The sequence below is a fragment of the Paenibacillus sp. CF384 genome, from assembly GCF_900106745.1.
In the GTDB taxonomy this organism is placed as follows: domain Bacteria; phylum Bacillota; class Bacilli; order Paenibacillales; family Paenibacillaceae; genus Paenibacillus_Z.
This window is the reverse complement of sequence record NZ_FNNV01000001.1, coordinates 57,672-288,357: the sequence shown is the minus strand read 5'-3', so window position 1 is coordinate 288,357 and position 230,686 is coordinate 57,672. Positions and strand designations below refer to the sequence as shown.

Below are 230,686 nucleotides of genomic sequence, written 5' to 3'. Positions count from 1 at the left end.
CAGGATTGCGCCATAAAGTAACCCTTTCGGTTTTCTCAGCCAATTCATCGTCGAACTCAGTTTAATTCCAGAATGTGCCCCAAGGAACAAATATAGGAAATAGGACCCTATAAACGCATTTGGCTTACCCATATGAAACAAATAATGATTACTGAAGTAGAATCCAAGCTGGGCGAGGATTCCGATTGGAATTAAGTAAGAACGAATCCACGGGATGCGAATTAATCGCAGAAGCAAAGGGAATAACAGAAATAACTGCAGCAATACGACAATGTAATAAAGATGTGCATAGTTGCTTCCGAACAATAAGCCTTCAAAGAATTTTGGCCAGCTCTCCTTGATGCTGCGTCTGCTGATCTCGTTCATGAGAAGATAATACAAGAATGACCAGATTACGTAGGGCACAATGATCCCCAATATCCTTTTGCCATAGAAGTTGCCCCAACGAATCCCTATTTGACCGTCGTAATTATAGAACAAGACCAGAGCACTCAAAAATAAAAAAGCAGGCACCGCATAATGCGCTGCCGAATTGATTGCAACATATAGCGGGAATAAACTGGAACTCATTGGTAAGTTAGTCACGACAGATGAAGTAATGTGGATCATGAGTACGGCTAGAATAGCAATTGCTCGATAAACATCCAGATAATTTATTCTTACTTTATTCAACGCAATCAACACTCCTTTGCGTAATGCTTTATGAAGACGAAACGCAGCCTGATGGCTGCGTTTTCTGCTTTTTTGAAGGTTTTCAATGGAATTGAGTCACAGCAGTTATCGGGAAACGAGCTTCGAAAACAGTCTGCCATTGATCACTTGTGGCAATGATGGAGCCGTCGTGCGCTTCGACGATACTTTTGGCAATAGCTAGGCCAAGACCGGTCCCGCCTGTTCTCTTTGAGCGAGATTGCTCCACGCGATAAAATCGGTCGAAAATGAAAGGAAGATCGCTGTGTGGAATGGTTTCGCCGTAATTAATGAATTGAACAACCGCATTTTCTTCTTCTATGCTGACGACAATATTGACTTCTTTTCCTTTGGATCCGTAGCGAATTGCGTTGGAGAGCAAATTCTCGAAACTGCGAACGAGCAAATCACCGTCAGCCCATACGACCACCTGATCTAAATTCGTCGAAATACGGCATACGACACCAGTTCGCTCTGCTTCTGGTACAAACTCTTCGGATAGTTGACGTAGTAAACCGATCAGATCCAACTCTCGAGGACGTATTGGTAAACCATTGTTTACACGTGTATATTCAAATAGGTCATCAATCAGATTCTTCAAATTCTGCGCCTTCTCGTAAGCGATGCTGACGTAATGGCGAAGTTCTGTCTCGTCCCTGTATCGGTCTTCTTCGATAACCTCTAAAAAACCTAAAATAGAAGTAAGCGGCGTCCGTAAATCATGCGATACTCCTGTGATAAGGTCGTTCTTAGACTTCTCTGCACTGCGTTCTTCCTCGATGGAGCGGTTAAGCCGATCTGCTGTTCTGTTAATGCTCTCGGCGACATTGGCAAGCTCGCCGGTACGAACAGGTATCGGATTGTCAAATTGCCCTTCGGCGATTTTATCCAAACCAGTCCTAATTTCTGCTAAATAGGCCTTAAGCTCGGCAGTCATTCGGTTAACGCTCGCCGCAACTGCGCCAAGCTCGTCCGATGTACGAACCGTGAGTACGGCGTCGAGTCGTCCCCCTCCAATTTCCTTGAAAGACGCCTCAATTTCTTTGAGATAACTAGCTAACCCGCCGGCAAACATGAAGTATAAGATTAAGAACACGATAATACCTGTCGCCCCCATAACGGGAAGTGACCCGATATGATTAATCAACCAAGGTAATGGCCAAATTAGAAAATGATGCTTATAAAGTAAGGAAATCAGCTGACGGAACAAGTAAATGAACGCAGTGGTGATAGCGACGCTAGCAATCAAAATAAATAAGAATTTAACACGAAGTGAATATAGCCGCTTCCATTCCATCGGTACCTCCTCAGCCTAAGCCGCTTTCCATTTTATAACCTATTCCCCATACCGTTTTTATGAAGCGTGGATTCTGTGGATCGCGTTCGATTTTCTCACGCAGTTTTCGGATATGAACCATAACCGTATTTTTTGATTCCATATACGGTTCCTTCCAGACTTCCTCATAGATTTTATCCATTCGGAGTACTATGCCGCGATTGACAGCCAACAAGTGAAGGATGGCAAACTCTCGTGGAGTCAGTTTCACTTCACGTTGATCGACATTGACCGTATGCATAGCGATGTTAATTACCAAATCATCGATTACAATTTCGTCCGCTCCGATCGCGGTCCGTTTGGTGAATCTGTTATAACGGCGAAGCTGAGATTTAACACGCGCCATCAGTTCTAATGGATTGAATGGTTTTGTCACATAATCGTCCGCTCCGATGCTTAGGCCTGTGATTTTATCCATGTCCTGGCTTTTGGCGGATACCATGATAATCGGTGTATCTCGATCTTCCCGAATGCGCATGCATGCCTCGATTCCATCCAGCCGTGGCATCATCACGTCTAATATGATCAAATCAACAACGTTCCTTTGCAGCAACTCCAGCGCCTCCAGACCGTCGGATGCTTTCAGCAGCTCATAATTTTCATTCTTCAAATAAATTTCCATCAGTTTGATGATTTCTTGCTCGTCATCAACGATGAGGATTGTTTCTCTCCCGGACATGTTCCACCTCATTTCGAAATTTTGTCTTCAAGCAATTCAGCTACGTGAGTTGTTCTGGCTGCTGTAGAGCTACTCAATAACAGGACGTCCGTTATCCGGTGTTCCTTGACATATGCAGTTATGCTTCCTTTGTAATAACGAGGATCGATGATATCGATTTCCTCAAAATGCGGGAGCAAATAAGGAATTAAGGCATTCGCATAAGAATCTTTTACTACGACCAGCTTTTTGCCATTCTTATGTTTAGTGGTAATTTCCCCCAGCGGGAAATCTCCACCTAGAAATACCGCATAGAAACCGTTACCGGCGGCCGCATAATGAGGATCGACGACATGCCGTGAGACGCTCTTTTCCTTTGTGGTTAACGCTTTATACGAATATTCCACTTGGGGATCATAATAATCGATGGTATCCGGATGAACCCTAAGCTTGGCACTCAAAGTAGCTTTATAACTGGATCCAAGGAAGTTTTCAATGCTTCCCTTTTTATAAGTGTTCAATGGTCTTGGCTTCACGTCCATCTTCTTCATTAGCTCTGAATAGGCATAATAAGCACCTAGACTTGTCCAATGATGATCCGTTCGGAAATAAATATACTCTGATCGATGCTGCTTGAGTGCTGCGTAAGCATCTACCGGCGTTATTCCCTTGTTCAGTTGCGAATCGATAACGGCAAATGCGTCTTGCTGTGAATCCGTCATGTCCCGATACTTGGAATCGCCAAGAAAAGCTGCGGACGAAGGAGCAAGCATGGAATAAACGTGAACATGTGGATCAACTGAAGCTTTGAACCGATTGAGTGCTTTAGCGTACCGGTTAGCGGCCTCTGCGGAATAGTTGAATAACGTGATGGCACGGTCGCCCAAAATCAAATATTTGACAGAATCGGAACCTGTTACAGAGCTGCCTGCCGCTGTATTGTCGCCGCCTTGTTCTACAATGGTCGCCCCGCCTTTGTCAGGCAGGCCTTTTAGACCTTTTAAGCCCGCGCCTGCTTGTAATAGAGTAGACCGAAACGCGAAATGATCGGCAAAGTACTGATCCATTTCATGCGTATATTCGCCTGCGAACAGTCGAGCCCAGGAAAACGCCGGTTTCAATGCCAGATCACGCTGCTCCAGCTCCGACTTATCCGCCGAAGGGGAAGCAAACAAATTGACAGTACCAATTCCAAGTAACATCAATACAAACAATGTTGCATTGAGCGCAATTAACAATTTAAGCTTTAGCTTCACTTTCATTTCCTCCAATCAGAATCTGTAATATAAAAATGGATTATAGGTGCCTCCGACAAGCAAAAGGGTAGCGGCAACAAGTACTGCCGCGTTGGCCATTGGTACGGCAATTACAGCCATCTTCATGCCAAGCCATGGAAATCTGCGTATTAGACTTACTACTGCGATCTTTGTCAGCGGGGTGCATCCGATGACAGCGACGATTAACAGCAGTGCATTTTCGTGGAAATATATCGCAAGCTCAGGCGTTGCCAGCTGGCGGCCGTACAGTCCAAACATCGTCAGTAAAGCACGTGCTGCCTCCTTCAAATCGGTAAAATAGAACCACACCCATCCGACCAGCATCACCCCAGTCGCGTAGAGATGAGCGACAACGGCAGGCGCTCTGTCCAGCCATAATCCGATCCAGCGTCTTTCAATATAGATAAGTGCACCGAAGTAAAGTCCCCAGATAATAAAATTCCAGCTCGCGCCATGCCATAAACCAGTCAAAAACCAGACAATAAACAGATTGCGCATGACATGCTTGCGATTTCCTCCAAGTGGAATGTAAACATAATCACGGAAAAAACCGCCAAGCGACATATTCCAGCGGCGCCAGAAATCGCCTGCAGACTTTGATACGTAAGGATAATTAAAATTCTCACGCAATTCGAAACCGAACATTTTACCAATGCCGATTGCCATGTCCGAATATCCAGAGAAATCAAAATAAATTTGTAAGGCGAACAAACTGACACCAAACCAAATGCCGAGCACCGAAGCACTATCTGCACTCGGCTGCAACAGCTGCGGGACGTTTTCCCCAATGAGATTGGCAAATATGACCTTCTTGCCAAGACCCGTTACGAATCTGGTGACACCTTCGCTGAATCTTGCGACGGAGACTTGAGGACGTTCAATCTGTTTCTCGATGTCACGGTAACGTATGATCGGTCCGGCAACTAAATGAGGAAAAAACGAAACATAGAATAGGATATTTTTGGGGGAAACCTGTGCTTGAATGGTTCCTCTATATACATCCGTCAAGTAACAGATAATTTCGAACGTAAAGAACGATACACCGATCGGCAATGCGACGTTTGAGCTTTGAATGTGAATCGGCAGCACAGCGTTCAAATTGTGGATGAGAAAGTTCGAGTATTTGAAAAAACTCAATATTCCGATATTGACACCAATAGCTGCTATATACAGGAATTTAGCGATCCAAGTTCCCCGATTCTTCCCGATACCGATAGAGAACAAGTAGCCAGTTAGGGCTGCAGACAGCAGCAGCACTATCCAAACTGGTTCTCCCCATGCATAGAATAGAAAGGAAAAGCCGATTAGCAGCCATACTCGAAATGTTGCATTGCGGATTAAATAATAGGCAACCATTAATATAGGCAGAAATAAATATAGAAAAAACAAACTTGAAAATACCACGTTGTAAACTCCTCTCTTTTGCCGTGATGCTTCTATTAAAAAACGACTTGGCCTGTTCTAAAATTACTCCAACCTGATTTATTACTCAGTAATCTAATTTACATTAGTGAGACTCCTCTCCTCGTCCATATCAAGAGTATACCGATCAAAGCTTATCGAACCTGGAGAGCAACGCTTAACGAATTCTTAAGGTTTGCTTACCATAAACAAAACGTATAGCGATGTATATTATTTCACGCGTAGTTCAATGGAAAAAGCAAAAGGAGCCACCAATGGTTAGGTAGCTCCTTTCGCGATGAATCGTCATACAGGAGGTTGGTCAATATAAATATACATGCTTTTTATCTGGCCCTCTTCAAACAAAATGAAGTCCTCGCCCGTAACAACAGGCTGCTTCACTCCGGGAGGCCCGTAGGACCAGTGGAGCCGGACAGTTTGATGATGCGCGTCATAGGATTCGATTCGGAATACAAAGCCAGGAAATTGTTCTTGCACTTGATCAATTAGATTCATGAGTTTGTCGCGTCCTTGGAAAGGATCAGTAAACATGGGATCGAAAATCATACAGTTTTCCCTGTACACTTCGTCTATAGCCAATCTTCTCCGTTCTCGGTCGGTTTCGCTCCAAACCGAGAACATATGCTTTTCAAGTATGGCCAGATTCATGATCAGTCCTCCTGTTTCTGGACGGCCCTGTGTTGCGCTATAGAATCGTGAACCTTTTTAGCCCATTCGACACGCGGAATATCGGCACTGTTAAAGTCAGGATCCTCATAGATGTGCAGACGTTTAATAAACTCGCCATTGAACTCGAAGACGTTGCAGAAGCGGCCTTGTGAGAATACGTTATCGGGGAAGGCACCTCCGGAATGCGTAACTCCCTTTACTTGTCCCTCTATAATCACAAAATCGCCACTCGGCATAATATTAAAGTTTTCAATATCGTGTATGATTTCAATAATTTCAGATCCAAACCCTTGGGCAATCAGTCCAATTTCTGCCTTACCATTCGCTAATCCCAGCTTCGGAAAATATAGCGTGGCATCATCTTCAAAGAGCGAGACCAAAGTCGGATCCCCATTATCAACGTAACGGAAGTAGTTTATTGCCGTTTCAATTCTTCGTTCTTGCAATTCATTTTGATTCATATTATCCCACTCTTTCCAAAGTATTTTTTATAAAATCATTATTCCCAACTCAGCGTGGCATTATTGATTTGGCTGATTGTATCTAACCGTCTGCTACAAACTAAGTTTACTGCAAACGGCGTTATACATTCTGTAAAGTAGCTTACAATTGGAGAGTTCCAGCGAGGTGCCGTTAACGCAAAAAAAGGCTGCCGGATTCATTTGTTTGCCGGCAACCTCGTTATTGTTTATTTCTTAATTAGGTGGAGATTATTTGCCTTGAATGTAATATTTATTAATTGCAGTCAGTTCTTCGATCACAGACAGCTCTTTAAACGGTTTGTTAGTTCTCGGTTCATCCAATTCCCCGCTACTATTAAAGCCCAGGCCGTAAAGCTGGCCATTCTGCTTCCTAAAGATCATATTATTGCTGCTATCCGGCTGATCCGCCAGATCCGTCCAATCATGATCCGAAGAAATACGTTTAAACTCTACCCCTGAAAGTACGCTTCGAGTAACGCTGCCTTGCTTCTTCTCCATACTTTGTTTGGTAATGGTCCATAATGTGCCATCTTTCTTGATCGCATAGCTGGCTGTATTAATATCGGTTACTTTCAGGGGAATGAATAAAGGGAATGGAAAAACACCTATAAAAATACAAAAAAGCCGCAGTTTGTGCGACTTGAGTTGTATTTAAGTTTATGTGGTCCGACAGTCATTCAATTGTCTGGCGGACATCATTTCCATGTTCCTCAGCCCCTGCAAGCTCCTTGCTTCTAAATTCATTCAGCAAGACATACACTTCACTTTTTGATTTGGCATTCATCAAGCTGTTTCGAAGTTCACTTGCTCCACGAAACCCACGGACATAGATTTTGAAGAAACGGGTAAGCGCACTAAACGAACGTGGTGCCTCTGCTGCGTATTGATCATGCAAATCCAGATGGAGCCGCAGCAGATCAAGCAATTCCGCACTGCTGTGCTCCTTCGGCTCTTTCTCAAATGCAAATGGATTTTGAAAAATACCGCGTCCAATCATAATACCGTCGACACCGTATTGCTCTGCAAGCTGCAGGCCAGTCTGACGGTCGGGGATATCCCCGTTAATGGTCAGAAGTGTATCTGGCGCGATCTCATCACGAAGCTTCTTAATCTCCGGAATCAGTTCCCAATGAGCTTTTACTTTGCTCATTTCCTCTCTTGTCCGAAGATGAATGGACAGATTAGCAATGTCTTGTTTCAAAATATGGGTTAACCAGTCACGCCATTCGTCTAGCTCACTAAAGCCGAGCCTTGTTTTTACACTGACAGGCAGTCCTCCGGCTTTAGCGGCTTGGATGATATCCGCTGCGATTTCAGGACGGCAGATCAGTCCGCTGCCCTTCCCGTTCTCTGCTACATTCGCGACTGGACACCCCATATTAATATCGATTCCTTTGAAGCCTTCTTTCGCCATGCCGATGCTCATTTCACGGAAATATTCCGGTTTATCTCCCCAGATATGTGCTACAATGGGCTGTTCATCCGGGGTGAAAGTCAAGCGCCCACGTACGCTCTTGTTCCCCTCTGGGTGACAATAACTCTCCGTATTCGCAAACTCCGTAAAATACACATCCGGTCTGCCGGCCTCACTTACCACATGGCGAAACACAACATCTGTCACATCTTCCATGGGTGCTAGTACAAAAAACGGTCGTGGTAGATCGCGCCAAAAGTTTTCTTGCATCATTTAAAAACCCCTCTATACCTACCAGAACAATCGTTGTCCTTAGCATAGTAAAATACTTGCTGTCAGTGGAACATTGTTCTAACACCATCGCAGGTTAACAACAGACATTCCATAACGTACACGACTTTATTATAAACTGAATAACGTCATGATGGGAATATTGGTTGGTAAAGGGACCAAGCTCTTGTCATTAATTGAACAAGAGCTTGGTCCCTTTACGTATCTCGATTGTATCGGTTATTTCGTCACATGGATCTGTTTTAGCACGACTGCCGATTACAATCGAGCTTCGAGCTCAGCCTTCTCTTGTTCATAGCCAGGCTTGCCAAGCAATGCGAACATGTTCTTCTTGTACGCTTCAACGCCTGGCTGATCGAACGGATTCACGCCAAGCAGGTAACCGCTGATGCCGCATGCAATTTCGAAGAAATAGACGAGATAGCCGAATGTGTACGGCGTCATGTCTGCGATATTCACGACAAAGTTTGGCACCTGGCCGTCTGTATGCGCCAGTAGCGTTCCTTCGAACGCTTTCTTATTTACGAAGTCCATCGTCTTGCCGCTCAGGAAGTTCAGCCCGTCCAAATCGCTCTCGTCATGCGCGATTGTGATTTGTTCAGCCACATTGTTCACTTGGATAACCGTCTCGAAGATGTTCCGGTTGCCTTCTTGAATGAATTGGCCCATGGAGTGCAGATCCGTTGAGAAGTCGACAGCCGCCGGGAAAATCCCTTTGTAGTCTTTACCTTCGCTCTCGCCGTACAACTGCTTCCACCACTCCGATACGAAATGAAGTGATGGCTCATAATTTACGAGGATTTCAGTCGTTTTGCCTTTGCGGTACAGAGCGTTACGAGCTGCAGCATATTGGTAAGCTTCGTTCTCCGAAAGCTCAGGGTTGCTGTACGCTTGCGATGCGTCCGCTGCGCCATGCATCATCTCTTCGATGTCGATGCCAGCTGCTGCAATTGGGAGCAAGCCAACCGCCGTAAGTACAGAGTAACGTCCGCCTACATCGTCAGGGATAATGAACGACTCGTAGCCTTCCTCTGTTGCAAGCTTTTTCAAAGCGCCCTTAGCACGGTCTGTCGTTGCATAAATCCGTTTGCGCGCTTCAGCCTTGCCGTATTTCTCTTCAAGAGCTGCGCGGAATATGCGGAACGCGATTGCCGGCTCCGTTGTTGTACCGGACTTCGAGATCACGTTGATCGACCAGTCGCGGCCTTCAAGCAATTGAAGAAGATGCGTTACATATCTGGAGCTAATATTGTTGCCCGCGAAGAGCACTTGAGGAACCTTGCGCTGCTCGCCCGGGAGCAGGTTAGAGAAAGAGTGCGAGAGCATCTCGATCGCAGCGCGCGCGCCAAGGTAGGAACCGCCAATTCCAATAACAATCAGCACCTCGGAGTCCGATTGGATCTTCGCAGCCGCTGTCTGAATGCGGGAGAATTCTTCTTTATCATAGCTATTCGGCAAGTTAATCCAGCCAAGGTAGTCTGATCCCGCACCTGTGCCATTGCGAAGCTGATCATGCGCAGTGCGAACTTGTGCTGCCAAATTGTCAATTTCATGCTGCCCGATGAACGTTAGCGCCTTGCTGTAATCAAACTGAACTGCTTTACTCATTCCAGTAAAACCACCTTTCATTCCCACTAAAATACTAGAAATTTATAATCAATCGTTTAGTCGTTGTTGTTCAACCATTGGAAATGGAAGCTTCCAGCTTGGTCCACCCGTTCAAACGTATGGGCTCCGAAATAATCCCGCTGTGCCTGAAGCAGATTGGCCGGAAGATTAGCCGACCGATAACTGTCATAGTAAGCAAGCGCTGAAGAGAATGCCGGAACTGGAATCCCTCTGGTTACAGCGATCGCAACAACTTTGCGCCAGGATTCCTGGTATTTTTTGATGACCCCGGCGAAATATTCATCTAGGAACAAGTTGTTCAATGCTGGATCTCTATCGTATGCATCTTTGATGTTTTGCAGGAAACGGGCTCGAATAATGCAACCTCCCCGGAAAATCATGGAAATATTGCCGTAATTCAAATCCCAACCGTAATGCTCCGAGGCCACCTTCATCTGAGCAAATCCCTGCGCATAAGAAGCGATTTTACTTGCATATAGAGCTTGTCTTACCGCTTCAATAAATTCGGCAGCATCTCCTTCGAATTTCGGCGATGCGGGACCGCTCAGTTTTTTACTTGCAGTTAAGCGTTCTTCTTTCATTGCAGAAATGAATCTGGCAAAGACGGATTCGGTTATGATGGAGAGTGGAACGCCGAGATCCAGTGCGCTTTGGCTAGTCCATTTTCCGGTTCCTTTTTGCCCAGCAGAATCCAGAATCACGTCCACCATCGGTTTGCCGGTCGCAGCATCTCTCTTAGAGAAAATATCCGCCGTAATCTCGATTAAATAACTGTCCAGCTCCCCATTGTTCCATTCCGTGAAAATGTTATATAATTCCTCCGCTTGCACATGAAGCACGTCTCTCATCAGATGGTAAGCTTCGCCAATTAGTTGCATGTCTCCATACTCAATGCCGTTATGGACCATTTTCACATAATGGCCGGCACCACCCTCTCCGATATAAGTCGAGCAAGCATCGCCGTTTACTTTGGCGGAAATGGCCGTCAGAATCGGTTCTACAAGATCATATGCTTCACGCTGGCCGCCCGGCATGATCGACGGTCCTTTAAGCGCTCCTTCTTCGCCACCAGAAACCCCTGCCCCAATGAATCGGATTCCTTTAGACTCCAATTCTCGGTTTCTGCGCTCCGTATCCGGAAAATAAGCATTACCTCCATCGATAATGATATCTCCGGGACTGAGATGTGGGACTAACTGATTAATGGTATCATCAGTTGGTGTCCCCGCTTTAACCATAATCAGTATTTTCCGAGGTACCTCCAAAGACTGCACGAATTCTTGGATGCTGTATGTTCCTACAAAGTTTTTGCCTTGTGCTTCTGCCAGAAGTTCTTTTGTTTTTTCTGGAGAACGGTTGTACACGGCAACTGTAAAGCCCTTGCTTTCTATATTTAAGGCTAGGTTTTTGCCCATGACGGCTAATCCAGCCACACCGATTTGTAACTTGCTCATTTATTATCTCCTCCGATGATTGTTATTAATTCTTCTAGCCCCTTCTAAAGACCTCATGCAGCTATTTCTGATAACCATACAATTGCTTTTTGTACACCTTCAAATTCATGGTGTTTCATGTTTTCCTCATCATCTTCTTTATTCAAGACGTAGTTACGATCTAAATGAGTTGGATTAACAATAGCTGTGTATTGAATCCCAGCATTCTTTAGTCTAGGCAACCACTCATCAGACAACCATTTCATATCGTCTTTCATGACAAGAATATGACTGTTATCAAATAAAGCTTTCTTAGCCTTCTTGATCACGGCTATTTCAATCAATTTATCTAATGGCTCTCTGAAATTGTCCCCCGTGGCGAAGGAATTCCATCGAATCACAACCGATTCAATGACTTCATCCCAAAAAATATGAGCGTTTCTGTAGTAATGTTCTTCCATCCGTATTCTCTCCTTTAACCGATATTGTTTTTAATAACTACATATTAATATAAACAGGTCCATATACCAAATTGATATATTATATAGTTGCTATAGACGGTGTCTATAGTGAAAAATTAAAAGATGAAAACGTGATGTTTATTATTTAAAACAAAGAGCAAGATCCCGTGGATCTTCCTCTTTGCTTTTTGTATTTAATATTGATTAGATCCGCCGTCCACAGTCAAATCGATTCCGTTAACATATGCACTGTCATCGGAGGAAAGGAATTTAACAGCTTTCGCAATATCTTCCGGTGTTCCTACTCTGCCAAGTGGTGTCTTTTCTGCCATACCTTCTAGAATGAATGGCAATACTTCTTTTCCGAACAGTTGTTCATAGGCTGGCGTATTAATAAATCCTGGTTGAATGACATTTACTCGAATTTGTGTGCCTCTTAATTCTTGAATCCAGCTACGAACCATTTGCCTGATAGCTTCTTTCGTTCCCCCATACACACTAAATGCTGGGGATGATGCCAAAGATCCTACAATCATAATGGACCCCGTTTGATTTGGGAATAGAGACAATGCCTTTTTAACTGTGAAAAGGGTGCCCTTTACATTAACATCAAAAGTTTTATAGTAATGTTCCTCTGTAATTTCTAGAAGCGGAACGAGTGAGCCTATACCTGCATTTGCTAGGAGAAAATCCAACTTTCCTTTCTCGCGCTCAACGATATCAAACAGTTTGTCGATATCTTCGGACTTGGAAATATCACCTTGAACGCCCGTTGCATTTTTCCCAAGCAGTTTCAGTGCCTCATCGAGTTCTGCCTGTCTCCGTCCTGTTATAAAGACATGAGCTCCTTCCTTAACGTACATCTGTGCTGAACTATGACCGATTCCACTAGTTCCTCCAGTTACAACAGCTACTTTTCCATCAAAAATCCCCATGTTACTCAGATATCCTTTTATTTTAATTGCATTTCCCTTGTACCATACCTGACGTTGGGACTAAATCGCCGTATGCGTTTAGTTTAGTATAAAGACCGCATGGTTTGCTGTAAGTTACATTACATTAGAACGTTTCAGATTCACAAAAAAAAACCATCGCAGCATATGGCGATGGTTTTTTGGCATGCTATCGAATATTCATCAATACTGACCTGCTCCGCCATCTACGTACAATTCGATTCCATTCACATATGCGCTATCGTCCGAAGAGAGGAACTTAACGACTTTCGCGATATCTTCTGCAGTACCGACTCTACCGAGTGGGGTTTTCTCTGCCATCCCTTCCAGAATAGCTGGTAATGCTTCTTTACCGAATAAATGTTCATACGCAGGCGTATTAATGAATCCTGGGTGAATGACATTTACTCGAATTTGTGTGCCCTTCAAATCCAAGATCCAGCTGCGAACCATTTGTCTGATGGCTGCTTTCGTACCTCCGTATACACTAAATGCTGGGTCGCCATGGGCAGCTGCCAAGGATCCGACAACAATAATCGAACCTGCTTCGTTCGGGAATAGCGGTAACGCTTTTTTCACCGTGAAAATGGTTCCTTTTACATTGACATCAAACGTCTTGTAATAGTGTTCCTCTGTAATTTCTTGAAGTGGAACGAGCGAGCCCAAGCCTGCGTTCGCGAATAGAAAGTCTACATGGCCTTTCTCGCGTTTAACAGTATCGAATAAATTATCGATGTCTTCCAACTTTGAGACGTCACCTTGTACACCTTTTGCATTTGGTCCGAGTAGTTTCAAAGCTTCTTCGAGCTCTGCCTGTCTTCGTCCAGTAATATATACATACGCACCTTCATTGACATACATTTGCGCTGCGCCGAGACCAATACCGCTAGTACCACCAGTTACAACTGCTACTTTACCATCAAACATACCCATATTTTTCAATCTCCTTTTCGTTATAAAGTTATCCTTTTTTCAATACTCCGCCGTCAATCGCATAATCGCAGGCTGTAATCATATTCGCTCGTTCAGAAGCTAGAAATACAGTAAGCTCAGCAATATCTTTCGATTCCGATAATCGTCTTAATAAAATTCCAGCCATCTCAGAGAATTTTTCCATGGCATTCTCCGGTGTCGTTCCGAATTTTTTGGCAAATTCATCTGCCAATCCGTTTTCTTCTGTCCACATATCCGTCTTGACCGGTCCAGGTGAAATGCTGTTGACGCGAATTTGCTGAGAACCAAGTTCTGCAGCTAACAGCTTGGTCAAATTGTTCATAGCAGCCTTGGTTGTCCCATAAATAGGGTACGTTACTTCCGGAAGATAGGCATTTACGGAAGAAATGTTAACGATCGAAGTATGTTTTTGTTTTAACAAGTGCGGAACAACGGCTTGCGTAAAACGAACGACACTGAAAAAATTAAGATTATACAGCTCTTCCCAGTCTTCATTCGTCGTATTCATAAACCCAATACCTTTACGTGTATCAATCGCACCAGCGTTGTTAACTAGAATATCAATTCGGCCGAACGGCTCGATTAATTTCGACGATATTTCTTTCACATCTTTGGCAGCTGCAACATCCATGGGAACATGAATCACCTTGTTAGTCGCCATTAACTGCTTCAATTCTGCGCTAAGAGAACGACTCACGGCGACGACCTTAGCACCTTCATTAAGAAATTGTTCCGCAATCGCAAGTCCAATACCTTTACTCGCTCCTGTAACCACAGCTACTTTATCTTTTAGATTAAGATCCATTGTTCATTACCTCCACGGACTTTGTTATTCATGCTGTTAAGAAAAATTCCCGAGGTGACAGCCATTGATATTGTGCCCACTCTACTAGCGGAGCATCCAGCGAAATGCCGAACGTTCAACAAACCTAATACATAACTCTGAGCTCCAGCTTAGTTTAATACAAACACGAAATGGTTAGCAGTAAGGTACATTACATTACTCGCATAAATTGTTTAGACTGTAGCCTCACCGTACTGGGGAAATGACCATACAATACTGGAGTCACCAGAACTTGAGGAGTGAATTTGATGTTTAACTTAAGCTTAGAGATTGCAAGTATCTGATTGCTGTCGCGGAACAGAAAGCACGTCAATTGAACTTGTCGGACGATATTGCAATCGTCGATGAAGGCGCGAATCTAATCGCTTTCCATCGTATGGATGGTGCCAGAATTGCAGGAATTGAAATTTCGCAGAATAAAGCTTGGACTAGCGTAGCCATGCAGATGCCGACAGCCAATCTAGCCCAAGCGGCTCAACCTGGCTCTCCGTCATTCGGCATTAATACTACGAACCATGGTAAACTTGTCATATTAGGCGGAGGCATTCCTTTGGTCGTGGATAAGAAAGTGGCTTGCTGGTGGTGAAACATCGACTGCTAGTGGTCGCCGCAGCTTCTAAAGTTAGTTCAATTTTGCAAGTCCTGACGATGATGTTGGGGCTTTTTATTCGTCATCCTTCCAAGGAGACTTTTCATAGGGACTTCGCTTCTCGTTTCCTCTTTATCAATGTCATAACCAGTAACAAGACCGGAAAGACAATGCAGGGCAGTATTGAGGAAAGCGGATAAATCTTGATGCCGTAAGAAAAATGATCTGCCGTGCGAATATAGCTTTTTGAAGCATGTACGAAGCATAGGAGCCCGATTGCCACCACAAACGGCTTCATCTTGGAAATGCCGAAAACATGGCCCGCCACAAGCGTGAACACATATTGCATGATCACCATATAGCCCAAGGTAAGAACCGTCCATAAACCCACCAGGAGCACTTCAATCCGTTCTAGATACTCTCCGAACTTTACGATTTGAATCGTCGAGAAGAACGGATACGTCGAAGTCTGCACATAGTTAAATCCCAGAGAGCTTAACGTTAAATAGGAAATCATAATCAAATAAATACTTGTCATCAATATGGCGATTGCGCAGGAAGGGAAAATTTTCTTCAGATTCTCCACGCGCGACATAAGAAATCCGAATGTAATCACTTGCGAGAAGGTAAACGTGAACAAATGAGCACTACCGAGCACCCGATTCGGCAAAGCACTCTTGAGTTGAGGTAGAAAAGGATTGGTTTGGATTTCCGGAATGGTAAACAAGCACGTGGCAAGAAAACCGAGTAAAAAGAACGGCAAGATGACCAAGTTTGTACGCGCTAAAGTACCGAGGCCGATGTACACGGCATAGGTTGAACAAGCCGCGTACATCAATATGAGATAATCAGAGCTCGTATTTGGCAAAATGACGGTCGTATAAAACATGGATACCGCCCTGAAACCTCCCGATAACGTTTCCATGTTATTGAGCAGATACACACAGAGCAGCGCTTTGCTAATCCATTTCCCAAGCAGCTTGTCGCAAATCTCCGTCAAATTAAGGTCCGGGTACTGACGTTGGACGAACGAAATAATCCAGAGCAATGCAATCCCGGCTGCAGTATTGAAAAGGTTGGCGATCCATACATCCTGTCTCATCAGCTTGGTTTCGGTTAAGAACATGCTTTCGAAACCGGCGATAAATCCGAATAATAAGCAGCCTAACTGAAGATGAGTTATTTTCTCCTTCACGATCATTTGACCCGCCTTTTCACTTACTCGATTCTCAATAGATGACTGAAGATGTACCGGGAAAGCGGCGTATATAAGCCGGTGTATAGCTTCTCGACCGTTGGCCACGATTTCCCGATGAGTGGAGCGTTATAACCTGCAATGAATACGCAAAGAAGAAGCATCGTTATAGCATCGGTTATCTTTCCTCGTTTGCGCAACAGAACAAAATATATAATGCCATAACATAAGGAGCAGAGAAAAATAGCTAGATTAAACAGTTACGACTCCTCCTTTATGGACGTAGTCATGCCGGATTTTTCAAACAGAACGGTGACATGAACTTGGATCGGAATCAGAGGGTAAAGAGTCTCCCAATCCTTTTGAATGGTTTTCCATGCTTTCGGATGATACTGACTGTAATAATCGGAGAATCCAAAAACATCTATTTTCATTTTTTTCTGAAAAAATGCCAAACTCTTCTTTATTTTTTTCTCCAAATGACCGGAGGCCGCTTGTTCCATTTGTGAAATTACGTTCGAATCACCGACATCTGAATCATCATTGATATCCTCCACGGAAGCCGTGTATTTCAGATACACACTCATTTGGGGTTTTCCATTCTGGATATCACCATGAATTTCCAAATCCTTCTCATGGAATAATGCTGAAAATACCGTACCGTTCTTCGAGTGAACGACATCATTGAACTCAATGTTCTTCCATACTTTCCTCTTAGACAAGGAGTTAAGAATCAATACATCATTGCCCTCCGCCCATCCTGCAAATTTCTGTTTGTAGATAACGGCCCCTCCGGTTACAAAGAGAAACTCTTTTTTACTTGTCTCCGATGATTTTATCTTTATTCGGCCTGACACAAACCCCCGATTAGGATTCTCGAATAAATCCACAAAGTCTTTAATGGTTAACGCTACTTCTTGACCGGACAGCTTGTTATTGCGGACTTGGCCTAGTAAGTCGTTAGGTAACATATCACCGGACTCCGTACCGAGCTTGAGTTTATCTGAAGCCTTCCCATGCACGATAATGGGATATGCAGTAATCCGAAATTCTCTCTTTCTCGATAAGTAGTCCACCACCTCGAATAGAGCATATCTTGCCGCGCTCTCGCTGATGATGAAAAATTTGTTATGCTGGAAAATCAATTTCTTCCCCACGCGTGATCGCATTTTTCTTGCAGCATCAAGCGGTGTTGCGCCAGTAGCGCTTGAAACCCACTGCGTAAGGTTCGAACTCTTTTCTTGACTCGTATTCGAGGGCATCACGCAAAAGGCGCTGAACGCAAATTTTTTCGTATCGGCATTGTAGTCGATTGCGGTTGCTGTTACCAAAGCAATATCGCTGATTTCGTTTACGTCCGGTGAACATCCTGCGAGTGTAACCAGACAAAAGCACACTATAAGAAGACGAGCTATGTTTCTAAGACTAATCCCATTCCTTGCCTTGATAATAATGAGATTGTCTAACGGGTGCATGTAATTCACTCCTTTTCAATCTTGCTCTGTATCTGACTGGGGGCAAGAAGATTTTCATTATTGAATTCTTATAACCTTCTGACCCGATCGGATCCAGATATAGAACGCCGCAAAACCGTAAAGAGCAAACGTGGAAAATGACAATAAACATACCTATGGACAATCCGAACATCCCAGTAAGTGCCGTCAAGAACATTAAAGGGAAACGCAACAATCGAAGTGCGATAGCCGTGCTGTAGTAAGGGATTGTAAAAGATGCAATTCCCGTCATGGCAACGACAATTACCATAGGACGAGAAACGATCCCGGATTGAACGGCTGCTTCCCCGATGATTAACGCTCCTACGATACTGACGGATTGCCCCATAATGCGAGGCAGACGCATACTCGCTTCCCGCAGCACTTCGAAAGCGACCTCCATGATCAACGCTTCAATGAATGTAGGAAATGGAATTCCTGCCTTTGCAGATAGAAACGTCATTAACAACGGCGTGGGAATCATTTCGAGATGGAACGTAGTCAATGCAATATAAAATGAAGGACCGACTAATGAAACAATTAAAGTAATGAATCGTATAATACGCAAAAAATTAGCAAAGTAAAACCGTTCATACTGGTCTTCGCTGGGATGAAGCATTTCAAAAAACGTGCTCGGGGTTATAAGGGCATTAGGCGTACCATCCGTCATAATAACCATCTTGCCCCTATTCATTGCCGTAACGACCCGATCAGGTCTTTCCGTATTCAGTAATTGCGGGAATGGCGAAAACGTGCTGTCTTGAATCCATTCTTCGATCTGCATGCTGTCCGATAGCACGTCTAATTGAATAGAATCCATACGTTGTCTAAGCTCGTTCAACACCTTGGGATCGGTTCTGTCATCCAGATAAAGAAGCATCACTTTCGTTTGGCTGTCTTTCCCGATTACATACGATGTCGCTTTCAATTGCGGCGACTTTATCCGCCGCAGCACCATACCTAAGTTTGTTTGCAAGTCCTCCGTAAAAGCTTCGCGCGGGCCGCGAATGTTAAGTTCAACCTGCGGTTCGTCTATTGCCCGCGTTTCGAAGCCTGGCAATTTCATGGCGTAAGCCTGGGCATGTCCGTTTATGAGCAATACAAAATTAGCATCTGCGAGATGGTTTATGATTTCTTGGATTTCCGCGAGGATGGTGACGTCACCAAGTGTATGCAGCGATTCCAATAAGACATCTCCAGCGGGCCCACTGTTTTCCTGTAAATCCTTATTCATTTTTCGAATGATGAATTGGTTTAATCGTTTTTCATCCACGAGCGAATTCAAATAGAGGACCACGGCTTCGTCTGTGGCATCTGATATTCCTATATGTTGGATCATAAACAAATCGTTTCCGGTATAATGGCGCTTCAGCTCTTGCAAATTTATGCAGCTTGACGAATGCAATGATTCCATTTAAATTCCCCCCTTCTTATCCCCCCAGTATGTCCTTAATATGGAATATGATTCGCTATGGACGAATGTAAGAAAACACAAAAAACCTGTTCAATTAGATTGAACAGGTTCTGCGGAAAAGTGTGAGCGATATAAGATTAACAGGTGTCTCCAATGCCTGAATAACGGAGAATCGTCTGCTTCAGATTGTCTTTCGTTTGAAAGCCGATTAGTGTCTCTACTTGATAACCATCCTTAAATAACATTAATGTCGGTGTGTTCGTCACGCTGTATGTCGAGGCAAGTACTCCTTCTTGTTCACTATCAACTTGAACAAGTGTTGCTTGATGCCTTACTTCATCGGCTAGCTCTTCAAGTAAATAAAGCTGGTTTTGACAAGTTTCACATTCGGATTTAATAAAGCACACTAGTGTAAGGCCATGATCTATTTGTGCTTGGAAGTTTTCTTGAATTAATGAAAATACCTTCATCAGTTCTCCTCCTAAAATGTTGATAATCAGCTTGCAATGCAATTCATACATTTCACAAATCTTTTTGAATTTATACAAACGGCGGTATTGAATAATTCTAATGAACTGGAGGGTAATTTAAGGTGTTCCCGGGAAACATAAAATAAATTGAACTTAAAAGGAGTAATGATAATGAATTCAAAAGAACAGAGCGTAATAATTGCGCGCTTTCAATTAAAGCCTAACTCCGACAAACAAGCTTTTTTCGAGAATCTAAAGCCATTGTTTGACACCATGTCAAAAGAACCAACATTTGTAAATGGAATTGTTCATGAGAATGTCGACAATCCGGATGAAATTGTATTCTATGAAATATGGAACTGTTCTAAAGAAAAATGGCTTGCGGAAGAGGAATCGAAAGCTTATCGTCAAGGTCCATATACTAAGGCAGCAGAGTTTTTAATGGGAAGAGAGCTTAGTTTCTACACACCGACTGCTGAGTGGGGAACTGAGATTACTGTAGGCGAGCATTTTTCTTGAAGCAATACAACTAAATTGATCAACTCTTCAAGGCAAGTCGATTAACATAAAAAAGGTTTCAGTCTGTTCGTGTACACCTTCAAGTGTCAAGTTCGTTTCATTCACAATGCGTGCGGAATCCCGTTTGTATAATGCCGCCCCTTCTCCTATCTCATTAGATAAGCTTAGGCATCCCTCGATTACGAACAAAAATACTCTTCTTCCTTGTTTTTGTTCGAACGTAATGGTCGAGCCTTGTTTCAGCTTACTTAAATAAACCGTCATATCCTGGTGTAATTTAGCGACTTTGTTTTCCATTGCATGGCTGGATGCGATCGGCAGCAAACACCTTGAGAGCGCGTCAACTTCAAAGCTTGTCGCCTCATAGGACGGAGTTAGACCTCTTCGTTCAGGCTCGAACCATAATTGAAGGAAGTTTACATCGTCGGTTTTAGATGGATTATGTTCCATATGCACTACCCCAGTGCCGGCCGACATGCGTTGTACACTTCCGTATCTCGTATGCATCACATTTCCGAGGTTGTCCTCATGCCGTAGTTGCCCATTAAGAACTATTGATAGTATTTCCATGTCGCTATGAGAATGTGGCCCAAACCCACGCTGAGGTGAAATGGTGTCATCATTCAAGACTCGCATCGGTCCAAAAGAAGTATTCACTTCATCGCTTTGATTTCCAAACGGAAAACTATGATGTGCTCTTAGCCAACCAAAGTCAAATGAGTTTCTAGACTCTGCCGGATACACATGTATCAATTGAAATCGACTCCTTATTCCTATTTTCAAATTTAGGGAGCGGTTCTAACATCCCTATAATGAAAATCAGGCAGAGAAATAAATTTCTCTGCCTGATTTGATGTATGATCATGATGTTCGGAAGACCGACTTCAATGATTGCATTAGATTTGAGCCATGCCGCCGTCCACGAAAAGTTCGATGCCATTTACATAGCTGCTTTCCTCGGACGCCAGGAACATAACGGCGTTTGCGATCTCGTCCGTCTTGCCGGTACGGCCCAGCGGAACGTTAACCTTAGCAGATTCAAGGACTAGATCCAGCGCTTCGCCAAACAAATCGTCATACGCAGGCGTATAGACCATACCAGGACTAAGTACATTTAACCGGATATCGGTGCCTTTCAAGTCCATGATCCAGTTCTTCGACATCTGGCGGAGAGCTGCCTTTGTACCGCCGTAGACGCTAAATCCTGCATCCCCGACCGTGCCTGCCGTAGAACCCGTCAAGATAATCGAGCCTTTACCGTTTGGAAACAGCGGCAGTGCTTTTTGGATGGTGAACAAGGTTCCTTTAACATTAACATCGAAGGTCAGGTCGAATTGTTCTTCCGTAATTTGGCCTAGTGGCAGAATGCTGCCGATCCCCGCGTTTGCGAACAGGATATCCAGGTGTCCTTTCTCCTGCTTCACGGCATCATAAAGCTTGTCCAGATCGCTCAGTTTAGAGATGTCGCCTTGAATGCCGGTTACGTTCTTCCCAATCAGCTTCACTGCTGCATCCAATTCGCTTTGACGACGGCCAGTAATGAATACATGCGCACCTTCCTCAACAAAGCGTTGTGCCGTCGTAAGACCGATACCGCTTGTTCCTCCTGTGACGACTGCTACTTTACCTTCGAATTTACCCATTGTATATTCGCTCCCTTGAGATCAAAATTTTTTAATCCAGTGCTCTTAACCGGATGACGTAATCATAAGGGAAACTGCATTTTTCAACAGTAATGTAGATTACATAATCTAAATGCTGCAGAAGAAAATTAATCGCATGACTCATTGACTTAGTAATCCCGCGGATTTTAGCCAGTCTTCTGCGACAATAGGGTTATAAGGAGACATTTCCTTATCCCCCCACATCAGTTGGGTGGCGTTATTAGTTTGAAGTACACCTCTAATTTCAAAAAGCACTACTTACTAAGAAGAACACCAAGGGGGCATCGAAATCCGAACATCGAAGTAACCGCTTGGACCGAGAGCAGGAAAACTGGATTTCGATAGCAGACACTTTCTATATAGGTACCACGAATGATAAAGGAGAGATGGATGCCTCCCATCTCGGTGGGAATCCGGGCTTTATTCGTATCCTTGATGCGGAGACGCTGTTGGTTCCTGATTATCAAGGCAACTCGTTGTACAACACGTTGGGCAATATCCAGTCAAACCCTTTAACGGGTCTTTTATTTATCGATTATAATCATGGTCATTTGCTTCAATTGACTGGGGTAGGCAGTTTAATCTGGGAGGAAGAAGCAGACGATTCCTTCTCAGGTACAGGATTATTAGTTAGAATCCGATCTGTTGCGGTTCATGTAATCCTATGAACTCTCCGGCAATTAGTCCGGCTCTTATCTCCGCTTTCTGCTCATCAAGCACATGTACGAAGCCCGCTTCTCCGGAAAGGAACGTCACCCAAACACTGCCTGTCTGGTCTTTATATGAAATAACCGCGAACTGATGTGTTTTGAGAAAGTTTATTTGAAAACTGGCTGCTCGATCATTTTTGAATTCTGCTCGGCAATCCAACCTTCTCCTGTTAATTGCTGAACGATCCGCTCGCCCTCATGAAACACGTCATGCATATTTATCCCCCGTACGCCAGGATATGTAAATCGGGATTTCCTTCATTCCGTTCCATTGTTATATTTCGCATTATACGGTTCAATCATTCCCCAGTCTCCAACCTAACTTGTATAATAACAATCCGTCTTGAAGATACTTGACCATGGAATATGGAAGAATCACGTATTGAATGTTTCTTGTAAGAAAGATTACAGATACGAAAGCACATTTCGGATATGATGAGGAACATGAATGGAGCACAAAATACATTACACAACATGGAGGAATTACAATTATGTCGACATTTTTAGATGTTATGGGACCACGTATCAAACTTTTGACGGACTTAGCGAATAACCGCGATTATAGCCTTATGGAGGCAGAAGTGCCGCCAGGTGTCGTCGTACCTGTTCATAGTCATGATGACCGCGAAACCTTTGTCGTTCTCGAAGGTCAACTCGAAGCTTTTACGAATGACAGCTGGCAAACCGTTCAAGCCGGACAAACGGTTGATATTCCAGGCCACGTGAAGCATGCTTGGAGAAATTCCACGAATGAAACGGTAAAATTAGTAGTTGCTTCGACTGCGAAAATGGGCGATTTCTTCGTAGAAATCGGCCGTCCAACGGATACGGTTCAGCCTGGCCCTCCTTCACCGGAAGTATTGCAACATTTTGTTCAAGTCGCTATCGCTTACGGCTACTGGCTTGGAACACCGGATGACAATGCATCGATTGGAATCAAACTGGGCTAAGTACATGAACAGCGATTCACGCTCGGATGCCACGACCTTAGAATGAAAATAGCGATTGAACAGAGTTTTTTTCTGTTCAATCGCTATTTTTTTGAGCTATAGCTTTAACTTGGAGAGGTCATATACCTTACAGCCTCGTCTGTCGTCCATGAGCCGCTGCATAATAAGCCGAAATTCACTTTGCCGGCATTGTAAGCATCCATACCTGGCGCACCGGTCGCATCATGAATAACGGCTACCTCAAACCCTTGCTCAACAAGTTCTCTCATATGTGAATCCACGCAAATGTTCGAATTCATACCAGCAAGTAATATTTTGCTTATACCCCTCTTACGCAATTGTAGAACTAAATCATTGGATTCTGGCCCGAAGATTTTGTGTGGGCTCGTAACGACAGTCTTTCCGTCTTCAATGTACGGTTTGAATGCTTCATAAAAATCAGCTTGTGAAGAACGTGGTACATCCTTTTGAGGTCCGTCGACATTAAACATTTTCAAATTATGCATCATTTGTTCGCCTACGCTGACGAAATCCCATTTATGATCATGCGGATAATAATAATGAGGAGAAATAAAGACCTGATATCCGTTCTCTTTGGCAGTCTTAAACACGCGCTCCATATTGGCAATCGTATTTACTTCACGTAAAACTTCCTTTGTTAAATCATAACCTGAACCGTCCTGAGCTAAGAATGCATTTTGGGGATCAGTAACTACGACTGCCGTAGTTTTAGTATCTATTTTCATTTTATAAACCTCCAATAATTTGTGATTACTCGAAAAAGTATCTCCAGAAATCGTAAAATTATTTTTCTATACGTGTTTCCTCATCAACGTTTCATTTTTGCTAGTGGAAGTAAATGGTTAAAAAGGTTACAGCAAGATGTCTCTGTGATGCTACGGAATAAATCCAAGACCGCATTAATATATATTCATGAAAGAATCATGGTCGATCTGGAGGATGAAATATGTTTAAACCGAATCCCGGTAATACAGCCATTGTCATAACAGATCCACAAAATGACTTTCTTTCACCAGGAGGCAAAGGGTATCATTTAACAAAACCTATTATTGATCACTACAATACACTTGGGAACCTTGAACTCTTAATGAGTACGGCCTTGAGTAAGGGATATCAACTATTTATTTCCCCCCATTATATATTTCCGCATGATTATTCTTGGCAATTTACTGGAGCTGAACAAGAAATGTTATTGAAGCTTCGCGTCTATCAAAAACAAAATGACTACACTTCTGTAGGAGCTGATTGGGTACCATCACTCAAGCCATATATTTTATCGAATAGAACAATCATAACAACCGCCCATAAGGTTGCCAGCCCGCAGAACAATGATCTAGTCTACCAATTGCGTCAGCAAAGAAAAGAAAAGATCATTCTGGCCGGTGTCCTGTCAAACATTTGCGTAGAATCGCATATGAGAGACTTAATCGAAAATGGATTCCAAACAGCCGTTGTGTATGATGCCACCGCAGCTATCAATGAATTGAATTTTCAAGCAGCGCTTACAAATTATCAGGCTTTCGCCAGTGCTACCTGGACAACTCAACAAGCGATCTCTCAACTATAAACAATATGGCATCCCGCCTATCATAGAATTATGCAACACCGCACAGAAGTCTGTGCGGTGTTTTTGTACTGAGCAGCAAATTACCTCCCGAGGAGTCACGTCGTCTTAACTTTTTTGTAACTACTTCGTTACTCATTTGTAACGAACTCCGTTTGGATATCGGATAAGATAAGCATGTAAGCAAACAACGAGGAGGAATTTATAATGATCGTATATACATCTGTGAGAAAAACGGCGATTGCCGCGGTGGTTGCCGGAACATTAGCCTTGTCTGCCGTCGCTGCTGTTCCGACTTACGCTGCAACCAGCGCCGCTGCTCCGGTTGATGCACATGCAAAGGCATTCGAAACGCTAATGAGCTTCTACAAACCGGCTCTCCAAGGCCAGTTTCCCAATTTCCATAGTTTTTCACTTGGTACGACTACGCACGGAGCGGTAATTAAGGCGATCGGCGAAGCGGAAGACCCGGCAAAAGATGCAGATGGCTTCGACGTTTATCACGCAGAAATGGGACATCCCGGTTACGCAATCAACTACAAACTGAACAAAATTCGGGAAATGCGCTATCTCGGAACGAACGTTGAGCGCCAGACTAACCTCGGCGGCATCTCGGTTCGCATGCTTCTTCAGCACTGGGGCACACCGAATGAATCTGTTCTGATTAAGTCGGGCAAAACCGTACAGAAGAAAATCACTTATGCCCGGGGCAAGTACCAACTGGAATTTATATTCAATGGCACGACCGGCATGGGACTTGACCATATCAACCTCGTGAACAAGACAGTGAAATAAACCCATAATTGAAAACCACAATGCATGCTCCTCTTGAGCATGCATTGTTTGCATTCCCCCATAAATTAGGTAATGATCATCCTCAAAGCGAACAGCATCAAAGTGCCGCACATGATGCGTATCAGCAGTACGCTGCTGATACGTCTCGAGATGCGTGCGCCGATCCAACCGCCAAGCAGCGCTCCTGGTGCCAGAGACAATACAAGCATCCAATCCCATTCACCACGAATTAGATGCATGCCGCTGCCGAACAATGCCGAAACGAAGATAACCGCCATCGAGGTAGCGGTAGCCATATGCGGCGGGAAGCGGAACAACAACAGCATGGTTGGAATGAGCAAAATACCACCACCAATGCCGAGTAATCCCGCAATCAAGCCGACAGCGCCGCCAATGATCAGTGCCGGAAACACGTTATAACCGTATTCTTGCTCCACACCAGCGGTATCTATGTATTTCCGCACATAACGCCAGTTCCCTTTATAAGGTTTAATTCGTTTTCGAAACAAAAGTAACAGGACCATGAACAGCATGAAATACCCGAATGCCCGCCTGAATATTTCCGGATCGAACAGCGATGTCATGCTAGCACCTAATAATGATAATGGACCGCTTGAGAGCGAGAAGAATAACGCGCTGCGAAGGTCGACTTTGCCCTCCTTCACAAACGTTAGCGTCGATGTAAACGACGTAAACACGAGTGCACCGAGCGATACGCCAACCGCAAGCGCCGTGTCTATATTTTTACCGAGCATGGACGGGCCAAGCAGGATCAACGTGGGCACGATTACAACCCCGCCGCCTAAACCTACAATGGCACCAAATGTCGAAGCGATTAAACCAAGCAAGAACATCACTAGCAGCGCAGGAACATCCCACGACATCATTATTGGATACACTTAGCTGCACCTCGTGTGGCTCTAAATTTTTAATATTTGGCCGTTATGATTCCCTCACAAGTCATAAAGAATCCATTATAGCGACCGCAGCGGTGCTTTTTTTTCTTTATATAACAATGAAAATCAGGCAGAGAAATAAATTTCTCTGCCTGATTTGATGTATGATCATGATGTTCGGAAGACCGACTTCAATGATTGCATTAGATTTGAGCCATGCCGCCGTCCACGAAAAGTTCGATGCCATTTACATAGCTGCTTTCCTCGGACGCCAGGAACATAACGGCGTTTGCGATCTCGTCCGTCTTGCCGGTACGGCCCAGCGGAACGTTAACCTTAGCAGATTCAAGGACTAGATCCAGCGCTTCGCCAAACAAATCGTCATACGCAGGCGTATAGACCATACCAGGACTAAGTACATTTAACCGGATATCGGTGCCTTTCAAGTCCATGATCCAGTTCTTCGACATCTGGCGGAGAGCTGCCTTTGTACCGCCGTAGACGCTAAATCCTGCATCCCCGACCGTGCCTGCCGTAGAACCCGTCAAGATAATCGAGCCTTTACCGTTTGGAAACAGCGGCAGTGCTTTTTGGATGGTGAACAAGGTTCCTTTAACATTAACATCGAAGGTCAGGTCGAATTGTTCTTCCGTAATTTGACCTAGTGGCAGAATGCTGCCAAGCCCCGCGTTGGCGAATAGGATATCCAGGTGTCCTTTCTCCTGCTTCACGGCATCATAAAGCTTGTCCAGATCACTCAGTTTAGAGATGTCGCCTTGAATGCCGGTTACGTTCTTCCCAATCAGCTTCACTGCTGCATCCAATTCGCTTTGACGACGACCAGTAATGAATACATACGCACCTTCCTCAACAAAGCGTTGTGCCGTCGTAAGTCCGATACCGCTTGTTCCTCCTGTGACGACTGCTACCTTACCTTCGAATTTACCCATTGTATATTCGCTCCCTTGAAATCAATTTTTTAATCCAGTGCTCTTAACCGGATGACGTAATCATAAGGCAATATGCGTTTTTCTACAGTAATGTGGATTACATAATCTCAATTCAATTCTTTCATTGCTTTTTGAATATGAATCATGACCATTTTTCTACTGGTTATAAGTATTCCTTCATTGGATAATTCCTGTAAGACAAGCGTCACTGCTTCCCTTGTGGCACCAATCATATTAGCCAATTCTTGATGTGATAGAGGAATATCGATCTTGAGATATCCATCTTGTTCAACACCAAATTTATTGGAAAGTCTGTTGAGAAAGTAAAGCACTTTACCTCGAAGATCTCTAAAGATCAGTTTTTCAACTAATTCATCCTGAATTCGTAATCGTTTGCTTAATTCGGATAAGAACGGTACAGCAAGCTCCGGATATTTAATCATAAGTAGTTCAAATTGTTCATTCGGCATTCGATAGTACATCGTTTCTTCCATCGTTTCCACATAAGTTCCTTTATTGCCTAAGGAGAACGATTCAACTTCGCCAAACACTCCCCCACCGTCAAGAATGCAAACCGTATACTCTTTACCGGCTGAGTTGGTTTTATAGAAGCGAACTTTACCGGAAATGACGAAAAACAGACCATTTTTATCATGACCAGACGTTTGGAGGACGTGTTTTTTCGGTTTCGTAACGAGATTCAAATCATTCATGCTCTTATCCATCTCATCAATGATCTCCGCCGAAAGAGATTCGAATAACTTTATTTGCGACATGCTGAATTTTGATTCCATATGCGCTTCCCTCCTGTGGCCATCATAGCTCAGCATGATGAATTCATCTGTAATCTGGATTACAAAAGGCTCCACATCCAAAAGCAGCTCCCGTATCCGGGAGCTGCTAGTATCCTTAAAGAAGAGCGAATGATTTGCTTTCTTACTTTACGAGTAAGTTACTTCAAGAATTTCCGCTACCTTCAAAGGTGAGATGGAAATCGATTTTCTTCCAGTTTGTATAATATCATTCTTCACAAGTGCCTTTAATATGACAGAGACCGCTTCGCGAGTTGCGCCTACCATATTCGCTAAATCCTGGTGTGTAATTGGCAAGTCAATTCTAATGTTCCCCTCATCTTCGATTCCAAATCGTTCGGATAGCTTGAATAATAGATGAAGGATGCGCTGCCTGAGATCACCAAGGGCTAACTTTTCAAGCATCTCATCTTTATCCTTCAGAACCATACTCAATTCCGATAACATTTTCATAGCCAGCAAAGGCCGTTCTGCTAGGAAGCCTTCAAAGTTTTGTTTAGACACCGAACAAATCAACGTTTCATCCATGGTCTCGATGTAATAACCATTCGTTCCAAAAGAAAAGGTTTCTATCTCCCCGAAGACGTTACCTTTACCTAAAATAACCACAGTAAATTGCTTGCCTTCCGGAGTTACTTTGTATAAACGTACTTTTCCTTCTTTAATAAAATACAATCCGTCTTGAGCGGTATCAGGCGTCTGTATGATACGTCCTCTGGGGACCATATCAAAATGCGTCATTGGAGATATATGATCTAATTCATCAAAATCATCGGGAGTCAGTACGTCAAAAATGCTCATTTTTGATAAATAATATCGTTTATCTAACATTCCGAGGTGCCCGCCTCCTGACGAAGTCGAAGTTTAAACTATAGTTTTTCCAAAAACATAATCACTACTCATCATCATGATTGTTTGTAATGTATATTACTGATCTCAAGAAGAAATCAGATTAAGCTATGTTTGTTCCTGCACTTGGACAAATTACTTGGAAGTCGGGAAATCTGCGACTTATACAGGAAGGGGTATTACAATTGGGATCATTGGAATCGTCAAATCAAAATTCACTACAATTCTTATCTGTTAACTCATTTGGTGCAGTAATGGGACTACTGGGACTTTCATTTGCTTGGAGGCTATCCCATCATTTGTTTGGAACCTCTTCGTTGATTTCAGAACTTATTGGTTTTTTAGGCATCCTAATATTTGTGCTGCTGTGTATCATGTATACGATAAAGTTGGTTAAATACCCCAAAGTTGTTCTTTCAGAATTTTCTAACCCTATTGCCGGTAATTTCTTTGGAGCGGTCACTGTCGCAATCCTGCTTCTATCTGCATTCATTTCGTCCTACAGCCAAATTCTTGGCCAATCATTATGGATTATAGGCACCTGTTTAACATTATTATTAAGTTACTTCTTGGTATCTCGTTTATTCAAAGCGAAACAAGATCTGCTTCATGCTGTCCCCGCCATGTTAATTCCGGTTGTGGCCACTTTAAATGTGCCTGTTACTTCCGTAATCATGCCTTTTGCGTGGGTTCATGAATTGAATATGTTTTGTTTTGCAATAGGTGGCATTTCAGCCCTTATATTCATAACGATTATCATTGCCCGGTTAATTCACCACGAACCTATGGCAGCAGCCATGGCACCATCCTTGTTAATTTTGATTGCTCCATTTGAAGTTGGCTTTCTGGCTTATGTAGATACGACACATTCTGTTGATTTGGTTGCTTCCATTTTGTTTTATTTCGGGCTTTTCTTATTAATGGTGCTATTCCCTAAGGCATCCCATAAATCCATTCCATTCGGCACGGCCTGGTGGGCATTAAGCTTTCCGATGGCTGCTCTTAGCAGTGCATCTTTAAAATACGCATTATTAGTATCCAGTGGGCCGTTGAAGGTGCTTTCGGCACTTATTCTCATCCTGGTTACATTCTTTATTGCCGTTATCTTGATACGGACAATTAGGTACCTGATTAGTGGAAAGCTGCTTCGGGGATAAGAATAAAACACTAAAGAATGATTCATCCTAATTCGGATGGTTTCAATTTGCAGGCATGCATAAATGGAGGCGTACAAATATGAACAAAGTCATTATCATTGGTACCGGTCCAGCAGGGCTTACCGCAGCTATATATTTAGCTCGTGCCAATTTAAATCCTATTATCATCGAAGGTCAAGAACCAGGGGGACAATTGACCACTACCACCGAAGTCGAGAATTTCCCAGGCTTCCCAGAAGGGATTATGGGACCAGATCTCATCGCTAATATGCGTAAACAAGCAGAACGCTTCGGGGCAACTTTTCGTACAGGTTGGGTTAATGGAGTGGAATTGAGTAAACCTCCCTTCAAAGTATTAATTGAAGGAGGCGAGGAGTTGCTTGCCGAGTCGATTATCATTTCTACCGGTGCATCTGCTAAGTATCTAGGGATTCCGGGGGAGCAGGAAAATATCGGACGAGGTGTCAGCACATGTGCAACCTGCGATGGATTCTTCTTCCGTGGTAAAAAAATAATCGTAGTCGGAGGCGGAGACTCCGCAATGGAGGAAGCCCACTTTCTAACAAAGTTTGCAACTGAAGTTCATCTTGTCCATCGCCGTGAGGAGCTCCGAGCCTCGAAAATCATGCAAGACCGTGCACGCAATAATAGTAAAATTACTTGGGGACTTAATAAAGTACCGTTAGAGGTTATTGCAAGCGAGAAAGGCGTAAAGGGTCTTAAAGTATTGAATAACGCTACCGGAAATGAAGAAGTTATAGAGACAGATGGTCTATTTGTTACAATCGGTCATACACCGAACACGGGATTCTTAAATGGACAAATTGATGTTAATGAGATTGGATATATCAATGTAAAACCTGGGACTACAGAGACGAATATTGCCGGTGTATTTGCATGCGGGGATGTCCAAGATAGTAAATATCGTCAAGCAATTACTGCTGCAGGAAGTGGATGTATGGCAGCCTTGGACTGCGAGAAGTACCTCGATGGGCACGCGGTTCAAGATTGGAGTCAAACATTATAAGCATTATTGCAGGTTGCGACTTGCCATAAGGATACTTAAATTCAAAGAGAAATAACAAGATGGTTGTCCCTATAGGGCAACCATCTTGTTGTTTAAAGTCTTATCTACTCTAGGAAATTAGAAGGCAAATAACGAATATCACGGCTGCTGCTGATACTTAATACTCGATCTGTCTCATTGTAATGAAGGTCGCCGTCTCCCGAATAATACCACGTTTTCTGCTGAAGCCCATTCTCAAGCTCGTCAAAAATAAAGACATTCAATTCTTGTCTCCACTTAAGCAACTCATGTATTTCCATTTCCATTTCCATTGGAATATAAACGGTGATTTGCTTCCTACCTGTATCTTGATCCTTCACTTCAAATTGAATGTGCGGATTATCCTGTGTATCTACGAACGTTCGCCCGCCTATAGCATGCTTGATCAAAAATCTGGCCATTGTGGATCCTCCTTAAGGCAAGTCAATTAACATAAAGAACGTTTCTTCTGCTTCTTGTACTCCTTCAAACCTTAAACTCGTTTTGTTCACGATGCGTGCGGAATCCCGTCTGGACAGAAGCGTCGTTGCATCGTTCGTGCCTGCTACCTCTAGCTGTCCTTCAATGACGAATAAGAATACCTTTCTTCCCGGTTGTTGTTGAAATGACACCGTTGAGCCAGGTTTCAGTTTACTTAGATAAACAGTCATATCCTGATGCAATTTTGCGACCGAATGCTCGACCGAATCGCTTGAAGCAATCGGCAACAATTGGCCGGCTAGCGAATTCGGATCATAATTCGTTGTCTCATAAGACGGCTCTAACCCTTTTCTATCTGGCTCGAACCAGAGCTGAAGCAGCGTCACATCTTCGGTATCTGAAGGGTTATGTTCGGTATGCACCACTCCAGTGCCAGCAGACATTCGTTGTACCCCGCCAAATGTGCTCACCATCACGTTTCCCAAGCTGTCCTCGTGACGGAGAGCTCCATCAAGAACAATGGAAAGGATCTCCATGTCGCTATGCGGATGAGCGCCAAAACCACGTTTTGGAGAAATCGTATCATCGTTCATGACGCGCATCGGGCCAAAAGCGGTATTCTCCTCATCAAAGTAATTACCGAATGAAAAGCTATGGCTGCCTTTCAGCCAACCCAGATCGAAGGAGTGTCTCGACTCTGCCGGGTACAAGTTGATCATTATTCTCTCTCCTTATGTTTACGAGATATGAAAATCAGGCAGGGAGCTGTAAATAGTCTCCTCTGCCTGAGCTGAAAACGTCTGTTTAGTTTATTGATGTTCTGAAGGCATATCTAGTTTACTCAGATATTCCCTGATTTGAGCTGGAGTTTTTGCGAATTTGCTATGCAAGTGGTCCAACTTCTCCCCATTCTTGAATACAAGCAAGCTTGGGATTCCTCTAACGTCATACTTTTCTGCGAGCGTCTCGAATTGTTCCGAATCGACGGCGAAGAATGCTTTGTCGCTATTCTCACTGATGATATCTCCGATAAAACGATCAAGATTTTTGCAATCCGGACACCAGGTTGCGTCGAATTTCATGATGGTATAGCTATCTTGACCGATTTGTTCTTGGAATTGTGCTTCATTTTCAATTCTATTCATTGTGTTTCCCTCCTTGTTATGTGCCCATCTTAGCGCAGCAAGCGACATATTTCTGTAAGCTAAATTACGAACAGAAACAGATCGACAATGTCGTTCTTATATTTCGCAAATTTCGGCTTCTGTAATCCAGACTACAAAGTGAATAAATCAGTGCTTATAAATGAACGGGATGTCAATTGTAATCTATCTTACTGCTACCTATCGGGCGATCGTATTACACTATGTTTGTTGCTTCGCAGCTGAACGAAAAGTTCGATTCATTATTATTAAGAAAAGGGGAAACCTAGAATGTTCCGATTATTTATGATCACCTTCGGCATATTTGGAATAATCAATACAGAGCTTGGCATCGTAGGAATCTTGCCTCAAGTTTCTAATGTTTATGGAATCAGCGCTTCTCAAGCTGGTTTGCTGGTCAGTTTATTTGCACTGGTAATCGCGTTATTTGGCCCGTTTATGACGTTGTTGTTCTCGGGGGTCAATCATAAGATAATGATGATCGCCGTGCTTTCCGTTTTCGTTATATGCAGTGTTGTTGGCGCATTTGCACCTAACTATCCAACCTTAGTCATGGCAAGGATAATTCCGGCCTTTCTTCATCCAGTCTATTTCTCGGTCGCCTTTATTGCTGCAGCCAATTCGGTGAACAAAGATCAAAGCATGAAGGCTGTTGGTAAAGTATTCATGGGCGTTACTGCCGGACTCGTGCTTGGCATTCCAGTCACCTCATTTGTTGCAGATATATTCTCCCTTCGGTCCGCATTGTTGTTCTCGGGAGCCATTAACGCAATCGCAATGATAGGAATTGCAGCCTTTCTTCCTTCGATGCCGGTACAAGGAAGAATGTCCTATTCAGCACAACTTGGCATACTGAGAAGACCTCAGATTTGGTTAAGTCTACTCGCATCTACTTTAGTCATGTCCGGTGTATTCTCCGTATACAGCTACTTTGCTGAATACTTGGGTCAAGTCACCCATATGTCAGGAAAACAAATCAGTTTGATGTTGATTGTTTATGGTATTGGCGGCATGATCGGTAATTTAGTGGCCGGTTATGTGTTTAGTAAAAACATGATAAGAACTGCTTTGATTTTCCCCTTTATATTTGGCTTCATTTACTTGATGGTTGATTATTTCGGTCGATATTCGATTTCAATGGCCATACTTGTCTTGCTATGGGGCATTATCACCACGATCGGCCTAAATTTTTCTCAATTATGGATTACATCGATTGCGACCGATGCACCTGAGTTTTCTAACGGCTTATTCGTATCCTTCAGCAATTTAGGAATCACGCTAGGCACCTTTGTTGGAGGTTTATTCATTTCCTATATAGGTCTTGAGCAGATTGCCTGGAGCGGGATTATCCTGCTGGCGCTTGGTGCAATTATGATCGTATGGAGAGTCCGACTTTATGATATGAAGAAGAGTTTGCCACACTAAACCGTCTACTTTCCACAGGTGGTCCAACTTGCCTGCCTGATAGCAGAACAGGCCGCCGGTATCGGCAGCCTGTTCAATATTGCATTTCTTGCATATCGCCACATTTATGATGTGCGTTTAAGCGTGCTGATACTGTGCTTGATGAAGCCTGCTGTAGATGCCGCCGGACTCAATCAGGTCACGGTGACTGCCTTCCTCGGCGATACCGTTCTCGTCGACGACGATAATGCGATCCGCGTTCTTAATCGTGGCCAGCCTGTGCGCGATGACGAGCGTCGTTCGGCCAAGCGATAACTCGGCCAGCGACTGCTGGATTGCCGCTTCGGTTTCGGTGTCCAATGCCGAAGTCGCTTCGTCCAGAATAAGAATCGGCGGGTTTTTCAGGAACATCCGCGCTATCGCCATCCGCTGCTTCTGGCCACCGGACAGTTTTACGCCGCGTTCACCAATGATTGTGTCCATGCCTTCTGGCAGTTGCTTAATCATTACCTCCAGCGAGGCACGTCTGGCCGCCTCCCAAATCTGCTCATCAGTCGCCTTCAAGTCGCCGTAAGCGATGTTCTCACGGATTGAGCCGGCAAACAGGAATACATCCTGCTGCACGATACCGATATTTCTACGCAGCGACTTCAGCGTCAGGTTGCGGATGTCTTTGCCATCGACGGTAATGCGCCCTCCGGTGACATCGTAGAAACGCGGCAGCAAGCTGCAGATCGTCGTCTTCCCGGCGCCTGAAGGACCGACGAAGGCAACCGTCTCTCCTACTCGAATGTTCAGATCGACGCCTTTGAGCACCTCGCGGTTTTCCTCGTAGCCGAACGAGACATTCTCGAAGCGGATTTCTCCGTGCAGCGCGTGAGCGTCGACGGCATCTTTGGCGTCCTGAATATCCGGCTCCAAGTCTATGATTTCGACGTAGCGCTTAAATCCGGCGATCCCTTTCGGATAACTCTCAATAACAGAGTTAATCTTCTCAATCGGCCGGAAGAAAATGTTCGACAGCAGCAAGAACCCCATAAACTCCCCTAACTCGATTCTACCGTCGATGTAGAACCATGCGCCGCATAACATAACAAATATCGTAATGAGACGCATCAGCATATAACTGACCGAGAAGCTCTTAGCCATCGTCTTATAGGCAAGTAGTTTCGTCTCGCGGAAATTGCGGTTGTCAACGGAGAATAACTTCTTCTCGTGTTCCTCGTTCGCAAACGACTGCACGACGCGGATGCCACCGACGTTCTCTTCAATGCGGGCATTAAAGTTTCCTACGTTACCGAACAACCGTCGATACGTGTTCGTCATACGGCCTCCGAATACAATGATCATCCAAGCCATGAACGGAATGATAATGAACGTGAGTAAAGCCAGCTCCAGGTTGATGTAGGCCATCAGCGTAAAGGAGCCTGCCAGTGTCATAACTGCGATGAAAATATCTTCCGGCCCATGGTGCGCGATCTCCCCGATGTCGTTCAGGTCGTTCGTGACTCGGCCAACGAGATGACCGGTTTTATGATTGTCGAAGAAGCGGAACGACAACTTCTGAATATGGTCGAACATTTTCCAGCGCATATCGGTTTCAATATTGATTCCTAGCATATGTCCCCAATAGGTGACGACGTAGTTCAACACGGTATTGAGTAAATAAATAGCTAGTAGTCCGAGACTGGCTAGTACGATCATCTTCCAGTCGCCGTTTGGCAACAGATCGTCGATAAATTTGCTGACCGCTAGCGGAAAGCCGAGCTCTAGTAAACCCGCAATGACCGCGCAAGTAAAATCGAGAATGAACAAGCCTTTGTAAGGGCGGTAGTACGAGAAAAACCTACGAAGCATCGTTAAATATCCCCTCTCTTTCTTCATCTAAGGCTGTAATTTGTTGGGCTAGCGACATGTGCCGTACACATGCCAACTTCCGTCACCGTCTCTAAGTCTAGCACTTTCTGTATACAACTGTATACTTACCCATATGAATACAATGACTTGCAAATGGCGAATCTACGAGGTTTGGGTAAGGAGCCGCGGGAGAAGGTAGAGCAACCTTTCTCTCGTTGTGGCATCCTCATGGTTCCAGTCCCGTTCATCAAGCAAATAGCTGAATCCATCCTTCACTGCAGGGAGATTGCGCCATAACGGGCTGTTCATCAGCTCTTCCATCGCTGCCCTAGAGTCAGGGCTTTCAGGAAGCATCATGAACACTCGATTACCAGCATATTGATGAATGGTTCTAGCCGTTATTTCTTTGTAGGGCCTCCCTGAATGCAAGATTTGTCGCACCTTGCCTGCAGGGCGAAAGCCATCGGGATGATAAAGAATTGATGATAGGCCGATATTGCCCATAACAAATAAACGTTTGCCACGATGGAACACAAATACAGAAGCCGTCTCCTCCGGACCAATACGCATCCGAAGCTGCTGCCACATTTGCGATGTATGCCCGCGATAATGAAGAAGCCATTGTTCAGCCTCTTGTTTTTTCCCGAACCACTCACCGAGCATTAACAGCCTGTCATCCAGCGAGCCCCGAGAATTATAGGTAAGGGTCGGGGCAATTTGCGAGATTTGTGAGTAGAGCGTTTCATCATAATGATCAAAGATGATGAGGTCCGGCGAGAGCTTGGATGCTAGCTCCTGACTGAGCGGCGTTTCCTTACAGAAGATCTGGTTCTCAATAAGCGGAATGCCCAGCATGTTCAAATCGCCTGTCGTTTCCCCGCAATACAGAACACGGCTCGGGTTCGAAGGAATCCTGACCTCATGACCGTTCCAGTCTTTCACAAGGATATTCTGCCTCATGGAGATGGCATACTGCCTTGGCGAGAAGCCCGTCATTAGCCGAAATCGCCAGCTGAAGTAATACTCATCCGTAAAGCCGACTTGTTCTGCAATTTCTCTGAGGGTGCTCTCCGTACCGATTAACCATTCTTTGGCACGATTAATACGCAGCTCCGTCAAATAATCCAATGGTTTTTTACCGGTCAGCTCCTTAAATATAGACGTATACTGCCACGATGGGACATTGGCCATATTTGCAAGCTGCATGACTGTGATCGGTTGCTGAAAATTTGCTTGCATGTACCCAATCGTTTGCTCTACCGTTTGTGCGGAGCTCCGCGGCTGATCAACTTGCAAATTATGCTCCAGCATACATTCAATAACCCTTTGGAATAACAGTTGTTGACGGTGCGCCTCTAAGTCGTCTTCCTTGGTATGGCCAACGTACAGCTGATCCAGTAAATCGCTCCATTGTGACTGCGGATAGATTCGGAGTTCTTCGCGCTCCGGGAACAGCGGTTGTTCGAAGCGCTCCCCTTGTCCGTCCTTAACATGGAAGATGTAAAAAGAAATGCGATAATATTCAATCTGGCTATCGTCCATACTCTCCAATTGATAGGCACTGTAAGGCGGAAGCACATAAGTGTAAGAAGGCGCGAAGCAGGAATTGAACATTTCCGTATAGATTTTACCTTTGCCGTTCTTAAACACAAATAACGTATAGCATGATGCTACATCTTCGGCTAATACCGCGCCAGCATCATAGCTGAGCAATTCGATATCTACAAAATGAAATAAGAGCGATCGAAGCGGCAGCCGGGATGCCTCGGTCAGTGACATGTTGCGGCCCCTTTCAATACTGAGAACAATTATCATTCACTCTTATTATAAACAATAGAAAGAAGCTCTTCAACAATCGTCGGAGAGCTTCTTCTGAGTGGCTTCCTATCTACATCTCACTTTTTCAATAGAACCTTCGGCAGCTCTGTAATCATCCACTCCCTTGATGTTGCATCGCTACTCGCTTTTAAAATGTCGAAGTTGTATACATGACCGTCCTTAACAGCGGGGATTCCCTTCCAGATTGCGCTATTCATAAGCGTGTTCGTATCTTCTTGCGCAACAGGATCAACGGGATTCAGAATAAAGATCCGATCAGCCGCATATTGCGGAAGTACCTCGGCCGATATTTCCAAAAAACCTGTCTGCTCGTCAATAAGCTTCTTAACGTTAGGAAGCGGTTTGAAGCCGCCTTCTTCATATAAGAATTGCGGAAGACCCGCACCTGCCATAATGAAGAGCCGGTTGCCTGGATATAGCGTGAACACGGAAGCGGTCTCGCCTTCTTTAATTCCGTTTGCATGCAGATCTTCCCACATGCTGGTCATTTTGATCGCATGCGCAGTCAGCCAATCCTCTGCTTCTTGCTTCTTATTTAATAGATCGCCTAAAGTCCGCATCCGAACATCCAGCTGGTCGAACGTATTGAAAGTGACGGTTGGAGCAACTTTAGAGATAGCCCCGTATTGCTCTGCGTCGTCATTTGAGAAAATGATAAGATCAGGCTTAAGCGTCATTGCCTTCTCAACATTCAGCGGAAAACCGATGTCCTCCACATCCGGCAGCTGATCTTCCAGCACTGTTCCTACAATGGCGTCTTTCATTATTCCAATTGGCTTAACGCCAAGGGCAAGTAAGTCGCCTGTTGTTTCACCATGATAGATGACACGCTGCGGTGTTACTGGAATTTGGACTTCATGCTTGGTCCAATCCGTGAACGTACGTGTCGTATCAGCTGCTTCCTCGGTTGCGACTGACGTTTCCGATGTAACTGATGCAGAGTTTGCCGTGTTGCTTTCCATCGTACTGTTCTTGCCGCACCCTAGTAATAAAGCTCCCATTAGTGCGAAGGTGCTCAATAGAGTTACTGTTTTGATATTCCGATACATGTTCGTTCTCCTCACAAATTGATATAGATAATGATAATCATTATCACTATAAACTTATAGTAATTGATATCTCAGCGGTTCTCAATGGACAAACTACAGGGGCTCATTGGGTTTTGTGCAAGTCTGGGTTGTTGAACTTGCTCCCAATAAATACAAAAAAAGCCGCGAAATTCGCAGCCTTTACTGAGATTATGTCCTTGTCACCGGACTGTCAATAATCATTACCGATGCCTTGATAATAATAGCCGATGCCTCGCATCCGCCGAGCATCCATCATATTGCGACCGTCGAAGAAATTGGCCTGCCCTAACAGCACTTTCAGGTTCTCCCAATCCAGCTGCTCAAACTCCGTCCATTCGGTGCACAGTATGATTGCTTCCGCATCTTGTAAAGCCTCTTCCACCAATGCACAGACCGTCACGGCCTCATAAGCAGCATGGCCCGGCAATTTCGCGACGGGATCAAACAACTTCACTTTGGCCTGTTCGAGCAGCAACTCTTGAATCATCCGTAGAGCCGGTGCTTCCCGGATATCATCCGTATTTGGCTTGAACGCAAGCCCCAGTACCGCAATGTTCTTGTCCGCAAAGCTCCCCAGCCGCGACCTCGCCTTGTCGAGCAAATAAGTAAACTGATTGCGGTTGACCTCCATCACTTGGTCCAGAATATGAAGATTAACTTCGTGCTTTCTTGAAGTCATGACCAACTCCGAGACGTCTTTCGGAAAACAGGAGCCTCCATACCCCAGGCCGGCTTGAAGGAAGCTTGGTCCGATCCGAGGATCCAGCCCCATCCCATCGGCAACCTCTTTAACGTTGATTTTCAGTTCATCGCAAAGTCTCGCAAGCTCGTTCATATACGATATTTTCGTAGCGAGGAAGGCATTGGAAGCATACTTGATTAGCTCTGCGGTCCGTGGCTTCGTTACGATCCAAGGGCACTGAAACACCTCGTACAGCTTTTGAAGCTGCTCCGTTGCACTCGCGCTGTCCGTGCCAATTACGATACGATCCGGCTGCAAGGCATCTTCCACGGCCTTGCCTTCCCGCAGAAATTCGGGATTGGACGCGACATCGAACGGGTAGGCTTTCCGCTGCGCAGCTTTGATCCACGCTATAATTTGCTCTTGTGTACCTACGGGGACAGTGCTTTTGGTGACAACGAGCTTGTAGTCGTTCATCCAGTACCCGATATCCTCGGCTGCTTGTTGAACGTACCTAAGGTCTGCGTTTCCGTCCGGTTGCGAAGGCGTTCCGACGCAAATAAAAATGACGTCGTGCTCTGCGATAGCCGTCTCTTTATCCGTCGTAAAGAGCAGTCGGCCGCTGTGCACATGCTTTGATATCAAATCTTCCAGGCTGGGCTCGTGAAAATGCAATCGTCCCTGCCTCAGCCGTTCGATTTTGAAGGCATCGACATCAAGTCCCGTGACTTCCCAGCCCGACTCTGCTAATACCATGGCGGTCGTAGCCCCTACGTAGCCGGTTCCAATTATTAATATTTTCAAGGTTCATTCGCTCCCTCGTCGTTGTTCAAACCGACGACGATTGAATGCTCGCCGAGAATAACGTTTTTCAACATGAATGGAAGATCTTGCGCATGAACTCCATTCAACAGCACGCTGTTTTCGATATGACAGTTTTCTAGCTTTGAGCCTGCGCCAACGGACACGTACGGCCCGATCCGGCAATCCTTCAGCACGCAGTCCTTATCGATGGATACAGGCTCAATGATCGTACACCGCTCCAGCCTGACGGACTCGTGAATCCGATTTTTCGACGCATCTGCACTAAGCAATTTCTGGTTAGCCTTCAGCCACCGATCCATCGTACCGACATCAATGTTCAACTGATCCGTTACATGATACGCGACGACTAGCCCCTGTTCGATTAACCGTTGAATCGCATCCGTAATTTCGTATTCTCCCCGCTTGGAAGGACGAATTTCGTCGATCGCTGTGAAGATATCTTTCGTAAAGGCATACGAACCAAGCACTGCCAAATTTGACTTCGGATTCGTCGGCTTCTCTTCAAGGCTGATGATTCGCCCATCCTGAATATCCGCAATGCCGTAATCCTTCGGTTCTGTAACATTCGCGAGCAGCAAAGATGCTTGTACCCCACCAAGCTCGATGTCCTCCTTCAGCGCATTTAACGGAGCAGAAATCAGATTATCCCCCAAGAGCAGCATAAAAGCTTCTTCAGAGATATATGCCTGAGCTTGCTTGACCGCATGTGCAATTCCTCTAGCTTCGTACTGATAGATGTACGAGATCGAAATGCCAAGCGCTTCTCCCTCGCCGAATTCCCCTCGAATGGCCGCTTCTTGTGATGGATGAATGACTATGCCGACCTGATCTATACCGAGCTCTATAAATTTCATAAGCGATAATTGTAATAATGGGGTATTTGCGACAGGTATGAGCGTCTTCGGACGACTGTGGGTAAATGGATATAATCGGCTTCCTTTCCCCGCACAAAGAATTAATCCCTTCAAAAGCCTCTCTCCCTTCTCCTCAACTTCTATTATTCTATGAAAACGATTTTCACTTGGTATAGGCCACCCACACACTACGCAAGAAAAAATGACGCTAATTTTGATGAAAGCGCCGTGCCCTGCACAAGAGTCCATTCATATCCTACAAAGAAACGCCTATTGAAGACACTGACCTAAGGAGTTGTGGGATATTTTGAGAATCGCTCAAATCTCAACCAATACGATTCCTGTCCCTCCAAAGGATTACGGGGGCACACAGCGCGATGTTCATTATTTAACGGAAGAACTAGTCAGACGGGGGCATGAGGTGTTTTTGTTTGCCAAGAAGGGATCGACCTCGAATGCAACCCAAACGTTTGAATATGAATCGAACGATCCGAAAGAGCAACTCGACTTCATTATAAAAAACCTCCCGTCCGATGTGGACATCATTCACGATCACTACGGTATCGTCGCGAAAGCAAATCCGCCGATTCCGACCATCTGCCAGTCCCATTCCAAGGGGATTAAGTCTAACGTGCAAATTCGCGTATACGTAAGCAGATTCATCCTGCGCAAATACGGAAAACGCAGGGGCTACGCGGTCCACAACGGTATTCGTATGGAGGATTACACCTTTAAATCCACCAAACAGAAATACCTGCTCTTCTTGGGAAGATTAATCAAGGAAAAAGGGGTTCATCTAGCCATCAAGGTGGCCAAGAAAACGGGTAGACGGCTCATCATCGCCGGTACGTTGAATGACAAAAAATATTACAACGCCAAAATCAAACCGCATCTGGGCAAAAAGATTAGATACGTTGGCCCTGTGGGCGGAGACCGTAAACACGAGCTTCTTGCCAATGCCAGCTGTGTCCTGTTCACGTCGACTTGGGATGAACCATTCGGTCTTGTCCTCATCGAAGCGCTTGCCAGCGGCACGCCTGTGCTCGGGTTTCGGAAGGGCGGAGTGGCGGAGGTGCTTCGGGGATTACCGCAGCTCTTGTGCAAGACTACATCTGGCATGGCGATGAAGGTCAGATACCGCAAGAGGCTGCCTACAGCCCGCAGATGCAGACGTTATGCGAGAACTCGCTATTCAGATATCATAATGACGGATTCATTCCTGAAGCTGTATAAGAAGGTCATCAACAAAAAATTGTACAAAATCAAGAAAAATACATTATGGAACCGACGCAAAGCTAAGCTTGAACCCACAGAGAATGGAGATGACAACTAAGATGATCACTGTTATCGCCTGTACGATGAGATCCTCCTGCATCGACAACGTATTCGAGAATTACAATCGTCAGCTCTGGAAGAATAAACAAATGATTATAATCTTGAACAACGATAACATGGATATCGAGCTCTATCGACAGCGGGCAAGCCAATACCCTGAAAACGAAGTCCGCGTATTCCAGCTCTCCCAGAAATATAAGCTCGGCAAATGCTTGAATTACGCCATCAATCTGGCTGAGAATGGCCTCATCGCCAAGTTTGACGACGATGATTATTACGGTCCTAAATTTCTTAGGGAAACCGCCCGAGCGATTAAACGCGGGAAGGCGTCCATCGTAGGCAAACATACCGCCTTCCTCTACTTCAGATCGAAGCGGGCGCTGATGTTGTTCCGCCGTGGCGGCGAATGGAAATATAGCCGCAGCGTCAAGGGCGGCACACTGGTCTTCCGCAAATCAGTCTGGAGGCGCGTCAAGTTCCCCGAGTTTAAAAAGTCCGGCACCGATTCCGGTTGGGTCGGGCGCTGTGTTCGGAGAGGCTTCCGCGTATATTCCGTGTCCAGAAGGCATTATGTCTGCATCCGAAGAAGAAACCAGAACAGCCATACGCAGAAGAAATCTACGTACCGCTACATGTCGCAATGCCGGCTTATTCGCAAGACGAAGTATTATAGAAGATTTGTCAACTAGTCGATCTATTAAAGGAGACAAAGATGACATCCGCGGATACAGATACAGGCGTAACAATCATTACCTCAACGATTCGGAAGGACCTCATGCACAATATGTTCGACAATTACGACCGTCAGGAATGGAGCGTCAAAGAGCTCATTGTTATCATTAATGACAACGACATCGCTATGGGTCCTTATCAAGAGCTTGCAAAGCAATATGAGAACGTCCGTGTTTTTCGGGTCGACGAGAGCAGAAATCTTGGGGCATGCCTCAATTACGGGGTATCACGTGCCAGATATAGCTATATTGCCAAATTCGATGACGATGACTACTATTCGCCTCAATATCTCGATGAATCTATGTTATTGTTTATTAAGAAGAAAGCGGATGTCGTCGGCAAACGTTCCAGTTATTTCTTCTTCCCCCACCGTTCCTTACTGCTGCTTCGCAAAACGACAGTCAAGCCATATAGCCGGTGCAGACGAATAGCCGGCCCTACGATCATGTTCCACAAACGAGTGTTCAAGAAGGTTTCCTTCTCGACTAAAGTGGTTGCCGGGTCCGATGCGCGATTCGTTCAATCATGCCTGAAACAAGGATTCAAAGTATTCACGGCCTCCTCCTACAACTTCGCCGCAAACCGCCGATCAAACCGAAGATCACATACTTGGCAGGTTTCAGATAAGCAGCTGATTGCTTCCAAAGGCGCTGCGATCATTCGAACGAAGGATTTCAAACCTTTCGTCGATCGGACGCTGGATCTTCTGCCATTGCCGGACGGATTGAAACCAAGCTAGGCGCTAGCTCCATTCAAACACCTCAGTCTCTTATCTTAGGGTCATTGAGGTGTTTTTGTGTTATTTCAATTTACTTTTATAAAGCTCCATTAAATTCGAGGCGGTCAGCTTCCAGTTGAACCGGTTCTGCACATCCTTCCTTGCCTGGTTAGCGAGCCGGCCGCGCAGTTCCGGATCGCTCGCGAGTTTAACGATTTGGGCGGCGAACGCCGCTGGTTTTTGGTAGTTTTGAACGAGCAACCCATTCCGGTCATGTTGCACGATTTCCGGAATGCCACCTATATGCGAGGCGATTACCGGCAAGCCGCTGGCCATGGCTTCGACGTTGACTAGTCCGAATGCCTCGTGCATCTGCGAAGGACATACGAAGCAGTCGCCAGTCCGGTAGAACGCCGGCATCTGCTTGCGGGAGAGATTCCCCTTGAACTGGACGGGCACGTTCAGGTTGCGTGCGATTCTTTTCAAGAATACCTTGTAGGCGGATTTCCTTGATCCGCCAGCAACCGTTAATCGAAGAGAAGGAATGGATTTAAGCGCGATACCGAAAGCCTTCAACAACGTGGGGACCCCTTTCCTCGGAATGAGCCTCCCCGCGAAGAGAAGGTGGAACGGCTTGGAGGTAGACGACCCGATAGGATGGAATTTTTCCGTATCGACGCCAAGATGTACGAAGTTGATTTTTGCTTTGTGCGCGGGAAAGCGCCCGATTAAAGACTCCTGCAGTGATTTGCTATTGCCGACGATCAGATTCGCGTGATTGAAATCCGCATTCGCTTTCTTCTTCGTCGTCATGGGGCTGGATACGAATGTCATGGAATGCATGAAGATGGCAATTGGCGTTTTCGGAAACGATTGCCGAACCGCTTTTGCGAAGCTCGGCCTATTGTCGATCTGAATGAGATCGTAGCGATTCCCTTTCACTTTCCGAATCGCGTTCGTTAAGTACGCTTGCTTCGAACCGCCGGATACTCTCAAGATAGTCATATTGTTGATAATCGATTTACGTGCTAGATTCTTGCGCAATAGACTGACGACCGTGACTTGGTGTTCGTTCGAAATTTGCTTCGTAATCTGATAGATGCAGTTCTCCACCGACCCTCCGATCGGCGGCGGTACTGGAATTTGCTCTGGTGCGATGATTAGCAGTTTCATAGCGTTCTTCCCTCGCCTCTTTGAAGTTTGTATTACAATCTATTCAGAGACGCGCATGTGTTGATAGGCAATGGTCATTTACCAAATAATAAAAGGCCATCCTTTGCAGGATGGCCTCGGGCTGCCCGAGAAAGTCTTGGGCAGCTATCAATTTGTATGTTCACCTTTATTCAAGAGAAGGCTTGGAAGCAGCCATTGTATGTAAGGCGTTCTCAAAAAAGCTGTATACTTCATCTGCAATTCCCAGAAACTCTTCAACAAGTACATTACTATCCAAGTAACAAGCATACAAATATTCAACTAAGGAGGAGTCAATCTCACAATAGTTTACTATGGCATTCTTCATCTTAATCATGTCATCTTGCCATACTCCTGTATCTTCTAAAACCAAAGAGTATAATGCACGAATTAATCTCTTCGAGTACCCTTTAATATATCTAGTTTTCATTGCGTCATCACTAGCATTAGAAAGTGATTGATGTATACGATCTACTTCCTCCTTGGTCTCCGTATTTAAGTCTAGAATGAACGCTGGAGAAATAAGTATAGGTGGTACTTTCTCACCAACGTCATGACCATGAATGCAAACACAAATGATCTTAACCCAAAAACCCCACTCATTTGGTTTACTTAATACATCGTCAATCGAGCAAATTATCGTATCAATCTTAGTTAATAGTGGATATTCTTCCAATAGCCTATCTTTAATAGTTGATACTCTTTCGTAATCAATGTCTTTGGGATCTTCACATACAATAGTAAAGTCTGCATCCGACTTAAAAGGCGTAGCTGTTCCTTTTGGAATCGAGCCACACATATAAATGCTATGAATTTTACCTTTAAATTCATTAAGTAGATTATCGATATATTTATCAACAAAATCCTTATATTCACTCTGTATGACAATTCTATTTATAACTTTTTCTAATATCATCTAGACTCCCCCTTACGTTAGGATCGATTCTAAGATCTTCTATCTTGCAACTATTTAAGTTTACATTAGTCTGATCTCATCATTCAACAGGTTACTGGCTAGTCAGCTGCTTGCCCGGGAATCGATAACTAAAAAAAGCCCGCGTTATACGCGGACTTCACTCGGACAATGTTCTAATCAACCGGCACCGAACCGTCGCCGTATCCTTTAAAGCGTGGCCGACAAACTTTCCGTCGTCGCCGCGATCCGGTCGTATGCACTCTTCAATTCCTCGATCGCCTTCGCATTATCCACGAGCTGCCGGGACATCTCTTCGATTTGCAACATCGTCGATGTAACCGTCTTGGCGACGTCCGAGAGCTGGATATAGATCTTCTCCGCGGATTCCCCACTGTTCGTGGCCATCTTCCGGATTTCGTTCGCCACGACGTCGAACCCACGTCCGTGCTCGCCGGCGTGCGCTGCTTCGATGGCCGCGTTCAATCCGAGCAGATGGGATTGGCTTGCCAACTCTTTGACTGCGGCGGTAATCGACTGGCTTTGGCGAATTTGTTCCTTTACGGTCTCCGATTCGGCGTTCAGCTTCGTCATTTGCCTGACGACCCGGTTTGAAGCCTCGACGACCTCATTCGTGTCCGCCGTCATCCGTTCCACCATGGACACCAGCTCTCCGGTCATCCGTTGAACTGCCTCTTCGCGCTGCGTAATATCCGTGGCGACCTTGATGAACGCTTCGATCCGCTCCTCGTGGAAGACGGGCATATAAGTCGCTTCGAGCACAAGCTTCCTGCCGTCCTTCGCGACTCTCACGATTTTAGCCTGGAACTCTTTCCCTTGGCGAAGCGTATTCCACAAAACCTCGTAAGCCGAACTTGAAGCGTACTCCGGCAAGCAAAAAATGCGGTGGTGAACGCCGATAAGCTCGCCTACCTCGTAACCCATCGCGGAAGCGAACAGCGGGTTCAACCATACGACTTCCCCTTGCGTGTTGAACATGATCATGGGCAAATGGTTTTGTATCGCGGCAATCATATTCAGCCTTCGCTGTTGTTCCTCTGTAATTGGCAAGTGAGTTCCTCCAAAACCTACCAGTTCTCATCAGACACTGGTTTAGGATTAATTCCTTATAGCAATTCATTTGAATTTATAATTTCAAAATCTCCAATATAATCAACAATATAGAATTAAATGAGCATAATCAAACAAGTAATTTTTAACATTGTGTAAAGAATTATTTACCCACGACTTAAATAAGCCTGCTCCTGACAAAGCGTCAGGAACAGGCATGTTTTTCTGTATTATTACACTCTTACAACATTCTCCGCTTGAGGTCCTCGTTGACCTGAAACAACATTGAATTCTACACGTTGTCCTTCATCCAACGACTTGAATCCTTCACTCTGAATCGCAGAGAAATGAACGAATACATCTTCCCCGCTTTCTCTTTGAATGAAGCCAAACCCTTTTTCAGCATTAAACCATTTGACAGTACCTATTTCCAATTAATATAACCTCCAAAGTTTTATCATCAGGCCTCGATCGAGGCCTATTCTAAGTATATCCAATATCTATCTAAAACTGACATTTCTTCACTTCAATATTAAACCTCTCCTGCCAAGAGCTTGTACAACGCTTGGGTGCCGCTGTTCTCTTCTCCTTTGCTTGCAAGCTCATCATATAAGGATTTGGCTAACTCAAGACCAGGTGTTATTAATCCCATTTCTTTGGCTGCAACGAGAGCAATCCCCATATCTTTGATGAAGTGTTTGACATAAAAGCCGGGCTCGAAGTTTCCATTGATCATTCGCGGTCCCAGATTACTCAATGACCAGCTCCCGGCTGCTCCGGTTTCTATGCTTTTCAATACGGTCTCAGGATCAAGTCCTGCTCGTTCAGCATATACAATCGCTTCACAGACACCAATCATATTGGATGCTATTGCAATTTGGTTGCACATCTTCGTATGTTGTCCGGCACCTGAATCGCCTTGTAATTGAATATTCTTGCCGATAATTTGAAAAATCGGAAGCAGTGCTTCGAAAGCAGAAGCGTCTCCACCAACCATAATCGCTAATCTGGCTTCTCTTGCACCAATATCACCGCCGGAAACCGGAGCGTCAACTGCATAAATTCCTTTATTTTTCGATTCCATATCAATTCTTCTCGCCAATGATGGTGTAGATGTTGTCATATCGATGACGTATGTGCCTGCTTTTGCATGAGACAAGATTCCGTCTTCTCCTAAATAGATGTCTTCCACATCTTTAGGATATCCCACCATCGTAATCACAACATTTGCTTGTGAAGCTACCTCCGCTACAGTATCCTTCCAAATTGCGCCTTGAGTGACCAGTTCATCTGACCGACTTTTTGTCCGATTATAAACGATTAACGTATATCCTGCCTTCAACAAATGACTGGCCATGCTTTTACCCATTACGCCGGTACCAATAAAACCAATTACAGTATTATCCTTATTAAGCATCCTATGTGCGCTCCTTTAAATTAGAGAATATCAAAACGTCCTTAGCTTTCTTTATTTTATCATTTCTTTCTATTCAACTAAACTACCCGTTGCCTCGATGAAAAACGGTAATTGACCGTGTGATTCAGGCCGTACGCAAAGAAGGCTGCTGGAATCATCTACCGGCAGCCTCGTTGATATGTATTGAGCTTTAGTACCCGCTTAACTAAAGCGTTCGGTTATTTTTCAGCAATCCCTCGATCAGTACACCGTCGATTTTAAGACCTTCTATCTTGCAACTATCTAAGTTTACATTAGTCAGGTCACATCTTGAAAATGTGCTATTAGCAATCTTAACATTATCAAAAACGACAGGATCCTCCGCTTTAGCATTACGAACAGCAACCCCACTAATATTGGCTCCGTCGATCGTAAGACGACTTAAATTTGCATCGCTTATTTTACCATCCCTCATATTCATATCATTGAAATGGCAATTGCTTAGGTCGGCATAAGTAACTTTTACATACGGTAGAGAAATATCGTGAAACGTGACATGGGCTGCCAGACAATCATTAAATTCGGATTGAGAAATATCCGAGTTTTTTACGATAAGCTTTTGTTTAGGCTCTCTTTTGTCCAAAATTTCAATCAATTCTTCATTTTCATTCATGCTTTTTCGCCTCGCTTCGAATGGTTGGATGTCTCACTCATACAGATTCTTCCAAAGGCATTACACTTCCTGCAATAGAACTTGATCCCATAACTAAAAAAGCCCGCCATTTAAGCGGACTTCATTCGGATAATGTTCTTGTCAACCGATCACATCTCATCGTTACAATGCTTGCCACTGTACAGCCACTAATTCTAAACATGCGACTTTTCTAACAATAAAGACAATTCTTCAAGCTGCTGATCAAGCTGCTGAATAAGCTGTTTACATTCAATAAATTTCTCAAGTAAAGTTTCATTCGAGACGTATTGATCAATCATAGTTATCTCCTGTTCTTTCATGTGCTGTCATACCCCATAGTTATTCGTGAATTTTTGCAGCATATAAAATATCAGCTAAAATCTTCCACGTTTGTTCTGGTATGGTCTGGTAAGTGTCTGAATAGTAACCATCCATAACTTGTATCCAGCTTTGCATGGCTTCGAGGTACATATCTAAAGTTGGATTTTCCCAGTTTTCCTTATTTGTAACCAAGTCCTTCCTAAGAGCAGCAAGAAATCTCAGTAAATCAGCTTTCGAACTTACTTCATGTAGTTGCATCATAAACCACCTTGTCGAACAGCATCTTGCTTACTTTCATTTCCACGTCAATTAAGGAGAATGGTTTAAACATATACGCATCTGCGCCTAGTTCCAGCCCTTTATGTACATCTTCTTCGCTGCTTCTTCCTGAAAGGAGTATGATTTGGGTTTTTGCAGCACGCGTGCCTTCCGTTCTCATTCGTTCAAGCACTTCAAATCCGCTCATCCCCGGCATAATGCAGTCCAAGATACAGATATCCGGTTGCTGCTCGACTAAGATCCGATAAGCCGTTTCTCCGTCTTGCGCTTCGATCAACTTGTAGGGTTCTTTCCTGAATTGATCGGCGATCATCATGCGGAGCATACGGTCATCGTCAGCAATCAGTATCGTCTTGGGCTCATCGGCTTGAAGTTCCAAGCCAGCCAGATTTTTTTTGGCCATGCCGAACGATGTTCGGACAACACGGTTCCTCCCGGTATGCTTCGCTTTGTACAACGCATAATCCGTGACTTGGAACCAATTCTGAATGGACTTACTTGGATTCCAGGATGCGATGCCTGCCGAGAAGGTAATACAATAATCAACAATATCGTGTTGCGCGATTGGTTCGCTTCGGACGCGCTGCAAGATGCGGTTCATGATTTTTTCCGCTTCCAATTCGGTAATACCCGGCAAAATGACACCGAACTCTTCACCGCCAACGCGTGCCAGTATATCGGTGTTGCGCAGGCAGCTTTGCAGCAGGTGAGCAAATTTCTGGAGCACGAGATCGCCGGCTGGATGACCATGTCGATCGTTAACCTCTTTAAAGAAATCTATATCAATGATGACCAGCGTCAACGGCTCATTGTATTTTTGTACACGGTTCACTTCTACTTGAAGCTGCAGGTCGAAATACCGCCGATTATGAATGCCGGTCAACGGATCATTAAACGCCAGGAGCGCAAACTCCATGTGACGAAGCAGCATCCGTTGAATCCGCGCGCTTAGCTCTCCATAGTCAAATGGTTTGGTGACGAAATCGTCAGCGCCCATTCGGAAGCATCGCACGACATCCTTCATATCATTACGCCCTGATAACACAAGCATGGGAAGCCATTTAATCATTGGATCTTCTTTCAGTACCTCGAATATTTCATAACCGCTCTGCGGATGCATCATTAGATCAAGCGTAATTAACTGATAGTCATTCTCCTTAAGCAGCTTGATTGCAGTTTCCACGTTCGAGGCCTCATCTACTTTATAACCCTCAAGCCTAAGCTTGCGAGATAAATAGGAACGTAACACACGGTCATCATCTACGACCAGCAATCTGCTGCCTAAGAGTTGAGGGGGTAAGACCTCCTTGAAGGGTGCTTGCTTTTGTTCCATCAGGAGTTCCTTGCAGTTGATTTCAAATTCCATTCCAAGCTCCTGTACAAGGGGAAGGCTGGCCAGGCAGCAATCCTGAAACAGATTGTGAACATCGTTTCCAGTTAAGGAATTCGTTTCGTAGCTCCATTCCCAGCATTCGGCAAATTGCGCAGCCACTCGCCCCATTCGTCCCATCCCCAGAATCGGGGCGGTTCCTTTGATTGTATGGCCGATACGGTACCTTTCTCTGGCTTGTTCGATGAGCTCATCATAGCCGACTTTGTTTGTTGGATCATTCAAAACGTCCAGCTGCTGCTTCAATTCTTCGAGATACTTTTGTTTGCTTTCAATCTCCAAACTTAGGCTAGCTTTCACGTAATCATGAAAAGCAAACTCATCCAAGATGAATTCCTCATTTCTCTAAGTTGTCATAATCACGGCGAAAATTTCTATTGCAACCACCAGAAATAATAGAGATACTGGAAAAGGTTTGTGCTAATATATTAAATAATGGTATTAATGGCTGATTTGTTTGTTGACGATAAAGAAAATAAGCGACTCCATGAAAGCACAGCATCAATCTCCTGTATTATGAAAATTATAGTATTAAAATGAGTATGTTCAATCTAGAGCTTGTTAACACTGTGTATAGTTTTCTTAAACACTCGAGGTAAGGTGACCCCATGAATTCAGAGCAGATCCGATATATTCTGCAAGTAGCCACAGAACAATCAATTCGAAAAGCAGCAGATAAACTGCATATAACCGCCTCTGCCATTAGTCAATCCATTCATGCATTAGAAAATGAACTAGGAGTAACCATATTCCAACGCACTAGCAAAGGAACAATTCCAACACAGGAAGGCGAAATCGTACTTTCCAAATTTCTAGAAATGAAAACCAAATATATAGAATTATACGAAGAAATTAATCGCGCAAAATATGGCAGTAACTTGAAATTGAAAATATTGTATTCATCTGCGTTTGGACATATCATTAAACAAGCGTTAGTTTCTTTCAAAATGGAATTTAAAGATATACAACTAGAGCTCCTAGAAAAAATGCCTGATGAAATTTATGAAGAAATGACAAGCACTAGTATCGATCTTGCTTTAATTGGTGAAGATAAAGAATTAATCAATCGGAAATTTGATATTGAAACGATCTATACAAGCCATTTATGCATTTGCGTTGCAAAAGAGTCTCGTTTTCGTTTTAAAGATTATGTAACATCGGAGGATTTAAGAAACGAATCGATCATTGTTCTCGAATCTACCGCTCATAAAGAAATGATCAAAAGAACAAATCTCGATCGTAATTCGATTTATGTAACGTTGACCAGTACTGAACCATTTGGTGAGATTATGATGAAAGCAAAAGCCTTTACAATTATGGACAATTTTACGTTAACGGGTCATGATCTGATTACTAATGGAGATTTAATAACGATTCCATTTAAAGATCCCGATTATTTTTATAGAGACATTTGGGCCGTTCATTGCAATCCGAATCTAACCAGCTATACAAAGAAGTTCTCAAAACATGTACGAGCTCAATTTGAATAACATGCGGTATAACTGATCTCTCAGGTTGCAAAAAAGGAGTAAGCTTCTCTTGAATAGAGAGCTTACTCCTTCTTTGACTTATCTGTTTTGCAAAAGTCGATCCCAATGTCGATGCTGCGCGATCGCTTCAATGAAGGATGTGAAGAATGAAGCACCAATGTCTTCTTGTCCGGCAAGTAGCACACCAATAGGGTGCGCCCCATCTCCTCTTGCATCATGCACCGCGTCTGCCGCAGCGAGTAGTCGCACGCCATCTCCAGTAGCAGCAATCGTCTTATAATGCTGAAACGCTTCCCGAACAAATCCCGCTGATGCAATATCGCTAAGCAGCTCATCAACGCCTTGCGCTTCGCCGGAAACATAGACAGCATCATACAACACTGACGCAGCCGTAAGCAGCGATTGCTGTGGTTCGATAAGCGTTCCATCATCGCCTCTTACCGGTACCAGATTTATAGCCACAATGTCCGCTGTTACTTTCGCTGCGGTCAGAGCTTTTAATAATGCTTGAACCTCAGCCGTGCGGTAACCTGTCCCGAGCATCACCGCAACCTTACGTGTAGCAGCTGTCTTGGTTTTCGTCATCATGCTAAGGGCAGGAGATATTGCTGCCGGTGCTGCCGCAACGCCTTTGGTTGGAGTTGCTCCGATCCCTACGGCTATCTGCTCCGCAAGTCCCTCAGCCACCTGGCTGAACACATCGACTACTCGCTGCCTAACTTGTTTGGACATCACTTTGCCTAGCTCGAAACGGAATGCGTCTACGATTTGACTTTGTTCAATCGGTGACATACTATGCCAGAACATTGACGCTTGGCTAAAATGATCGTCGAAGCTATTGCTTCGAGCCTTGATCTTTCGCCCTTCCACTTTCTCCTCGTAATGGCGATAACCGCCCTTATTCGCCGGTACTTGCGCCGGATCATTATTGGCCAAGCTGTTCTTATGATAACTCGTCTGCCCCGGGTTGATTGTCATCCGGTGCATACCGTCTCGTTGATTGTTATGTACAGGTGCGATTGGACGATTAATCGGAATTTCCGCAAAATTCGGGCCTCCGAGGCGAGTAAGCTGCGTATCGGTATACGAGAATAACCTTCCTTGCAGCAATGGATCGTTCGTGAAGTCGATACCAGGAACAATATTGCCTACATGGAATGCAACTTGCTCCGTCTCCGCGAAGAAATTATCCGTGTTCCGATTCAACGTCATTTTCCCAACGATTTGCACGGGCACAATCTCCTCTGGCCATAGTTTCGTCGAGTCCAATATATCAAAGTCGAAGCTGAATTCGTCCTCCTCCTTCAAAATTTGAATGCCGAGCTCGAATTCAGGATAGTCGCCGTGCTCGATTGCATGCCACAAATCACGGCGGTTAAAGTCCGGATCCTTACCGGCTATCTTCTGCGTCTCATCCCATACCAACGAGTGCACGCCTAGCTTCGGCTTCCAGTGGAATTTTACGAAATGACCCTTCCCTTCCTCATTAACGAAACGGAATGTATGAACACCGAATCCTTCCATCATGCGGAAGCTGCGAGGCAGCGCTCGTCCCGACATGACCCACATGATCATATGAGCGGTTTCCGTATTCATACTTACGAAATCCCAAAACGTATCATGCGCTGACGAAGCTTGTGGGATCTCGTTAGGCGGCTCAGGCTTAACGGCATGTATAAAGTCGGGAAACTTAACCGCATCTTGAATGAAGAATACCGGCATATTATTACCGACAAGATCGTAGTTCCCTTCCTCTGTATAAAACTTAACGGCAAACCCGCGTACATCCCTTACCGTATCACTTGAGCCCCTTGACCCTGCCACAGTGGAGAATCTAACGAACAACGGCGTCCGTAGCGACGTATCGGTTAGAAATTTCGCCTTTGTGTACTTCGCGAGCGATTCGTACAGCTCAAACTCGCCATGCGCACCGAAGCCTCTTGCATGCACGACACGTTCGGGAATACGCTCATGATCAAAATGAGTCATCTTCTCCCGGAAGTGGAAGTCCTCCATGATTGTCGGCCCGCGCGGACCAACCTTCAGTGAGTGCTCGTCATCCTCGACTCGCAAGCCTTGATTCGTCGTTAGAGCCTCGCCATTATCTTTAACGCGATAGGCATCCAACTGCTTCTGCTTGACGTTATCCTTCTCATTCATCTGCTATGCCTCCATCTTAAGATTAGGCATAGCATCCGTAGTTTCACACTGATTTATCCCTTTTATGGATTAATGTGGTGTATCGAGAGCTTGTAAATCAGTCAATGGACAAATGAACTGCATAATTCTACCGCTTATCGTTGAAACTATGGAGAAAGATGCGTTAGGAGACGATAAAACTAATCATGGAAAAAGAGAAACCGCTATTCGCTGCTAAACAAGAATTAAAGACAGACCAAGATTTCGAATTAGCAATAATGCATAAAGAACCAATTGAAGCCTTCCAAGATCGAATGCGTATGAGACCCATTTCAACCATTAAATCTTTCAATGAGCACTCCGTACGGATTACCGATGGAACAATCATCGTCCGCGGCTCCAGTAGATTTTTCACATTAAGCGAAGAAGACAAACAGAAATTCATGACAAATAAATAATACCGACTAACCTATCCCGTTTCTTCAACAAAAACAAGGAGCAGCTGCCGCTGTGGCAAGCTGCTCCTTGTTTATAGGCTATCGTTGTTAGTTTGCAGGTATAAATGCTTTGATTTTCTGTGCAAGCACATCAGGCGCAAAATCTTGAAGATAATGTCCATAATCATCCATTAATACATACTTGCTATTGGCAATTCTTGAAAGGTAGGATAGTTGAAACCCTTGCCATTGTTCTTTGGTATAACCAAGTCCAATGCCATCACCATTCGATATGAAAAGCATTACCGGTATCTGTGGCGGCGGCAATGCATCTACTTTATGAGCATTATCCAATAGTTGCACTAGTTCTTGAACCATAGGCGGCGTATTTGTTCTCCTATAATAGATTGCTTTATAGATATCTTTTTCTTGTTCTGTCAAACTTCCTGCCGAAATAGCCGCCTCGCTCTCAACCATGGATGGAATAAAACGTGTTACTCCCATATGTTCTGCAAATGCCAGTATCTTAATTTTCGTTACAAAGTCAGATGCTTTCGGCAAATTGGGATCGAAGTAAGCATTTACAGTACCCACATCTATTCCTATAATGGCAGAAACTTCGTTTGGATATTTTTGAGCCCAATAAACGGACTCCAATCCCGAAATAGAATGAGGAACTAATACATGATTGAGACCATCTCCCCCATGGGCTTTACTAATGCATCTTCCCTGCTCAGTTGGATCTTGTGATTGATGACTACAACTAAAGCCGCTAATACAATAAGTCCAACAATCCCCCCCAATACCGTAACCTGTTCTCTTTAGTAATTTCTTCTTCACCATTGAGCCTCCTCAGAATCTGTTAGGTTCATCTTAGCAGGCTCCAAAGATAATGAAACCGGTCATCGGCCTCGTACATCGCTGGACAAATGTCTGGGGCGCTAGCTCGTTGCAACAAAAATAGAGCAGCTGCCGCGTGGCAAACTGCTCCATTATCATGATCTTCCGGTATCAAATTTTATTTTCCAATGTTCTATGAATAAACGATGAAAAGTTATTCGGCTTTCGACCTAAAATCCATGATAAAACATTAGAATTACCGATAGATCCATGTGCATTGTAATGTTGAAACATTTTTACGATTGTATTTACTTGATAATCTCCTAGTCCACGCTTCTTTAATTGTGCTGCGAACATTTCGTCTTCCGGCGTTTTCACTTTAATCTCATGGCCAAAATGCTGTTCCATTGCTGTAATCATATCAGACAACGATAAGTTTTCAGGTCCACATAATTCATACGAAGCCCAAGTATGTCCTGGACGAGTAAGAATGATTGAAGCCGCCTCAGCTATGTCTTCTAAGTCAACCATACTTATGAAAGTATCTTGAGTCGTAAAGTACTTTTGTTGAAAGATACCTTCTTCACTAAGCAGCTTCCAAGACTCGAGAATATTCTGCATGAGAACGCCTGGTTGAATAATCGTGTAGGGGATACCAGAATTCACCACAAGCTCCTCAACCAAGAGTTTTTTGTGATGATGCGGCATTTCTTGAATGACGGGATGTAAGACGGAATGGAAAACAAAATGTTCGACTTCCGCCAAGCGAGCCGCTTCTGTCATCACTTGTCCAATTTGAACTTCATCGGGATTCATAGCTGAGCAAATGTGGTAGACAGCCTTAATTCCAACGAATGCTTCATTTACAGCCTTTTGATCCAGCATATCTCCAATGGCGACGTCAACGTCACCTAGTGATTTCATATACTCGACTTGTTCGGTCCTTCGAACCAAAGCCCTTATCGGCTCTCCTTTGGAAAGCAACGCTTTAATTACTGCACGACCCGTTTTCCCGTTTGCACCTGTTATTAGGATCATTATTATTTCTCCTTTCCAAAAAGGTTATTGGGGTCCGTTTATCGCAATGATAATCGTATCTTTACCATGAATGAAAATGTTCAAACCTTGGTTTTGTTTAATCTAACTATAATAAAATCGTACTATTCTATCAATATCGCTGTATCTATCATCATCATAGTCGTTCTCTATGCTATGCAGTTTATGAACTTCCTTTTTGTATGGTAAAATCGCTTTATACTCAAATTTATATTTCAAACGGAGGCAATATAGGTGGAATTAATAACTGAAAGATTAATTATTCGAACGCTAGAAAATACAGATTACCCCAATAGTGTTATCAATAATGTGGACTCTTTTGCGAACGACACAAGAGGGCTGTTTAATTGGATAGTCTCCCAATATGACAACATGGATATCGTTAATGACATCATTTCTCTTGGTGTTTTTCTAAGGGAAACGGGAGAATACTGCGGATATGTGGGTGCAGGAAAACACGCGGAGTTGCAGGAACCAGAAATTTTCTATGAGTTTTTACCTGAAAAAAGTGGGTTTGGATATGCGAGCGAAGCTGCTATAGCCGTTACAAAGTGGGTTTTTGAAAACTACGAAATACCCTATTTAATCGGAACTGTTGGCGTAGATAACATGAAATCACAAAGAGTCTTGGAACGAAGCGGATATCAATTAATCGACTATAGAACATCTCTCATGCCACAACCTGAGGGTAAGCATTCTGACTATAAATATTACAGATGTTACCCTGCAGGATAAGCTTGAAATGCTAAGACAGCTAACGAGGTGCGGATTTTAGAATCGTCATAGTCATTTTAAGTTATGAGGTATAAGCGCTTCCAGCAATTCCTTCCGAAACTGATTAGCTATTGGGTCATACACGCCGAAGCCCGAGCTAAATTCCCAATAAGCCCAGCTGAAACCGCGCCTGTCTGCCTCTTCACGCACAAAGGTCGTCCAACGTGCCCGTGAAGGCATATCGGCTTTGCTGTAAGCGCCGAATTCGCCAAGATAGATCGGGCGATGGTGCTCCTTCGCCCAATTGTCCACTTTATCGAATGCTTCGACAATCGATTGGGGGCCAGCCGGATTCGATTCCACCGGTTGCCTATTGTAATCTTCAAACCAATCGTTCACCCACTGCACCTGCTTGGCTGCTTCTATCGGTTCAAGCGACTGCGGCGGGGGACCTGGCCAAGTAACGCCTATGGTTCCGACCTCCGGTCCGCCCCATTCAGCCCCTTGATGAGTGAATAGAAATGGATCGTAATAATGGAACGTAACAACGACGTTCTGTTCGTTATCCGGAATGTCGAGCGACGCAAGATCAGCATAATTACTCCAGTTGACGGAGCCGATAATGACCGTATGCCATTGATCCTCGATCCTAATCGTATCGAGTGCTTTCTTCAGCATTCGATTCCATTTCGACCAGGACAGAGAACCGTGGGGTTCATTAAGCAGCTCATAATAAACATTGCCGGGAAGCTCCTTGTACCGTGCCGAGATTTGCTTCCATAACGCCAGAAAACGAGCCTCATGCTCATCTGGATTCGGATAAATCTCATCGAAATTGTGCATATCAAGTACCACATTCAGTCCCTGCTTCAACGCCTGATCGATGACCCAATCAATGCGTTCGACAAAGTTGGCGTCAATGGCATATGGAGCTTCCGCTTCCGCATGCGCCGACCACTTGATTGGAACGCGCACGGTTTCGAAACCTGTATCCTTGATCGTCTTAAAATAGCTTTCCTGTAAAATGACTCCCCATTGCCCTTCGATTGGAGCCTCAAGCGCGTTGCCAAGGTTGACTCCTCTCCCGAGCTGTTTAGCTTGTTGAAATACGTCAAGCGGCGCTGATTGCGGGTCGCGCTTCGGCAGCTTCAAATCCGGCGTAGTTGCAGGCAAAGCAGTCGATGCCGGGTCGGGTGACAAAGTATTCTCCTCCGCTTTGCTGGCCGCCGGCGTGACATTCTCCGTCTTGTTCGAAACCTCATTATGTACCTTTTGTGTGCCATCTTTACACCCTGTTACTAAAACAAACATGATTAGCGATACTATGAGCGCATTACTCCATATTTTCAATGCTGCAGCCCCCCTTGAAGTCACTCATTCTAAATTCTTTTCTAAAATGAAGATCACTTCTCTTGGATTGTATTGCCTTCTTAATTCTTCTCTTCGTACAATCCCGCTTGCATAGTCATCTACTCCGACTCTCGCAATTTCCTCCCAATTTGAACCTTTGACTACCAATTCCGTTGGTATGTATCCATTCTTCACATAAAACGCTTCCACTTGTGGAGCGTCCGCTGAACCTACACCAATTTTATAATAGCTTCTTTTCTTCACCGCTGTTTCAAAGATCCGCAGCATGTTTGTTCCCAGCCCAACTCTGGCATAATTCTTCGTAACATCCAGATTAACCGCGATCCCAGTCAAATTAATGACGGCAGTATTTCTCTTAGACGGATTTCCATAGCAAATACCAACCACTTCACTACCATCCACGGTGACGAAGTACAAGTCAGGATTTTGTTTCACACGTAGAATAAATTCCTCGAAGGTCTCTTTATCCAAATACTCGCACTGAAATGCATGCACTTCTTCATAATCACGTTCTTCGATTAATCGTATCTCTTTCTCCACCTGATAAGCCTCCTCCATACTGTCGTTATACCGTTACGCTTTCTATTCCCTTCCTTAAGGATTCGAGAAGATAATTGCGCTATCCTCTCGTTAGCTTTGGGTAATTTTGAATTAAACAATGGGAAAAGATATAATGGGAGTAACTGTATGTTACAAGAACGTACAAGACTATGCTTACGATGTGAAACTTACATAGCTATTCTTTTAGGAGGAGTCAAGCGGATGCAAAATGTAAAAATATTTTCCGGTTCATCGAACCGCCCGCTCGCGGAAGAGCTATGCCGGCAGCTTGATGTTACGCTTGGAGACATTGAGATTTCCAGGCTTCAAAGCGGAGAAATCAGCTTACGTTATCTCGAATCGATTCGTTCTGCACATGTCTATATCGTTCAATCTTTGTCTCATCCCGTAAATGAGCATTTAGTCGAACTCATGATTATGATTGATGCAGCGAAACGGGCTTCAGCCAAAACGATTAATATCGTAATGCCGTATTACGGTTATGCTCGTCAGGAACGCAAAGCTGCCCCGCGCGAACCCATTTCCGCGAAGCTGGTAGCCGATGTGCTGACAACAGTAGGCGCTGACCGCATCATTACGGTAGATCTTCATGCCGATCCGATTCAAGGCTTTTTCGATATCCCCGTTGATCATATTACTGCTTTGGACCTCATTACGGATTATTTGAAGGCAAAGAACATTAAGAATCCGGTCGTTGTCTCACCTGACGCTGGTCGGGCAACAACCGCTGAGAAGCTCGCCAACTATCTGGACTGTCCGTTTGCCATTATGATTAAGAACCGCCCTGCTCACAATAAGACGAAGATCACTCATATTATCGGTGAAGTCGAAGGCATGACTCCGATTATTATTGAGGATTTAATCGATACAGGCGGTACGATCGTGAATGTTGTTGAGGCGCTGCATAAAAGAGGCGCGAATGACGCCTATATTTGCGCAACACATGGGTTGTTCTCGGAGAACGCGCTTGAGAAGCTGTCGCATCCCTACATCAAAGAGGTCGTTATTACGGATACCATCGCAATTGATCCGAACCGTTCGGACAAGTTCGTTGTTCTGCCAATGGCGGAGCTTCTCGCGACTGCGCTCAGAATCATAAATAACGGCGGTTCAATAAATACGCTATTTAAGACGAAGCAAATGTAAGGAATAGCGAGAGCGAGCGACAACAAAAGAAAGCAAGCGGCAACTAAAGGCCGCTTGCTTTCTTTTTCTCCGTATCCACTACTTTAAGACAAATTGACCACCTATATAACTGTCATCTCGTAGATGTTTTTGCATAAGTTCGTTTGAAATCCTAAGCGCCTGAACTCGGGTAGCAGCTGGCCCTGCAAACATTAAGCCATCTCCCCCATTCCATTCACTGCCCTTCGAATCATCCTTGGTGGCAACTTCTCTAAATTTGGTAAACGTAACCGCGCTAAAATCAGCGTTGGCAAATAATGCACCGTAGGTGTAGATTCTAGGCTTAACGTTCATAGAACCTGATTTTTCGAAATAGGTGTATATTATCAACCCGTATCCGTTCTTATCGAAACGAATAGTTGTCTCCAAACTCTCCTTCGGAACGGGAATCGTTTCATGCGCAAATGTAATTGTACCTCTAAATTTCCGGATACCCTTCAAGCTTCTAGACCACTTACCTTTAAGTCTGACTGTCTCGGGTTGTATGTTGCTGCCATTCTCAGGTCCTAATTGGTAATTTACTCCTTGTATCGACACGTCTATCGAACGACTATACATATTCAATCCTATATAAGAGATAGCTATGACGAATGCCACAAGCAATAACGAAATAATTACAATCTTAAGTTGTTTCTGATGAAGTTTTAATTGCAATCAATTTACACCTCGCCAAAAAATAAATAAAAGTTTCTTAGAGTCAATTAGTTGAACAGTCCTGGCATTGATGCTGGCAGTGTTATAACTTTTTTCTTTGGGGAGAGAATACCTCTATAAAAGGAGGTTATTTATATGAAGCTAACAACTTTAGCGAGTGTTTTACTTGCCGTTTCAATGGCTTTATCAGCGCCAGTGAATACAAATACAAATGAATCAGCAGACCGCACTAAGAACCAACAACAATCTTCATGTGATGTGCTTAAAGACGCATTCGTGTGGACCTTGTTCAAACCGATTGAGAACGTTATTCGAGAATATAACGATGAGCGACAATTCATGGTCGACGATGTCGTTGAAGTCAAACATTTGAAGCCCGGTCAATATTACTGGGAGGCAACCTTGAAAGTATCGACCTTCGAAGGACCTCATAACGAGCCTTATCATCACTATATCATTACCTTCACCAACTTATATGCAAATGCAGTAACAGTGAAGCAAGTCTTAAGAACCGAATGAACACAATAAAACTGTCCTGTAACTTCATTGAAAAACGGCAGCTGAACATCATGCCAGTTTCCGTATCAATAATAAGTATTAACGTAATCGTTAGTTCAAAGAATTAATGATATCATCATAAAGATTTTTGGCATATGAATCAAAATCACAGTATTTTTCGATCTCCGTGGGGGAGGTTATGAATCTCAATAAATCAGGTAACAATTCCTTTTTCACTTCAATTGGTAACTCAGGGAATTCTCCAGGCCACCAATTAATCGGCAGCCTGTTCTATTTGTGCTATCGTACCCGTTCGTTAATTCCATACCTCTATCAACAAATTTCCGTAAAAGAACATCGCGTATTCAACAAGTATTTCTCGCTCTTCATCCGTCGGTCTAATTGATAGCTCATCCTTTCCTTCAAAAATTATTTTTATTAAATCTTCATCCCCTGTAAGAACAACTTCAACTAATTGATTTATTAATCCGCAAAGTGCATCTCGGTAGCCAATATTCCCATATCGGTACTTCATACCTTTCATAGTTACCGTTGGCAGTGCCCATGCAGTTAAACATGCATCATCTGTTTCACAATGAAAACCAAACTGAACATAATCCCGAACAAATGTCACCGAATACATCTCGGCTGTGATAATTTTGTCTATTGCCATTGTAATTGCCCCTCAGACCGTTTAAACAGATTTATTCGCGAATGAGCAAACAAATCCTTTTAACAAAACTGGCCCGTTAACGGAACAGGCCTCCAGACATAGCTTAATCATTTCGGGCAAAATTTCGAATAATTAATTCAGGTGAGCTTGAAGTCGAGTACCAATTAAAATGTGAATGTCCAGCAAACGAAGAAGCCAAATGTGAGCAGGAGTGGGTCAACAATTCAAGTCCCAATCTTGAGGAATTAAATATGACGAGGTCTTTCTCGGCATCAATTCTTAACTGATTCTCATATTTCCAGCTTGCCCAATTATCCCAAAACGCTTCATTCTCCCTACTTTCAATAGTTATGTCAATAATCCCCTTCAACCTCGAGCGCTTAAGAGCCAATTTTATTTCCTTGATAAGCTTTCGATTTAAGGGAATGACAGCGCCATTGAAGATAAATAGGTCAGCATGTTCAGGTCTTTCCCGTTGAAGATAAAGCACGTCATCACTATCATGACAATGTTTAAGGAGAGATGCTAACAAAAACAACTCGGAGGAATCTTTAGCGTCAATAAGTAGAAAATGACCCATCTCTTCTGTCACAGTTATCCCAATTTCTTGTTGGTTTAGATGAATGACTTTTAAATCGAGTGAGCCTACTCTAAGTTCGTTCCGACTAAAAATCAAATTGTACATACCCCCATCAAATAATAACTCCAAAATAGAAGGAATTCCGAAATAGAAGGAATTCCGAAATAGAGTAAGACTAAACTAATCTGTTCGTTCGGAACGAAAATGAACAACTGCCCAAGCAATTTGCTCCAAGGTGCGTTGAACTATCGTCTCCGTAGCTTGGCGACCAACAGACTACAAATTCATTCGATATACCCCAGCCTCACCGAGAAAGTCTTCTCTGGTCAATCCTTTTTCTCCAAGTAATATCCGATAATTCGTTATCGTTCCATCATGTGAAATAATGAATACTTTTCTATAGCTTTGCCCGATCCACTCTAATAACCTCGTAGCATATCCTTCAAAAATATCCTGTTCAATCCTATTAATCCCTTCTTTCCAGCAATCCAAATTGAAATCAAGAATTTCAGTATCTCCATACAGATTTGTAATTTCAGTTTTAGAAAGGACATGATCACAAGTTAAAAAAGGAAGTTCGAGGTTCTGAGGAAACATTCTAGGACCAACAAATGGAGAAACAATGAAGTCCATACCGTTTTTTATAATAGTTGCCGTCTCAATAGTACGTTTAGTTGGACTTACAAGTACTAAATCATCAGCGCCAATAATAATTTCATTTGATAGCTGCGTTTCTTGAAATTTTCCATACTCTGTAAGACTAGGATGCGGAGTATTCAACCGATTTGGATAATCGTTGAGGTGTTCTCCATGACCGTGCCGAATAAATGTGAATTCCATTTTTAACCCTCCTAACATTAAATCTCATTTTAGGTATTCCATTATTTTATTGAACTATCCTGCCCTTAGCTTAACAAAAATAGAGCAGCTGCCGGCGGCAACTGCTCTATGGCGCGTAAAACTAACGTGCCCGTTCGTTTAATGATGCAGCAGATTCTGACCTTCAATGATGCATCAAAGACGGAACGCAGCTCCAGCTTAAAAAATGCCTTCACTTATTCCCGCTCACTTCAGTTCCACTAACCAGAAGTCGGACCAAATACCTCAAACCTCCATAACGAGTACCCGTAAGACGAACCTCGCTTCAGACCCAGCATCCGTACATATCTTGCGCTCTTGGCTGAGAACGAGATATCGTCGATCCCCCCGTCCCCGGAAGTGGTCGCGAATACATCCGTCCAGGTCTTGGCATCATTCGATACTTGGATCTTGTAGGCTTTCGCATAGGCTGCCTCCCAGCTCAGATAAACCCGGTTCACTGTCTTGACCGCGCCTAGATCGGCATAGATCCACTCGTTGTCGGTATAGTTCGAGCCCCAACGCGTCGCCCCGTCGCCATCGACCGCGTTAGCGGCTGCCAGTGATGCAACATGAGTCGAACTGGCCGCGACTGCAGCGCCGGCGGCGAGGTTAATGCCGTACAGATGGATGTTTTCCAATCCCGCGTGAGCCATCTTCATTATGCTGACCATATCCGTGTATGGCTGATCCTGCTGATTGACGAGTCCGATATTGTAGCTTTCTCTGTCCAGGCGTCCTGTGACGGCCTGATCGAAATAGGCATACCAGCCTGAGCCGACGAACAACGGATTCTGTGCCTGGCTTTCCGCAAATGCCCGGTAGGCTACTCCCCGCTCAGCGATGCTGGTCGTCTTCGTAGGGGCGCTGATATATGACAAGCCGCGGTCGGACGAGCCGAAGGAATGCTCGAGATTGAGCAGCGGCTTCCCGAAAGCCTCGTATTCGTCCATCCAGCTACCATCCCTCGTATAACTGTCCACCGAGAAGGCATCGACATACGGCATGGCCCCCCGGTCCCAATCCATACTCGTTCGCCAAGTAGGGACGACAGTGGAGCCGAGAAACAAATGATTCGGGTCATTCCGCTTCAGGATGTCGCGGATCATAGCGTAATACGTCTCGGATGCCAAGGTGATAAAGCCGGATACGTCTGCAGAGGAGACCTTGGTTATTGCGATCGGAGTGTCCTTGAGTTCGTTGACCGAAACGGCGTTCATGCCTAGCAGCAAATTGACGTTATCGAGACTGCCGTGCCGCGTGACATAATAATCGATGAAGGCGCTCTTCGCCGGTGAATCCGCTCTATACATCAGCAGCTCTTTGACGATATCGGTTGTCCAGCCGGCTTCGTTATCGTAGGTGTAGCCGATTAACCACTTGCTGGTGCGCGCGTTTTGCAGTTGCTTCTTTAGCGTACTCTCGATGATCGGCGCGGTCTGAGGATCGAACACGTCGTACGACCAAAGGATTCTTCGCAAGGTAGCTGGGTCCTGCAGCACCTGAACGTACGGAAAGGTGACACCCTTCGGCTTGGTCCACTTGCTGAAGGCGTTGAACCCCCACTGTATCAGGCGTTTGCGCGTGATATCCCCCCATTTCGCCTCGTAATCGCTGCCGTACTTCTTCATTACATTCGAGACAATGAAGTTGACGTGCTCGCCGTTCACGTCCTTGGTATAAGCCGGCGCGTAGAGCGTCCGGTCTGGCAGCTGCTCGAAAATTTGCCTTGGCGTGCCGTCCGGCTTCTGCGTCGGCGTCATGTAGCCGGCTTCCCATAAGCTTGCGGCATCCACCCCTTTCAATAAGAAAGGATACCCGTCCGGCGTAATGAACCACCATATGCCGTTGACCTGCTGCAGTCTGAAATAGCCGGTACTCTCGTATTTCCCAATACGCTTGATGCCGCCGTAAGGATCGTAGATTGCCGGGTCATATGCGACATTCACCAAGGCTGCGGCTTCATCCATATAGTTCTGACGCAACTGGGCGTCGGAGGTGATTTTACCCGGCCAAGCATCGTTCATCCATTGGCCGTAACGGTCCGCCATCAAAGCGTCCTTGTGCAGCTCGGCCTTAAGCTGTTCCGCGGTGAACGAAGGCTCAGGATTTTGCCCCGGCGTGCCGCTGCCTTGCGTGATTTCAACTTCCGTCAGAGGGATATGCTGATAAGCTTGCGTGCGTGTGATGTCCAGCACGATGAACCTGGCCGTCACGCCCGCCATCGGCACGTTGACCGTATAGTTCAGCTCGGTGCCTTGTCTGATATGCCTGGTTGCGATGTAATAACCCGTCGCCGCTTCAGGGCGGTATTTGACGGTCATATCTTTGAAGCCCCAGTATTTGTTTGGTGAGTTCATCACCACACGCAATTGATCAAGGGGATAGTCCCTGAGCAAGTCGATCACCACATGCACCGTCATCGACGATTTCGCTTTCCCCATCCAGCCTGCATAGGCAGTCGTACCGTCATACAAGACGCCTTTCGCCGCCGACGTCAGACCCGTCGATAGCAGATCCGGTGAATTGCCTCCATCCGGAGAGACACTATAGACATAATTTCCCGTTACGAGCATCGTTTCTTCACCTCGAGCATGACCGATTTGAATAAATGCCGCCAAGGCGGTCGTTGCCAATAGGAACGCCAACACAATTCTTGTACACATCATTACCCCTTTCTTCATCCGTTCCAACCTCCTTTCTTCCTGTATCGTCCCGTGCAAAGGATATGTTTAGAAATATTTAACATAATTTTCCTAAAAACTGAAAAGGGTACCCAGGACCCAATGTTGCTTGAGTCCGAGGTACCCCATTGACAAGGAAGGCATGCAGGATGCGAAACCTCCCTTACCTATTTTGCGAATCGTGCCTGCCTTCTCTCCAAACGGATAGCGTTCACTTGTTTAACCGCAATCCTTTCAGTAGATCGATGAATTGCTTTTTGGACGCTGCCTCTTTGTCATGTTTTGAAAATTCCAGTACGAATATAATTTTCTCTTGTATCGGAATGACGGCATAATAGACGTCATGGGTGCCGGTTAGGCCGGAGGCGGCAGTACCGTTGTCAGCGTCGAGCGTATAAAGCTTGCCGCTTCCGATGGGTGTATCGATCGTTTCTTCTTTTGTAATTACACTATGATTGGGTTTATAAAATTTGAAGTCAAAATCGCCAGCATACGGATAAGTGACAACTCCCCCGAGATTGTCTCCGTTCTCATCGGTGAGGGATGCGCCAAAGCGATCTCCGGTATTCAGGTTCCATCCTTTCGGCAGGGTCAATTCCAGATTAGAGACGTCGTATTCAGAGACCGTACTCGGTTGACTAAATTCCGATTGATTCCCAGAATTCTGCCCGTTGCCGGAAATGAAAGATGATTTTGTACGCTCAATGCCGGCATTGGAAACATGGTTACCGGAACAACCGGTCAGAGCGACCATCAGCGGAACAGCCAGTAGCATTAGTTTTTTCGTGGACAGTGCCATTCTTCTACTCCTATCGCTTCCAATAATCTAGATCACCATATTCATACAGCACTTTGCCTTCCTTGTTTGTTGCTTGAAGAGTTATTGGCATATTCAATTCATTCTCGACCAAGGAATACCATATCGAATAATCTCCGTTCTTAATTATACTGGCTGTCTTGTCACCTTCACTTATCAGAAGAATCTGAGTAATCTCCGGATCCTTAACAATCCCATAAAGCAAATGAATATTAGACTCCTTTTTTTCGGAGCCCTGCCAGCTTATTTCCTGTTCTGTTAACAAAGGAGCCTTATTGATATATTCACTACATTCATATCCTCGAAACTTCTTCTTCAGTAATACAACGCTTAGCTCTGTTTCACTCCTATAAAATGCGACTGTTCGAGCACTATCAGTATGTAGATCAATGATTTCAATATAACCTGAATCAGACTTAGATATAGCTTTCCCGATTTGATCGTAAAGAGGTTTATTTTGTTGTAATAGGCATTCTAGAAGTACAACAGAGGTTATAAGAAAACTCAGAGTAGAAGCTAGCCAAAAAATGTAAGTTATCTTTTTCATTTCGCACTCCCAGTTAGCATAATAAAGGCAGCCGATCACTATACTGACCAGCTGCCGCTGTGTATTTATTGTACTTAGTTTCCTTTTAGGCATAGATATCTGGAGGTAATGTTGTCCTTTAAAGTGATAGGTATGTCATAATCCAAGATCAGATAGTCCTGGATGATCATCGGGGCGCCGACCGAGTGGCCAATGAAACTTACGGTCACTTTCGCGTATGGGCATATCATTAATTGATGCGAACCTGCGCTGCATTAAGCCGCCTGTATTAAATTCCCAATTTTCATTCCCATACGATCTATACCAGTTCCCGCTGTCATCATGCCATTCGTATGCGAATCGTACCGCAATACGATCATCTGTAAACGACCAAAGTTCTTTTATTAACCGATAGTCCAGCTCTTTTTCCCATTTCCTCTTTAGGAAAGCTACGATTTCCAAACGACCCACAGGAAACTCGGCTCTGTTCCTCCATTGGCTATCTTCCGTGTAAACAAGCGACACGCGTTGCGGATCCCGGCTGTTCCAGCCATCTTCAGCCATTCGTACTTTTGCAATAGCGGTACTGAGCGTGAAAGGCGGCACTAAAGGTTTCATGAAAATCGCTCCTTTGTCTTTACGTTATCGTCCTCTGTTGATCTGATCGTTCATATCCAGATAAGGGACAGCTTGTTTCAAATATGAAGCGATTGATCCTTCGTGCTTGAGCTCCAGACATATCTGTTGTATATATGAGTATATCGCTCGGTACATCCCTGACCCCATACTGATACGTTTCACGCCTGTCTCAGCAACCTCATGCGAGGGAGGCGTTTGAATGCCTGCTAGTACATTAATAGGTACAGAGATCATTTCCACTAATTTTCTCATCAGAGACAAATCGCTAATATTAGGCACAAATATACCGTCTGCCCTTGCCTCGATATATACTTTCGCCCTGTCAACAGTACCAGCAAATCGATCTGCTATTTCTATATCTTTAAGCCAGTAGGTATCTATCCTTGCATTGATAAACAAAGGAATGCCCTCAGATAACGCGGCTCTCTTCACCGCTTCGATCTTCTTTGCTTGTATGATTACATCTTCCAGTTTAAGCCGAGAAGGATCGCCATCTTCAATATTGATCCCCACTGCCCCGGTATTCATTATTCGCCTCACGTTCTCTCCAACAATAGTCAGGTCATTGGAATAACCATTTTCCATATCTACCGTAACAGGAACATCAACGGATTCTACGATTGCTCGTACAGAAGACAGCATATCCTCGAATGAGATACGTTCCCCATCCGCAAATCCCTTGGAATATGCAATGCCTGCGCTTGTCGTTCCGATCGACTCAAACCCGCAATTCTGCATCGCTTTAGCCGATCCAACGTCCCAAGCATTAGGGAGTATCAGAAGTTTCGAACTCGACGAATGCAACCGTTTGAATGCACTTACTTTCTCAATCTGTTCATGAATCATTTATTATTCATCCTTTCACTTTCATACATCTTATCGCTTAAGTACTTACTGTCTTCTTCATCAAAATTGCAGAAATCAGATACAAAATGAGTACGATACCAAAGAGATTCCAAATCCCTGGGATTTTCGCAATCGATAAGTATAGTGCGCATGGCAGCGACCAACTAAACACGATATACATGATTATTCGGTTTTTTAATAAGGCAGCAATAATACCTATGCATGCAGGTAGAATTAACATTAAATAAATAATGATAATCGTTCTTTCGTTTAGTGGAGTGCTGGAATAGGGATTCCAGTACAAAAATAAACCACAAAGAATGATACAACCGATGGAGGCTGCTAATCCAAGGAATAGGGCTGCTTTCATTACTGAACATCCTTTTTTCTGATGTCTTCTGCCTCATACATATTCTTCCAAAGCTATTATACTTCCTTCCATCAAACTTGATATATTACTGTAATGCAACCGATGGAACGCAAAAAAAATCCGCCTTTCAGCGGAGTCACTCATACAAGTCTGGTTAATTCGCTGTTGATTACTCGGTGTGCGGCAACAAAACGATCTTTCGGACTAATCCCAAACGATGCAAATTGCACCTTTGATTGATTGGTAATAAATTGGACTTCATACTGCTTTGCTTTTCCCACAAAAAAGCTATTATAGGTGGATGCATTCGGTTTCACTGTAAACACAACGTTATGAATCAATTTCTTCTTACCGTTTAATGCATACACTTTGATTCTTACTTTAGCATTCGCTTGTTGATTCTGGTTTAACGAGTTTACAACAATATCTTTGGATACCGTCTTATCTTTCTCCGTCAAATTATTCAGAGGCCCAGTCGAATACTTACGAATCATGCATACTCCCCCTTTCATGAACAAGATAATGTGAGCAAATCATGTCGCTGCATTATCTTATTGGTTTAGGGGTTTATCTGATTGGACGAATCTCAGATTGCCGTTCGCCAACATGTCGTTTTGTTTCCAATTATTCGGTATAATTAATCTAGTCAAATATATTGCCGATAAGGAGCTGTTAACGCTGGGCGTCGACGATTCTACCTACTTATTCAACGATATGCTTTCGCTGACTATGCAGCTCTTCTATGAGCGCGAGCGTTCACTGTTCCTGCATGAGCCGCTTCAAGCCGCTTCGTCCGTTCTCGATATCGGCTGTGGAAACGGTGCCTATTTGGAGGCTGTCAAACAGGACTATCCGCATTTGAAATGCACCGGTCTTGAGAAGGACGAGCGCATTTACCGCTATGCGGAGGCAAGAAACGCCCCGGGCCTGGAATTTGTTCAGGGCGATTATCGGGAGTGGACGCTACGGGCCGAGCCGTTCGATGTCGTCATCGTTAGGCTGGTCGCGCTGCATCTCCCGGACTTCGGGCATTTTCTGGGTTGGCTGCGAACCGTCACCCATGCCGATTCCTTGATTATCCTCATCGATTTGGACGACGAAGCAACCGGTCCCTTGCCCGCCGACTGCCTGCCTCGATTCGAAACGTTGTTCCGGACTTCGCGTAAGCCGCTGCTGGATCGCTTCCCGAAGCCGGTCGGCGATCGGCTGGCCGAGTTAACGTCAGCTCACGGCGGCTTCCGAACGAAGCTGCAGTCTTATCGCATCCGGGCTGAAGACGGCGAAACGAAGCGGCTGATCCACCGTTATATGGAAACGGTGACCCGGATCATGCAAAGCGCTCATCTGTCCGATGAGCGGAAGCAGGAATTGGACCATTGGCTTAACGAGAAGTCCCTTTCCTATGAGGCTGGTATGTTTGCATTATCGTTTCAACGCATTTGATTACCTACCCGGGAGGACCAAGAAACGATGACATGGAGATCCGATTACGACAATGAACTTGCCCATGTGTTCCGGGAAGCGGAGCGTCTGATCGATGCCTATCCGGCACCGCTAAACGACAAAGGGCGCGATTATTTGCAAGCCTTCAACCCGCTGAATCCTTCTGGCACGAAGAACCATATCTGCTACCTGCTGCCGTTCTGGATGCAGCCCATTACGGAGCTGGATTCACGATACTATCGCGATTTGTCGCTCGCTAATGTATTCGTCATGCTGTATTTTTTCATTCAGGACGATCTCATGGATACCGCTCCGTCCGATTGGAAAGAACAGCTAGCCCTAGGTAATTTGTTCCACCTAAGCATGCTGGACTTGTATCGCGCGTTGTTTGAAAGCAGCTCCCCATTCTGGGACTATTATCGCGCTTACGTGACGGACTGGTCCTTGTCGGTTGCCTATGAAAGTCCTCACACCAGCCTATCTCCAGCCAAGCTGGCGCAAAAGGCGGCGCCCGTCAAATTGGCGAGCACCGGCGCCCTCCTTCTCGCTGGTCGCCGCGAGCTTGAACCTGCCGTTTCCGATGGGGTCGATCTCGTATTGGCTACGCTGCAGATGTCTGACGATTGGTCCGATTGGGAAGAAGATTTTGAATTGCAGAACGCCAACAGTCTGATCGGTATGATTGCTTCCGAGAAAGCGGCCTCCCCTTCCCTAATGACAAGAACCGATATCCGGAATGCCATCTACATCGATGGAGCCTTAAGCCGTTACACGCAGGTTGCGCAAGCGAATGGCGAGGCTTTTGCAAGACTGGAGCTTTCTCTCCCCCATTTGGCCGCGTTTCAATCTCATTTGTCTGATAAGCTCACAGAGGAGAGCCAGTTGTTGAGTGATACGAAGAAAAAGCTGCTTGGCGGCGGATTTACGTATTGGATTTCGCAAAATAAATCATTCGACTAACGATCACGATACTTAGTAAGAAAGACATAGGGGAGAAACAACAAAGGGAATCCCGGCCGAAGGAATCCTATATTTTCTGTGCAATAATTGTCGGATTCTATCGATTTATAGTAGTATTGTCCCAATAATAGTGATAGACTTGAAATGGTAGTATATTCCTATTAATGAGGTGCAGCCAGATGTCCGAACAAGAATTGCAACAACAGATTATCGAGAAAGCTTGGTCCGATGAGACGTTCAAAGCCCAATTGCTGGCGGACCCGAAAGCGGCGTTGAAAGAAGCCTTCGATCTGACTTTGCCGGAAGACGTGGAACTGGTCGTCATCGAAGAGACGCCTTCCAAGCTTGCGCTCGTCATCCCTCAAAACCCGGGTGACCTCGCAAAAACAGACAGTCTACGCAGCACTTGGTAATGTTCCGCGGACAATATTTGCAACAAACAAAAGCGAAGGTCATATAGAGACCTTCGCTTTTGTTTCTTCATAGCGCGGGAAACGAATGATCGCTTCGGTGCCGACGCCTATCTGACTCTTGAATTTGATCGTCCCCTGCATGACCTCGATGATCCTGAACGTCACCATGAGTCCAAGGCCGGTTCCCTTGGTTTTGTTGGTGAAATACGGTTCCCCCAGCCTTTCGAGTATGCGCTCATCCATCCCGGCTCCGCTGTCGGCAATATGAATAACGACTTGTTCTCGCTCCTCGTATGCCCAAATCTTCACGACGCCGGAGCCTTCCAACGATTCGATGCTATTCTTAATGATGTTAACCAATGCTTGCTTCAGCTTGGAGGAATTGCCCATGATCCGCAGCGAACGGGGCATGCTCATCTCCAAGTGGCCGCCCTGAAGATTGGCCAGCGGCACGATAATGCCTTCCACGTGCTTGAATTCGTCCGCCAAATTCAATTCGTTCACCTGTTCCATCTCCGGCTTCGCGAAGGTGAGAAAATCGGTAATGATCGTCGAAGCCCGATCAAGCTCGTCGATAGCAAGCTTGTAAAAGTTCTCGGTATTCGGTGTGATCTGGTGGCGTTTCTCGAATATTTGCAGCAGTCCGCGCGTGACTTGAAGCGGGTTGCGAACCTCGTGCGCAACAGAAGCCGCCAATTGGCTGATAATCTCCATTTTCTCCGATCGCTGCAGCTCGGAGTTGTAAATTTCCAATTCTCTTGAGTAGGTAAGGATCAATTTATGCTGGTAGGAGAATCGGCGACCGAGTAGAACGATAAGTGATAACACGAAGGCCACCAGCCCCCATTTCCACCACGACAGGTCGTACGTCTTGGAAGACGCGTAGAATTTCAACAATTCCGCCACTCCGACGATTGCAAACACAGCCAATCCGATAGATAGAATAATCGAGTCGATATTACGATTCCACAACTGTCTGAGCAGAATGACAAGGATTAGGGTAAATTGGGCCAGCATGATTATGCCGCCAAACGTAACCGATAAGATAAAATAATAGGGCTGAAGCTCGTAATCCGACGACCAATTGACCATCAGCGCGATGATTCCAAAGATGGAATAGGCAATCAGGAACCGGCGGAAATACTTGACGATGCCGCGGTAGCCGCTTCCGAACAACAGCTCGATAAATATCATCAAGGACGGCAAGAACAAGTACAAGGACAAATCGAACATTCCTTGATAAAGGAAACCATATTCTCCGTAGAAGGTGTATAGGAACGGCGAGTATCCAATCAATAATCCGCCGATCGGCAGAATGATAAAACATAACGCGAGCCAGCTCTTCTTCTGATTCCGGTCAAGAAAAACCGAACATACGAGCATGACGAATGCGACGAATACAAAAGCGCCGCCTAAGATGATGTCGAGCAAATCAAATTTCGCGTGCAAACGCATGAGATCCTGGTAATCCGAGATGTTTATTCCGCGTCCGAGGCCCAATCTGTCCGTATGGCTTTCCAGATGCAAGACCAGTTCTTGACCAGAGTCGTTAGTTTGAAGCGGAATTAAGACGCGGTTCAGATCGAACCAGTATTTGCGTTCCGAATGAAAGACATCTTCCCCGCCCAGGTAGACGGTGAGGCTCTGCGCATAAATCGACCGAAAGAACACGCCTTGGTTCTGTTCGATTACGGGAAGCTTGATCCGAATCCAAGCGGACACTGCATTCACCGGTTTGGAAACTGCCGGATCCGAAGCCTGTATGTCCTGCCACCCCGCAGCTTTCATCGCCTGATCGGGTGCTGCAAGCCGATCCGCTTTCGTCTCCCATTTAATCTGCCAGGATGAGATCGAAGAATCTGCCGAAGACGGGGAAGCTCCCGCGGGATTCGGTACGATTGTGAAGATACTCATTATGATGAACAAGATTCGGATGAATACGTTTAGCCTCATTCCTGCGGACACCTCAATACATAGGTAAATTTTACTACGACTAAAATCTACAGTTCGACAAAATTCCAAGGCTTTCCTGCTTGATTTCGACAATAAATTAAATAACTTTCATTCCTTTTCGCGTTTAGGTCCAATTCACTCAAAAAGGCTGCCGATGCCGGCAGCCTTGCTAATGATTATTGAGCTATCTAACTTGGCAATCGTTTCACCTCATGTAGCGATCTTCTAAGAGGTTTTTCAAATTCGAGATTTTCTGCAGCAGCTTCTCCCCGACATTGGTTTCTCTCACCAGCTTACGCTCCAGTTCCTTGTCCACCAATCTTTTTACAGACAATACGTCCGTTCCGTTACATAACACATCTTCTTTGGATATAAATTTCTGGTGGGCCACCAGCTGCATGCCAAAGGAATTATACAATAAAGTATATCCGGCGATACCCGTCGTGGATTGATACGCTTTGGAGAAACCGCCGTCAATGACAATCAGTTTCCCGTTTGCTTTAACGGGGTTCTCTCCACGAATTTCTTTAACGGGCGTGTGACCGTTTATGATATGTCCATGATCCGGATTCATATCGAACGTCAGCAGAATTTTCCGGCAGATCTCCTCATTTTCACGCAATTGGTAATAGGGATTCTTTCTCTCCTTATAGGCTTCTTTATCTTGGATAAAGTACCGTTCAAAGGATGTCATTTCTCTCTTACCAAAAAGCGAGGAACATTCCCCTGTCCAGATGTACCATGCCATATCCGTTGCCAGATCTTCCGTCTCTTCCGGGTGCGCAAAGGCGTAACGTAAATAATTTTCAAAAACATCGAGCAGCTGACGGCCCGAATATGTCTTGTCTTCAATCTGCATTTCTTCCATGTTGCCTTCTTCATCCAAAGGAATACAGCCGTGAAATAACAAATTCCCGTTGTATTTCAAATAAAGGCTGCCTTTTTTCATAAGAAAATTCATATGTCTGGCCAGTTTTTCGGAATGCTGTACGGAGAACAGCAACCTGTCCATTACCTGCTGTTCTTCCTCGAGCATGTGCTCGGGATGCTGCGGATTTACGGTCGTGAAACAGGTGTTTTTCAGTTCGTATGTTTTTCCGCCGATCTTGATTTCAGTTTTGTCGTAATCGATCAGCTCAAGCATAAGCCTATTAGACATGTTAAAGTATGGGCGTCTCTTGATAATCGGGATTTCTAACTTGAACTGAATCATAGCAATGGCTTGATGCATTTTGGTAATCTGGAGGATTTCCTGCTCCGAACCGTTATTGCCCGGCTGTAGCTTCGGTCTAAAGGCCGGATTGTCATCATAATATTTCTCTGCCAGATTCAGCAACGGGCGTAGATTGATTCCATATATGTCTTCGATGATATCCAGATTGTCGTATCTGGCGCAGATCCGGATAATATTCGCAAGGCAGACAAGGGAACCCGCGTAAGCCCCTATCCACAAGACATCATGATTTCCCCACTGAATGTCAACAGAATGGTAGTTGATCAGCGTGTCCATAATTTTATCGGGGTCCGGCCCGCGGTCATAGATATCTCCGACTACATGAAGATGGTCTACCACCAAGCGTTGGGTCGTATAAGCAAGGCCGATAATGAGCTTGTCCGCCTGGCCCAAGGAAATAATTTGTCTATATATTTCTTCATAATAAGGGTCCTTATTGTTCGTCGAATCCGTCTTATATAGAAGCTCTTCTACTATGTATACAAACTGCTCCGGCAGAGCTTTACGCAATTTCGAACGCGTATATTTGGAAGAGGCATAAGAAACGAGCTTTAGCATGTGTTCAATCGTTTGTCTGTACCATCGGTTCAAGGCTTGTTTATTGCACAGGTCTGCTTTAACCAACCGTATTTTATCTTCCGGATAATAAACCAAAGCAATAAATGCATTGATTTCATGATCCGTCCACACCTCTCGGAACAAGGCTTTGATTTTATCCTTCACGGTACCCGAACCGTTTCTTAGAACATGCTGAAAAGCCTGGAACTCCCCATGCAAATCACTGACAAAATGCTCCGTTCCCTTGGGTAGATTGGAGATCGCTTCAAGATTGATGATTTCGGTTACAATTTTTTCTTCCGTATCATATTCCAAGGCCAATAAATCTAGAAACTGCGCATCCAATAAGAAACCTCCAATATCTTTTGGAGTAGTTTTCCATGCTGCCGATTGAATTATTCTGATTCTAAGTTCAATGAAAAAGCTCAAGGCCATATTTGGCCGGTTGCCTTCGTTATACGATTTCCTGCCAATCGTCGGTAATGAGATCAAGTCCTCGTCAATTTCGGAATTGAGATCAAGTTCTTGTCATTTGGTTTTGTCAAGAACTTGATCTCATAAATACAAAAAGCCGCGATAAACGCGGCATTTAATAAGATAATGTTTTTGTCACCAGACAGAAAACCACAACTTTGGAAAAGACATGAAGTTACAAATAGCGGATTTTAATGCAAATTTTCAGGGTAGTTGAATTAGTGGGTAAAGCTATGTATAGACCCATTTCTAATTCCGAACTGAACGTTACAAGTCTAGTCTAGCAACTGCTTATTCTGAATACCTTTAATTTATATAAGGAGGTGTACGTTATGGGCAGAAAGTTAACGCCTCTAGAGAAATTACAATTAGTTAGAAGAGGGGTGAAATTGCCGGTTAAACGTATGAGTGACCTTGATTTAAGCGGCAGTGATATCAAAGACCCAAAGGAAATAGCTCCTAACTCACCTGTTTTAAATGACCTGATTACAAGGCATTGGCATAAAATTAAACCGAAATAAAAAAAACCAGCCAGTGGCTGGTTTATTTGTTTTTACTATTAACTGTGAGAAAACACTGCAAGAAATTCGTGTCTTCCTTTGTAACCTTCACATTTTTGATAGCTTCCGTAGCCGTCCTATATCGCTTACCTCTTGGATTGGACAGCCTTTGGCGTGCCAGTTCACGTACTGCTTCAACGTCAAAAGTTGTTTTACTCATGTCCTATCCCCTCCATTGTCTTTAGAATATACTTATTATCACTAGAATTCAAGCAGGACTTTGTACGGGCCTCGTCAATGCCACCATATAGGAAGTTGTCTCTATATTACGAGCGATGACATTGTAAACGACCGGCAGCAGATGCTTATCGAACATATCAAACTTCTCCGTATGACTTCTCAGAACCGTTATTAACGGAGCACCATTGACTTCATAGTAATAGGCCAAAACGTTGTAGCGAAGAGGAATATCTTCTGATGGCATGCTATAAATAGCTGCTTCTTGCAAGTCCTCTGACTTACGAATAATGGGACGGATAAAGCTAGGTGCTTGATCCACGTTGTAATAAATATCGAATGAAAACGATGAATCAAAGTGTGTACGGTAAGCTTCCTTAAGTCAGCTAAGATGTCAGCAAGTACATCCCGAAATTCAACGTGTCCATTATTTTGAACATGATTCAACGTTGTTGTCAAAACATCTTCGGTCGTAAGATATTCCATCAACATAGCTTTAGATTTCGATACCATTAAGGTTTGATTTACCGATTGAGCAATATCCATCTCCACTTCGAGGTTAAATATCTTTAGGCGCTTTAATTTTGAAGAACTCGCCGATAGCGCTAGCGACACGACCCAAATTACAATCAAATAGAACAATGTTCGGAATATCACCTGATTTGTTTCGTTAGTAACGATAGGTTTTATCACCAGGTCTACCCAAGATTCTTCTTTCTCTTCTTTATTTCCGCCGCCGGTCGTTATCGTAGTGGATGATGAACTTGTCTGTTGAGTTGTCGATACGTTAGGCTTTTGAATTGTTGTTGTCTCTGTTTTTGTAGTTGTTGTTGTATCTGTTTTTTGAGTTGATGATGCATTTGCCTGTGATGGTGCTGTAGTTTTAGTTTGAGTGGCCTTTTGTTTGGATGAGTCCTTATGTAACTCTATCATGACAACCGAATAGATACATTGTGAGATAACAAAGATGACCAGAATCCTATAAAACCACTTAAACAAAAAGTCCAGTACATCGCCTTTCAACCAAGCCTTCCATTTTCCTACGATAGTAATCACCCTATCTATATGTTGTGTAAATATCTTACAACGCAATCAATCTCAGATGATATGAATTATTTGAAATATCCTTCCGCACTCGCATTTGTTTGGTATCCTTCGGCGTGGGACGACATTCCGTTTGCGGTCGTATCATGACCTTCTGCATCAGAGTATTCTCCCACAGCATTTTGATTACAATCAGGCACGAAACATATCACTCCCTTATCATTTGAATAAGTTTTTATATGGGAGCGAGATTAATAATATCCCCCACTAAGTATAATGTGTAAATAATGGAAGTTATCTTGGACAATCAATCTATTATTGTGCGCTGGAAAAACGCAAGAAGCCCTGAGGTCCGAATAGGAACGGTACCTAAGGGCTCCGGTATGGCAGCTAATCAGTAAAAAATCCGAAATTATGCGGAGTCACTCATACAAGTCTTGATAATTCACTGTTGATTACTCGATGTGCGGCAACAAAACGATCTTTCGGACTAATCCCAAACGATGCAAATTGCACCTTCAATTGATTGGTAATAAATTGAACTTCATACTGCTTTGCATTTCCCACAAAAAAACTATTATATGTGGAAGCATACGGTTTCACAGTAAACACAACGTTATGAATCAATTTCTTCTTTCCGTTTAATGCATAGACTTTGATTCTTACTTTAGCATTCTCACGTTGATTCTGGTTTAACGAGTTTACAACAATATCTTTGGATACCGTCTTATCTTTCTCTGTCAAATTATTCAGAGGTCCAGTTGTATATTTACGAATCATACATACTCCCCCTTTCATAAACAAGATATTGTGAGAAAATCATGTCGCTGTAATATCTTATTTATGCAGGGGTTTATCTGATTGGACGAATGCTGCCTCGGTAGCGAAACACCGGTAATTCATTGGACTTCGAGATCATTAGAATCGCCTAATACAAAAAGCCGCGATATTCGCGGCCTTTAATTAGAAAATGTTCTTGTCATCCGACATTTTCTCGATTTAATTGTGATAAGACCGATTTCGGCAGTTTGCAAACTACGCTGTAGGCAGGGTTAAACGTGTTGGCAATTTCATATTCCACTGCTTGTCCCAGCAACAAGCTGGCTTCCGAAGACGTTAAGCCGAAGTCCTCCTGCAGCAGCCGATATATTTCGGTCGTTGCATGTTGAAGCGCCTGGTCAAGCGGCCGTGCATTGCCGATACAAAACCAATGCGTGTCGTTTTCACCTCTCGGCCAGCCTATCTTTTTTCCTTTTTGAACGCTAACTGTGAACCGAACATCCATAGATATTTCGAGCCCTGTACCGATGATTTCCCCATCGCCTTGCAAGGCATGACCATCACCTAAATAGAACAATGCACCTTGAGAAGACACCGGAAAATAAACTGTAGTGCCTGCGACCAGTCCTTTATAGTCCATGTTGCCTCCATACTCGCCACTCGTAGCAGTTGAGATGAATTGATCATTAGAAGGTGCTACACCAAAACAGCCTAGAAAAGGCCGCAAAGGTAGCTTCAATTCAGCTAACCCGGGCGATGGCTCCTTGAGATAAGCAACCCCCTGCGAAACATCAACCGTCCAGCGTACGATATCCGATGCCGGCAATGAAGCAGCAACATGGGGTTCGATAACCGCTGGGGCAAGCATGTTGGTTGTCCAAGCCCAATTGCGGTTCGGAGTGATTGATTCAAATTTAACCGCCAGCGTATCACCGGGCATCGCTTCTTCCACATAGAAAGGTCCTGTCATTGGATTCCCGCGAGCAGCTGCGCTTTCGCCGTTGTTGTCCCAGCCTCTCGCATCGACTGTCGTCGTAATGACCGTATCCCCATCCCGAATCGTCAAAACAGGTGGGTGCTGGCCTATCGTATTATAATAAAGCTGCGGTATGAACTGATAAATCATGGCTACTCCTCCTTATCAACTGGATAGTCTATTGTTTCGACAAATGTTATAAATTCCCTACCCAGCTTAACATTGATTGAAGAAAAGTGATTGCCTGATTGCTCTAGGCCAAAAGATAGAGGCCTCCCACAAGTTCAACGAACTCGTGAGAAACCACTAATACTGTCTGTTTTTTGTTAAATCTTCAATTCGCCGAGGCCACTCCCACTGCGAATGATATCTATTGCCGCTTGATACAAGTAACCATCCCGGAAAGTCAGATAAGGACGGTGCGGTTCACCTTTGATATCAGCGATAAAATCCCGAACATGGGCGCACCACATATTTTGCACCGGGTCACCTACGCTTGGGAATTCATCCAACAAACGCTGCGGTATAGGCAGAACTTCAGGCTCACCGCCTAAGTGCAGCCTCGTAACGGTTATACCGCCAGTAAAAAAGAAGCCGGTAGCCGTTAATGTTCCTGATTCGCCATACAGCGTTATTTTCGGCAGCTCGTCTGAAGCGCCAACACCGGTATTTAGTAGTATCGTTACAGGGATTTCCGTTCCTTCGGCGGAACTCAAACGAAAAAGGGCCGTAAACGCCCCATCTGCATCGCAGACGCGCCATTCTAGATTTTCTGCTTCTTCTGCGGTAGGAGTTCTAGCGCCAGCCAATCGACTATCATGCAAATCAACTATATATGGAGCACGCTCTCGCAATACTCTCGCCTCGCCCGTTGCCCGAATCGGAATCCCGCTTGTAGCAGCGGAGATGATCCCCAATAGGTGTGGCAGCGCATTGTTTAGAAAGCCCCCGCCGGTTTCCAAGGAGTCCCACCAAGTCCATGGGCCAATGGCTTCACTACGCGGCATGCGACAGAAGCATTCCACTTCCAGAATGGCTCCAATATCACCAGACTTGGCAAGTTCAGAAAACCAGGTATATTCAGGGTGATACAACCAAGTTGCGGCATACGCATGTTTCACGCCTGCCTGTTCAGCCATCTGCAGCACACGCTTGGCTTCTTCCGCTCCTAATGCAAGCGGCTTATCGCAATACAGATGACACCCCAACTCCGTCGCAACGATAACCACTTCTTCTCGAAGACTGGCTGGAGTTGCAATGGCAACAATATCAGGCTTGATCGATTGCAGCGTCTGGCGCCAATCAACGGACGCATTCGGTATTCCCAACTTCTGAGCGACATCATCTACAACCTCTTGCTTTCTAGCGTATATTGCCACAACGTCAACACCGCAAGCTTGAAGGGCGCGGGTATGTCCCTCACCTGCCCAACCTGCACCGATTACAACGGCTTTCAACTGTCCACTCATTGTCCTTCTCCCCTTAATAAGATTAAATTTCTACTAGGAGATTTGCTACACTGGCACGCATGAAATATATACTACAATTATAGTTGCTTGCGGCTTCCATTATCACTACATGCGCTCATCCTTTCTGCTATATCCTTATTACGTCCTTACGATTTCCCGGCATAGAAAAGTAAATATTGCTCCGTATGCTCTCGCCAGTAATTATCGGAATGCTCTCCAGGGTTCTTGAAATAGGTCACGTTAACACCTTTCGATTTCAATAGTTCGTACATTCGTTCGGTACCTTCATATAACTTGAGATTATCCTTGTCGCCACAGTCCAGATAGACGGTCATGTTAGATATATTCAAATTTTTAGCGAGAATCAAAGGATCTCGTTCCTCTCGTAATGCGTTGTCCGGGTACAAAAAGGATTTTAATCCTCTTTCACCTCCCACTGCCGTCCAATCATCTGTAAATAAGGCCGGACTATGTCCGCCAATCTTACTGAATAGCTCGGGGTGCACAAACGCCGTATGCAAACTGATAAACCCACCCATGGAATATCCGCCGATATACCGATGTTCTTGGTCGGCTTGCGTGTAGTAATGGCTGTCAACATACCTGATTATATCCTTTATAAGGTAATCCTCGAATCGTCCATAATACGTTGCATCGTAAGGTGCATCGGGATTCGTGCTTCTATAAACCTCCGAGCTGTTCAATCCGTAACTGTTATTCATTTGAGGAAATACCATGATTAGAGGTTCGATCTCCCCTGCTTCGATTAATCGATCTGCCGTTTTATCGATTTCGAGAGCTTTCGTCCAAGACGTATCGTCTCCGCTCCAACCGTGAATTAAATACAAGACGGGGTATTTCCTGTTCGCGTCGTATCCTTCGGGAAGATAAACATGCATTCGCATGTCTTTGTCCAGAGATTCACTGTGAAAAGTCGCTGATGTCAACTTCGAATTCGAAGCAGGCGTCACATCGCTGACGCTCTCATTGTTCGGACTGCATGCGGTTAATCCAAGTAAAAATGCGGTTGCCAACATAATAAAGATCAAAGATAGATTATGTTTCAATTGAGTCCTCTCCCCGGATAATTGGCATAGGTCACAGCAATAAAATTGTATAATTTTTACATCCTATTCTATAGCCAATATCCGGACCGTTTTTACCACAATAAGGATATTTTCCCACAACAAAAAGGCATGAGCCCTATTCAGTACCGGACTCATGCCTTTGAAGCAGCCTAACAAAAAAGGCAACCGATCCTTCGATCGATTGCCGACGGGCAATTAAGCTGTGATTTGAGCAGCGATGCCGTTCAATTCAGCTATATCTTGGGCGGAAAGCTCCACGTTGGATGCCCCCGCGCAGTTCACGATGTTAGCCGCTTTGCTGGCACCGGGAATCGGCAGAATGACGGGCGACAGTTGAAGCAGCCATGCAATCGCGATCTGCTGCGGTGATGCATCATGACTTCTGGCGATGCGGGAAAGCGTCTCGTTGCTGCCAATGCCTTGCGCGTTACCCATGCCGTTAAGAGGGCTGTATGGAAGGAAAGCAATACCTAGCTCTTCGCAGCGCTTCAACACGTCCATGGAAGTATGGTCAAACAAGTTCATACGGTTTTGAACAGATGCGACCGTTACTATTGAGCGGGCATCTTCCAGCTGTGCAACGGATACGTTCGACAGTCCCACGTGAACTATCTTCCCCTCCCGCTGCAAATCCGCGACTGTTGCCACGGATTCCGCAAACGGAACCTTAGGATCCGGACGGTGGAATTGATAGAGCGTGATTGCGTCCACGCCGAGCGCACGCAAACTGTCCTCGCACGCTTGACGCAAGTGTTCAGGACGGCCATCGGTTTCCCAGCGACCATCCGGACGAATGTGTCCGCCTTTTGTCGCGATGAGCACTTCGGGACGGTTATGTAAAGCTTTGGCGAGCAGTCGTTCGTTATGACCGTTCTCGGTCGAATTCAAGCAGTACGAATCGGCTGTATCGAACAATGTAATGCCTTGCTCCAAAGCAGCATGCACCGCTCTGATGCCGTCTTCCTCTGAAGGGCGTCCGTGAACGGAGAGCGGCATTCCGCCCATCCCGATTTCCCCTACGATTATTCCTGTAGAACCAAGTTTGCGTTGTGGCATTGTCATGGTACAACCTCCTTAGATTCAGTTATGAAACTTCCATGAATAGTGACGAAAATTCCATTTTTAAGTATACCAGTTCAGCTTTTTCACTCCTAGTACTGAAAAAAAGTTCATCTAGTTACTCTGAAGTAAGGGATGCTAGGGCGACCTGCAATTATTATCTGTTGAAAAAATAAAAACCGCGTAGATGAACGCGGTTTTCATGCATTTCTGGTTTTGTTTCTATTATGGGATGCGATTTTACTTTCGGCAGATAAAGATCAGTTCATGATGGTCTGCTGTAGCAGGTTCATCGCTGAAATCTCCATTGATTTGTATGTCGCTGAAGCCTGCACGCTCAAGCATCAACACCAACTCGTTCTTCGAATAGTCATCCAGCCTTTGCGTTTGAACTTCCTCCCTGATAAGGACGCCTTCGTGCCACAGCCGGAGTCGCATCTGGCGGGTGGCGACATTCTCCAGAGGATCTGTTTCAAGTGACCGGGCAACCATTTCCAGCTCCGTTCCGTCGGCCAGAAGCTGGCGCTCACTGGATGCGGGCCATCCCTCGGGCTTAACCTGTCTATTCTCAGGCAATCTCGCCAGCCAAGCGGGCGGATCGTTCCATCGCACCGTATAGTTGAAAGCAAATATGCCGCCTGAACGTAGATGCTCATGACAGCGCTGCATAGCCTGCATAGTCAGACGATGCTCTCCGCCAAGACCAATCACACCGCAAGCAAATATCGTTCTGTAGCGCTGAGGCAAATCCAGCTCGTGCATAGCCTGCGCATAGAGCCGAGGTGAAAGCCCTTGCTTTGCTGCTCGCTCCTGGCAGACAGCGAGCATATCCTCCGAGTAGTCGCAGCCATCCACATCCAGGCCATCCTGCAAAAAGTGGAGCAACAAGCGTCCACTCCCGCAGCCCAGATCAAGCGCCGGTTGTCCAGACGTCTCGATCAGCTTCTTGTAATACTCACCTTCCGGACCAGCTTCCGTGGCATTCGCCCACGATTGCGCCAGAAGGCCATAGTGCCATATTTGGGGTCGTTGCATATGTTGATGACCTCCCTGATAGTAGGTGAAATCATTAGCCATAACTGAACTGCCTATAGTCGTTATAAATTGCTGCGGATGCGAAATTTACCAGGACATTTGGTTGCCTTCATTTAATATTAGGGTTGATGTAGTCACATCGATCACCCGCTCTCATAGGATTGATTTTACAATAACACGGTTTCCTAATTCTTCCAATAGACGATGTCAGGTAATAAATGATTGTAATCATTCTGTATTGCTGCTCCTCGTCTTCCCCGATATAGCGGCAGTCCGCGTGCACCTACTAGTACGCTTTGAAAGCTACGACAATCGAACCGATCATCACGACAATGCCGCCGACCTTGCTCGTGAAGTAATAGAAGTCGCTCGGCTCGGGGTTCTCGTACATGAGACGCTGCGGGGATATACGGAACATGAAATCCTGGAAGGCTTGGTACCGGAAACTGCACCATCCGAAGATCAACAGGCCGAGGGCAAGAAACAGAAACCCTGGCACGCCTCGTTTGACATGGTAATCGGGGTAAGCAGCGCTTACGAGCGCCGACGGCGGATAATCTTCTTCCCCTTCCTGCTTGTTCCGCTCGCCGTTTGCGTACGCCTCAATACCCATTACGATATTGCCTTTGTCATCGTAGCCCAAGAGGTAGCCGTTATTATCCTCGACGCTGTAGACATGGCCGTTTGGATAGGTTACGCGGTACTTGGTCGAGTAAGGAATGCTCTTGTCCGCAATCGCATAGGACTTACCGCCGATGATCACTGTGCGGTGCAGCTCATCGTCGGTGCGTACTTGGACGGGACCGGCTGTGCTGCTGCGATAGGTGACGAGACTGTCTTGCTCGCCGGCGAATTTGAACGTACTCAAGTACAGGTAGAAGACGCGATCCGTGAAATAGGGTTTCGACAAGACTCCCGTCAAGAGGGACACGAGGAGAACGGAGACGAAGAAAATGGAACTAGGCGATTTCATTATTCGGAATAAACTTGCTCGGGAATAAATATGCGCTCACCCTTTCTGCTATCCCTTTTACGTCCTCATGTGAGAGGCGGTTGCAGCTAAGAGCGCGTTGAGTACCGCTTCAGGCGATCCCGTACCCGGCTTTCCCCCATGACGTGCATCATATCGTACAGATCCGGCGTCATCGTCCGGCCCGACAGGGCAACACGTACGACCATCGCAACGTCGCCGACATGTCCCGGATAAGCCTCCGGATTTTTCTTATAGGCCTTGGCATCCTTGGCGAAGCCCAGCTGATCGCCGATCGCCTTCACTTTGCCGAACCAAGTATCATGGTCGTCCCCCAGATCAAGCGATTGCTCGTATTCGCGAATGATTTGCTGTGCCAGCTCTAGCGATATTTCCCCCGGCAGTGACTCATAGCCTGCTTCGACCGATCGGTTGAAGAACTCATCGTAGAAGTAAGCGTACAGGTCGTTCACTTCAGACCACTTTGAAATGTCCTTGCGCGGCTTCTCCGACACGCGTCCAATATTAAAGATAGCAGATGCATAGTCGCGATTGGCACTCAGTCTCGCAGCCAGCTCTTCATCGAACGAAGCAGCCCATGCCGATGCTTGCGCATAAACTTCGTCCGCGCTGTACCGTGAAATGACGTCCTTGCTGATATCGTTAAGTTTGTTCATATCGAACAGCGCGCCACTGACGTTCAATTTGTTCACGTCGATCGTAAAATCCGTATACGGCGCTTCCGAATGGTTCATCCGCCACTCCTCGTAGTTCGAATTGATAAGCGTCATGAAATACTCGGCAATGGCTTTGCTCGGATACCCTTCCTTCTGGTAATAGATCGCGGTCGCATCCCGGTCTTTGCGTTTGCTGAACTTGCGCTTTGAAGCACCGTCCATCTTCATGATCGGAGCCAGATGGCCGTATTCCGGTCTGCGGAAGCCCAAAATCTCGAACAGCTGAATATGCACGGGTATAGAAGCCAGCCACTCGTCCCCTCGAATGATATGAGTCGTACCCATCAGGGTATCGTCCACTGCATGAGCAAAATGGTATGTTGGGATGCCGTCTGATTTCATGATGACGATGTCCTGTTCGTTTTCCGGCATTTCAATTTCGCCTTTGATCAAGTCGTGGTACTTGATTCTTCGATCAGGCAATCCAGGCGACTTCAACCGGATGACGAACGGCTTTCCCTTCTCAAGCTCAACCAGAGCTTGAGAAGGCGTCCAATGTCGGTGAACGGCCCAATCTCCATAGTAGCCTGGGGTCAATTGCGCTGCTTTCTGCTTGTCGCGAATCGCCTGTACTTCATCCGCATCGCAGAAGCAGGGGTAAGCGAGTCCTCTGCGAATTAAGTCCTTGATAAACACATGATAGAGGCTTGCGCGCTCGCTTTGTCTGTATGGTCCGTAGATGCCGACTTCTTCACCGGACACAGTCAGCCCTTCATCCATGGATATGCCGACGTAGCCGAGAGAACGAATAATGTCTTCCATGCTGCCTTCGACTTCTCGCTTCCTGTCGGTATCTTCGATCCGCAAGTAGAAGACGCCGCCGCTTTGATGCGCCATCCGTTCGGAGATTTGCGTCGCGTAGAGTCCCCCGATCGTCATAAAGCCAGTCGGGCTTGGAGCGAACCGCGTTACTAGTGCTCCTTCCGGCAAATCTCTTGTGGGATAGCTGTCCAGAACGTCTTGGGGGAGCCGCGTCACTCCCGGAAACAAACGATCGGCTAATTCGGCTTGATTCATCGTAGTTTCATCCCTTCCCTTTAGGTTTGTAAGCAATCAAAAAAGCCTTCCGTCCTCGGTTAAAGGACGAAAGGCTTAGCTTCCGTGGTACCACCTTAATTAGGGCAACCGCCCCTCTCAACGAAACCGATTGAGCGGCTTCTCTTCTGTAACGGGAAGACCCGCCGGACCTACTCCCTCTTTCGGCCCGATGCTCCAAGGCTTCTTTCGCCAAGTTCGAATGCCCGTTTCCACCTGTCCGGGCTCTCTGCGATTCGAGTGCTTGCCTACTCATCCTTATCATCGCTCGTAGCAATATCCAATAATTATCAGTAATGGTATCACAAGGGATTGTGCGGCGTCAAGGGATTCCAGCGGAGCGAAATAAGCGGATACTAAGCTGAACCGTATTGACAGGAAAAATACGGAATGATAGTATAATCTACTAATCATATCTATTTAATATGAATTAAATCATCAGGAGGTATTCTCTCATGTCCATTCGAACTTCCGTACGCAACAGGGTTCTCCTAACAGCAGCTTTATCAGCCACTTTGCTGGCATACGCGCAGCCTTCCGCCTTCGCATCTCCTGCAACGACCGTAAACTCTCCTACAGCCATCACAAGTCAGTCGGTCTCGGCGAAAGAGATTTCTTCCTCCGAATATGCTGCATTCCTGAAGGACAAATTCGGTCTGACGCTCCCCGAGAACGTGAGCCGCGGCGAGTTCTTCGTCGATGTGGTCCGTTTGCTGGACCTGTCCCCTGCGGACAAGCCAGTGACCTTCAATGACTTGAACACGTCGAGTCCTTACTACAATGCTGCCGCGGCGCTGCATCAGAACGGACTGTTGTCGTCGGATACTGCGAATGCATCTGCGCAACTTAAAGCAGTCAACGCCGTACAGCTCGCGCTTCGATTGGCCGGCTTCAAGGAACTTGCTTACACGTATTCCGAAGCGAAAGCGGAGAAAGCGATTGCTAAGCTTCCGATCAAGTTGTCCTCACTCAACAAGCAAACGAAGCAGGAACTAGCCGCGGCAATCGATACGGGTCTGTTGCCGGCCTCCTATTTCAACCAGATCGCTCCTAATGCACCTGTCAGTGCGGACTTGGCGAATCTGCTGATTGGCAAGACGCTCGTCCTCAAGGGACAATATAAGCATTACCTCGGCTATGTAGGCGACTCTGATATCTATACCAAGCTTGCGGATGCGTATCATGGTTCGGTTATCATTAAAGACGATAAGTTGCAGACAATCGTCGATACGGCGCTGGAACAAGGATTGGTTACGGGCTACAACCTGAAAGACAGCCAGTACGATTCCAATTTCATCGAGTCTTTGAAGCTGGTATATGGCCACTCTGATCTCCAACACGCGCTCCAATTAATCGGGTTGCTGCGAAGCGAGGGCCTCGAAGCCAAGGTGCAATTCGAACCGAAAACTTCAGCCTTCGTCTATCTGAAAGAATGGGGCGAGCCCGGCGTTTCTGACCAATACGAAGTTCGCCAAATTTCGAACGGCAATTACATTGAATATGCAAAAGAATACGATATCTCCTTTGAATTCGAGAAGGCCGCCGACAAGCAGCGCTTTAACGCAATCATCAGCGCTTATGCGAAGAAAAACGAAGAAAATCAACTTGGACTTCTTGTAAGCTCGTGGTGGCAGCCGCTGTACTACTCGCTCACGCCATTGGCCGACTATAAAGAAATCACAAATAATAAAATTCAGCTTGGCCGGTATTACGCGCAGTCCTTCTCATTGAAGGAGCAGTCCAAGGCCACCATCGATGGATTCAAGCACGTGGATCCTTCCGTAAACGTTCAAAGTTACGATTTCTGGACCGACATTCCGTTCTTCAATTACTTGAATGGCGAACCGCTCTAATCGTCCAAAATGTCACCGAAATCGACAGGCCACCGATTAATCATCGGTGGCCTGTTCTTCGTTAGCGAAGTACTTGAACTATCCTGTTTGTTCAGCTTCCCATCTAGCAATTTCTTCGCGGACTCGCGGCGCTACTTCAGTGCCAAGCAGTTCAATGGCCCGCATAACTTCTTCATGCGGCATTGTGCCTACAGGCATGTGCATCATAAATCGTGTGAAGCCTAATTTCTTATGCATGTAGATGATTTTGTTGGCTACGGTTTCGGGATCGCCTACGTAGAGACCGCCTTCCAGCGTTCGTTCAGCGTCGAATTGCGCGCGGGTATAATCGCCCCAACGGCGCTCTTTGCCGAATAGATTGAACGATGCTTGGGTCGGCGGGAAATATTGGTCTACCGCGAGCTGCGTGCTCTCAGCTACGAAGCCGAGGGAATGTACCGCTACGCGAAGCTTGGACGCATCATGTCCGGCGTGAGCTGCCGCCTTTTTATAGAGCTGCACAATCGGTGCGAATCGTAGTGGACTGCCACCAATAATAGCTAGTACGAACGGCAATCCTAGCATGCCCGCGCGTATGGCCGATTCCTGATTTCCGCCGCTTCCGATCCAGATGGGCAGTTGGTCCTGTACAGGTCGCGGATAAATACCGAGATCCTTGAACGCTGGCCGATGCCCGCCTCTCCAAGTCACCTTCTCTGAATCTCTAATTTTCAATAAGAGCTCGAGTTTCTCTTCGAATAGTGTCTCATAGTCGTTCAAATCGAAGCCGAATAAAGGAAAGGCATCAACCATGGACCCTCTTCCTACGATAATTTCCGCACGGCCATTGGATATGCCGTCAATCGTAGCAAACTCCTGAAATACGCGCACGGGATCAGCGGCGGAGAGGACCGTAACCGAACTGGTCAGGCGGATGTTCTGTGTCATGGAGGCGCCTGCCGCCAGTACGATGGCGGAAGCCGAATCCCCGAATTCCTTTCGATGATGCTCGCCGACTCCGAATATGTCCAGACCGACCTTGTCGGCCAATACAATTTCTTCTACGACTTCACGCAGCCGTTCTGCATGCGTTATGGTCTTCCCTGTACGAACATCCGGTGTTGTTTCTACAAACGTATCCATGCCGATTTCAATTTTCATTTATATAGTCTCCTCTTCTATCTTTAATACCCTAATAATATTTATCCTATATATAGATAATATAATTATATAATATAAACTGTCAACGATCATATCTTCCTTCGCATCCACATCGTTCCAGACGAGTTGTTTAAAATCCCACACACTACAAAGTGCAAACAAAAAAAGCCCACGTTTAACGTGGACTTCATTCCGACAATGTTCTTGTCTTCCGATAACTGTACCAATAATGTAATTACAAAGGTTGAATGGGATTGCCCTTCAAAATATCTTCCACTTCTTGATAACCATCAAGGTAGGCAAAGTTATATCGCGCTGGGAGTGCGAACACGTATTTGTCATTGCGAGTCAGTTCGCTTGGTCTCATTGGCGCTGCGCCGATGAACATTTTCTCCTGCTGAATCGCATTCCATTGATCGATCGTAAAGACATATATAGGAACGTCCTGTCTAGGCTTGTCAGCTGTCCATTCGGGATGGCGGATGCTGATGGACGCACCGCTTTCTATGACCTTACCGTCTGTCGCATCATGACCTTCCCATTTGTCAGTTACGATCGTGTACCCTTTCCAACTGTCCGGCAGCGTGAAACGGAATCCATATTGAGTATTCTCATATACGGTTTGTTCAACTTGATGCGCTTGTGCAACGACAGGTACTACCTCTTCAGCATGATTCGCTCTGTTTGCGTTCACTATAGCTGGTACGGAAACGGCGACAGCAGCCAGCAGCAGCAGTGCAGCGACTCTTTTATTTTTCTTGTTCATGATCATTTCCTCCTCTTAAGCTTTGTCACCTCTTATCCTCATTGGAGACAAGCAGTGGTTGACTTACAACCTCATATTACCTAGAACTAGCTCGAAAGGAATGACAGTTCGGTAACGAAACAGTTACAAGTAGGTAACGAAAAAAGCCCGCGTTTTACGCGGACTTCATTCGGAACAATTTACTAGTCAACCGATTCGCGAATATTGAACGGCCTTTAATGAGATAATGTTCTTGTCACCGTATAACAACCTTCTTGAGTCCGCAACTAATTGTAGAGACATACATACATTCCCCGGAAGAGCACATTTCAGTTACCGGATAACCGGTAAGCATGGAATGCAATACCACACGTGATCCCATCATCTGCAGTCGGTAAAGTCCTTGACTCGTGCAAGCGTAAAGACCCGTTTCCGTTGACTTCAGGGCATAAATGGAAATCCCATCGAAGTCGCTTACGGTGAATCCGCCCTTCTGATCACCTTGAACAAGTCCTCCTCCCATACTCACTCCAACCACTCGGCCGTTAAATACAGCTAGACTGGTGACTGCCGTTCCGAGCGTAAAATCAGCCCACGAATCCGTATAAACATCGTAGAGGGTTATCCCCCGATCTGAGCCGAGTAAGTAATAGTGGGGAGTAAGAAGCAAATCGTATATTGGCATGTTCTGATAGGCAATGTTCTTCCACTGCGTTCCGATTTTGTACCAAATTCCGTACTCAGTCGCCGCTGCGAGAATTGGGCCTCGTTTGACAATTTGGTAACATGGTATTGTAATATCGGTCGGATACCACTTATTCGCGTCATAGTAAAATAATCCTTGCTTCGTACAAGCGAACACCGAATTATCAATTACCTGCAGCCGATTAATTGTGGCTTCTTCCGGAAGTCCATCATCAGCTTGCAACCATTTAGCTTCACCGTTCTTACGGAAAATGCCCTTCCCAAAAGCGGCAGCGAACATGATCTCCTTATTGGCGCAAACGGATAAAATATTAGGCGACGGACAATCGGTCACATCTGAAACAACTTGAAATGGAGCAACCATAATGTCACATCCTTATTATTGAAATTGTGTTATTTCATAATAATATGTGATAATGATTATCATTGTCAATATTTCACCGCCATCAGCACTCATTGTCTGAAGAAAATAAAGAGCGGCAATCTTCGACTAGAAATAAAGTCTTTGACTGCCGCTATATTCATTTGATCAATAAACTAGTTGCGATTGGCGATTTTGCCGGCGAATTCCCCATGAAGAGCTTGTTTAAATGGATCCGCTCCCAGAAAATCATGCGGAAATCCAAGTGGGATACTACTGACTTTGGATAACAAATCCATCTGTTCCGTTGTCAGCTCGAAGGTTAGACAGTTTAAATTATCCTTGATCTGCTTTTCCGTTCTTGCTCCGATAATTGGGATGGTCGTCCCATCCTGCTGCCTGATCCAATTGAGGGCGACTTGTGCAGGAGTTCTGCCGATGTCTTGAGCAATGCTTTCAACCGCATCAAGGATGGAACGGTTTCTCTCCGAAACACTTTCCCCCGTAAAATCAACCCGTTTCGAGTCTTCTGGCCGGCCTCCTTTGTATTTGCCGGACAATATGCCACCACCGAGCGGAGCCCAAGCGGTTACCCCAATATCCAACGCTTGTGCCATTGGGATTAAGTCGCGTTCAGCCTCCCTCTGGACCAAGCTGTACGATACCTGCAAACCTGTAAACGGAGTCCATCCCCTCAGCTCCGCTATTGTATTTGCTTGTGCGACAATCCACGCCGGTGTATCGGAAATGCCGATATATAGAATTTTCCCTGCTCGAACCTGATCGTCCAAAGCTCGCATTACCTCTTCGACTGGCGTCATAAAATCCCATGCATGCAGCCAGTACATATCGATATAATCGGTTTTCAATCTTTTCAAGCTTGCATCCAGTGACTGAACCAGGCTTTTGCGATGATTCCCCCCGCCATTCGGGTCGTTTGGATTCATGGTCAGTGAATATTTCGTCGCGACAACTAATTTCTCCCGCTCCGCTGCGATAAATTCCCCAAGGTACTCTTCGCTATCTCCCCCCGTGTATTGGTTGGCTGTATCAATGAAATTTCCACCTGCATCAACATAAGTGTCAAATATTTTGCGGCTTTCCGTTTTATCCGCTCCCCATCCCCAACGATCCCCGAATGTCATGGTACCCAAAGCGATGTCCGATACTCTCAAGCCACTTTTGCCAAGTAATTTGTATTTCAATTGACTTCACGCTCCCTTTAAAGTGGAATACAATTCAAATCCTACACCCTAGAGTTCACTTTAGATCAAGTGGTTAATTTTTGACTTGGTTAATCGTTTATAATCGAGTATATTCTAAATCATATAACCTCAACATGTTTCGATGATTAGCGGAAGGTGGATCATAAACAGAATGAACGAGGCATTTTCAATTGGCCAGGTAGCAGAGAAGACGGGGTTGTCCATCCATACCATCAGGTATTATGAAAAAGAAGGTATTTTGCCGTTCATCAAAAGAAACGAAAGTGGATTACGAATTTTTGAATTTGAGGATATCCAGTGGATCAATCTGATAAACTGTCTTCGTAGTACCGGTATGCCAATTGCTCAGCTTAAAGACTATGCTGATCTCACTTTGCAAGGCGACCAAACCGGTGACAAACGTTTGGAAATTCTGGAGAAACAAAAAGAAAAAATAGAAGAACAAGTGAATACATTGAAGTCTTACATCGACCTGCTCAATCTTCAAATGGAGTGGTACCCTAGATTAAAAAAAGAAAATGTTCCATTTGATCATGCCATGAAAGCTTGGTTGAAGGATGGCAAATTACCTCCCGAAGATAATGAACTCTAGTAAACTCTATTTTCTTCGAATACACGCACTCAATGTTTATGAGCAAATATAAAGGATCCGCTATTGCGGATCCTTTATTGTGCTTTTTAGGATAATCTAGTCGGTTGCTGAATTTGAATAGTTGAATCTTGTTAAATAATCATCGATTATACTTTGATCCTGATGCCACCATAACATTGGATAATCATGATTGTGAATAAACCCTAACTTTCTGGCTAGTTGTATGGACCGTTGATTCCCTGCATCACAGTTATAATTCGGTATTAGATTATAGTTCAAGCAGTGTTCAATGAACGATACTCCAGTCAAGGTGGCTAACCCCTGTTTCTGATAATCATCCACGGTTACGATATCGATATCCGCATATCCACCGCCTACAAACATTGCGTTACAGACACTGACAAATTGATCATCCTTCATGATGCAATAACCAAATCCGTGATCCATGAAGTCCTTAGAAGAACCCCATAGAGATTGATAGGAGGAGTCCAGTTCGTGCTGATACTTGTCAAATAGCCTCCCATCCATTCTTCTCATTACGAATTGCTCAGGAAGTTTATGCAGTGAGTTTCTTAGATTGTGGAATTTAGAAAGGTCGAATGAAAATGAAGATCGATGCAACAGCACTGTTTTTCCCGCCAGTCTGTCGCTGATTGGTTGGAGTAAATCAGATGTCGAAGCATACAAATCATAATAATTTGGATGGTTTTGCGGATTTAGCAAGTATGCTATGACTTCGTTCATAAAGAGTTCGTTATCGCCTGATCCAGCTAGAAAATAAACGCCGTATGAATTAACGATTAGGCTGCAGGTAGGATCCATCTCATTATCCACAAACACAATCCCGGATTGCGTATGATTAATAACGGAATAGGCAGATACAGGTATAAACGCAAGGTTCCTCAGTAAAGGCAATACGCGAGTATAGTCTGCTTGTACTAATGTAATCATTTCGTTACCCCCTTCTAGTTGAATGAGCATTGTCCTCTCTCTACCCAACATTATAACGATGCGATTGCATCGGAAATAGATAGGAAATGATTAGAATTATTTCTTACACAAAGAACCACACCGGATCTTAGTCCGATGCGGCTGAGACTTGGTCCGTACTGACTATTTTCGCGAGAAGCAGCTTTCAAAATATGAAATCAATAGCCATGCCGATTGCTTTGTTCAAATCTAGAGGACGGTGCAAAACCAAGCTCCCCCACAAGATGCAACCGATTGTCGTAATCGTAACGAACAATATTTTTTCTTTCCGGCCGATATTCTGGGTCTTCATGACGGCGAATCCGGAGACGAGGAATGCGATATACAATAGAATCAGCCAGGTCATATCGCCGCCTCCTTCTTCATGCTTCTGTCCCGATTGCGCACCCAACTGGCAACTAGGAACAACAAGGGAAAACCGAATCCGAACGGAACGTAGTAGATGAACAAATAATTCTGGACCCATTCCGCATTCTCCACGATATTAGAGAAAAACAACGCATAGGCAGATATAATCCATACGAGCGGGTAAGCGACGACAGCTCTGCTCTGGATTGCGAACAGCTGGCAAATCGCTGAAACGGCGAAATAGAAGAGTATGCTTAACTTCAAGAACACGAGCAGAAGAGCGTTTACGGAAATGATCGCTTCAAGATGCTCGATGAAATTAGAAAATTGCATTTCGCGGAAGATGATATAAATGGGATAGGTCAAATGTGACCCCCGGTAAACGCCGAGTAAACCGATGGTAAAGAAAATCCCCAGTGCAAGCTGGAAGCCCATGAACGCAATACCGCCCAGAAAGGCGGTATTGAGCTTCCTGCGGACCAACGGGAATGCCATCATGAATACGACGGTCTCCATGAACGGAAAGCCGAGCGCATACTTCGTCTCCGCAAGGGTCGGCAACCATTCAAACGTACCCGGATAGTTGAAATTTCTCCAGTCCCACTCTCTCAGCATGACGGTAAATGGCGTCCAGTACGCGATCATCAGTATAGGGAGAATGACTACGCTCACCATAGCGATCGTGTCAATTCCTTTGATCACCGCATAGGCACATACAAGAAGCGCCAAGATGTTGAACATGCTAATCGGGGTTCTTGGCATCAAATTAATCTGCATGTAGTCGCTCATGTTTCGAGTTACCCATGCCGCCATTTGCACGAAGAACAGGATATAACAGAGGGACACGAAGCCTCCCACGTACTTACCAAGCGCCTGCTGGGCGATTTGGACAAGGGACAGACCGGGATATCGGCTTGACACGTACAGCCAGAATGCTCCGGCGATAACGCCAAACAGCGTGCTCCACAGTTGGACGAGCCACCCGAACTGCCGAGCTGCGGAGATAATGCCGACGGGCAGCAAGATGAACGACGTCCCTGCGACGAACGCAGCAGTCATTGCGAATAGTTGCCACCCACCCAGTTGTAGTGGTTTTTCCAAGTGCCATCGCTCTCCTTATTGATACGGCGTTCTCGTGTTGCCGAACATGACTGCTTTGGAGCTCACCTCGAACGATACGTCGAAATCTCTCCACTTTCCGCGCCCTTGTTTCGTATCTCCGATTCCGAGCAGATCCCAGTTGTTGTCTTTCGCTAACCGGACAAATTGGTTCGACTGTTCCACTAAAGTCTTGTTAAAAGCCTGTTCGATTTCATGCGTATTCTGCAGCGTAAGCGGACTCATTTGTTGATTGTACAGAACCCGAAGGTTGACGCGGATTGTGATATGGAGTCGTTTCGGCCCCCATTTTCGTTTGACTTGAATATTTCTTGTCTCCAAATCGACTTTGGCGCCGTTTACTTTGATGTTCTCCAAGCACCTGCGGGCATCACCGTTCAGCACGTAATACATCTTTTTCGTGTGTTGATCGATTTTTCCCACCATTTTCGCTCGAATGAACACTGCGCCTTCAGAAATTTCAAATCCTGGTTCTGTCGCGTTTATGTGGTCCACTCGATCCGTTTGGGATGCTGGACTGCTTCTGTTGTAATGAAGGATTGGAATGATCGTCGGCCGGCTCAACGGAACCCCCTTCACGATATCTTCCAATTGCGTTAGTTTTCGGGTCATTCCGAATGTTTTCGCTTGCCAATCCATCAACAACCGAAGATTACGCCCAGGTACCCGGTCCAGAGGCGTGAAGCTTTCCATGACGTTCTGAATGGGCGCATCGGTTACGACGGCATATACATTGGTTCGTCTTTCTGTATTAAGTTCCAAATAATTAACTAATTCAAGCAGTCCATCTCTCGCGAACCTTTCGCTGAACACATAACATTGCAAGTGGGCGGTGAACAGCATCCGGGACATCGTCGTACCTGATTTTTCGGTTAACAGGCCGAGGTTTTGTTCCGAGACTACATAGGTATATACGGATGCTTTCGCAGGCCCGGCTTGCCGGGACGAGGTGCCGGTCGGATTAAGGACCTGATAGTAAGCCGTGATACGCTTGGTTTTAGGATCCATATCCGCTGCGGTCATTTCCACCAAAGCCAGATGATTGATTTCTCGCATATCCCAGCAACCCGTGCACATTAACAATAAGACGACAACTTGTATCCATTTCATGAGATCACCTTCTGGACTTTCCCTGTTGAAACATTTTCGGTCGGTTCTTCAGAAATGGCCTAGGAACTCTTATGAACGTATCCTTCCAATCGGGCAGGTACATGGGAGCGAATGGCGCGAAATACCGGACCCCGAACGAACGGAGAGAGGCAAGATGTACCAGCAAGAAGAATACGCCGCACATGAGCCCGAACAATCCCATCACGCCGGCAAGAATCATGAAACCAAACTGAATAATCCGCTGTGTAATACCAAAGCTGTACAGGGGTGATACGAAATTGGATATCGCGGTGATCGAGACGACGATGACCATGGCTGCGGAGACGATCCCCGCCTCTACTGCCGCCTGCCCAAGCACAAGCGCACCGACGATGGAGATCGCCTGACCGGCGATCCGAGGCATCCGAAGACCTGCCTCGCGTAACACTTCGAACGTAACCATCATCAGGATCGCTTCAATGAAAGCCGGGAAAGGCACCCCTTCCCGCTGAGCGGCCAAGTTGACCAAGAGCGGGTCCGGGAGCAATTCCTGATGATAACTGACGACCGAAATATACAGCGCGGGCACGAAGATGGCGAGAAGGAAGGCAACCATCCGAAGCCAGCGCAGCAGTGTGGCAATATCGGCACGCTGGTAGTAATCTTCCGGTGCGGAGAACAGCTGAAAGAACGTCAAAGGTCCCGCTAGGACGATCGGCGTGCCGTCGGTCAAGACGGCCACTTGTCCCTCCAACAATTTTGCGGAGATCGCGTCCGGCCTTTCCGTTGCAATTAATTGCGGGAAAGGTGTTAATGTCTTGTCTTGAATCCATTCCTCGATATAGGCGCTCTCCAGAATACTATCGGTATGAATGGCCTTCAGGCGCTTGCGGAATTCATCCACTAATTGATCCGCGGCTATCCCTCGCATATAGGCTAGGCAAACCATCGTTCTCGTTTCCGAGCCAATAACCATGGATTCGAATACGAGTTTATCGCTCTTCAATCTCTTGCGGATAAGAGACAGGTTGCGGATGAGATCTTCCACGAACCCTTCTCGCGGACCACGGATCGTGGATTCCGTGCTCGGTTCCTCAACGCTGCGTTGTTCCCGCTTGCACACATCCATTGCAAGCGCTTGATTCTTCTCCGGGAGAAGAATCAAGCAATGGCCTCCCAGAAGCGCCTCGATAGACTCTTCCAGTCCGTCCGTTTCCTTCATCTGACCATGGGAAATTCTCATCTTTAACCAGGACAAAGGTTCAATCTCATCATCGGCCTGTTCCGTTTCCGGCTCCTGAGTTGCATACAGGATCGGACGAATAATCGCCTCGTCTACCTGATCTTGATCAGCTAGAGATGTGAGAAAAAGGCAGGATACCTCGAACCCTGCCTTAGTCTGAAGATGGCGGCGCACAACGTCCGGGGAAGCTCCCAGCCGTTCTGTTATCCGATCCGCGAGATCCTGATTTTGCTCCGTCATGGAATCGTCCCCTCCTGCAATTACTCCAGTCAGGTTGTCCAGAAAGCTGGACATTCATTCCTTTTTCCTACCATTTCTTGAGAAGTGCTTTTGCTTGATCCATGGTTTGTTCAACAATTTCTGCCGCGGAGTGGTTGCTCGCTAATCGAAGTCCTTGACCCGCCCAGAGTGACATATATTCGGGGTTATTTGCTCTAGCCGCTGCCTGTCGAATGTCTCGCGTCATTACGTTTTGGATGGGGAAGGCGGGGATTATTCCCGAATACTGATCCATATCGTTCATGAATGTTGTTTGAATGCCTCTTGCCGGTTTGCCCGAGTAAACACGAGTAATGGCAGTGGAATCCTCATGGGATGTCAGGATTTTGTGTTTGTATACCTCATGAGCACCGCTCTCGGGGCAAGCCAGAAATGCGGTTCCCATCTGGACAGCAGTTGCCCCTAGAACAAGGCTTGCTGCAAGTCCCCGTCCATCCATAATGCCGCCAGATGCAATGACCGGTATCGACACATGATCTACAATCTGCGGAATAAGCGCCATCGTTCCGACCAATGCATCCGAATCGCTCTTCAAGAATGTGCCCCGATGTCCCCCTGCTTCGCTTCCTTGGGCCGCAATGGCGTCTACTCCTGCCGCTTCTAAACGAATCGCTTCTTCAACAGTCGTTGCCGTACCGATAATCACAATGCCACGCTGCTTCATAGCTTGGAGCATATCGTGTGGCGGTATGCCAAATGTAAAGCTGAATATGGATACTTCCTCTTCCAGCAAGACTTGAACTTGCTCTTGAAAGGACTCCGAAGACTTCGGAATGGATGGATTCAGTTCAATGCCGAGCTGGGCGCGATATTTATTGAGCTCGGTTGTCATTTGACCGACTTCGCCTTCCTGCTCTTCCGGAAGTTCAGGTACAAACAAGTTGACCCCGAATGGCCTATCTGTTAATTCTCTGGTCCTTCGGATCGTACTTCGAAGCTGATCTGGTGTTAAGTATGCGCCTCCCAGATTTCCTAGGCCTCCGGCATTTGACACTGCCGCTGCTAACTCAGGTGTCGCAGGGCCGCCTGCCATCGGCGCTAGGAATAGTGGATATTGAATGCCCAGCATCCGTGTTAATTCCGTTTCTAACATGATGGAACACCTCCTGTATTGTTCGACGCTATGCTAAGCGTTGCTTATGGATCTTTTGTTATGGGTTAGGACTGCGCCAACCAACAGTATGGTCACAGCTAGAACAAGCACCAACGTGGCAAGAATGAGGGATAAGCGATAACTGTGCGTCATTTCCAGAATCATTCCGGCCCCAATCGGACCCAGGATCTGCCCAATACCAAAAAAGCCAGTCATGAGAGCAATCGCCTTATTGCCACTGGTTGGTCTAGCTATACGAGCAGCAGATATTGCGAGCATGGCTATTCCCATAAACGTTCCGCCAAACAGGATCGAGCCTACGATTACACCTAATAAATTAGGCAGCCATACGGGCAGGATGACTCCCGCAGCTTGCAGGATCAGTGCGGTTATCAGCGGTTTGATATAACCGGCTTTACTCGTCCACCAAGACCAGAGAACGGTCGATGGTATTGCCGCTATCCCAACGATAATCCAGCTATAGTCAGCGAAACTTGCTATCTGGGGCATGTGTTTGACCATGGCAACCAGAAAAGTCGCACTAACAATATAACCTAGTCCCTCAAGGCCGTACATAAATAATAGCCAGCCAAAGATAGATGCATTCTCGCCCGGTGAAGCCGAGGAAACAGGATGTTGGTTTACTGCTATCGTCTTATCCTCTCGCACAAACGGCCAAACCAGCATTAACAGCACGAAGCCGATGATCGGAAGCCCAATCCATGTTCCCCTCCAAGTGAAATGGCTGAGGATAGGCGTCATTAATCCGGTTAAAGCAATACCCGTACCAACCCCACCGAAGAACACGCCTACCCATTTCTCGCGCTTCGCCGAAATCAGCGCATTCAGTACTAAACTCGATGATAATACGAAAATAAATCCGCTGCTCATTCCACTTAAGAAGCGCAGCAGTATCCATACATAAAACGAAGATGCGATTCCCATAAGCCCCGTTGTAAGAAGGCAAAGGATCAATTGAATGCGAAGATGGTAAGCCTTCCTGTTCCCCCACGTTATGAACCCAGCACCAAAGGCAGCGACAAGGTAGCCCAAATTGTTGCTTCCCGCCAAGTACCCCGATTCCGCGCCGGATAGATGCGCTTGCGCTTGCATCAATGGGAGTATGGACGTGTACGAGAACCGTCCGATTCCCATTGCTATGATGAGCATAACAAATCCGCCAATAATGGTCTTGGTAGAATATGATAAGTTCGTTTGATTATTTTCAACTAGCCCCATACGACCTGCCTCCTTTCTGAGTGAATTGTAACCTATCACTTATATCGTGTAAAATGAACTATAACGATGGTTAACATTAAAAAAAACAATATCTTATACGGAGGTATGACGATGGAGATCCGAGACCTGCAGATTTTCCTGGCAGTTGCGGACGAAGGAAGCATTACCAAGGCAGCCGAGAAATTAGAATACGTGCAGTCGAGTATCAGCATTCGTATTCAGCAGCTCGAGAAAGAATTGAATACGACGCTATTCCGTCGTGGACGGCAAGGCGTACAACTCACAACATCCGGAGAGGCACTTAGGTCCTATGCGGAGAAAATCATTTTTCTTACACATGAGGCTGAACGCGTCGTTGCAGATAACACCATTCCTAGAGGACCGCTTCGCATCGGCTCGCTTGAAACCACTGCAGCGGTTCGGTTGCCATATATTCTCACCGATTACCTGAAAGCTTATCCTGAGGTCGATCTGACCTTGAAGACAGGAACAACGGAAGAACTCATCCATTTCGTGTTGAAATATGAATTGGATGGCGCTTTTGTAGCTGCACCTGTTGAGCATGCAGAGCTCGATATTACGGAGGTTGGAGTTGAGGAGCTTGTACTTGTCTCATCCGGACAATTCGCACCTTTTGACCATCCGGAACAATTACGCAATCTGACTTTACTGGTGTTTCGTGTCGGTTGTTCTTACCGGCGGAAGCTCGAGGATGGGTTACATGCGAAAGGGATCATTCCTGCAAGAATCATGGAATTCGGTACGTTGGAGGGAATTCTGGGATGTATTCATGCTGGTCTCGGAGTCTCAGTTTTACCTCGTTCAGTGGTTGAGCGAGCCAAGGTTCAATATCAATTGCGCTCCCAAGACATCGAAGATAAGTTCTATCTCACTCCGACCCTGTTCATACGCAGGAAAGATACCTATAAAACGGCAGCTGTTTCTGAATTTATCCGAGTCTCAAGAGATCGGTTCAACTAATATATAAGGGGTATCGTAAGATGTGGAAACCAGATCGCGATAGTAAGAAAGCTCTATATCACCAAATTGCCGATCACCTCGAACAACGAATTTCATATGGGGAATTTCCTCCCGGCAGCCTGCTCCCTTCGGAGAGGAAGCTCGCGGAGCAGCTTGGCGTCAATCGCAGCACCGTTATCATGGCCTTTGCCGAGCTCCGTTCCATGGGAATTATCGACAGCCGTACTGGCAGTGGAACCTCAGTAAGTACCACAAAGTGGGGGGCGACACCGAGACACACCCCTAATTGGAGCCGATACGCGGAAGGCGGAAATTTCCTGCCCAACTTGCCCTTTATGAGAAGGATTCGGGAAGCACTCATACAGCAGCCTTCCTTGGTCGATTTTGCAAGCGGAGAACTCGCTGCCGATTTGGCCCCAACAGAAGAAATAGCCAAGATCATGAGTGAATTTCAATATCCCTCTTACTTGGGCTATGACAATCCGCAAGGTTCGATTCCGCTCAGACAAGCTCTGGTTGACTATCTGGAGAACTACCGGGAAATTCGGACATCCGAATCATCGATTCTCATTACATCCGGCTCGCAGCAATCGTTATATCTCATTACGCAATGTCTTCTGTCCCCTGGGGATGCTGTGGCTATCGAAGATCCATCCTATTGTTACTCCCTTCCCATGTTCCAGTCTGCAGGGATTCGATTATTCCGGCTTCCGGTTGATTCGCAAGGGGCTCAGCCGGAGGAGATTCGTTCGTTATTCCAAAAACATCGCATTAAGATGGTGTTCCTCAACCCTAATTTCCAGAATCCCACCGGAACAATGCTAAGTGATGAACGTCGCAGGCAGCTGCTTGATATCGCAAGCGAGCTTGGGCTTCCGATTGTAGAGGATGATCCTTACAGTCTGACCGCTTATGATGGCAAGCCGCCTTCTCCTTTGAAAGCATCGGATGCCGCCGGATCCATCATCTACATTGGCTCTTTCTCCAAAATTGCCGCGTCAGGCTTGCGCATCGGCTGGATGGTGGCTCCCCATTCCATTGTTAAGCGTCTTTCTGACGCCAGACAGCAGATGGATTTCGGTTTAAGCGTAATCCCGCAGCAGGTAGCTGCACAGTTTCTGCAATCTTCACTGTTCGTGCCGCATCTGGATCGGTTACGGATGGAATTGAGATTCAGACGGGATTTGACGATCGAGACGCTCAACAAGGAACTTCCGAATGCACTTCTGCACACGATTCCAGATGGAGGATTGCATTTATGGTACAAGTTAAACAGTACGATTCAAGATGGCAAGCTCTTGGAGGAAACCATTCGAAGGGGGGTTGTATTTGTACCGGGCAGCGTGTACGGATCAGACCCCGGATTCGTCAGATTCACATTTGCCAGACCTCGAATGGAAGATATCGAACGAGGGATATCCCTATTTGGCGAGGCGTTCCGGAAATTACATGACTAGCTTCATTAGTATAGAGATTACCCACAGGATCTCCTGCGGGTAATCTCTTCGACTACTTGATATCATGCTTTATGAGGTATACGGCTCCGCCACCAAGCAGGATCGATCCCGCAACAAAAACGAAAGATAATATCGTCATTGCAATCCCATCATACATGTCTGCTGCCTCCTTTTATATCCGTCCGTCTTTCTCGTTGCTGCTGTCTTCCCATCTTCTCGAGTAGGCTTTATTCGTAACCCATATCGTCATCCAAGTCACGACGATGGCAATTACAGCGGCAGCAATCCATACCCCAACCGGTACCTGCATATTCTGACCCCCTCCAGTTGTAATCTTTATATGAGGGTATCTTATACCTGTTCAACCCGTTTGTAACCGACCAATTAGAAGCCGATCAGACCATCCAATTCGCTAAACGGTCCAAGTCAACGCAAAAAAAAGCCGCACTCCTGCGGCTTTTTGAAATTCGTATGAAATTATAGTTATACTATGATTCATTCCACCCAAATAACGCCTTCTCGAACTTCTTCCTATTCAGTAAATAAACAATGGCCAAGAAGAACGGTACCGCGGCTGCCATAGGGCGAATAGTACCATCCGCCAGCCATAAGAGGTCACATAGCATAAACAGCAACAGATTCACGACTATATATTTTCGAAGTAGTTCCATGATATCCCTCATACAATGTGATTTATCACTATCGTATTCGGCATAAAAATGAATGGTGAACCTTATTATTATAGGACTACACTTAAAATGGCAGCTGATCATCTGATCAGCTGCCATTTTGTTGTTCTACCGTTATCTTATGATGCGTCCGAGTCTGCTTCGGTTACGGTTATACAGAATTGGAGTATTGTCTCTGCCGCTCGCTTGCTTGCGAATCTCTTGCATCCGCCCCATCAGCTCCGCGAACCATTCTTCGTCATGAGTGGCGAGCGCCAGCTCGATAAAGTCTAGGATCGGCTCCTCGTAGTCCAGCATATCCACCGTCGGCTGCTCTTTGAGCCAGCTTCTCAACACGGCGATCGTCGTGCCGACTGCAGCATCATGATCGGATTGAACAACATAAACGTTTGCAATGTTGTGTGTTTCGTTCATCGCCGTTATAAATCCCTGAATAAGTTCCCCGTCCTTCGTTCTGCCTTGTACCCAATCACTGATCGCAAAGCTCATCGTCAGCACCACCTGTCATTAGAATGGACAACTGAACTGTATCTCAATCGATTACAGTTATGTTGTGAAAAAAGGACGGTGCATAAGCAGTTTGCTCGGCTATCCGCCCTTCTATTTCCTTGTTACTGTAATTATATTAGTTACAGTTTATAATGTCAAGAAGTCATTCTGTTGACCATGCAGCTTCGATCTGCTCCAACCATGACTTGGCACTAGCTTTATACCCTTGGTAAGCTTCTTCTCCCCAATACAGGTGGGACACCGAAATCAGTTCGACTGTCTCAAAGAGCTGATAATAGAGCAGCTTGATATTGAATAAAGGCGACAGCTTGCGAAGCGTTGTGTAACCTGCCATGAATGCCTGCTGCATCTCCTTTGCTTCCGTGAATACATCCTTGGAATGCAGCGCTTTAAAGTCGAACTCCGGATCTCCGGCAATCGACCACTCCATATCCAGAACAGCTGTGATCTCTTCATCTGCACACAGCAAGTTAGCAAAGTGATAATCGTTGTGAATCAGCGAAGCTGTTGCAATTCCACTGAACAAATGCTCTGCTCTCTCCAATACGAAGACGTAACGCTCGGCTTCCTCAGGAGTCATGATGCCGAGCTTCACACAACGATTGGTTCTCTGCTTCATGCCCTCTACAAGATACTGCTGCCAGCTGTTATAGTGATTAGCCGACAAGAGAGCAAGCTCTCCAAACCGATCCCTCTTAATACCATGAATTTGGGCAAGCAACATGCCTGCTTTGTATGCCATCTTGATCTTAGATTCATCGTCAGCCGTCTCCATTGCTTGCCATACATCAATGCCCGGCATCTTGCTTGTTATCAATATTTCATAGGGTAAATGTTCATGACTGTTATCAAACACATAAACTTCCGGAACCGGTATGCCAGCTGATTGCATCATTCGAAGCGCTTGCTGCTCATTGTCAAACTTCGGAAGCTCGACGTCTCTGGCATTTACTCTCATTACATATCGATCGTTAATGAACATACAAGGATTCACAATGCCACGATCCGAATAGATTAACCGATCAATTTGACCGAGACTATGTTTCTCGAAGATACCTTGGATCGCTAAGATATCAAATCTCATCGATTTCATCGCATGTCCCCTCATTATTTTCATTATGATGTGATTGATGAAAGCATTTTCAACAATCACATCATAACATTCGTTAGCAAAATATGGAACGAAAACAATCAAGTAGTACGTGTTTTATAAATGATCGACTTCGATGATCGCATCGGCAAACGCTTCAGGCGCCTCTTGTGGCAAATTGTGACCGATCCCGCCGCGAATCAGTTTATGCTTGTATTTGCCGGTAAAAAACTTTGCGTAGTCGGCCGGCTCCGGATGAGGAGCGCCATTCGCATCGCCTTCCAATGTGATGGTCGGCACCGTAATCGGAGGCATCGCGGCCAAACGTGCTTCCAGATCTGCATAGCGCGATTCTCCCGGCTCCAAGCCGAGGCGCCAGCGGTAATTGTTGATCGTGATCGCGACTTGGTCCGGATTCTCGAGTGCGGCAGCGCTGCGCTCGAACACGCGGTCGTCGAAGTGCCACTGCGGTGATGCGTTCTTCCAGATCAGTTTAGCGAAATCCTTCAGATTCTTCTGGTAGCCCGCGCGTCCGCATTCAGTGGCAAAGTAGAACTGGTACCACCATTGCTGCTCGGCTTCCGGCTTCAACGGAAGTTTGCCGGCTTCCTGGCTGCTGATCAGATAACCACTTACCGACACCAGGCCTTTGACCCTCTGAGGCCATAGGGCGGCGACGATGTCAGCGCTGCGCGCACCCCAGTCGTAGCCGCCAAGAATAGCTTTATCGATCTTCAGCGCATCCATTAGCGCCACGACGTCGGCCGCTTGCGCCGCCGGTTCTCCGTTGCGGACGGCGTTTGCATCTAGAAACCGCGTCGTGCCGAAACCCCGCGCATAGGGAATGATGACGCGATAACCGGCTTGTGTGAGCCGGGGTAGGACATCAGCGTAGCTATGGATATCGTAAGGCCAGCCATGCAGCAGGATGACGACCGGCCCCTTGGCCGGTCCCTTGTCGACGTATCCGACATTCAGCCCATCAACGTTGATCTGCTTGATTGATGCAAACGTCGCCGGTTCCGTTGCGATGCCCGGCTTCACAGCATAGCGGGAAGCAGACTGAGCAGGAATGGCAGCAGCCTGAGCTCGATCCGCCGGCACCACGGATTGGGTCAGGGCGAGGGCAATCAGGGCAGCGCCTAAGAGGCGTTTCTTGCTGAGATACGGGTTCATTTGAAGTCTCCTATCGTATTAGATATTGGAGTGAAACAGGATTCCATTGCCACCAATCTTTCTTGTATTGTTGTACGAAATAGATAATCCAATTCAAACATTTGAAGCATAAAGTATGTTCAATTGTCGAAAGCTTAAACGAGTTTACGATTCGACAGGAGGCATACTGATGTCAAAGATTCGCGAGGACTTGACTCTTGCAACGTCGAGCTTTAGTCACATCATCGACGTGCCAATAGAACAAGTTGACATTGGCCATTGGTTATTTTCACTCTCAGAAGCCGAGTATCAACGTTGTTGTCCCCCGGATCATATTGCCGTGGGAACAACCAAGACGGAGGATGGACGTCCGATGTCGATCAACGTGGAGAAAATCGGCAGCAGTCTTTCGATCCAGCATTACATCGGAGAGATTGTTGAAAAACACAAATGCCGGATGGTCTCCACGACGGATATCTTTATTACAACCGAGCAACGGACCCAGATGCAAGTCATTTGGGAGCTTAGCGTAAAGAGCGTCAACGCGGATCAAACGGAATTCACGAACTCCGTGGTAACCCATCCATCGGAACATTTATTGAAAATCTTCGAAGATCAAGGACTCACGTTCGAACAAGCATCCGCGTCCCGTCAACAAATATCTGCAGATCATAATAGACGGGAAGCACCTCTCTTTGCTGAAAGCATATCGCGGGCTGCACGCGGAGAAGTACGTTAAGTAGTAGCTGAAAATTCAAAAAAGAGACAAAGGGTTTGCAACACCTGAGTCTCTTTTTTGAATGGTTTATTATCTTTTTATTAAACTGCTTGTGGTTCCTTGGTTCGCTTCGTAATCCGTATGGCCATTAAGGCAGCGAACAAACAAATCAGACCTGCACCGAAAAACGTCGGTGAATAGGTTCCTGTCCAGTCTCTTAATGCTCCAGCCAGGAAAGCTGCAGCAGATGCACCGATTTGGTGAGCAACCACTACCCAGCCGAATACCATGCCTATCTTCTCTTTACCGAACTCTTGCCCCGCCAGTTTAACCGTTGGCGGTACAGTCGCGATCCAATCAAGACCATAAAACACAGAGAATATGAACAACGTGGATTGTCCTCCATCTAGGGCATAAGGCAAGAACATCAAGGATAGTCCGCGAAGACCGTAATACCAGAAAAGAAGCTTGCGTGCGTCAAACCGATCCGTTAACCAGCCTGATAATGTCGTACCGATCAAATCAAACATTCCCATCAAGGCTAACAGTCCGGCAGCCATCACTTCAGGAATGCCATGATCTCCGCAAGCCGGGATCAGATGCGTGCCGATTAAACCGTTGGTCGAGAATCCGCAAAAGAAGAACGTGCCAGCGAGCAACCAAAACGTCTTGTTCTTTATCGCCTGACGTAAGGTCAATAGCGGTGTTAGAAAAATGCTCCCTTGAAACGGTTCAGGCTTCACGAGTTCTTCCGAGCCATACGCGGCGAGCCCTTTCTCATAGGGATGGTTTCGCATCCAGATCGCCACAATGACCAATACCAGGACAATAAACCCGACTGCGGTATAGACAGCATAGCGCCAGCCATTATCAACGGTGATGCGTGCTAACAATGGCAGGAATAACAGTTGTCCTGTCGCGGCGCTGGCGGTTAGCATGCCAACAACGAGGCCCTTGCGTTTAACGAACCAGCGATTAGCTACTGTCACGCCAAGGACGTTAGCCATCATCCCCGTCGCTAGCCCAGAAACAACACCCCACAGCAGCTCATATTGCCATAGCTCCTTCATAAATGGAGTCAACGCCATACTCGTGGCCAAGACAGCAAGTGAAATCACCATCGTACGGCGAATTCCGAACTTGGATAGGATAGCCGCAGAGAATGGACCTACAAGACCATATAGGAAGATGCCGACAGAGATAACGCCTGATATGGAACTGCGGTCCCACCCGTACTCTTGTTCAAAGGGAACCATCAATATACTTGGCATCGAACGAATGCCAGCAGAAACGAGAAGCGTAATAAACGCTATTAGGACAACGATCCAGCTGTAATGCCAGGAAGTTGGTTTGATTTTAGCTTCCATTTCCTCACTCCCATTTCATTAATTATTAAGCTCAGAAGTAAAAATATCATTTCTGGAACGATCGGTCAATAATTATTTTGAACGATCGTTCTAGAATCCAACAACTTCTACTTCATTATTTCAACAACGACATATTCACTTTTATGATGTTGCTCAGTTTTTCCTTGTCCGGATTGGTTTTAACCATCACGCGGAGTCCAATTAAGGCATTATTCAAACAAGATGCCAGTTGATCGGAGTCAAGCGTTTCAGAAAACTCTCCGGATTGCTGACCTTGCAAGATCAAGTTACGAATGATTTCTTCTACACGCTCCCAATTCAAGCTTACACGGTCCCTTGCCTCCGCATCATGACTGGATAGCTCTACGGCAGTATTTACAATGAAGCAGCCTTGAGGCTTATCTTCCCGCTCGCGAATAGCTCTTTCAAATAATTGTTGGATCGTTTCTTTGGCTGAATGGGAAACTTCGACTCGATGGTTTATAGACGCTTCATATTGTTCGCAATAACGTTGTAATGCCAAATTGTAGAGGCGTTTTTTTTCCCCGAAAGTATCATACAAGCTTCCTTTATGAATGCCCATATGCGCAACGAGCTGGTGCATGGATGTTTTCTCGTAACCTTGTTCCCAGAACAGCTGCATGGCTTTCTGTAAAACAATATCTTCATCAAATTCCTTAGGTCTGGCCAATGCTTGTCACCTTCCTTCAAATGTAAAGTAACATTTCTGGACTAATCGGTCAAATAATAAGAAACAATCGCTAGTGAACACAAAAAATATCATGCGCATGAATTGCACGCTATCCGTTCTGACAATTAGAATCCATATACTCGGCAAAAGAATGATTTCATTAATTCAGAAATCCTGCCGCTCGCTTCTTCAAGGACAAAGTGTCCGCCGCATAACAGCACAAGCTCGACACAAGTTAATTCACTTGCAATTGCATACGCACCTGCCAACGTGAAATTAAAATCGTTCTTCCCCCAGGCTATCAAAGTGGGGGGCTGATAAGTTCGCAAGTATTGCTGCCATTTCGGATATTGGTCCACATTATGCCGATAATCATAGCCAAGTGCCAACTGAATGGCGGCATTTCCCGGCCGATTGAGGAAGAACTGGTCCATGGTATACCCATCGGGACTGATCAATATAGGCTGACATGCCCCTAACAGATATTGCTTCTTAGTGAATTCAAATTCGAGCAGCTTCGAGAACGCTGCTCTGTTCTCAGGGCTCGGATCCGCCCAAAGAGCCTTGAATATATCAAAAGGTTGGCCGAGTCCTACCGCATGAGCTACGGCATTCTGGATGACGAAACCGAGAACTCGCTCAGGACTCCGCACTGCAATTCGGAATCCGATCGGGCCTCCATAGTCCTGACAATATAACATATATCGTGGGATGCAGAGCCGTTCAATCCATTGTTCAATAACCATGGAAATATGTTCGAAAGTATAAGAGAACTCATCCATTGGGGGCATACTGCTGTTCCCGAATCCAGGATAATCCGGAGCAATGACATAATAGCGATCAGCCAGCAGCGGTATTAAATCCCGAAACATATGCGAAGAACTAGGGAATCCGTGAAGAAGAATAATGGCTGGATTTCTCGGATTCCCGGCTTCGCGATAGAAGACTTCAATCCCATCAATGCTCATTTTTTTGTAAAGCACCGTCATCGACATCATTAGCTCTCCTCCAAGCAAGATTCAGCCGTCGTCTTATTAGTATGAACGACCAGTCTAGAGAAGACGTTGTCCGGTGCTCCCTCCTAGTCAAAAGAACCGCCAATGATGGCGGTTCTTCTTTTATTAACAAGTTATGATCCTTGCCTGCAGACTTTCAACGACGTCTTCAATCGTTATGCCTTGCAGCACTTTTTCTAAAGCCAACTGAGCCATGGCAAAAATGGGTTCTATTGCTTCCTGCAAGTGCTTGCCCACGAGGCAATCCGGATTCGGATTTTCATGAATACTGAATAATTCGTTATCCTGTACCACTTCTACGGCTTTGTAAACGTCCAATAAACTGATTTCAGCCAAGCTCCGAGAAAGCTTAGCTCCGGCAATTCCGGGATTAACCGTCACAAGTCCCGCCTTCTTTAGCTTCCCCATTATTTTTCGAATGACAACGGGATTTGTATTCACGCTGCTGGCAATCATTTCTGAAGAATTTATGCCTGCCTTATTGATCTCAAGCAGCGATAAAATGTGAATTCCGACCGAGAAACGACTGCTAATGGTCATCCTTTCACAGCTCCTTTCTATATTAACTACATACTCCACCCGTAATTAAGACAGTTACAAGTGTAATCCCTATTTTCATAAAAGGCAAAATAATGTTTGTGATCAGGGCATTGACATTCCGATACCTGTAACTTATATTATTACAAGTAACCAACGTTGTTACAGGTAGAGCCGCATTGTTATAGATAGAGAATGATCCAATCATGAACTTGAAATCGTCAAGAAAGGAGTTAGATCGTTATATCAGCTAAAGATTTATCTCTCATTTATGTATGGGACGCCTATTGCGGCTGGTGTTATGGATTCTCGAAAATCATTCGTACCGTGCATGAGAACCACCGCGAGATTCCGTTGAAGGTTATTTCCGGAGGGCTGTTCGTTGGCAATCGTATTCAGCCGATTCAGCAATACCCTCATATTCCCGAAGCTAACAAACGTATCAGCCAGCTTACAGGAGTGGAATTTGGGGAAGCCTATGATGGACTCTTACAGGAAGGTACATTCGTCATGGATTCCGATGCCGCGGCTGTCGGATTCGCCGCTCTGCGTTCCCTGTCGCCTGAACGTGCTGTTTACCTCGCCTCCGCTATGCAGCATGCGTTTTATCACGAAGGCAGGAGCCTAAGCGATCCCTCAACTTACCAGGAGATTGCCTGGAATCAGGGCCTGGATGGCAATGAAATGCTTCATCGACTGGACGATCCTGCTATTCATGCAGAAGCACGCGCTGATTATATCAAAGCCGGGCAGCTTGGGGCCAAGAGCTTCCCTACTCTACTCGTCCAGACAGAGAGTGAAATCATTCAACTTGGAATAGGCTCTGCAACCTTGCATGGAATTGAGAAGCAATTGACTGAAGTAATGGCAAGAATCGAATCTTACTAGAGAGGTGTTTATCCAAAATGAAAATCGTAAAGCTCCCATGGGCCGGCATTAAACTCGAACATAATCATACAAGCATCGTCATTGATCCGTTCTATAATTTCCCTGCCGATCTCGGCACACCTGCAGGCAAGCTTATTCCGTTGGATGAGTTCGGCAAACCCGATGCCGTCTTCCTTACCCACGTTCATCCCGACCATTTCGACCCCGAGGCCATAAAGCAATTTTACGGGGAGAGTATTCCGATATATGTTCCGATTGAAGTCGTTGAATACGTTGCGGGTTATGGACTTACGTCGGTCGTTGGTGTTACTTTAAAGGATGTTGTTACAGTTGGAGCTTTCTCCATCGTTCCTACGTTCTCCGTTGATGGACTTGGAGACCCGCAAGTCGCTTGGATCGTCAAAGCCGGCGGCAAAACCGTCATCCATTGCGGCGATACGTTATGGCATGGTTATTGGTGGAAAATGAAACAGGATCACGGTCCCTTCGATGCCGCCTTTTTGCCGGTCAATGGTCCTGTTGTGCAACTTCCATTCATTATGCCTGCAAGTAAACAACCAATCGTCATGACGCCTGAACAGTCCGTTTCAGCCGCAATGGCTCTGGAAGTCAATTATCTTGTTCCGATTCATTATGAGCTTGTTAATAATCCGCCGTACTATACGCCTACTGCGGACATTATCAGTCGCGTGAACCAAAGCGCAGAAGAAAACCAAGTTAAAGTGAAATGGTTAGAGGCCAAGGAAACATTGACGCTTACATGATTTCTATCGACACATGTTCATTTCCATTTTTCCTGTATTTGTCGTCTCAATTCGGCGTTCTCGAGCCGAAGTTTCTCGAGCTCGTATCTTACCGCGCGCATTAAAGAATTCAGCCCGAATCCAATCATGAACAAAACTAGACCCAATATAGATATGCTTCCTGCAGCTGCAAATTCTAACAGAAAAAAGACGATACCAAGAGCGATAAGAATGATTGAAATGATTTTGACGCTTCTTAACGAGTCGTACATGATGATGCCACTCCATTTCAAATGACGTCATTTCTATTAGCGAATTCACTAATTTGATTTCATTATTCTATGTGCATTTATTCAATGTGTGTCCGCCTATCCTCATAAGAAAAAGGCAGCTCCTGCGTATATCCTTGCAGGGGCTGCCTAGTTTTGTTATATCGTACCCGCTCGTGGAACTCTTGTACGGGAAGTCTATTTCTCAACCTCATAGCGGGCTGCGATAATGCCTGAATTGAACGTTCGGCTGGACAGCAGCTTGAGCTTGATTTTCTCACCTTCACCGTGGAACACCGATTTTCCGCCGCCCAAGATAACCGGACAAATCGTCAACAGGAATTCGTCGATCAGTCCGAGCTCAAGTAACGTCTTCGCCGCACCCGGACTGCCGAAGATCACGAGATTTTTGCCGGGCTGCTCCTTGAGCGCCTTGATTTCCTCCGCGATATTATCCTTGATCAGCATCGTATTGTTCCATTCGGCATGTTCCATCGAACCGGAAATGACGATCTTCTTCACATCCTGCAGCCACCGGGCATGCTCCACATCGTGCTTCGACGCATCCGGATCGTCCAGCAAAGAAGGCCAGTAGCTCTCCATCAGACGATAAGTCGTGCTTCCGTATACGGGAGAGCCGACTTCGGCTACGACTTCCTCCGCGTATTTCTCTAACTCCTCATTATAAGGAATCCAACCTAGTCCTCCGTTCGAATCCGTCGCATACCCATCTAACGACACATGCATAAACAATACGAGTTTTCTCATGTTTGCTTCTCCTCCGATTGGGAATAAAGTGGATCGATGTATGGTTCACTATAAAACATTCCGTTACGTAAGGGTCAAGTCCTTTCAATTCATTATCGGAAATTTGTTTTTACGAATTCATAGAATGCCAAAGCTTCGTTCAGAGACCCGAAACCTGCCTGAGCCAAGGTGCTGCTGCCTCCGCCTTTGCCACCGTATGATCCTAGATGTTCTTTGAAAAACGCGCCGCAAGAACGTTCGTATGGCCCGCTGTGCGCCAGCACCAATTTGCTATCCGCAAGATCGGCAAGCAGCACAGGATCGTTGGTTAGTGTCGTGAGCTTTATTGCCAGGCTTTGCAAATCTTTCACCGGCTTATTCTCAAACTGATGAGCGATCAAGCCATCGCCTGGCCGATCCAAGAGATCGCGGGCGATAAATGAATCATTCTGCTCCTTGAGAGCGGCTAATTCCGTTTGAAGCTGTTTTTGCTCCTGTTCCCACTTCTCAATGCGAGCGACAATATCCTCTTTTCCCGTATTGAATTTAGATGATAGCGTCCCTAATATCCCCATGCAATCGTTAAATTCCATCAAGGCGCGGCTCCCGCATTTGAATGAAATTCGGGTATTTCCCTTCATCTTCTCCGTTCTCAGCAGCTTGATCATCCCGATTCCACCTGTAGACGATACATGCGTCCCGCCGCACGCGTTATATTCCACGCTCTCAATTTCTACGATACGCACGTTCCCCGATACTTTCGGCGGCTTTGCCAGCGGTAAACGGCTCGCCTCCTCCTCGGAAACCATATAACTAGATATAGGGTGATTATCGTAGATGGTCTTGTTCACTTCCCGCTCCAGATGGGATAGCTGCTCCAAGGTTAGCTCAGGTTTATCCACGTCAATCGTCGCGGATTCCATGCCCAGGTGAAAACTTAACGTCAAAGCATCGAATAATCGTAGACAAACCGCCGACAGTAGATGCTGTCCGCTATGCTGCTGCATATGATCAAATCTTCGCTCCCAGTCGATCTTGCATGACGCCGCTATTCCCTCCGGCAATCGCTCAACTTTATGAAGCACTTCATCTTCCTCGCTAATAACATCCAATACAGGAATGCCGTTAATCGTTCCCGTATCGCAAGGCTGCCCTCCTCCATGAGGATAAAAGGCGCTTTGCTCCAACTGAACGTACCAACCATCATCTCTCTTGAGCGAATTCGTAATCTTGGTCTCCCATTCGGTTACATAGGAAGAATGATAATACATCCTAATTGTCATCTTTAAATCCCTTTCTTAATAGATATCAACCATACATAGTTAGAGAAAGATGATGAGAGGGGATTTATCATGCAACTACGCATACAAAATCTTGATCGTCTCATTCACTCAGCAGTTGATAACAAACAGATTTTTGGTGCTGTTGTGCATGTGGAATCAGGAGACAGACAACTGACTTGGGGCGGAGCGGCCGGGAATATGGACGCGGACAGCCGATTCTTTATCGCTAGCGCAACGAAACTTTACGTGACCGCCGCCTTATTGAATCTACTAGCGCGGAACCAAATCAAATGGACCGATCCAATCGCCCTCTATCTGGATAAACGTTTACTCGCTGGTCTCCATCATTACCAAGGTACTGAATATTCGTGCGATATTACGATCGAGCAATTAATGGCGCACACGTCGGGATTACCGGATTACTTCCAGCACAAGCGCAAGAGCGGCAAGAGTCTAGCAGATGAGATTATGTCCGGTCATGATCAGGCATGGTCGCTATTGAACGTGATTGAAGAAGTTAAACAAATGAAGCCGCACTTTGCCCCTGGAACGAAGGGGAAAGCTTTATATTCGGATACCAACTACCAGCTGCTTGGACAAATTATCGAGACGGTAACGAATCAACCTTTAAATGAGGTGTTCAAGCAGTATATTTATGAGCCATTGTCTTTGTCCGACACCTACCTGTATACGAATATTCACGATCACACGCCTAGCCCTCTTTACTATAAGGACTCTCCCCTTCATATTCCGCTTGCTATGGCTTCCTTCGGGCCTGATGGGGGTATCGTTTCAACTGCTGAAGAGTTAATGCGGTTTCTACGGGCTTTTATGGAAGGAACCATTTTCCCGAAGAATTATTTAAGCGAGCTATATGTTTGGAATAAAATCTTTTTTCCGCTGCAGTACGGCAAAGGGATCGCTAAATTTAAGCTCCCGCGCCTATTCTCACCATTCAAGCCGCTCCCGGAGTTGATCGGACATTCCGGATTATCCGGAGCCTTCGCCTATTATTCGCCTAAGCATGATCTATACCTGTGCGGTACAGTCAACCAAATATCCCCGCCGAGCTTGTCTTACAAGCTGATGCTTCGGATCATAAATACACTGTCAGCGACGGATACATAGGGGTTGCTCCACCTATTGGGACAGTGGGTCGCTCGATTGAAGCTGCTCCAGAAGCTTTTGCGTCTCAATGTCCGGTTCTGGATAAGAGAGGTCCAGCTTCTCCAAGGAACTTATAATCGTCCGGAGCACCAAGTAGTCGCGGAACCATCGTTGATTGGCTGGGACGATATGCCACGGCGCCTGATTGGTTGCCGTATTTCGGAAGGCATCTTCGTATGCGTTAATGTAAGAATCCCAGTATTGCCGCTCTTTGAGATCGCTTGGATCGAATTTCCATAGTTTCTCCGGGTTGCTGAGCCGTTCGCGGATTTTCTCGAGCTGAAATTCAGGTGAAATATGTAGGAAAATTTTGATCAGCAGAACGCCATTGTTCGTCAGAAGCTTCTCAAAATGCCGGATATGCTTCATCCGTGTTTCTGCTTCCTTGTCTTCTATCATGCCGTGCACCCGGGTAATGAGCACATCCTCGTAATATGAGCGATTAAATGCGGTCATATAGCCCTTGGCAGGGACAACCTTATGCGTTCTCCATAAGAAGTCATGCGCAGACTCTTCCATAGTCGGTTTCTTAAAACCCTCCGCACGAAAACCCTGAGGATTCAAGTTGGACAGTACCTTCTTGATGACGCCGTCCTTCCCGCTGCAATCCATTCCTTGGAACAAGACAAGTACGCCATTCGTCTTCGAAGCAAACAGCTTGTCCTGCAGATCGCGAAGCTTCCGCTCCATCTGCTCGAACTCATCTTGAATCTCATCTTTGCTTCCGAAGCCGCCTGTATCATTCGGATCGAAGTGACTCAGACCGTGCTTGACTGCCTTGGTTAGCCGATAATTCTTCAACATAAGACACCTCCTCAGACATTTCTAAATACTGGGCGAATTCGATCGTAATGAACACACTTTAACCATACCTACTAAAATTGAATCGAGAAGAGCATTTTTAGCTAATTATCCCACAAATTGTACATAGGTATTCAATATTTTGTTGCGATAGGTGCATGAAAAAAGCAGCTGCCAACGGCAAACTGCTTAAGATGAGAGTTATCTTGTTCTTTCGTTTAAGACGTGCCGGCACTAGCTGAGCCAACAAAAGTTACGGGACCTGAAAGAATGACATCAGTTGGTTCATTAATGGCCAAATACATGCAATACCGAATCTGGCCCGTTACTACATCAGCTAACGGAGGGAAGTCTCCGGTAACAAATGTCAAATCTCTGTGGCCTGGACCTGCAGATAGTTCAATATTTAAAGAGAAGATGAGCGTTCCTGTACCGAATACGCCAGTACCTCCTCTTTCTATAAAGATATCGACTGCGTTCGATTCGCTTCTAAATACCCCTACCATTCCCCAAAGTTGAATACGAACATCATTTACGTTCGGGGTTCCTATGGCGTTAACCGTTTGAAGCCCAATATCACCATATAAAGTGGGGGTTTCTGTTAAAGGTTCAGTGCCAGAACTGGACGTATTATTGAGCGATAGTCGAGAATCCAAGAATTGAGTAGACATTCTTCGATCACATCTCACTTTCTATTTTTATCCTAAATTATTCATAGAAAGTGAAAGTGCTTGGACGAATAGACTAATAGTTTAGCTGGTCATGAACACAGTTATGCCTCCCCATTCATCCCTGCAATAGGTGCTAAGACTTTACCAATAATGCTTGCATAGATAGTTACCAATCTAGGACCTAACCTGTCCTCCCCTCATATAGTATTACTAGATTTGTCTTTCGTTAAAGAAGAGAAAGGTTGGATGCTTATGCCCCTTTATGATTCAGGTCCTATTCACAATTTGCAATCACCTCGCGTAAAAGCCCACCATTCCGACACCGATCAACTGTGAACGAATTGCAATTACGCCGGACGGAACAACTGCTTACCTCACTTGCGTGAACGACTCGGTTCTCGTCATAGACACGGCCAGCAATACGATAATAGCTACCATCATGCTCACTGCCGGAAGCGATCCGTTCGGCATTGCGATATCACCGAACGGGTCGCTGGTGTACGTCGTGAATGGCGGAGCGGCAAGCGGTGTGACTATTATTGAAAAAGCAAGTAATACCATGCTGGGCACCATTCCGTTACTACCCGGCAGCGGTTCTTTCGAGATTGCCCTCAACCCGAGCGGCACGCTGGGTTATGTGACGAATTTAATTACTCAGAGCGTCACCGTACTGAACTTGACCACCAATACGATCGTGACCGAGATATCGGTCGCCGGCGCTGCGCCTGTCGATATTGTTGTAAGCATTGACGGTACGCGGGTTTATGTCGCGATGAACGCCGGCCAAATCGAGGTCATCGATGCGACAACAAATACGCTCCTTATCCCGATCGCGCTTCCGGCGGGAAGCTTTCCCATCAGCTTAGCCGTAGCGCCGGACGGACACCGTTTATTCGTAACGACGATCGGCGTTTCCAGTCTGCTCGCACTCAATAGCGATACGACGTCACTGGTGGAGAGAATCTTGTTTCCCGGTGCGGAACTCACCAACATCGCGATTTCGGCTGACGCTTCCACCTTCATCTTCATCGATGCCATGAATTCGATCGTTCTCCTCTATTCCGCTGCAAACTACAGTTTAATCGCCAAGCTCCCTGTCGGCAATCAAAGCACCGACGTAGCGCTTACGCCGATATTGCTTTTCTAGCACGCATAGTGCTACTGTATACTTGAGGTGATCGAGATGGCAGAAACAGCCAAAAGTATGTTTGTTAATCTACCGGTAAAAGACTTGAAGAAAGCTGTGGCGTTTTTCTCCGAAGTAGGTTTTGAGTTCAACCCAAACTTCACTGACGACAATGCAACTTGCATGGTCATCGGAGAGAACATCTACGCCATGCTGCTAGTGGAAGCGTATTTCAAGACCTTCACCAAGAAAGAGATTTCGGACTCATCCAAAACAACCGAAGTCCTGATTGCATTAATGGTAGAGAGCCGCGACAAAGTGGACAAGTTAGTTAACAGCGCGCTTGATGCAGGTGGCCAAATTGCAAATGACACACAAGACCTCGGCTTCATGTATCAGAGAAGTTTCCTGGACCTAGACGGTCATCAATGGGAAATCGGCTTTATGGATGAAAGTGCGATCCCGCAGGGGTAAGCTATCAGATTGATACGCCAAATGCCGAAACCCTTATGTTTCATAGGGTTCCGGCATTTATAGCATCGATAGGATATTTATTTCAATTCGTCGCGTTGAACAAGATTGTTCAGTGGTTCAATTAAACTTGCCTCTGCACCTTGACGATACATTCTGACGTTGTCGGAGTCGTGTACTCCAAATAATTCACAGAGCCGTTAAAATTCAAATAACTTTCGTAACGAACACGAATGAATGGCAGCGTCAGAACCGCCAAGACATCATCCTTTGGAACCCAACGAGAGTCGCTTGTTTCATCCGAGGTCGTTAACTCTCCCCCCTCTGCTTTGCACACAAAATCAAACATGATCTTCGTAGGAACATCCGTCACGCCGTCATACCACTTATGCAAACCTGTATTCGATACTACGTTAATCAAATGGCTTACGGTCGCATCAATGCCACTTTCCTCTTTGATTTCACGAATCACGCCGTTAATCAGATTCTCTCCGACTTCAATAATGCCGCCGGGAAAAACCCAGCCATCGTCATGCGCTTTAACCAAAAGAATATTTCCGCTGCCATCCTCTACAATTCCGCCGGCAGATACGATATGTGTTGGGAATCCCATAGCAAGCCTCCTCCATTTCAACTTCAAAACTCTATAATTTTCGCGCTTTAATTACAAAGCTTACAGGAAGCATCCTTGCTTTATCGGCAAACTCGCGGTCACTCGACTGCATCATTAATGCTTCATCCGATTCTTCAATCATTTGCTCAATTACAAATCCCGCTCTTGCCAACGCATTCGCATAAGTTGAAAGTTTACGATCCGATAAGGAGAGCGTACTTTCACCAAGTGTGACCGAATACCAAGATTCATCGAAATAAGATTTCTTGAATACGAGACTATCATTGTCTGCAGTTACACATTTATGTATAGGGTGAGACCAGCTGAAAATAAATACTCCGCCTTCTACTAAGTAGGACGCTATGCGGCGAAAAGTCCCCTCAAGGTCGGTCGTCCAGCCGATCGCATAAACCGAATAAACACAATCAAAATAATTAGTAGGCAGACCACATTCTTCTTCCATGGGCGAACAGATTAATGTGGCTGAAAGTCCACACGCCTCCAGATGCTGTCTTGTCTTCTCCAGTTGGCTTTCAGACAGATCGATCCCCCATAGCTCAGATGCTTGGCGTTCCCCTACATATTGCAAGGATTGCCCGCTTCCACAACCTATTTCTAGCATCTTCTTCCCCGAGACATCGCCAAACAGCTGGCAGCTATCTTCCGAGACATAGGCTCCATAGAACGGAAGCGCGGTTCCTCCTAACACGTCATTTCCGTTGGTATTCCAAAATAAGCTATTCGTTTCATGAATGCTGCGTTGATCCATGTCAACCGAGATGGCACCTACTTCACTGCCACCTATGATGTTTGTTCGAATTGCAGAATTATTGACCATGTCGTCCTCCCCATTAGGAATTCCATTATTTGGTGCCACTCAAGCATAGCGCACGTACGTTCCCCTGTAAACGATTTATGGCAAAAAGAAGAGGACCACGATGGTCCTCCTCTAAACGTCATTCGATAGGGTTTACTTACTGTACGCCGAATGTGAATTTCGAATCCGGGTCCGGAGATAAACGGTTGTAATCCCGGATCGAGTCGACCCCTTTGCTCGTAATCGAGATCGTTCCGATCTTGCCCGTTACTAGAGAAGGCACTTTCAATACGATGGTTTGCCCGTCCAAGCGACCTTCCGTAGGTATGATTTGTTTGCCGTCTATTACGATGTTGAAGTAATTAGTTTCATCCTTGTAGCCTGTGATAGGTTCGCTGAACGTAATCTTGATTTCCGTTCCTTGCGCGTTGACTTTCGTAATATAAGGAATGGCATTATTCGCACTTGAAGCGGTAAAGAGATAGACGCTGCTGTTGTCAGAGTCTTTCAGCTCATCCCTTTGATCGTCCACGATCCGTCCGTGATTCGAATCGTACTCCAACCGATAGCGCTGATTCGATTTCAGCGGATCCAGCCGGTCCGCGTTCAGGTACACCGTGATTGACTTGCGGTCCGGGGAGACGACGTAACTCGCGTTTCCGCTTGATTGAATGTCGATGTCGTTACCACCGGATACGGCGTACAATGAGAAGCCCCCATCGTCATCAAGCCATACAGGCTCGCTGAATTGAATCTCGAATGTGTAGCGGTCCGTTGATACGAGCTTCGTGACCGCAGGTGCCTGATTGGAAGTCGACGTTCCCGCGAACACGACTTGATAAGGCTTATCGCCAACCTGCGTGCGGATGGCGTTCCATCCCGCCGCGTCCTTGATACTGTCCTTGAAGCGCAGGAAGTAAGTCTTGCCGGACCGCACATCATCGTCTAGATAGAGGGTCACTTCGGTCACGATTCTGTTGGTTTCATTCAGGCTATCTCGGTCAATTCCGATCGTCGAATCGTCGCCCTGCAGAAGGTTGAATCCAGACGCGCTAACGTTACGAACGGGCTCACTGAAGGTGACCTTGATCGCCCTGTTGTTCAGCGCCGATACTTGCGTAACGTAAGGTTCGTCGTTCTTCTTCTCCGTCCCCGGGAATACCTTCTGATTCGCCCCGTCCGTGTTGATCAAACCAGGCAAATCAGAGATGCGCCCGGTGTATACATGCCCCGCGACGAAAAGGGAAGGATTTCCTGTTTGTTTCGTCTTTAGCTGGATAATAACCACGTTATTCGTGCTGGACTTTCGGACAACATATTCGCTCCAACCGCTCACGTCTACATTACGGTTGTTATCCTTCAGAATCGTCAAGTCGAGGGAGCCGACTTCGGAGTCGGACAACGCACGGCTGAACGTCGCTTGAACCGTGTTCTGATTGACGACTTCGAGCTTCTGAAGCTCGATGGATCCGGACGATTCGCGGTCGCTGCCGACGAATTGGATGCGTGTATCCGCCGCGATTTCGTTGCCGCTTAGGTCATTTACATGATTGATGGTGATGTTATAAACGTCGCCTAGTTCCTGCTCATTGGTCGTGAGGGTGACAGACTTCTTAGCGTCGTCATACACCGCATTCTTGACTGCCCCGAGTTTGCTGTCGAGCTTGTAGTTGCTCACGCGGTTCGCCGTGCTCGCTTCCAAACGCTCGCTAAACGTTAAGACCACTTGGCGCGCTGCCGCTTGAATGCCTACAATGGTCGGTGAGCTGTAGTCGACTAATCCTCCAAAATACAAGTTCGTCGCTTTATCCATCATGTTTCCTGCCAGATCGGGGATCCCTTGAATCGCCATCGTATACAGCACGGCATCTGTCTGTTTCGTCGTCGTAAGAATCACCGTGTCTCCACCACTGCCCAGAATGGCATTCGTTACTCTGAGATTATTGTTAATGGAATAATTCGATACATTCTTAGCCTGACTCTCATTGACCTTCTCGCTGAATTGCACTTCGACGGTCGAATTGCTAAGCACGGATACGGATTCGATTTCAGGCTTAACATGATCGTTCGTGCCTTTGAGAACGATATCCCGCCGCGGGTCCATGACGTTGCCGGCTAGATCGGCAATATTGCGAATCGTAAGCTTGTATTCCCTGCCGTTCACTTGTTCATTGGTGTATAGCGTTACCGTCTTGCCATCGCTCGCGATGGTCACGCGGGTGACGTACAAATCGTTATTGATGCTGTAATTGTTCACGTTGCGAACGTCGCTTGCATCGACTTTCTCGCTGAAGACAACTTGGATTGTCGAGTTGTTCTGACCGGCGACAGAAACGACGGAAGGCTTCGATCCGTCTCGGTCGTAAATACCGTAGAAGTATAAGTCGCTCCGGGACGTCATCGTGTTTCCTGTTAGATCCTTCACGCCGGATACGGATAACCGATATAGATGACCGTCCTCCTGGGTGCTCGTCGTGATCGTGACCGAGAGTCGATCGTCGGATAACGAATAGCTATAGAGATTGAGGTCGCTGGAGACAATGTCGTAATGGTCTGGATCTTCTGCTGTGGAGCGGCTAACCTGCTCCGAGAACGTCAGCCGAATCGTCCGATCTCCCAAGTTCTCAACCTTGGTTACGGTAGGACGAGAGTCAATCGTGCCGCCGTCGATGTTATCCCTAACGGCAGTATAACGCCAGCCCGTTCCATCCACCGAGAGCGTGTAGATGACATTCCATTGTTGAGGCCCCGTCAAGATCGTAACGCTCATGCCATCCGATGACAGAGTCGCTGTCCTGATCGCAATAACCGTACCTTGATCGTCCCTTAGCGAGAAGCTGGATGGATCAATCGAGGCAACTTTTTGTAACAAGGAGACATAAATGATACTGTTCGAGAGCGGTTGAACGCTTTTCACAAGAATCTTATGTTGGTTCTGCTGCCCATAAACGACATAAGCGGCATCGACGAGCTGGCCGCGGGTAGCGGCTGCTTTGTAATTGCTCTGGTAGGAGATATAACCGTGATCGAGCGCGGCACTGACCGAACCCCTTGCCCATGCGGATACGAGGCCCGCCACTGAAGAAGTGCCGTTTCCATAGCCATAAGCACGAACCAGTACAGCAGCCAGCTGCTCCACCGTTACGTTAGCGGCTGGAGAGAACTTGCGCACACCGGTTCCCGTCATTAGTCCAGCCTGATTCACAGCCTCCACTTCCTGATAAGACCATCTCGACTTCAACACGTCGTTGAAGCTCGCCATTCCCGAGTTGCTGTTGTTGCCCGATAACCCCCAGAGTCGGTACAGCACGGCGGCGAATTGTTCGCGCGTCATCGATTGGTTAAGCCCTGCGCTTCCGTCCCCCATTCCCGTGAAGATTCCTTCTCCCTTCAATATCTCGAACTTCGCTTGCGTGGAAAGCGAGTCCGCTTGTGCAACAAAAGCCGGAATCGAAAGAGCCAACAGCAGCCATGCGATCAGCACTTTACGTACTACCTTCATGCGCTTACCTCCTTGTCCGCGAGCCATGATGACCCGCTGCGTCGAAAAGCTGTTAATTATAACGCAAGGAGGTTACGAAATGTTTCGGTGACATATTCAGCAGCGAATCTGTCAAAACTCGCATTTTTACGCATAAATACTAGGTAAACCAACATCAGTCCCCTTTATAAAAAGGGTTTTTAATCTATGACCTCAATTATTAAGAGAGACAATTTGTATCAATTTGTTGAGATTAAGAGATGATGAGAATTTTTTAATTTTATCTGCATGTAGCATAAGTCCGGTTAGACCAAGAGGTTCATGCTGATACCTACAGACAGCAGGCATAGTACGATCGACGGAATCGCTTTGGCTATTGGATCTTTGGCAATGACAAGAAGAACGAAGGCCGCTGCAAGCATCGTTGCGGCTAATAAAAGTCCGGCTATTACGGCTGTAACAGTGTACCAAATACCAACAAGCATACCAATCGAGCTAACGATCTCAATGAACCCCGTCATGAAATTAAAAATCGGCGGCAGTCCGAAGCGTTTGAATTCATGCGCCATTTTACCGCTAATAATTCTAACCCCTGTGAACATGAAGAACACGCCGACAATTACTTGCAAAATCATCGTTATCATTTGTAATAGCTCCTTTAACTCATCTTTTAGTTTCAACAAATATATGCTATAGCATGTTTTAGATCTGAATGATTATTCTGCTCCCCTTCCCCATTAGTCATCATTAACGCCTGCGTACAACTTCTCGAGAATGGCTTTCAATTCATTGATCTCCTCCTTACTCAAGTATCTTGTCGCATAATGATGCGCGGCGATGACAACGGGAAGCACCTTCGATTTGAGCTCCATTCCTTTATCGGTAAGGTATAGATTGTGGGAACGTTTATCCGTATCATGTACGAAGCGTTGAACGAATGCTTTCTTCTCCAAAGAATGAATCATGCGAACAACCGTGGTTTGATCCCGGTCAATGGCTTCCGCAAGCTCTTTCTGTGTCGTTGCCTTATCGCCGTCCAGAACACAAAGAATGCCCCATTGATCCGGCGTAATGGCGAATGGCTTTAATTGCTTCGTGAAGTAATTGTTCATCTTCACATCTGTGCGATGAATCTGAAATCCCGTGAAATCATAAAGTTCCATAATCGTCTCCTTTAACATCAAGCGCCGTATCACTCATTTTATATGCTATAGCATTTAAAAGCAAGCCTAGAAAAAGCCGCCTAATCGGCAGCTTCACTTCGTGATTCCGGTCTCTTCAATATCCATCTTTACATTCACCTGTACGTTTAATGAGCCATACTCTCTATACCACTTCTCTTCGTTCCAATTTCTCGTTTTGCTCCTGACGAAATCCCCCAAACCGAGCGGGTCGATTCCTTCTTTCTGGAACCTATGAATAAGATCCTTTCCCGAAACGGCGAGATCTTGTTCGAAACTGGCTTCGATTTGCTCAATCATGGATCGATTCAAGGTCACCGACCTTGAATCGACAATCCGGGCTGGCAAATGAAGGTTTAACGATATGTACGAACCTACTTTATCTTTCTCGATCCGATAGCGCACTTTTGTGCCAATAACTTCGGCTGCAACGTGAGATCCATTGCTCAGCTTGGTTTCAATTGCACCGCGTTTTACATTTTCTTTGAGCAGTTTTAAGACCCTCATCTGCTTATCGTTCAGCTTCATTACATATTTGTCATCCTTGAACAAAGCCAGGCCGGCAATGTAAATTTGATCTTCCTGTGCTCTAAGCATGGGCAATAGAGGATCCATCCCTTTACCCAGAAAGGCATAGCCGAACTCGTGCAGATTTTGTTTGGGAACCAGATTCGCACGTTCGTTCATATCGAGCAAATTAAACAAGTACAACCCTTTTTCTTGATCCGAGCTGAAATTCTTCCTCAGTACTTCTTGGGCTCTTCCGTCAACTACAGCCAAATACATCCTTCGAGAAGCTTGCGCGTCGCGTAAAACCATATCCAATTCGTTTCTAAGTCCCTTTGCCGCAAGCTCTGCTCCGATTAAGACCACGGAAAGCTTACCCGAATTGAGGGGTCGGTCCAATCGCGTGTCCAATAACTCCCTAATCCCTACGCTTGTATAGCCGACCTTCGAGAGCAATTGATTGGAGATCGAGCCGGGCTTTCCGCTCTGAAACCTGGTCGTCGCTATTGTAATTTCGATTTGATCGTTCTGCGCTTCATCGAAGGCACAGACGATGAATAGGGTAACTCTGTCTAGGATTTGTTGAGTCGCGCACCCCGTTAACAGGAAGCAGATCACCGCTAGCGACAGGAATAAACGACTCATATGGTTCCCTTCACTTTCACTCTGACCATATCGACCAGATACATAAACGGGATGTAAGCAAATATCATGTAAAAGCCGATTTGGGCTAACAGGGCTTGAAGTGCTTCAACTTGATTGCGGCCTGCAATCATGCTTACGGCGGCAAATACGACAACCAAACAAATCGGCAGGACCGTCCTTTGCTTAACGGAAAACATGACTTTAACCGCCCTGCTCGAAGCCCACAAACATAGGCATATGATCGGAATCACCCAAAATATCTGCGCAGAAGCGCCGACGAATTCGAACCGCTCGATAAAGGGGAACTTCACGAATTTATATTTGGTCAATTGCGGCCATAATTGATTGGATAATTGTTCGAATTTGAACAATAACAAGGAAAACAGAACAACGACAAGATAAGATAAAGTCGTAATAAGATTCGCCAATTGTGCCCATTTATGCGACTTTTCTGGCGTCTTGATGAACGTATACACAAAGAATAGCATCTCTACGCCTACATAGGGGAATGTCAGCTCCTTGGTCGCCAAGAGCAGCTCGTTCAACGAATGATCCATGACAGGCGACAAATTATTGAAATGAAAATACCCGGCCGTGAAAAGCATGGCCAAGATTAATAGATGCCTCAATAAGCTCAAAAAGCAGATGCCTACGATCACCCGGAAACCGCCTGAAACGATATAATAAACAAGCAAAAGCAGCACCAACGCGAGCAGCCATGTCGCGAGCTCGGGGAACAGCCACACTTGCACGATTTCGATAAACAGTCTTATTAACAAGCTTGCATGGAGCAAGAAGTAAACGATGAATATCATGTTTAGCCCTCTCCCCACGAATTTGCCGAAAAATCGTTGGTGAATTTGGAGCAGATCCGTCTTGTTGCCGTTAAGAATGCCATAAATCATCCAAATGATGATATGAAAAAACAGCCCGCAAATAAGGACGGAAATCCATGTGTCATTGCCGGCGAATTGGATCGGTTTAATGGACATGTCGAGATATTCGGAGCCGAATTGCATCGAATGAACCAAAGGAAAAACCAGATAAGGCGATACTGTCAAGCGCGCTTGTTCCATTGCCGTCATCCTCGCATTCCTCCAGCCACTCATTCGTCGATGTCTTTTTTCCTCTTTGCTTGTTCTTTACTAAATCGTACCGGTCTTTGCGACCTAAAGTAGCTCAAGCGATGATGAAACCTAGAGTAGGAAGGCCGTATCACGGTGTCATACGCATCCGTAGCGCGGAAGGGATAAAACGGAACGAGATAAGGCATGCCGAGTGAAGTCAGACGAAGCAAATGCGCAAAAATAGCAATGGTGCAAATGAAAATGCCAAGCAGCCCACCTAGTTGAGCGGCTATGATAAATGGAAACCGAAGAAGTCGTATGGTGGCGCTCATTCGAAAGATTGGGGTAGTAAAGGATGCCAGCGCTGACAACGCTACGATAATCAATAAAAAGTTGCTTGTCAGCGCAGCCTCGACGGCTGCAGTACCGAGTACGATACCTCCGACAATACCGATGGTTTGCCCAATTTTGGTTGGCAATCTGGCGCCTGCTTCCCGAAGCAGTTCAATGACAAGCTCCAGAATGAGCACTTCCACGAAAGGCGGGAAAGGAACATTCATCCTGGAAGTTACGATTGTGGGCAAAAATACGTTCGAAATGCCCTGACCGTGATAAGTCATAACGGCTATATACAAGGAGGAGGAATACACGGAAAACAGCACGGAGGACATGCGAATGACCCGTAAAATCGAGCCGACGATCCACGGCAAATAATAGTCTTCGAAGGTGATAAAAAAATACCCCAGATTGACCGGTGCAAATACCGCGATCGGGGAACCGTCCATCAACACGCAAATTTGCCCGGAAGAAAGTGCCCAAGCCGCATAATCAGGCCTTTCGGTTCCGATCGTCAGCGGGAAGATGGAGTTGGAATTATCCTCAATCATTTGTTGAAGGACTGTGATATTCGTGATTTGATCGAATTGAACATCCGTTATGCGCTGGATGCACGTATTCAAATATTGTTCGTTCGTTAACCCCTTTATGTAACATACCGCTACTCTGGCCTTTGATATTTCCCCCACTTCAAACTCCTTCACGCGCAGCTCGGGATAGGGCACTCGCTTACGAATCAAATTGAGATTCATGTTTAATGCCTCTACAAAAGCTTCTTTGGGCCCTTCCACCGTAAATTCGATCTCGGGCGTTGAGATGCTTCGTCCCTTGGCTGTGGCGGCATTGACCACCATGCATTGATCCGATTGCAGACCGTATTGAATGACGACATATCCACGCAGAAGCTTGCCTTGAATCGTAGCCCAATCGTCGCTTATTTCTTTCTCCCCAACCGGAATCGCACGATATAACTCATTGAAAGTCTGATTCGAATCGTTGCTCAGTGGACCGAGGATATGATCGTGCAGAACGTTCGGTTCCAAGAGGGAATGAAAATAGCCGATGAAAAAAGACTCATCGTTCGTTGGATGTTCATAGCATACGAAATCCGATGATTCACGAAGCTCCTTCCATTGTCGAGGGACCGCAGTCATTTCTAATCACTCTTCTCCTACATTTCAATATCTCAAAGTTACACTATTGTCTCTCCACGCTACCTAAATTATGCAAAAAACGGCAGCCTGTATGGCTGCCGTTAAGAACCGTCAAACGCAAGAGTCGCTCATTGTTGCATAGCTGATGATGTACTTCTGCAAAACCTCTTTACTTTGTAGTCCGACTAAAGTTTCCACTTTATAACCATCTTTGAACAACAATAAGGTTGGCCCGCTCGATACATTGTATTCAGCTGCAAGTTCTTGCTCCTGATCTATATTAACTTTGGCTACAGCAGCTTGATATCTGACTTCCTGTGCCAGGCTATGATCAATGTTAAGCTGCTCTAGACAAGCGTTGTTTCCTGGCGTGTAGAAGTCTACCAATGTGATGCCATGACTTATTTGTTCCTGAAACGTATCTTTGAATAATGCATGGATCTCCACCTTATGACCTCCTTAAATAATTGGAAGTGCCTTCATAAGCCTTAACCGATTACGTTCGAGATCACTTCAATATTGCCTTTGGTCGCTCTCGCGTAAGGACAAACCTTATGCGCCTCATCGACGATTTCTTGCGCAATGCTGCGCTCTACGCCTTTAAGCGTAATGTCCAGCGTTACAGCAAGCGCATAGCCCTCATTCGCATCCTTGCCCAGCGTGACGCTAGAATTAATGGAAATGCCATCCGACTTGATTTTCTTCGAACGAAGGACAGATCCCATCGCGCCTTCAAAGCAAGCCGCGAATCCCGCCGCGAACAATTGCTCCGGATTCGTTCCCTCTCCGTTACCGCCTAATTCCTTCGGATATCGCAAATCCACATTTAAATTCTCATCGCTGGAAACTGCTTTCCCATCTCTTCCACCTTGAACGTTAACAGTAGCTGTATATAGTTTCTTTTCGATAATATTCATAATTGTATTCGCTCCTATTCAATATCTAATTGTGTATTTGTGTTTATAAACGATAATAATATCCTTGTGTTGTTTGTATTCATCACGATTGACCTCGTTAACCGGGCGTTCATTCCATCCATGTTCGGCCGTCTGCGTTCTCATCCGTCCTCCTTTGCCGAACGTTTTTTGTAACCATCTAACATTATTATTGCTGGTTACATGAGTTATATTATCATGCCTTTTATGAGGAGTCAAGCTATTTTATAGATAGGTGTGCAATTTTTGAGCACAACAAAAAAGCCGCAAAATTTGCGGCTTTAAAGTAACACTATTAGACGATGAATGTGCGGATATGCGCAAGCATGGCATCCAATACAGCTTCTAGCGGACTCGTCTCCTTGCGAACCTGAGTAAGAAGAAGGCCTCCCTGAAGCGCAGTTAGCAGCGACAGCGCGAGATGATTCGGGTCCGCATCGGCTCTCAGCTCTCCCCGATCATACATAGCGCGAAGTCCTTTTCGAATAGCGAGCTCCCACTGCATAAAGCCGGCAACGAGTTCGCTGCGCGCTGCCGGATCTGTATCCGCCAGCGCACTCGCAAGAGAGCCAATTGAACAGCCCCCTTGGAATTGCCGTTCAATCTGAAGCTTCACGATGGCATCGCGCCACATCCGAAGCGACTCCATGCTATCCAAATGGCTTAGCAGAGGCTCCTGAGCGTCAAGAACTTGTTCGGTTTGATACACAATGACTGCTAATACAAGATCGCGTTTCTCCTTGAAATAGTGGTACAACTGGGAGGAGCTGACCTTAGCCTCCCGCTGCACATCTTCCACGCTTGTGCCGGCAACCCCGCGATCAAACATTAATTTGGCTGCGGCGGCGACGATACGCGCGCGAGTTTCTTTTCCCTTCTTAGTGAGCCGCTGCTTTGGCGTCTGGACATCCATTATATTTTCCATGCATGTAGTATACCAAAATTGGATTATGCAATCCATTAATAAACGTTAGGATACGATGAGTTTCGAATCAGACCTGGTTCGGTTTTACTCTAATAAAAACGGTGTGATTGTCAATAATTAAACTGCGGTTTGTCCACCATCTACGGCTAGGTTTGCGCCATGAATGAAGCTGGCACGATCGGTCGCGAGGAAGACGACAGCCTCAGCAATTTCATCCGCTGAAGCAGGACGGCCTGCCGGCGCTTGAGCAGCAAGCTGATCAAGACCTTCGCCCATTGCTTCTGTTCCTTCCGTGCGCGTAGGTCCAGGGCTGACGGTATTGACACGGATACCGCTTGGGCCGTATTCGGCCGCCCATGCTTTGGTAAGCAGGTTAATTGCTGCTTTGCTCGAACCGTAAAGGCTCATACCGGTCATTCCATAGTCGGCGAGCATCGTCGATATGTTGACGATAGCCCCCTTGCCGCTTTTCGCCATCAGCGGCGCCAGTTCTGCAACTAGAAAATAAGGTGCTTTGACATTCAGAGCGTATACGAGATCAAAATCATCTTCCATTGTTTCATGCGTCGGTCCGAACGGGAATACTCCTGCATTGTTGATAAGAATGTCGACTCGGCCGCTGCCCAGTTCAATTGCTCGTTTCGCTAGGCTTCTTGCGCTTGATGCGTCACGAAGATCCGTCTGTACATAATCTGCGTGTCCTCCCGCTGCGCGGATTGCCTCAACTGTCTGCTCTCCACGATCCACATTACGCCCCGCAACCACGACGTGGATGCCTTGTGCAGCAAGCTGATTCGCAATTGCTCGCCCAATACCGCTGGTTCCTCCGGTAATAAGTGCTGTAGTTTGAGTTGCATTCATGTTGTCCTATCCCCTTTCAGTTTTATGGAGTGTTCACTCCAATCTTCAGAGCTCATACTAACAATTTGATTTTGGATTGTCAACTCCAAAAAAAGCCTTCTTGTTCGGTTACGGGAAACCAAAAAGCTCGAGACATATGCATCTCGAGCTTGATATTCCTGCGAAATCCTATCCCCCATCCTCATGAATCGATTCCAACTCTGCATTGACGCTCTTCATCAAATTGACCATTTCCGTATAAGGCTGATCCTGCTGGTTTACCAAGCCGGTATTGAAATTCTCGCCGTCTTTGCGTCCGGTCACTGCCTGATCGAAATACCCAAACCACCCCGAGCCGACAAACAGCGGATGAGCTGCTTGCTTCTCGATAAAGGCTTGGAAAGCCGCACCTCTGTCGGCTATGCTAGCCGTTGTTGTAGCTGAATTGACTGGCGATAACCCGCGCTCACTCGTACTGAATGTAAACTCCAGATTTAGCAGCGGTTTACCGTATGCCTCGTATCGGGCAAGCCAACTTGTGTCCTTCGCATACATATCGACAGAGAAAGCATCGACGAATTCCATGGCTGCCGAATCCCATTCCAGACTGGTCCGCCAAGTAGAAACGATTGACGAGCCTAGGAACAAATGGTTCGGATCGTATTTCTCAATAATCGAACGGATTGTGCTGAAGTACGTTTTGGATGCCAGCTTGATATAGTCCGATACATCGACCGTCGGAACTTTCGCGATTGCGATCGACGTATTCATCAAGGCGTCCAAGGATTCAGCGTTCGTACCCAGAAGCTGATTCATGACAGCAAGATCATTGTTGTAGCGAGGGGCAAGAAAATCCACGAAAGCTCGCTTAGCCGCAGAAGTCGAGTCATAGGTCAAAATCTCTTTGACGATATCGGTCGACCAACCCGCTTCATTATCGTAAGTGTAGCCAATCAACCACCTGTCGTTCTTCGCTTCTCTAAGCTGCGGGCTCAGAGCGTTCTCGATAATGGACTTCGCTTGCGGATCGAACACATCGTAGGTCCATTGAATTCTTTCTAAATTCATCGGATCTTGCAATACCTGTATATAAGGAAATGTGACATGGTTAGGTCGGGTCCACTTGCTAAAGGCATTAAAGCCCCAATCGATCATTCGCTTCTTCGTGACTTCCTCCCACTTGGGCTCATAGTTTCTGCCGTATTTTCTCATGATGTTGGCGATGACAAAGCTGACTCTTTCACCATTTAAGTCACTGGCGTAAGCAGGCGCATAATCGTTCGGATCCGGAAGTTCCTCGAAGACCTGGCGAGGCGTGCCGTCGCTGCGCTGATAAGGCGTTCCGTATCCCCATTCCCATATGCTGGCCGCATCCACGCCTTTTAGAATGAACTTGTAGCCTGCAGGCGTGATAAACCACCATTTATGATCGATTTGTTCAAGTCGAAAAAATCCGGTAGCTGCTTGCTGGCCTCCGCTCTTGATCCCGCCGAATGGATCATATTGTCTGCGGTCAAGCGAAACGTTCGCCAGCGCTTTCGCCTCATTCGCATAATCCGACTTTAATTGAGCGTCCGTTTCAACCTTTCCGGCCCACGTATCATAGATCCATTGTCCGTATTTATCCACCATCAAAGCGTCTTTCTTCAGCTCGGCTTGCATCTGCTCGATGGTTAAGGCAGGTGCAGGCTGCTGCCCTTCATCTCCTGTACCTCGAATTATTTGCACTTCCGTAAGCGGGATATGCTGATAAGCATTGGAACGCTTAATATCGATGACGATATATCTGGCCGTCTTGTTGTTCATCGGGATGGTAACCGAATCGTTCAAGGCGGTTCCGGATCGGACATGCTTGCCTGCAATATAATAATAGTCCGTCGTAGCTTCGGGTCGGTATTTCACCGTGAATTGTTTATAACCCCAATAGCTGTTGGGCGAATTCAATACAATCGTTATGCTCTCCAGCGGGTAGTCCTTCAGGAGGTCAAACACCACTTGGACCGTTCCTTTGGATGTGGCGTTTCCCATCCAACCGGCATAGGTCGTCATGAGGTCGTCAAAAAGTTTGCCTCCCTCTGAAGATACTAAGCCGGTTGCCCCGTAGTCGGGAGAATTGCCAGCATCCGGAGCAGGGTTGTAATAATAGTTGCCGGTCGAAAGCTTCAACCCTTCCGCGTGTGTAATTCTTGCGGCAGGGATGTACGGTACTAGTAGCAGGAATAAGAGAAATAGTTTATAAGCATCGCCAAGATACCCTCTATACCATTTGCTCATAATTTACCTCCGTCTTCGTAGTCAATGCCTGGGTGGAGTTGGTAAATTAATCCTGTGAAGCGCTTGCAAACAATGAGTTGGCCTTTACCTTCTTATCTTATTTGCCGTAACCGAGCTCTTCCAGCTGTTTGGTCGATGCATCCAAGTACGTTTTGAAGTTCATGCTTGATTCAAGCGTTTGAAGGAAGCTGTTGTAGTTCGTAAACGGATTGTTGCCATAGATGAATTTAACGAATTCTTCATCGATGAATCGGCTCGTATCCGCCGGATTGTACCCTTCCGGATTGGTTAGAAATCCATTCAGAATTTGTAATCGAGGCTGGCTGTTGGCGAATTGGATGAAGGTGGACTGAGGCGCGAATTTCGTCTCTAAATACGTTAATTCGGGACGGCCGGTAAACTGGTACAGCCAAGTAAATCCAGCTTCCTTGCCCATCAGCTCAGTCGGTGTGACCTTATCGCCTTCCAATTTGTAATGCGTTCCGTTAATGCCGAACTGCACCAGCATCGATCCTTCTTTACCGGAAACGAAGTTCAGCAGATCGAATACTTTCTGCAGTTTATCCTTGTCGTTCTCCAGCGCTTTGGGGATCGCATAAATCCCTGTGGTACCGCCTAGATCGTACGGTCCATCGAACTGTCCGCCCGGCCCTTTCGGAGGTGCGAGCTGGATCCAATTCGCGTTTGGATTTACTTTCTTGATTTGCTCGGTGAACTGATCCTTGCTCAGGTTCGGCCAATCGATCCAGACGATGCCCGCTTGCCCTTTAATCGCCTTCTCCTGATGCTGAAGACCGGTATTGGCCATAATCTCCGGGTCTACGGCGCCGGTGTCAATCAGCTTCTTAATAAATCCGAGTGCCTCTATCATTGCCGGGTCATACATCGAATTGCCCAGCTTCCCATCCTTGACATAGAACGTGTTCGGGTCCCCAACGCCGAATGCGCCGAAGATCGGGGCGAACGCGGAAAGCTTGCTGCCGGTAAGACCGAGCGTATCGTTCTTGCCGTTTCCATCCGGATCCTGCTCCGCGAACGACTTCACTACATTCAGAAATTCGTCAATTGTAGATGGCGGCTGAAGGCCGAGCTTATCGAGCCAATCTTTGCGTATCCAATACGTGTTATAAGGTATGCTTGGCGCTTTCGGAACGGCGAACACCTTACCGTTAATCGTCGTCTTCTTCAAGCTCTCGTCGCCGATGAAATCCTTCACGGGCTTCAGTTTATCCATGTAAGGGGTCAAATCAAGCACAAGCCCCTGATCTACGAATTGCTTCAGTGCGGCGCGATCCGAGACTTGGAATAAATCAGGGAAATTTCCGGATGCGAGCCGAACATTCAGCTGGTTCTGATAATCATCGCCCGATGCATATACGGTTAAATTCACGTCTGCCTGAATTGCTTTATCAATATTCTGTTTAATAAAATCCTTGTCCGGAGTCGGCAAATTGTTACCGGTCTCGATGATATCGAGCTTAATCGAGCCTTTCGTTTCACCGGAATTCTCCGTGCTTACGCCAGATGCTTCGGAATTGTTCTTATTCGAAGCTTTCGAGGAATTACCCGATGAACAGCCTGCAAGTAAGCTGCATACAAGCACGAGGCTGCTCAGCGTGACGGCAACAGCTTTCATTCGATTCATTGGTTAGAACCCCTTTCGTTAATACCCTTATATTGTTAAACCGGTCAATCCCGTTCCTGCAGTAACGGGGTGCCGAGCTTCAACCTTTGACGGAGCCGAGCAGCATGCCTTTAGTGAAATGCTTCTGCATGAACGGATACACCAGAATAATGGGCAGACTGGCCAGAATAACGGAAGCCATTTGCAGCGTCTCGCTCGGTGTCATGTTATCGGCATTTTCCAGCGGCTGCTGGGTTTGGATCAATATCTCGCGCACAACCACTTGAAGGGGGAACAGCGTCCGATCGGTCACATACATAATCGCTTGGAAAAATTCATTCCAGTGACCCACCATATAGAACAATCCGATGGTCAGCGTGACCGGTACGGATAACGGGATGACGATCTGCAGCAAGATCCGGAATTCCTTGGCCCCGTCCATTCTTGCAGATTCGAACAGTTCCTCAGGAAGCGACTCGTAGAAGCTTTTCATAATGAGCACGTTAAAGCTCCATACCAGGTTCGGCAGTATCATAGCCCATATGGAATCTAGCAGCCCGATCGACTTGACGACCAGATAAGTCGGTATGATTCCGCCGCTGAAGAGCAGTGTAAAGACGACCATCATCAGAAAGAAGTTGCGTCCCGGAAGCTGTTTACGGCTGAGCGGAAACGCCATCAACGCCGTAATCACCATATTGAGTATCGTGCCGATGACGGTAATCAGTACGGTAACCCCGAAGGCGCGAGGGATATTCGACTCCGTGAGCAGCTTGTGGTAGGCACCAAACGTAATTGATCTGGGTACAAGTATGAAGCCTCCATTCTTAAGCACTTCACTGAACGGGGTGAGCGAAACGGATAGGACGTACAGTAGCGGGAATACCGCGACAAGTCCGCACAGGAGCAGAATGGCGAAAACTACGGTATCGGCGATGCGGTCGTTCGTGCTTCTTACCATATGCCCTCTCCCCACCGCTTCGCGAGTTTGTTCGACCCCAGTACAAGAACCAATCCAATCACGGCCTTGAATAGTCCAACCGCCGACGCCAAACTGAAATTAAGCTGCTGCAGACCGGTCCGGAACACCCAGGTATCGAGAATATCAGCGACGGCGTAGACTTGGATGTTGTACATGATATAAATTTGCTCGAATCCCGCATCAAGGATATGCCCCAGCTTCAATATCAACAGCATAATGACGACGGTTCGGATACCGGGAAGCGTAATGTGCCAGATCATTCGCAATCTTCCTGCGCCGTCCACCCGAGCCGCCTCGTATAGCGTTGGATCGATGCCGGCGATAGCGGCGAGATAGATAATGGCTCCCCAGCCGAGATTTTGCCAAATCTCCGATCCCACCAGGATGGTTCGGAAGGAAGACGTTGAGGTCAGGAAGGGAATTGCCGTTCCTCCCGCATCTTTCAACCATTGATTCAGCAATCCGGAGCTTTGGGACAGAAGCGCCAGCAGAATGCCATAGATGATCACCCAGGACAGAAAATGCGGCATATACGTTAAGGTTTGGATGAGCGATCGAAACCATCGTACCCGACATTCGTTAAGCAGCAGCGCCATGACTATGGGAGGAATCATCCCGAAGAGTAATTTATAGAAGCTGATCAGAAAGGTATTCGTTAGCAGCTGCGAGAAATAGGGCGAATGAAAAAAGGTGATGAAATGCTTGTTCCACGGGCTAGCCCACGAGCTGGACCAAATCCCATCCATAATGTTGAAGTCTTTGAAAGCGATAATGATGCCGTACATCGGAACGTATTTGAAGACGATATAATAAATAACGCCTGGCAAGAGCATCAAGTAATAAGCTCTATATCGCCAAATATTTCTGCCAAAAGCTGCCGTTTGCTGGTTCATAGGGTTCACCTCGCTCCTTACTGTAAGCGCATTCAATTACGCAAACCAAGTATAACAAGGCTGCGAGCCTTCCAACTATACAGTGATCTTGCGAAATGAAGTACAAAACCGACAATTTCGGTTCAAGCCATTCCGAATTAATCATTGTTGCAGTGCGGGAAGCGTAATGCAGACGACCGTCCCCGCATTCGGCACGCTGCCGATCCTTAGCCCGTATGCAGCGCCATAATGAAGCCTCAGACGATGATGGACATTCGCCATCCCAATGCCTGAGGAACGTTCTCTGCTGGGTTCTTCCATCTGCTCGTCTAGTGCCTTCCGGAGCTTCGACTTCTCCATTCCAGCCCCGTTATCGCGGATAAAAAAACGCAGTTTGCCATTCCTCACGGATCCCCGCACGCTAATGAGACCATTCCCGAAATGGCTTGGGACGACCCCGTGAAAAACAGCATTTTCCAATATGGGCTGCAAGGTGAGCTTCAGTATGGTGCAGGATAACGCTTCCGGATCGATTTCCTGAACAAAGCTGAATTTGTCTCCATACCTTATTTTCTGGATTTGCATATACATGTTCAGTCCTTCCAGCTCTTCCTTGACGGTAATAAATTCAGATGTTTTATCGAAGCTAAGCGACAATACGCCGACTAGCGCTCTGATCGTTTCCTTCACTTCTTGCGTCCGGTGCTGCTTGGCCAAACTTCCGATGCATGCCAGCGTGTTGTACAGAAAATGTGGAGCAATCTGACTCTGCAGCACCTTCAGCTCCAACAGTTTCTTCCGCTCTTCCATTTGCTTGGTTTCCTGCAGCAGATTGCGAATCCGCTCCATCATGGCGTTGAAACTTTGGGACAGCCGTCCGATCTCGTCATCTCTCTTCACGACAAGACTAGGGATGACGCCCATGTCGTGTACGCGGTCCATCTTGATTGCAAGCATTCGAACCGATTTGGTCATATAGCGAGACATCGCAAACGCCATGAATAGAAGAACCACGAACCATATGCTGGCAGCCGCCTTGTAATTGTCGAACAAGCGGATTACGTTCTGATAGAAGTATCGGTCCTTGATCAGCACGAGCAGTGTCCAGCCAAGCCGATTCTGTCCGGATTTGACGACTACGAGCTTACCGGTCGGGCCGCTCATTTCACTTGCCGTTACCGGTAGCTTTGCGAGGTTACCGACGAATGCTTCGGGGAGGTCCTCGTGATAAGTGCCGGGTTTCTGCGGCAGAATGCCGTTATCGCGATCGAATGCTACAACGCTGTCCGTATCGGACATGATGACGAACGTCTGGTAGGAGCTGGAGGTATATTCGCTTATTTTGCGATTGAGATTTTCCAGATTGAGCTCGATGACTGCGACACCTATACTATCTCCGTTGTCGTCGGTTACCGGTCTGGAGATGGACACCGTCTGACCCGAGAGCGGAGATACATAGGGCTGGCTGACAACCACCGCACCGTAGCTCTTCAGAGACATGCCAACAATCGAGTCCAGCTGCGGGTTGCCGATAATATCGTAGTTGAGCTGGGAGCTGGCGAATACTTGACCATCCTTGCGAACGAAATACAGCGTTTCCACTAGCGCACTATTGTTCTCGACAATGAATCGGAGCGATTCGGATATATGGCGGCTGTCTCCTTCCCTCAGCAGGTTGGCATCCGTCGATAATAACAATAGAACATTCCGGCTATTGTCCAGGTAGGTATCGAGAAACTGGTTCGTGCGTGCAATCAACGTCACGGAGTCCGATACCATTTGATTCTTAAACAAATCCGCTGCCTTGTAGTAGTTGTTCCAGGCCAGAAGAATAAAGAAAGCGAACGTGACGATAAATAAAAACAGAAACTGTCTGGTCGCGAGGCTCCATCTCTTATACCAGCGATAGATCCGTTTCATTCAGATCATCCTTTGCCATTAGGGTCTGTCATTCTTAATTCGGTTGGCGCCACTCCGGTTCGTTCGCGAAATACAGCGGAGAAATAACGGTAGCTAGGAATGCCAACCTGCTGCGCAATCTCATAGACTCGAAGCGACGTATGCTGCAGTAAGTCAGCCGCCTTCTCCATTCTTCTGCCGATTACGAAATCGTTGAACGGAATGCCCGTTTCTTCTCGAAACAGCCTGCTCAAGTAATGCGGGCTCAGACCGACCTCCCGCGATACTGTGTTAAGCGTGATCGGCTTGTCGAGGTTGTCTTCGATAAACGACTTTGCTTCCGTGATTTCTCTACGGCACTTCTTGATCTTGTCCGTCGACTCGATTTCGTGGATGAAAGCTTCCACCAACTCATCTAGAGTAGCAGCACCGAGGATTTGGCCATGTACCTTCCTCTTGTTGCCGTCTTGCGACGCTTGTTCCCGGTGCCAGCCGCGCAGCCAATCGGCAACGAATGTCCTGAGCTCCTCCGGCACGATGGTTGTGATCATCGCCCAGTGATGAAATTCTCCCCGAATGAATGCCGCCAGCTGATCCCCGTTCCTATGTGCTTTGTATAGCTTGACCGACATTTCATTGGCAGATTGATCGTCAAGTGGAGCAGTCTTGTTAGGTAAAGTAGTAAATACCCGACTAGAGTTATCATAGAAAACCGCAACTGGCCTCTCGCAAACATCGCGATATATAGCTGCAAAATCCGAGCTTCTCTCAATTGGTTCGCTTATGACTCCATATATTTTGTATGCATCGCTAAGGTAAGGAAGCCTAAGGTCGAGAGATTGATATAACGTCTTCGTTATCTCTGCCAGTTCGCGGTGAACTTCCCGCGGATTGCCCTCCTCCGCGCGGAATAGGAGCACATAAATACCGCTGCTGCTATCGGCCGGAAGCCAGGTGAACGGCTTCTGGCGCTCCAGTGTCGTCAGCGACTCTTCGCATGTTTGTTGAACGAATAAACGCCCTGCCTTTCTCGTCTCCACATGAATCGCGGCAAGCCGTAACGGAAGCGCAGCCTGGAAAGCAGATTGCAGCCAAGCTGTCAGCTTGTCCTCACCGGCGGTCTGCCGGGTCATGACCATCAGCTGTTCGGACCACTTCCGGCGTTGTCGTTCCGCCTCGCTATGCCGAAGCGACTGCTCACGATAAACGTTCTCCTTCGCCCGGTCAATCGCTAGTGCGAGATCAGAGTCATCCATTGTGACTTTCACAAGGTACTCCACCGCACCGAGCTTGACCGCTTCCTTCGCATAGGCGAAATCGGAGTGACAGGTAAGTAGAATCACTTGGATTTGCGGAAACTCCGCCTTCAAGCATCGAAACAGCTCGATGCCGTTCATGACCGGCATCGTGATATCCGTTATGACGATATCCGGCGTGAGGCAACGGCAGAACCGCAGCGCTTCCTCGCCGTTCTCCGCTTCTCCAATCCATTCGGCATGATGCTTCTCCCAAGGAAATAAACGAAGCTCCTGACGAATTGGCAGTTCATCATCAACAATTAATATCGTTAATAGATCATCACTCATTCGGCAGCCCTCCCGAAAGGTCGTTTCATACGCCCTCACATTGGCAATCTAGCAATCTACTTACAATTAAAAAAGCCGCAGTTAGCGGCTTCTGCTTTTAGGAACGACTATGCATGTTGTTACTATTGCGAAACCGAAATACTTGTTTAACGAAGCTGATAAAGTGTACGTTCCTATAGGATGCGATTCGCTCATTTAGATCGCGGTACTCCGCAAGCTTGGACGAATGGGACTTATTTCGTTCATCGATCTGTCCATCAAGTCGATAAAGCTCATTCGCTAGCCTGATTCTGGCAGCATCCACTTCCTTCGTTAAGGACTCCAGCTCCGGACGGTGCCCCTGTTTAATAGCATCCACCTTATCCTGCGCCTCGGTTCTATAGGTTTGTTCCGCAACATTCAAGTTGGACTTCCGATCCTTATACCTTAACGCTATGGCGGAGCTTTCACTGCGCGGAAGCGCTGCAGGGATTTTGGTTCGATACCTGCGCTCGATTTTTCTTTTCCAATCGATCAGCGCCTTCGCTTGAACTCGGCTCATGCCTACATGAACGGAACCGCCGTTTGTGAGAATCAAATACACCTTGTCGACATGCTTGCGGCCATAGGACTGATTGATCGTAATATCCTTATAATCAGCCGGCGTCCGAATGTTGTTCGATCGTAACCGGCGTTTCATCTCATCGTCGATTTCCGGTATTTTATCCTGGCTAATCTTGTGCTTGCTAAGTTGCTCTTCCATCCATGTTTTCTGGAATGCAGCCAGCGTACCGGACAATTCCGTTTTCTCCTGGTGGTCGATCATTTGTCTTTCACCAAGCAACCCGCTTAGCTGAATAAGAAGTTCCTTTTCCACCGCTTCCGTTTCATGCAGCTCGCTTTTCTCTGCTTCCGCGAGCCTTTGTACGCAATCCTGCATTAAATCTTCCTCGATTATCATAAAGTTGCGCTTGATTTCCATCCATTCGTTCCGTTCGTTTCTCAGCTCAGTTAGCTCAAGATCCAATTTGTTTATTTTTTTATTCGTGGCTGTCTTTTCCCGAACGACAGGAGATTTCCGGAAACGCCAGAACAAATAAGCTATCTCCGTTCCAAAGCCTACTGTCGCACTATAGAACAATGCTGCTGCAGGCGCGCTGCTGTATAGTACTGCGGCTGTTGACGCTGCTCCGATTATGATCAAGCAGGAGATTAGTCTCTCCGGCAAGAGCCCATCAGATGTTGTTGCCAACAAATTACGTGGCTCGATGGCGATGTGATCCAATACCCACGATGCTCCACCGGAATACGCACGTTCCGATGGAGACGGGTCTGCCGCAGACTTCAACTCCCATTCGGGATCAGGAAGGCTTGGTACCAGTGCTACTTCCACTTTCGCGAATGCGCGAAGGGAGTTAGCGGTCGAGCGTACTGCATGGTCTTCTATATGCTCCAACTGCTCGAACGCCAGAGATACGTCCGGATTCACAAAGTCATTTCGTCGGAATAGGAGGCATTCATCTTCCTCTCCCGCTTTAAGCGAATGCCATATTGTCGGATCGGCGCAAACGGCAGTAATTGATAACCAGACTACCCATGCCGAGAAGTGATCGATAAAGGAACCGAAATGCCCTTCATTCCTACCCGGGTGTTGATAGTTGCGATGACCGAGCTCGTTACTCGGCATGCCGTTTAATGCAGGGACATACATCCCGTCGTAGTCGATCAGAATGATTTCGTCATTGTTCATCACTATATTTCCATGCTGTAAGTCGCCATGCCCGATGTTCGCTGAACGCAGCTCGCGGATCATGATGATCCATTTATCGGAGAGTTCTTGCAGCACGTCGGCATGATGTAAATTCCGCTCTATGTATTCGTGCAGCGACTCTCCTTCCACCCACTGCATTTTCACGACCGGGAACCACTGGCCATTAATGTTGATGCCTTCGGATAGGTATTCGAAAGGAACGAGATAAGGAAGAGGATTGGCCTTTAGATGCAAGCTGATGGCATCATAACGAATCTTCTGATCCTTCACATTGTTGGTAAAGCACCTGATCGCCCACTCTTGCTCCCCGCACTTCAATCTGTATACGCTGGCGAAGCTTCCGGATATCGGACGCGGCAGGCCGAACTTATCCATTTCCGGGAGTCCCGACCGCAGCTCCGAATCCTTGAAGCAGACTCGCGGATTCTGGATCGCTTCCCTATAATCTTGCGGAGTGGGCCAGTACATCGCCTCACTTCCCTTTAACCAGATTTAGTCGAATGAACGTAACATCATCGTTCCTTAGATAGAAATGGCCTTCACGGTATAGCCGCCTTCGTTCTTCATGCACGAGATGGTCGAAAGCACGATGACCGTCCAGCTCTTGTAAACGTCTGATGACGCCGCGATCTTCCATGTAGTGGGTCAACAGCCAGCAGGCTAGCGCATCGGTCATCAGCCAGAACGCGTCTCCCGCTTCGGCGGTACCGCTCCATTCGTGAACGGATGATTTGAGCCGGTCGTTATTGGCTGCGTTACTGGAAATGAGTACAGGTCGACGACTGAAATCATCGGCATTGCTCAGCGGAAATGACGCGATCAACGTATCCCCCCGAACATGGAAAATACAGCTGTCGCCGATTGCGATCGCGTCAAATGCCACGGTCTCGGCATCCTTCGCATACCGAAACGTGATCCCCGCTAACGTCGCAAATGCCCCGCTGCCGAGCTTCTCTTGCGCGTACCAGGGAAGGCTTTTGCCGCTGGTTTTTTTCAGCCAGGCTTTCGATAATGGCGAAACCGATTTATGGATGTGCAACCCGTCGATTCTGCCATAGCAATAACCGCTTGTAAGCAAATTCGCCCATAGGTCGGCAAATGAAGACTCGCTCGCTCCATCTGCTATAGCGAATCGAGAGACTGTCGTCTCCTTCTGTACATGTGTGCTGCTATGGGAGGCATCCTCATATTCATGGCTGTGATTTCCCGCCTTCGGCAATGAATAACAGTCGCTATCAATTCGCATATTCAGCAGCCCTTATCGCAGATTGGCCGGGCGAGTTCCGATATCAAGCGCCTGAATCACTAGTGTCAAATCCGCATTGAGCACGAAACCTCTCGCGCCATCCGATAGCTGCAAATCGTATTCCTGGGTAGCGACTCGGATCATGAAAGGCGTCAGCGGACTTGAACCTTCGTAGAGCACCCTTGAATACGCATCAGGGAGCTCATCCGCGGTTTCCGGAAAGCGCAATTCCACCGCGCTCGGATTATCGGATATGTGCAGGTTGAATAGCAGTACATTGCCATCGTCCGTCGATAAGGCTCTTAATTGCTCCATTTCAAGCGATGGATCGCCGTCCGTCGATTCACCGTCCGTAATATGAATAACAACCGGCGGAAAACATTGCGAGTACTCGCTGATCCATTGACTCAGAACGGTATGAGCCGTTCTCATCGCTTCGCACATTGGTGTGCCGCCATTTGCTACGGGCTCAAACCAGACCGGAAATTTGACGAGCTGATCCACCAGCCCGCCAGCCCCATCCGGCACTTTCTTCAGACGCTTATCCAGCTTGGACGGGTTATCAGCAATTTCGCTAATCGGCACCACTTCTTTACCCGCCAACACGCCGCCAAACGCCGGACCGACGCCGGCACCATAACCAATAACGCCAACATGATAATAATCGCGTATTCCTTCCGACTTCGCGCACTTGATCACGAGATTCTGCAATAACCGGTTAATGGCGTCCGAGACGCTCTCGGCCTTGGTGCTTGCCCCGAACGGATCGGACATGGATCCGGATTGGTCGATAATAAACAAGAAACACGATGGATTCGAACGGCTGATTTCTGCTGAATACATGATTTTCACCCCTCAGAATAGGTACATGTTTAATCCTATTCGCGAGAGGACAAAGTATTGACAATAATAAGCAGCAAGGGCAAAAAGACCGGCAGGATGAACCTGCCGGTCTTTGCATATGACGATCAATTTGATTAGAATCTCATTTTGATCATAAATAATAAATAATAGATTACGGGTATTCCGACGATAGCAGATAGCACTGTGACTACAGTTATCGTTTTCTTCTCATCTCGCAGTAGGAATAGACAAGACTTATACACTACTATACCCATCCATCCACCTAAACCATTGAGAAAGATATCATCAATATCTGCTGATCCAATCCCAAGTAGCCCTTGAATGATTTCAACCATTACACTCACAATCAATATCAACAATACATTGTTTATTATTCGTTTGTTGGTCTTAAATAAGGCCAAGTAGACACCAAGGGGAATAAAAATGAGGATATTGCCAACCACATTGCCCATAGCGAACTGTTGGATATGAGACGTGCTGCCCGATATGAACTCATTTATACTATGAAAAGGAATGAGATTGATAGATCGAACTACACTTCTTTGTCCGCTAAACAGCTCTGAGATCGATACTCTCGATAAGAACAATATTTTGATCAACAGAATGATGTACCCGGTGAAGACGCCATATAATAAAACTTTCTTTATTCCTACTCGTACGCTCATAATAGCTCCCTTTGTGATGATATCGTCCCCAACTATTATAACTAGTTAGAGCGAATAATGGATAGATATCATTCGCTTCTGGTGCGAGAAGTAGCGTATAGTAGAAATAGTTGGAACTATATTCTAGGAGGCCACAGCCATGTCACAGGAGATTTGGATTAACCTGCCGGTCAAAGATGTCGAGAAGTCAACTGCCTTTTTCAATGCGATTGGATATCAGGCGACGAATTATGGTCATGAAAGAGCTAAGCTTGACATTGGACAAACCACGATACTGCTGTTCCCCGATGCGACGTTTGAGAAATTCACAGGCTCCACAATCGCGGATACTTCCCGCAGCGCAGAAGTCATATTCTCACTCGGCGCTTCTAGTAGAGAAGAAGTCGATGCCTGTATTCAGAAAGTAGAGTTTGCCGGAGGCAGCATCTTTGGCAAGCCGAGTGAAATCGACGGCTGGATGTACGGCGCAGGATTTGCCGATCTGGACGGTCATCGCTGGAACCTGCTGTACATGGACGAAAGCAAAATGCCGAAACGCTAAGCAATATAAAAGGGCCAAGGAGATTACTCCTTGGCCCTTTTATTATTTACTGGTATGTGATCGAAAGCTTCGGACGGTTTGCCGTCGTGGCGTCTTCCGCGGAGTATATATCCAGCGCGATGTTTGTTGGATTATCGATATACAGCAGAACGCCCTGATTGGTGGATGGCGTGGTTAGCCAGCCCTGTACGATCGTCGGATCGAGGGTAATATCGATCACCTGATCGCCGGTTGCGGTGAAGCTGTTGATCGTAAAAGATTTGCCTGCTACATAGTCGGTCCCGCTGCCTTTGGCTCCTGCCGTCGCCCATTGCGCTCCGGACTTTCGGTTCTGCCATCCGATGAGTGAATAGGTCGGATCGTAATCCGTCTGCATGTAACGACCCTCCATCGTAAATCCGGTCGCCCAAGTGTTCATCTTGAGTGTCAGCTTTGCCGATGCGACCGTTTTACCGGCCGGAATCGAGATACTATCGAAGCGCAGCAGCGAATCGATTTCATACGGCGTTGTCTGACTGGTTTGATCGAATACTTTCAACGTGCCGCTGATAATATTGCCGCCGTTGCCGCTGTATTGCGAGGTGAGCGACACATCCTTCGCACCGGTGTAACTGTTCACTCCTTGCTGGAAGGTGACCGTTCCCGTGGCGCTATTCGATATGGTAACAGGTACCGAGGACGATGTCGTCGTATTACCTGCAGCATCGCGCGCTACCGCCGTAATCGAATGGGAGCCGTTCGTAAGCGATGTCGTGTTGTACGAAATCGAATACGGCGAAGACGTGTCTTCCGTGCCGATATTGGTGCCATCGACTTTGAATTGCACGCCTGCGACGCCAACGTTATCCGAGGCGTTTGCCGTTACCGTAATCGTGCCGGATACCGTCTGGCCGCTTGTCGGTGCTGTAATCGACACCGTCGGCGCCGTCGTATCGGCAGGCGCGCTTATCGTCACGGACACAGCGGACGATGTCGTCGTATTGCCCGCAGCATCGCGCGCTACCGCCGTAATCGAATGCGATCCAGCCGCTAAGCCCGTCGTGCTGTACGAAATCGAATATGGCGAAGACGTGTCTTCTGTACCGACATTGGTACCATCGACCTTGAATTGCACGCCTGCGACGCCAACATTATCCGTTGCGTTTGCCGACAACGTGATTGTGCCGGATACCGTTTGACCGCTTGTCGGCGCTGTGATCGATACCGTTGGCGCCGTCGTATCGCCGCCGGGGCTGGAACCGGACAGCAGTTGGGACGCCAGCCACGTGAAGCTGCCGGTTGTGCGGAACTCCCAGCCCCACTTGCGGTTTGGCGTAATCCGGTATGCCGTTTTCCCAGCTGTTGGACCGGCTGGACGAATCCAGAAATTGACGCCGATATCGTAACCGTTGTAGAGGTCCGTTACAGTCGATTCCCAAGTCGTATTCGGCGAACCGCCGAGCAGCTGACCGAAGTAATCGGCCCACATGATCGCGTTCCCCACCTCGAGATCATGCTCGATCGTTGTACCGCCGGTCGGATCGCTTGCGCTTCCGCGTCCGCCGTCCAGCGCATCCGTTGTTCCGTCGTATTTCACCATATAATCGGGATAACGAAGTGCGCCGACATAAGTATCGAAGCTGTGGTAAGCATCCGAACGCGAAGCGTTATTCAGGAAGGTACCCATACGCTTCACAAAATTAGCGATGTTCGTATCTTCCGTAAACGCGTAAGCACGGACCATGGCATCTTGAGTCAGCACGCTCATCCAGGTCGAACCGATCAAATCGCCGGGCACGCCGTCGCCATGCTGGCTGCCATAATGATAGAGCCCGCCGTCGACACGGTTTGCCGGAATAAGTCCGCCAGCTCCGTTCTGATGCCAGATGAAATCAGCCGTTTGATTGAGCACATTCGTCTTGTAGGTCGCGTTGCCCGTTACTTCGTAAGCGATCAGATTGGCGAGCAACCGGAAAGCCGTATGCCGTTCGGTCCAAGTCCCGAGGCTCGGATCCCACCGTGTCGGCTCGTCATTCGTCTCATGCGCTTGAACGATCAGCGGAATGTAGGTCAGCATATCGTTGTCACCGGTCAGCCAGTACGTATAGGCCATCGACTCGTCGTAGCTGTACATCGCCCCGTTGCCGCCTGGCCAGCCGTTTGGATCGGGATTCTTGATCGTGAATAGACCGACGGCCCTGGAAGGCGTCGTTGTGGCCGGATAAATTTTTGTTTTGTAATAGTCGGTATGCCGCACTGCCTCTCGCAATGACTTCAGAGAGCCGCTTCGCATGTATAGCGTGTACATCGTTGCCGCGCGGTCATAGAGCCATGGATCGTAATTGGTTTTGTAATCGCTCCTATACCCGGAGCCGGAATCCCCTGCGATAACGCCCGGATCATCCTCGTTCACGAGCATGTAGAAGTTGTTCTTGAACGCATGCTCCATCTCCGTGTAGCCCGGCCAATGCTCGGTTGCATCCATCGTGGTCGGATTATCTCTCGTCTCGGTAATGCTGCTGTCGAACGTGTTCATTCGCGTTCCTTTCAGCACGCCTTTGGCAAGGAAGTCTTTCGGCAGCACCGCATAAACATCAGGCTCGTAAACGTTGTCTGCCGCTGCGAAAGTGCCCGTTGTGACTTGATGCCATGCCGATCTCGGATTCGTAAGCGTCGGAATGTTCTGGCTTCGGTTATTCAGACCCCATTCCACCGTAATCGTCTCCGAATTCGGATAAACGGAAGTAAACGTATTCTGAATCTGAATGCGCGCAATGCGAACGGAAGCCCCATCCAGAGAAGAATTCGTTATGCTGCGCCATGGCGTTTGCATTTCAACGAAGGCGGGAATTTCAGTGCCGCCTTTCAACACGCGAATTTTCGATACATTCGCAGGCGTTATGGAGCCTCTCGGGAACGGCACGCCGAACGTAACCAGCTTCGTTTGACCCGAGGTGACATTTTCCATTGGATACAGCTTGACGGAGATGCTTCCGGATGTCTCAGATGGAGCAAAGAACGATTGGGTCGCGCCGAAAGAAACAGCAGGTAATAAACTAGTTAGTAAGGAGAGCAAGCAAATGAAAGTAACTAATTTAACTGAAAGCCTACGCATAAATCCACACCTTTCACCATGAATTAGTTAGTTCTTCAAGGACAAGCACGCTGTTGTCTTAGATGGGAAAGCGGGCTAATACACCATGAAAAGTCTCTTAGAACACCTCCCCCTCCTCGGATCGCTCTGTGCTCCTCGATCCAATTCTTCTCAAATTATTCCAGTTAATGATGAGTATGAGGGATGTTTTCTGTCTTTGATATATCGATTTTTTTGAGAAGTACCGCTTTTTTTGAGAAGTAGTAAATAAGTGAAGAAGTGAAAAAAGAGGCAAGACACCTAACTTATTCCCAACCGGCAACGCAAAAAAACCATCGCAGCATGGTTGCAATGGTCTTGCTTCAACTCGATTGGCATTCATCATTTACGTAGCTGCCGTTACTAGAAAAAAAGTAAAATGCGTCACGACGTCATGTTCAAAAAATATCCTTAGAAAAGGCCCTTGATTGATAGACAATGTGATTTCTCGATTTCCATTCTCATAAACGAACACCGACCCGCGAGTACCTATATCATAATGTTTGGCAGGTGCATTTGTTGGACCGTAGAATACCCCTTCTTCGTTCTTACGCCAGTCAGAATGCTGCGGGAATAAGGAAATGACTTCATCGAACGTTTCCCCAACATGAATACCTCTTGGTCCCGAATGCGATCCGTAGATATCTACTGAGAATGGAGCCGAAGTCATTAAATTATCGTTATAGGCATAGGAAACGATCTCATTCGAATAGGTTGCTCCTCCCCCGTATTCCTCTTTTGTCAGCCCGAGCTCCTCCATTTGTTTCTTCGTCCAGTCGGCCCTTAGCAGGTCAAAGTCAACGAACTCCTGTAAGGTCAGTGCATTAAGCCGCGGATCTGTTTGAATGAATGCTGTTTTATTCTTATTATCCCAGCTCACATTGGCACCGGATGCTTCACTAATAAAACGTAAATTCACATAGAATGTGCCTGCTGAACTTAGAAACGGACTTTGTGTCAGCTCATATTTGTGGCCATTAATAAATCCGAATCTGTTGTTTCCTAGTTGGATAACAAGACCATGTCTCTTGCCAACGACTATTTTTGCCTTGTTATCCCAACTCACAGTCATGCCAAGCGCTTCAAAAATGGTTCGAAATGGAATCATGACACTGCCATTAATCACGATTGGTTTCTCCTTCAATTCCATGGTTGAACCATTCAGGACAACAGATCCATTTACGACTGCTTGGGCGGAAACTCCCGAAGAATTAGGGGATATTATGAAAATCATGATCAATGACAGGATAAGGCGAGAAGCCGTCAATATCATCTTCACGGTAGGAGCTCCTTTAACGTGATGGATAGTTTGTTCTCCGTCTTGCTCCATGAAACATCGGCACCTAATTGCTCGCTAACAAATCTCAGAGGTATGTACGATGTTCCATTCAGCAGGAAAGCTTTTGTTTGTGAAACAGTCGGCTTTTCATTCAAGAGTATCGCTCCGGATTTCCAGTTGATGGATATCCGTATTGGAGGGGAAGTTCCTTCCTTGCTTTCAATGACGATATTGCTGTTACTGTCATAACGGATGGATGCATTTAGCATTACGAGTAGAGACCGAAGCGGAATAAAGGATTGGTTGTTTCGCATGATAACCCCACTGGTCAATAATACATCTTCACCGTTAACCTCTAACGATATTGGAGAACCAACAGGTACCGGCGTTTTTGCAACAGAACGGTTGTCACCTGCTCCGAGTTCTGCATTGGTATTTGTTCCCCATCCCCATAAGGTACCGTCATTCTTTTGCATGATGAAATGACTTTCAGCCGATTTGATACTTACAACTTGGGTTGCAAGTAAATTGAACTTCGGATTTTTCGTCATGCTATGCTGGGTAATAGGCGTTTCGTATACATCTCCACGCTGTGTCAACACGATTAATGAGTCCCTAATGGTTACAGCGTCTTTCACATCATTGATGGATGCTATCATTACTGGCGTTTGTTGTTTGATAAGTTCCTCATTGGAGCTATTTATATTAGATCCACCGTACCAAAGTCTTGCTTGCTCGTCGATAAACAATCTGGAGAAAAAGTCTGGCAAGATTGACTTGATTTTGACTAAACCTTTGATTTGTTCCGCAGATTCATTCGGTTCACCAGTCCAATACCAAACAGTTCCGTCACTCTTTAACGCATAATTACGGTAAATATCTATGATGTCATGCAATCCTTTAACAGCAGCAACTGGGCGCGGCCTAAAGCCACTATACGCCCACACCGTTCCATTATCCTTCAAAAATACCCAATTCCTCATATAGGATGCGGACTTATCAAAACTTGTAAGATCCGTAATATGATCGACATCTATCTTCTCTACAATTCGAAAATCGTAGCCAAAAATGTCATTATCAACCCATGGAACAAAGAAGACATTGCCTTTTAAATCGCGAATGGCCATTCCACCAGAACCCTCTGCTTGTGCATAACCGCCGTCCAATTCTTTAACTTGAATTAAATCAGCGCTATTATAATTAAACATGGTTTGTTTCCAATACCAAACGGTATTATCATTCTTCACAAAAAAACGACCATAGCTGTATTTAACATCCGAAATGCCTTGCACATGAGTGGGAACTAACTGGTCTCTTCCCCATATCCAGTAGGAACCGTCACTCTTTATTAATGAATTAGAATCGAAATATGGAATGCTTGTGGACGCAGACGCAGATTCAGACACAGCCTCGGCCTTAACCGTTGGCATGCAAGAAAAGGATAGAAGGAATACTAGAGATAATAGCTTTAGTCGTGTTCGCAAATGGAATAACTCCCTTTCGACTTCTTATTGATAATCATGTTTCTGTTCCTCTACCTTTATACTTCTTCAAGTTATTACCATTTCCTGTATCGGAATAAGGAATCTTCCTGTTTGACTAGAACTTGATAACAAAAAGAAAAAGCCGCGATGTATGCGGCTTTCATTATTTCGCCACTCCATGGGACACGTCTCAGATCAGTCTTCGATTGCCTGATAGACCGTGGTCCAGAAGTCGTGGATAAGGCGCGATGAATCCGGAGTGGACGCCCCGACTTGGGTGAGAAGGATTCCGATGAGCTGGTTTGCCGGGTCGGCATACGTCGCAGTACCGCTTCCGCCATCCCAGCCGAACTGGCCAATAGGCGCGTAGTCGCTTTGGTAGGTGCGTACCGCCATCCCGAAGCCCCAGCTGCCATGCTGCCCTTGACCGAATGAGATGTGGACATTGTTTCTGGCCATGGCATCTCGGGCGGTTTGTTGTTCTGAAGTCAAGCGATTGGTCGTCATCAGCTGGACGGCTGGTCGAGACAGGATCCGTTCAGTTCCGTGCATCCCTTGATTCAACAGCATCTGGAAGTAAGCATGGTAGTCATCGGCGGTCGAGGTAAGTCCTCCGCCGCCGCCCTGGAATACCGGTGGCTGGCTATAGCGTCCCTCATTGGCCTCGTCCCACACGAGGAATTCTCCGGTCTGCGGGTTTGGTGCATAGAGGGTTGGCAGCCGGTCGATCTTGCCCGCCGGTACGTGAAAACCGGTGTCTTTCATGCCTAGGGGATCTAAGATACGTTCTCGCAGAAAAGTCTCAAACGATTGGCCCGTGACTCTGGAGACGAGTACGCCCAGCAGATCGTTGCTGATGTGATACTGCCAGCGCTCTCCGGGCTGGTGCATCAGCGGGAGCGTGCCAAGTCGCCGCATCCACTCATCCGGCTCCGGCATAGGCACTGGTAGATTGGGCGTAAGCCCCAGTTCGAAAATCGCGTTCATGATCGGTGTTCCCATCGACGTCATATCCATGCCCAGCCCGAACGTGGAGGTCAGGAGGTCTCTTACTGTGATCGGACGTCGCGCTGGCACAGTATCATCGAGCGGGCTGTCGATCCGCTTCAGCACTTGCCGGTCGGCGAGCTCCGGCAGCCACTGCTCCACCAAGTCATCCAGCCGCAGCCGGCACTCATCGAGGAGAACCATCGTCGCCGCGATCGTCACCGGCTTAGACGTCGAAGCCATTCGGAAGATCGTGTCCCGGCGCATCGGTGCGCCACCGTCATGGCGCATCGTCCCCATCGCTTCGACATGCGTCTCTCCATGCCGGCTGATCAGCGCAACGAGTCCTGGAATCTTCCCGGACTCCACATGCCGCTCCAGCACGTCGCGCATTCTGCGCAGCCCAGTTTCCGAGAAGCCGCTGTTACTTTGTCCCGTAACAATCTTGTTCATTTGATTTCCCTCTCTTCGCTTTAGTATCAGACTGTATTTGGTTAATTTACCACAATCAAACAGCGGAAGTAACCGGAATGATGTCGGATCTGCTAAAGATCTATTAAAGAAAAAGAGAGTCGATAGAACTGAATAATTAATGCTATTAAATAAAAAATCCGCCCATAATGGCGGATTCAAATGGATCAAGGAAGCAATTTATAATTCGGCATATAACCGTGGATCCGGAAAGCCCGATAGGCTTCGGCATAGACGAACCCCGCTTGAAGCCCCCTGAATTTGTCGGTAATTTCCATGATATCGAGCAACCCGTGAGTCTGGTAGACGTCCATCCAGGCATATTGGCTTGTATGCTTGGATAAGGCTTCCTTCTTCTGTTCGTAGAAATCGGTGATGTCGACGTAAACTTCCGGCATAAAATCGATTCCCACTGCCGTCCCGAAGTAAAAGAGAGAGGGATTTTTAGAAATCGGAGGTTCGTCCGCCGGAATCAGCTTTCCGGGAATGGACAGCATGACTTCGCTTACGATTTTCCCGGTTATAGCATGGTCCGTACTTGGATCCAGCGGATAGTTGGTTAGGATAACGTCCGGATTGGCCCAGCGAATCGCGTTGATGACCGCTCGTCTCGTTTCCGGCGTGTCCTGTAAGCCTTGATCGTCGAATCGCATAAACCGGACTTGGGCTCCCATCACTTTCGCGGCTTCCAGCTGCTCTTCTTCCCTCGCTTGAGCGATGGCTTCTCTGCTCTCATACTCATTCGAACCGATATTTCCGCTAGTGGTCAACGCGATAAAGATGTCGTGTCCCTGCTGCTTGTACTTCAGCAGTGTTCCTGCGCAGAATACCTCGATATCGTCCGGGTGTGCGCCAATAGCCAGTACGTTCATCTTCGATCATCTCCCTTTCAGTAGATTTTGCAGGAGTGGCGTTAATCCGTTCGCGATCTGCATGAAACCAAGATCCGTATGATGAATACCGTCCACCGTACATTCATTCCAAATATCTCCCAGCAAATCAGCTCCGTCGCAGAAGTGAATGAACCCGTCGCCCTGGCTTCGAAGCGAATTCACGAGCTCTTGCTGGAATGTCATCCGCTCGATTCTGTCGTAATAGGAAGATCGCTTCGCATGCTCGAATCCGAACGGAATACGGGATACGACGACAATTGGAACTTCCTGATGTCGACTGCGAATGATGCGAATGAATTCCGGCATCGTATCCATCAGTTTCTGCGTCGTCGGGCAGTTGGTATCATAATCTAGTACGACTACACTTGGGTAATTAACCTCATTAATAAATGCAGCCACTTCTGGATCGCCTTGCCCGTTTCCGGAGAAGCCTAAATTAATGAACTCGAGGTTGAATCTGCGACTCAAAATATTGGAGTACGCCATACCGGGACGGGAAGCGCATCCGCCTTGTGTAATAGACGTTCCGTATAGGATCACTTTACCGTAATGATCATAAGCAAGCGGCTCTTCGAGCATGGCATCCGCATTCACCCCGACTCGAACTTCATGCACACCTTGAAATAGCGGAAAATGAAGCGTGACCCCTCGCATTACGGGTTCTAAGTCTTCGAAGAATACATACTCGTATTGGTCCGCGTCATGGGGAAAACGCGTCGTTCCATAATACATCTGCGTGCCATGATCGCCTAAGTAGCAATCGAAACCGTTCACGGCCGTCGCCGGAATATGCTCCGCGGTGTTCGGCGCGAACAGCTTCGCTTGGATGACCAGCTTCGTCGCATTCGTGCGAAATCGAATTTGGCCCCCTGCGGTATGATTCGCCAATTCGTCGACTGCTTCACGAAGCACTCCCGGTTCGACGATAGGAAGTCTGCGATAGTTCCCGCTGTTAGTTCCCCATGCAAACCCGGCAAGCCGAAAAGGCGCTTCTAGAGGGGAAAGCCATTTCAACTGCTCGTTGTTTACGATCTCGTGATCCATTTGCCAAGCCGCCTCCTACAAAATCTGGCCGATCCGCGGCTGGAACTGCGGATCTTTCGGATCGTAAAATACCATTTCCCGTTCGAAATCCGTCCCGTAGAGCTCTAGCTTCGCAAGATCCAAGTCGATGCCGAAGCCGGGTCGATCCGGCACCTTGATGCTGCCTTGATGAAACGCCAGTTGCTCGCGCAGCAAATCACCGGTCATGAAGTTCAGATGCGTGTCGTTCGCGAATGGGAAATTCCGCGATGAAGCGACGAGGTGCACGTTACCTAGTGTTCCGATACCGGTCTCGGCCCAGCTACCCGTCACGCACCAAATGCCCGCGTGGTTGGCAAGATCGACGATTTGCTTCGCCTTCAAGATCCCGCCTGCTTCCGACGGGTAGACGAGAAAGCAAGCGCATGCTCTCTTATCGATTAATCGCAGAGCATCCTCGTAGGTGGCGCAGCCTTCGTCGGCAATGATCGGCACGTCGACTGCCCGCGCGACAGCAGCCATGCCGTCCACATCGTCGTAACGAGTCGGCTGCTCGACCATTTGCAAATCGTATTTCTCCATTCTTCGAATCGCTTTAATGGCGGTGGGCACACTCCAATTCTGGTTCGCGTCGATACGGATTTTCATCGCAGGGCCTACCGCTTCGCGCACGGCTTTCACTCTTCTCGCATCCAGGTCGATGTCCCTTCCGACTTTCATCTTCAGCTCGGTATACCCGGCTGCAGCGAATTTCCGCGCTTCCTCCGCGTTCGTTTCGGGTGCATCAATAAAGATATAACCAACGAATGCGACTTCCGTCTTCACTTTTCCGCCTAGCAAATTATAAGCTGGCGTGTTCAATATTTTCCCTCTCAAATCCAGTAAAGCCATCTCGATGCCCGCCATACCGTAATAGCCGATTTGCTTCCAGTTGACGCAATATTCCTCCAGCCGGTGGAGGATGGATTCCAGCTCCATCGGATCGCGGCCAACGACGAAAGGAGCAAACTCCTTGTCTACCACGGTTTGGATAACGGGAATGGTCGGTCCTACGGATTCGCCAATGCCGATGAAGCCTTCGTCCGTTTCGATTTGGATAATGAGCGAAGGTGCGCTATACCTGGTACCGCCCGCCCACTTCTCTCCTTTGTAAAATGGGATTTTAATAGGCATCGTACGTACAGCAGTGATTTTCATCGCAATTCCCCCTTTGTGTCATCTGCGAAAACGATGATTTTGACCGCCTCGTCGATTTGACTTCGAGCGAAGGCGATTGCCTTATCCATCTCTTCGAACCGATAGGCGTGCGTGAGCAGCGGCTTCACCTTCACTTGCCCGGAAGCCATCATTTGAATGACTCGCGGCCATACGCCCGGTGCATTCGTTGAGCCGAGCAAGTTCAATTCCTTCAGAACGATCGTTTGTACGTCTGCCGCAATCGGTTTGCCAGGCAATCCGAACAAGAGCAGCCGTCCACCTTTCTTGAGAAGAGCGATGCATAACGCGAGCGAGGATTCCGTGCCAGCCGCATCTATGATGATGTCTTGCGATTCCGATTCGGGAAGCTGCGAATCACCGCTGTTAATATTCGCTGCAGCGTCTGCGCCAAGCTCTTGCCCCAGCTTAAGACGACTATCCCGCATGCCGATAAAGCTCACCTTGCCCGCGCCTGCAGCTTTGAGCAGCTGTACGAAATACAAGCCCGTCGGTCCATCGCCTACTACGCTCGCATGCTCACCTATGCGAACATTCAACTTATCGATGCCGCCTAAACAACAATGCAGCGTTTCAGCTTGGGTAGCTTCCTCGAAGGAGATCGAATCGGGCAGTCGGTACAGATTAGCGTGTGGCAAGACCATATACCGCTGCCATCCTCCCGGATAATGGAGACCGAATTCTCCGGAATCGGGACAGCGGTGCTTGTTTCCGGATTGGCACTCCCCGCACTTGCCGCAGCCCGTTAACGGATCAATGCAAACGCGATCGCCGGCACGCCATGAAGTAACTCCTGCACCGACTCTCTCCACGACGCCAGCCAGTTCATGCCCAAGCGGAAGCGGCGGCGGCGCAAATTCCGCGTGTCCGCTCATAATGTGCAGATCCGTGCCGCAAATTCCAATCGCCCGAATGCGTACCTCGACTTGACCGTCATGGACTACACTGCGCTCAGCGACACGCGGCTCCATGGCATTAAACCCCGTCCATTCCCAAATCTCGTTTCGCATCTTACATCACGACCTCTGTATCGTATTCAACGAAACTTCCCGATCGGTCGATGATAGCAAAAGACAACGGCTTTAGTCGAAACGAATATCGGTCGTCTGCCCATATCAGGACACCTTCCGTTTCAACTTCCGCCAGATTAATCAAAATCGATTTTCCGCCATTGCTATCCTCCATCCATGTGATACCAATGTTTTCTCCCTCGGTGATCCATGGGAAACGCCAAGCGTCCTGGCTTGCCAGCTCCCGCAGTCGCACGGTTCCTTCCGTGACGTTGCTGGAATCTGCGTCCATATCCCAGAAAACCAAATGAGAGTGGGAGGATTGCAGGTTGCCGAGCAGATCTATATTTCTCGAAGCCGCCTTTCGATCGAATATGACCTTCTTGTAGCTCGTTAGCCTCTCTTGCCATTGTGCGCTCAACCGATAATCTCCGAAGAACAACAGCACTTCGCCGTCAGCGCTTAATTGATCCGCGCGAACCGGCTTAACGGGCAATCCCGCCAATACCGGCAGAGTCGTTGGTACGAATGCTTCCACGTATGCACCGTTCGTACCATAAGCGAGGTGCACGGGATAGTTGCGAACGGCATTCGAGCAAGCTTGATCGAGCGCTTGCAAGACCGGCCGCGCTGCCGTCAACGCTTGCCAGTAGCTTTCCTCCAGCAGCCAGGTACCGCTCATGAATAGAACGTTTTCGATACCGGCCGTAATGGCCAGCTTCGCTTTATAGACCAGATTATGCTCCTTTAAAGACCGTGGCGGGAAAATCGTAGATTCGCTATAGGCTTCCGCACCGGCCAAGAAATTCAGGTGATAGACGATCCCCATCAGCTCTTGCGCTTTCCCGTTCGGGTTCCCGAAACTTCCGTCATTGAAATGAAGCTCCCCCACACGGAATATCGTGTCCGGTACACGTTCACGAATAGATGGAATGTCGATTCCATGCCGCTCGTCTCCATAATGCATGACCATGATGCCCGGCCGAACCCCATCGATTTCCGTCGCTTTCACCACGTCCGTCACTTTATCGCATTGAAACGCAACCCAATCCAGCATCAAGTCCGTGTCCAGCTTATCTGCCGCCGCGTCCCGTAACGTTTCCCTTGTCGCTTGCCGATGATAAATGCGATTGAATTCGGCCACACAATCGTTGCAGTAGCAGCCTTCAATATCCGAATTATAGTTGCCCGCCCTCAGATCGTCGTCAAGAAACACTTCCTTAAAGCCCGCTTCTCTTAAACGGATCGCTGCTTTGCCGTTATCTTCGATTAAGCTGGCATCGATCGCACCGCAATAATAGACCGTGCTGCCTGATTTATCGATCCGGTAATGCCAATGCTTCGGGAGTTCCAGCTGCTCGAAATCCGGATCGTCCGGATTCAACGCGTTGCCCGGATGCCCCACCGGAATGGTCACCGCCCCGACCTCGAGCCCATGCTGCTCCGCGAACGCCTTCGCCTCCTTAAGCTCTTCGATATCGATCATTTTCCCGGAGAAGAAGCCGGCGATCCAAACCTTCTCGATCCCCGCGTCTTTCATATGACCAATCAACCGATCTCGCGAGGCAGCGTCCAGCAGCGGAAGGTGCGTCATGCTATAGTTTAGCTTCATCCCTTTACTCCTTTACTTGAGCCTATTCTCAAACGGTTACCGGTCCGAATACAACTAGCGGAATTCCTAATCCATCCTTCACATTGACGGCAGGGTTGAAGCCGGCTCCATGCGATAGCTGGCTATCTACCGGAACGGATTGCTCGAAGCGCAATCGAATGCGCAGCCGGTCTTCCGTTATTTCGGCTGTAAACGGAAACCTTCGATTCTCTTTCTCCACTCGAAAGCCGCACACGCAGCCAACGTCCTTCAAGTGGCCGTTGATTCCAGTCATGGCTATTGTCAGCTCGGTACGCCCCACATTCCACCCAAACAAGGCTGGCCGCGGGCCGGTCTCCGAAATCGGAGTTCCATATGCGATTCGCAAAGCCTGCCAAGCCATTCTTCGCCCGACTTGCTGAAGAGACTCGGTATCTAAATGGATAATGTCTGCCAAGTCCGCGTCTATGGTCGGTACCATAGCCGTGTAGGGAATCGCGTGCTCCAGCGCCAGCTGATCCGCTTGTACTCGGTTCCACAAGGCGGGATCCGGCCATCTCGCATCCGGCTCGAGGACGTAAAACACGGATAGCTGCGCATAGATAATAGGAAGCTGCGGGTCGTACAAGTCTTTGCGCAAAGCAGCTACCCAGGAAACCATCGTTTCGTAATACAAGGGAGCCGTTTCCGCGCCGGTATCGCTTTCACCTTGATACCATAGGCAACCTTTGACTTTGCCGCCAAGCTTATTCACCCTGCGCAGCATCGCCCCATAGAAGGAATGCCCTCCCTTGTCAGCTAGCCGGTAATCCCAATGCGCCATGCTGGTCCCGGAATGGGAGCATACGATGAGGCCGATCGGCACTTGGACATGTTGTCTAATCTCCTTGGCGAATGGAATGCCTAATCCCGCCCCATGCTGGCGAAATTGCCTCTGTTCGAGTATCGCGCGGGTAAGCTCGGCTTCCGGCACTTCCCAATTAATAGGATCAACCGATTCAAGCAGCCAGCAAAGCGGATCGGTCGCCACATCCCATCGATCTCCCATGTAGAAGCAGCTAATCCCGGTCTCCGGATGCTGGATATCTCCAAGCTTGCCGACGCCGTCCATATTCGACTGCCCTGCCAGAATCCAAAGGTCCCCAACGAAAACAGGTGTCACGTAGCTTCTCGCCTGCTCCTGTTCGGCATCGGCTTCGTCTGTCACCGTTACAATTCGAATTTCTACGACATGTTCGCCAACAGGCACGTTCGTCAAAGCACCTGAAAATAGATCGCCCTCGACAAGTCCCAAAGGTCTCCATGCGCCTACCGAGCTAGTTCCGATAATTCGTGCTTCCACACGTCCTAGCGAACTTTCGGGGAAACCGACAGCCGTCAAATTCAGCGTAATCGGAATTATCCCCACATCCCCTTCATCCCTTTGAACAACCTGATGCGGCACAGGCTCGACAATCTTCAAATAAACCGCCGGATTGTCCATACATTTAACCTCCTTAACTAATAGGGATTCGAAGGCATCATTTCCCAAACAAGAATCGTATCGAATGTTGCGTCGCCGCCTTCGCTGAAGAGGAACACGCCGGTGCTGTCCGATCTAACCGGATATACCCGTCTTGCGATAGCCTGACGGTCGTTAGCATAGATTTCGATGACGGATTTGTCGATGAAGATCGTGAATTCCAGCTTCTCAAACCCGTGAAGTCGAAATGGCGCTGCTTCCCTGATTTGCCTGCCGCCGGCACCGCTCTTCGTCGAATCGAACACCAGCTCGTTCGCAGCGGCATCGTAATAGAGAAGCGTGACTTCCTCTTCGTTCTCCGATGCACGCACTTTCAGTCCGGCTTTACGAGCTGATCCCGGTGTTATCGTAAGCCTAATTTCGGAGGATTCGCCGTTTATATTCGTTAACGCAAGCCTCTCCCCGGCAGGAACGATTACAGAGGGAAAGCGCTTCTCGTTGTATCGCAGCAAAGCAAGCTCGTCGACAGGTGCCATCCGCAGCGTCTGGTCATCGCCTAGCCATAACGTTCGCGGCAAGCTGTACACGCCGGACCAGCCGTATTGGAGCTCATCGTCTAGATTATCCACAAGCCAAGCCCACATAATTTGCCGTCCTTTATCGTCCATCAACGCTTCCGGAGCGCAGAACGTAGAATCCGACCATGTCATGCGACCGTGGGATTCCAACAGTAAACGATCGCCTTGATATTCGCCGATATAGTACTGGCAGCCTTTATTATGTGATATAAACAGCTGCAGATGCTTCCCGCTCGCTGCTCCGCCTTGCCGCGATACCGGAAGCGGGAAGAAGCTGGCGCACATATCGTCTTCGCTTTCCTCGGTCCATTTGTTCGATCGATCTCGTTCATAGAAACGGCCTGCATACGTCCACGTTCTGAGGTCCGTCGATTGGAACAGATCCGTCCAATCCCCTCTGGCTTCGAGCGGAGAATCTTCGGCTCTTCCGTATTTGCCCAATACGCAAAGGTTGCCTGTTTGCATATAGTAGACGCCTTCCCGTTTCCATATATTGCTCGGATCACAGCAGCCTACGTAAAGAGTTTCTCCCTCCGGACCGATGGCTTCCGTAATTCCGTTGACCGTGCTTTGCAAAGCGAGCTTGTCGAACTTCTCCCAGGTTTCATAATGTCTGTCTGAGCTGCGAGCGATTCCTACGCCCCCTCCGGCCATCGTTTCGAGGCTCGTTGCCAAGCTCGAATAGGAGAGATACGCTATACCGTCGTCATCGACGAATGCGCCTCCGCTGAAAGCGCCGTTATCGCCGTTGCTCACGATCAGGGCATCCCGGTGATAACGCCAGTGAACCAAGTTATGGCTCGATACATGCCCCCAATGAAAGGAATTGCCATTGTGCGCGTAGAGATACATCAGATGATAGCGGCCATTGGCATAGAAAGCGCCGTTCGGATCGCCGGGAATGCCGAGCCCTTCGGGCATCGCGAAATGATAGCCTGGACGATGGCGGTCCTCTAGCAATTTCATTCTGAATTCCCTCGTTGTGCGAATCGCTTCACGCATCTTCTCATTCTCCATGGTTGGGTCTCCCTTTTATAGGATCATTCTCAGAATGGCGGTACTGATTACCGGGTCGAATTGTCCCCAGTTCCGATCGGCGAATCCATAGGGATGGTTGATCATGTTGCCTTTCAGCTCGGTTATGAAATACTTTCCATATTCGTGCAAATTTCGGAAATAGGAATATCCGCCGACGAAAGCGACTCCGTATTCGGCTGCTAAACTCCTGTACAGGTCATGATACTTTTGGAAGTTTGCAGATGACGCATACCTCGAAAACAGCGGATTGGCTCCGTTGTTCGTAAGCAGCATGCAAGGGATGTTCTCGTCCCTAATGCTTTGCAGGATATAACGAGCAGCGACTTCCGTTTCCTCCGGATTGCCATGGCAAACATCATTGATAAAATACTCGATGATGATCAAGTCTGCCGCGACCGGCACGACTTCTCCGCGAAAGCGATGTCGGCCATGTCGCATCTCTTCTCCCCCATACGTAATGGAAGAAGTTGAGATCTTCGTTTGCGGATAGGCTTCCCTCAAGCCCTTGATCACCTGAGAGGGCCATAAGCCTGAGCGTGCGTTGCTTGCACCGAAAAAAGCAATTCTCACAGGTGTACCCGCAGCCAGCTTCTCCCTAAAACCATCCAAATGCTCGCGTTGTTCCAAAGGCATGCATGTCAGCGGTTCGCTGCCGTTCAAAGCCGTTCTCCGGTCGAAAATCATTTCCGGGTAAGCTTGAACGTAGAATGTACCCGATGGGTCACCATCTTCTTCCAGCCATAGAGGTGAAAAATCGAGCTCAAGCCCCCAACTCACCGGGAAACGATAGGCGGTTTGGAGCAACAACGGCAAATTCCGATCGCGCGTCATCGGTACGTGTTCCGTCCATCGCCACGTATCCGCTGTCAAGCTATCGTTCATGCCGTAATCAGCGCCTGACGCGGCTATTCGCGCTTGATAGCTTCGCCCGTAACCCTCCTCGTCTGCGACCGCCGACACTTCGATCACGTATTCGCGTTCCTCCATGTCCTCGTAACGGCCGATCAGCCGCGGAACCGTCTGTGAAACGGATGCGAAGCGATGTTCCGCATTCGAAACGACACTCCCGCCGCCATATACGCGGTTTTGTCCCCAGCCTGTAAACACATGCGCAAGCACATAACCTTCTCGAACCTCCGGCGGCTCTGGCAACAATAGCTCGCGCGATTCCGGCGCCTCACAATCGCCTTCGAAGACTCTAATCGTTCCATCCTCTAACAGCACGATGGCATCGTAGCGGCATAACCAAACCGCATAATCCAGCGACAGCTCCTCACCCGCATCAAATCCCCCTTGCGGATGACGCTTGATGGATCCCCAATAACTATCGTGCGTATAGTCCGTTTCCGCGAGATAACGTCTGTTTCTGTCCTTCGAATACACGTGCAAGGATCCCGGTACCATGCGTTGATAGGGCATTCCACCGCTGCCGCGAATGTCCTCTCCGTTCCATCCGCTTGGAGAAGAGGTACCTTCGCCTTGCATGCGATAGATTTGATCGACTAACGATCTCTGGCCGGCCTCGCGAATCGAAACCATAACGGGCTCTATCAGTTCGACCATCCTGATTCCCGTATTCATCCACCCAGGCTCCACGATAACGTTCAGAGAAGCAGGCTTGGAGGATACAACAGCAAGTCCCGAATAGCACGGTTTCATCGTCAATCCTCCCGACTTAATCCGTTTCCGTCAGCATGATCAGCTGCGAGGTTAAAGCTGTATCCATTCTGATTTCGAGCCCATCCCTCGACAAAGCATAGCCTTGGAGCGAGAATTCGGTTCCTTCCGGTTCTACGACCACGCGGTAGCTCACCTTCTTATTCAGACCTCTGAACTTCAAGGTATAGACGTTATCCTCCGTGTTCATGAGCCGAAAAACCGCTACGACGGCTTTCTTCCTGTCTTCCGATACATACTCAAGCGCTGCCCAACCGCTGCCGTCGGCTCCGGGGATGACCGGGGTATGATGATACACTTTCGCCGTTCGATGAAACGTCCGAATAAATGATTTGTAGATTTCGATATACTTCCGGGTCGTATCCATAATGGCCGGATTCGCTTGCTCCAAGGAGGGCGTAATCCCGAACAACGTCGGATGTCCCATGATAATTACATGCATTTGGGTATCCAAATTGCCGGCATACGCGCTTTCGATTCCCGTCGATCGGTTCACATACTCGGGCGGCAGCGCCATACTCATGCCGTTCAGAATGCGAACCGTGCGCGGCATCTTAAACCAATCGGAAACCCAGGTTGTCGTGAACCGACTGACGATGCCGACATCCGTCCGCCCTCCCCCGCTAGCGCAATTCTCCAGCTGCAGGTTCGGGAACCTTTTGCCCACGCGCTCGAAAATATCGTAAATGGCTTCCACATGCTTCCAATGCGTATTCTCGTGCCGGCCGTCCTCGACATTAAAGCCGCCGTCGTTAGAGCTTGAATTGTAATCCAGGCGGAACATATCCAACTTGTATGTCTCCACGAGCCGGATGATTTCTGATTCCACAAAGGCTCTGACCTGCGGTTTCGCCAAATCGAGGACACGATCGAACTTGCTGCCGTACTTATGAAGGAACCAGTCCGGATGCGCTTCGGCAAGCTTCGATTTAGAGCCCGCAGTTTCCACTTCGACCCACAATCCGACCTTCAAGCCAATAGATCGCGCATAATCGAAGACTGGGAACAGATCATTCGGCAGGCCGTCCGCGGGATACCAATCTCCCGTCGTATTTCCCCAATCCGTGCCCTCTTGGCCGTTCTCGCCGTACCAGCCTGCATCAACCATCAGGAGCTCCGCGCCTAATGCCGCCGCGATATCCGCTTCCCGCTTCAGCCCTTCCTCGCTCATCTTCGGCTGTTTATATCCCGGCTGCATATAGCCTGACTGATTATAGATAACCGGCTGCAAACCGTCGCCGACTTTCCGCAGGACCGACTTTCGAAGATGCGCATGCAAGCCCTGAATCGCCGTATCCAAATCCGCATGGCTCATGCCGAAATGCACGACAGGCGCATGAAGCGTTTCCCCTGGTGCAATGAGTCTGGCAGGAGCAGGCGTAACAGGCATAATCTCGAAATTCAAATTCACTTTCATGGGCAGCCGCCCATCGTTGAAGTAATCTGCGAAGAAAGCCGTTTTCCAGTTGGCCGACCAGCCCATCTGGCACACGAAGTAGCCGCCGTTCATATTGTTGCGCAGGACGAAGAACGGGCTGCTATGCCCGCTCATGCCGAACGTCGACTGGAAGAAAACGCCGGTGTTGACGGGAATATCCTGCCAATCAAAGTTCCCTTCGTGCGACCAGTACAAATCTTTGAAACGCCCGACGGAGTAGGGACTAACCGAAGCATCTCTCAAATTATCGGCCAGATTGTCCGTGATGTTCCAAATGCAGCCCTTCATAGGGGTCATGCTCGTAAGTCCAATCGTCGCTTCTTCCGAGAGATTCGTGATTTCGATGGCCCGTTTGAAAAAACCGAATCCGCAGCAGCTCGTGGTGATTTTCAGTGCGATCGGTTTTATCGTATTTGTCAGCGTTAACGTTCCATGTACGTTTCCTATGTCGTCCTCCATAGAGACGAAGTCTGCAAACTCCCAACCGAAATAGAGAGACTCACCGTCTATGATGAGATCGAACGACGGCTTATCCAACAAATCGCTTAACTCATAGATGGTAATGCCGTTATCCTGAAACCCTGCTACGAGCAGCCTGCCGTCTACGAGCGTCTCCGTATAAATGGAGAGATCCGATACGTACTGGAAGCGTTTCTTCGCTAGATCCGCGAATATGACGTTCGATTGAACAGGCAATGTCGACATCTCCCCTCTTACATTTGATAGAATATTCTGAATTTCCAGCTCCCAATATTGTCCGGCTTCAGAACAACTTCGCCTTTGGAGCTCTCGAATGCCGCGCCTGCCACAGGAACGCTGCTTCCGTCCGCTAATAGTTCATAGATAACTCCCTTGGCATCTCCGATTCGCAGCTTCGTTTCGAAGGAACCTGTTTCGTCGAAAGATCCGTTCAACAGCAGAAGAAGCCAACCGCTTCCATCCTCCGCTTGTTTGAAGAAAGGAACGACCTTTAGACAGCGATCGATAACAACGGGGAGCCTCTCATTCCATAGCCAATCGCAAATCCGCAAGAGCTGCGTTCGTTTGACCCCGGAGTGGATCAATTGCCAAGGAACGTATCCTTGAACGGCGACTCTGCCTCCCAGTGCATTCTCGTAGATCGTCGATGTCGGCCCAACATCTTCGTTTGTATAGCTGATTAAACGGCTGAGAACTCTTACTTCGTCGTAGAGCGGTTTAAGCACATACCCTTGTTCCTTGCTCAATGAATTGCGGGCATCCCTATTGTCGTAAGCAAACCCGTTATTCATTGGATCGGAGGAAAATCGTTCATAAACCCCGTTGTCGTACTTCCTGTCGATAGCTACGCCGCAATAGTCTCCTAAACCTTGCGCGGTCAGAATTTCCACGGTTTTACCGTCCATCAACACGCCGCGGCTCAGCATCGCCAGTAATTCCTCGGTCGTATAGCCCTCCGCCATCGTGCCGCTCAGAACGGTCGTGCAAGACCGATCTCCGTCCATGCTGAGCGGAATGCCGATCTCGCTAAGCACATATACGTTCGGCGCATTATCGACGGAAATAGGCTCGAACCAACCTCCGCTATTGACGTTTCGGCGAGCCTCGTATAAGGGAGACAATGCCGGGTACAGCCCTGCATTTACATAGTTTCCGGCGATTCGATCCATCGCTGTCCATAACGGTTTATTCGCTTCGATCGCGTCCATGATCTCGTGGAATTCCGCAAGCGAACCCTCTTCACCCTTCAACGCGTTAAAAGCGACGCCATTGGTACCGGAAGCGATGGAAACCGTGCATTCCAGCATCGCGATATGTACGGACTTGGACAGCCGGTGATAGGGGAAGTTTTCCAACTCGTATTGAATGTCCTTCACTGCCTCGGGATAATGCGCGATTTGGCGATTGACTTCGTGAGCCTTGCGGATTAATCCGAACGGCTTCGCGTCATCGAAGAATCCGCCTCCCGGTCTGCCCTTCGTGGAACGTAGCGCCGAGAACCACTTCTCGTAATCAGCGCCTGTATAAGTAGAGATATTAAGGCTGACCGTCATTAACCCGAGCTCGATTCGTGGATCTACCTTACGAACGGTTTCCGCGATATGTTGGAGTAAACTTTCGATGGTAGCGATATTTTGCTGGACCCAATGTTCCCTGTGCGTCTTGCCTTCCGGGGAATTTAATACGCCTACTAGCTCTTCTCTCGTATATGCGGTCTGATGTCCATCGTTATAGATCCCGATGCACGTATCGCAGAAGCAGGCATAGTCCACCCCGATTCCGAACATGCGCAGGTCATCGTCAAGCCAAATAAACGCCGGTTGCGCCAAAGCGGCCATCGTATATTTATGGCCAATATACGTGCGGAACTCCGCGGAATTCGGACAGAAGGAGCACGTGGAGACCTTCCCGTCCCACCCGACCGCACCTTGATGTGGCAGTTCGGGCAGCCAATCCCAGGCTTCGGGCATATGGCCAAGCGTGCTAAGCATATTCATGCCTACATTTCGGAAGCCATGGAAACGAAGGCGTTCCATACGGTTCTTCAGAATGTCGCATCGCTTAGCGAATTCGCCCAACGGGTAATACCCGTAATGCCAATACTCCGTAAACAAGGTCAGCTCATCCACGCAATTTCGATGCCGCAGCAAGAAGGTTAGCAGCTCTTGAAACTGATCTTCTCTTTCATAACGGGAAACACCGATGCGAAACGACAATTTCATCTGGCAGCCACCTTCTCTTTACTAGAAAAGGGACCCTCTATAAGGCAGTCCCTCTTCAAGATAACCGGTTCGATTATTGGTCCAATTTGATCGTTTTCGCAAATTCTTTCGCGTCTTCGATCAGCTGGCGGAACTCGGCATACGCTTTGTCCACGCCCATCGCGTTGAAATCATCGATGGCTTTCTGCTGCGCGGCATCGAAGGCTCCATCGTCCTTGGCCATAATATATTTCGCGACGTTCGCCATGAAATATTGTTCCGCCTTGACGAGCGTTTGCGCCGTTGCTTCGGAAGGCTGCTTGACGAACGCGGTGAACGGGAAGTAGGTCGTGTTCACGATGCCTTTGCCCTCTTTCACCAGCTTGTCGTACACCTGTCCCGGATACAAATCAGCTCCGAACTGCTGGGCAAGTTCCTTCTCGGCTTTCGTAACGGTTGCCGGATCGATGTTGATTTTCAAGTCAAGCGGATATCCGTCTTCGGCCGGGTAGCTCTCGATCAGGCCGGCCAACCGATTCAGCTTCACCGTTCCTACGCTCTTCAGATAGTCGGAGTAGCCCGGATCAGAAGGATTCGCCATCTTGCCGATCAGCTTCGGTTTCCCGTCCACGACGTCCCAATCGACGCCTTTGACACCGGTATACAGCAGCCTCCCGCCTTCCGTTCCACTTAAGAAATTAAACAATTCCATTGTGCGTTCAGGGTATTTATTGGTTTTCGTAATCGCATGGGCAGGCGATAAACTATTGCCGCCCGGATTCTCGATCGGATACAAATACAGGTAGCCAGGGAACGGACCAGGTAATTGCAGCAATTGCGCGTTATCGTTGCCCGTGTTCTTTATTAATTCGTTACCGCCCATCCAAAAGCTAGCAGCGGAGTTGAACACTTGACCGGAGTTGATCTTGGCGATATACTGGTCGATCTTCTGCGTGATGCCCTCGGGATCGAAGATACCCATGCGATAAGCCTTATTGAAGAACTTGATGCCCTTCCAGAACACGCCGTCTTTCTCGGTGAAATTGTATGAAACATCGCCGGTCGTCGCATTCAAAGAGGTATCCGAGAGCCAGTTGCTCCATCCCAGCGCGTGAGGGTACGAAATAATGTAAGGGAACAGCTCTCCTCCCCATGCGGAGAAGGCATATGTTTTCTTGCCGTCCTTGGTCGTTGGATACTTATCTTGCATGTCTTTATTGACCTTCAGAAAATCGTCTTCATTATTCATGACCGGAGCGCCGATTCCTTTGTACAAATCCCATCTCGTATAAAATCCGACGAAACCGTCTTTGGCCATGCTCGCATCGTTGGCTTTGCTCACCCGAACCGGCAGGAAATACACCTTATCCGTGTTATTGCTTGCCACTTTCTTCATGATCTCCAGAGCGCCTGGCGTGTACTTCTTAATGTTCGGACCGTATTTATCGATCAAGTCGTCCAGTGGAATGACCTGACCGCCTTGAATCATGGAATTGACCAATGCAGAAACCGATCCGACCGTCATGACGACGTCAGGCAAGTCGCCGCCGGCGATCATCGTTTTTGCTTTCACGTCGTCGCCGGTGATGAAATCAAGCGTGATGCCGAGCTTTTTCTGAATCTCCTGGGCGATTGTCGTGTTCCATATCCCCTTGTCGGTATCCGCTCCCCCGATAAACACTCTTAAAGTGATCGGGTCTCTGGGGAGGACGGGATAATCCGAATCCGTAGTTGTGCTTGTAGATGTGTTTGAGGCATCGTTCGCAGCTGGTGCGTTGTTAGCATTGGAAGAGTCGGTTCCATTGTTCGTATTTGCCTTATTGGTGGAATCGGTAGTTGTGGACGATGAGGTGTTGTTTTCTTCTTTGTTACCGGAACAGGCCGATACCAGCAGAAGCGTCATAGTAAGCACGATCGCAATCAGACTCTTTCTTTTTCGCAAGATTGACATGGAATACCCTCCCTCTTCATCGTAAGAGTGCATCTATCGATACATGGTCCCCTAGAAAAACCATCATATCTACTTCAACCTTTTACTGCTCCAAGCATGATGCCTTTGATGAAATTCTTCTGCAAGAAGGGGTAGACGAGAATGATCGGAAGCACCGATATGACGGTGATGCTCATTTTGATCGTTTCCGGCGAAAGCTGGAGCTGACGGCCTGAATTCGCGTTCGTCACCATTGTGGTCAGATCCGTCGCCATGCCTTGTGCTTCGTTCAAATAGGCGAATAGGATGACCTGAATTGTCTGCAGTTTCTCGTTATCGACGAGCAGGTAATTATCGATCCATGTATTCCAGCAGCCTACAGAGGCGTAGACGGCAACTGTCGCGACTATTGGTTTAGACAAGGGGAAGATGATCCGATTGAAGATCGTCAGAAAACCTGCGCCATCGATTTCCGCTGACTCTTCAAGCGAAGCGGGCATTTGTTCAATATAGGTTTTAATCAGAATGATATAGAAGGCGTTAATGATTCCAGGCAGGACATAGAGTAGGAAGGAATCTCGCAATCCGTATGTTTTCATCGTAATGTACCACGGGATCAAGCCCGAATTCAGATACATCGATGAAATCACGATGCGATACATGGTTTTGCGAAGGGGCATAACGCGTTTCGTGAAGAGATAGGCAAACATCGCCGAGAAGTAGACGCACAAGACGGTGAAGATAACCGTCTTCTCCACGGAGACCAGGAAGGCATGCGGAATCGTATTCAGGCTAAGTACCTTGATATAACTGTCAATATCGAAATCAGCAGGAAAGAAATAGATGCCCTTGGATGCAAGTCTCGGATCGCTGATCGAGTATATCAGAACGTAATAGAACGGATAGATGCAAACGAAGGAAAACAAAGCCATGAATATGTAGTTGAACCAATCGAATAATCGTTCCGCAAAGGAGCTCTGTTGATTTCTAATCATAGGATCGACTCTCCCTTCGTTTTCTTGGAGAGATAATTGACCGCGAACAACAGCGCGATACCCAGCAGTGACTTCACCATTCCTAGCACGGTAGCGTAAGAGTAATCGCTGATCAGCCAGCCTACTTTGTAGATATAGAAGTCCAGAACTTCGATCTTATCCGCGACGAGCGAGTTATAAAAAACGAAATATTGATCAAATCCATTATTCAGCAAATTGCTGATTTGCAGCAGTAGGAGGACGAAGAAGGTTGGAGCCAGCCCCGGAATCGTGATATGGCGCATTAATCCGAATTTCCCCGCGCCGTCAATACGGGCCGCTTCGTATTGTTCGTTGTCGATACCCGCTATGGCTGCAATATAGATGATCATGGTCCATCCTATACTTTTCCACACCGAAAGCCCCAACTGGAAGAACCATGTCGCGCCATTATTGCCCATAATTCCTATAACAGGTACGTCGAGATGCAAATTTCGCAATAAGGTATAATACAGTCCTTCGTTCGAGAAGACCGCGAACGTTAACGCGAATACGACAATCCAGCTAATGAAATTCGGCAGCGTAGTTACGGTCTGAATAAATCGCTTGTATTTACCATGTTTGACTTCGTTTAGCATGATGGCTGCTATCAGAGGCAGCGGCGTAACCAAGATCGAAAGAAAACTCATCGCTAACGTGTTTTTGAGAACCCGATAGATCTCGCTCCATTCGTTGTAGATTTTAAGAAAGTTATCCAAGCCTACGTATGGCAGCTGCGAGAAGCTGAGCGCCGGATTATAGTTATAGAAGGAATAAATCCAACCGAATAACGGGACGAAGTAGAAAGCGACGACGTAAATCATGAATGGCATGGCGATTAAGAAATATCTCCATCCCGTTCTATTTCTCTTAAAGGTCATTGGATATTTCTCCTTGCCTCATAGATTTGGTCTATGGACTCATTATAGAAAAGGGACGATCCGAAAAACATGGACATTTCGGCGAAATCTAGAACAATCCGGAGCTTCGCCAAAAGTATGACGCATGCTTCCGATAAAAATTGTACTTTTCTTACGGTTTTTGGACTTTTGGGATGGCAAACTTCAATTCGGTCCCCTCATGCGGTCTGCTTTCGATATGAATCCTATAATGATCGCCGAAGTGAAGCTGCAGCCTGCGGTTCGTGTTATACAACCCGATTCCTTTCTGCTCGTTCCGATCTTCACCATCCCAATTGACGAGTGATCTCCTCACTTCCTGAAGCCTGGCTTCGGTCATGCCCTCCCCGTTATCCCGGATGCTCCATACAATTTCGCTACCGCGCTCTTCCGCCGTTATTTCGATGATACCGCCGCTTCGATTCTTTAACCCATGTGTAATCGCGTTCTCGACCAGAGGCTGCAGCAGGAAACGAAGGATCTGGCATTCCCGTATTTCAACGGGAACGTGGTGCTCGACTTTAATTCCGCCAGCCATACGATAGTTCATAATCTTGGTATAGTTTTCGATATAATCGATTTCCTCTTGAATGGTGCAGTACATGCCTTTGCTGAACATCGGCTGCAAGTAATCGCCCAAGGTCGTTATGCTCTCCACGATATTGTCTGCTTTGGCCATGATGGCCATCCATTTGATCGTATTCAGAGAGTTATAGAAGAAATGGGGATTGATCTGGGATTGCAGCGCTCCGATCTCGATCATCCGTTTCTCTTCCTGAATGGTCTCCTTCTGCTCCATCAAATCAAATATGTTCTTCGACATTTTGTTGAATTGCGTGATCAAGATTCCGAGTTCGTTCCTCATCTCTACATCCAGCGTAAGTCCCAAATTCCCTTGTCCCATCTTGCGGACGACATTGGTCAAGCTGTTGAGCGGCTTCGTGACCTTGAGGATCCAGAATCTCGAAATAACGGCCGCCGATGCCAAACTGAAAACGAACATCGTCAGTACGATTGTTCGTAAAGTAAGCGCATCACTCGTGAAAACGCTTACCGGTATCTCATTGACTAATTCCCAACCTAAGCTATCGATTCGGTACGACATGATTTGCTTGCCGCTTCGTTCTTCGCTGGAAAATTTATTTCCGCTGGCCGCGGATGCGTTCGTTTGTAGGGGAGCCATCCCCGATTCGCCTATACTCGCTTCGTTGCTATTGGATACGATTCTCCCCCTATCGTCGACTAGATAGAGCTCGTTGCTGCTGATGTCATTCGCATGATTATAAATATCGGTGAAATACTTCATGTCCAAGTTGATGACCAGTGTTCCAGCTTCATTATTCGAGAAGAAGCTGCGAGCCGCAGAGATATAAGCAACGGGCTTTGCAGCTTCTGGAGTCGCAGTAAGTCCTTCCGTTATCTCGAAATTCTTGTCCGTAAAGCCTCCTAACCAAACAAGCTTCTGTGCACCGGATACCGCCTGCTCGTAGATTTGGGATCGATAGAACTCGTTAACCTTATCCTTAGGATCGACAAGGATTTCATTGCTTTGTGCGGTCGTTCGGATGGCGAAGCCGTCATCCCCGAAGAAGCTGATTTCTTTGATATATTTATAGTCCGTAAGATTTTGCGTGAAATTGCGAAATGCGAGTCCGACCTGAAGGGCTCGGTCCAATTCGGACTTGCTCTTGTAATTAATCAAATCGTACAACTCGGAATCGAGGACGAGCATCCGGGATAATTGATCCACTTCGCTCGCAAAGGACGTGAGGTTATAATCGTATTGCTTAAACTGCCGCAGCGTAGTCTCTTTGGCGTTATTCTTCAATATAGCCAGAATTCTCAAATAGGCGAAGAGCGAACTAAGGGAGAAGATGATGAGGAAGATAACAAGAAATGAAAGAACCAATTGATTCGCGAGCGAAACCCTTTTGTTCCGATTATAGATGGCCATCCTCTTTATCCTCCCTGCTGTCCGCGAGCCACTGCCTTCTGAATTCGTGAGGTCTCATGCCTGTCATTTTTTTGAAGGTGCGGCTAAAATAACTGTCGTCCCAATAACCGGTTTTTTGGGCGATTTCGTACGATTTCAGTCGTGTGTTGAGCAGCAGGTTTTTCGCCATGTCGATCCGATAATAGTTCAAATACTCGACGTAGCTCATTTGCAGTTCTTTCTTGAACAGCCGGCTTAGGTAGCTGGGATTCAGCTGAACGTGATCGGCGATCTGTTGAAGTGACAGTTCCTCGTCGTAATGATTCCGAATATATTTGATCGCCTCCGCGATTTCTTTGCTCATATATTTCTTCTTCTCGTTATAGTTCAAGATATCGTGCAAGTACCGCCTAAAAACCTCTATACTCTCGTCGAGCGTCGCACTGTGATGAATTTGCCCGGCATAATCGAGCGCCATGGCGGAAATGTCGTCGGAAGGAGCGTTCAAATTCGCGGTTGGCCAATGAATCCACCTGATCAACATGATTTGCACGTCCAATTTGCCGATCCGATCGAGACGAACGAGTGCCTGAGTACCCGCTTCGATTTCTTTGGCATGCCTGTCGTTGAATGGCTTCGATTCTCCCAGCATCTTCTCGAGCTTCATTCCGACGATGCTCGAAAGCGAGTGCGATCTAGCCATTTCCCAACGTATAAACCGTTCGCCGCTCAGAATGAAACGCTGCTCCAATGCACCTGCGCCTTCTTGGTATAATTGCCTCAGTGCCGAGAACCCGGTTTGAATCGTGCTGATTCCGAATGTGACGGACGTGTTAAGGTACGTTTTGATTACATTGCCGATATGCGAGAGAATATCTTGCAGCTGCTGATATATCCGTTGCTCGCTGACAACGTCGTGAAAGCTGAAAACCAGAATATACTTCGCGTCTTTCTCGTAGATGACTTCTCCGCGGTCGTAACCGGAGAGCAGCTCACTGACGATGTTCAGAATGCTGAAGCGAATTAAATTGCCATGGTTGTCGTGGAATTTCTTCTCCATGCGTTCGAAGTTGTCGATCGCCATGACACAGAGCAGAAGCCGCTCCGGCTGGAACCGGAAGTTCAGTTTCTTCGTAATTGCGGCAAATTCTGCATCCGAGTAACGGCCGTAAGACAAATAATCTTTCATCGCGGTTTCTTTAAGGCTTGTCCGATCCAAGAGCTGGCGGTCTTGTTGATCCGCCGAAGAGCGGTTGCTTTCCAATTGCAGCTCACTCTGTACTTTCCGCAGCACGGACTCCATCTCGTCGATGGACATTTTAAACTTGAGAATATAGTCGGTGACGCCGAAACGTATCGCTTTCTTGGCCAAGTCGAACTCCTCGTAAGCGGTCAATATGATGATCTTCGTCTTGGAGTCATTCTCCCGGATGAGCGAGATCAGTTCCATTCCGTCCATGTTTGGCATCCGGATATCGGTCAGAATTAAGTCAGGCTTAACCTGATTGTAATACTCCCAGGCTGCTTGACCGTTAGAGAGGTCGGCGATCACTTCCATGCCCAGCTTCGCCCAGTCGATCGAGTTTTTCAGTCCGATTCGAACCAGCATCTCGTCTTCGACGATGATGACTTTAATCATGATCGGTAACCTCCGTTCCCCGAATAGATTCCCCTTGGTTCAATCCCATTTCACTGGCTTGATTACTCTCTTTATTCAGCAATTGTTCTCCTTTTTCCTTTAAGTGCTCTACCTTTTGCCAGCAGCATTCGGGAATCGTCATAAAACAAAATAATCCGCTAAATTTCGCGGATTTCATGGAATATAATTTTCTGTTATTCATTTATTCGTTGACCAAGACCATCTTGATCGCGGAGCCGCGATCCTCATGGAGCTGCTTCATCGCGCCCGGAAATTCGTCCAACGAGAACGTATGTGAAATCAAAGCATCCCCATCGATGGCGCCTGATTTCAGGAGCTCAATGCATTTCGGGAAGAATAGCGCAGGTGTCGCATGAGACGCCCTCAGCTGCAGTTTCTTAAAATGAAATTCATTCGCATCGAAACTGATCGTTGCCCCTTCCCCGTATTCGATGCCTATGTAACCGATCACGCCGCCTGTCCTTGCCGCTTTGATTGCCGATGGAATCGTCGACGGCGGTGCCGAGACGAGCACTTTATCCACTCCGCCGCGTTCGAAGGTGAACGTCTCGAGTGGTGTCTTGTCTGTATAAATGATTTCGTCGGCTCCGAATGCGAGCGCCGTTTCAATACGCTTAACGGAATGAGACCGTGCCGCAGCGTAGATTTTGCGCGCACCTCGAAGTTTCGCCAGACGAAGCGCCATTAAGCCGATTGGACCGAGACCTAGTACCAGTACGTCATCACCCATGCGGATATCGATCGTCTCTGTTAGATCCATCGCTACGCCTAACGGCTCCACGAGCGACGCGACAGCGAAGGATATTCCCTCGAACGGTACGACAACCTCCTTGGGAGCGACAATATATTCAGCGAACCCCATCGAGAAATTCCGCCCCCAGAAGCTTGGCCCCTTGTTGCACAGATCATAGCGACCATTCCGGCACCAATCACACATCCGGCAGAACGTACTAGTCTCGAGCGTCACCGAAGCTCCAACCTCCAGATGGCTGACATGCGCCCCTTTGCTAACTATAATCCCCGCGACTTCATGACCGATCGCTTCCCAATCCGCCGCAGCCGATTTCACGCTAGTCATGTCCGTCCCGCATATGCCGCAAGCTTTGACGCGAATGAGGACCTCGTTCTCACCGATCTCCGTGAGCTCGCCCTCGCGCAGCTCGAATTGAAATGGCGCTTTTGCATACCACGCTTTCGTTCTCATCCCACTTATCCTCCCATGTCAGACCGTATTTATTCCTTTCGACAGAACTATTATAAGACTTCACGCGAAACTGCTGCAAAGATTGTTCCATAAATTTATTTATAATGAATTCGAAATTTCATGATGAGTGATAAGCGGCATCTCAGTTAACAATATGATTTAGCTTTGCTGTTCCCGCTGCTTACTCTCCTCATAATGTTTAGTTATTGCCTCCTAACGAAGTGGAAGTACAATCCCCGGCGGAGGAATGTTAAAGTTTAACCCACAGCCGATATGAATTAATGAGTTCACGAGGCTGAAGCCTTGTTAGAGCAACGAGATGTGTAACGCCTATCATCCGTTAGCCAACTAAACATGAGGAGGAATTTAGAATGACAACATCAACAACAACTTCTGCATCCCAGAAAATCATGAAAGGCTGGAAAATGCATCATAATAGCACGGTTGAACTCGTCGCGCAACTTCCCGATTCCAGCGGCAGCTGGACGCCTTGGCAAGGCGGTTGGACAACGCTTGAGCTTATCCATCATCTTGCTTGGACGCCGGAGTTCTTCTTCGCTCAAATCGATAAACGCGACATGAATATTCCGCCGGTTCCTGCGACTATTGCGGAAGCGCGCGAGCTCGTTAAACAACTGACTGAGGCGACAGCGCAAAAACTAGCCTCCTATACTGAAGAGGATCTTCAACAAATCGCAACGATCAACATTAACGGTGTAGATATTACGGAGCCGGTTGAAGAAATGTTCCATCGCCTAGTCGCTCACGAGGCTCATCATAAAGGGCAGCTATTCGTCTATGCTCGTGAACTTGGCGTGACCAATGCGCCGTTCTATGTTGACCTCAGCGTGAAGTAATATCAAGTCTAAGTAAGTCCAACAAGGGCATGGCCCTAATACATTCATAGAGGAGAATTAATATGAGCGAAGGTATCGAGAACAAAGTAGTACTAATCACAGGTGGAGGCACTGGTCTGGGAGCGGAAACTGCCCGCCTCCTTGCATCCAAGGGAGCGATTGTGGCTGTGGCCGCACGCCGGAAGGACAAGCTCGACGAGGTCGTTGCTCAGATTAAGGAGGCGGGCGGACAAGCCAGCGCCTATCCGCTTGATGTGACAGACAAAGTACAGTTCAAGGCTGTCGTCGATGCGGTCATTTCGGAATACGGCAAACTGGACGTGCTTGTCAATAACGCCGGTCTAATGCCGATCCGTCCTATGGCCGAAGTAAACACCGACGAGTGGGATGCGATGATTGATATCAACATCAAGGGGGTCCTGTATGGAATCGCCGCTACGCTGCCAGGTTTCCTTTCCCAAAGCGATGGTCACATCATTAATATCAGCTCTGTTGCTGGGATTAAGGTCTTCTCGCCGGGCGGTACCGTTTATTCCGGTACGAAATTCGCGGTACGTGCCATTTCCGAAGGCTTGCGTCATGAAGTCGGCGATAAGGTAAGAGTGTCGTCCATCGAACCGGGGGCGGTAGACAGCGACCTGAAGTTTAACACCACGGGCACGGCACAGTCCACAGTATTGGATTTCTACAAATCCGCGATTCCTGCAAGCGCAGTGGCAAGGGCAATCGCCTTTGCCATCGAACAGCCGAAGGAAGTCGATATCAACGAGATCGTGCTGCGTCCTACTTCCCAAGAATTCTAATACGACAATATAGAAACGCCGGTCACCTGATTCAGGTCACCGGCGTTTTTTCCTCATTGGAGGTTATCTTGCATCTCGTACAAAAACAATTTCGTTCGTCAGGTATTCATAGGCTGCTACCCACTCGTTGGCGATTAAGATTTCACTTAACGACACATCGCTTACGATCCCATTGCGATTCAACTTTATTAATTGATGCAAAGCCAACTTATCCCATCCGATGCAATCCTGTGTCACGATCCCAATACGGTTGCACCGGAGCTTTCTCAATTCCTCTTCTTCGGGAGTGTACGTCACCTGGACGTCTTGGAGACTGAGATAATGCATGAATAACTCATCCAAGAGATCCATGCTTGACTCGCTTACGGGTCGATCCTTCAATTCAAGGATTTTAGCCGAAATATCCAATACAGCCTTATCGAGTTCGCTTAACCTGCTCGGGATAAAAGGTTTTACCGAGGAAGCGGGAATCGCCCACCTGCTTCTTCTTCCTTTGGTCCTGCGCTTCCCTTCCAGAGTGCCCGTTGCCAACCACTGGTAAATAATGCGATTATCTTTATTTAGCATAATAGCGACTTCTTCCACCGTAAACACAGGCTCATGGGTCACTTCAACCACCTCCTAAGACTACGAAACTATCAATGGTTTCATAGATATGTTTTCATAGTCGAAAGTATGACTACTAGGAAGGGTCGCTGAACTTGAGTGCTTAGACAGACGGCTGTTCAGGCTGGAATACCTGCTTCACACGTACTAATGCCGCAACATTGCGTGTCGTGATGGAATGAACGCCCCACTCCGCGTATTGCCGCATTTGCGTTTCATCCTCCACTGTCCACGCATATACAGGCAGTCCTAAACCTGAGGCGTATTCCACGAATTCTTGCCGCAGGAGGCCGTGATAAATATTCACGCCAAAGCAAGAAGCTTCGCGGGCATCCGCGCAAGTTTGAATCATGGCCTCAAGGTAGGGCAAGGTCTTGAACAGCTCGACGTTGGTGTTCAGGAGTTTACGCATTTCAGGCTGTAGAATCTTCGCCATCAGTGCCCGCTGGAACTCGCAGCCCGAGAAGAAAGCATGATCCGACAGACCGAATTTGTGGACCAGTGCCGCTGCAGGTTCAATGGCCGCATCCACCTTTAAGTCCAAATTCACGATTTTGCCGGAAGCTTTCACGAGCGGCAGGATATCTTCCAGCTTAAGAAGGACTTTTCCATGCTCAGCATCCAATTGAAATTCGTTTAATTCCGCATAAGTCATTCCCGCTATAGACACATTCAACCGTTCGGCGTTCAGCCATTCATCGTCATGTGCCAGCACAGGAATTCCGTCCTTGGTCACCCGAATATCCTCTTCCACCACATCGGAACCAAGCTCGAGTCCGAGTTGAACCGAATAAAGGGTATGTGCCTCGGTATTCATGCTGCCGGCGTGAGCCGTAATCAGTGGAAATCTGCGTTTCATTGTTGACACACTCCTCACTGCCATCTTGAAATCATCATACCATTCCTTCATTACGAACGTGCTGTCTCTTCCTTTACCATGCTGCGAATGTAGAAGTAGCCCATGAACGAACATAGTAAGAAGGTGAAGAATGCGAGTGCAGAAGCCTTCTCCTTCTCTTGAAAGACACCGAATATTTGCTCCATCGACACGCCAAGCATTTGCGGTGCATTCGGACCAAGCAGGAACGGCGCAGTGAACGAGCCAATGACGCCCATGAAGACGAAGGTGACCGCCACGAGCAGCGTTTTGTAGGTGAGCGGTATGATAAATCGAGTGAACAGTCGAAGTCTCCCCGCCCCTACATCCTTCGCGCTTTCCATCACTGAATCCGGAATCCCTGCCAAGGCTGAGCCAAGAAGCATGGTCGTGAATGGAATATTGAACCATAGGTTTGCAATAATAATGCCTTTCATATCGAAAATGATCCGAGGAAAACTACTGCCGCCAAGCAGCAGCACAATGCGCGATACCCAGCCATGGTTGCCTAACAGCTGAATCAATCCGTACGTCGCGATGACCGTAGGAATAAACATCGGGATCATATACATATTCCGAATCCAACCGACTAATTTACCTTTGTTGAACCGCATGTAAGCAGCCAGCGCATAACTGACGATCAGTACGATCACAACCGATATTACCGTCACTTCCAGCGAAAATATAATATTCGAGCGCATCAGCTTGTCGGTGAACAAGTACTTATAGTTCGACAGGTCGATGCCGCCCTCCTTATTGGTCAGGCTCTCCTTGAAAGAAACCGCGATTGGGATGACGACCGTGACGAACAGCAACAGAAAAGAGGGGATGACCAGAAGCAATCCCAGTATCCCCATTTTCACTTGTTTCTTCATCATTGCGCCGCTACATCGCTTTGCCAGCGTTTGTTGATTTCACTGCCCAGATCGCCGATGTTGAAGGTACGGAAGCCTTCAGCCACGCCTTTGAAGGAATCTTGGATATCCTGCGGCATGTTCGACAGCTGAATGCCCGGGAAACCGTGCATGGTGGTCACGACCACCGATTGCGCTTCCGGGGACAGCACGAAGTTCAGAAACTCGTTAACCGCATCCTTCTTCTCGGACAGCTTCGGCACCATCAAGTACGTCGGACCGCCGTTGAAGCCCGGAGTGATTTGCGAAATTTTGGTTGTAGCCGGCAGTTGACCGTTACCGATTTGCTCAAGCGCCATGTCCGACCAAGCCGGAATCATGTCCACCTCGCCGCTGATGAGCAGATCCAAGGTGCCTTGGTTTTTCTTCGGATAAATGCCCTTGCCGTACACGAATTTGCCGAGATCCTTCAGCGTATCGAAGCCACTGTTCCACTGCGACTGAATGGCCGGATCTGAGTTATGAATGGCATCTTCCGGGAGCTTGTCGTACAACGTCGTTGTAACAAACGAGCTGCCTGCACCACCTGTAGACGGGTCGTTATAAGCAAAGCGTTCCGGATTCGCTTTAATCCATGTGAACAGCTCATCCAGTGATTTCGGAGGCGTCTGCACTTTCTCGCTGTTGTAAGCAAGTACAACAGCGGATGAACGATACGGTACTGCCAGGTTGGATACGTCTTTCATCGTACTCGCGTCAACGGAAGCGAGGTTGCCGATTTTGGCCGCATCAAGCGTTTCCCACAGATCGTCTTTCTGTCCTTGCGTGACGTTGCTCAGCCCATCCTCATACAGATCGATGTCGCCGGAGCCTTTGCCTGCTTGCTTCGCTGCAAGAATGCGGTCGTAAGTAGGTTGTGCACCGGTACCGGATGGAATATATACCTCTTTAACCTTGATGTCCGGATGGTCTTTCTCAAACATAGGCACAAGCGTGTCCCAAAGATTCTTAACGTTCTCGGAGCCCGTGAAGTAGAAGCTGAATTCAACGGGTTTAGCCGCTGTATCCGTCGCGGCCGAAGTACTGTTCGCATTCGCCGGCTTCGTGTTTGCTGCACCAGCGTCGGCATTCTCCGAGTTATTCGTATTGCCACATCCGGCGAGAAGACCTGCTGTAACGGTTGTTAACGTCAGTAAAGTAAGGGCGGATTTCTTGTTTAACATGATTAATTGCCTCCTTGGCATTGGGTTTGTGGGATCTCGCTTGAGACTCGCTTGAAACTCCATTCGATTCGATTAGACTTCCGGATACGTGATGACTTTCTTGAAGCCGACATAAATCCGGTCACCGGAATGAAGCTCCTTCACGGCATCACGCGGTTGAAAAGCCCGAATAACGCCGTATTCCTGTAATTGAATCGATACTTCGGCATAGTGGCCTAGAACCATAATCTGTTTAACGATGCCGGGTAAACCCTCTTCTTCTTGGTTCGACATGATGACATCTTCAGGCCGGATTGCCAGCCATCCCCCGCCGGACAACGATTTCGAATTTGAAAACCTCAACTTCCCTACCGTGACTTGGCCTTCGGAAATCACCCCTTTCAAAAAGTTCATTTTGCCGATAAATTGCGCGACATACAGGGAGCTAGGCTGATCGTATATCTCTTGCGGGGAAGCGATTTGTTCGATTTTGCCATGATTCATGACGACGATTCGGTCGGATATCGACAACGCCTCTTCCTGGTCATGCGTGACGAATACCATCGTGAGTCCGGTCTCTGCCTGAATCTCGCGCAGCTCCTCCCGCATCTCGTGCCGAAGCTTAGCATCCAGTGCAGAGAACGGCTCATCGAGCAGAAGAACGGCGGGCTTCAACAGTAAGGACCTGGCAAGCGCGATCCGCTGCTGCTGTCCTCCCGATAGCTGACCGGGATATTTGTTCTCGGCGTCCGGCAGGCGAACAAGCTTCAGAACGTCTTCGACCGCCTTGCGGATGTCAGCCTTCTTCATCTTGCGTATTTTAAGACCGAATGCCAGGTTATCGAACACTGTCATATGCGGCCATAGATTGTAGCTTTGAAACACCATCGAAGTCGGACGTTTCTCCGGCGGTGACTTGAGCACGCTCACGCCTTCGATGAGAATATCGCCGGAGTCCGGTTCGAGAAACCCTCCGATGCTGCGCAGCACCGTTGTTTTACCGCAGCCGGAAGGACCAAGCAGCGTAACGAGTTCACCTTTTCGCACATCAAGCGAGATTGAGGTTACACCTTCACCGGTGTGGTAACGTTTGGACAATTGTTGAACGGAGAGTTGGATCTGAACCATATTCATTACGGCCTCCTAAGTCACGCGATATTTGCTTGGTTATTTCAACGTAAACCCGCTGGACATGACATCCGCGCTTACGAATCGTTTGGCGGCGAGCAGCAGAATGATTGTCGGCGCGGTCAGAATGATGGAAAACACCGCGCCGGCGTATGCCGGATAATCGCTGATTATGGAATACATGACAATCGGCATCGTTTTGTAATTCGGAATACCGACCAGGAACGTGCCCTGCGCTTCATCGAGCGAGTTAAGGAATGTGAAGATCGAGGCGACGATGATGCCGGGCAATGCCATTGGCAAGGTGATTTTGACAAATACCCGAATCGGTCCGGCTCCCACGTCTCTCGCTGATTCTTCCTGCGCTTGATGAACATTCCGGAAGGCGGCGGTCGGAATCCAAGTCATGAACATGAGCACGTTAATCATATGGATCAGGACAACGCCAAGCAGCGTATTCATCAAGCCGAGCTTATAGAAAAGCACCGCGATGGAGACATACAGCCCCATCTTAGGAAATGCATGGGTCAGCAGAAACGAGAATAAGAAGAAACGACTGAACGGGAAGCGAATGCGTGCGAACGCATATGCTGCCGGGATACATAGTACGATGGACAGTCCGGTTACAATGGAAGCGATCAAGAAGGATAAACCGATGGATTGCGGGATGTCCTCCTGTTTGAAGACGAAAGCCCACCATTTCATGGACCATTGATGCGGAATAACGTCCGGATAGTTCCATTTTCCGGTGAAGGCGAGAATGGCCAAGTTCAGCAGCGGTCCCAGAAAGAAGATAACGAAGATGACTAGCACAATGAATTCAATGATTTTTCGTGTTCCAAGTGCCTTGAAATACCAACGCATGAAGGGTTATCGCTCCTTTCAGAATGGATAGCTGGTTATTTGGTTGACTGTCTGATAATCAGCCGCGGGGTCAACTGCCTAGGTTGTTCAATGTTTAGTTCTTGCCGTATCAGTTGGTCTAGGAGCCGGACAGCCTGGGTGCCCATCTCCCCCGTATCTACCTTGACTGTCGTCAAGGATGGCGAGAACATGGTCGCGAAATCCACGTCATCGAATCCAATTACAGACACTTGCTCGGGAATTCGCACGGACTGCTCAAGCAGGAATTTCATCGCGCCGATAGCGAGCATGTCATTCGTGGCGAAGAGCGCCGTATACCCGTCTTCCTGAAATTGACCCCATTGTCGGCTCATGATCTCGTATCCTTCGCCGAAGGTCGAGGTTGCCGCGGATTCAATCGCCGCATCTGTTTCTTGAATACCGGCCTGCCTAATCGAAGTCATGAATCCTTTCAAGCGTAAATGATGACTGCGATGACTCTGAGGACCCGCAATGACGAATATTCGTTCATGACCGGTCTGTGTCAAGTGCTCGGCGACCATCCTGCCGCCTTCTTCGTCTTGATTCACGATGTGGATGACACCATCGACATCTGTCGAACCGTTCACCATTACAAACGGGATACCGAAATTCGTGATATGATCAATGACGTTCTGCTGCAGCCGGCTGATCAGAATGAGCCCATCCACCCGTTTCTCGATCATGAAGTCGGCCGAGCGATACGACATATCGTGATCCGTTGTCACGAAGATCGAATAGTTCAATCGTGCTGATTCCAACAAGACGGCATCGACGATTTTGCCATAGAAGGGATGCGAAGCAATGGGATGATCTCGTCTATACAAGAGCAGCCCAATGTTATGCGTTCTTTGCGATACCATAGCCCGTGCGACTGCATTCGGTTTATATTGCAATTCCTCGATCAGCCCCAGCACCTTATCTCGCGCTTCCGGACTGGAATATCCCTTCCCGGAAATAATCCGCGAAACGGTAGATTTGGACACCCCGGCTCGCCGGGCGATTTCTTTGATGGTCGGATTATCCACGCTGCACTCCCCTTCACTGCTGTGAGACCGTTCCCACATGGGAACGTTCCCATATGTATAGATTAATGAGCAGATGTTTCTACTGCGTTAAATCAAGCCTAAGGAATTGTAAAACGACCGCTATAAATCTCCAAGAAAATGGCAAAACCACCGAAATCTATCCTGATTTCGGTGGTTTTGTGTAAAGTGTAAATTTCATGACTACTCTTTTTTTCTGCAGTCCTTTTATAACGATGCTTGTATAAACGCCTGCATCCTCGAGCGAACGGTCATCGTCTGATATAAATAAGCGATCGTTCTCGATGAAGTGATATCCCCGTTGTAGTTAATGACGGATGATGTCGATTGCGCATCCATAAGGTTCGATTCTTTCAGGGTCCGAATAAATGTAACATCTGCAGGCGCATGCTCGCTGTCGAAAATAATGCACCACTCCGCCTTTGCTTTCCCAAGCGCCTTGTGCAAGGCGTAGTTAATCGAATGGTTAACATAATAAAAGATTCGAATACGAGAGTCATGAAACAATTCTATAATTTCTTCGATTTCTCTTTGCGTCGTTAGACTGACGATGATCAGCTCGAAGTTGGTTTCGTACTGGTCGATGATGTTACCAATCGCCGTATGCGCGCGAGCGACTTCGCCAGGTTTCACAATGAACAATGCGCTAAATAAGAGCGGTATGCTTCGTCTCTGGCGCGTTTCATAATGAGACCTGTGGACCTCATTCCAGCATAAGCGGTGCTTCGAAATATCGTTTGCGATGTGAGTAGATAAGCTGAACGGAGAATTAATCCGATAATCCATCAGCTCGATCGGCACGTACTTGATATCGCAGTAATCGGTCATTCGCAACCAATAATCATAGTCTTGAATATATTTAAACCGATATCCGTCTACGAGACGGCAATGCTCCGCGCGGTGAATAAACGAAGGCCCGATAATGCAGCCATCGAGCAGTGCTTCCTTGGGACGATTCTGCCAATTGCGCAGCGTACGGAGAAATTCCGGCGTATGAGCGGGCTCGCCATTTTCGAATATTTGATTGAAGCTGCTGTACACGATGCCCACATTAGGACCCGCACGATCTAATTCGTTAACTAATGTGCCTAAGAATTGCCTGTAATAGATGTTGTCCGTCGATACCCAGGTCAAGTAATCGTACCCTTGGTCCATTAAGATTTCGAAGCCGTAATTCAGTGCAAACGCGACCCCTTGATTAAGCGGATAGGAAACGATTGTTACCCGGGGATCTCCCGCGGTGCACTCTTGAATAAGCGGCAGCAGCTCTGGCGCCCCATCGATAACAATCAGAAATGTAAAACTTCGATATTGTTGATTACGTACGGTTTGAATCGCCTTTCGGATGTAAGTTTCGTTCTGATAATAAACCGGCATCACTACGCCGACTTTCGCCATGCCTTTGCACCTCTTCCCTTTATAGTAATCTATGAAAGAATCACCATAGCCGAGATAGTAAGAGCGCACATTTTATGCGAATGATGCAGTTATTCATAGATCGCGAGACAACAAAAAAGCAATGAGCCGGTAATGGCTCATTGCTTCCTTGTACGCTATTGTTCTGCTACGGGTTGCTGCTGCTTCAACTCGGCTAGCGATGATTCGATCTCCGCCGTTAGCGTCGGATCGAGATACTGCGGCGCGGACCGTTTGGCCGGCGTGTTGAAATGATTCATGGCCTCCAGCTCCGCCTCGATCATTAGCACTTTCTCCTCCGCGCGGGCGAATCCTTTGCCAATGCCATCCGTCTGAAACGATACGACACTTTGGTTCAGCTCCTTCAGGGAGCTTGCCACGTTAACCCGGGATTCGAGCAACAAGCGGCGATGATTGTACTCCTCCGATTGCACCAGAAGTTGGGCGATGCGCTCTTCCAGCACGTTAGTCTGTTCCTGGATCGTTGCGTACTGCTCGCGGTAGACAGCCAGCTTCTTCTCCTGCAGCAGCTTCTCCTGCAGCGCCAGCTTCGCGATCTGATCCTCGCCTTGGTCGACCGCAAGTCTCGCTTGGCGGCTCCGTTTCTCAACTGCCGTCTCCGCATTCGCAATCAGCACCGCTTGCCGCTTCTCAATGAACAGCTGATGCGCCAGCGCTCGCTGCCCCTTCTCAAGCTCGACGCCAAATTCCCGCATATATTGATTCACCATATGGAGCGGCTTCTCGCACTTATCGATCAGTCCGTTCGTTTCGGCCAGAAACACATCTTTGATCCGTTTGAAGATTCCCATCTTATTTCGACTCCTTTGTTTGGTTTTGCTGCATTTCCCATTGGTCCAGGAAGTCCGATGCCGACGGAATGCTTGTCAGTACATTCGCCCCATCTGCTACTCTAGGCCGCTTGGCTCTCCGGCTTATCCAGAACAATAAAAGTCCGACAATCAGAATGATTCCGCCTACCGCTACGCCCGGACTGATACCATGTTCATGACCACGTTCGATGTGCATACCGCCCTCTCGTAATACAGGCACCGGCGGCGGTCCTGGCACAGTCATAGCTTCACCGCGTAAAGCCGGCACAGCCCCGACCTCTCCACCTCTTATCTCAACCTTCATGTTGTCTACAGGCCTGCCATGAAACTCCTGACTCACCCTCACAATCTCTTCATCTTCATGCCCACCTGCCATTGTACTTAAGCCGGCTCCTACAGCAACGACGATGACGGCTACCAGCAGCGCATTCTTCACCCAAGGTCTCACGCGTCTCACGCTTAATCATCCTTTCAACTCAGTGATCTTGTCTCTACAGGACCAACTATATCGGCCAATAGTAAAAGTACGGTAAAGGGTAAAAAAATCCCCTTCCTCTTCATCGTCCCAAGAGAAAGGGATGCTCGTCTTCATAGTAAGCTATACGGGAAACTCCACCGAGAAAGTGCTTCCTTTCCCCGGCGAACTCTCGAGAACAACCGAACCTCGGTGGGCAATCACGATTTGCTTCGCAATCGCGAGCCCCAGCCCTGCACTGCCTTCTTCACGAGAGCGATGCTTCTCGACCCGGTAGAACCGGTCGAAGATGCGTGGCTGATCCGCATCGGCAATGCCTATTCCGCTGTCCCGGACAATGATCCGCCACTGCCTTGGGTTGGGGTCAAGGCCAACGTCGACCTTCCCTTCTTCAGGCGTGTATTTGATCGCATTATCCAGCAGAATATAGACCAGCTGCTTCAATCGTTCGGGATCGCCTTTCACGGTCAGCGTTTCCGGCAGCATCGTCCGCAGCTTAATCCTTTTCATCTGAGCAACGCCTTCGAAAGCAAGCACCCATTGGCGGAGCTTAGGTGCAATGTCGAAAGTGCTCATTTCGAACTCAACTGAGCCTACATCGGACCTTGCGAGCAACAGCAAATGCTGCACCATACGGCTCATTCGGCCAATCTCTTCCTTCATATCCGAAACGACTTCCTTCGAATACGGCGTAATGGTATCTTCGTTCTCCAACTCAATTACATCGAGTGAGGTGTTCATAATGCTGAGCGGCGTCCGCAGTTCATGAGATGCATCCGCCAGAAACTGCTGCTGCTGCTTGAACGTTTGTTGAATCGGAATCATCGCTTTACTGGACATAGACGAACTGAGTTTGACGGCTGCAAAGATGAACAGAATAAGAATTATGATGAACACGATGATTAGATTCCGGAGAATATCCCAATAAAACGTGACATCCTTCGCTGCAAAGATCGTCGCCGGTCCATTCGTCGTCATAATCGGATGCGCGCCAACGAAGAGCAGCCGATCATCCGTTCGAATCAGAAGATCACCGTAACGTCGTTGATGTTCCGGCTGCCAGCGTAACCGAAACGTATCCCCTTCCGGCTGCCACTCTTCGATCTCCTCCAAATTGCGGTCGTTAAGCTCCGGTATCGCATCGCTCTGAGCAAGCACTTGACCGCGATTATCCAGCACATAGAAGAAAAACAAATCATCGCCGCGGCTGTTCTCCAAATCCGGAACGACAACGCGGCCGTCCTCGGTCGCATACATGGTCGTGCGAAGCGAATTGCTCTGCTCTTGGTAAGCCATGATGATGAAGAAGAGCGATACGATGATCGAGAATAACACCAGAAACAAGATAATAAGCCACGTATAAGTAACCGTGAGCTTCCTTTGCGTGTATTGGAATAAGTCGCGCTTCTTTCCCTTCTTATGCGTCCATTTCAAACCGGTAGCCTACCCCCCTGATGCTGTGAATGACCGGCTCCTTACCGGAATCGTCCAGTTTGTCCCGGAGCATCTTCACGGTAACATCGACGTTCTTGTAGGAGACATCACTGCCGAGCCCCCAGATGCGATTGAGAATCGCCTCTCTCGTCAGCACATTGCCGGTGTTCTGCAAGAAGAAATCGAGCAGCTGATATTCCCTCGGGCTAAGCAGAATCTCCTCGCCGTCTCGCGATAGCTGATGTGAGGTACGATTAAGCGTAAAATGTCTGAACGTCACAATATCCAGCTTCCGCGGAGCAAAATTCCGCCGTGCCAGCACACGGAGGCGAGCGAGCAGCTCATCCATCTCGAAAGGCTTCGTCAGATAATCGTCTGCTCCTGCATCGAGGCCGAAGATTTTATCTTGCAGCGAATCCTTAGCCGTCAGAAGGACGATGGCTTGTCCGTAATTCTCGCCTCGCAGTCGTTTGCATACGTCCACACCATCCATGAACGGCATCATCCAGTCCAGGATGAGCACATCGTAAGCCGATCCACGGGCGTAATCGAGCGCATCCTCCCCGTTCTCCACCCAATCGACGTGATAGCCGCCTTTTTTCTCTAACATATATTTGACAAGCTTGCCGAGCTTCTTATCATCTTCCGCCAATAGAATATTCACGTTTACGCTCCCCGCCGCTTCATCCGAGATAATAGGTTAGTATACCAAACAAACGGTTAAAATACGGTAAAAAAATAACCCTATCCGCTAGATTGGCGAATAGGGTCATGAATTACCGTTCCAGCAGCTCTAAAGCATTCAACAGCCCTTGCATATAACCAACGGCGTGCGCACGCGCGCGATGTCCCCATCCTGAATCATGAATGACATTGGGCACGTGATCGTCCATTAAGAATCCGGTGAATCCCGATTGTTTCAGCTCCCGCAACACCTCAGCCGGATGATAGTTTCCTTCTCCCAGGAAGCACTCTTGAAACTTCGGCATCGTGCCCTGTACGTCGCGAAAATGAACGTAGAAGATCTTATTCCTCGGGCCGAAATACCGTATCATCTCCATGACATTAGCGGCTCCGTAGACCATCTCCGAACAGCAGCCAAGGCATAAATTCAGTCCCCATGCATCGCTATTGGCGATAGATTCCGCTTTCTTGAAATTTTCCACTATATAGAAAAGTCTGGCCGTTCCGTCAAGCATGGCAACCGGCGGATCGTCGGGATGTAAGGCAAGCCGCACGCCTGATTGCTCGGCTACAGGAAGCACAGCCTTCAAGAAATAAGCATAATGCTCCCACATGACCGATTCGTCAGGGATTCTCACCTCGCGGTTGGAAGCATATTTCACCTGGTTGACGCCGTTTGCTGCAACCGCAAGATCGAAAGCCGTGCACATCGCCCCGCCCCTGCCCGGCTCCGAAGATGTCCGCCAAACAAAGTTCGGCATAAAGTGGTGACCGAGTATCGGGATGCCGGCACGTCCCATGTGACGGATAATGCTGCAATAATTCTCGATTTGCTCATCTCTGCCAGGCAAACCGAGCATGATTTTATCGTAGAAGCGGATAGGAACATTCTCGATGGATTCCAGAAACAATCTATTATCATCGCAGGTTTTCTTGAGTGCAGCCAAATCCTCGAAATCCCAACTGTGTTCGCCAGGAAGATTCGGTGTGTTGAGCTGAACGCTCGTTACGCCTAATTGCTTGGCAAACGTCATGGTTTCTTGCGTCAGCTCTTGCATTTGACCTAAGGCAATCCGAATGTTCTTCTTCATCGTTATCCCTCCGCGTCGATTTAGCATCGAACAAGCTCAATAATACAGTGTACGAGTAAGTGAGAAAGTAAATGTCAAACTATACAGCGATTGCGGATTTTGCTTTTCTCTATTCACTTGGACAAAGCCTTGGTGATACGATAGGTTTGTAAAAATCGGGAAATAAAGGAGAATCTGCAGCATGCTGCTCCTCACTCTCAACTAAGCCGAAGAGTCTTGTATAGCGTTCGTACACGATAGGAGTAAACTTGTCCGTAAAGGCAGGTTTCTTTAGGTGTGCTTTTGTCTATGTGAATTCGGTGAAAGTCATTTGGAGGTGAGGTCATGATTCGTCGTTTTATTGCCTATTATTCGGCATATAAGATGTTATTCACGATAGATTTAACATGCGCCGTAGTCGTCGCGCTGCTCGAGCTCGCATTCCCGCTCGCCGTACAATGGATGGTCGATACCCTGCTGCCTAGCCACAACTGGCCAATGATCGTGCTGGTCAGCGTTGGATTGCTCAGCTTGTACCTGCTAACAACTTGGCTGAATTTTATTGTCGGCTACTTCGGACATAAGCTCGGCATCAACATCGAGACCGACATGCGCCAGCGGCTGTTCGAGCACGTGCAGAAGCTGTCGTTCCGCTATTTCGACAATTCGAAGACAGGCTCGCTTCTGTCACGGCTAACGAACGATTTATGGGAAATCGGGGAATTGGCGCATCACGGACCGGAGGAGCTGTTTATCGTACTCCTTACGTTCGCGGGGGCATTCGGCATCATGCTGACGGTCAATTGGGAGCTTGCGCTCATCACGAGCCTAATCGTGCCTGTTCTCGTATGGCTCATCGTATATTTTAGCAAGAAGTTGCATGACGTCGCTGGGAGCATGTATTCCCGCATCGCCGACATAAGCGCTCGCGTCGACGATAGCGTTTCCGGCATTCGCGTCGTCAAAGCGTTCGGCAACGAAGCGCACGAAGTCGAAACGTTCCGCGAAAACAATAATCGGTTACGGCTTGCAAAGCTGCGATCTAATTTGATGATGTCGTACTATGCATCGGGCATGTACCTGATGACGCGGCTTATTTCTTTGCTTGCACTCCTTATAGGTGCGTGGTTCTCCTATGAAGGCAAATTAAGTTACGGAGAATTTATCGGGTTCCTTCTATACGTAAACATCTTTTTAAAGCCGATCGAACGAATCAATACCTTGATGGATATTTACCCAAAAGGGATGGCCGGCTTCAAGCGCTCGTGCGAACTGTTGGACACGGAGCCGGACATTCTTGACGAGCCGGGAGCCGTTGATGTGCAGAGATTGCGCGGAGATATCGAGTTTCGCAATGTGTCGTTCGGATATGAGGGACACACGAAGGTACTACAGCATGTGAATTTGCAAGTTCGCCAAGGGGAAACGATCGCAATCGTCGGCCCGTCGGGCGCCGGCAAATCTACGCTATGCTCGCTCATTCCACGCTTCTACGAGATAGATGCCGGGGCGATCCTGATCGACGGACTAGACATCCGCCGCATGACGCAGCGCTCGCTGCGCAGTCAAATCGGTTTCGTGCAGCAGGACGTGTTTCTATTCAACGGGACGATCCGTGAGAATATCGTCTACGGTCGGCTCGACGCCTCCGAATCCGACATTTTAGAAGCTGCAAGGAACGCCTATTTGGAACTATTCCTAGAGACGCTTCCAGACGGACTCGACACCGTTATCGGGGAACGCGGGCTCAAACTGTCCGGTGGGCAGCGCCAGCGCCTGGCGATAGCCCGCATGTTCCTAAAGAACCCGCCGATCCTGATACTCGACGAGGCAACGTCAGCGCTAGACACTGAGACGGAACAAAACATCCAACAGTCACTTGAGGATCTGTCATGGAACCGAACGACATTGATCATTGCACATCGATTGGCTACCATACGCCACGCCGACCGCATAGTCGTCGTAACAGAGGATGGCATCTCCGAGGAAGGCAGCCACGACGAGCTGCTTGCGCGACGCGGCGTCTACGCCAGGCTGCACGAAGCGCAGTTCGGCGGTTAAGTTTTAACGGATTTTCTCACATTGGCTTAGCTGCCTACTCTAGTTATTCCTTCTTGATGGAATAGAGATTGTATTCCTCCGTCTTATGAAAACCCAGTCAGCAGCTATCCACCCACTGTTGATCGCTGATTCCTCTAACGAATCGTAGAGGGCCATCGAACCAAACTAAAATAATAATAGCACAGGTAAAATGGTCATATTATTTAGTAGACGATAATATAACCACTTGTTGAAGATGCTTTATCCTGCATGATATATTAAAATAAAAATGGAAGAAGGAATTGTCTATGCACGCCAAAACACACCTTCGCCACGATCGGTTCAATACAGCTCATAACAAGCATAATCAACGAGTTGCAGCGTTTCACAAACGTCACGCTGCTCAACTTGCCAACGGTGAGAATGGAACCGGATTACTAGCGAGATGGGAAAGATTCGTTTATAACAAAGCACGGGAAATCATACAAACGATCAAAAAGTAACGATGATGAGACTGCTCAAGGGCAGTCTCTTATTATTCCATTTGCTGGTTACAATACGCTGCAAATTATACTCCTCTTAACACAGCAAGGCTGCCAGTCATTATTCCTGGCAGCCTTGCTGTCGTTTATCGCCTATCATCCATCTTCAGCCGCGATCGAGCGTAACGGTGATCGTTCTCTCGCCGGCAGCGACCGGCTGCCGTTCCTCCAGCAAGATGCGATACATCTGGTCGCCCCAGTTTCTTCTCAGTCGGCTATCCATGAAATCGATCTTCTCGATTCGCACGCGAAGATGCTCGGCGTCGTAATGGATGACCGCCTGCTTGCCCGGCGCGTAAGTCAGCAAAATCTCGTCGCTTCCCTCGTCCCCGACTATTGGCTCGCAAGGAGTGATCAACGAATGGAACATGTCCGCCGGAGCGCCGTCTTTCATTGTAAATGCGTCTCCGACTGTCACAGATGGAACGCCCTCCCGATCAAGCCGTACCGTACGCTCCCAAGTCGCAATGCCTGCTTCCTCCGGATACGCGCCCGCGATATCCATTCGAAGCTCTGAGCGGCCGCCTTGCTGTGAATATTCCGCATAGCTGGCTTTGTACCGCCCACCGTCATGCTGCAGAACCCCGCGCACCGTTGGCAGGTTATGGTACTGCGATTGCAGATACCATAGCTCATAGCGCCTCGCGCTGAACGTCTGCGCCTTGTACTCCTCGGTGCCTAGATCTACAAGCAGCGGATAGCCATCGGCGAACACGAGGAAACCGCCGACGTCGTTATGATTATGCGCCTCCACGTTGTTGCCGCCTTTGGCCGCGACGTACAAGCCTTGCTCGGTGTCTTCATGCTCCCTTGCGGTCATCACTTGGGTAACGCTGAACCAGGCGTCCCGCAGATAAGGTGCCTTCGATTCTTGCGCGAGCCTCTCCTTCTCAACGAACAAATCCCGCGCATAGCCGTATAGATTAAACCAAATTCGTGTGCTTGCATCCCCGCTTGGCGGCAAGCTGGCGCCGAGACGGACGAGCGACTCATCCCCCGAGCTAACGCCGTAGCGATATACACCTCCGCCTGCCGGACTCGCCTTTGCATCGCAATCGGCGAAAGCAACGTAATACTCGCCATGAATGTGTACTTTGGGCATATAAGCGCCAATATCCTTCACGATCTGCTCCCCGAATATATCGAAACGTCCTTGCGACGCAAGCGACAGCATCTCCAGACATTCATATAAGCCGCCCCCGGATGCACTCCAATATGAAGGTCCTTCGTCACAGCAGCCGTCTGCCGGATAAGTCGCGATGAACGCATCGAGGCTTCTCATTACCTTGGCAATTCCCGCGCTTCTGACCTTCGGATCTTCCTCGATGAGCAGGAATCCCGCGAGCACCGGGCCGTTGCACCACGGGTTCCAGTTGTTGATCCGCTCGCCAGGCGTGAAGCCCTGCCACCAGTAATCGTCGTGCTCAAGGTAAGGAATCAGCACACGCTCCTTCGTCTCCCGGACGATGCGCTCGTTAATTCGCGGGCTGATCGCGTCGAACTTGCTTCCAAGCAAATAGTGACTCCATAGGAGCAGCCGCGCCGTTTCCACAGAAGACAGCTCGACTCCATATTCCGTACTGCTTGGGATGCTCTCTTGTTTATCGAATTCCTTCCAGTGGCTGCGATGGCCAGGAGGCACCCAGGTCGTCTCCTCGCAGATGGCGAATATCCCGTTCAATATCTGATCGAGGTATTTACCTTCGCCTTCCATGCATTCGGCGATGACGAGAATGCCGAGCACGCTTCTCCGTTCGAAGTAGGCAAGACTGAGGCGCGACAAGTCACCGCTCGTCCAATAAGCGCGATAGTCCGACACCTTAAGAGCCGGCCACCCATACTCCGCATAACGTTCCGCATTCCGCAGCCAACTCTCTCTTCTCTCAGCTGAGATGGATCCCCAGGATTCGCGGTCTTCCGCTTTCGGGAACGGCGCGTAAGGACCCTCTCCGAAGCCTAGCTCCTCAAGCCGCGCCGACCCATAACGTTCAAATAACATCGTATGATCTCCTCCCCAGTTCCAATAAGAATCAAAGAAAACCGCCCTACTCCGAAGAAAAGGACGGCTTAGCGGGCAACGTCTTACTCCTTGACGCTTCCAAGCGTCATACCGCTCATGAAGTACCGCTGCAGAAACGGATAAACGCACAGCACAGGTACCATGCCGAGGAAAATTTGAGCCGCTCGCACCGAGCGATCGTTCAACTGCGATAACAATAGAATCATCGCGGGGTCGGATATGGTAGACATATCCAAACGGACGACAATGGTCTGTAAGTAGCTGGCAAGCGGATAGTGGATCGGATCGTTCATATAGATCAGCCCATTGAACCATTCGTTCCAGTGCATAACGATTGCGAACAACGTAACCGTTGCAATCGACGGCATCGATAACGGCACGATAATACGCCAGAGCGTCTGCCAATGTCCGGCGCCGTCCATGAACGCCGACTCCGACAGCTCCTTCGGTAACCCTCTGAAGAAGTTGAGCATCAGAATGACATTGAATATCGGAAGCGCCCCGGGGAGAACAAGCGCCCAGAGACTGTCGAGCAGATGCAAATTACGGACAACCATATAAGAAGGAATTAATCCCCCGGAGAACAACATCGTGAAGACGAAGATCCAGGCGTATCCCGTCCGGAACTTCAAGTTCGCCGCTTCCTTGGACAACGGATAGGCTGTAAGCAACGTTAACAGCATGTTAATGGAGACGCCAAGCGCTACGCGTTGTGCCGATATGCCCATCGAGACCAGAAACTCATGCTTCCTTGCAACAAACTCATACGCCTTCGTAGTGAAATCGACCGGCCATAAGGTAACTTTGCCTGCTTCGATCGCGGTTGCAGAGCTTAAGGATACGGAGAAGACGTTAATCAAAGGCAGAAGACATATTAGAGACAAGACCGCAAGCAGCGTATAGTTGAAACCTACGAACAACTTGCGACTCCATGAGTAGGGTTGAATCATAACAATCCTCCTTGCGACTTATCAGAAGATACGATAATTTGCGAAACGGTAGGCCGCGAGATAAGACAACGAAATGAGGATGAGCGAGATTACCGACTTGAACAGTCCGATGGCGGTCGCCACTCCATATTGGGCACTGGCCAGTCCGATCCGGTAAACGTACGTGTCGAGAATATCGCCGGTTGAATAGACGGATGGGCTGTACAGGTTGAAGACTTGGTCGAAGCCGGCGTTCATAACGTTGCCGAGCGCGAGTGTCGTAAGCAATATCGTGATCGGAATGATCGCGGGAATCGTTACGTTAAGCGTTTGTTGCATGCGATTAGCCCCGTCCAGAACGGCGGCTTCGTACAGCGACGGATTTACTGCGGTAATGGCAGCCAAGTAGACAATCGTTCCGAAACCGAATTCCTTCAATACATCGGTTCCCGCCAGCACGTAAGGGAACCATTTATCGTTACCGAGGAAGAACACTTTATCGAACCCCAGCCATGAAATGAATTGATTCACAATCCCCGATGTCGGCGAGAGCACATCCAGCAAGATGCCGGCCATAATAACCCAAGACAGGAAGTGCGGCATGTAGACGATCGTCTGGACGGTGCGCTTGAAGTACTTAATCCTGATTTCGTTCAGTAGTAGCGCGGTGATGAGCGGCGCGAACAAGCCGCCGACGATTTTCATAAATGCGATGAATACCGTATTCCTTAGCACATCTCTTGTTTCGGACAAGTGGTAGATATACTTGAAATGTTCGAGTCCGACCCACTCCGAATGAAAGATCCCTTTAACCGGTATAAAATTCTGAAATGCGATGACGAGGCCGACCATCGGACCATAGCTGAATATCAGCGCAATAACCAGACCCGGAACCAGCATCAGATGCAGCGGCCATTCCAAACCCCAATTTCTGCGGCTCAATCGATTCCCCTCCTGCCATGATACAAAGAAGGGATAGCGGCTAGCGGTTAGCCCCTATCCCTCTCCTAAGTCTTATCGAACTTGACCGCTTGCGTTCACTTCGTCGAGGATCTCCTGACCGCCGGATTTCAGCCAGTTTGCCGCCCACTCGTCGAAATAGTCGAGCGGCTTCGAGCCCATGATGATTGAGGTCATCATCTTGACTTCTTCGTCACGAAGCGAAGGACCTTTGGCAATCATTGTCGTCGTCGGATTGCCTACATACGCCGACTGGAAGACCAAGTTATTGTCGCTATACTTACCAAGGAGACTGAATACCCCGTCAGCTGTCCACAGTTTGTTCGCAGCCCACATGTCCTTGTCTCCGGCTTCGAATTTGGCCACCTGCTCGAAATATTGCTTCTGTTCGTCGTTCAGCGTGGACGTGTCGCCGGATTCTCTAGCGGCTTGAACTGCGGCAGCCGCCTTCGGATTGTTGCCCGGCATGCCTCCGCGGACCGGCGAAAGACCGAAGACGCCGAAGTCCTTGCCATCTACCGTAACCGTGTGGTAATTTTTGTCGAAGTTTCCGTATAGTTTTTCAATATAAGTATTCAACATCAAGATTGGAGCTTCCGGATGTTCGGCCTTCTTGCTTACGACATAGAAGTGCGAAGGCAATCCGGTCATGCTCTGCGAGAGTGCCGGCTTATCGTCGGACGATACGAGCGGGTAGATACCCCAATCCGCGCCAAGATCTTTGTACATATTGTTGATCGGCCATGTCGGCACCCAGAACGCGCCGAACGACATGCCGACTTTGCCGGATGTGACGAGTTCTGCGGACTTCATGCCGTCGATGACGCTGAATTCCGGATAGATCGCGCCTTGCTTGAATAGATCGGCCAGCTTGCCGAGAGCTGTCTTCACTTCCGGCTGAGTATCGGCCCACATTGCTTTGCCGTCCCCGCCTATCATGAAGTTCAGACTTGTTGCCGAGCCCTTGGTCGGGTTAAACGGATACGCGTGGTAGCCGTTGAAGAAGCCGTCCAGACCGGACCAACCATTGAATAGGTTTAAGTCGAGGCTTAATCCGTACGTATCGTTCTTGCCGTTCTTGTCCGGATCCTTTTTAGTGAACGCCAAGGCGATATTGACGACATCCTCCATCGTCTTCGGCGCCTCAAGCCCCACATTGGCCAGCCAGTCTTTGCGAATATAGATAAGCTGGGTATCGGTGATATCTCCGCCGTCCGATGGAATACCCATGAGTTTGCCGTCCTTCGTTGTTGCCGCTTTGAGCCTCACGCTGTTGTTTGCTTCCATCGAGCTCTTCGTCATTTCGGAAGCGTACGTACTGTAGGCATCGGTCAAATCAGCGATCGTGCCGGCTTCTACGAGGATCTGGAACTGCTGGGCGTCGACTTCCATGAAGTCCGGCATATCGCCGGATGCCATCGTTACGGCAACTTTGTTCTGATACTGTGCAGCGTTTACTTTCCAGACATTCTTCAAATTAATGCCAAGATCTTCTTGGAACGTCTTGACCCAAATGTTGGAGTCAAGCGAATCGCCCGGAGGCAGCTCTGCGGCCGAATTGACCGAGCGTACAGTCGTGACTTCGATCGGCGGATTGTATTTGCCGGTCGGGCCGTCCGGCGTGGTAGCTGCCTGGCTTGCGTTTGCATCTGCGTTTGTGTTTTCACTTGCATTTTCAGTTGCATTACTGCTTGTACTTGTGTTTGTCGTACTGTTGGCATTGGAAGCTGTGTTGTCTTTGTTGTTGTTGCTACATGCCGTTACGGTAGTCATGATAATCAGTAATGAAAGTATTGCCGAGCCTTTTACTTTCGCTTTCATTTTTTTCGACATCAGCTGCTTTCCTCCCCTATATCCTGCATCAATATGTGCTACGCTTTTATTATGCAGTCAGCGAGACGCCAAGAATATAATAAAGCGATTACATTCCTTATCCTTTTATATCTACTTCAGCGAATCGCGGTATTCCTGAGGGGTCAACAACGTTGCTTTTTTGAAAAATCGGGTGAAATAGGATGCCGAATCGTATCCGATCCGCATGCCGACTTCATGTATCTTAAGCGTGCTCTCGCCGAGCAGCCGCTTCGCTTTATCGATTCTCGTCCTCGCGGTGTAATCGCTGATGTTATGGCCAGTCTTCTGCTTATACAATCTGGAGAGGTAGAAAGGTGTCAAGTAGACGTGCTCGGCCAGTCGATTCAGCGTCAGATCCCCTTCGATGTTCTTCTCCACGTACCGATGAATCTGCTCAACGACTTCGTTCGTCTCTTGCTCGTTCCCGCCATCCATGCGGTCGAACAATAAATCCGCGAGCTCGCGGAAAAAGTCGGAAGCTTCCTTCCATGAACGATGCTCTCGGATCGAGAAGAGCTTGCCCGAGACGGCCTGTCCGTCCAGCGCCTCGAACCGATTCAGATGCGGAATGAAGATCGCGGCAAGCTCGTAGAATACCTCAAGCGGCAAGCCAGTCTCTAGTGTCGCAGCCTCGCCTACGGCTTCCGAAATCCCGTCGAACAGCTGCTCGAATTTCGCCCGTTCCTTCTGCATTAAGTATTGGTCGAGCAGCCGGATGCGCTTGACCTTGCTTCGCGCTTCCTCGTCGCCGCTCGACTTCGCCCGGTCGTCCGACAACAGCATTTGGCTGCCGAGTCCAAGGCCGCGGCCGAACAACTGCGACAGCCGCTCGTATTTGGAGGCAAGCGAGTCCCACTCGAACGGTTCGCTGGAGACAACGAATGAGCAAGTGAGCTTCAAGTAATGGCTGCAAGCCGTTTGCACGGATTCGAGCATCCCAAGCAAGTAAGCGTGTAAGGCGGCTTCCGGATCGGAATCCGCGGACGAGCCAGCGTACGGCTCCGGGTTAGCGGCAATAGCCTGTCGATACCCCGACTCAGCCTTCGGCTGCAGCAGCCAGATCAGCCGTTCGTGATCGCCTCTAAAGTACGTTAATTCGAATTCATGCGCGAAAAATTCATCGAAGATGTTATTGATCGAATAGGCGAACAGCACTTTATCGCCTCCCGTCGCATCCTCGCGCCATCGGTCGATCCGACCAACGGCCATGACGACCGGCAAGTCAGGGTCGAGCGGCACCTCGAACTGCGCGAATCGCTCTTTCCGGACGGCAAGCGACGAGGCTTCCCCTTCCAGCAGACCGTTCAAATACTCTTTGCGCAGCGCCGGCAGGGCCAGCTTAAGCGACGAACGAGCGCTCTCGATCAGCCCTTCGTAGGTCACTTCCTCGGCAATGACGCGAATCGCCTTCTCGACCGATGAGAGGATGGGATCATCTCCTTCTGTCTTCAGGACATAATCAATCGCTCCGCCGCGGATCGACGACTGGATATAGTCGAATTCGTTATAGCCGGTCAGAAAAATCGACTTGCAGCGCGGCCAGAGACGAAGCACCTCCTTCTGCAGCTCGATGCCGTTCATCTCGGGCATTTCGATATCCGTCAGGAGAATGTCGATGCGCAGCTTCCTCGCGATCGCAATCGCTTCCATTCCGTCAAAAGCCTGGTAGACCTCCAATGGATACTCAGACTGCAAGATTAATTCACTTAAACCTTCGACGATAATCGGCTCATCATCAACGATCAATAGACGGTACATGCTGTCACTCTCCTTTTGCGTCATTGGTATCTGAGGGTTCTGCGGCCTTGCCCAAGGACTGGGGCATTGGCAGCCTAAGCGTCGCTTTCATGCCGCCCATTTCACCGCGGGCGACGGAAACGCCGTACTCGCTGCCGAACCGAATGATTAAGCGGCGATGAACGTTTAACATACCGGTGTATTCCATATCCGCACCCTGATTCACTAGATTTGCTTCGATAGACTGCAGGTCGGCGTTCGTCAGCTTCTCTCCGTTATCCTCGACCGACATGAGCAATTTTCCATCCTGCTCGATCATCGTCACGGCAATTCTGCCGTCCCTGCGCTTGGTCTCTAGCCCGTATTGGTACGCATTCTCGATGAACGGCTGCAGGATGAGCCGCGGTACGCGCATCTCGCCGCAACCTGCGGGAAGTTCGCCGAATTCGACGGCAATGCGGCTCTTGGCGAAGCGAATATTCTGAATTTCCACATAGGTGCGAGAGTGTTTAATTTCCGCATCGAGCGGCACATCATCGGAACCGTTGCGAGTAATATACTGAAAGTACTCGCCGAGGTGTTGGCTGAATTGAATAACGCTGTCATTATCGTTCATCTTCGCCAAGCGGTACAGAATAAAATAAGTATTGTACAAGAAGTGCGGATTGATCTGCGACTGCAGCTGCTTCAGCTCCGATGTCTGGGCGCGCAGCTTCTGCTCGTACACTTCATGAATCAGCACCTTCAAATTGTCCGTCATCATATTGAACCGTTGAAATAAGTAGAGGAATTCATCGCGTGTCTTCGGCAGCGGTATCGGCTCCATCATCCCAGCCTCCACCTTACGGAATCCGGTAATCATCCGATGCAGCGGCTTGCGAATGAGCTGATACAGCCAATAAGAGTACCCGACGATAAAGACGAGCGAGACGAACGACAGCAGCCATAGCAGCATGCGGTATTTGTCGATTGGGCCGAGCATTTCGGCAGACGGCACGTAGGCGATCAAATAGTAGCCGAACGTAGTCGAGCGTTTATAAGCGACAAAATAGGAACTGTTTCCCGCCGAGATCTGCTTATAGTCTTCGTCTACGCTGCCCTCGGGTCGGTTTTTCAAATAATCCGAAAGTTCTTTCATAAGTTCTTCGTCCGTCTGGTTGCCCAGAATCCATCCGTTCTCTGGATTAACCAGCATTGCTCCTGCATTCTTGTAGTCGGAGAAGTTCTGCAGCGACTGCTTCATGACATCCTGGTTAATCTCGATCGAGAGTGCGAAGGTTTCTTTCATTTTCGGCAGATCGGAGCCGGGATAGGCGATCGCCATGAACAACCTGTCTTTCCAGAAGTAATTGCCGACGCCCCGGAGTTTAGAAACGGTAGCGACAGCCTCATAATCGGGATTAATCGTGTCGCTAATCGTTTCGTCGCTCGATATTGTTCGCTTCAGCGTAAGAATATGAGCGCTCACGTTCTTGATGTAGAGGCTCGAATTCTTAATCAGCTGCAGCTTTTCCTGGATGCGCTGCACCGTATCCGTCCATACGCCGATCGACATCGTATTGCTGATGAATGTGGCGTGCTGGATGTCTTTATCAATCGCGTATTGCCGCAGGAGCCCCGTCATCCGCTCATTTTCGACCTCGAGCGAGTTGAGATAGAAATCGACCTTCGACTTGAGTGATTTCGACAATTCCTCGCGGACGCTCGTCTCGCCCAGCTGGTTCATTCCAAGACCGATGCCGTAGATTGGAGCGACCACCAGCAGAAACGCAATGATCAGCTTCGGAAATATCGTCATTCTCCATTGTAATTTCCGAGAACTATTCATATCGAGCCGCCTCTTGCGTATGTAAGCTTCTCCTCGCCGGACGCCGCGTCCTTATCCACCTGTCTCCATTTGGCTAGCCACTTGCGATTCTCATCCATCACTAGGTTCTCCTCTCCGAAGTCGAGCAATCGTAATTCTACCACCTAATTATAAAGCGCTTTCGACAGGAATACGACCTATTAATCGCCATTTTCTTACATGACAAAGGGGCTGCCTACTGATCACGGATAAAGGTGCAACCGTTTAACCGGAACCTATGGACGGAGCAATTTGACAAAGGCGTTACGGTCAGGAGTACTTGTCATTGTAAACTGCGAACTGGTGCCGAAATTCTAACGAATTGTACAGGTCTTATTCGCTCCATAACCCGTGTATTTCTGCCATTTGTGGTGAAATAAGACCTCTGTGATTCGTTAGAAAATTTAGGATGCCTCTTTTTCCAAAATAAGACCTCCACGATTCGTTAGCGTGGTGATGGCTGCCACGAGGTGGCACAAGTTAGCGCGGATTGGTATGAGTTAGCGTGGCGAGAGTTTGGCGTGGGTTGTCACGAGGTGGCGAGAAGTTGGCACGCTTTAGCGCTGGCTGGCGAAGGTTGTTACGAGGTGGTGATGGCTTGGCGTTTGCGGCGTGATAACGGTCGCAGTCGGCGGTGCGGCATGAGATGATAGGATTTCCAATTCAAAGTGTTCGAAGTTTCATATACGGACACGGACATGACAAAGGGGCTGCCGCATGGTCAGCCCCTACCGTTTAAGCTTTTGATTTTCTTACTAACAGAACGCCGACGAATTCATTCAGGTCATCATCGCCTATGCATAAGGTCACTTTTCCGCTAGCATCGGGAGTCGAAACTGTTGTCGTTTCTCCCTCATCGGTATGACGATATTCAATAACGGATTCGAAAGTCCCCTCAACGGTAAGCGTACCAGGTGCAAACGGGATACTGGCTAGCTCGGAGCAGTGAAAGATATCCTGATCGTCCTGAGAGATTAGCGCCCAATTCCCCGTGAATTGGATACCGGACACTTGAGGAAAAGCCTTCTCGTCTCCAGACTGATGTTGTAATGAGAGTGCGGTTATTCTATCTCGCCCAGTATGCGACTCCAACCGTCCCCATGATCGGATGGCCGGCTCGCGGCTCACGTCTCCGAAATCGGCGTCCAGCCATAATGGCGTCCATCCGCTTCCGCGCCTGCGCCACTTCTCGAGCGCGCGCCAGCGAAGCCGCTGCGAGGCGGTCATCGCCTTGCCTGTACGGTCGACAGCTCCGAGTGTCAATCCGTTGGTGCCGACAACGGCCGTGTTGAGCAAAATCCCTTCCAACGTGTCCCAATAATAGCCCGTCGACGTATTGATCAACATGCCGCGGCGTGCCGCGAGCGCCGACCACATGCAGCGCTGATTGTGCCCAAGAGCCTCGTATTCTGCACTGTCTCCGGCGTCACCCAGATCATCGATATTGATCACGTCGAAATATTCGTGAAGCAGCGGATGCAGCCCATAATAAATAATCGTGATATCCGGCTTTGCTTCCTTAGCCGCTTCCGTAATGATCTTAAGCAGTTCCGTGCAAAGCCGTTCGCCCCGGAACTCCGGACGATGCGGCACGCTTACGTCCGGCCCGGGCAAGCCATAGCCGAAGTCCAGCTTTAGCGCTACGGGATTCAACCGGCTCACGATCGACTTCGTCCGTTCCGTTAGAAACGACCTGGTCCGCTCCGAGCTGGGATCCAAGCAATAATGATAGGACTGGCCGTAGATCGGATCGCCCGACCAGCGCCAGAGCCTCGGCTTCCCGTCCGCTCCGCAGAGCAGATCCCTATCGGTCAGGCCGAAGGCCTCAGGCTCGTCAATCCAGCCGACAGACTGCCACACTGCAATTTCGAAGCCTTCTGCCTGCATATGCGCAATATCCCGGTCAAACTCCGGAAACCGGTTATAGTCCGGAATTCCGCTGCTGTCGCAAGTCTCCCAATATTCGTCGAGTACGATCATATCGGCAGGAGCCGATCGAGAAATCCGTTCTGTAATGGCCCTCAGATTAAACTGCCCCTCCTTAAAATCGCCCCAAGTGCATACAAACGATTTTGCATGAATGGACGATTTAGGACCGTTGACCGGAAAGGTTTGATACAGCCGGTCGTAAGCGTCAAATCCATTTACTCCCCAAGCAAGTCTGAGCGGTTCGCTCCATCTTCGATTATGCAGGTCAGGCGCTTCCCACAAATCCTCCCTGTATAAATACTGCATACAAGCGGTGGCGGACTTTAACTGCAGCGATAGCGCCGCATCAAGGATCTCACCGGGTCCGAACGACATCCATCCGTCGCCGCCTCCCATTGCCGCAGCGTACAGCGGCCTCGGGTAAGCAGCCGCATAAGATGTCCCCATCGCATCGCCAAAGCTGCCGAGAGGAAGCAGGGCATCGCCCATATCAAAAAAACGCCAAAAGCTGCGCGTCGGATTCGTGCCTGCGCACGGCAGACAGTACCCTTCCGCCTTCCAGTTCGGCCAGAAAGGCTTGGTCAGGGATGGCGCCGCCCTGCGTTGCATGTCCGTCATTCGTTTCGTTCCGAAATAGAGTGCTACGATAGAGACCGGCTGGTGCCATGCCACTTCCAGATTGGCAAATCGGACTCCCCATGCTTCGGTAATTACTTGAAGAGAGCCTCTTCCGAACTCGCCAAATTCTAGTGCGATCTCATAGAGGGAATCCGAAAGCGCAGACACATTCGAGGCAATCGCATCCGTATAAGACATTAGTCCGTTTCCATCCGCCAACTCAAAAGAAGGAAGAAGACTTCCTTGCCACACAATGCGTCCGTCCCGTTCTAGTACGGCCTGGTCCTGATCGGTTTTCCAACTAAACAACATCTGTTGTGCTATGATTGAAACGTCCGTTAATTGTTTCACCCTATCCTCCCATTTCCTATCGCGTACGTATTTCCATCCTTCTACTATGGATTGGTGGCTCTGGCCGTGGATATTGTCTGATCGACTTCTATTTTCGATTGGTGTAGGGAAGTTTGATGAGTCGCCGACGATCGGAGAAAGGCACCCACTCGGGTGCCTTTCTCCAATCTATGCGGTTCGCGGCATGCACGCAGCCTAACCCGGCTTGACGCAAGGCAGCGTCCAGCTCGCGGCCGCCAGCCCCGGAGCCGATGCCTCAATGACTATCGCTCCCGAATCACGACCCGCTCGCACGACGGCGGCGGCGATTCCGCGATAAGCACGGCAGTTCTCGGAACGGTAGCTCTCGCTGCTCGTCGCGTCCGCCGAATAAACGCCTAGTAGCCTGCCGCTGCCTTGTACCGAGACGGAAATCGAATGAGCAGCGTCTGGCACCAGGTACCCATCCTTGTCGACGACAAGGATACGCAGCTCCGCGAAGTCACTTCCGTCCGCGGTCAACCGTTCGGCGTCGCAGCTCAGTTCCAGTCGTACCGCGTCTCCAGCGGTGACCAGTTGGTCCTCGCATACGCGCCGCCCATCGCTGAGGCCGACTGCAACGAGTGTTCCGGGAACATAATCGACGTCCAGCTCAATCGCGCGGTAACCTTCCGTATCCTTCGCCAATACCCCGAGTGAGCGCCCGTTCAGGAACAGTTCCGCCTCCACGCAGTTGGTGAAGACGTAAACCGTCTTGCGCTCGCCTTCGTTCCAGTTCCAATGAAGTTGAGCATTCATGTACGCTAACGCTTCACCGGAAGCGGGAACAGGTTGCTTGACGGCAAGCCGAACGAACGGCTCATCGCTCCAGATGCTTCTGCGATAGTGATACTCTCCTCGCGTCGTGCCGACCGAATCGATAAGCCCGAACGCCCAGCCCCGGCGACCCCCTGCGAGTGCCGAGATATCGAACGTATTGCCTAGTGCAGAGTCCTCTCCGAGCACGTCGGCGCCTTCTCCCAAATAATCGATGCCGACCCATAGGAACTGGCCAATGACATAGCGATGCTGCATAATGCGCTTCCAGTGCTCCGGCTCGAATTCAGTCTCTGAACCGATCAGCGCCAGATCTGGGCGCTCGGCGTGAAGGCGTTCATAGTACGCTTCGCCTTCGCGGCTCGCGACATAGTTATATCCCGGTACGTCCACCAAATCCATGATGCCTTCTCGCAAGTTCAGCAGGTGATTGCCTTCCGCGCATACGGTTACGGGCCGGGTGTCGTCCTCTTCCTTGCAAATCTCGACCATTCTTCGCAAGAGAGGAATTCCTTCATCGAAGTAAAGATCCGGAATCTCGTTCCCCACGCTCCACATGATGACGCTCGGATGGTTGCGGTCTCGCCGAATCATCGCCCGAAGGTCGGTTTCGTACCATTGGTCAAAGTAGAGTGAATACCCATAAGTGTTCTTGCCATACGGCGAGTCCGAATAGCCGCGATCCCACCCTAACCGCCATTCGTCGAACGCTTCGTCCATGACCATCATGCCAAGAAAATCGCATGCATGATAGAATTCCGCCGGGAACGGGTGATGCGACGTGCGGACCGCGTTGCATCCGGCTTCCTTCAGCATGGACAGCCTGGTCGCCCAAGTACGTGTCTGAACCGCACCGCCGAAAATCGCTGCATCCTGGTGCAAACAGACGCCTTTGATTTTCGTTTCTATACCGTTCAGTTCGAAGCCATCTGCGGAAAACGATAATGTGCGAATACCGAGCGGGGTCAATACGTCGTCAGCCGGTTCGTCCTCGACGAATAGAACGGAGTGGACCCGGTAGAGGTTGGGCTGATCCGGATTCCAAAGATCGGGTTCCACCACGCGCAACCGCTGCTCGAACCGATGTTTGCCGAACTGCGGCACGATTGTCTCCGCCTCGGCTGCGGCCACTTCGCGACCTTCCGGATCAAGGATCGTCGTTCGCAGTCGGCAGTTTTTGCTGATTTCGTTGTTGTCCTTCATTCCGTTCCCTTGCCAGACAAAAGCGTTCCACTTCGTCTCGGGATAACGCCCTACGGAAATGTTCGTTGCCACTGAGATTGAGGCGCCTGAGTCGACGGACTCCGTTCTTGCGACCACGCCCCATACGTCAATGTGCAAAGGCGCGGTGACGATCAACTGCACGCGGCGGAACAGCCCGTTTCCTAGATAGGATCTGCCGAACGGCTGCAGAGAAGCATCTAATTTGACCGCAAGAATATTCTCCTCCCCGGCGGGACGAAGATAAGGCGTAAGATCATGCCAGAATGGCGTAAATGCGTAAGGATGCGTCCCGAGGCAGTGACCGTTCACCCACACCTCGGCATTCATCGCGGCTCCATCGAACATCAGGTAACGTTTGCCGCCGGCATGCTGACCCGGAGAAGCGAACGGCAATCGGTACCACAAGACGCCCGAGCGAACGTAACCGTTCGCCGGATAAGCGGCGTCGAAATTCGATTCCGCCGAATCGTCGTGCGGAAGCTGTACGATCCGCCAAGCCGAGTCGTCATAGCCGGCCGCTTGCGCGCCAGGAGCGTCTCCCGCATGGAAGCGCCAATTGTCCTCCAAAGAAACAATGCTGCGGTAATCGGTGCTTTCAAGCATCCGCTCCACATACGAGATGGTAGATTCGATTCTTCTATTAGTCATGTTCCAAAGACTCCTTCGCAAGGTCTCTCAAGCCTATTCTCGATACGCCAGGAAGCGCTCTGCACCATCTGCCAGCCAGAAGTCGCCCGCCTGCCGGCCTGTTCCCGTATCGCGGATAAGATTATCCTTCAATTCATTGTCGATGGACCCGGCATTCACTAAGAATCCGAATCCGTCGTTGTCCTCGATTACGTTGCGAAGCCAATGGTTGCGGTTCGCCCCGTTAGAGGCATTCTCCGGGCGAAAATAGACGCCGCCGTTCCCGTTACCGCGAATGATATTATCGGCGAACCGATTGTCGCAGTCCTTATGTCCGATAGAGATGCCTGACACGGCGTTATTTTCCAGTACGTTGCGCTCGAATTCGCCGAACTGGACGCGCCAGCAGATGAACAGCCCCGCCGTGCCGTTGTCGATGCACGTATTATCTTTGACGCGCGAGGAATGCGAGCCGGCGCCGGGATGCAGTCCCGACCCTGTGCAGCCGCGAACGTCGCAGTGCAGCACCGAGATATGCTCAGTAATCTGCCAACTAATGCCGTCGCCATTGAAGTCGCGCACGACGACGCGCTCGATCATGCAGTCGCGCGCCTTCTTCAGATAGATCCCGCCTGCTCGGCAGCCTCCTATTGGCTCGTTAGCCACCTTGTTGCCGTCTATCGCAAGGTCGCGCACGCGGACTTGCTCGACATCCACCGCCTCGATAATCGAGCAGGCGTTCGTTGCCATGCCGCCGTCGTCCGAATGGTAATCGCGCTCAAGATGCCGATCGAAGCGCAGCACATTGCCATCCACTGCAGTAATGATTGCCGTGCTTTCATCCCAGCCCCATTTCTGCGAATCGTCGAAGATTTGTAGACCCATTCCGGCGCGGAAGCCGCTGGCGTCCGCCACCTCCACGCGCAGTTCCCCGTAGTCGGCATCGACGACGAACGGACTCTTGAAGCCGTCCGTCTTACGCAGAATCGTCTCTGGTCCGGCGCCTGCCAGCGTGACCCGATCCGTCAGGCGAATCGGTCCGGACACGTCATAAACGCCTTGATCCAACCGTACGATACCTCCGCCGCAGCTGGTCACTTTATCTACCGCCAACTGAATGGCCATCGACGTAAAGCCCGGATAGTCGCTTTGCGAACCTCCCGCAGTCACTTCGATCGTACGATTACGCAGCATTGGATCTCTCAGCCCCATCTCTCTCATCCTCTCGGTTTCTTCCTTTCGCACGCTCCGATATCGTCATCTACCAGAATAACTCCCTGCGTCCCCTCAGCTTCACGAGCGCTTCTACGAAGAAATAATCGCCATAGATTAGAGATTCATCGACATAAACACCGCGCGAGTAGTAACCGGTTGCATGCCTCAATAGGCCCTCATGCTCGTCGCCCCATTCTGCATAGCGTTCGCTCAGCGACTTGACGATCTGCTCGGCTGATGACTCGCACCAATTGGCATCCTCTTCGTTTCCCGCTCCTCCGTCCGCTTTCAGCAGCTCGGCCAGCTCCAACAGACCAGATGCCGCGATCGCCGCCGCAGATGAATCCCTTGGCATCGACTCTTGACTTGCTTCCGGCAAGAAGAAGTCCCAGTACGGGACGGCGTCTCCCGGCAACCGCGCGACGAAGAACCGAGCAACTCGAAGCGCGGCTTCGCGATACCGAGCTTCACCCGTGTAACGATAGCTAAGCGCGAAGCCGTACAGTGCCCAAGACGCTCCGCGTGCCCAAGCAGAATCTGCCGCGTAGCCTTGTCCGGCCAGCGACTCGATCGGCGCCCCGGTCTCCGGATCGTAGCTTATAATATGGCAGACCGAACCATCTGAACGAATAAAATCGCGCAGGACAGAATCGGCATGCCGGATTGCGATGTGCTTATATCGAGGATCCTTGATCTCCTGACCTGCCCAATGGAGCAGCGGCAAATTCATCAGACAATCTATGATCGCCCAGCCGGTATGATCCTCTTCGTCCCAATTCGGCCAAGCGCGGATGAACTCTCCTTGCGGATTATACCGTCCGGCAAGCAGGTTGGCCGCGATGAGCGCATGCCGCTTGGCATCCGCATCTCCACCGCGCCCTGACGCTTCGGCCAGTTTATGCTGAGCAACGCTGCTCAAGCTGAACATAAAGCCGACATCGTGATGCAGCAAGTCGTAGGTCTGCAGCGTCTCCGCGAGCTGCTGCTCGCACGCTTCGGCGACGCGTCGCAGCTCCTCATCCCCATTCTCGCGGTACACAGTCCACATCAGTCCCGGCCAGAAGCCGGCAACCCAGTCGTGCACCGGTCCCCTGACGTAACGTCCGTTTGTCGTTCCATTCGGGAAGGCGGCTCCAATCGTCCTCGCGCTCCGGCCGATTTTCGCTTCCGCCTTGCTCCAAGCCTCATGCACCCAGCCCAAATCCCGTTCCAATTCATGGTGCAACTTATGCTCTGTCATGCTTCTGCCTCCTGGACAACATTTTGTTTCACTACCATGGCGTTTCCAGCTTGCTTCCCTGCCTGCAAACTACTCTGGCTTTGCCGGATGTATCTATTATAAAACCACTGAACTGCCGAACCTTATAGTAATAATTAAAGAATCGCAGTCTTTTCATAACCTTTTGACGGGAACTAGTTGGCTTGAAATCGAGAAAGAACGCGATGTAACCAAATAACACGTAACGCGGGCTTGCGTTTTCACGAGAGAGAACCTCCCGATGCTCGCAAGCCCGCATTATTTGTTCCGTTGAATTTATCTTCTATGGCCTTAGCTGACTTGAAGTTTCACCTTAGTAGAAGACGATGTTGTCAAAGTACCCTTTGCCGCCGGCAGCAGTCGCGCCTAACTTTAACATCAGCTGCACACTTCCGGTAACATTCGCATCGCAAAGACCAGAAGCTACAGCGACGTTGTCCAGATAGAGCGTAAAGTTCCAATTCGTGCCGTTGTGGGTAAACTCCACTTTGAAATGATGCCACGCATCTTTGGTATAGTATTTATTCCCCCAAGTGTTCCACGGACGCAGATTCAAATCACTGCCCTGCGCCGGGCCGTCGCTGTCATAGAACCTCGCGCTCCAACCGAGATAAAGAGCGTTTCCCGTGGTTACGCCGCTGCCCATAAAGTCATATTCCAGCGTGTAGTTGACGTTCGACGCAAGGGTCATCGCCGGGAATTGATACATGCTATTGCCGTCAGTCTGCGTGATCTCAAGCGCCTTGCCGCCCACTCCGCCCGGAGCAGCGACAATCGCGCTGCCGGTGCCAGCCCATCCGGGAACCTGGCCAGGAGTGCTGTACGCGTCAAAATTCTCCTCAAGCAGGGCAGTGTTAGCAGTCTCGAAAGAAGCTGTTACGGTGACATTTCCGGCGGGCATTATGAAAGCGAATTTGTTGCTGCCGGCAGGCGGTAATGCCACTTCCATGCCATATTGCGTGGCCGTAAGTGTTTTCAATCTGTAGCCAACTTGTGGTGCTATGGTCAGCGTGACGTTATCGCCTTCGGCCGCGGTTTCCTTGTCCGAGATGACCGAGCCGCCGGTGATCACACCGGGTACCGTGACCGTGTATGCGACCCCCGATTTATGGCCTTGGTAGAGCTCGACGTTGTCGAAGTAGTTTTTACCTCCTGCCCCGCCGACCTTCAACATCAGCTGTTGATTGAGCGAAACTGCGCCGTTTACATCGTTCTCGTCTACGAGCACGCCATCCAGGAAGAGTTTTACGCTCCACTTCACGCCGTTGTGTTTAAACTCCGCTTTGAAGTGGTGCCACGCGTCTTTCGTATACGACTTTGCAATCCAGCTCTGCCACATGCGCAGCTGCAGCTTGCTCGAGTCACTGCCGCCGTCGCTGTCATAGAATCTCTCACTCCACCCGTTATAGAGGGCATTTCCGGTGCTCGCGCCGCTGCCCATAAAGTCATATTCCAAGGTGTAGTCGATCCCGGACTCAAACGCGATCGCGGGGAATTGATACAAACTATTGCCGTCGGTTTGCGTGATCTCAAGCGCTTTGCCGCCCGACCCGCCCGGCGCGGCTACAATCGCGCTTCCGGTGCCAGCCCATCCGCCTACCTCGCCGGGAGCACTGCGCGAGTCGTAGTTTTCTTCATACAGGACTGTGTATTGAACCTCAAGCTCCTCAAACGCAGCCGTTACGACGACGTCCTCATCAGGCATGAGGATTACATGGCTGCCGCTGGCAAGCGTCTGCTCCACTCCGTTGATCTTGATCCAGGACAGCGCATAGCCGTCGTCCGGGACGACCGTCAAGGTGAACGTTTCGCCATCACTAGCAGTTGCCTTGTCCGTAGTAACCGAACCTCCGGCGATCACAACGGGTACCGTGATGCTATGCGGCGTCTTCACGACCTCTTCTTGACCCCGATAGAGTAAGAAGTTGTCATAGTACGCTTTGCCGCCTTCATCGCTAAGGTAACCGTTTTTCAATTTCACCGTCTGGCTCCCGGTAGCGGTAGCAGTTGCGACGGGCCCGTTAGCCATAAGGATGTTGTCAATGTACAGCGTGAACGACCATTTCACGCCGTCATGTCTGAACTGCAATTTGAAATGGTGCCACTCGTTCTGGGTATACGTCTTCGCGCTCCAGGTGCTGGCCGAACGGACATTCATCATGCCGTCCACCGGGGCATCGCCGTCGAATAGCCTCTGGCTGTCGTTCAAATAAAAACTGGTTCCGTCGATTCCGCCGTCACCTCTAAAGTCATACTCAAGGGTATAGTTGACGCCGGATTCAAAGGAGATCCCTGGGAGTTGATACAGGTTATTGCCTGCGCCTTGCGTAATTTCAACCGCCTTGTCGCCCTCGTCACCTAGTGGACGGCCGACAATAGCCGCTCTGTCGCCAGCCCACGCTCCTCCGCCGACATTAACTCGGGCGTCGAAATTCTCGTCATACAAGACAGCATATTCGTCGTTGGCGTCTATCTCGACGAACGATACCGTCACGGTGACGTCCTCGCCAGGCATGGCGAACAAGTACTTGTTATTGCCGAGACTGGTCAAGCCAGCTGCGCTGCCGTTGACCTTGAGCGAGCCAATTTGCATCTGATATTCAGTGTTCGCAGCAACAGTAAGGGTAACAAGTTCGCCCTCTACCGCCTGAACTTTATTAGCTGTGATGCTTCCGTTCTCCACTTGGCCGATCGTAACGTTATGTGCCGTAGGCTCCGGATTATCCCCCGTGTTCACCATGACGAACACCGGCTTTTCGGTGACTCTTACGGTCACCTTTCCGTCAGATAACTGAGACTTGATGGATGTCGTGGAACCGGTCTCACTATTGCGCACCAGCTCGACCAGCGTAATGTCCTCGATATCCGCTAGAGGTGTTTCGGACAGATCAAGCTCATAATCGACATAGTTGCCGTCCACATCACCTTTGGAGGTGCCCAGCCAGAGCGCGTAGCCCTTGTTGTTATTCTTGTCTTCCTCGTCTTTCCCGGCGTTCTCGTCCTCGAAGCCGAACCGAAGGACGTTCAGCGCATTTTCGGGCGTCGTATTGTTATTGGTGAAGGCATTACCCGATGGATCCCACGCTTCTACTTTCTTTGTATAGGTTGGGGTCTCCACTTCCTTCTCGAAGCGCATGTCGCCTAGCCAGTTGCGCATAGCCGTGACATAGTACCATGCGGGTTTCTTGGCATTAGGCCCCTCGCCCAGCACGTCTTGGGTATCCAGATACCCGCTGGTATTGAATTTACCGGCGGTACCCGTTCCTGAACCGCGCAGCATGAACTGCTGGGCACGATCTACGCCCCATGACGCCAGCAGCAGGAATTCCCTGACCATCCAACGGCCCTGAATCTCAAAACCGCCGACGACGTTTTGCAAGGTTGCCGGATTGTCTGCTCCGGAGAAGCTAGGATAAAGATCCGGATTCAATTCGAGCTCGGCATTGACGCCGGGATAATAAACCTGATTCGCTTTTGCGGTGGTCGCCGTTCCTTGGGCGCTGTCCCAGCCCAGCTCGGAAAGCCACACCTCGGCTTTGGGATAATAAAGTGCGCGAAGATTCATAACCCACTTCATGCCGTACTCAAGGGGTACGTCCTGGTTCCACGTCTGGTTGGTCCACTGATCTTCCTCGGGCGCGACGCCGCCGATCGCCCTGCCGTTCGCGACGTCTTTGGAGTCAGGGGTGTAGTGATGCACGTTCAGCACGTCAACAGGGAACTGCTCAAACCTGTACAGGAAGTTAGCCTGATCCTCAGGATTTTCCTCTCCCAGCAGAGCTTCCTCTCTGGTGTAGGGATTGGTCTTCTCGGTGTCGTGTTTCCTGTAGTACGAGCTCCCTTCGAGGAAATAGTTGATATCCAGGTAATCGTCCGCGGTTCTGTAAGTCAGGAACCACTCTGTCATCTCTTCCAAGAACTTGAGGTCGAGGCCCCCCACACCAGCTATGGACAGCTTGGCATTAGGGTCGGCGTTCTTGATGCCTACGCCAGAATAAGGCTTGCCGGTGGCTTCTTCGGTATAGATGTAATTCCCGCTCCGGGACTTAACATCGATGTCCGTATCGTGGATCCACGACTTCATAGCGTTCATGTGGCCGTCGTAGTCCGCGCTGGTCATGGCCGCAAACTCATAACCGCTCACGCCCTTGAGGTTCAATTCGTTGCCGTTCTCATACGTTTCGATCAGGTTCAACCCGATTTCCTTGGGCGTGCCGGGGGCGACGTGCACCAGATCCGGATCGACGGTACCGCCCTCCTCCGTGCTCTTAGCGCTTCCGTATCTAGCGACGTGCTGCCATAAGCTCATCGCGTGACCGAGATAGGAATTGGGGTTCTCTCTGTCCCCATCGCCCTGGTAATTGGGCATGTTGTACGCGGGGTCCGTTCTGTCGGCGTCTCCGACATGCAGGTTCTGCAGACACAGATAGACCAACGCACCGGCGGCCTTCATGTTTCTATAGAAAGCGTCAAAAGCGCCCCAGGTGTTGACAAACGCCACCAACGGCTTCTCCGGATCGTCGATCATACGCGGATCGTTGTCGCCGGCGCCAATGTCGTTTCCGACCATGTATTCCGTCCAAGCCCACGTGTGGTATTCTCTGGTCGTTCCGCTGACCGGGACGACGTTGCCATTAAGGTCGGGGTCATTGAAGAAGCTGTTGGTGCCGACAGACGTACCGAAGTCAATGTTGAATTCGGGCACTGTCTGAGGTTCTTTGTTCCAATCAATCGGAACGATGTCCCTTTTACCGGTATCCGCGATCAGCGGTTCAAGCGGCAGTCCCAGAATAACGAACTCGGATAGGTTAACGTCCCGATCGACCGTAATCGTATCGTCCGCGAAATTAACGTATTTGTATGTTCCGCCGCTCAGCTTCTCGATTTTGAGTTTCGAGGTGTTCTTAATCTCATCGTAGTTGTAGCCGCCACCGAAGCTGGCGGGGTTGGTGAGGTCCATTCGGACCCAGCTGTCGTCGTTGTTCATCGCATAGGTGAACAGCTCCACATAATGGTTATCCACATAAGCGGACACTTTGACAGAACCGCCGGCGACCTGCCACTCGCTTGGCTGGTCCGCTATGGCATCTGATGTGGCGCCATATTCCGCGCCGTCAAAGAACCACATCTCCTGAAGCGTATGCTTCTGATTGAGTGCGATCTCTAGCTTGTTGCTGCCGCCCTCGCCTGTTCTCCATACGCTGTCGTTGGTCGGAAGCGCTTTCTCTTGTTCGCTGAGTACGGGCCGGTAGCCGGCTGGACTCGCTGCGCTGATCTGCTCAAACGTCGTGAAGTCCTTATAGTTCTCGTATCCGTCGAACAGCAGATAAGGCGACCCATCGCCCTCAGCCTTGCCGTCGTTGCCGAGCCAAGACCTCTGCACCGCCGCAACCTTGCTGCGGGTGATAGGCTTGCCGACCATGACAAAGCTTGAAAGGTTTACATCGGTGTCGAAGTTTCTGTATACGTCCGCGCCTTCCCACCAGTGGTATTTATCCTCGCTCACTTTTTCGATTTTGATTTTCGAGACTCTCTTAATTTCCTCATAGGTAAGGTTGGTATGGTTGGCAAAATTGCTGAGATCGCTGAGGTCTGCCTTCACCCAGCTGTCATTGTTGTTCATATCATAGGAGAACAGCAGCTCGTATCTCTGCTCATCTTCCAGATAGCCGTACACATTGATAGACCCGCCGATGACCTCCCACTTGCTGCCCACGCCTGCAGGATCGTTCGGGACGTCGGGAACTGGGTTATTCGGATCCGTAAAGTTCCAATAAGCCGAAGGGCGGTATGCTCCTCCGTCAAAGAACCACATCTCCTCCAGATCATGCCGCTGTTTGAGCTCGATCTCGAGCACTCTGTTCGTATTCCATGCCCCGCCTGCTCCCGATCGCCAGACCTTGTCGGTATTGCCATTCGGGATCAGCTTGTCCGCTTGGCTAAGTATAGGCCAGAAACCGGAAGGACTCGCTGCGCTGATTTGCTCAAACGACGTGAAGTCCTTATAAGTGTCGTAACCGCGGAACAGCAGATACGGGTTGCCGGCGGTCGTATCCTCCCCTTTTGCGCCAAGCCAGGATCGTTCCACATCGACGACCTCCGTGTCGCCAATGGTGACCCAGCCGTCGTCGTCGGTGACAGCGTTTGTCACTGTAACGGTCAGTTGGCCGGACTGAGAGATCAGGCTGCCTTTTTTGTCCTTCGCTTTGCCTATAATCGAGTATTCTCCCGGCTCATTGAAGGTGGATATAAAAGTAAAGGTCTGCGAATTACCTTTCTTGATCTGTTTGATGTCCCAGGTGTGCTCACCTGCGACAATGCTGATATTGTTGTAGGTACCTTTGCTGCCGTTATTGGAGGCGGTGACCGAATAGGTGACCGTATCGCCTGATACCACAGATGTTTTATCCGCAGTCACGGATACGTCGATCCCCGCCGCAGTACCTGCAAAAGCCGGAATCGGGATGCTCGTCAACATCATGATTGCAATAATCATAATTGCCACTAGCCTTCGTTTCATCAATTATCCCCCTTATACAAATGGTGTTCCCTGCGAGAACATTCTCAGCGAGCTTGAAAGAAAAGTACTTGTTCCAAGTTGATGTACCGTGAATCCCGTTCGGAAACCTTCGAATATTCCTCCTTCCTGTTTGTAATGGATCATGCAGTGGTCATTAAAGCTGGCGCGCTCCCTATTGACGTCGAGCCCGGTGCGTATAAGGTAACACATTCTATTGGTGGTATATATTGTATTTCACTGCCTTTCGTTTACTTTTAATAGCTTTACTAGAATAAGAGATCATCCTCTGCGGTCTGATTTCACACAAAAAAAAGAAGCCGGTGTTATCCGACTTCTCTTTGTTGATGCTATGCGTCTCCTCAAAGACAAATAGCTTAGAGCCGTCCGCGAACTATTTTCAACACTGTAGAGCGCATAAAAAAGGACGACAAGAGCCTATACTCGTCGTCTTTCCTTTTCATACGCCTAGACTGACCGATCACGCTTCGCTTGGATACTTAAGTCCCCATGGCTCGCGGATCCGGTCTAGCGTCTCCATAATGCGCACAGTCTCGTCGACAGTCAAGACTTCGCTCTCCTTGCGACCCTCGCGCAGGCACTCCATCGCCTCGATAGCCTGATAGAAGTGGCCGGACGGTTCGAGCTCGTGCTTGAAGTCGACCGGCTCCTCGCCGTTCACATGCAGCGTCGCGGCCTTGGCGAATAGGAATCTCGGAATTTCAATCCGCCCCTTCGTGCCATAGATGACGGCCTCGTTGGTCATGGACAGTCGTACCGAGCTGTGTAGACTGGCGCTGCGGCCGCCGCCGTAATCGAACAGCAGCGAGAACTGCTCATCCACGCCGGTCTCACCGATAATAACGGAGCTCGAAATCGTGGAAGGTTGCTCTCCGCCGTACACCATCGACGCGAACGAAACCGGATAAATTCCGGCGTCGAGCAATGTGCCGCCGCCTTTTTCCTTGTTAAGCAGTCGGCCTTCGGGATTCCAGCCTGCGTCAAAGCCGAACTCGGCCTTCACGATGCGCACGTCGCCGATCGCGCCGCTGTTCAGCCATTCTCGAACCTTGACGATCGTAGGCAGATACCTCGTCCACATCGCTTCCATTAGGAAGAGACCCTTCTGCTCGGCGAGGTCCGCAATCTCCCTAGCCTCGGCAGCATTGATCGTAAACGGCTTCTCGCAGAGCACGGACTTGCCTCCGCGCAGCAGCGTCAGTGCATTCTCTTTGTGGATCGGATGCAGCGTACCAATGTATACGATCTCGACGTCTGGATCGGCTGCGAGCTCCTCGCAGCTGCCATAAGCGCGCTGAATGCCGAATTTATCGGCGAATGCACGCGCCTTGTCGAGCGAGCGTCCAGCGACGGCGACGAGCTCTGCACCCGGTGCGTGCGGCAGCTCCGTCGCGAAGTTGTCCGAAATGCCACCCGGGCCCATGATGCCCCATTTCACAATACGTTGTTCTGGCATGAGTAAAGTCCCCTTTTCCTCTCAGATAACTCCACCTTAACCGATTCGAAGAGGATTGGAAAGCGTTTTCGGTCAAGTTATCCCACATTCATTGTTGTTGTCCATTGAACAAACGTGTCCCGATTGCTGAACCCAACTGTATGCTATGATATAAATAATTAGATATAGACGAATTCGAAAACGAGGTGAAACCCTTGCCGGAGAAGCAAACCCGCTCATCGGAACAGCATCACCATATCCGCATCCCCCGTTCCGCGTCTTCCGTGGCGGTCGTCATCATCGGGCTGCTGCTTAGTCTCATCTCCGAGAAATTAAACGTATTCCCGAGCTGGATCATGATTCTTATCCTCTCCATGCTGCTTGTACCGATGACCGTCAGTGTGCTGAGAGGTCATCATACCTGGACACGGATACTTGGGTTTGGTTTGGCAGGCATGATTACATTGGGACTGGTTACCAGCTTGGTGTTTCTGTTATATGCCTTGTTCAATCATAGCACTACCGCGTCTGATCTGATTGGCAGCGCCGCTTTGTTATGGATATGCAACATTGGCGTGTTCGCCGTCTGGTATTGGGAAATCGACCGTGGCGGTCCTTTCAAGAGACACAGCGGCACAAGCGATCGTCCCGATTTTTTATTCCCGCAGATGACCTTTGAAATCGCAGGTTGGGCGGCATGGATACCCCTGTTTCTGGACTACTTATATCTAGCTTTTAACACAAACACCGCGTTCAGTCCTACGGATACGATGGTTTTGTCGAGTAGAGCAAAGCTCATTATGATGGTCCAATCCTGCATTTCACTAGTCATTGTCGCTGTAGTGGCAGCGCGGGCCATAAACATCGCCTAAAGCGTGCAACGAAACAAGGAGCAGCTGCCTACTGGCAAACTGCTCCTTGTTCTTCTGCTGCAAAGACGTTAAAACGTGTTGTAAATATTCTCACACTCTTGCCCGGTCGGTTCATAGAAGCAGTGCTTCTTCCATCGTCCTGCGAACGGCTGATTATACCAAGTCGGCGGACAAGGTCCCGGATTGTCGAACGACCCTGGACGGAAATACCACAGCGAGAATTTGCCCGGCCAATTTCGCTCCCCGTTCACAGCTCGTTGTGCAAGGCGGCGCTCCCTCTCTCTTGCGCCTTGATAGTACAAACCATGCTGCAGCGCCTCGAAGGCATGCGGCTGGTTGATCATTTGGGGAATGGTTCGAATATCTTTAAAGTCAGAGCAATTCCCTCGTATACGGTTAATGCCAACATTTCCAACAAGGAGCATGCCCTTCTCGCCTTCGGTCTCAGCTTCAGCTCGAAGCAACCTTGCCAGCATATCAATGTCCTGCTTCCTGGCTTTTACGACTCCCATCGGCTCACCTCTTTAGATTTCTAGACTCATCATATTGTAGGTGAAGCGGATGTGTTACAGTCTAACAAGAAAGGACCATCCTCGGCGGGATGGCCTTTTCGATTCGTACATGCTGTCGCACGGATTTCATATAGAGGCATGATGAACGAACCTAACCCCCGGTTTCCTTCGTTCTCGATCCGATTAAATAACCGATAATCGTCGATTCGACCGGAAGAACAACTAGCGTCCACATTTCCTTCAAACCAAAGTCTGGCGAACGATATTGGTCAGGGATAAGGGTATAAACCAGCGCGATGAGAAGTACGCCGAGCGTGATCGTACCGACGATATACAGTCTTACATTTTCGCCTGAACCGAAAAATTTGCCGAGGAATCCAAGCTCCGCCTTGCGCTTATCATTCTCCGCATTCGCCGCGATGATCTTACTGGCTACACGCGGATCTTGAATTTCGAGTTTATTCATGCAGGCCCTACCCCCTCACCCGAGAAGAACGTGAAGGCCAGTGCCCAGGATGTCGTATCGTAATTAATGGTCACTTCGTAACGCAACGATAGCTTTCGGTTGTTCAACACGCCGAGATGAATCATATCTTGATTGCCGATCGGCTTCCCCCTCGGAAAATTCACGCAGGCAATGCGGACTTCATTGTAACGGACCAGACTGATATCCGTCATGAAGTCATCTCGTTCCGATTCCGTTTCAATGCAGAACACGAAGGTCAGCGGATCGTTCTCTTCCGACAACACAATTTCGATCGGATTCATATCGTAAGCGAGTACTCGGCCATAATACACGGCTTCGAATCCGCCGGACGTTATTCTCATCGTTATCCCTCCGCAGCGATTAGTCATCGTACAAGCTTATTAGTACAGTGTACGAGCAGGCGCGAGAGTTCATGACTATCCGTCCAAGATCAGTTCCTCTGCATGCAAAAAAAGCTTGATTGCTCAAGCTTTAATCGATTAATGGGGATTCTATTCTTCCCATCTGGAATGTAGGACACTATGACAGAAATTAGGTCGTTTATATCCAGGAAGAAGCATCTCGCATACGTCGGCATTAATAGTGCCAGAAGTCGTTTCCGGCTTGTGTTTGAAGCCCTCCATAAACGCATGTAAGATCTGGTGTTTGAAATTGATCCGGGGAAAAGCATCAACGACTTGCTGCCGCATTTCGGTTGAAATGAGATCGAAGTTCTTCCCCACCACATCATATCCGACGCCAAAATTCATCAGCGCCGCTTCCGCTTCCTTATATTCCACAATTCCAATCGTAGTATGAAGGGCAACCGCATCCCACACCACCCGAATGTAATCTTCCGGCAAACCGCGACTTCTGAGGAAATCACGGGCTGCATTTGCCCCATCAACCTCAAAGCGCTTGTCATCGCTTCGAAATGCGGGGGTGAGACCAATATCATGGAATAATGAACTGATATATAACATTTCAGGATCGTATTTAATCTGTTTCTGGTTCCCATTCATCGCTGCAAACAGAAATACACGATTCGAATGATTCCACAGGAGATCATCGCCATGCTCGCGCAATAATTCTGCTGCTTCAACAGCTAACTTACTATCGGGTATCTTAATCTCTGCTATATAATTCGACATCTGCCATTACTCCTTTATTTCCATTTCGGGTCGTATCGGTATCGCTCTCATGAGCCATACGAACATTTGCAAGATTACGTAGCCAAGTAAGCCGCCGCTTGCATTAAGAATGAGATCATCGACATCGAATCGTCCGATTGCGAACAAGATCTGTGAACTCTCCAAGCATAAGCTAACCCCGAATGATTTCAAGATAGCACCGGAGACAGTCGAGCGTTTGTTCAGGGACATCAAACCGATGAAAAACCCGAGTGGAATGAAGATCAAGATATTCCCATACAAGTTCATAAGACTATGACTCGTTTGTACATGAATTGCAGTGGCGATTTCTTTAAAGGGAACCAGATTTCCGCTTTCCAATCGATCGATTAAATGGGCAGGGTTTGTTAAACTCTCTTTCAGCTGCATCCCAAGCCATGTCACGTCGATTGAGCCGAACTTAAACAAAATGATTTTGATTAAAGCATACATATATAAAACAAACAGCCCGTGAATGAACAAATTAGTCCTACTCTTGTTATCCATTTCCCATCCTCCTCATCATTCACTAATGATAAGGAAAAGTTATTAAATAGGAGTGGGGGTAATGATAAAATTATTCTTAAAATGACTTTACAACGTGCTGAGGCGAAGCTCATAAAAATATTGCACGCTTGGATGCTTTAACTTTATTGTATCGCTCATATTTAGTATCCGCTTCTTTCCAACTCGTCTATCCACCAGAGCCAGAATATTTAGTAAGATCTCATTGCTCTCCATGCTTTCCTCTATAGATCGGGCTAAGAACTTAGTAGCTTCTACAGTAAAGTTTGATTTGCTTAATGTTGACTGTGCGGACAGGAGCTCTTTGGCAAGCTCGGATATTCTTCTACCTCTCGCAATGACTTGCAGACGCTCTTCCGGAACCAGACCCTTGGTCTCTTTCCTGATTGCTTCGATTTCATCTTGATGAATCGGAATTTGAATAGCAGAATCATTCTTAATTTCCTGCTCGGACTGATACCACTTAATTAGTGTCGTTAAATCATTCATATTGAGCACATTCTTCTTATCGACCGCAATATAACAATGACCTGCTTTATCAGGTGAATAACGGTAGCTTGTTGCACGGTATTCGACCCTGCCAATTAATGCAGGACTAAGAAAACTCTCCAGTTGTTGTTTCAATTTACTCCAAGACATAGTATCCTCCGATGTTCTGTGAGACAGCAGTACAGGTTTATGCTACAGTCACGATAATGGGTTGGTTCTTTGTAATGATAATCGTATGTTCATGTTGTGCCACATAACTATTGTCTGGGACGCATAAAGTCCAACCATCCGACTGTTCAATGGCATAATCAGCACGGGTAGACAAAAAAGGTTCGATTGTAATAACCATGCCCTCTCTTAATAGGCGTTTATCATGCTTGTTATAATACGGAAGGATCTCTGTCGGTGCCTCGTGCAGGGATTTCCCAACACCGTGACTGCACAGATTTTTTATCATTTTATAGCCGCCTTTTGCAGCCTCGATTTCAATAATTCTTCCAATCTCATTCAATCTCACTCCATGCGACAGCGAAGAGATTACTTTCATCATTGTATCGTGCGTATATTGACAGAGACGAGTTAAAGATGGAACGGAAGGCGCGATCGTAAAAGAGTGCCCTGCATCTGCATAATAGCCGCCAAGTTCGGCAGATACATCGATATTGATTAAGTCACCAGGTCGAATTTTACGACTTCCCGGAATTCCGTGGGCAACTTCGCGATTAACACTAATACAGGTATTGCCGGGGAAGTTATAAGTTGACTTTGGTGCTGAGACAGCTCCATGCCTTTTCAAAAACTGTCCTCCAATATCATCCAGTTCCTTTGTTGTCATTCCTATATGTGCATGCCGTTTCATTTCAGCAATCGTCAATGCAACGATCTTGCCAACTTCTTTCAAACGATCGATATCGTTTTGAGATCCAATTGTCACAAGAGTCCCTCCTGTTTATAGATAACTTCATTTTACCACAGGTTAAAGAAATCATATGGAGTAACAATCATAAGCACCAAAAAACCGCCTCTTATGGAGGCGGTTAATTGAGCGTTGTTCGGATCTCATTAACGTTTCAACAGATTAATGTGATCGAGATTCGTGCCGGAATTGAATATAAACGCCAGTTTATAGGGTCCGCGGTTGTACGTGATCTTCTGCTGCACCAAGGAGCCATTGCGAATCTTGACCGATGCGGAAGGTGCACCCCAAGCCGCGAAGAGCATACGTTTCGTTATTCCGCCGATATTCGTCTCTCGTTCCACATTTGTCCCGAAGTAGCGGATTTCCCGAACCTTGTTCAACTTATAAGCGACGGCATACCCGGGATGCCCCATCTCGGCCGAGTACATGTCGAATCCGTCCGCATCCGTTCTCGTCTTGTCTGGCTGGCCGATGATGCCAAGCACGTTCTTCCGGGTACTTACCCCGACTTTCACCCCGTTCACCGAGCCGGGAAACCTGCCGTTCAGCGCAGGCTTATAGAAGCTGTTCAGCAGCTTCTTCGCCATGGCCGCATCTGACGCGCTCATTTGCCGCATCGGCTTTGCAGCTTCACTGGCGTTAGCCTGAGCAGCTTCGGTAAGTCCGGTCATTAGTAAAAGGCCGGCTAATAATACGGCTGGCGCATTACGTAATATTCGATTCATGATTGAGCAACCTCCTGCGTAGCGTGGTCGAGCTGCATATCCAGCTCCTCCCCGTTAAGTTGCCCCTGCGCAGGAATGATTATCACGAACGACCATTTCATGCATGCACAAATTCGCTGCCCTTAAACCTTGAACATGTTCATAATCGGCATAATGGATTTAATCATCCCGTAGCCCATCTTCATCACTGGAAATGTTTTGCCCATATTCCCCATTAAGCCCATAACACTTTCGACGCTCCCAAAGCTTCCACCTAATTTTGCCAAGTTTCCTCCGCCTAATAATCCGCTTGCTAGGCCTCCACCGCCTAATATTCCGCTTGCCAGGCTTCCTCCGCCGAAGCCACCTGCACCGGAAAAGATACCTTTGCCAAACATCGAACCGCCTCCAACCAAGGACCCCATCAGTCCGGGAATAAAACTGGAAATCTCAGCTTTACCTCCGCGTTTGGTCGTACTCAGCTTTGTTTTCCGAGGACTTCTCTGGCCGGACAATATCAATTGTCCACTCTTTGCATCTGTGACCAAACCCCAATAAGAGCTGCCGTCGATAAGTTCGATAAACACCGGTTGACCTACCCATTGTTTGGCGCTGTTCTTGGTCATTTTTGCTTTAACAGCCATCAATCATCACCTCTTTTCTACAGGTAATACAATCTATTCAAGCACTTGCATTTCCGCCCTGTACACTTATTACCAAAATTATAGCATTGAGAAAATGGCGAAAGTTTCTTATTTTTAAGAGGCTATCGTTTTTTTAGGCTGCTAGAATTGGACAACTAGATTAGAGGTGTAAGATGAAAAGAACAATTATTGCCATGTTATCGCTTGTGTTCCTGCTTACTTGTACTCCTACGGCTTCTTATGCAGCACCTGCAACGATTAAATTGTTTCTAGAAGGACAACAGCTAAGTTCCACAGTTGCCCCACGCATGGTCAATCAGACCACGATGGTACCCATTCGCGTCATTGCGGATAGTTTAGGTGTAAACGTTACATGGAATAAGAAGAGCCAGATTGCGACTCTTGAGGGCGATAAGACGACAATCGTCCTACCGATCAACGGTACCTATGCGATTCAGGATGGAAAAATGCTGCGTTTGGAGCAGCCGCCAATTGTCATTAATGGAGTAACGCTGCTGCCGATTCGTTTCGTCGCCGAGAACTTGGGTCTTCTCGTGAAGTGGGACGCGTCAGCTTACGCTGTCCGTTTATGGAGAACGAATAGCGATGTATCCGGCAGCGATCCCGCTACCGATCCGAACGTGCCGGCAATCCCTCCGGATCAATATCCTTCGCTTGAATCCATTCGATTCGCCGATCATCGTTTAACGATCGGAACCAGCGGGAACTTCTCTCCTATCGTCTCCACGTCAACCGACCCCGATCGTTTGGTCATCGATCTGCCGGGCGTAACGTTTAATGGGACAATAAGCGAGCCACCCGAGAATGCGTGGGGTGAGGTGTCGAACATTTCTCCGAGCGATCCTTATGTTTCAGCTATTCATTATCGAATGAAGGAAGCGGATACATCGACCATTCAAATCGTAGCGGATCTCAAACCAAATGTGAACGATCAAATTGAAAACGCCGGCGACCCGTCTAAGCTGGTCATTCGTTTCGAAGCGAAGACAACGCCAAACCCGGGATTGAAGTCGGCCATTTATATTTATCAATCGCATAATCGGGAATCGTGGATCCCTGAATTGCCTGGCGTAACGAACCCCGATTTCGCATACAACGCGACAACCAATGTCGCGATGTTAGGCGCACGGTTGACAGGCGTGCTGCAAGCGCTTGGCGCGGAGGTCTATCATACTTCTTACGACTATGCATCGATCTATGGCAGCCAATTCAATTATGGGAAATCGTATGTTTACTCGGAGAAATCGATCAAGAATCAATTATCTCTGCATCCGCAAATCAAATATTTATTCGATATTCATCGTGATACGAGCCCCAGAAGCGAGACAACCGTTACTATTCGCGGATCGAATTACGCTAAATTGTATTTTGTCATCGGGCTGGAGAATCCGAATTGGAAGCAGAATGCTGCCTTCGCCAAGAAAATACAAGCGCTGATCACGGCTAATTACCCTGGACTGTCCAGAGGAATCTACTATAAAGATAGCAGCGTCGGCAATGGGTGGTATAATCAGAACTACTCGCCAACCAGCGCATTAATCGAAGTCGGCGGTACCGCTAATACATTGGCGGAATCGAATCGAACGATGGATATTTTGGCGCAAGCCATTAATCAAATTCGTTTGAGCGGCCAATAATTGGCTATTCGTGCTCAAGCCCTCGAACGCATAGAAACGGCAGCCATTCCTGGCTGCCGTTCTTTCATGTTCCCATCTACTGCACCTGGTTATTGAACAGCGATTGAAAATATCCGGTCGGCGTTTCTCCATGTATCCTAGCTAATTCTTTCAATCCGTATGCCCCATATTGTTGAAACAAACCATTCAAATTTTTCTGAAAATCTTCTTCTCGATCCCCAAGAGTCATCCGCTGTGCCAATGCCGCATGGTAGACCCATGATGATGGCAAACACTTAGGACGCCAGTTCGAAAATGTACCCATATAGTAGGAGTACGCTATAAGCAAGCTATCGTCCTCATAGCCCTGCTTGCCTGGCAGAAACCGATAATCGTATCCCCCAATGTGACGCAGTGCACTTGATTTGTGAATGACGGGGTGTACGAATCCTGCTCGCGGTTCCGTCGAATGTAATTGCATGCTAATCTCCTTCAATATCATGAGCATGTTTTCCAAATTAAATCCCTCAGCCAGCAGCACCGGATGTTTCTGGTTGTCATAAGGATGTAAATGTCCGCTCTCCGTTAATATGCAAGGAGAAATCATCGGTTCGTTGGAGTTTTCCAAATAGCTCAACAAGGGTTCATGCCAGTTCGGCGGAAAAATCATGTCGGGATGAATTTCCGAGATGAACGGAACTTCAGGGAAGTTCGCCCAAATATATTCGAAACAACGTTGTCTGGCTTTGGGTATTCCCACATTCTTGCCTTCTCCCAGAACGATAACGTTCAAGGAATAGGATGCCAGCAGCTTCTCAATCTCTTGCTCCCCTAAGCAGCCTTGATTATAGAGGACAACACAGCCGTTCTTCGAATAACTCAGACTTTCAAAACAAGTTTCCATCAGCTTCAAATCATAATCCTTATTATCCGTTCGAATAAAAAATGGCATCGTGTGTATGATTTCCATGCACGTTCTCACCCTTTCAGCCCGGACCTCATGAGCCAACACTTACTGGAAGTATATTAGAATGGCGCAAGTCTTAGTCTATCGTTGTATACCAGTTTCCGAGCAGTTCTACTGGAATAGGACGAGTTTGAACGAAATAAAATGGTGTCAAATGTATGTAAAGGGCGGAGGTCAAATGACTAATTTTAATTTCCAAGTGACGACTGGAATTCTGCCGAAATATGAACCGAGCATTGCGGTCAATCTTCTCATTCCAGGCATCATCCTGGCTACTGCGACTGATCATACGGACGGGGAGTCGCCGAAAGTAGGCCTCTATCGTTCGTTGAACGGAGGTGATACCTGGACTACCTCCTTGCTTCCGCTTCCGCCTGGCATATTTACCGGTGCGGAATGCGCGTCGGTGGCTTACAAATTTCCAAGCACCTTTATCGTCAGTGCCCATGTCTTCCCCGGCCATCAATTCGGATCGACGTATGTCTATATTTCGAACGATAATGGCACAACTTTCAGCAAACCGATCCTAGTCGCTCCTGGCTACGGAACGTACATAAATAATGACGAAACCTTCCTAATCGCCGATAACGGACAATCGAGCCCCTACTTGGGCAATGTTTACGTAGTCAGGGCGGATCAGTTCAATGTCGCTAACGGAGGCAATATTACGGCTTTCTTAGACCGTTCGAGAGATGGCGGCTTGACCTGGGATACTCCAATTCTTCTCTCCAGTGTCACAGATAAAGTGCGGAGACCTGCTGTGACGGTAGATGTAACGGGGATTGTTTATGCGTCTTGGATTACAGTGAACGCGCCGAATGATCGCTATTACGTTCGTCGTTCGCTAGACGGAGGTACGACCTTCGGTCCGCCTATCATCGTATCTGACGTCGACCCGGTTCCGCTCGTGCTTCCGGTGCCCGGCTATGGTTTCAGGGTACTGACGTATCCGAGTATATCCTGCGATCGTTCCATCGGTCCGAATACTGGTGCGGTGTACGCGGTGTGGCAGGATAATCGAGAAGGTTACGCGGACATCTTCCTCGCGAAATCAACCAATGAAGGGATGTCGTGGTCGGCACCGGTCAGCATTACCGGAGCTCCAGCTGGTTCACAGAACTTCTTCCCCTTCATCGACGTGGACCCCTTAACCGGCGTAGTCAATATCGTGTATTACAGCAATCAGGTAGATGGCTTCAATCTAGACATGTTTGTGGCGCGATCCATTAATG

Annotated in this window: 208 protein-coding genes, 1 pseudogene and 1 other annotated feature (2 of these 210 only partly in view); of the genes and pseudogenes, 38 read left to right on the top strand and 171 right to left on the bottom strand. The window is 47.8% G+C overall.

All coding sequences use genetic code 11. The features are described 5' to 3' along the window. The 15 genes from BLW29_RS01355 to BLW29_RS01285 form a co-directional block, all read right to left on the bottom strand. On the bottom strand, positions 1-672 hold the 5' portion of the coding sequence (locus BLW29_RS01355; RefSeq protein ID WP_090975540.1) for an acyltransferase family protein. 2,445 nt of this gene lie to the left of the window's left edge; 672 of the gene's 3,117 nt are visible here — the first part of the coding sequence; it begins with the start codon at positions 670-672; the stop codon falls past the left edge of the window. Positions 673-754: 82 nt separating this feature from the next. Beyond that, entirely contained in the window at positions 755-1,987 is a 1,233-nt protein-coding gene (locus BLW29_RS01350) for a sensor histidine kinase (RefSeq protein ID WP_090975539.1), read from the bottom strand. A 10-nt stretch (positions 1,988-1,997) separates the two neighbouring features. Continuing rightward, positions 1,998-2,705, bottom strand: coding sequence for a response regulator transcription factor (locus BLW29_RS01345; protein WP_090975538.1), 708 nt, complete (start codon positions 2,703-2,705; stop codon positions 1,998-2,000). Positions 2,706-2,713: 8 nt separating this feature from the next. Next, positions 2,714-3,940, bottom strand: coding sequence for a DHHW family protein (locus BLW29_RS01340; protein ID WP_177186433.1), 1,227 nt, complete (start codon positions 3,938-3,940; stop codon positions 2,714-2,716). A gap of 15 nt (positions 3,941-3,955) precedes the next feature. Then, positions 3,956-5,365 carry an MBOAT family O-acyltransferase gene (locus BLW29_RS01335; protein ID WP_090975536.1) on the bottom strand — a complete coding sequence of 470 codons (1,410 nt, stop codon included), beginning with the start codon at positions 5,363-5,365 and terminating at the stop codon, positions 3,956-3,958. 303 nt (positions 5,366-5,668) lie between these two features. Beyond that, the gene (locus BLW29_RS01330) at positions 5,669-6,031 is read right to left on the bottom strand and encodes a nuclear transport factor 2 family protein (protein ID WP_090975535.1); all 363 of its coding nucleotides are present in this window, start codon (positions 6,029-6,031) and stop codon (positions 5,669-5,671) included. 2 nt (positions 6,032-6,033) lie between these two features. Beyond that, on the bottom strand, positions 6,034-6,513 hold the full coding sequence (locus BLW29_RS01325; protein ID WP_090975534.1) for a nuclear transport factor 2 family protein: 480 nt from the start codon (positions 6,511-6,513) through the stop codon (positions 6,034-6,036). A 249-nt stretch (positions 6,514-6,762) separates the two neighbouring features. Next, positions 6,763-7,032: a hypothetical protein gene (locus BLW29_RS01320; protein ID WP_090975533.1), complete on the bottom strand. Its 270-nt coding sequence runs from the start codon at positions 7,030-7,032 to the stop codon at positions 6,763-6,765. 175 nt (positions 7,033-7,207) lie between these two features. Next, on the bottom strand, positions 7,208-8,218 hold the full coding sequence (locus BLW29_RS01315) for a tRNA dihydrouridine synthase (RefSeq protein ID WP_090977022.1): 1,011 nt from the start codon (positions 8,216-8,218) through the stop codon (positions 7,208-7,210). 279 nt (positions 8,219-8,497) lie between these two features. Then, a complete protein-coding gene (locus BLW29_RS01310; RefSeq protein ID WP_090975532.1) occupies positions 8,498-9,847 on the bottom strand; it encodes a glucose-6-phosphate isomerase in 1,350 nt (449 codons plus the stop codon). A gap of 56 nt (positions 9,848-9,903) precedes the next feature. After that, positions 9,904-11,322, bottom strand: coding sequence for an NADP-dependent phosphogluconate dehydrogenase (gene gndA, locus BLW29_RS01305; protein WP_090975531.1), 1,419 nt, complete (start codon positions 11,320-11,322; stop codon positions 9,904-9,906). Between the two features lie 53 nt (positions 11,323-11,375). Beyond that, on the bottom strand, positions 11,376-11,762 hold the full coding sequence (locus BLW29_RS01300) for a hypothetical protein (protein WP_090975530.1): 387 nt from the start codon (positions 11,760-11,762) through the stop codon (positions 11,376-11,378). Between the two features lie 194 nt (positions 11,763-11,956). Then, entirely contained in the window at positions 11,957-12,697 is a 741-nt protein-coding gene (locus BLW29_RS01295; RefSeq protein WP_090975529.1) for an SDR family NAD(P)-dependent oxidoreductase, read from the bottom strand. 201 nt (positions 12,698-12,898) lie between these two features. Then, positions 12,899-13,648, bottom strand: coding sequence for an SDR family NAD(P)-dependent oxidoreductase (locus BLW29_RS01290; RefSeq protein WP_090975528.1), 750 nt, complete (start codon positions 13,646-13,648; stop codon positions 12,899-12,901). A 28-nt stretch (positions 13,649-13,676) separates the two neighbouring features. Next, the gene (locus tag BLW29_RS01285; RefSeq protein ID WP_090975527.1) at positions 13,677-14,474 is read right to left on the bottom strand and encodes an SDR family NAD(P)-dependent oxidoreductase; all 798 of its coding nucleotides are present in this window, start codon (positions 14,472-14,474) and stop codon (positions 13,677-13,679) included. Positions 14,475-14,781: 307 nt separating this feature from the next. Between BLW29_RS01285 and BLW29_RS01280 the strand changes: the two are divergent. Further along, a pseudogene (locus BLW29_RS01280) lies at positions 14,782-15,099 on the top strand (heme-binding protein); the annotation flags it as partial. A 106-nt stretch (positions 15,100-15,205) separates the two neighbouring features. Here BLW29_RS01280 and BLW29_RS01275 read toward each other — a convergent pair. The 4 genes from BLW29_RS01275 to BLW29_RS01260 all read right to left on the bottom strand — a co-directional run bounded on the left by BLW29_RS01275 (position 15,206) and on the right by BLW29_RS01260 (position 19,674). After that, positions 15,206-16,297 carry a GerAB/ArcD/ProY family transporter gene (locus BLW29_RS01275; protein WP_177186432.1) on the bottom strand — a complete coding sequence of 364 codons (1,092 nt, stop codon included), beginning with the start codon at positions 16,295-16,297 and terminating at the stop codon, positions 15,206-15,208. A gap of 260 nt (positions 16,298-16,557) precedes the next feature. Continuing rightward, a complete protein-coding gene (locus BLW29_RS01270) occupies positions 16,558-17,772 on the bottom strand; it encodes a Ger(x)C family spore germination protein (RefSeq protein WP_090975524.1) in 1,215 nt (404 codons plus the stop codon). Continuing rightward, positions 17,723-19,171, bottom strand: a complete 1,449-nt coding sequence (locus tag BLW29_RS01265; protein WP_177186431.1) for a spore germination protein — start codon at positions 19,169-19,171, stop codon at positions 17,723-17,725. The genes BLW29_RS01270 and BLW29_RS01265 overlap by 50 nt, the downstream gene beginning before the upstream one ends. 170 nt (positions 19,172-19,341) lie before the next feature. Next, a complete protein-coding gene (locus tag BLW29_RS01260; RefSeq protein ID WP_177186430.1) occupies positions 19,342-19,674 on the bottom strand; it encodes a thioredoxin family protein in 333 nt (110 codons plus the stop codon). Positions 19,675-19,845: 171 nt separating this feature from the next. Here BLW29_RS01260 and BLW29_RS01255 point away from each other — a divergent pair, with 171 nt between their 5' ends. Further along, entirely contained in the window at positions 19,846-20,193 is a 348-nt protein-coding gene (locus BLW29_RS01255; protein ID WP_177186429.1) for a putative quinol monooxygenase, read from the top strand. A 27-nt stretch (positions 20,194-20,220) separates the two neighbouring features. Here BLW29_RS01255 and BLW29_RS01250 read toward each other — a convergent pair whose 3' ends face one another. Continuing rightward, positions 20,221-20,946 (bottom strand): pirin family protein, encoded by a 726-nt coding sequence (locus BLW29_RS01250; protein ID WP_090975520.1) that lies wholly within the window; start codon positions 20,944-20,946, stop codon positions 20,221-20,223. A gap of 143 nt (positions 20,947-21,089) precedes the next feature. Beyond that, on the bottom strand, positions 21,090-21,836 hold the full coding sequence (locus BLW29_RS01245) for an SDR family NAD(P)-dependent oxidoreductase (RefSeq protein WP_090975519.1): 747 nt from the start codon (positions 21,834-21,836) through the stop codon (positions 21,090-21,092). Between the two features lie 332 nt (positions 21,837-22,168). Here BLW29_RS01245 and BLW29_RS01240 point away from each other — a divergent pair, with 332 nt between their 5' ends. Beyond that, a complete protein-coding gene (locus BLW29_RS01240; protein ID WP_090975518.1) occupies positions 22,169-22,525 on the top strand; it encodes a pyridoxamine 5'-phosphate oxidase family protein in 357 nt (118 codons plus the stop codon). 533 nt (positions 22,526-23,058) lie between these two features. Next, a complete protein-coding gene (locus BLW29_RS01235) occupies positions 23,059-23,517 on the top strand; it encodes a cupin domain-containing protein (RefSeq protein WP_177186428.1) in 459 nt (152 codons plus the stop codon). 104 nt (positions 23,518-23,621) lie between these two features. Here BLW29_RS01235 and BLW29_RS01230 read toward each other — a convergent pair whose 3' ends face one another. After that, a complete protein-coding gene (locus BLW29_RS01230; protein WP_090975516.1) occupies positions 23,622-24,263 on the bottom strand; it encodes a cysteine hydrolase family protein in 642 nt (213 codons plus the stop codon). A gap of 221 nt (positions 24,264-24,484) precedes the next feature. Between BLW29_RS01230 and BLW29_RS01225 the strand changes: the two genes are divergently transcribed. Together BLW29_RS01225 and BLW29_RS01220 are read left to right on the top strand one after the other, a co-directional pair. After that, positions 24,485-25,105, top strand: coding sequence for a cysteine hydrolase family protein (locus BLW29_RS01225; protein ID WP_090975515.1), 621 nt, complete (start codon positions 24,485-24,487; stop codon positions 25,103-25,105). Positions 25,106-25,309: 204 nt separating this feature from the next. Continuing rightward, positions 25,310-25,897, top strand: a complete 588-nt coding sequence (locus BLW29_RS01220) for a YjgB family protein (RefSeq protein ID WP_090975514.1) — start codon at positions 25,310-25,312, stop codon at positions 25,895-25,897. A gap of 65 nt (positions 25,898-25,962) precedes the next feature. Here the strand turns inward: BLW29_RS01220 and BLW29_RS01215 are convergent, their stop codons facing one another. From BLW29_RS01215 to BLW29_RS01200, 4 genes are all read right to left on the bottom strand, one after another. Then, a complete protein-coding gene (locus BLW29_RS01215; protein WP_256208249.1) occupies positions 25,963-26,796 on the bottom strand; it encodes a sulfite exporter TauE/SafE family protein in 834 nt (277 codons plus the stop codon). A gap of 200 nt (positions 26,797-26,996) precedes the next feature. Further along, positions 26,997-27,743: an SDR family NAD(P)-dependent oxidoreductase gene (locus BLW29_RS01210; protein WP_090975513.1), complete on the bottom strand. Its 747-nt coding sequence runs from the start codon at positions 27,741-27,743 to the stop codon at positions 26,997-26,999. A gap of 107 nt (positions 27,744-27,850) precedes the next feature. Further along, entirely contained in the window at positions 27,851-28,537 is a 687-nt protein-coding gene (locus BLW29_RS01205) for a Crp/Fnr family transcriptional regulator (RefSeq protein ID WP_090977018.1), read from the bottom strand. A gap of 147 nt (positions 28,538-28,684) precedes the next feature. Continuing rightward, entirely contained in the window at positions 28,685-29,386 is a 702-nt protein-coding gene (locus BLW29_RS01200) for a Crp/Fnr family transcriptional regulator (protein WP_090975512.1), read from the bottom strand. Between the two features lie 203 nt (positions 29,387-29,589). On the opposite strand from BLW29_RS01200, the gene BLW29_RS01195 reads away from it, so the two are divergent. Both BLW29_RS01195 and trxB read left to right on the top strand, forming a co-directional pair. After that, complete coding sequence (locus tag BLW29_RS01195) at positions 29,590-30,561, top strand: SLAC1 anion channel family protein (protein ID WP_256208248.1); 972 nt, start codon at positions 29,590-29,592, stop codon at positions 30,559-30,561. A gap of 79 nt (positions 30,562-30,640) precedes the next feature. Continuing rightward, positions 30,641-31,588 carry a thioredoxin-disulfide reductase gene (gene trxB, locus BLW29_RS01190; RefSeq protein ID WP_090975510.1) on the top strand — a complete coding sequence of 316 codons (948 nt, stop codon included), beginning with the start codon at positions 30,641-30,643 and terminating at the stop codon, positions 31,586-31,588. A gap of 104 nt (positions 31,589-31,692) precedes the next feature. Here the strand turns inward: trxB and BLW29_RS01185 are convergent, their stop codons facing one another. The 3 genes from BLW29_RS01185 to BLW29_RS01175 form a co-directional block, all read right to left on the bottom strand. Next, positions 31,693-32,028, bottom strand: coding sequence for a hypothetical protein (locus BLW29_RS01185; RefSeq protein WP_090975509.1), 336 nt, complete (start codon positions 32,026-32,028; stop codon positions 31,693-31,695). A gap of 12 nt (positions 32,029-32,040) precedes the next feature. Further along, a complete protein-coding gene (locus BLW29_RS01180; RefSeq protein ID WP_090975508.1) occupies positions 32,041-32,766 on the bottom strand; it encodes a pirin family protein in 726 nt (241 codons plus the stop codon). Between the two features lie 90 nt (positions 32,767-32,856). Beyond that, a complete protein-coding gene (locus BLW29_RS01175; protein WP_090975507.1) occupies positions 32,857-33,192 on the bottom strand; it encodes a thioredoxin family protein in 336 nt (111 codons plus the stop codon). A 288-nt stretch (positions 33,193-33,480) separates the two neighbouring features. Here BLW29_RS01175 and BLW29_RS01170 point away from each other — a divergent pair, with 288 nt between their 5' ends. Then, positions 33,481-34,635 carry an MFS transporter gene (locus BLW29_RS01170; RefSeq protein ID WP_090975506.1) on the top strand — a complete coding sequence of 385 codons (1,155 nt, stop codon included), beginning with the start codon at positions 33,481-33,483 and terminating at the stop codon, positions 34,633-34,635. Between the two features lie 117 nt (positions 34,636-34,752). On the opposite strand, the gene BLW29_RS01165 is transcribed toward BLW29_RS01170, so the two are convergent. The 5 genes from BLW29_RS01165 to BLW29_RS01145 all read right to left on the bottom strand — a co-directional run bounded on the left by BLW29_RS01165 (position 34,753) and on the right by BLW29_RS01145 (position 41,855). Then, entirely contained in the window at positions 34,753-36,471 is a 1,719-nt protein-coding gene (locus BLW29_RS01165) for an ABC transporter ATP-binding protein (RefSeq protein ID WP_090975505.1), read from the bottom strand. Positions 36,472-36,633: 162 nt separating this feature from the next. Beyond that, entirely contained in the window at positions 36,634-38,250 is a 1,617-nt protein-coding gene (locus BLW29_RS01160; protein WP_177186427.1) for an AraC family transcriptional regulator, read from the bottom strand. A 116-nt stretch (positions 38,251-38,366) separates the two neighbouring features. Further along, on the bottom strand, positions 38,367-39,359 hold the full coding sequence (locus tag BLW29_RS01155; RefSeq protein WP_090975503.1) for an ABC transporter substrate-binding protein: 993 nt from the start codon (positions 39,357-39,359) through the stop codon (positions 38,367-38,369). Between the two features lie 211 nt (positions 39,360-39,570). Then, entirely contained in the window at positions 39,571-40,866 is a 1,296-nt protein-coding gene (locus BLW29_RS01150; RefSeq protein ID WP_090975502.1) for a UDP-glucose dehydrogenase family protein, read from the bottom strand. Next, a complete protein-coding gene (locus tag BLW29_RS01145) occupies positions 40,863-41,855 on the bottom strand; it encodes a sugar phosphate nucleotidyltransferase (protein WP_177186426.1) in 993 nt (330 codons plus the stop codon). The genes BLW29_RS01150 and BLW29_RS01145 overlap by 4 nt, the downstream gene beginning before the upstream one ends. 193 nt (positions 41,856-42,048) lie before the next feature. Between BLW29_RS01145 and BLW29_RS01140 the strand changes: the two genes are divergently transcribed. Genes BLW29_RS01140 through BLW29_RS01130 form a run of 3 tightly spaced genes read left to right on the top strand, consistent with a single transcriptional unit; the run spans position 42,049 to position 44,547 of the window. Further along, positions 42,049-43,074, top strand: a complete 1,026-nt coding sequence (locus BLW29_RS01140) for a glycosyltransferase (RefSeq protein ID WP_090975500.1) — start codon at positions 42,049-42,051, stop codon at positions 43,072-43,074. A 1-nt stretch (position 43,075) separates the two neighbouring features. Then, complete coding sequence (locus BLW29_RS01135) at positions 43,076-43,765, top strand: glycosyltransferase family 2 protein (protein WP_177186425.1); 690 nt, start codon at positions 43,076-43,078, stop codon at positions 43,763-43,765. Positions 43,766-43,788: 23 nt separating this feature from the next. Further along, positions 43,789-44,547, top strand: a complete 759-nt coding sequence (locus BLW29_RS01130) for a glycosyltransferase family 2 protein (RefSeq protein WP_090975498.1) — start codon at positions 43,789-43,791, stop codon at positions 44,545-44,547. 60 nt (positions 44,548-44,607) lie between these two features. Here the strand turns inward: BLW29_RS01130 and BLW29_RS01125 are convergent, their stop codons facing one another. The 9 genes from BLW29_RS01125 to BLW29_RS01090 form a co-directional block, all read right to left on the bottom strand. After that, positions 44,608-45,699 carry a glycosyltransferase family 4 protein gene (locus BLW29_RS01125; RefSeq protein ID WP_090975497.1) on the bottom strand — a complete coding sequence of 364 codons (1,092 nt, stop codon included), beginning with the start codon at positions 45,697-45,699 and terminating at the stop codon, positions 44,608-44,610. A gap of 166 nt (positions 45,700-45,865) precedes the next feature. Then, a complete protein-coding gene (locus tag BLW29_RS01120) occupies positions 45,866-46,633 on the bottom strand; it encodes a nucleotidyltransferase domain-containing protein (RefSeq protein WP_090975496.1) in 768 nt (255 codons plus the stop codon). A gap of 207 nt (positions 46,634-46,840) precedes the next feature. Continuing rightward, entirely contained in the window at positions 46,841-47,701 is an 861-nt protein-coding gene (locus BLW29_RS01115) for a methyl-accepting chemotaxis protein (protein WP_256208247.1), read from the bottom strand. A 233-nt stretch (positions 47,702-47,934) separates the two neighbouring features. Next, positions 47,935-48,135 carry a cold-shock protein gene (locus BLW29_RS01110; RefSeq protein ID WP_090975495.1) on the bottom strand — a complete coding sequence of 67 codons (201 nt, stop codon included), beginning with the start codon at positions 48,133-48,135 and terminating at the stop codon, positions 47,935-47,937. A 98-nt stretch (positions 48,136-48,233) separates the two neighbouring features. After that, a complete protein-coding gene (locus BLW29_RS01105; protein ID WP_090975494.1) occupies positions 48,234-49,118 on the bottom strand; it encodes an NAD(P)-dependent oxidoreductase in 885 nt (294 codons plus the stop codon). A 205-nt stretch (positions 49,119-49,323) separates the two neighbouring features. Continuing rightward, entirely contained in the window at positions 49,324-49,770 is a 447-nt protein-coding gene (locus tag BLW29_RS01100) for a pentapeptide repeat-containing protein (RefSeq protein ID WP_090975493.1), read from the bottom strand. A 194-nt stretch (positions 49,771-49,964) separates the two neighbouring features. Then, complete coding sequence (locus BLW29_RS31295; RefSeq protein ID WP_177186424.1) at positions 49,965-50,111, bottom strand: hypothetical protein; 147 nt, start codon at positions 50,109-50,111, stop codon at positions 49,965-49,967. A 19-nt stretch (positions 50,112-50,130) separates the two neighbouring features. After that, positions 50,131-50,373, bottom strand: coding sequence for a DUF7660 family protein (locus BLW29_RS01095; RefSeq protein WP_218147084.1), 243 nt, complete (start codon positions 50,371-50,373; stop codon positions 50,131-50,133). Next, a complete protein-coding gene (locus BLW29_RS01090; protein WP_090975491.1) occupies positions 50,357-52,108 on the bottom strand; it encodes a response regulator in 1,752 nt (583 codons plus the stop codon). The genes BLW29_RS01095 and BLW29_RS01090 overlap by 17 nt, the downstream gene beginning before the upstream one ends. Before the next feature lie 281 nt (positions 52,109-52,389). Here BLW29_RS01090 and BLW29_RS01085 point away from each other — a divergent pair, with 281 nt between their 5' ends. Next, complete coding sequence (locus BLW29_RS01085) at positions 52,390-53,271, top strand: LysR family transcriptional regulator (protein WP_090975490.1); 882 nt, start codon at positions 52,390-52,392, stop codon at positions 53,269-53,271. A gap of 78 nt (positions 53,272-53,349) precedes the next feature. On the opposite strand, the gene BLW29_RS01080 is transcribed toward BLW29_RS01085, so the two are convergent. Beyond that, the gene (locus tag BLW29_RS01080) at positions 53,350-55,431 is read right to left on the bottom strand and encodes a catalase (protein WP_090975489.1); all 2,082 of its coding nucleotides are present in this window, start codon (positions 55,429-55,431) and stop codon (positions 53,350-53,352) included. 185 nt (positions 55,432-55,616) lie between these two features. Here BLW29_RS01080 and BLW29_RS01075 point away from each other — a divergent pair, with 185 nt between their 5' ends. Next, a complete protein-coding gene (locus BLW29_RS01075; protein ID WP_090975488.1) occupies positions 55,617-55,868 on the top strand; it encodes a hypothetical protein in 252 nt (83 codons plus the stop codon). 87 nt (positions 55,869-55,955) lie between these two features. Here the strand turns inward: BLW29_RS01075 and BLW29_RS01070 are convergent, their stop codons facing one another. Next, positions 55,956-56,690 carry an alpha/beta hydrolase family protein gene (locus tag BLW29_RS01070; RefSeq protein ID WP_143044340.1) on the bottom strand — a complete coding sequence of 245 codons (735 nt, stop codon included), beginning with the start codon at positions 56,688-56,690 and terminating at the stop codon, positions 55,956-55,958. 168 nt (positions 56,691-56,858) lie between these two features. Continuing rightward, on the bottom strand, positions 56,859-57,725 hold the full coding sequence (locus BLW29_RS01065) for an SDR family oxidoreductase (protein WP_090975486.1): 867 nt from the start codon (positions 57,723-57,725) through the stop codon (positions 56,859-56,861). A 252-nt stretch (positions 57,726-57,977) separates the two neighbouring features. Here BLW29_RS01065 and BLW29_RS01060 point away from each other — a divergent pair, with 252 nt between their 5' ends. After that, positions 57,978-58,478, top strand: coding sequence for a GNAT family N-acetyltransferase (locus BLW29_RS01060; RefSeq protein ID WP_090975485.1), 501 nt, complete (start codon positions 57,978-57,980; stop codon positions 58,476-58,478). A gap of 51 nt (positions 58,479-58,529) precedes the next feature. On the opposite strand, the gene BLW29_RS01055 is transcribed toward BLW29_RS01060, so the two are convergent. Together BLW29_RS01055 and BLW29_RS01050 are read right to left on the bottom strand one after the other, a co-directional pair. Next, positions 58,530-59,807: a glycoside hydrolase family 5 protein gene (locus tag BLW29_RS01055; RefSeq protein ID WP_218147083.1), complete on the bottom strand. Its 1,278-nt coding sequence runs from the start codon at positions 59,805-59,807 to the stop codon at positions 58,530-58,532. A 24-nt stretch (positions 59,808-59,831) separates the two neighbouring features. Continuing rightward, on the bottom strand, positions 59,832-60,368 hold the full coding sequence (locus BLW29_RS01050) for a GNAT family N-acetyltransferase (RefSeq protein WP_177186423.1): 537 nt from the start codon (positions 60,366-60,368) through the stop codon (positions 59,832-59,834). A 222-nt stretch (positions 60,369-60,590) separates the two neighbouring features. Between BLW29_RS01050 and BLW29_RS01045 the strand changes: the two genes are divergently transcribed. Next, on the top strand, positions 60,591-61,535 hold the full coding sequence (locus tag BLW29_RS01045; RefSeq protein WP_090975483.1) for a ribose-phosphate diphosphokinase: 945 nt from the start codon (positions 60,591-60,593) through the stop codon (positions 61,533-61,535). A 78-nt stretch (positions 61,536-61,613) separates the two neighbouring features. Here BLW29_RS01045 and BLW29_RS01040 read toward each other — a convergent pair whose 3' ends face one another. Continuing rightward, the gene (locus tag BLW29_RS01040; RefSeq protein ID WP_090975482.1) at positions 61,614-62,228 is read right to left on the bottom strand and encodes a hypothetical protein; all 615 of its coding nucleotides are present in this window, start codon (positions 62,226-62,228) and stop codon (positions 61,614-61,616) included. A gap of 135 nt (positions 62,229-62,363) precedes the next feature. Between BLW29_RS01040 and BLW29_RS01035 the strand changes: the two genes are divergently transcribed. Beyond that, entirely contained in the window at positions 62,364-62,747 is a 384-nt protein-coding gene (locus tag BLW29_RS01035; RefSeq protein WP_090975481.1) for a DUF3888 domain-containing protein, read from the top strand. Between the two features lie 295 nt (positions 62,748-63,042). On the opposite strand, the gene BLW29_RS01030 is transcribed toward BLW29_RS01035, so the two are convergent. The 9 genes from BLW29_RS01030 to BLW29_RS00985 form a co-directional block, all read right to left on the bottom strand. Continuing rightward, complete coding sequence (locus BLW29_RS01030; protein ID WP_090975480.1) at positions 63,043-63,399, bottom strand: hypothetical protein; 357 nt, start codon at positions 63,397-63,399, stop codon at positions 63,043-63,045. A gap of 103 nt (positions 63,400-63,502) precedes the next feature. Next, positions 63,503-64,075 carry a hypothetical protein gene (locus tag BLW29_RS01025; protein WP_090975479.1) on the bottom strand — a complete coding sequence of 191 codons (573 nt, stop codon included), beginning with the start codon at positions 64,073-64,075 and terminating at the stop codon, positions 63,503-63,505. Positions 64,076-64,255: 180 nt separating this feature from the next. Continuing rightward, a complete protein-coding gene (locus BLW29_RS01020; protein ID WP_090975478.1) occupies positions 64,256-64,819 on the bottom strand; it encodes a histidine phosphatase family protein in 564 nt (187 codons plus the stop codon). 239 nt (positions 64,820-65,058) lie between these two features. Next, the gene (locus BLW29_RS01015) at positions 65,059-67,521 is read right to left on the bottom strand and encodes a discoidin domain-containing protein (protein ID WP_090975477.1); all 2,463 of its coding nucleotides are present in this window, start codon (positions 67,519-67,521) and stop codon (positions 65,059-65,061) included. Between the two features lie 211 nt (positions 67,522-67,732). After that, positions 67,733-68,320, bottom strand: coding sequence for a hypothetical protein (locus BLW29_RS01010; RefSeq protein ID WP_090975476.1), 588 nt, complete (start codon positions 68,318-68,320; stop codon positions 67,733-67,735). Positions 68,321-68,330: 10 nt separating this feature from the next. Next, on the bottom strand, positions 68,331-68,885 hold the full coding sequence (locus tag BLW29_RS01005) for a hypothetical protein (protein WP_090975475.1): 555 nt from the start codon (positions 68,883-68,885) through the stop codon (positions 68,331-68,333). Between the two features lie 135 nt (positions 68,886-69,020). Further along, positions 69,021-69,482 (bottom strand): nuclear transport factor 2 family protein, encoded by a 462-nt coding sequence (locus BLW29_RS01000; RefSeq protein ID WP_090975474.1) that lies wholly within the window; start codon positions 69,480-69,482, stop codon positions 69,021-69,023. A gap of 24 nt (positions 69,483-69,506) precedes the next feature. Then, positions 69,507-70,349: an isocitrate lyase/PEP mutase family protein gene (locus BLW29_RS00995; protein ID WP_090975473.1), complete on the bottom strand. Its 843-nt coding sequence runs from the start codon at positions 70,347-70,349 to the stop codon at positions 69,507-69,509. Positions 70,350-70,859: 510 nt separating this feature from the next. Beyond that, a complete protein-coding gene (locus BLW29_RS00985; protein ID WP_090975471.1) occupies positions 70,860-71,213 on the bottom strand; it encodes a hypothetical protein in 354 nt (117 codons plus the stop codon). A gap of 97 nt (positions 71,214-71,310) precedes the next feature. Between BLW29_RS00985 and BLW29_RS00980 the strand changes: the two genes are divergently transcribed. The 3 genes from BLW29_RS00980 to BLW29_RS00970 all read left to right on the top strand — a co-directional run bounded on the left by BLW29_RS00980 (position 71,311) and on the right by BLW29_RS00970 (position 73,535). After that, positions 71,311-72,162: a class I SAM-dependent methyltransferase gene (locus BLW29_RS00980; protein WP_090975470.1), complete on the top strand. Its 852-nt coding sequence runs from the start codon at positions 71,311-71,313 to the stop codon at positions 72,160-72,162. Between the two features lie 27 nt (positions 72,163-72,189). Then, positions 72,190-73,122 (top strand): hypothetical protein, encoded by a 933-nt coding sequence (locus tag BLW29_RS00975; protein ID WP_090975469.1) that lies wholly within the window; start codon positions 72,190-72,192, stop codon positions 73,120-73,122. 179 nt (positions 73,123-73,301) lie between these two features. Next, positions 73,302-73,535, top strand: a complete 234-nt coding sequence (locus tag BLW29_RS00970; RefSeq protein ID WP_090975468.1) for an NHLP leader peptide family RiPP precursor — start codon at positions 73,302-73,304, stop codon at positions 73,533-73,535. A gap of 39 nt (positions 73,536-73,574) precedes the next feature. On the opposite strand, the gene BLW29_RS00965 is transcribed toward BLW29_RS00970, so the two are convergent. Beyond that, positions 73,575-75,488 (bottom strand): sensor histidine kinase, encoded by a 1,914-nt coding sequence (locus BLW29_RS00965; protein WP_090975467.1) that lies wholly within the window; start codon positions 75,486-75,488, stop codon positions 73,575-73,577. Between the two features lie 205 nt (positions 75,489-75,693). Further along, on the bottom strand, positions 75,694-77,625 hold the full coding sequence (locus BLW29_RS00960; RefSeq protein WP_090975466.1) for a fructose-1,6-bisphosphatase: 1,932 nt from the start codon (positions 77,623-77,625) through the stop codon (positions 75,694-75,696). A gap of 461 nt (positions 77,626-78,086) precedes the next feature. Between BLW29_RS00960 and BLW29_RS00955 the strand changes: the two genes are divergently transcribed. Next, positions 78,087-78,275, top strand: a complete 189-nt coding sequence (locus BLW29_RS00955; protein WP_090975465.1) for a hypothetical protein — start codon at positions 78,087-78,089, stop codon at positions 78,273-78,275. A 22-nt stretch (positions 78,276-78,297) separates the two neighbouring features. Here the strand turns inward: BLW29_RS00955 and BLW29_RS31290 are convergent, their stop codons facing one another. From BLW29_RS31290 to gltX, 10 genes are all read right to left on the bottom strand, one after another. Further along, the gene (locus tag BLW29_RS31290) at positions 78,298-78,474 is read right to left on the bottom strand and encodes a hypothetical protein (RefSeq protein ID WP_177186422.1); all 177 of its coding nucleotides are present in this window, start codon (positions 78,472-78,474) and stop codon (positions 78,298-78,300) included. Positions 78,475-78,665: 191 nt separating this feature from the next. Continuing rightward, positions 78,666-79,514, bottom strand: a complete 849-nt coding sequence (locus tag BLW29_RS00950; RefSeq protein ID WP_143044338.1) for a hypothetical protein — start codon at positions 79,512-79,514, stop codon at positions 78,666-78,668. A gap of 447 nt (positions 79,515-79,961) precedes the next feature. Then, on the bottom strand, positions 79,962-80,315 hold the full coding sequence (locus BLW29_RS00945; protein ID WP_090975463.1) for a hypothetical protein: 354 nt from the start codon (positions 80,313-80,315) through the stop codon (positions 79,962-79,964). A 199-nt stretch (positions 80,316-80,514) separates the two neighbouring features. After that, positions 80,515-81,441 carry an acetamidase/formamidase family protein gene (locus tag BLW29_RS00940; protein WP_090975462.1) on the bottom strand — a complete coding sequence of 309 codons (927 nt, stop codon included), beginning with the start codon at positions 81,439-81,441 and terminating at the stop codon, positions 80,515-80,517. A 176-nt stretch (positions 81,442-81,617) separates the two neighbouring features. Then, positions 81,618-82,760: a Gfo/Idh/MocA family protein gene (locus BLW29_RS00935; protein ID WP_090975461.1), complete on the bottom strand. Its 1,143-nt coding sequence runs from the start codon at positions 82,758-82,760 to the stop codon at positions 81,618-81,620. A 146-nt stretch (positions 82,761-82,906) separates the two neighbouring features. Beyond that, entirely contained in the window at positions 82,907-83,827 is a 921-nt protein-coding gene (locus BLW29_RS00930) for an alpha/beta hydrolase (protein ID WP_256208246.1), read from the bottom strand. Positions 83,828-84,043: 216 nt separating this feature from the next. Next, positions 84,044-84,910, bottom strand: a complete 867-nt coding sequence (locus BLW29_RS00925; protein ID WP_218147082.1) for an aldo/keto reductase — start codon at positions 84,908-84,910, stop codon at positions 84,044-84,046. Between the two features lie 237 nt (positions 84,911-85,147). Further along, on the bottom strand, positions 85,148-85,942 hold the full coding sequence (locus tag BLW29_RS00920; protein ID WP_177186421.1) for a class I SAM-dependent methyltransferase: 795 nt from the start codon (positions 85,940-85,942) through the stop codon (positions 85,148-85,150). A gap of 286 nt (positions 85,943-86,228) precedes the next feature. Then, positions 86,229-86,852 carry a DUF6199 family natural product biosynthesis protein gene (locus tag BLW29_RS00915; RefSeq protein WP_090975459.1) on the bottom strand — a complete coding sequence of 208 codons (624 nt, stop codon included), beginning with the start codon at positions 86,850-86,852 and terminating at the stop codon, positions 86,229-86,231. Between the two features lie 149 nt (positions 86,853-87,001). Next, positions 87,002-88,666 (bottom strand): glutamate--tRNA ligase, encoded by a 1,665-nt coding sequence (gene gltX / locus BLW29_RS00910; RefSeq protein WP_090975458.1) that lies wholly within the window; start codon positions 88,664-88,666, stop codon positions 87,002-87,004. A 59-nt stretch (positions 88,667-88,725) separates the two neighbouring features. Beyond that, positions 88,726-88,958, bottom strand: a binding site (T-box leader). A 181-nt stretch (positions 88,959-89,139) separates the two neighbouring features. Between gltX and BLW29_RS00905 the strand changes: the two genes are divergently transcribed. Continuing rightward, positions 89,140-90,537, top strand: a complete 1,398-nt coding sequence (locus tag BLW29_RS00905; protein WP_090975457.1) for a hypothetical protein — start codon at positions 89,140-89,142, stop codon at positions 90,535-90,537. Between the two features lie 78 nt (positions 90,538-90,615). Here BLW29_RS00905 and BLW29_RS00900 read toward each other — a convergent pair whose 3' ends face one another. The 4 genes from BLW29_RS00900 to BLW29_RS00885 all read right to left on the bottom strand — a co-directional run bounded on the left by BLW29_RS00900 (position 90,616) and on the right by BLW29_RS00885 (position 94,693). Continuing rightward, on the bottom strand, positions 90,616-91,671 hold the full coding sequence (locus BLW29_RS00900; RefSeq protein ID WP_090977008.1) for an LLM class flavin-dependent oxidoreductase: 1,056 nt from the start codon (positions 91,669-91,671) through the stop codon (positions 90,616-90,618). Positions 91,672-91,912: 241 nt separating this feature from the next. Beyond that, entirely contained in the window at positions 91,913-92,443 is a 531-nt protein-coding gene (locus BLW29_RS00895) for a hypothetical protein (protein ID WP_090975456.1), read from the bottom strand. 235 nt (positions 92,444-92,678) lie between these two features. Then, positions 92,679-93,491: a hypothetical protein gene (locus BLW29_RS00890; protein ID WP_090975455.1), complete on the bottom strand. Its 813-nt coding sequence runs from the start codon at positions 93,489-93,491 to the stop codon at positions 92,679-92,681. Between the two features lie 173 nt (positions 93,492-93,664). Then, positions 93,665-94,693: an aldo/keto reductase gene (locus BLW29_RS00885; RefSeq protein WP_090975454.1), complete on the bottom strand. Its 1,029-nt coding sequence runs from the start codon at positions 94,691-94,693 to the stop codon at positions 93,665-93,667. A gap of 172 nt (positions 94,694-94,865) precedes the next feature. On the opposite strand from BLW29_RS00885, the gene BLW29_RS00880 reads away from it, so the two are divergent. After that, positions 94,866-95,306, top strand: a complete 441-nt coding sequence (locus BLW29_RS00880; RefSeq protein ID WP_090975453.1) for a MerR family transcriptional regulator — start codon at positions 94,866-94,868, stop codon at positions 95,304-95,306. 96 nt (positions 95,307-95,402) lie between these two features. Here the strand turns inward: BLW29_RS00880 and BLW29_RS00875 are convergent, their stop codons facing one another. The 7 genes from BLW29_RS00875 to BLW29_RS00845 all read right to left on the bottom strand — a co-directional run bounded on the left by BLW29_RS00875 (position 95,403) and on the right by BLW29_RS00845 (position 102,706). Then, the gene (locus tag BLW29_RS00875; RefSeq protein ID WP_177186420.1) at positions 95,403-96,257 is read right to left on the bottom strand and encodes a GNAT family N-acetyltransferase; all 855 of its coding nucleotides are present in this window, start codon (positions 96,255-96,257) and stop codon (positions 95,403-95,405) included. A 184-nt stretch (positions 96,258-96,441) separates the two neighbouring features. Beyond that, positions 96,442-96,642, bottom strand: a complete 201-nt coding sequence (locus BLW29_RS00870) for a hypothetical protein (RefSeq protein WP_090975451.1) — start codon at positions 96,640-96,642, stop codon at positions 96,442-96,444. Next, on the bottom strand, positions 96,639-97,745 hold the full coding sequence (locus BLW29_RS00865; RefSeq protein ID WP_143044337.1) for a GerAB/ArcD/ProY family transporter: 1,107 nt from the start codon (positions 97,743-97,745) through the stop codon (positions 96,639-96,641). The genes BLW29_RS00870 and BLW29_RS00865 overlap by 4 nt, the downstream gene beginning before the upstream one ends. Before the next feature lie 15 nt (positions 97,746-97,760). Further along, on the bottom strand, positions 97,761-98,873 hold the full coding sequence (locus BLW29_RS00860; RefSeq protein ID WP_090975449.1) for a Ger(x)C family spore germination protein: 1,113 nt from the start codon (positions 98,871-98,873) through the stop codon (positions 97,761-97,763). A gap of 4 nt (positions 98,874-98,877) precedes the next feature. Next, entirely contained in the window at positions 98,878-100,335 is a 1,458-nt protein-coding gene (locus BLW29_RS00855) for a spore germination protein (RefSeq protein WP_090975448.1), read from the bottom strand. A gap of 67 nt (positions 100,336-100,402) precedes the next feature. Further along, positions 100,403-101,467, bottom strand: coding sequence for an NAD(P)H-dependent flavin oxidoreductase (locus BLW29_RS00850; RefSeq protein WP_090975447.1), 1,065 nt, complete (start codon positions 101,465-101,467; stop codon positions 100,403-100,405). 33 nt (positions 101,468-101,500) lie between these two features. Then, positions 101,501-102,706: a YbfB/YjiJ family MFS transporter gene (locus BLW29_RS00845; RefSeq protein WP_090975446.1), complete on the bottom strand. Its 1,206-nt coding sequence runs from the start codon at positions 102,704-102,706 to the stop codon at positions 101,501-101,503. A gap of 111 nt (positions 102,707-102,817) precedes the next feature. Between BLW29_RS00845 and BLW29_RS00840 the strand changes: the two genes are divergently transcribed. Both BLW29_RS00840 and BLW29_RS00835 read left to right on the top strand, forming a co-directional pair. Further along, the gene (locus BLW29_RS00840) at positions 102,818-103,687 is read left to right on the top strand and encodes a LysR family transcriptional regulator (protein WP_090975445.1); all 870 of its coding nucleotides are present in this window, start codon (positions 102,818-102,820) and stop codon (positions 103,685-103,687) included. A gap of 20 nt (positions 103,688-103,707) precedes the next feature. Next, on the top strand, positions 103,708-105,144 hold the full coding sequence (locus BLW29_RS00835; RefSeq protein ID WP_090975444.1) for a MocR-like pyridoxine biosynthesis transcription factor PdxR: 1,437 nt from the start codon (positions 103,708-103,710) through the stop codon (positions 105,142-105,144). A gap of 172 nt (positions 105,145-105,316) precedes the next feature. Here the strand turns inward: BLW29_RS00835 and BLW29_RS31285 are convergent, their stop codons facing one another. From BLW29_RS31285 to BLW29_RS00815, 5 genes are all read right to left on the bottom strand, one after another. Beyond that, positions 105,317-105,454: a hypothetical protein gene (locus tag BLW29_RS31285; RefSeq protein ID WP_177186419.1), complete on the bottom strand. Its 138-nt coding sequence runs from the start codon at positions 105,452-105,454 to the stop codon at positions 105,317-105,319. A gap of 178 nt (positions 105,455-105,632) precedes the next feature. After that, positions 105,633-105,815: a hypothetical protein gene (locus tag BLW29_RS00830; protein WP_090975443.1), complete on the bottom strand. Its 183-nt coding sequence runs from the start codon at positions 105,813-105,815 to the stop codon at positions 105,633-105,635. A gap of 132 nt (positions 105,816-105,947) precedes the next feature. After that, positions 105,948-106,322 (bottom strand): nuclear hormone receptor family protein, encoded by a 375-nt coding sequence (locus BLW29_RS00825; RefSeq protein ID WP_090975442.1) that lies wholly within the window; start codon positions 106,320-106,322, stop codon positions 105,948-105,950. 163 nt (positions 106,323-106,485) lie between these two features. Next, the gene (locus tag BLW29_RS00820; protein ID WP_177186418.1) at positions 106,486-107,436 is read right to left on the bottom strand and encodes a phosphotransferase family protein; all 951 of its coding nucleotides are present in this window, start codon (positions 107,434-107,436) and stop codon (positions 106,486-106,488) included. Between the two features lie 114 nt (positions 107,437-107,550). After that, positions 107,551-108,609: an alpha/beta fold hydrolase gene (locus BLW29_RS00815; protein WP_090975440.1), complete on the bottom strand. Its 1,059-nt coding sequence runs from the start codon at positions 108,607-108,609 to the stop codon at positions 107,551-107,553. 169 nt (positions 108,610-108,778) lie between these two features. Here BLW29_RS00815 and BLW29_RS00810 point away from each other — a divergent pair, with 169 nt between their 5' ends. Then, positions 108,779-109,327, top strand: a complete 549-nt coding sequence (locus BLW29_RS00810) for a hypothetical protein (protein WP_090975439.1) — start codon at positions 108,779-108,781, stop codon at positions 109,325-109,327. An 80-nt stretch (positions 109,328-109,407) separates the two neighbouring features. Here the strand turns inward: BLW29_RS00810 and BLW29_RS00805 are convergent, their stop codons facing one another. The 4 genes from BLW29_RS00805 to BLW29_RS00790 form a co-directional block, all read right to left on the bottom strand. Then, positions 109,408-110,673: an MFS transporter gene (locus tag BLW29_RS00805; RefSeq protein ID WP_090975438.1), complete on the bottom strand. Its 1,266-nt coding sequence runs from the start codon at positions 110,671-110,673 to the stop codon at positions 109,408-109,410. A gap of 115 nt (positions 110,674-110,788) precedes the next feature. After that, positions 110,789-111,364, bottom strand: coding sequence for a TetR/AcrR family transcriptional regulator (locus tag BLW29_RS00800; protein ID WP_090975437.1), 576 nt, complete (start codon positions 111,362-111,364; stop codon positions 110,789-110,791). 125 nt (positions 111,365-111,489) lie between these two features. Beyond that, positions 111,490-112,362, bottom strand: coding sequence for an alpha/beta fold hydrolase (locus BLW29_RS00795; protein WP_256208245.1), 873 nt, complete (start codon positions 112,360-112,362; stop codon positions 111,490-111,492). A 123-nt stretch (positions 112,363-112,485) separates the two neighbouring features. Beyond that, positions 112,486-112,920, bottom strand: a complete 435-nt coding sequence (locus tag BLW29_RS00790; RefSeq protein ID WP_090975436.1) for an Rrf2 family transcriptional regulator — start codon at positions 112,918-112,920, stop codon at positions 112,486-112,488. A 240-nt stretch (positions 112,921-113,160) separates the two neighbouring features. On the opposite strand from BLW29_RS00790, the gene BLW29_RS00785 reads away from it, so the two are divergent. Continuing rightward, positions 113,161-113,805 (top strand): DsbA family protein, encoded by a 645-nt coding sequence (locus BLW29_RS00785; RefSeq protein WP_090975435.1) that lies wholly within the window; start codon positions 113,161-113,163, stop codon positions 113,803-113,805. Between the two features lie 17 nt (positions 113,806-113,822). Beyond that, positions 113,823-114,569: an MBL fold metallo-hydrolase gene (locus BLW29_RS00780; RefSeq protein ID WP_090975434.1), complete on the top strand. Its 747-nt coding sequence runs from the start codon at positions 113,823-113,825 to the stop codon at positions 114,567-114,569. Positions 114,570-115,015: 446 nt separating this feature from the next. Here BLW29_RS00780 and BLW29_RS00770 read toward each other — a convergent pair whose 3' ends face one another. Further along, positions 115,016-115,585 (bottom strand): dihydrofolate reductase family protein, encoded by a 570-nt coding sequence (locus tag BLW29_RS00770; RefSeq protein ID WP_090975432.1) that lies wholly within the window; start codon positions 115,583-115,585, stop codon positions 115,016-115,018. Positions 115,586-115,677: 92 nt separating this feature from the next. Beyond that, positions 115,678-116,847, bottom strand: coding sequence for an alanyl-tRNA editing protein (locus BLW29_RS00765; RefSeq protein WP_090975431.1), 1,170 nt, complete (start codon positions 116,845-116,847; stop codon positions 115,678-115,680). 69 nt (positions 116,848-116,916) lie between these two features. Between BLW29_RS00765 and BLW29_RS00760 the strand changes: the two genes are divergently transcribed. Beyond that, a complete protein-coding gene (locus BLW29_RS00760) occupies positions 116,917-117,975 on the top strand; it encodes a serine hydrolase domain-containing protein (RefSeq protein ID WP_090975430.1) in 1,059 nt (352 codons plus the stop codon). Between the two features lie 12 nt (positions 117,976-117,987). Here the strand turns inward: BLW29_RS00760 and BLW29_RS00755 are convergent, their stop codons facing one another. Together BLW29_RS00755 and BLW29_RS31085 are read right to left on the bottom strand one after the other, a co-directional pair. After that, complete coding sequence (locus BLW29_RS00755) at positions 117,988-118,818, bottom strand: PPK2 family polyphosphate kinase (protein ID WP_090975429.1); 831 nt, start codon at positions 118,816-118,818, stop codon at positions 117,988-117,990. Positions 118,819-119,033: 215 nt separating this feature from the next. Then, a complete protein-coding gene (locus BLW29_RS31085) occupies positions 119,034-119,486 on the bottom strand; it encodes a hypothetical protein (protein WP_143044335.1) in 453 nt (150 codons plus the stop codon). Between the two features lie 313 nt (positions 119,487-119,799). Between BLW29_RS31085 and BLW29_RS00750 the strand changes: the two genes are divergently transcribed. Together BLW29_RS00750 and BLW29_RS00745 are read left to right on the top strand one after the other, a co-directional pair. After that, positions 119,800-120,633, top strand: coding sequence for a YncE family protein (locus BLW29_RS00750; RefSeq protein WP_143044334.1), 834 nt, complete (start codon positions 119,800-119,802; stop codon positions 120,631-120,633). A gap of 36 nt (positions 120,634-120,669) precedes the next feature. Beyond that, positions 120,670-121,086, top strand: coding sequence for a VOC family protein (locus BLW29_RS00745; protein ID WP_090975427.1), 417 nt, complete (start codon positions 120,670-120,672; stop codon positions 121,084-121,086). Positions 121,087-121,207: 121 nt separating this feature from the next. Here the strand turns inward: BLW29_RS00745 and BLW29_RS00740 are convergent, their stop codons facing one another. The 22 genes from BLW29_RS00740 to BLW29_RS00635 all read right to left on the bottom strand — a co-directional run bounded on the left by BLW29_RS00740 (position 121,208) and on the right by BLW29_RS00635 (position 147,346). Further along, positions 121,208-121,696 (bottom strand): NUDIX hydrolase, encoded by a 489-nt coding sequence (locus BLW29_RS00740; protein ID WP_090975426.1) that lies wholly within the window; start codon positions 121,694-121,696, stop codon positions 121,208-121,210. Positions 121,697-121,727: 31 nt separating this feature from the next. Then, complete coding sequence (locus tag BLW29_RS00735) at positions 121,728-122,534, bottom strand: class I SAM-dependent methyltransferase (RefSeq protein WP_090975425.1); 807 nt, start codon at positions 122,532-122,534, stop codon at positions 121,728-121,730. 136 nt (positions 122,535-122,670) lie between these two features. Next, positions 122,671-126,015 (bottom strand): Ig-like domain-containing protein, encoded by a 3,345-nt coding sequence (locus BLW29_RS00730; protein ID WP_177186416.1) that lies wholly within the window; start codon positions 126,013-126,015, stop codon positions 122,671-122,673. Positions 126,016-126,299: 284 nt separating this feature from the next. Then, a complete protein-coding gene (locus BLW29_RS00725) occupies positions 126,300-126,638 on the bottom strand; it encodes a DoxX family protein (protein WP_090975423.1) in 339 nt (112 codons plus the stop codon). 93 nt (positions 126,639-126,731) lie between these two features. Beyond that, positions 126,732-127,157: a MarR family winged helix-turn-helix transcriptional regulator gene (locus tag BLW29_RS00720; protein ID WP_090975422.1), complete on the bottom strand. Its 426-nt coding sequence runs from the start codon at positions 127,155-127,157 to the stop codon at positions 126,732-126,734. 93 nt (positions 127,158-127,250) lie between these two features. After that, a complete protein-coding gene (locus tag BLW29_RS00715; protein ID WP_090975421.1) occupies positions 127,251-128,327 on the bottom strand; it encodes a Ger(x)C family spore germination protein in 1,077 nt (358 codons plus the stop codon). Continuing rightward, on the bottom strand, positions 128,324-129,412 hold the full coding sequence (locus BLW29_RS00710) for a GerAB/ArcD/ProY family transporter (RefSeq protein ID WP_177186415.1): 1,089 nt from the start codon (positions 129,410-129,412) through the stop codon (positions 128,324-128,326). Before BLW29_RS00710 ends, BLW29_RS00715 begins: the two co-directional genes overlap by 4 nt. 20 nt (positions 129,413-129,432) lie before the next feature. Next, entirely contained in the window at positions 129,433-130,884 is a 1,452-nt protein-coding gene (locus BLW29_RS00705) for a spore germination protein (RefSeq protein ID WP_090975419.1), read from the bottom strand. A gap of 111 nt (positions 130,885-130,995) precedes the next feature. Continuing rightward, entirely contained in the window at positions 130,996-131,331 is a 336-nt protein-coding gene (locus tag BLW29_RS00700; RefSeq protein ID WP_090975418.1) for a thioredoxin family protein, read from the bottom strand. Positions 131,332-131,372: 41 nt separating this feature from the next. Further along, positions 131,373-131,801: an organic hydroperoxide resistance protein gene (locus tag BLW29_RS00695; RefSeq protein ID WP_090975417.1), complete on the bottom strand. Its 429-nt coding sequence runs from the start codon at positions 131,799-131,801 to the stop codon at positions 131,373-131,375. 313 nt (positions 131,802-132,114) lie between these two features. Beyond that, positions 132,115-132,744: a TetR/AcrR family transcriptional regulator gene (locus BLW29_RS00690; RefSeq protein ID WP_090975416.1), complete on the bottom strand. Its 630-nt coding sequence runs from the start codon at positions 132,742-132,744 to the stop codon at positions 132,115-132,117. Positions 132,745-132,861: 117 nt separating this feature from the next. Next, a complete protein-coding gene (locus BLW29_RS00685) occupies positions 132,862-133,605 on the bottom strand; it encodes an SDR family NAD(P)-dependent oxidoreductase (RefSeq protein ID WP_090975415.1) in 744 nt (247 codons plus the stop codon). A 168-nt stretch (positions 133,606-133,773) separates the two neighbouring features. Further along, on the bottom strand, positions 133,774-135,858 hold the full coding sequence (locus BLW29_RS00680) for a hypothetical protein (protein ID WP_090975414.1): 2,085 nt from the start codon (positions 135,856-135,858) through the stop codon (positions 133,774-133,776). 97 nt (positions 135,859-135,955) lie between these two features. Next, complete coding sequence (locus BLW29_RS00675) at positions 135,956-137,503, bottom strand: extracellular solute-binding protein (protein ID WP_090975413.1); 1,548 nt, start codon at positions 137,501-137,503, stop codon at positions 135,956-135,958. A 79-nt stretch (positions 137,504-137,582) separates the two neighbouring features. Continuing rightward, on the bottom strand, positions 137,583-138,443 hold the full coding sequence (locus tag BLW29_RS00670; protein ID WP_090975412.1) for a carbohydrate ABC transporter permease: 861 nt from the start codon (positions 138,441-138,443) through the stop codon (positions 137,583-137,585). Further along, complete coding sequence (locus BLW29_RS00665) at positions 138,437-139,357, bottom strand: ABC transporter permease (RefSeq protein WP_090975411.1); 921 nt, start codon at positions 139,355-139,357, stop codon at positions 138,437-138,439. Before BLW29_RS00665 ends, BLW29_RS00670 begins: the two co-directional genes overlap by 7 nt. A gap of 141 nt (positions 139,358-139,498) precedes the next feature. Further along, on the bottom strand, positions 139,499-141,256 hold the full coding sequence (locus BLW29_RS00660; protein WP_090975410.1) for a cache domain-containing sensor histidine kinase: 1,758 nt from the start codon (positions 141,254-141,256) through the stop codon (positions 139,499-139,501). A 5-nt stretch (positions 141,257-141,261) separates the two neighbouring features. Then, on the bottom strand, positions 141,262-142,821 hold the full coding sequence (locus tag BLW29_RS00655; RefSeq protein WP_090975409.1) for a response regulator: 1,560 nt from the start codon (positions 142,819-142,821) through the stop codon (positions 141,262-141,264). 97 nt (positions 142,822-142,918) lie between these two features. Further along, positions 142,919-145,039, bottom strand: coding sequence for a protein kinase family protein (locus BLW29_RS00650; RefSeq protein WP_090975408.1), 2,121 nt, complete (start codon positions 145,037-145,039; stop codon positions 142,919-142,921). 4 nt (positions 145,040-145,043) lie between these two features. Continuing rightward, complete coding sequence (locus BLW29_RS00645; protein WP_090975407.1) at positions 145,044-145,817, bottom strand: hypothetical protein; 774 nt, start codon at positions 145,815-145,817, stop codon at positions 145,044-145,046. Between the two features lie 12 nt (positions 145,818-145,829). Beyond that, positions 145,830-146,660 (bottom strand): vWA domain-containing protein, encoded by an 831-nt coding sequence (locus BLW29_RS00640; RefSeq protein ID WP_090975406.1) that lies wholly within the window; start codon positions 146,658-146,660, stop codon positions 145,830-145,832. 134 nt (positions 146,661-146,794) lie between these two features. Then, positions 146,795-147,346, bottom strand: a complete 552-nt coding sequence (locus BLW29_RS00635; protein WP_090975405.1) for a VanZ family protein — start codon at positions 147,344-147,346, stop codon at positions 146,795-146,797. Between the two features lie 139 nt (positions 147,347-147,485). Here BLW29_RS00635 and BLW29_RS00630 point away from each other — a divergent pair, with 139 nt between their 5' ends. Further along, positions 147,486-147,887: a VOC family protein gene (locus tag BLW29_RS00630; RefSeq protein ID WP_090975404.1), complete on the top strand. Its 402-nt coding sequence runs from the start codon at positions 147,486-147,488 to the stop codon at positions 147,885-147,887. A 46-nt stretch (positions 147,888-147,933) separates the two neighbouring features. On the opposite strand, the gene BLW29_RS00625 is transcribed toward BLW29_RS00630, so the two are convergent. The 20 genes from BLW29_RS00625 to BLW29_RS00525 form a co-directional block, all read right to left on the bottom strand. After that, a complete protein-coding gene (locus BLW29_RS00625; RefSeq protein WP_143044333.1) occupies positions 147,934-150,981 on the bottom strand; it encodes an Ig-like domain-containing protein in 3,048 nt (1,015 codons plus the stop codon). Positions 150,982-151,345: 364 nt separating this feature from the next. Next, positions 151,346-152,272: a copper amine oxidase N-terminal domain-containing protein gene (locus BLW29_RS00620; protein WP_256208372.1), complete on the bottom strand. Its 927-nt coding sequence runs from the start codon at positions 152,270-152,272 to the stop codon at positions 151,346-151,348. Positions 152,273-152,274: 2 nt separating this feature from the next. Beyond that, complete coding sequence (locus BLW29_RS00615) at positions 152,275-153,762, bottom strand: stalk domain-containing protein (protein WP_090975401.1); 1,488 nt, start codon at positions 153,760-153,762, stop codon at positions 152,275-152,277. A gap of 195 nt (positions 153,763-153,957) precedes the next feature. Then, positions 153,958-155,202 (bottom strand): serine hydrolase domain-containing protein, encoded by a 1,245-nt coding sequence (locus tag BLW29_RS00610; RefSeq protein ID WP_090975400.1) that lies wholly within the window; start codon positions 155,200-155,202, stop codon positions 153,958-153,960. Positions 155,203-155,387: 185 nt separating this feature from the next. Next, a complete protein-coding gene (locus BLW29_RS00605; protein WP_090975399.1) occupies positions 155,388-156,092 on the bottom strand; it encodes a PIG-L deacetylase family protein in 705 nt (234 codons plus the stop codon). 6 nt (positions 156,093-156,098) lie between these two features. Further along, a complete protein-coding gene (locus BLW29_RS00600; protein ID WP_090975398.1) occupies positions 156,099-157,157 on the bottom strand; it encodes an SGNH/GDSL hydrolase family protein in 1,059 nt (352 codons plus the stop codon). Between the two features lie 15 nt (positions 157,158-157,172). Continuing rightward, complete coding sequence (locus BLW29_RS00595) at positions 157,173-158,333, bottom strand: mandelate racemase/muconate lactonizing enzyme family protein (RefSeq protein WP_090975397.1); 1,161 nt, start codon at positions 158,331-158,333, stop codon at positions 157,173-157,175. Further along, positions 158,330-159,361 (bottom strand): zinc-dependent alcohol dehydrogenase, encoded by a 1,032-nt coding sequence (locus tag BLW29_RS00590; protein ID WP_090975396.1) that lies wholly within the window; start codon positions 159,359-159,361, stop codon positions 158,330-158,332. The genes BLW29_RS00595 and BLW29_RS00590 overlap by 4 nt, the downstream gene beginning before the upstream one ends. A 1-nt stretch (position 159,362) precedes the next feature. Beyond that, positions 159,363-160,973, bottom strand: a complete 1,611-nt coding sequence (locus tag BLW29_RS00585) for a hypothetical protein (protein ID WP_090975395.1) — start codon at positions 160,971-160,973, stop codon at positions 159,363-159,365. A gap of 28 nt (positions 160,974-161,001) precedes the next feature. Then, positions 161,002-162,435 carry a sialate O-acetylesterase gene (locus tag BLW29_RS00580; RefSeq protein ID WP_090975394.1) on the bottom strand — a complete coding sequence of 478 codons (1,434 nt, stop codon included), beginning with the start codon at positions 162,433-162,435 and terminating at the stop codon, positions 161,002-161,004. A 17-nt stretch (positions 162,436-162,452) separates the two neighbouring features. Then, positions 162,453-164,009, bottom strand: a complete 1,557-nt coding sequence (locus tag BLW29_RS00575; RefSeq protein WP_090975393.1) for a glycoside hydrolase family 32 protein — start codon at positions 164,007-164,009, stop codon at positions 162,453-162,455. A 15-nt stretch (positions 164,010-164,024) separates the two neighbouring features. Continuing rightward, positions 164,025-165,689 (bottom strand): SGNH/GDSL hydrolase family protein, encoded by a 1,665-nt coding sequence (locus BLW29_RS00570; protein WP_090975392.1) that lies wholly within the window; start codon positions 165,687-165,689, stop codon positions 164,025-164,027. 16 nt (positions 165,690-165,705) lie between these two features. Continuing rightward, positions 165,706-167,841 (bottom strand): alpha-galactosidase, encoded by a 2,136-nt coding sequence (locus BLW29_RS00565; RefSeq protein ID WP_177186413.1) that lies wholly within the window; start codon positions 167,839-167,841, stop codon positions 165,706-165,708. A 17-nt stretch (positions 167,842-167,858) separates the two neighbouring features. Continuing rightward, a complete protein-coding gene (locus BLW29_RS00560; protein WP_090975390.1) occupies positions 167,859-169,847 on the bottom strand; it encodes a hypothetical protein in 1,989 nt (662 codons plus the stop codon). Positions 169,848-169,920: 73 nt separating this feature from the next. After that, on the bottom strand, positions 169,921-171,777 hold the full coding sequence (locus tag BLW29_RS00555) for a type 2 periplasmic-binding domain-containing protein (RefSeq protein WP_090975389.1): 1,857 nt from the start codon (positions 171,775-171,777) through the stop codon (positions 169,921-169,923). 74 nt (positions 171,778-171,851) lie between these two features. Beyond that, positions 171,852-172,751 (bottom strand): carbohydrate ABC transporter permease, encoded by a 900-nt coding sequence (locus BLW29_RS00550; RefSeq protein ID WP_090975388.1) that lies wholly within the window; start codon positions 172,749-172,751, stop codon positions 171,852-171,854. Continuing rightward, on the bottom strand, positions 172,748-173,650 hold the full coding sequence (locus BLW29_RS00545) for an ABC transporter permease subunit (RefSeq protein WP_090975387.1): 903 nt from the start codon (positions 173,648-173,650) through the stop codon (positions 172,748-172,750). The genes BLW29_RS00550 and BLW29_RS00545 overlap by 4 nt, the downstream gene beginning before the upstream one ends. A 151-nt stretch (positions 173,651-173,801) precedes the next feature. Then, complete coding sequence (locus BLW29_RS00540) at positions 173,802-175,622, bottom strand: cache domain-containing sensor histidine kinase (RefSeq protein ID WP_090975386.1); 1,821 nt, start codon at positions 175,620-175,622, stop codon at positions 173,802-173,804. Continuing rightward, complete coding sequence (locus BLW29_RS00535) at positions 175,609-177,240, bottom strand: response regulator (RefSeq protein WP_090975385.1); 1,632 nt, start codon at positions 177,238-177,240, stop codon at positions 175,609-175,611. The genes BLW29_RS00540 and BLW29_RS00535 overlap by 14 nt, the downstream gene beginning before the upstream one ends. A 202-nt stretch (positions 177,241-177,442) precedes the next feature. Continuing rightward, positions 177,443-178,465, bottom strand: coding sequence for a zinc-dependent alcohol dehydrogenase (locus BLW29_RS00525; protein WP_090975383.1), 1,023 nt, complete (start codon positions 178,463-178,465; stop codon positions 177,443-177,445). 371 nt (positions 178,466-178,836) lie between these two features. Here BLW29_RS00525 and BLW29_RS00520 point away from each other — a divergent pair, with 371 nt between their 5' ends. Together BLW29_RS00520 and BLW29_RS00515 are read left to right on the top strand one after the other, a co-directional pair. Continuing rightward, positions 178,837-179,322, top strand: a complete 486-nt coding sequence (locus BLW29_RS00520) for a DinB family protein (protein WP_090975382.1) — start codon at positions 178,837-178,839, stop codon at positions 179,320-179,322. A gap of 62 nt (positions 179,323-179,384) precedes the next feature. Continuing rightward, positions 179,385-180,125 (top strand): SDR family oxidoreductase, encoded by a 741-nt coding sequence (locus BLW29_RS00515; RefSeq protein WP_090975381.1) that lies wholly within the window; start codon positions 179,385-179,387, stop codon positions 180,123-180,125. 63 nt (positions 180,126-180,188) lie between these two features. On the opposite strand, the gene BLW29_RS00510 is transcribed toward BLW29_RS00515, so the two are convergent. From BLW29_RS00510 to BLW29_RS00450, 13 genes are all read right to left on the bottom strand, one after another. Next, on the bottom strand, positions 180,189-180,734 hold the full coding sequence (locus BLW29_RS00510; protein WP_090975380.1) for a hypothetical protein: 546 nt from the start codon (positions 180,732-180,734) through the stop codon (positions 180,189-180,191). Between the two features lie 100 nt (positions 180,735-180,834). Further along, positions 180,835-181,590: a glycerophosphodiester phosphodiesterase gene (locus tag BLW29_RS00505; protein WP_177186412.1), complete on the bottom strand. Its 756-nt coding sequence runs from the start codon at positions 181,588-181,590 to the stop codon at positions 180,835-180,837. A 50-nt stretch (positions 181,591-181,640) separates the two neighbouring features. Beyond that, on the bottom strand, positions 181,641-182,483 hold the full coding sequence (locus BLW29_RS00500) for an ABC transporter permease (protein WP_090975379.1): 843 nt from the start codon (positions 182,481-182,483) through the stop codon (positions 181,641-181,643). Further along, the gene (locus BLW29_RS00495) at positions 182,483-183,685 is read right to left on the bottom strand and encodes an extracellular solute-binding protein (protein WP_090975378.1); all 1,203 of its coding nucleotides are present in this window, start codon (positions 183,683-183,685) and stop codon (positions 182,483-182,485) included. Before BLW29_RS00495 ends, BLW29_RS00500 begins: the two co-directional genes overlap by 1 nt. A 72-nt stretch (positions 183,686-183,757) precedes the next feature. After that, positions 183,758-184,792 (bottom strand): ABC transporter ATP-binding protein, encoded by a 1,035-nt coding sequence (locus tag BLW29_RS00490; RefSeq protein ID WP_090975377.1) that lies wholly within the window; start codon positions 184,790-184,792, stop codon positions 183,758-183,760. Positions 184,793-184,831: 39 nt separating this feature from the next. Continuing rightward, positions 184,832-185,656, bottom strand: coding sequence for an ABC transporter permease (locus tag BLW29_RS00485; RefSeq protein WP_090975376.1), 825 nt, complete (start codon positions 185,654-185,656; stop codon positions 184,832-184,834). 35 nt (positions 185,657-185,691) lie between these two features. Continuing rightward, on the bottom strand, positions 185,692-186,702 hold the full coding sequence (locus BLW29_RS00480; protein WP_256208244.1) for a LacI family DNA-binding transcriptional regulator: 1,011 nt from the start codon (positions 186,700-186,702) through the stop codon (positions 185,692-185,694). A 225-nt stretch (positions 186,703-186,927) separates the two neighbouring features. Continuing rightward, positions 186,928-188,118, bottom strand: a complete 1,191-nt coding sequence (locus BLW29_RS00475; protein WP_090975374.1) for a glycosyltransferase family 2 protein — start codon at positions 188,116-188,118, stop codon at positions 186,928-186,930. A 155-nt stretch (positions 188,119-188,273) separates the two neighbouring features. Further along, positions 188,274-188,948 (bottom strand): PspA/IM30 family protein, encoded by a 675-nt coding sequence (locus BLW29_RS00470; RefSeq protein WP_090975373.1) that lies wholly within the window; start codon positions 188,946-188,948, stop codon positions 188,274-188,276. A gap of 1 nt (position 188,949) precedes the next feature. Next, the gene (locus tag BLW29_RS00465; RefSeq protein ID WP_090975372.1) at positions 188,950-189,426 is read right to left on the bottom strand and encodes a hypothetical protein; all 477 of its coding nucleotides are present in this window, start codon (positions 189,424-189,426) and stop codon (positions 188,950-188,952) included. Between the two features lie 141 nt (positions 189,427-189,567). Beyond that, on the bottom strand, positions 189,568-190,878 hold the full coding sequence (locus BLW29_RS00460; RefSeq protein WP_090975371.1) for a sensor histidine kinase: 1,311 nt from the start codon (positions 190,876-190,878) through the stop codon (positions 189,568-189,570). After that, the gene (locus tag BLW29_RS00455; protein WP_090975370.1) at positions 190,862-191,542 is read right to left on the bottom strand and encodes a response regulator transcription factor; all 681 of its coding nucleotides are present in this window, start codon (positions 191,540-191,542) and stop codon (positions 190,862-190,864) included. The genes BLW29_RS00460 and BLW29_RS00455 overlap by 17 nt, the downstream gene beginning before the upstream one ends. 112 nt (positions 191,543-191,654) lie before the next feature. Continuing rightward, positions 191,655-192,653, bottom strand: a complete 999-nt coding sequence (locus BLW29_RS00450) for a mannonate dehydratase (RefSeq protein ID WP_090975369.1) — start codon at positions 192,651-192,653, stop codon at positions 191,655-191,657. A 324-nt stretch (positions 192,654-192,977) separates the two neighbouring features. On the opposite strand from BLW29_RS00450, the gene BLW29_RS00445 reads away from it, so the two are divergent. Then, positions 192,978-194,693 (top strand): ABC transporter ATP-binding protein, encoded by a 1,716-nt coding sequence (locus BLW29_RS00445; protein ID WP_090975368.1) that lies wholly within the window; start codon positions 192,978-192,980, stop codon positions 194,691-194,693. Between the two features lie 627 nt (positions 194,694-195,320). Here BLW29_RS00445 and BLW29_RS00435 read toward each other — a convergent pair. The 12 genes from BLW29_RS00435 to BLW29_RS00380 all read right to left on the bottom strand — a co-directional run bounded on the left by BLW29_RS00435 (position 195,321) and on the right by BLW29_RS00380 (position 220,571). Next, positions 195,321-197,213 carry a heparinase II/III domain-containing protein gene (locus tag BLW29_RS00435; RefSeq protein ID WP_090975366.1) on the bottom strand — a complete coding sequence of 631 codons (1,893 nt, stop codon included), beginning with the start codon at positions 197,211-197,213 and terminating at the stop codon, positions 195,321-195,323. 83 nt (positions 197,214-197,296) lie between these two features. Then, a complete protein-coding gene (locus tag BLW29_RS00430; RefSeq protein ID WP_090975365.1) occupies positions 197,297-198,184 on the bottom strand; it encodes a carbohydrate ABC transporter permease in 888 nt (295 codons plus the stop codon). A gap of 21 nt (positions 198,185-198,205) precedes the next feature. Further along, entirely contained in the window at positions 198,206-199,105 is a 900-nt protein-coding gene (locus BLW29_RS00425; protein ID WP_371264655.1) for an ABC transporter permease, read from the bottom strand. A gap of 72 nt (positions 199,106-199,177) precedes the next feature. Continuing rightward, positions 199,178-200,956, bottom strand: a complete 1,779-nt coding sequence (locus BLW29_RS00420) for a type 2 periplasmic-binding domain-containing protein (protein WP_090975364.1) — start codon at positions 200,954-200,956, stop codon at positions 199,178-199,180. Positions 200,957-201,067: 111 nt separating this feature from the next. Further along, positions 201,068-202,735, bottom strand: coding sequence for a response regulator transcription factor (locus tag BLW29_RS00415; protein WP_177186410.1), 1,668 nt, complete (start codon positions 202,733-202,735; stop codon positions 201,068-201,070). 4 nt (positions 202,736-202,739) lie between these two features. Next, a complete protein-coding gene (locus tag BLW29_RS00410; protein WP_090975362.1) occupies positions 202,740-204,542 on the bottom strand; it encodes a sensor histidine kinase in 1,803 nt (600 codons plus the stop codon). 753 nt (positions 204,543-205,295) lie between these two features. Further along, the gene (locus tag BLW29_RS00405; protein WP_090975361.1) at positions 205,296-207,458 is read right to left on the bottom strand and encodes an alpha-amylase family protein; all 2,163 of its coding nucleotides are present in this window, start codon (positions 207,456-207,458) and stop codon (positions 205,296-205,298) included. Between the two features lie 195 nt (positions 207,459-207,653). After that, a complete protein-coding gene (locus BLW29_RS00400; RefSeq protein ID WP_090975360.1) occupies positions 207,654-210,125 on the bottom strand; it encodes a glycoside hydrolase family 2 TIM barrel-domain containing protein in 2,472 nt (823 codons plus the stop codon). Positions 210,126-210,158: 33 nt separating this feature from the next. Then, entirely contained in the window at positions 210,159-211,325 is a 1,167-nt protein-coding gene (locus tag BLW29_RS00395) for a right-handed parallel beta-helix repeat-containing protein (protein WP_090975359.1), read from the bottom strand. A gap of 40 nt (positions 211,326-211,365) precedes the next feature. Beyond that, positions 211,366-212,559: a glycoside hydrolase family 88 protein gene (locus tag BLW29_RS00390; protein WP_090975358.1), complete on the bottom strand. Its 1,194-nt coding sequence runs from the start codon at positions 212,557-212,559 to the stop codon at positions 211,366-211,368. A 331-nt stretch (positions 212,560-212,890) separates the two neighbouring features. Then, positions 212,891-219,097, bottom strand: a complete 6,207-nt coding sequence (locus BLW29_RS00385; RefSeq protein ID WP_090975357.1) for an InlB B-repeat-containing protein — start codon at positions 219,095-219,097, stop codon at positions 212,891-212,893. Positions 219,098-219,575: 478 nt separating this feature from the next. Further along, positions 219,576-220,571: a Gfo/Idh/MocA family protein gene (locus tag BLW29_RS00380; protein ID WP_090975356.1), complete on the bottom strand. Its 996-nt coding sequence runs from the start codon at positions 220,569-220,571 to the stop codon at positions 219,576-219,578. Positions 220,572-220,765: 194 nt separating this feature from the next. On the opposite strand from BLW29_RS00380, the gene BLW29_RS00375 reads away from it, so the two are divergent. Next, positions 220,766-221,422 (top strand): DUF1345 domain-containing protein, encoded by a 657-nt coding sequence (locus BLW29_RS00375; RefSeq protein ID WP_256208243.1) that lies wholly within the window; start codon positions 220,766-220,768, stop codon positions 221,420-221,422. A 68-nt stretch (positions 221,423-221,490) separates the two neighbouring features. Here BLW29_RS00375 and BLW29_RS00370 read toward each other — a convergent pair whose 3' ends face one another. The 9 genes from BLW29_RS00370 to BLW29_RS00330 all read right to left on the bottom strand — a co-directional run bounded on the left by BLW29_RS00370 (position 221,491) and on the right by BLW29_RS00330 (position 226,850). After that, the gene (locus tag BLW29_RS00370; protein WP_090975355.1) at positions 221,491-221,934 is read right to left on the bottom strand and encodes a cell wall hydrolase; all 444 of its coding nucleotides are present in this window, start codon (positions 221,932-221,934) and stop codon (positions 221,491-221,493) included. Positions 221,935-222,085: 151 nt separating this feature from the next. Beyond that, positions 222,086-222,400 (bottom strand): hypothetical protein, encoded by a 315-nt coding sequence (locus BLW29_RS00365; RefSeq protein WP_090975354.1) that lies wholly within the window; start codon positions 222,398-222,400, stop codon positions 222,086-222,088. Beyond that, positions 222,397-222,762, bottom strand: coding sequence for a DUF6864 domain-containing function (locus tag BLW29_RS00360; RefSeq protein WP_090975353.1), 366 nt, complete (start codon positions 222,760-222,762; stop codon positions 222,397-222,399). Before BLW29_RS00360 ends, BLW29_RS00365 begins: the two co-directional genes overlap by 4 nt. 150 nt (positions 222,763-222,912) lie before the next feature. Further along, complete coding sequence (locus BLW29_RS00355) at positions 222,913-223,551, bottom strand: HD domain-containing protein (protein WP_090975352.1); 639 nt, start codon at positions 223,549-223,551, stop codon at positions 222,913-222,915. A gap of 6 nt (positions 223,552-223,557) precedes the next feature. After that, complete coding sequence (locus BLW29_RS00350) at positions 223,558-224,076, bottom strand: VanZ family protein (protein WP_090975351.1); 519 nt, start codon at positions 224,074-224,076, stop codon at positions 223,558-223,560. An 87-nt stretch (positions 224,077-224,163) separates the two neighbouring features. Next, positions 224,164-224,733 (bottom strand): SF0329 family protein, encoded by a 570-nt coding sequence (locus BLW29_RS00345; protein WP_090975350.1) that lies wholly within the window; start codon positions 224,731-224,733, stop codon positions 224,164-224,166. Positions 224,734-224,770: 37 nt separating this feature from the next. Next, positions 224,771-225,517, bottom strand: a complete 747-nt coding sequence (map, locus tag BLW29_RS00340; RefSeq protein WP_090975349.1) for a type I methionyl aminopeptidase — start codon at positions 225,515-225,517, stop codon at positions 224,771-224,773. Positions 225,518-225,645: 128 nt separating this feature from the next. Next, on the bottom strand, positions 225,646-226,227 hold the full coding sequence (locus BLW29_RS00335) for a YjgB family protein (RefSeq protein ID WP_090975348.1): 582 nt from the start codon (positions 226,225-226,227) through the stop codon (positions 225,646-225,648). Between the two features lie 122 nt (positions 226,228-226,349). Beyond that, the gene (locus BLW29_RS00330) at positions 226,350-226,850 is read right to left on the bottom strand and encodes a hypothetical protein (RefSeq protein ID WP_090975347.1); all 501 of its coding nucleotides are present in this window, start codon (positions 226,848-226,850) and stop codon (positions 226,350-226,352) included. Positions 226,851-227,023: 173 nt separating this feature from the next. On the opposite strand from BLW29_RS00330, the gene spoIIP reads away from it, so the two are divergent. Then, positions 227,024-228,508: a stage II sporulation protein P gene (spoIIP, locus tag BLW29_RS00325; protein WP_090975346.1), complete on the top strand. Its 1,485-nt coding sequence runs from the start codon at positions 227,024-227,026 to the stop codon at positions 228,506-228,508. A 76-nt stretch (positions 228,509-228,584) separates the two neighbouring features. Here the strand turns inward: spoIIP and BLW29_RS00320 are convergent, their stop codons facing one another. Then, the gene (locus tag BLW29_RS00320) at positions 228,585-229,457 is read right to left on the bottom strand and encodes a hypothetical protein (protein WP_090975345.1); all 873 of its coding nucleotides are present in this window, start codon (positions 229,455-229,457) and stop codon (positions 228,585-228,587) included. Positions 229,458-229,632: 175 nt separating this feature from the next. Between BLW29_RS00320 and BLW29_RS00315 the strand changes: the two genes are divergently transcribed. Continuing rightward, positions 229,633-230,686, top strand: the 5' portion of a protein-coding gene (locus BLW29_RS00315; protein ID WP_090975344.1) for a sialidase family protein. 206 nt of this gene lie beyond the right edge of the window; 1,054 of the gene's 1,260 nt are visible here — the first part of the coding sequence; it begins with the start codon at positions 229,633-229,635; its stop codon lies beyond the right edge, outside the window.

Excerpts from the sequence above, each read along its gene's own strand:
- BLW29_RS01350 (WP_090975539.1), bottom strand. The coding sequence starts at position 1,987 with ATGGAATGGAAGCGGCTATATTCACTTCGTGTTAAATTCTTATTTATT.
- BLW29_RS01345 (WP_090975538.1), bottom strand. The coding sequence starts at position 2,705 with ATGTCCGGGAGAGAAACAATCCTCATCGTTGATGACGAGCAAGAAATC.
- BLW29_RS01330 (WP_090975535.1), bottom strand. The coding sequence starts at position 6,031 with ATGAATCTGGCCATACTTGAAAAGCATATGTTCTCGGTTTGGAGCGAA.
- BLW29_RS01325 (WP_090975534.1), bottom strand. The coding sequence starts at position 6,513 with ATGAATCAAAATGAATTGCAAGAACGAAGAATTGAAACGGCAATAAAC.
- BLW29_RS01320 (WP_090975533.1), bottom strand. The coding sequence starts at position 7,032 with ATGGAGAAGAAGCAAGGCAGCGTTACTCGAAGCGTACTTTCAGGGGTA.
- BLW29_RS01315 (WP_090977022.1), bottom strand. The coding sequence starts at position 8,218 with ATGCAAGAAAACTTTTGGCGCGATCTACCACGACCGTTTTTTGTACTA.
- BLW29_RS01310 (WP_090975532.1), bottom strand. The coding sequence starts at position 9,847 with ATGAGTAAAGCAGTTCAGTTTGATTACAGCAAGGCGCTAACGTTCATC.
- gndA (WP_090975531.1), bottom strand. The coding sequence starts at position 11,322 with ATGAGCAAGTTACAAATCGGTGTGGCTGGATTAGCCGTCATGGGCAAA.
- BLW29_RS01300 (WP_090975530.1), bottom strand. The coding sequence starts at position 11,762 with ATGGAAGAACATTACTACAGAAACGCTCATATTTTTTGGGATGAAGTC.
- BLW29_RS01295 (WP_090975529.1), bottom strand. The coding sequence starts at position 12,697 with ATGGGGATTTTTGATGGAAAAGTAGCTGTTGTAACTGGAGGAACTAGT.
- BLW29_RS01290 (WP_090975528.1), bottom strand. The coding sequence starts at position 13,648 with ATGGGTATGTTTGATGGTAAAGTAGCAGTTGTAACTGGTGGTACTAGC.
- BLW29_RS01285 (WP_090975527.1), bottom strand. The coding sequence starts at position 14,474 with ATGGATCTTAATCTAAAAGATAAAGTAGCTGTGGTTACAGGAGCGAGT.
- BLW29_RS01270 (WP_090975524.1), bottom strand. The coding sequence starts at position 17,772 with ATGCACCCGTTAGACAATCTCATTATTATCAAGGCAAGGAATGGGATT.
- BLW29_RS01260 (WP_177186430.1), bottom strand. The coding sequence starts at position 19,674 with ATGAAGGTATTTTCATTAATTCAAGAAAACTTCCAAGCACAAATAGAT.
- BLW29_RS01255 (WP_177186429.1), top strand. The coding sequence starts at position 19,846 with ATGAATTCAAAAGAACAGAGCGTAATAATTGCGCGCTTTCAATTAAAG.
- BLW29_RS01245 (WP_090975519.1), bottom strand. The coding sequence starts at position 21,836 with ATGGGTAAATTCGAAGGTAAAGTAGCAGTCGTCACAGGAGGAACAAGC.
- BLW29_RS01235 (WP_177186428.1), top strand. The coding sequence starts at position 23,059 with ATGTCGACATTTTTAGATGTTATGGGACCACGTATCAAACTTTTGACG.
- BLW29_RS01230 (WP_090975516.1), bottom strand. The coding sequence starts at position 24,263 with ATGAAAATAGATACTAAAACTACGGCAGTCGTAGTTACTGATCCCCAA.
- BLW29_RS01225 (WP_090975515.1), top strand. The coding sequence starts at position 24,485 with ATGTTTAAACCGAATCCCGGTAATACAGCCATTGTCATAACAGATCCA.
- BLW29_RS01220 (WP_090975514.1), top strand. The coding sequence starts at position 25,310 with ATGATCGTATATACATCTGTGAGAAAAACGGCGATTGCCGCGGTGGTT.
- BLW29_RS01210 (WP_090975513.1), bottom strand. The coding sequence starts at position 27,743 with ATGGGTAAATTCGAAGGTAAGGTAGCAGTCGTCACAGGAGGAACAAGC.
- BLW29_RS01205 (WP_090977018.1), bottom strand. The coding sequence starts at position 28,537 with ATGGAATCAAAATTCAGCATGTCGCAAATAAAGTTATTCGAATCTCTT.
- BLW29_RS01200 (WP_090975512.1), bottom strand. The coding sequence starts at position 29,386 with ATGTTAGATAAACGATATTATTTATCAAAAATGAGCATTTTTGACGTA.
- trxB (WP_090975510.1), top strand. The coding sequence starts at position 30,641 with ATGAACAAAGTCATTATCATTGGTACCGGTCCAGCAGGGCTTACCGCA.
- BLW29_RS01185 (WP_090975509.1), bottom strand. The coding sequence starts at position 32,028 with ATGGCCAGATTTTTGATCAAGCATGCTATAGGCGGGCGAACGTTCGTA.
- BLW29_RS01180 (WP_090975508.1), bottom strand. The coding sequence starts at position 32,766 with ATGATCAACTTGTACCCGGCAGAGTCGAGACACTCCTTCGATCTGGGT.
- BLW29_RS01175 (WP_090975507.1), bottom strand. The coding sequence starts at position 33,192 with ATGAATAGAATTGAAAATGAAGCACAATTCCAAGAACAAATCGGTCAA.
- BLW29_RS01170 (WP_090975506.1), top strand. The coding sequence starts at position 33,481 with ATGTTCCGATTATTTATGATCACCTTCGGCATATTTGGAATAATCAAT.
- BLW29_RS01165 (WP_090975505.1), bottom strand. The coding sequence starts at position 36,471 with ATGCTTCGTAGGTTTTTCTCGTACTACCGCCCTTACAAAGGCTTGTTC.
- BLW29_RS01160 (WP_177186427.1), bottom strand. The coding sequence starts at position 38,250 with ATGTCACTGACCGAGGCATCCCGGCTGCCGCTTCGATCGCTCTTATTT.
- BLW29_RS01155 (WP_090975503.1), bottom strand. The coding sequence starts at position 39,359 with ATGTATCGGAATATCAAAACAGTAACTCTATTGAGCACCTTCGCACTA.
- BLW29_RS01135 (WP_177186425.1), top strand. The coding sequence starts at position 43,076 with ATGATCACTGTTATCGCCTGTACGATGAGATCCTCCTGCATCGACAAC.
- BLW29_RS01130 (WP_090975498.1), top strand. The coding sequence starts at position 43,789 with ATGACATCCGCGGATACAGATACAGGCGTAACAATCATTACCTCAACG.
- BLW29_RS01125 (WP_090975497.1), bottom strand. The coding sequence starts at position 45,699 with ATGAAACTGCTAATCATCGCACCAGAGCAAATTCCAGTACCGCCGCCG.
- BLW29_RS01120 (WP_090975496.1), bottom strand. The coding sequence starts at position 46,633 with ATGATATTAGAAAAAGTTATAAATAGAATTGTCATACAGAGTGAATAT.
- BLW29_RS01105 (WP_090975494.1), bottom strand. The coding sequence starts at position 49,118 with ATGCTTAATAAGGATAATACTGTAATTGGTTTTATTGGTACCGGCGTA.
- BLW29_RS01100 (WP_090975493.1), bottom strand. The coding sequence starts at position 49,770 with ATGAATGAAAATGAAGAATTGATTGAAATTTTGGACAAAAGAGAGCCT.
- BLW29_RS31295 (WP_177186424.1), bottom strand. The coding sequence starts at position 50,111 with ATGAAAGAACAGGAGATAACTATGATTGATCAATACGTCTCGAATGAA.
- BLW29_RS01095 (WP_218147084.1), bottom strand. The coding sequence starts at position 50,373 with ATGATGCAACTACATGAAGTAAGTTCGAAAGCTGATTTACTGAGATTT.
- BLW29_RS01085 (WP_090975490.1), top strand. The coding sequence starts at position 52,390 with ATGAATTCAGAGCAGATCCGATATATTCTGCAAGTAGCCACAGAACAA.
- BLW29_RS01080 (WP_090975489.1), bottom strand. The coding sequence starts at position 55,431 with ATGAATGAGAAGGATAACGTCAAGCAGAAGCAGTTGGATGCCTATCGC.
- BLW29_RS01075 (WP_090975488.1), top strand. The coding sequence starts at position 55,617 with ATGGAAAAAGAGAAACCGCTATTCGCTGCTAAACAAGAATTAAAGACA.
- BLW29_RS01070 (WP_143044340.1), bottom strand. The coding sequence starts at position 56,690 with ATGGTGAAGAAGAAATTACTAAAGAGAACAGGTTACGGTATTGGGGGG.
- BLW29_RS01065 (WP_090975486.1), bottom strand. The coding sequence starts at position 57,725 with ATGATCCTAATAACAGGTGCAAACGGGAAAACGGGTCGTGCAGTAATT.
- BLW29_RS01045 (WP_090975483.1), top strand. The coding sequence starts at position 60,591 with ATGCAAAATGTAAAAATATTTTCCGGTTCATCGAACCGCCCGCTCGCG.
- BLW29_RS01035 (WP_090975481.1), top strand. The coding sequence starts at position 62,364 with ATGAAGCTAACAACTTTAGCGAGTGTTTTACTTGCCGTTTCAATGGCT.
- BLW29_RS01030 (WP_090975480.1), bottom strand. The coding sequence starts at position 63,399 with ATGGCAATAGACAAAATTATCACAGCCGAGATGTATTCGGTGACATTT.
- BLW29_RS01020 (WP_090975478.1), bottom strand. The coding sequence starts at position 64,819 with ATGGAATTCACATTTATTCGGCACGGTCATGGAGAACACCTCAACGAT.
- BLW29_RS01015 (WP_090975477.1), bottom strand. The coding sequence starts at position 67,521 with ATGAAGAAAGGGGTAATGATGTGTACAAGAATTGTGTTGGCGTTCCTA.
- BLW29_RS01010 (WP_090975476.1), bottom strand. The coding sequence starts at position 68,320 with ATGGCACTGTCCACGAAAAAACTAATGCTACTGGCTGTTCCGCTGATG.
- BLW29_RS01005 (WP_090975475.1), bottom strand. The coding sequence starts at position 68,885 with ATGAAAAAGATAACTTACATTTTTTGGCTAGCTTCTACTCTGAGTTTT.
- BLW29_RS01000 (WP_090975474.1), bottom strand. The coding sequence starts at position 69,482 with ATGAAACCTTTAGTGCCGCCTTTCACGCTCAGTACCGCTATTGCAAAA.
- BLW29_RS00995 (WP_090975473.1), bottom strand. The coding sequence starts at position 70,349 with ATGATTCATGAACAGATTGAGAAAGTAAGTGCATTCAAACGGTTGCAT.
- BLW29_RS00985 (WP_090975471.1), bottom strand. The coding sequence starts at position 71,213 with ATGATTCGTAAGTATTCGACTGGGCCTCTGAATAATTTGACGGAGAAA.
- BLW29_RS00975 (WP_090975469.1), top strand. The coding sequence starts at position 72,190 with ATGACATGGAGATCCGATTACGACAATGAACTTGCCCATGTGTTCCGG.
- BLW29_RS00970 (WP_090975468.1), top strand. The coding sequence starts at position 73,302 with ATGTCCGAACAAGAATTGCAACAACAGATTATCGAGAAAGCTTGGTCC.
- BLW29_RS00965 (WP_090975467.1), bottom strand. The coding sequence starts at position 75,488 with ATGAGGCTAAACGTATTCATCCGAATCTTGTTCATCATAATGAGTATC.
- BLW29_RS00955 (WP_090975465.1), top strand. The coding sequence starts at position 78,087 with ATGGGCAGAAAGTTAACGCCTCTAGAGAAATTACAATTAGTTAGAAGA.
- BLW29_RS31290 (WP_177186422.1), bottom strand. The coding sequence starts at position 78,474 with ATGAGTAAAACAACTTTTGACGTTGAAGCAGTACGTGAACTGGCACGC.
- BLW29_RS00945 (WP_090975463.1), bottom strand. The coding sequence starts at position 80,315 with ATGATTCGTAAATATACAACTGGACCTCTGAATAATTTGACAGAGAAA.
- BLW29_RS00940 (WP_090975462.1), bottom strand. The coding sequence starts at position 81,441 with ATGATTTATCAGTTCATACCGCAGCTTTATTATAATACGATAGGCCAG.
- BLW29_RS00935 (WP_090975461.1), bottom strand. The coding sequence starts at position 82,760 with ATGAGTGGACAGTTGAAAGCCGTTGTAATCGGTGCAGGTTGGGCAGGT.
- BLW29_RS00925 (WP_218147082.1), bottom strand. The coding sequence starts at position 84,910 with ATGACAATGCCACAACGCAAACTTGGTTCTACAGGAATAATCGTAGGG.
- BLW29_RS00920 (WP_177186421.1), bottom strand. The coding sequence starts at position 85,942 with ATGCAACGACCCCAAATATGGCACTATGGCCTTCTGGCGCAATCGTGG.
- gltX (WP_090975458.1), bottom strand. The coding sequence starts at position 88,666 with ATGAATCAAGCCGAATTAGCCGATCGTTTGTTTCCGGGAGTGACGCGG.
- BLW29_RS00905 (WP_090975457.1), top strand. The coding sequence starts at position 89,140 with ATGTCCATTCGAACTTCCGTACGCAACAGGGTTCTCCTAACAGCAGCT.
- BLW29_RS00895 (WP_090975456.1), bottom strand. The coding sequence starts at position 92,443 with ATGAACAAGAAAAATAAAAGAGTCGCTGCACTGCTGCTGCTGGCTGCT.
- BLW29_RS00890 (WP_090975455.1), bottom strand. The coding sequence starts at position 93,491 with ATGGTTGCTCCATTTCAAGTTGTTTCAGATGTGACCGATTGTCCGTCG.
- BLW29_RS00880 (WP_090975453.1), top strand. The coding sequence starts at position 94,866 with ATGAACGAGGCATTTTCAATTGGCCAGGTAGCAGAGAAGACGGGGTTG.
- BLW29_RS00875 (WP_177186420.1), bottom strand. The coding sequence starts at position 96,257 with ATGATTACATTAGTACAAGCAGACTATACTCGCGTATTGCCTTTACTG.
- BLW29_RS00870 (WP_090975451.1), bottom strand. The coding sequence starts at position 96,642 with ATGACCTGGCTGATTCTATTGTATATCGCATTCCTCGTCTCCGGATTC.
- BLW29_RS00860 (WP_090975449.1), bottom strand. The coding sequence starts at position 98,873 with ATGAAATGGATACAAGTTGTCGTCTTATTGTTAATGTGCACGGGTTGC.
- BLW29_RS00855 (WP_090975448.1), bottom strand. The coding sequence starts at position 100,335 with ATGACGGAGCAAAATCAGGATCTCGCGGATCGGATAACAGAACGGCTG.
- BLW29_RS00850 (WP_090975447.1), bottom strand. The coding sequence starts at position 101,467 with ATGTTAGAAACGGAATTAACACGGATGCTGGGCATTCAATATCCACTA.
- BLW29_RS00845 (WP_090975446.1), bottom strand. The coding sequence starts at position 102,706 with ATGGGGCTAGTTGAAAATAATCAAACGAACTTATCATATTCTACCAAG.
- BLW29_RS00840 (WP_090975445.1), top strand. The coding sequence starts at position 102,818 with ATGGAGATCCGAGACCTGCAGATTTTCCTGGCAGTTGCGGACGAAGGA.
- BLW29_RS00835 (WP_090975444.1), top strand. The coding sequence starts at position 103,708 with ATGTGGAAACCAGATCGCGATAGTAAGAAAGCTCTATATCACCAAATT.
- BLW29_RS31285 (WP_177186419.1), bottom strand. The coding sequence starts at position 105,454 with ATGCAGGTACCGGTTGGGGTATGGATTGCTGCCGCTGTAATTGCCATC.
- BLW29_RS00830 (WP_090975443.1), bottom strand. The coding sequence starts at position 105,815 with ATGGAACTACTTCGAAAATATATAGTCGTGAATCTGTTGCTGTTTATG.
- BLW29_RS00825 (WP_090975442.1), bottom strand. The coding sequence starts at position 106,322 with ATGAGCTTTGCGATCAGTGATTGGGTACAAGGCAGAACGAAGGACGGG.
- BLW29_RS00820 (WP_177186418.1), bottom strand. The coding sequence starts at position 107,436 with ATGAAATCGATGAGATTTGATATCTTAGCGATCCAAGGTATCTTCGAG.
- BLW29_RS00815 (WP_090975440.1), bottom strand. The coding sequence starts at position 108,609 with ATGAACCCGTATCTCAGCAAGAAACGCCTCTTAGGCGCTGCCCTGATT.
- BLW29_RS00810 (WP_090975439.1), top strand. The coding sequence starts at position 108,779 with ATGTCAAAGATTCGCGAGGACTTGACTCTTGCAACGTCGAGCTTTAGT.
- BLW29_RS00805 (WP_090975438.1), bottom strand. The coding sequence starts at position 110,673 with ATGGAAGCTAAAATCAAACCAACTTCCTGGCATTACAGCTGGATCGTT.
- BLW29_RS00795 (WP_256208245.1), bottom strand. The coding sequence starts at position 112,362 with ATGATGTCGATGACGGTGCTTTACAAAAAAATGAGCATTGATGGGATT.
- BLW29_RS00790 (WP_090975436.1), bottom strand. The coding sequence starts at position 112,920 with ATGACCATTAGCAGTCGTTTCTCGGTCGGAATTCACATTTTATCGCTG.
- BLW29_RS00780 (WP_090975434.1), top strand. The coding sequence starts at position 113,823 with ATGAAAATCGTAAAGCTCCCATGGGCCGGCATTAAACTCGAACATAAT.
- BLW29_RS00770 (WP_090975432.1), bottom strand. The coding sequence starts at position 115,585 with ATGAGAAAACTCGTATTGTTTATGCATGTGTCGTTAGATGGGTATGCG.
- BLW29_RS00765 (WP_090975431.1), bottom strand. The coding sequence starts at position 116,847 with ATGACAATTAGGATGTATTATCATTCTTCCTATGTAACCGAATGGGAG.
- BLW29_RS00760 (WP_090975430.1), top strand. The coding sequence starts at position 116,917 with ATGCAACTACGCATACAAAATCTTGATCGTCTCATTCACTCAGCAGTT.
- BLW29_RS00755 (WP_090975429.1), bottom strand. The coding sequence starts at position 118,818 with ATGTTGAAGAATTATCGGCTAACCAAGGCAGTCAAGCACGGTCTGAGT.
- BLW29_RS31085 (WP_143044335.1), bottom strand. The coding sequence starts at position 119,486 with ATGTCTACTCAATTCTTGGATTCTCGACTATCGCTCAATAATACGTCC.
- BLW29_RS00745 (WP_090975427.1), top strand. The coding sequence starts at position 120,670 with ATGGCAGAAACAGCCAAAAGTATGTTTGTTAATCTACCGGTAAAAGAC.
- BLW29_RS00740 (WP_090975426.1), bottom strand. The coding sequence starts at position 121,696 with ATGGGATTCCCAACACATATCGTATCTGCCGGCGGAATTGTAGAGGAT.
- BLW29_RS00735 (WP_090975425.1), bottom strand. The coding sequence starts at position 122,534 with ATGGTCAATAATTCTGCAATTCGAACAAACATCATAGGTGGCAGTGAA.
- BLW29_RS00730 (WP_177186416.1), bottom strand. The coding sequence starts at position 126,015 with ATGAAGGTAGTACGTAAAGTGCTGATCGCATGGCTGCTGTTGGCTCTT.
- BLW29_RS00725 (WP_090975423.1), bottom strand. The coding sequence starts at position 126,638 with ATGATAACGATGATTTTGCAAGTAATTGTCGGCGTGTTCTTCATGTTC.
- BLW29_RS00720 (WP_090975422.1), bottom strand. The coding sequence starts at position 127,157 with ATGGAACTTTATGATTTCACGGGATTTCAGATTCATCGCACAGATGTG.
- BLW29_RS00715 (WP_090975421.1), bottom strand. The coding sequence starts at position 128,327 with ATGAGTCGTTTATTCCTGTCGCTAGCGGTGATCTGCTTCCTGTTAACG.
- BLW29_RS00710 (WP_177186415.1), bottom strand. The coding sequence starts at position 129,412 with ATGACGGCAATGGAACAAGCGCGCTTGACAGTATCGCCTTATCTGGTT.
- BLW29_RS00705 (WP_090975419.1), bottom strand. The coding sequence starts at position 130,884 with ATGACTGCGGTCCCTCGACAATGGAAGGAGCTTCGTGAATCATCGGAT.
- BLW29_RS00695 (WP_090975417.1), bottom strand. The coding sequence starts at position 131,801 with ATGAATATTATCGAAAAGAAACTATATACAGCTACTGTTAACGTTCAA.
- BLW29_RS00690 (WP_090975416.1), bottom strand. The coding sequence starts at position 132,744 with ATGGAAAATATAATGGATGTCCAGACGCCAAAGCAGCGGCTCACTAAG.
- BLW29_RS00685 (WP_090975415.1), bottom strand. The coding sequence starts at position 133,605 with ATGAATGCAACTCAAACTACAGCACTTATTACCGGAGGAACCAGCGGT.
- BLW29_RS00680 (WP_090975414.1), bottom strand. The coding sequence starts at position 135,858 with ATGAGCAAATGGTATAGAGGGTATCTTGGCGATGCTTATAAACTATTT.
- BLW29_RS00675 (WP_090975413.1), bottom strand. The coding sequence starts at position 137,503 with ATGAATCGAATGAAAGCTGTTGCCGTCACGCTGAGCAGCCTCGTGCTT.
- BLW29_RS00670 (WP_090975412.1), bottom strand. The coding sequence starts at position 138,443 with ATGGTAAGAAGCACGAACGACCGCATCGCCGATACCGTAGTTTTCGCC.
- BLW29_RS00665 (WP_090975411.1), bottom strand. The coding sequence starts at position 139,357 with ATGAACCAGCAAACGGCAGCTTTTGGCAGAAATATTTGGCGATATAGA.
- BLW29_RS00660 (WP_090975410.1), bottom strand. The coding sequence starts at position 141,256 with ATGAAACGGATCTATCGCTGGTATAAGAGATGGAGCCTCGCGACCAGA.
- BLW29_RS00655 (WP_090975409.1), bottom strand. The coding sequence starts at position 142,821 with ATGAGTGATGATCTATTAACGATATTAATTGTTGATGATGAACTGCCA.
- BLW29_RS00650 (WP_090975408.1), bottom strand. The coding sequence starts at position 145,039 with ATGTACTGGCCCACTCCGCAAGATTATAGGGAAGCGATCCAGAATCCG.
- BLW29_RS00645 (WP_090975407.1), bottom strand. The coding sequence starts at position 145,817 with ATGCGAATTGATAGCGACTGTTATTCATTGCCGAAGGCGGGAAATCAC.
- BLW29_RS00640 (WP_090975406.1), bottom strand. The coding sequence starts at position 146,660 with ATGTATTCAGCAGAAATCAGCCGTTCGAATCCATCGTGTTTCTTGTTT.
- BLW29_RS00635 (WP_090975405.1), bottom strand. The coding sequence starts at position 147,346 with ATGAGCGTACGAGTAGGAATAAAGAAAGTTTTATTATATGGCGTCTTC.
- BLW29_RS00630 (WP_090975404.1), top strand. The coding sequence starts at position 147,486 with ATGTCACAGGAGATTTGGATTAACCTGCCGGTCAAAGATGTCGAGAAG.
- BLW29_RS00625 (WP_143044333.1), bottom strand. The coding sequence starts at position 150,981 with ATGCGTAGGCTTTCAGTTAAATTAGTTACTTTCATTTGCTTGCTCTCC.
- BLW29_RS00620 (WP_256208372.1), bottom strand. The coding sequence starts at position 152,272 with ATGATATTGACGGCTTCTCGCCTTATCCTGTCATTGATCATGATTTTC.
- BLW29_RS00610 (WP_090975400.1), bottom strand. The coding sequence starts at position 155,202 with ATGAACAAGATTGTTACGGGACAAAGTAACAGCGGCTTCTCGGAAACT.
- BLW29_RS00605 (WP_090975399.1), bottom strand. The coding sequence starts at position 156,092 with ATGAACGTACTGGCTATTGGCGCACACCCGGACGATATCGAGGTATTC.
- BLW29_RS00600 (WP_090975398.1), bottom strand. The coding sequence starts at position 157,157 with ATGGATCACGAGATCGTAAACAACGAGCAGTTGAAATGGCTTTCCCCT.
- BLW29_RS00595 (WP_090975397.1), bottom strand. The coding sequence starts at position 158,333 with ATGAAAATCACTGCTGTACGTACGATGCCTATTAAAATCCCATTTTAC.
- BLW29_RS00590 (WP_090975396.1), bottom strand. The coding sequence starts at position 159,361 with ATGCGAAACGAGATTTGGGAATGGACGGGGTTTAATGCCATGGAGCCG.
- BLW29_RS00585 (WP_090975395.1), bottom strand. The coding sequence starts at position 160,973 with ATGAAGCTAAACTATAGCATGACGCACCTTCCGCTGCTGGACGCTGCC.
- BLW29_RS00580 (WP_090975394.1), bottom strand. The coding sequence starts at position 162,435 with ATGGACAATCCGGCGGTTTATTTGAAGATTGTCGAGCCTGTGCCGCAT.
- BLW29_RS00575 (WP_090975393.1), bottom strand. The coding sequence starts at position 164,009 with ATGGAGAATGAGAAGATGCGTGAAGCGATTCGCACAACGAGGGAATTC.
- BLW29_RS00570 (WP_090975392.1), bottom strand. The coding sequence starts at position 165,689 with ATGAAACCGTGCTATTCGGGACTTGCTGTTGTATCCTCCAAGCCTGCT.
- BLW29_RS00560 (WP_090975390.1), bottom strand. The coding sequence starts at position 169,847 with ATGAAATTGTCGTTTCGCATCGGTGTTTCCCGTTATGAAAGAGAAGAT.
- BLW29_RS00555 (WP_090975389.1), bottom strand. The coding sequence starts at position 171,777 with ATGTCAATCTTGCGAAAAAGAAAGAGTCTGATTGCGATCGTGCTTACT.
- BLW29_RS00550 (WP_090975388.1), bottom strand. The coding sequence starts at position 172,751 with ATGATTAGAAATCAACAGAGCTCCTTTGCGGAACGATTATTCGATTGG.
- BLW29_RS00545 (WP_090975387.1), bottom strand. The coding sequence starts at position 173,650 with ATGACCTTTAAGAGAAATAGAACGGGATGGAGATATTTCTTAATCGCC.
- BLW29_RS00540 (WP_090975386.1), bottom strand. The coding sequence starts at position 175,622 with ATGGCCATCTATAATCGGAACAAAAGGGTTTCGCTCGCGAATCAATTG.
- BLW29_RS00535 (WP_090975385.1), bottom strand. The coding sequence starts at position 177,240 with ATGATTAAAGTCATCATCGTCGAAGACGAGATGCTGGTTCGAATCGGA.
- BLW29_RS00525 (WP_090975383.1), bottom strand. The coding sequence starts at position 178,465 with ATGAGAACGAAAGCGTGGTATGCAAAAGCGCCATTTCAATTCGAGCTG.
- BLW29_RS00520 (WP_090975382.1), top strand. The coding sequence starts at position 178,837 with ATGACAACATCAACAACAACTTCTGCATCCCAGAAAATCATGAAAGGC.
- BLW29_RS00515 (WP_090975381.1), top strand. The coding sequence starts at position 179,385 with ATGAGCGAAGGTATCGAGAACAAAGTAGTACTAATCACAGGTGGAGGC.
- BLW29_RS00505 (WP_177186412.1), bottom strand. The coding sequence starts at position 181,590 with ATGAAACGCAGATTTCCACTGATTACGGCTCACGCCGGCAGCATGAAT.
- BLW29_RS00500 (WP_090975379.1), bottom strand. The coding sequence starts at position 182,483 with ATGAAGAAACAAGTGAAAATGGGGATACTGGGATTGCTTCTGGTCATC.
- BLW29_RS00495 (WP_090975378.1), bottom strand. The coding sequence starts at position 183,685 with ATGTTAAACAAGAAATCCGCCCTTACTTTACTGACGTTAACAACCGTT.
- BLW29_RS00490 (WP_090975377.1), bottom strand. The coding sequence starts at position 184,792 with ATGGTTCAGATCCAACTCTCCGTTCAACAATTGTCCAAACGTTACCAC.
- BLW29_RS00485 (WP_090975376.1), bottom strand. The coding sequence starts at position 185,656 with ATGCGTTGGTATTTCAAGGCACTTGGAACACGAAAAATCATTGAATTC.
- BLW29_RS00475 (WP_090975374.1), bottom strand. The coding sequence starts at position 188,118 with ATGGCGAAAGTCGGCGTAGTGATGCCGGTTTATTATCAGAACGAAACT.
- BLW29_RS00470 (WP_090975373.1), bottom strand. The coding sequence starts at position 188,948 with ATGGGAATCTTCAAACGGATCAAAGATGTGTTTCTGGCCGAAACGAAC.
- BLW29_RS00450 (WP_090975369.1), bottom strand. The coding sequence starts at position 192,653 with ATGAAGAAGAACATTCGGATTGCCTTAGGTCAAATGCAAGAGCTGACG.
- BLW29_RS00445 (WP_090975368.1), top strand. The coding sequence starts at position 192,978 with ATGATTCGTCGTTTTATTGCCTATTATTCGGCATATAAGATGTTATTC.
- BLW29_RS00435 (WP_090975366.1), bottom strand. The coding sequence starts at position 197,213 with ATGTTATTTGAACGTTATGGGTCGGCGCGGCTTGAGGAGCTAGGCTTC.
- BLW29_RS00430 (WP_090975365.1), bottom strand. The coding sequence starts at position 198,184 with ATGATTCAACCCTACTCATGGAGTCGCAAGTTGTTCGTAGGTTTCAAC.
- BLW29_RS00420 (WP_090975364.1), bottom strand. The coding sequence starts at position 200,956 with ATGTCGAAAAAAATGAAAGCGAAAGTAAAAGGCTCGGCAATACTTTCA.
- BLW29_RS00415 (WP_177186410.1), bottom strand. The coding sequence starts at position 202,735 with ATGTACCGTCTATTGATCGTTGATGATGAGCCGATTATCGTCGAAGGT.
- BLW29_RS00410 (WP_090975362.1), bottom strand. The coding sequence starts at position 204,542 with ATGAATAGTTCTCGGAAATTACAATGGAGAATGACGATATTTCCGAAG.
- BLW29_RS00400 (WP_090975360.1), bottom strand. The coding sequence starts at position 210,125 with ATGACTAATAGAAGAATCGAATCTACCATCTCGTATGTGGAGCGGATG.
- BLW29_RS00395 (WP_090975359.1), bottom strand. The coding sequence starts at position 211,325 with ATGAGAGAGATGGGGCTGAGAGATCCAATGCTGCGTAATCGTACGATC.
- BLW29_RS00390 (WP_090975358.1), bottom strand. The coding sequence starts at position 212,559 with ATGACAGAGCATAAGTTGCACCATGAATTGGAACGGGATTTGGGCTGG.
- BLW29_RS00385 (WP_090975357.1), bottom strand. The coding sequence starts at position 219,097 with ATGAAACGAAGGCTAGTGGCAATTATGATTATTGCAATCATGATGTTG.
- BLW29_RS00380 (WP_090975356.1), bottom strand. The coding sequence starts at position 220,571 with ATGCCAGAACAACGTATTGTGAAATGGGGCATCATGGGCCCGGGTGGC.
- BLW29_RS00370 (WP_090975355.1), bottom strand. The coding sequence starts at position 221,934 with ATGGGAGTCGTAAAAGCCAGGAAGCAGGACATTGATATGCTGGCAAGG.
- BLW29_RS00365 (WP_090975354.1), bottom strand. The coding sequence starts at position 222,400 with ATGAATAAACTCGAAATTCAAGATCCGCGTGTAGCCAGTAAGATCATC.
- BLW29_RS00360 (WP_090975353.1), bottom strand. The coding sequence starts at position 222,762 with ATGAGAATAACGTCCGGCGGATTCGAAGCCGTGTATTATGGCCGAGTA.
- BLW29_RS00355 (WP_090975352.1), bottom strand. The coding sequence starts at position 223,551 with ATGTCGAATTATATAGCAGAGATTAAGATACCCGATAGTAAGTTAGCT.
- BLW29_RS00350 (WP_090975351.1), bottom strand. The coding sequence starts at position 224,076 with ATGGATAACAAGAGTAGGACTAATTTGTTCATTCACGGGCTGTTTGTT.
- BLW29_RS00345 (WP_090975350.1), bottom strand. The coding sequence starts at position 224,733 with ATGTCTTGGAGTAAATTGAAACAACAACTGGAGAGTTTTCTTAGTCCT.
- BLW29_RS00335 (WP_090975348.1), bottom strand. The coding sequence starts at position 226,227 with ATGAATCGAATATTACGTAATGCGCCAGCCGTATTATTAGCCGGCCTT.
- BLW29_RS00330 (WP_090975347.1), bottom strand. The coding sequence starts at position 226,850 with ATGGCTGTTAAAGCAAAAATGACCAAGAACAGCGCCAAACAATGGGTA.
- spoIIP (WP_090975346.1), top strand. The coding sequence starts at position 227,024 with ATGAAAAGAACAATTATTGCCATGTTATCGCTTGTGTTCCTGCTTACT.
- BLW29_RS00320 (WP_090975345.1), bottom strand. The coding sequence starts at position 229,457 with ATGGAAATCATACACACGATGCCATTTTTTATTCGAACGGATAATAAG.